The following is a 230,686-nucleotide window of genomic DNA, read 5'->3' on the forward strand; positions in this document are numbered from 1 at the left end:
TCCTAGATCGTAATCTTTCTCAATAAATTCAACTGAATCCCTTTTAGGCATCACATCATACAACAATTGCTTCGGGAAAAGCACTTTCTTCTCATCTAGAATTTTTCCTTCCTTTGTAATCTGAGCCATATACACTCCCTTAGCACTCACTTCATTATCTATTTTAGCCAAGCTGTGCCTTTTTTCAATATGATCACCAAAATAGCCTATCATCATAAAGTTACCGGTAGTGTCTTCTCTGAGAGTAACATCATTCATATAAGCCAGTTCTTCAGATTCCAGAAGATTTAAACTCACCTCACCGTCCATAAATTTAATGAAGTGATATTTTTCTTCTGCTCTTATTAAGCCATAGATAGTACCATCATTTGCTAATTCAATATCTAAATACTCTACCTCATCTCTTTGATATGGAAAGTCTAACACTCCACGAGTCAACTCATTTAGGTTATCATCAAAAACATAAGCCAAGACTTTTTCATCTTGATCATTAACACTGTTTTTAATACGATAACAAAATAGCAGTTTTGATTTATCCTGAGAAAGGTAAGGGTGAAAGAGAGGTCTTTTGAAAGCATACTTTAGTCCCTTTGCCACTGAAAATAACAATTTATATTCTTTAAGCCGCAAACTTTCCAAATCAACTTCACTAATGTACAAATCCCAATCAGCCAGCAAGTTCTTTTGATCTGTAAAAAATAAATATACCTTGCCTTGTTTTTTTAATAGCGCTTGTGGAACGTAGCGCTTAGACATACTTTCGTCTGTATTCTGCTTAATTTGATACAAGTGCTGTGCATCAAATTCCTGAAAGACAACCCCTTTCTTCTGAAATTTGACACTTAAAATTTGTGTACTATCATTTATAAATGTGAAAATCTCTTCATAATTGTCTTCAACGTTATAGAAATTGCCCCATTCTAGTTTATATCCGTCCGACAGCTGCTGACCACTGACCGTAAAAAAAGATGAAAAAATGAAAATGATTAAAAAATATAAGTGCTTCATATTGTGAAATTTGGCACTAATTTAAAAAATTGATCCTTTTGCTACTCACCAAATGATATATCTTATAAAATTTATGTCTTTTAAATATTTCACAAAATATATAGCCATAACTGAATCATTTTTCATTGAATCATAAAAAATGAAGTATAAAATTCTGATTCTTCAAATTTAATGACCAAAATGAGAGCTCTGTTTACTGATGTTAAATAAACTACGCATTTTTGTTAAACATAATTTCCTTTTATTTGTCAATGTAAAGGGCCTGTGCCTAAGAGAAAAACTCTCTAAATAATGGAAAAATAGATTCTATGAATGCTATAAACAAAATTCAAAATTACAATAAGCAGGTAGGCTTGAAATTTCAGCTCTACAATAGCTTATTTACCAACCTTCCTTTTCACCGTGTAGAAAAAACGGGCATATTGCTATCTACCTTTCTACTACACTGTGAAGATGGATTCAAAAAAAACCAAAGCCCAGTTGAAATCATTGACTCCTTTTTTAAACAAAGCACTTCTTACGACGATCCCCAGGAGCAATTAGACCTACTTTTCAGATTTATTCAATACACTGAAAGACAAATAGTACTTTTTGATGCTGTAGAAGAGGCCGCTTTTAGTGAAATATATGATCTAAAAGGTGTAGGTACCTTAAAGCACTTGGAATCTGAGGTGGTACAGTCTAAAAAACAAGATGAACTGGCTAAAAAACTAAAAGACTTTTCTGTAAGACTAGTCCTTACTGCTCACCCTACGCAGTTTTACCCTAGTGAAGTTCTGGGTATAATCAATGACCTATCAAGAGCAGTAGCTGAAGATAATACAAGTGAGGTGAATAGCTTATTACAACAGCTGGGAAAAACGCCTTTCTTTAAAAAAGAAAAACCAACCCCGTATGACGAAGCCGTAAACCTTATATGGTTTTTAAGACATAGGTTCTACAAAGCGGCTGGTAAAATTATGTCTGAGTTTAAATCTCAGTTTCCTGATGAAGTAAACGAGACTAACTCACTTATACGCATGGGCTTTTGGCCTGGCGGCGATAGAGACGGAAACCCTTTTGTAAAAGTAAACACCACTAAAAAAGTGGCTGCTGAACTAAGAGCAGGTCTTCTCAAAGCTTATTATGAAGATGTTCATATGCTAAGAAGAAGGTTGACTTTTAAAGGTGTAGATAGTGTATTGGCTAATCTGGAAGAGAAGATTTACCTTAATTTATCTGCCCCTGAAAAGCACAGTGACCTCTCTAAAGATGAAATGATCAGCACGCTGAAAGGAATTCAAAAAACATTATGGGAGAAGCACAATGGCCTTTTCTCTGAAATGGTTGAAGATCTACTCAGAAAAGTGGAGCTTTTCGGTCTTTATTTTGCCTCTCTGGATATCCGTCAGGATAGTTCAGTACATACAGACCTCATGGCTGAAGTAGCTAAAAAGACCTCTGCTCTTCCTGATAACTACACTCAACTGTCTGACGAAGAAAAAATTGAAGCGATACTCAATATCAATGAGGTAATAGATCCTTCCATTTTTGAAGACGAGCTTTTTAGAGATACATTAGAAACTATCGCTTCTGTGAAAATGATTCAGAAGCAAAATGGAGAAGAAGGTTGCCATCGCTACATCATTAGCCACAGCACCAGTGCGCTGGATGTTATGAATGTATTTGGCTTATTTAAACTTTCCGGCTGGGACGCCAATGACCTTAAAGTAGATATAGTGCCGCTGTTTGAGTCTGTAGAAGATTTGAATAACGCCTCTGAGGTAATGAATTCATTATATAAGAATGAAGTGTACCGCAAGCACCTGACCAACAGAAAAGATATCCAAACCATTATGGTAGGCTTCTCTGATGGTACCAAGGATGGTGGGTATTTAATGGCGAACTTCGGTATTTATAAAGCCAAAGAAGAGTTAACCAAAACATCTAAAGCTAATGATATTCAGGTAGTGTTCTTTGACGGACGTGGTGGACCTCCTGCCAGAGGTGGAGGTAGAACCCACCAGTTCTACGCATCACTGGGTAGCAATATTGCCAATAAAGAAATACAGCTTACTATACAAGGCCAAACCATTAGCTCTAATTTTGGTACTGTAGAAAGTGCTCGTTTTAATCTGGAGCAGCTTATGCACGCCGGCATTAGTAATGAACTGTTTTATGCCGGACAGGTTACTCAAACTAAAGAAGGTGATGATTTACTCCTTCAGTTATCTCAGAAGAGTTATCAGGCATATGAAGACCTTAAGAATCACCCTGCCTTCTTAGAGTATCTGAATGAGGTGAGCCCACTAAAATACTACGGACAAGCTAACATAGGTAGTCGTCCTTCCAAGCGTAAGCCTGGCAAGCTCAATCTGGATGATCTGCGAGCTGTACCTTATGTAGGTTCATGGAGCCAATTGAAGCAAAACTTACCAGGATATTATGGTGTAGGTTATGCCCTTGAACAAATGGAAGCAGAAGGAAAATGGAATGAAGTATGTAAGTTATACAAAGACTCACTGTTCTTCAAAACCCTACTTGATAACTGCGAAATGGCGATGTGCAAATGTTTCTTCCCATTAACAGCTTATCTGGCAGAGCACCCTGTATATGGTGAACTTTGGACTTTAATTCACGAAGAGTTTAAAAGAACCAAGGCCTATATGCTAAAATTAACCGGTACTTCTGAGTTGATGGGAGATAAGCCTATAAACAGAGTGTCTATCCAAATGAGACAGCGCATTGAGCTACCTCTACTTACTATTCAGCAATATGCTCTTAATAGAATAAGAGAAATACAAGCAGCTGAAGGAGAAGCTGCCAACATAGATGTATATGAAAAAATGGTTGTAAGATGCTCTTTCGGTATTATTAATGCCGGTAGAAATTCTGCTTAAAGCGTAAAAAATAACATTCTAAAAAAGCTCAATTCTAGCATAGAATTGAGCTTTTTCTATTCTTAGCCCTTCTTATTTCTTCTTTAACCTACAGAAAACTCCTAAACTTTCTGATGTATGTTATATTAATATTTTATAAGTATAGTTAGATTTTTTTTACTTAAATTCTATTTAAATAAACCTAAACTCTATGCTACTATATAAATCTACATGCGCACTTACCTATGACAGTCCACCTCATCTCAACAGTAAGACTACCTGTTCTTTTCTGTTGTGAATAGGGTCTGTTTCAAAAGTAACTCTTAAGTCAGAATCAGGCACTCGAAATCTTTCGTAATAGGGAATAGGAAGATGTTTCCAGTACCTATGTGACATTCACTAACCAAGTAACCACTTTTGAGACAGTCCCCTGAAATTGGTGGCTTTATTTCTTTATTGAAAACCTACCTATGTAGCTGGTAGAGTAGAAGGCAACTGAAAAAGGAGAGTGATGAGACTTGTACCAATCATAATCATACTGTGTGTAGCAGTTAATATGGCTATTGGCCAGACCTCGCAAGAGGACTTTCGTATTTATTCTAAAAAAGACGGACTATCAGGAAACAATGTAACCTCATTTGCACAAACCCCTGATGGCTACCTTTGGCTGGGTACTACTGATGGTCTCAATAGATATGATGGCTATTCTTTTAAAGTTTTTAAGCATCATGAAAATGATACCTCCTCTATCTCTGATAATTACATTACCGCTCTTTATGTAGATCATACCGGAGCTTTATGGATAGGCACTAAAACCAAAGGCCTGAATAGGTATAGACCAGCCGATGAAACCTTCGAACACTTTTTACATAATAACTACAACCCCACTTCCATTACTGATCCTTTTATCACTTGCATTACTGAAGATGCTAACAACCAGCTCTGGATAGGCACCAGCATGGGGCTTAACCTTTATAACAAGAAAACCAACACATTCAAACGCTATTTTCATGAAACTGAAGTACTTATAGATAATAGTAGCATTCAAAAGTTAAAAGAAGAAGATACTCCAGTAAGTATTATCAGCAAACTCAAACCAATCAAGAATATCATTTTCCCTAATGTATCTCAATTTTCATTAGCTCTAGAAAAACAACTCGGCACTGCACCCACAAAAAAGTATACAGAAACAATACTGAAACATGTAAAAACAAAAATGCATGGAGATCATATTCAAACCCTGGAGCCCGATAGAGATGGTAATATTTGGGTAGGATATATGAACAGAGGGCTCTATCATTTTAATCCTCACAGCAATTTTCTTGAAAAAATAGACTCTAAAGAAGGAGACAAAATCAATAACATCAACTCATTATTAATAGATGGAAGTCAATTATGGATAGGTGAAACCAATGGCAATCTCAAGTTGATGGATCTGCAAACCAACAAAATCACACATGCCACTTTTGAGCAGGCTCCGGGCAGTATAGAAGCACTATATAAAGAGCAGGATGGCACCTTATGGGCAGGCACTGATATTGGTATTTTCAGCACTCGCAATAACGACACCTTTCTGCATAAAAAATTCAAAAACACCGCCTCAGCCTATTACACGGGTAAATGTATATATCAAGACAATGAAAAAAACATATGGATAGCCCTGGATCAGCGAGGAGTTAAAATAATTCCATATCAAAAAACAGCTCCTATCACCACTCATTTCAAAACTCAAGATTCATTGTCGTTAGAGAGTATTTCTTCCGTAATGCAGGACCATCAGCAAAACCTTTGGATTGGTTATTATTCAGGTGGTATTTCTTTATGGAACAGCCAAAAACAGGAGATCACTTATTTTGAACCACAAAAAGGCAGCGGTTTAGGCAAGGGGTCTGTTTACACTATATTCGAAGATAACAAACATAATATATGGATAGGCACCTATGACGGCGGACTGCAGAAATATCAAGCCGAGGAAAAATCATTTGTGAAAATTCCTATTGAAGATTCCCTTGACAAGGAAGATAGATTAGATATAAGAGATATAAAACAAGATCATAAAGGCAATTTATGGATGGCTTCTCATGGTCATGGGCTCATTAAATACAATCCAAATACCGAAGAGGTAAAAGTGATTAAGGCCAATTATCTGAAATGGGAGCACAGCCTAGCTAACGACTGGCTGTACACGCTGGCTATAGACGCCAAAAATCAAATATGGATCGGCAGTGTAGCCGGAGTAACCTTATACAATACCCAAAAGCAATCTTTTAAAACCTTTAATGATAAAAACAGCAATATATCTCACAACCAGGTCCGTAGCCTTTTTATTGATGACAAGCAACGTGTTTGGGTGGGCACCGAAGATGGCCTCAACCTAACAGACACAGCCTTTAGCGGCACTTTTAAAACCTACTCATCGTCTGCCGGACTCACAGAACCCAACATTACAGCCATTACAGAAGATCCATTCGGCACCATCTGGACAGCCACTAAAAATGGCATTTACACCTATGACAAACTCTCCGACAGGTTCGTATCAGTAAGAAACAATGACAATTTTGATCATAATGAGCTTTTTCATGGCTCATACACTATTGGCGATGATGGAAAGATTCATTTCGGAGGGAATCAGGGGCTAATCACGATTAATCCATCTCCAGAGATCAGTGACACCCCCAAAATACCACTGTTTTTCACTCAAATGATTAATTTCAATGAAGCTGATAGTAGTAAAATGCTACTATCACCAAAGCAATCTGGCTCCATAAAAATCCCTTACAATAGAAATAACTTTGTACTTCACTACGTAGGCATCAACCTTAGCAACCCAGCTCAGACGCAATACAGCTATAAATTAGAAGGTAAGGAAAAGCAATGGACCCAAGGAGGCAAAGATTTGAAAGTAATTTATCATGATTTACCTCCAGGCAAATACACTTTCATGCTTAAAGCTACCAACAAAAATGGCCTTTGGAGGCAAGAACCCGTTACCTTAACCATAGTAGTAAGTCGTCCTTTTTGGATGGCATGGAGCACTTATCTGATTGTCCTTATCATAATTGCAGGCTCAGGATTCTACCTGAAAAAGAAAAAAATTAAAACTGTAGCTCCTCATTATGCATTCACACCTGATTTCAACTTTCCTTTTGTTTATACGAAAAACCTACAGTTTATTGACTACTTAAAAAGTGATAAAGAGGCCTTTTCCCAAATTCGCTTCCAGTTGCTGAATTATATATCTCCCTTCAACACCAGCCTGAAGACAAAAACTCTACCTCTAATCTTAATTCTGGACAATGAAAATTTTGCTGCCTATGAAAAAAAGCTCTCCCATGATTTTGATATCGAGAAGGCCTATAGCGAAAAAGAAGCCTTTCTTATTGCCATGAATAACCAGCCTGACATCATTATTTCTAAAACCATAAATGATAAAATGGATGGCATTAGACTCTGTCATAAAATTAAATCTGATCCAAGAACGGCTTTTATTCCGGTAATACTTACCACCCATAAAATATCTGAAGAAGAAATGCTTCAAAGCATGTCTGCCGGGGCTGAAGATTATCTGCCCTACTCATCAAAAATGCTTTTCTTAAAAACTAAACTTACCAACCTAATCCGGCTTAAGCGAAATATTACAGAGCATACTCTTTTCACTTACGGCTCTCAAGAGAGTCAGGAAGATTATAATAACATCCACTCTACTGACTTTCTCAGCTCAGTTCAAAAAATCATTCATGAACATATCAGTGATGATTCCTTTGGCCCCAATCATTTGGCTTCTAAACTCAATATGAGCAGGTCTCAACTTTACAAAAAAGTAAAAAAAGAATTTGGTCAATCGGTAAGCATTCTTATCAGAAATATGAGGCTGCAAAAAGCACTTGACCTACTCAAAAGCTCCCAGATGAATATAGCAGAAATAGCCTATAAAGTAGGGTTTACAGACCCGGGTTATTTTACCAGATGCTTCAAAAACTATTATGGCAAATCTCCCTCTGAGTATTTACAAGCAGAGCAAAAGTAACACCCTCCAAATCCGCCCCAAAAGGCCATTTGAGACAATAGTACAAGGTGTGGACAATAGTCCTACTGTGAAACAATAGTTTAATTGATTGATAAAATAGTGACTATGTTCATTGAATAAAGGAGGTAACTTCAATGAACAAACCTAAAACCACGTGGATATGAAAAAACTCTACTACACTACTAAGAATTTACTAAACCACCTCACCCTAACCTTTGTCTTACTCGTACTAGTTCCATCCCCAGGTCTCCCTCAAAACTTCCTCAGTACTGAGGGAGACCACCTTATAGATGCCAATGGCAATGAGGTGCGCCTCACAGGGGTAAACTGGTTTGGCTTTGAGACCAATGAACTGGTTCCTCACGGGCTGTGGGCCAGAGACCTTGAAAGCATGCTTATTCAGATAAAAGATCAGGGATTTAACTGCATCCGTATCCCTTGGTGTAATGCCATGCTGGCGCCGGGAGCTACTGCCTCTGTCAACTCCTTTGGCACAGATCCTTACACAGGTGTTAGCCCTATGAATGCTGAAGCAGCCACCAAATCACAGCCTATAGAAATTATGGATATCATTGTAGAATGGTGTCAGGAAAATGATATGAAAATCATATTAGACAACCATTCTCGTGCCCCCGGCGCTTACATGGAAGAAGACCTGTGGTACACCAGTGCCGTGCCTGAAAGCCAATGGATAGATGATTGGGTATTTATGACTAATAGATACAAAAATTATGATGCCGTAATAGGCATGGATCTTAATAATGAGCCGCATGATCGTGCTACCTGGGGCAACTCTAACCCCGCGACTGACTGGAACAAAGCCGCAGAAAGATGCGGAAATGCGATCTTAGCTGTTAACCCCAATGTACTCATATTAGTGGAAGGCACAGAAGAGCACCTTGGCGATGTGTACTGGTGGGGCGGTAACCTTATAGGAGCGGCTCAATATCCTGTACAATTGAACGTGCCCAATAAGCTCATGTACTCACCACATGAGTATGGCCCAACGGTATTCCCTCAAGACTGGTTTACAGATCCTGCTTTCCCTAGCAACATGCCTGGAATTTGGGATGAGCACTTCGGATACTTATATAATCAGGACATTTCTCCACTACTTATAGGCGAATTTGGAATAAGAGATTCTGAAGGAGCGGATGAAATTTGGTTCGATTCCTTTTTGGAATACATGGGCAATGACTATTCATGGACTTTCTGGTGTTGGAATCCTAACTCAGGAGATACAGGAGGTCTTTTAGACTACTCATGGGTAAATATAGTAGACTGGAAAATGGAGAAGCTTACCCCCTACTTAGCTCCTATGATTCCCAATGGCAATGTAGGTCCGCCTGCCGATGAACTCATTACCTCCACTAGCTCAATCAGCTTTAGTGCTTCTTCAGCAAGTTCAGAAATTTCTATCCAATCAAATATTTCATGGACAGCCAGCACCTCCACATCTTGGATATCTCTATCTCCCACCAGCGGCTCTGGAAATGGCACATTGACAGTATCAGTAACAGAAAATACCGATTCAACTGCAAGGAGTGGAAATATTACCCTTACCGGCAACGACATAGTAAGAACTATTGAAGTATCACAAAATGCCAGCAGCTCAGATAGCTTATTCTTAACCTTATCACCTCAGTCATTGGAGTTTGAGGCAGGTTCAGCTACAGCTTCCTTAAGCATATCATCTAACATCAGCTGGGCTGCAAGCACTACTGTCAGCTGGATAACCATCAGCCCTGCAACAGGCAGCGGCTCAGGAAACATAGACATTTCAGTAAGCGCTAATACCTCCTCAGAAAGAAGTGCTGAGGTCATAGTTAGCGGTGAAGGAATCTCTGCTTCGGTAACTATAAGCCAGGCAGAAGCAGATAATGAAGGCCCCTGTTCAAATGCCACAGAAATTTCCCTTCCTTTCACCCATGAAGGATCGGGCAATTTCTGCTGGATAACCTCTGACAACATAAGCTATGTCAACTCATGGAATATGGAGCAGGTAGAAATCAATGGCTCAGACTATACCAACACCTGGTCTAACACCATGCCCACTAGAATAAACGGCAGCTATTACATTCATTATGTAGCCAATTTCGCTTATTCTCATTTGGAAATCAATGCTAACACCAGCAATGCCAGGTTAGCATCAGATCAGATTAAGGATACTTCTTTGAAAATCTACCCTAACCCTACTGCAGGAGCTATTACCATTCAAACGGATAAGTATGAAAGCCTGCAGGTTATCATTTATGATACTCAGGGCAGGTTAACTTACGAAGAAACCTTAAATAACGTAGCTAATATACATACCATAGAGCCGAAGATTGCCCCCGGGTTATACACACTTCAGGTGCTCAATAACAGCGAGATTATTCACTCAGAACAAGTAATCTTCAAAGACTAAAACACAAAATACCTCAAGAGCCTGATAGCTGCTTTTCAAAAGCAGCCTGGCCTTGTATTGCCTTAATCCTTTTAAATCGAAAACCAACTTTTAATCATAATAAACGATAACACTTATGAAAAAACCATTAATCATCTATTCATTATGCATGGTGTGCTTTATCATGAGCATCCACTCGGCCGTGGGCCAAACCAACGAATATTTAGAGCGGTTTTTACAGCTTAGAGAAAAGGTAAACAACCCAGCCAATGGCTATTTTAGCCCTGATGGAGTTCCTTATCACTCTGTAGAGACGCTCATTGTAGAAGCACCAGACTATGGACATGAGACTGTAAGTGAAACCTACTCTTATTGGCTATGGATGGAAGCCCTTTATGGCAAAATAGAAGGCGACTGGCAACCTCTGAATGCTGCATGGCAAAATATGGATGACAACATCATCCCTACTACTGAGCTACAGCCTACAGCCGGAAACTATAACCCGAATTCACCTGCCACTTATGCTGCAGAATTCCCTCTTCCTTCATACTACCCATCTCCTTTGCAGCCAGGCATTCCTGTAGGTCAGGATCCTATTTCTTCTGAGCTGACTGCAGCTTACGGAGATAGAGTTTATGGTATGCACTGGCTATTAGATAGTGATAACTTCTATGGCTATGGAAACCAAGGTGATGGTGTAAGCACTCCTTCTTACATTAACACCTTCCAAAGAGGTGAAGAAGAATCAGTATGGGAAACTATACCACAGCCCTCTTGGGATGAGTTTAACTTCGGAGGTCAGTACGGCTACCTGGATTTATTTACTGAGGAAGCACAAGCACCTGCTGCTCAGTGGAAATATACTAATGCTCCTGATGCTGATGCCAGAGCGGTACAAGTAATGTATTGGGCATACCTTTGGGCTGAAGAACAAGGTTTAGACCCTGAAAGTACGCTACCTGTAGCTGAAGCCAGTAAAATGGGTGACTTTTTAAGGTTAGCTATGTTTGATAAATATTTTAAACCGATGGGGGTTCAAAGTGCTTCTGCTCCAGGGGCCACTGGTTATGAAAGCGCTCACTATCTAATGTCATGGTATTATGCATGGGGTGGCCCTACCTCTACTTCTCAAAATTGGGCTTGGAGAATTGGCTGTAGCCATAACCACTTTGGATACCAAAACCCTGTGGCAGCTTATGCTTTAAGTGAGTTTGACCCTTTAAAGCCTGTCACTCCTAATGGAGCCAGAGACTGGGGCACCAGTCTTGAGCGACAGTTAGAATTTTACCAGTGGTTACAGTCAGACGAAGGTGCCATAGCTGGTGGAGCTACTAACAGCTGGAATGGAGACTACAGTGCTTACCCTGCCGGAACTCCTACATTTTATGACATGGCATATACTGAAAGTCCTGTTTACAATGATCCGGGTAGTAACACCTGGTTTGGATGGCAAGCATGGTCTATGGAGCGTATGGCTGAGTATTATTACATAGTAGATGATCCTCGTGCTGCAGAAGTAATGGATAAATGGGTTGACTGGGTGATCTCTGCTGTTAACCTTACTGGCGGAACTTACCAACTGCCCTCTACTCTAGAGTGGACAGGAGCTCCTAACACTTGGAATGCTGCCAACCCAATGCCTAACACAGGTCTGCATGTTGCTGTATTGGATTACAGTCAGGATGTAGGTGTAGCTGGTTGCTTGGCCAGAACACTTACTTACTATGCTGCCGCTACTGAAAAATGGGGTACATTAGATACTGATGCTCAAAACCTGGCTAAAGAGCTTTTGGATAGAGTATGGGATAACTACTGGGATGAAAACGGCATAGGTGTTTCTAACCCTGAGACCCGTGGTGATTATGATCGATTCTTCGAGCAAGAGGTGTATGTGCCTGCTGGCTGGAGTGGTGAAATGCCTAATGGCGATGACATTGAGCCTGGTATCACTTTCTTAGACATCCGCTCAGACTACAGAAACGACCCTGACTTTCCAGCTCTGGAAGCAGCCTACAATTCAGGAACTGATTACACTACCTACTACCACAGATATTGGGCTCAGGCCGATGTGGCTATTGCCAATGCTATCTATGGTATGTTCTTCGGAGAAGGCTCAGATGTCAATCATGCTCCTGATGCCGTAGCTACTGCAGATGTACTTTCAGGAGACGCACCACTACTAGTAAGTTTTGATGGTTCTGAATCAAGCGATCCTGATGGAGATCCTATTACTTTCGCTTGGGATTTTGCAGATGGAAGTGTAGCCACAGGCGCTACTGCCACTCATGAATTCACAACACCAGGATCATATGATGTAACCCTTACAGTAACTGACAGCGCAGGACTTTCTAATGAGGCTACAATAACCATAGAAGTGGGTTCTCCTGGCAATGACGCTCCTACTGCTGCCTTTACTGCTACTCCTACTTCAGGAGAAGCCCCTTTAACCGTATCAGTAGATGCTAGTGCTTCATCAGATCCAGATTCAGATCCGCTGACTTACAGCTGGGATTTTGGAGATGGCACATCTGGAAGTGGCGTAACTGCTTCAAAAACATATTCAACATCAGGAAGTTACACCATTACCCTGACCGTTTCAGATGGTGAGTTTACTGATACGGCTACAGAAGAAATAGAAGTAGAAGAAGAACCAGATTTGGCTTGTGATTCTCCTACTCCTATAACCATGCCTTTTAGTTTTGATGGTGCAGGAGAATATTGCTGGGTAGTAAGTGGTAATGTAAGCTACATTAACTCTTGGAACACTACTTCCATCACTATTAACGGTGTGGACTATACTAATACTTGGTCTAACAGTATGCCTGCTCCCATAAATGGAAACTATTATATTCATTTTGAATCTTCAGTAGCATGGGCCCACTTTGAAATAAACGGAACCAGTTCTTCTGCCAGAATAGGAAATTCTGAAGAAAAACTTCCTATGGAAGAAATTTCATTGTTCCCTAATCCTGCCAAAGACAGATTTTATCTGAAAGGAACTAATCCTGATGCCGAAATCATGATAATGGACCTTTCTGGTAAAGTGGCTGCTGAGTTTATCAGCAAAGGTGAAAACAGACTTGAAATACCTACCAGCGGATTCCACAAAGGAATGTACCTGGTAAGAATAATAGATAGCGGTGAAGTAACTACATTATCCATTGTTGTAGAGTAATTCACTATGATTAAGGGGCTGTCTCCACTGTAGTTACTAGAATAGTAAATGCTACATTGAGACAGCCCCTTTTATTTTTCAATTTACCTATTTGAAATCTATGGCTTCACAAAGCTCTTGGTTTCTATCCTCTTTCCTTCCCTTACCTGAAGCAGATAAAATCCCTTATTTAAACTACTCAGTGATAGCTCAGCCTGAATAACTCCCTGACCACTGGCATCATATACCTCACTAAACACCACTTGTCCGGAAGAATTCAAAATCGTAAATAAAACCTCTTGAGATTCATCGTGTATAGGATAATTCACTTGCAACAATTCACCTTGCAATGGATTAGGGTAAACTTTCCATCCTTCTTTTTGAGATGGTGTTACACTTGCTAAACGAGCAGATGAAGAAGAACAAGAAGGCGGCGTAGCACTATCACTGAAGTAAATAGCAAAATCGCCACTTTGAGATACCATAACAAAATTATCTCCATCTATTGCCACATAATAAGCTCCATCCAAGCCAGCAAATCCTGAGTTTTGAAAAGTAATAGAAGGAGAAGTTGTAACAAATGATATGGTAGATACGGTTCTTAAATCATTCCACCAGCTGGGAGATCCATTATTGGTAGACATAGAGAACTGCCAGACAGAATTATGCTGAAGACTCCAGTTAATACCCATATTACTAACATTACTTAGGTTAGGTCCTCCAGTACCCAGCACATGAACATAATCATAAGTATTATTTATTGAAGGCAAAGCGGCCGATAATGGCGTTCCAAACTCACAATCTCCACCGCCGGTAGTAGGTGCTGTTACTGTAATTTCTATACTATCACTATCAGAGCCACCCTGGCCATCATCTACTGTAAGCACCACATTATACACTCCTTCTGATAAAAAAGTATGGGTTGCTAATACTCCTGAAGCCAGGCTTCCATCACCAAAATCCCAGCTGTAAGTCAGTGGATCAGCGTCAGCATCTGAAGAGGAGGAAGCATCAAAAGTAATAGCTAATGGCAGCTCACCTGCTGTAGCTGAAGCCGAAATTACTGCCACTGGAGCAGAGTTAGAAACGGTATCGACTGAATTAACCGTGATGTCCAGGCTATAATCATCAGTGGCCTGTCCATCTGAAACTGTTAAAGTTGCAGTATAACTGCCGGGTGCCATATAAGTATGAGAAATCATCTCTCCCGAGCCACTATTGCTATCACCAAAGTCCCAAGAATAGGTCAAAGGGTCATTATCCGCATCGAAAGATGCACTACCGTCAAACTCTACCAACAAAGGATCAGAGCCAGAAACAGGATCGGCTGTAAACAAGGCTGTAGGTGCTGTATTGACTGGCTGCCCTCCAGAAGGCTCTCCATATACAATACCACGGCCTGCTGTACTCATGTATACTCTCCCGAAAACATTTAAATCACCTTGCACAAACTCTCCATTGGCCAGACCTCCATATTCATGCTCATCATCATTTACCCGTACCCAGCTAGCTCCCTGATTAGTAGACATAAATACGCCGGTAACATCACTCACCGTTCCAAATATGAACACCGTAGGGTAGCTGGCTCCGGGAGCTGCTTTACCCAGGCCTACCGCTTCACAATAAGAAACCGACGATATAGCAGTAAAAGACTGCCCACTGTTAGTAGTTCTGGTAAGGCCATTCTCGGTTAAAGGCACCCACACATGTCCTTCCTGACCTAGCACCGCCCTCACCGTTTCAAAAGAGCCGGTAGACAAGGTAGCGGTTTGAGTGAAAGACACCCCTTTATCAGTACTTACATAAAAGGCTCCATCCGCTGGGTTAAACGCATAAAACTTGTTAGCATTTACCTTATCAGCTTCAGGCCTTCCTCCCGAAAAAGATAAGCCACTTACTGTGGTCCAGGCTGAGCTTTCATATCTATACATAGATGTACTCTGCTCTGGCGCCCATAAGGTAACTGCTCCATCAGTAGAAATAGCTACTTTACCTCCGCTCAGCGAAGCCGGCGGACTGGAAATATAAGTCTGCGTACTCCAGGTAAGGCCACCATCTTCTGACCACTGCACAGGCCCTATAGGAATAGTACTGTATTGCGTAATCACTTCTCTGGTTCTGGCAGCCTTCACCAGCACTTCACCCTCAACGGCATAATCCAGGCCTGTAGTAGACCCCAGCGCATATAAAGAACCTGATACATTGGTTTTATGACGGCCATTGACAGGTGAAATCTCTAGATTATTGTGCACAAAACCATCATAATCAAGAATTACTGAAACTGTAGGGCCTCCTGGGATAGTTACAACATCCGAAGGAACTGTTTCTTCAATACCATGAGCCTGAAATTGCCAGGTAGACTTTCCATGCCATACAGAATCCTGAGAATTATCTCTCCACTCTACGGTAACATAAGAGTCGCTTAAATTCTCAGTAGCCCACATGCCATTACCCGCAGTAACAAAAGCCCTTTCTGCATTAAAGGGATCAATAACAGCAGCTCCATTCCAGTGAATATTACTACCTCTTATCCAGGGAATGCCATTATCATCTAGTATATCATAATCAGGAGTTGATCCTCCTTCTTGCCAATAATATCGAAACATTTCTCTCCATGACTGCCCTCCATCTTCACTTAAATAAATATTATCTCCCCATGAATCCTGATAAGTACCATTATTATTCCAATATTGAGGGCCTCTATAGCTGTTTATAGAGGTAGCCAAAATTCGATCTTCATCATTAGGGTCAATAGAAATACCGCTGAAGGCTCCATAATGCACCTGATCTTCGCCTTCCGTCACTTTATCAAGATCAAGCATAAAATTCTCAGGAGAGATGTTCGTCCAGACTCCAGAAGTCACATTGAGCTTATAGATGGCCCCTCGATTATAGTACTCCGTAACACCATCCCACAACATGGCATGTGGCCCTCCTCCATTTCCGTAAGTAACATAAAGTTCTTCTCCATCGCTGGAAAGCGCCATTCTCTGAGGCATAATATCTCCTTGTGTAGGCCTGTCTGCTACCAGCTGCCAGGTGCTTCCGGCATCATGGCTTACATATAGATTATCATCAGGGCGAGACACACCAGCGTAAATAGTTTGGCTCACACCTGCAGAACCACTAGACGCATCAAAAGTAACGATAGCCACTCCACTTCCATTCGGCGTAGTAGTTACTGGCAAAGAGGTTACTCGTGACCAGGAGCTACCCCGGTTAGTACTTTTCCAAAGGCCATTGAAGCGGGTGCCACAAAAAATAACATTGCTGTTATTAGGGTCTACAGCCAGCCGCTCTCCATTGGCACGCCCCATGCCATTACCATGAGCAGTAAATTGATTGGTAACATTAATCTTGTCCCAGGTATTACCATAATCATCAGACCGCAAAAACATGGTCTTGCCGTCGTTCCAATAGGATGTACCTGCCAGCATATACACCCTGCCGGGCTCATTAGGATCAATAGCGATTCCATCTACCCCTAGCAGCCCCCTTTCATCGCTAGAAACCCAATCTAGCAAGGGCACCCAGCTAGCTGAGGCTTCATCCCACCGGTAAGCACCGCCCACATCAGTACGTGCATAAAAGACATTAGGATCATTTGGTGCTGCTATTACAGCCGAGACAAATCCACCACCGCCCATGGCGACATTATCCCAGGTATGCTGCCCGTAAGTAAAGGATGTGCTAATAAAACAGAGAAAAATAAAGACATAGATGTTTCTCAAACAGGTGGAGGATGCCGCACGGGCTCCTGCACCATCATAATGGTTTTCCATAACAGTAATAGGTTTAGTTTATAAATTGTATTTATTGAATTGAGGGAATTCAAGAGAATAATAGTTTTTAGCGCGTTGTCATTCAGTAGCTTATATAATTTACCTAATTAATTTCAGCGTAAGGAATCAATTCCTGCATAATTATTTTACATGTAGGGTTCTGATTAAAAGCGTAAGTTTTACTGATATTTTAGAGGGCTATTAACGACTACAAAAGCAGGTCATCTACGCCTCTTTTTTTGAGTAAAAATCAGTAAGGTTCCAACCTGTTACTCATGACCATTTTTAGAGCAAATCAGACGTGACCAGCCCGCAAATCAGAAGTTTAACTTTTATTAACAATTGAGCTGAGCAGGACCTCCTTCCGCTAAAAAAGTGGCCGCAAGACCTATAAAATGTCTTTTTACTATTGATTTCAGAATGAAAAGTATCTTTTCCAAACTTTCCTCCTCTTGTGGGCAGGGGCACTCTCTTGACTGGCATATAGCCTTTCTGTATGTTTGAAGTCTGATGAAAAAGTGGATAGTTAGATTTTTCCTTTTCTTAAGCTTTTCCCTTATAAGCGAAAACACCCTGATGAGCCTGGCTCAGGAGCAGGGACAAGCTAACTATGCCTGCACACGTAAACAACTTCAGCAACCCTCCCCAAAAGATAACTTTAGTGGTAAAATCAATACCATACAAAAAGATAAAAGCGGACAGCAACAAGGGGAGCATATCATTGAGATTACTGAAAATGAAGTAGAAGAAAATGAATTGCTTTTCGGGAAAAAACACCTGGAAATAACACACTACTTTAGCATACTTTTTCATGAGCAGCTGGCTGAATTTTTTGAGTCTAGCAATAGGCAGGTTCCATTTTGGAAGCACTTCACGTATGATTCTTCATTCAAGTGGTTTCTCCTGCTGAGAGTTATCAGACTCTGATATAAATACTGATTAGGCGGCACCCTCTGTCGCTGAAATCCCAAGAATACAATTTTTCAATTAAGGCCTTTTCAAATCCAAAAGGCCTCGAGGTATCATGTATAATCATGCCTCAAAATCAATTTGCAATACAACCTTATCATTTAAACAGCAATTTTTAAAAGCGGAATTATTATGAACAAAATTCTTATGCTTATGGGCTTGTGTGCCTTATTGTGTTTCACAAGTTGCCACTCAGAGAAAGAAAAAACGGAGGAAGAAGTAAAATTTTCTGTGACCAGTCCTATTCGGATGGACACCTCTCTAACTAAAGAGTATGTGTGCCAAATAAAATCAATCCGTCATATAGAGCTTAGAGCACAGGAAAAGGGTTATCTGGATGACATTTATGTAGATGAAGGTCAAAATGTAAAAAAAGGGCAACTATTATTTCAGATTATGCCCAAACTATATGAAGCCGAAAAGCTTAAGGCTAAGGCTGAAGCTAAAGCAGCAGAAATAGAGCTTAGAAATACACAATCATTAGCAGACAGCAACATTGTTTCTCCTAATGAACTTGCTTTGGCTCAAGCCAAATTTGAACAAGCGAATGCAGAACTGAAATTGGCCGATGTACACTTAGGGTTCACTCAAATAAGAGCTCCTTTTGATGGTATTATTGACCGTTTCCATGTAAGACCAGGTAGTTTAATTAATGAAGAAGACCTGCTTACCAACCTTTCTGATAACAGTGAAATGTGGGTGTACTTTAACGTACCAGAGGCAGAATACCTTGATTATAAAACTAAAGTAAAAGGAGACAGCACCATGAATGTGAAGCTCCTTATGGCTAATAATAAGATTTTTGGCTACCCTGGAGAGGTTAAAACTATTGAAGCTGACTTTAATAACGAAACAGGTAACATCCCTTTCAGAGCTACCTTCCCTAACCCCGATAGACTCCTGAGACACGGAGAAACAGGTAGTATTTTAATGACTAAAGAACTTAAAAATGCCTTATTAATCCCTCAGAAAGCCACTTTTGAGGTGTTAGAGAAGAAATATGTTTTTGTAATTACTGATGAGAATGTAGTGAAGGCAAGACCTATCACTATAAAAGCAGAAATGCCTCACCTATATGCCATACAAGATGGCCTAAAAGAAGGCGACAAAATACTTTTAGAAGGCCTTCGCCTGGTAGAAGATGGAGACGAAATCGAATATGATTTTGTGAAACCACAAACAGCTATTAATAGCCTGGATCTCTACGCCGAGTAATCAAGTATTACAATAAAGACACGATTTTATGTTTAAAAAGATAATACACCGGCCGGTATTTGCCATAGTCATATCGGTCATAATAGTTTTTATAGGTACGCTGGCTATCAATCAGCTGCCTATTTCGCAATATCCACAGATAGCCCCAACCACCGTAAACGTAGCCATAGCCTACCCTGGTGCCAGTGCTGATGTGCTAGTAAAATCTACCCTGATCACCCTGGAGAATTCCATTAACGGCACACAGGGCATGAGATATATGGCCACCGATGCCACCAGTGCTGGTGAGGCCACTTTAAGGTTAATTTTTGAACCAGGCACAGACCCTAACCAGGCCGTAATACGGGTAAAAACCCGGGTAGACCGCGTAATGCCACTACTACCTGAACTGGTACAGCGAGAAGGTGTGGTTATTACCCCAATACAGCCTAGTATGTTGATGTATGTTAACATCTATGGTAAGGATAAAAGCATGGATGAGAAGTTTCTCTACAACTATGCTAACGTGCAAATGGTGCCGGAGCTTAACCGAACAAAAGGGGTAGCAAACTCTCAGATACTTGGTAGCCGTAGGTACGCCATGCGGGTATGGCTTAACCCTGACAGAATGAGGGCTTATAACATTTCTGTAGATGAAGTGATGGAAGCCATGGCAGAGCAAAGTATAGTAGGTAGACCTGGTAGGCTGGGTCGTAGTTCAGGTATTGAATCTCAGTCATTAGAATATGTGCTGACCTATAAAGGCCGTTTGAGCGACCCTAAAGAATATGAAGATATCATAATAAGAGCGAATGCTGAGGGTGAAAGTATACACCTGAGAGATGTAGCTAAAGTAGAGCTAGGAAGTGAGTTTTTTGATATTTATTCTAACCTTGACGGACACCCTTCGGCATCTATTGTATTAAAGCAAAACTACGGTAGTAACGCCAGCGAAGTAATCTCCTCAGTGAAAGAAAAGCTGAAAGAAATGGAGAAGAACTTCCCTCCAGGACTTGAGTATAAAATCACTTATGACGTATCTAAATTCCTGGATGCTTCCATAGAACAAGTAATTCATACCTTACGAGATGCCTTCATTCTTGTAGCCATCGTAGTGTTTATATTCCTAGGCGACTGGAGATCTACCCTGATCCCGATTCTGGCAGTGCCGGTATCATTAGTAGGAGCCTTTTTCGTAATACAGTTTTTCGGGCTTTCCATTAACCTGGTTACGCTTTTTGCTCTGGTACTCGCTATTGGTATAGTGGTAGATGATGCCATTGTGGTAGTAGAAGCGGTACACGCCAAAATGGAAGAAAAGCATCTCAATCCGTATAAAGCGGTAAAAGAGGTAATGGGAGAAATCAGTGGTGCTATCATAGCTATTACTGCAGTAATGGTATCTGTGTTCTTACCTATATCATTTATGTCTGGCCCAGTAGGTACATTCTACCGTCAGTTCTCTATCACTATGGCCAGTTCTATAGTTATCTCAGCACTCATAGCTTTAACGCTTACGCCGGTACTTTGTGCCATGCTATTGAAAAACAATCATGGTAAAGAAAGGAAGAGAAATATCCTTAACCGCGGGCTGGATAGCTTTAACAGAGGCTTTGAGAAGCTTACAGGTAGGTATGCGAATTTATTGAAGAAGATTGTTAACCGAAAAGCCGTAACCTGGGGAGTACTTTTATTATTCTGTGCGGGTATATTCTTTGTTAACAAAATATTACCTGGCGGATTTATTCCTAGTGAAGACCAGGGAACTATCTATGCCATTATACAAACACCTCCGGGAGCTACACTAGAAAGAACCAATGAGGTTTCTCGAAACTTACAGAAGATATGTGAAGAAATAGACGGAGTAGAATCTGTAACCTCACTAGCTGGTTATGAGATCATGACTGAAGGACGTGGTTCTAACGCAGGTACTTGTCTTATCAACTTAAAAGGTTGGTCAGAAAGAGAGCATTCTGTTACCGAGATCATGGAAGAGCTGGAAGAAAAATCAAAAGGACTAGGCGCTGTCATAGAATTTTTCGAACCACCAGCTATTCCTGGTTTCGGCTCTTCAGGTGGTTTTTCTATGCGTTTGCTAGACAAAACAACTGACACTGATTATCAGGATTTCGATAAAATCAATAAAGACTTCATCGCTAATCTTAAAAAGAGAAAAGAGCTTACCGGTGTATTCACCTTCTTCGCGGCTAACTATCCTCAGTATGAATTAGAGATAGACAACAAAGCAGCCATGCAAAAAGGCGTTTCTATAGGCGATGCTATGGAGAACCTTGACATTCTGATAGGTAGTACCTACGAGCAGGGTTTCATTAAATTCGGCCGATTCTTTAAGGTATACGTACAGTCAGATCCTAAATTCAGAAGACTGCCTTCTGATGTTTTGAACCTGTTCATTAAAAACGATCATGGTGAAATGGTACCTTACTCTGCCTTCATGAAATTGAAGAAAAGCCAGGGACCGAATGAAATCACTCGTTATAACATGTACAATTCTGCCTCCATCAGAGGGCTTCCTGCAAAAGGTTATACTACTGCTGATGCCATAGAGGCTATCAAAGAAGTAGCTGCTAACACCTTGCCTAGAGGTTATGACATAGCCTGGGAAGGGTTGTCTTATGACGAAGCACAGAGAGGAAATGAGTCATTATACATATTCATAATCGTATCTGTATTTGTGTACCTGGTTCTGGCTGCTCAGTATGAAAGTTTCATATTACCACTGGCCGTACTATTGTCTCTGCCTATGGGTATTTTCGGTTCATTCCTATTACTCAAAGCTATGGGGCTGGCCAATGACATTTACGCCCAGGTAGGTCTGATCATGCTGGTAGGATTATTAGGTAAAAACGCCGTGCTTATTGTAGAGTTCGCGGTACAGAAATACAGAGAAGGCTTCTCCATACCCGATGCTGCCATTGAAGGTGCCAGGGTACGTTTCAGACCTATCCTCATGACATCATTTGCCTTTATCGCAGGACTTATTCCTTTGATATTAGCTCACGGAGCAGGAGCCATTGGTAACCACACTATCGGTTCATCAGCCCTGGGAGGTATGCTTTTCGGAACCATATTCGGGGTAATAATAATACCCGGCCTATATGTAATATTCGGAAAAATAGCCTCTGGTCGTAAGCTGATAAAAGATGAAGATGATAATCCATTAACAGAAGACTATGTACACCATAAATAAGAAAAGAATATATAAATACATAGGAGTTACGTGCATAGCACTTTCGTTTGCGGCATGTAAAACTCCCACGGCAATAGAGAAAACGGCCAATATGGAACCCCCTGCGAGTTATAATGACTCGCAAGATTCTACTAACGTGGCCTCCATAGAATGGGAAGAATACTTCTCTGATCCTTACTTAAAAGCACTTATTGACTCGGCTTTAAGTAATAATCAGGAGCTCAACATCACTTTACAGGAAATTAATATTGCTAAAAATGAAGTGAGAGCCAGAAAAGGAGAATACTTACCCTTTTTAGGCGTAAGAGCAGGAGCTGAACTAGAAAAAGTAGGTAGATACACCAGCCAAGGAGCTAATGATGCTACTACTGACATAAAACCAGGAGTAGAAACACCTGACCCTCTAGGAGATTTAGCCATAGAGGCTGTGGCTAACTGGGAGGTCGACATCTGGAAGAAGCTTCGCAATGCCAAGAAATCTGCACTTATGCGCTACTTATCTAGCATAGAAGGTAAAAACTTTATGGTGACTAACCTTATTGCAGAAATAGCCAACTCTTACTATGAACTGCTGGCGCTAGATAATCAGTTAGCCATAGTACAGAGGAATATTAATATCCAGAGCAATGCACTGGGCATAGTAAAAATGCAAAAAAAGGCAGGTAGAGCTACCGAGCTGGCCGTAAGAAAGTTTGAAGCAGAAGTATTTCATACCAGAAGCCTTCAGTATGATATTCAGCAAAAAATAGTAGAAGCTGAAAACAAGATCAACTTCCTGGTAGGCCGCTACCCGCAGCATGTAGAGCGTGATTATGAAGTGTTTAGTAATGATGATTTCATAAGAGAAAACATTGCCGCTGGTTTACCTGCTCAGCTATTAGCCAACAGGCCGGATATCAGAGAAGCGGAAAAAGAGCTTGCAGCTTCTAAGCTAGATGTAAAAGTGGCTAAAGCCAGATTTTATCCTTCCTTAGGCATCAGCGCTGGCGTGGGATATAATGCCTTCAATGCTAAGTATTTACTTACCACACCTGAGTCTTTAATATACTCTGTAGCTGGTGATCTTATGGCTCCTTTGATTAACAGAAATGAGATCAAAGCCACTTATAACAGTGCTAATGCCAAACAAGTACAGGCAGTATATAACTATGAGCAAACTATTTTAAATGCCTATATAGAAGTAGCTAATCAAATGGCGAAAATTGACAACTTGGCAAAAAGTTACGATCTAAAATCTAAGGAAGTAGATGCGCTTACCAGCTCTATTACCATCTCTAACAACCTGTTTAAATCGGCTCGTGCTGATTATATGGAGGTTTTAATGACACAAAGAGATGCGTTAGAATCAAAATTTGAATTGGTAGAAACCAAAATGCAGCAAAAGAATGCGGTAGTTAATATCTACCGTGCGTTAGGCGGCGGATGGAAATGATTTAGTGCCCCGATAATCAAAAGCTGTCCCGCTTTAGTTGGAAGCCCTCGGAGTTCTTAGGAACTTTGAGGGCTTTTTTTGTTTTACGCTCATAACTGAAGTATACTTCCCAAAACATGTTCGATTCTGACCAAAAGTGTTTGCAATCGAGCACCTCTAATTTCACAATCCAATAAAAATAAATCCACATATAACTGATTATCAATCAGTTAAATTAATGACATATGTATTGACTAAGTATTTTGAAATTCCGCCACTATGCTAAAAAACTACTTCAAGATTGCACTTAGAAACATGGTAAGAAATAAGCTTTTTACCACCATTAACATTTTAGGTCTATCAGTCAGTATAGCCTGTTGCCTACTTCTATTCCTTTATGTTTCTGAACAGTTAGGTTATGACCAACAGCATGGTGAAAACGTATATCGTATTACCTCTGAAATAACCCAAACAGGAGGTAATAAGCTACAATTAGCTACCAGCTCTGTGCCTGTAGCCCCAGCAATTCAGCAAGAAATACCTGAAATAGAAGTAGCCTCAAGAGTAATTAACACCGAATCATTCGGCAAAGACATCATTTATGTAGGCACTGATTCTTATTACATTAAAGGAGGGGCAGCAGCAGACTCATCTATTTTTAAAGTATTACACTATGATATTATTGCCGGCAATTCTGATATGCCACTGCCTCATGGAAATGCCGTAGTGCTAGAAAAGGAATGGTCTAATAAACTTTTTGGTGAAAATAATGCTATTGGTAAATCTGTGAAGATCAGCACTGGCATGGGAGTTTCAGAGTTTGAAGTGACCGGAGTATATGACAAAAGCAGCTTTAATACACACCTATCCCCCTCCTTCATCATATCGCTATCTAACACTGATTGGAAAAACTTCATCACCTACCTCTCTCCTCAGTGGGTCACTAATAACCTCACCTCAACCTATATTAAACTACAACCAGGTGCTTCTACTATGCCTGTAGAAGAAAAAATAGATCAAATATTTAGAAGAAATGGAGCTGAAGACATGAAGGCGTATGGAATAGCAAAAGAAATGGCCTTACAGCCCGTAAAAGATATTCATACCAGTGACCTCACTTTTAATAGCGGTGAAGAAACAGGCATAAGCCTCACTTTCATTAATGTTTTAATAGGTATAGGCATCCTCATTCTGGTGCTGGCCTGTATTAATTACATCAACCTTTCTACTGCTCAAGCCAGTAAACGTGCCCTTGAAGTAGGCGTAAGAAAAGTAATGGGGATATCAACCAAAGGCCTAATTTCACAATTTTTAGGTGAATCGTTTATGGTGGTTTTGGTCTCTTTAATAGTTAGCTTTTGCCTGGCCAGCTTAACCCTGCCTGTCTTTAATCAGCTGGTAGATCAGCCTATTACGCTCAACGCTAAAAACATGCCACTGATAATAGAATACATGGCTATATTTCTTTTTATTACAGCATTTTTAGCTGGTATTTATCCGGCCATCTACCTGTCTTCTTTTAAGGCAACATCCGTATTGAAAGGCAAAAACAAAGATAAAGGCGGGGCAGCGCTGCTTCGAAAAATATTGGTTGTCGGTCAATTTGTGATATCTATAGCTCTCATCAGTGCCATATTAGTCATATCAGATCAGGTTGCGTTTATAAAGAATAAAGATTTAGGATTTCAGCCTACCTCTAAAGTGGTTATTCCACTAGCAAACGACCTCAATAAGGAAGCTCCCGTGCTTAAAGAACAATTCAAAAAACTGGCTCAAGTCTCAGAAGTAGGCGGCGGAGATAACATACCCGGAGAGTTCATTTTCAGTGATCTGTTTTTGCACAAAAGCGGTGAAACCATGGACGAGGCGATTCATATATACCAAAACGAAGTAGATGATGACTACATTAAAGCTTTGCACATGAAATTAATAGCTGGAAGGCATTTTAGAGAAAACATAAAAGATGATTCGCTTACTACCCGTATCATACTCAACCGAGAAGCAGTGAACCAGTTTGGTTTCACCCCTGAGGAAGTGATAGATCAGGATTTATACAGCAAATGGAACAACATAGAGTACACTTATCATGTAGTAGGTGTGGTAGATGATATTAATCAAAATTCTCTTCATGAAACCATAAAGCCTACCATGCTAGTATACCGAAATGGTGAAGTGGCACAGCTTATTGTAAAAACAGATGTAAATAACTACTCAGAGACCATGGCCAGCTTGCAGGCTATCTGGAAAACGGTAATCCCAGACAGCCCTTTTGAAGCCTTTACCTTAAACGACCACCTGATAAAACAGTATCAAAGTGATTTTAAGACTTTCAATCTGATTAAATATTTTGCCTTTATTTCAATATTTATCAGCTGCATGGGGCTTTATGCACTCTCTGTGTTTATTGCCGAACGCAGATTCAAAGAAATAGGAGTAAGAAAAGTACTAGGTGCCGACATAAAAGACATTTTACTGCTAGTATCTAAAGACCTTTCACTACTAGTTGTTATCGCTTTTGTTCTCTCCGTGCCCATTTCTATTTATGCTATGAATATCTGGTTATCAGGATTTGCCTATAAAGTAGAACAGCACCCTATTACCTATTTCATAGCAGGCTGCGCCACAGTATGTATTGCTTGGCTTACCATCGGGTATCAATCAATAAAAGCTGCCAGAACTAATCCTGTAGATGTACTTGTGGATGAGTAGGGGTTTATGGTTGAGTAAATGAAATATGGAAATCGTATTGAAAGTTTTTAAAAGGTCCCTTTATATTTAGCCAAACTGAGTCATTCATAGCCAACTTAGCTCATGGCAATAGTTTCTTTCATTCAAGGAATCCGATTGTAAATAAAACAATATCCATAATTATCATCCAAACAAAGAAGATAAATGTCCAAAATTTAAGAACAATTGCATTCCAGAAGTAGGTCAGAATATCATCATTAGGGTCCTTTCGAAATTCATCCCGAAGCTTGACTGGTTTGAAAAAATAAAATATTCCCACAAATGTGGATAGAGAACCTACCACCACTAACAACTGAAGATATTTAGAAACGGTAAGCCCCAATATATATCCTACTGTAAAAATCAAGATACCATAACCAATCAATCTATTAATTGTCTTTCTTTCCATAAAATATTATTAAAATTAGTCTTAGCACACAGACGCAATTATAGAAAGTCCTTCAAAGAAAATTGTAATTACAGATGTAATTCTTAAAACGCTGTTAATTTTTTCTTATTCAATTTTTGATAAGATCGGAGCAGCCAATACAACTTGAAACTCACTGGTAATCAGATTTTATTAAATGAAATCTTTATCGATCCATAAGCTCGTGAATATAATAAGTAAGAGACTCACCTTCAAACATGTCGACCCGCAATCCATTTTATCTAGCCGTTTATAATCAGAAAACATTCTAGTTTTAGTCTTCATACTGTTTCCCAGAATTGATATAAATTGCAAGATCAGATAGCCCCATTGTTGATCTTCAACTATCTACAATTGTGGAATCTTCAAGGGGATAAATTTGAAATTGTCCATAGAATCCTCTCACACAGAATATCGTCTAAGTCACAAACACAATTTCAATATTGTAGATTGCCTGACCTGGCTCAATAATCCCTCACTTCATCAAACCATCCCATTGCTTTTTTGGCATCTATTTCAAGGCTTGGCACTTGCCTTAATTGGTTTATTGCTTCTGCTATATCTTCTCTTTCAGAGGTTTCTATTTGAGGCAATTCATTAAAGGTTTTTGCGAATTCAATTAACAAAGTCTTTACCTCCTCCACCACTTTAGCCTTTCCTAACTTCTTCACTGTCGACTTATAGACCTTTACAGCTAATTTGGCATTTTTACCCTCCCAGGCAGTAAACGGGATCCCATATTCTGTGGTAAACCATATTTGCTTTCTTAGCTGAGATACGCTCGAATATTGCATTTCTCTTTCCTTAGACAATTTATTGAGTTCCTTTCTTAGCACTTTCCCTCTACCTTCTTCAATATTCCAGCCAATGAAGCTTTTCAAAAACTTCCAGGTATTTAACTCCGGCAGATCACTTAAATCAGGAACATAGCGGAGTGATAAACTTTCCAGATTAGGCAACTTGCTAAGCACATGTAGATTGGTCATGTTTCCTGATAAACTCAAACTCTTCAGGTACTCAAACTGTAATAGTTGCTCACAATCAAAAGATTGACCTACTGGTTTTACTGTTACATGAATGGATGACGACTTTTTGAAAGCCGGAAACTCAGGCAAACGATAACTCGCGTCGCTTTCTTCAATAGCTGGATTGAAATGTATATTTTCAAGCGAACCTGCCTTTTCAATGTCAAGGTTTTTCAGATTACCATCAAGCACTAATGTGGTTATTCCACTGCCAATTTTCAACTTTATTGGGTGCTCCTCCGCTATAATGGTAAGCTGATTAATATTGGAATTTTCAAAGTCAACCGAAACCTGCTTAAAAGGTTTCCATGTAAAATATTCTATCTTCCTTTTTTCGGACCAGAAGCTAAAACCAGAATCATTTCCATAATAATAAAACCATCGGGGCCAGTCTCCATTAGGATACAGATGAGCATTTTGCTGGCCGTGCGGCGTGTATAAATTATTAAAGCAATCCCAGTTGATATTTTGATGCTCACCAACTATAACATCAAAGTCTAATTTATCTTTAAGATGCTCAGGTCCCAACGACAAGCTCCCTTGGCCCGCCTCCCTTTTTATAGCATGACTGTCTTTATCCGTTAAAGAAATTATTAGTTCTTCCATTTTTTAAGAATGCTGTCTGTTATAAGAAAATCAATTAACTGCCTCTATCCATTTTACCACCCAAAGGCAGAAATTTGATTACTCTCATTGAATTGCAAATCAAAACACGGAGTTAAATCAACCACCTCACCACTTTTCGATTGTAAAATAATATCATAACTCATGTCTCCATATTCCAAAATATGCTTCAATTGATATCCGGGAAACTCATGTTTCATATCTTTTACCCACATTTTAAACCGTCGTTCTCTTTCTTTACTGGCAAGATGCTGGGTGATAAAAGCATCAATATCTTCATCATCAGCCAAAACCAGTTTTACGAAATGCTGTATGATTTCCAGCTGTTTATGGGCGGTATCAGCATTGCTATGTTTAATACTTTTCATTTTGGGCACTATGGGGGTATAGTTTTCATTAAATAGTAATTGTTCTATTTCCCATGCCACCATTTGAGTATCATACCTTAACTCATTCGTCATGTATATAATTACTGCATTCTCTTCCGGCATTTGTATAAAATCAGCATAAAAAACGCCATTTGATCCGTTATGAGCTATGATTTTTGTATTCCTATCACTATTTAATATATTCCATCCATAAGCATAATGAGAATCGCCAGCTTCATTTTCTTTAACATGAGGAAAAGTGAGTTGCTCAAATGATTTTTGAGAAATGATTTTATATTCTACGAGTGCCTTATACCATTTATACAAATCAGAAGGGTTAGAAAGAATACCCCCATTTCCTTTTAAATGCCAAGATATTTGACTTGAATCGGCCTTCCATTTTATAAGGTGAGTACCCCAATCTTCTCCACATTTATAGCCATGGGCTATTTGGGTAGAATCCCAATTCGGAATAAGATACCCTGTACTTTTCATTCCTGCCTTTTGAAAAAGATTTTTCTGCAAATAGGCTTCATAATCCATTTGAGTTACCGCTTCAATAATCATAGCCAAAAGGCTGTAACCCACATTAGAATAGCTGTACTGACTGCCCGGGATAAAGTCTAACGGTGATGCATAAACCTGACCTAAAAACTCCGCTTTTGAAATAGGCACAAAATCCACTCCATACCCAAGATTCCCGACGATGCCTGACGTATGAGTCAATAATTGATGAATAGTAATGCTCTGTTTATCCGCTGGTGTATCAGAGAAAAACTTAGAAATAGAATCACTTACCGACAATTTACCTTCTTCCTGCAAGCTTAGTACAGCAGCGGCTGTAAACTGCTTGGTTAATGATCCTGTTGTGAAAATGGTTTTTTCAGTTACAGGAAGTTTCTCTGTCTTGTCTCTTAATCCAACACCGCCAGAGTATAACACCTGATCATCTTTAGCTACTAAAATGCTTGCCGAAGGTCCATTATCATCACAGTCAGTAATATATGCTTTGAGCCGTTCACCCAAGGAATTTTCCTTTGCTATTGGCTTGGTTTTATTTTTACACGAAAGACAAACCGTTAAAATGATTGCTATTATAGAAATGTAATTTTTCATTGCTGGTTTATACTGTGATGCTTTGATTAACGTCAACACCTAATCACCACAGTAAATGGCGCTTTAAATACAGTTTTTCAAGCTAAACTACTGAATTTTACTTTTAGAGCTGTCATTGCTAAGAGGACGTAATTGATTTTCTTTTTCTTAAGACCTCAATCTATCAAATCAAATAATCTAATAGGTATCCATATTATTCAACGATAAACTTCAATACACTTTCTGCTTTCCCATTAACAGTAAGCTTAGCGTAATAAATGCCTGCAGGGGTTTGTTCTGCACCTTTCCATTCATACCTGCTGGTGTCTGTCTCCACCTTAATGGTTCCGCACTTCTTACCGTGAGTGTTGTATACTTCTATTATTCCGTCATTGAAGTGTGCATCAGAAAGCATAAATGTGACACTAGTAGATGAAGGGTTGGGATACACCGTCAAAAGCTGTACCGCATCTCTTCCTTCTACACCAGTAATATGATAAGCCTGATAGTCTTCATTACTTAAATTGGCAGTAAGCTGCTCATAAGTCCTACTTGTTGGCTCAAAGCTAAATCCATCTAATTCAGGAGTTAAAGTACCATTCCAATCATAAGGTACTTCTACGGAATAATAGCCGACATCATCGGTATAAATTTCATTAGTGAAGCCATTAATTAACACTTCTCCTAAACCAGATTCGGCAGTAGATATAACACCCGAAATAGTATAACTGCCAATATACTCCGCTTGATAATCCTGATCCTGTAGTGATGACTGAAGGTTATTATATTCTTGTGACTCTGGAGAGAAAAGGTAATCTTCTTTAACAGGTATAACTTCGCCACTCCAACCCTCTAAAACATGTGCTTCATAATACCCGGCAGCCGAAGTAAACACTGGCTCATCAAACCCTTGCAGTTCTACATTCTCTAAAGGCTGATCAGCTACATCAGTAATCATTCCTGATATCGCTATACCTTCTTTGATAATGTAATTGACAGTTGTGGAACTGCTTCGATTATAGTTAGTTTTTTCGTATACATAAACTTCTAACTGAGCAGTGTAAGAACTGTCCTCATACATAGGCTGAACTTCCAGCAGGCTATCGGATAAATTAACCTTCAATACATTTGAGCGACTAATTTGCCAGGTTAATAAATTATTACTCAAATAATCATCCGAACTATATTCACTTAAATTTAATGTGGAAAATGATCTGGCTCCTCTACTTATCAACTGATCTGTTATATCCTCTATTTCTGGATTTCTATTGGGAGGGTTAATTTCTCCCATCAGAGTCACTGACTTTTGAATAACTCCTCCCTCTGGATCCATCACTTGTAGGGTTATGGTTACGCTGGTATCCTGATTAGCTAAAACATTAGCATCAAGTGTAATTCCGTCAGGGCGAATAATCGGCTGGACATATACTTTGCCTGGTATTACTTCTCCATTTAGCGAATCTGCCTCCAATACTCTATAAGTTAATCGGTCGTAATCTGTAAAATCATCGGTAACAAAATATTTCAAATACGTAATACTGGTAAAATAATAAAATGCATTACAACCGGTAGTTCCAGGCGTACAAGGAGGTTCTGCATCTTGGGCAAGATTCATATAAATTGTATCCATACTTACCTCTGGATTAGCATTTTCATCAGATAACATTTCAATAGTGAGTTGAGCAATAGCCACATTTCCTCCTTCATCTTCAACCTCCACAGTGAGCGTATCTTTTCCATAACCATTTACGGTTTTAGGTAAAACAAATTTGGCATAACTACGACTGTATAAAGTGTCTGGTTTAAGTATAAAATGCTCAGTTTCTTCTGGAAAGCGAAACTCCAATTCATTGATAGGAGTGAAATCATCCTTTGCGGCAATATTCAGATAGGCTCTTCCTCCCTCCCTAAATATCAGATCTTGATAAGTTAATTCTGGAGCATTATCATTTCCTAATACCCTTACTACATTGCTCCTCAAGCTTAAATTAGGTAAAGAAGGGTTCTTAATAATGCAGTAATAAATGCCAGCGTGGGCAGAAGCATCATAACTAGAGATATGTATACTGTCTTCAGTAGAATATTTTGTTGCTCCTGTCAGAGCAATATTATCAGCTCTATACCACTGATAAGTATTTCCTGATGCGGGTATATAATTATCAATAAAAACATCCAACACCTCTCCTGCTCTGGGTTCTAAGGTTCTATAGGTGCCAATATATTGTTGTGGTTGAAACTCAATGTAAGAAGGGTTAAACTGTCCGTAAAAATTTATAATATCTCGAAAGGTGTATCGATTATTAGTAATTAAAAGACGCTCGGTGATATTATTATCTATTACCTCCAGCTCCCCGGAAAGATTATTATCACTTACATCTAAACGTAGTCTGTTTATTCTAAAAACATCTTCCGGAATTTCTCCCTCCATTTGATTCTTATTCGCTGTAATCTGTCTAAGACCTCGCAGCCCAACGATGCTTTCCGGAAATTCGGTAAGTTTATTTTCAGAAATATCTATCTGAATTAGATTGGTTAAATTTGACATATCCGCAGGAAGAGCAGAAAGTTGATTTCTGTTTACATCTAATCGCTCAAGCTTTGTGAGATTATTGATAGATGAAGGCAAGTCTGTAAGTTGATTATTGGATAATACCAATTGATCTAAATTTGATAAGTTACCTACAGATTCAGGCAATGAAATTAGTCCATTAGCCTGTAAATATAACTTTTGTAACTGTTGTAATTCATCGATTGAAGAAGGGAGTCCCGTAATGGAATTGTAAGATAGACGCAAATCAATTAATGATTCTAATTCTAATATAGATGCTGGAAATTGCTCTAAATGAATATTTTGGCTAAGACTTAATACCTTCAGATTGATCAAATCTGAGAGATCTGGAAGATCAGCAAATTCATTATTACCAAGTAATAGTATCTCTAATTGTTCTAACTCATTAATAAAATCTGGCAAAGTTTCAATGCTATTATAACCAAGACTCAAACTTTTCAGATCCTCTAGGTCAGTCATCTCTTCGGGTAAATATTTTAGATTAAAATGGGAAACACCTAAACTTACCAACGAATCCATAGCGCTCAAAACTTGTATGGCGGCAGGAAGACTATCTGTTGTAAAGTGAGGATTAAACCAGTCACCTGAAAGTGTAACCCCATATACCTTCCCAGAATTATAATCATATGAAACTCCGGTCCACTCTCGAACATTTTTTGTGGTATTCCAAAAAGCCGGCCATCCCGAATCCATCATTTGCTGATGAAAATTGAGTAATACTAAGCTATCTGGCTTATAAGCAGGAGTTTGTGCTTCTGCCGCTTTCAAAAATAGCCCACAGAAGCAAAGGGTTAAAAAATACTTTACCATCACCTTAAAGCAAGTAATTAAAAAATTATTGCTTTAAGTAAGTATAAATGACTCAAAACTCAAAATATATATACAATATATTTATTTAACCCTATTAAAATTAGTTCAAGTATTTCATACAAGGCTACAACTCCCTCACCACTTTACAAGGCGAGCCCACCGCCAAGGTATTAGCAGGTATACTCTTGGCTACCAGGCTGCCAGCGCCTATGGTGCAGCCATCACCTATGGAAACACCGGGTAGCAGAATACAATTACCGCCAATCCAAACATCATTGCCAATGGTGATAGGCTTAGCAAAGCCAATATGCTTTTTACGCTCCTCTGTATCTATGGGGTGGCACGCTGTATATATTTGTACGTTGGGAGCTATAAACACATTATCTCCTATAGTTACAGGGCAGCAATCTAAAAGTGTGAAATTATAATTGATAAAAACATTATCTCCTAACACTGTATTTACACCGTAATCTATGCGCATAGGTTTCTCTATATGCACCCCCTGCCCCATTACACCAAAAATCTGACGCTGAACATTTTCCTTCTCCTCCACAGCTCTGGGAGCCAAACCATTAAAAACATCTACCAACTCTCTGGTTCTATACCTTATCTCCACCAGCTCAGGATCGTTTATGAAGTACTTTTCTCCGGCCAGCATTTTCTCTCTTTCAGTTTTCATCTGCAAAATATTATAAGTGTAGTGATTACATTTATAAATGTATCCAAAACCATTTAATCTTACAGCCTTCCTTCCCGATTTTTAGTATCTCAGTTTATTAAGAATACATAAACTTAATCCTTCATGCCAGAAAATCAGTAGATTACACCCCTACGCATCAAAAGTAAAGTTCTACCGCCAAGGGTTTGAATTCTGTAATTATTGGTTTGAAAGTCATACTAACCGATGCTCCCTCTAAGCGTTTCATTAATATAGGTTTCATAAGGCAAATCCATTTTAACCTTTAATTATGATTACGAAAAAACTTACATTACTAGTTGTTGTTCTGGCTTTTGGCCTACACTCATGCACTCCAAGCCAGCCTGAGTCTGACAGCTCCGCCCAGACAGAACTTACCGAAGCAGAAGCGAGTGCAGACAATAAAGAATTAGACTTTATCTTCCCGAAAGGGCAAAAAGGACCTGATAAAAACTTTACAGGCAATGCCTATAACTACGGTCTTGTGTCTATGGATTCTACTTACACTACACTAGTAGGTAATGTATACTTTGAGCCAGGGGCAAGAAGTAACTGGCACACCCACCCAGGCGGACAAATACTTATCATTACTGACGGCCAGGGATATCATCAGATAGAAGGTGAACCTATTCAGATTTTAAAGAAAGGTGATGTTGCCAAGTGCCCTCCTAACACCAGACACTGGCATGGAGCCAGCCCTGAAGTAGGCATGCAGCAAATGTATATTGTTCCTAACACAGAAAAAGGAGTAGTAGACTGGATGGAAGCCGTTACTGACGAGCAATACAACAGCAAAAAATAAGAATTACAAGATATCACTGTCGCCTGCCCCGCTAGTGGCAGTGATTTTATTATAGATTTAAAATAATACAAATATGGAAATCACTAAAAACGGAAGCCAAAAATCTGTACAAGGCCCAGAAGACTGGTTTACAGGTAGCGTGAGAATTGACCCTTTATTTGGTCAAAAAGAAAATGTAACTAAAGGTGCTGCTTCATTAGTAACCTTTGAGCCAGGAGCAAGAACAGCATGGCATACTCACCCTGCTGGTCAAACGCTTATAGTAGAATCTGGCTTAGGCTGGGTACAGAAAGAAGGCGGACCGATAGAAGAAATTCGTCCGGGAGACATTGTATGGTTTGCACCTAATGAAAAGCACTGGCATGGAGCCTCTCCTGAGAAAGCTATGAGCCACATAGCTGTGCAGGAAGAAGTAGATGGTGAAGTAGTTACCTGGATGGAAAAAGTATCTGACGAACAATATTCAAAATAACAAAATGCCGCATATTCAAGTAAAAGTGTTGGAAGGAAAAACCGAGGAAGAGAAGAATAAGCTGGCTCAGGAGCTGGTAAAAGCAGCTCAAAAGGTAATAGACCTGGGAGATGATTCTTTCTCTGTTTCCATTGAAGATTTCACATCTGATGAATGGAAAAACGAGGTTTATCCTAACCACATCATGAAAAGAAAAGACATTCTCTACAAAGAACCAGGTTACGAAATGTAATCTCTTTCTTAGTACAGAATATATAAATCCAAATAAATAAGCCAGAACAGCATTATGCGTTCTGGCTTATTTATTTTATCTGTGAGCCATTTGAGTAAAATCAACCGTCTCCAAAATAAGGAAAAAAGAGGTTACTGTTTATCTTTAATTTCTAACTGTCGAGTAAACAGAAAATCCTTCTAACTAAAAGGCTCTCTTGTTGCTTTCAGTTCCTACTGCTTTGATAGCTAAAATACCAATTAGATTTTCAGCTGCAAGCAGAGCTATTTTTATGATAATTTAATTACAATTGAGATCATAATAATCAAGAGCATCTTCTATCTCATGATCCCTTTTTATACGATTTTGAGTGTTAACATAGGCAGCAAACATCTGACACTCCTCAGCAAGTTCTTTAATCCCCCTTTTTCTATCTAAGAATTTAAGCTTACCTCCCTCCTCTATGAAATAAGAGACTGAGGCTACTTTATTAGCAGAACTCTGTGGTCCATTCATTCCATATATCATAGTTCTACTGTATGTATATGATTTAAAAAAACTCTTTTTCCCTTTAGTAAGATAGAAGCCGATATAATATGAATTGTTATTATTCAACACCACATACTTTGATCCATCTCTTAAATAAATTTTCCTAACCTCCGACTTAGGCAGTTTTGTTTTCACTCCATTTAGCCTACCTTTTATAAAAGGCTTGTCATCAGAAGGAAAAATATTTTGACCACGATATAACCGCAGGGTGGTTACAAATTCAATAGTGTCACCAGAGGTTTTAATAATTTTTACCGGTTCGGTACTTTGACAAAAGACTCGCGAAGAGCCAATGCAAATGAGAGCTAATAATAAGGTTAATTTTTGATGCATGTCTATAACTGTTAAAAGTGAACATATAAACAGCACATTCCCTATAATTCTATTTTACTCCTGCTTGCACAAAACAAGAATAAATAGCTATCAATCTAAATTACACAACAATATAACTATTATATATTATTTATTTTATATATTAAAGTGATTATATCTTAATTAATAAACACTAGTGTCCGAGAAAAAGATAGGGGCCTCTGAATAATTTCAAGAGTGCCCCATAATGTGTATTTTCGGTTTACCACAACAAAAAATCACACATGAGTAAAAATACATATTTCTACGGACAGCCAATCTTTTCTCAACTATTATCGCTGATAGATAAATCGGTGTTAAATCAAATAATATCAAAATACCAATCTGACAGATATTACAAGAAATTGAATACTTGGCATCACCTAGTAAGCATGTTATACTGCTGTTTCAGTGGGGCAAGTGCTCTCAGAGAGCTTACTACGGGGCTTTTGGCCTGCCAAAACAAGCTGATCCACTTAGGTATTCAATTTATACCCAGACGTTCCACTTTATCAGATAGCAACAAAAAACGCAGTAGTATAGTCTTTGCAGACATTTACATGAAATTGTTTAAAAAGTATCGGCACCTTTTGCCGGACAGCCGCTTGAGAATGGAAGTTCTCAATAAACTTTATATTGTTGATTCAACGATTATTAGTCTGTTTAAAGATATTCTCAAGGTAGCAGGACGCCCTAGAAAAGATGGCAAAAGCAAGGGAGGCATTAAAGCTCATGTAATGATTCATGCGGCAGAATTAATGCCATGTTTAGTACGGTTGACCAAGGGAAGTCAGCATGATCATACATTTTTAAAGCAATTACAACTCCCAGAAGGATCCTATGTGGTGATGGATAAAGGGTATATCGATTATAGACAATACACACAGTGGAGTCATCAAGGGATATTTTACATTACCAGAATGAAGGAAAATGCCAGATATCAATCAATAGATGAGCTAGAATTGCCTGAAGATAAAGACTTTTGTGTACTTAAGGATGAAAAAGTTGTTATCAGTTTCAAGACTGATGGACAAGTGCAAGAGCTTCAAAATAGAAGAATAGCCTATTATGATGACCTCAATAATAAATTATTAGTGTTTATGACCAATAATATGGAGTTGGAAGCAGCCACAATAGCGGGAGTGTTAGCTCATCTCTGTCTGCTTCCCTCCCAGGGGCTAGCCCCTGGGAGGGAATTTTTTATTTTTTGGTTTGACTGGTTTTTAGTTCCAGTTCCAATCTTCCCTCAAATCTAATGGCTAATTGCTGCACCGTCAAACCCCAATTCCGCAAAGGTGAAGTCCATTTTTTCTCAATACGTCTGCAAACTAAGTAAACTAATTTCATCAAGGCCATATCACTGGTAAATGCTCCCTTACTCTTGGTAACTTTTCTTACTTGTCTATGAAAGCCCTCCACTGGATTTGTAGTGTATATTAACTTTCTTATGGGTTTACTGTAATCGAAATAAGTGCTAAGTAGTTCCCAGTTATCATTCCAAGATCGTATCACCACAGGATATTTCTTTCCCCATTTTTCTTCCAGTTCTAATAAAGCAGTCTCTGCCTGATCTTTTGTGTCTGCTTGATAAACTAATTTAAGATCTTGTATAAACACTTTCTGTTCTTTACTGGCTACATATTTCAAGCTATTTCGAATCTGATGAACTACACAAAGTTGAACATCTGTTTGTGGGTAGATGGAGTGTATCGCTTCACTAAAACCTTTCAAGTTATCAGTGCAGGCTATCAAAATATCTTTCAAGCCTCTATTTTGTAGCTCAGTAAGTATCTGAAGCCAAAAATTAGCTCCTTCGCTTTCTGATAGGTACATGCCCAATATCTCCTTGTTGCCCTGCTTATTGATCCCTAAAATATTATAAAGGGCTTTATGCTTCACCTTACCTTCATCTCGCACCTTGAAATGCATGGCATCTAGCCAAACAATACAATAGACCGATTCTAATGGCCTATTTTGCCACTCCTTTACTTTAGGGATCACTCGGTCTGTGATATCACTTAACACCTCTGTTGATATATTTGTGTCATACATCTCCTTGATGTGCTCTTGAATATCTCTCAAACTATTACCTAGCCCATACATGGCTATTATTTGCTTCTCAAGATTGTCTGCCAGTATACGCTGGCGTTTCTCTACTATTCTTGGCTCAAAGCTGCTATGACGATCTTGAGGAGTATTTATCTCAACGTCTCCTAAACTACTCTTAACTGTTTTCTGGCCTTTGCCATTGCGCTTATTGCCATGAGAGCGTCCTTTTTCTTCACTGGATAGGTGATCCTCCATTTCTGCTTCCAGAGCTTCTTCTAAGAACTCCTTCAACATGGGGCTGAAAGCCCCATCCTTACCAAATAGAGATTCTCCTTTTAAAAATTGTTTAAGTGCTTTTTCCTTTAATTCTTCTTTCTCTTGTTTGTTCATTGCTCTTTAGTCTAAACATTATTTCTTTATATCCAAAGTTTAGACAGAGATGAATTGACAGTCTCACAATAGCGGCCATTTATAAATACCGATGGCAGATAGAGCTTTTATTTAAAAAGCTGAAGCAGAACTTTCCTCTCAAATATTTTCTGGGGGACAACCAAAATGCTATTGAGATCCAAATTTGGAGTGCCCTGATCTGTCTATTATTGATGGAAGTAGTCCGAAAACAGATCAAAAAAAGATGGGCCTTCTCTAATATGGTCTCATTGGTAAGGTTTCACTTGATGGCCTATGTTCACCTTACCCGCTTTCTAAACAATCCAGACCTAGAACTTCAAAAAACAATATATAAAACCAATCAATACCCTTTATTTAGTCCATAGAGGGCTCACTTTTCCAGATTAGAAGAAAACCACTTTATTTTTGCTTAGAATCGCTAAAATTTCTTAGACCAGAGTTTAGTCGGACACTAGTGATTAATAAATATAAAACCCTAATCACCACCCTGCCAAGCTCTTCTTCATTACCGAATTTCCTTTCAAGTTCACTTTTTTTTTCAAAAGTGTAGGATAAAGACAACCTCATATACCGACTAATATCACTGTCAGTATAGACTTGTTTCACGCCTTTAACTGATAGACATGAAGGTTATTCAACAGTATTCAAAACCTGATTTTTTTACTAAAAAATACTAAATTGCCTCCGCATGAGTGAGTGGAAGAGCAATAACATAAAGGAGTACCAGTTCAATGAGATGCAGCAAATGCGTGGTAAAAAGCCTTCAACAAAAGGCTTACACATTTTGCAGGAGCATAATAAAAAGGGAGAAGATGCTGGCTTTATGTTTCCATTTCGCACTGATCACCATGTGGTAATACTGCTACTAAGCGGCAAAGTAAAAGTACAGCTTAACCTTACCACCTTCCTCTTAGAACCACACGATTTGATATTAATATCCGGAAGAATGGTTACTCAATCCATAGATTTTTTGGAAGATGCCACGGCTATAATTATTGCCTTCACTAAAGAATACGCCCTGGAAAATGCTCAGAAAACACAAGCTTTAGAGTCTTTCCAGCTGCTCAGAACTACGATTAGTAAAAAAGTATCTTTAGATGCTCGTGAGCTGGAAAACTTTATGGCCCTGACTACCTATCTCAATAACAAAATACAAAATGAACAGGAAGAGCATATAGATGCTAAGATGGTACACGCCTTCAACCTGCTTTCTTTTGAGCTGAGCGGATTATACGAAAAACACCATCCCTCCATTTCCATTGACTTATCTAGGAAGGAAGAGCTATCGGCCAGTTTTATAAAATTATTAGGCAAACACTTTAGAGAAGAGCGAAGTGTGAGCTTTTATGCCAACGCCCTGCATGTTACTTCCGGCCATTTGACTAAAACACTAAAGCAGGTCTCTGGTAAATCTACCCGGCAGCTTATAGATGAAGCAGTGATACTAGATGCCAAAATACTACTGGCCAAAAGGGCTCTCACAGTGGCTCAAATATCTGCCGCCCTCAACTTTAACGATCAGTCGTTTTTCGGTAAATTTTTTAAAAAGGAAACCGGCCTCTCACCTTCTGCCTACAGGCAATTGCTCAGTCAATCAGAAGCTTAAGCCCAATACCTTATTTTCACCAAACCTTAGTTATTGAAAATATGAGACAAAACTGCCCTCAATAAAATTAAAAATCTGACTACCAATTACTTAACTAAGTAATAAGGCAAGATAACGACAATACCACATTTTCACTCATTAAAGAATAATGCCTGTTTTTCACCAATAGTTGCCTGAATCCAACCTCACTAGAGAATCGAAATCTACCCACCTTTGCACATTAAATGTTACGAATAAACCGTCTTTAACGGCTGATAGAGTAACTATAACAGGTAATCATAATTAACATTTTCAAGGATGAAGCTTCAATATTTTTTGAGGAAAAACAACACATTGCGCTATGTGCTTAGCATGGCGACTACCGCATGCTTATTATCATTATGGAGCTGCGGCAGCGAGCAGGAAAAAGATCAACAAGAAAGTAGCGCCTACAAGGTTTCTGTAGAGAAAGTAACCGGAAGCACTGGCGCTGAAGAGTACGACTACAGCGGCAACTTGGAAGCTGACAATAAAGTAGATTTATCTTTCAGCGTAAGCGGGCGTGTAGTTTCAGTAAATGTAGAAGAAGGTCAGCATGTAAAAAAAGGCAGCTTATTGGCCTCTATTGAGCAAACCAGGTATAGAAGTGCTTTTGAAATTGCTGAAGCCAACTACACTAAAGCAGCTGATAATTTTAAAAGAAACGAAGAATTACACAAAAAAGGAAGCTTACCAGAAAGAGACTTTATAGCCTCTCAGGCTGACCTGGCTCAGGCCAAAGCTAACAAAGACTTAGCAGCAAAAGACCTGGCTGACACCAGACTAGTAGCCCCTTTTACAGGTGTAATCACTAATAAAATAACAGAAAAAGGCGCTATTATGGCCCCCGGAAGCCCAGCTTTCACCTTAACAAAAACAGATGTTATGTACGCCACTGCATCTATTGCAGAAGGAGACATTGCTCATGTATCTACTGGTGATTCTGTAGAAGTAACAATACCCGCTTTAAATGCAAAAATAGCAGGCACAGTTAATATCATTAACCCGCAAGCCGATAATTACTCAAGAACATTTGAAGTAAAAGTAAGACTGGCTAATGAAGATGGAGCCATCCTTCCCGGAATGCTAGCTCAGCTACACATTAATACCGGAGTAAAACAAAACCGAATTACTATACCTACTACCTGCATTCTTAAAGACACTGACAATATCGCATATGTGTTTTTAGCGCAGCCAGACCATACTGCTATTAAAAAGAGAATCAACATCTCAAGAGCAACAGGATTGAACAAGGTAATCATATCCTCAGGTCTTAATGAAGGTGATCTGCTTATAGTAGAAGGCCAATCTAAACTAGTTGATGGAAGCCCCATCCAATATTAATGCATTGAAATTTTAAAAATTCTAACTGGAATTTGATATGACAAAAAGAAGAAATATGCATTACCTGGAAGCGGCTATGAAGCACAACCAGGTAGTGAAAGTAGTAACGGCACTGCTACTAATATTTGGCATCTACTCTCTGCTCAATATGCCGAGGAGTGAAGACCCGGATATAGTAATGCCAACAGCCATGATATATGCTTTTTACCCCGGCGCAGATGAGCATCAGGTAGAAAAAGAAGTAACGGATAAGATAGAAGAATACCTGTTTTCATTTGAAGAGGTAAAAAAGGCCAAAACAAAATCTGAGACAAGAGAAGGCCAGACTTTCGTAACAGTAGAAATATATTCTTCAGTAAAAAACAGAAAGCAGTTTTGGCACACCTTGCAGCTGGACATGAACGCCAACTTACTACCTAACTTACCTCAAGGAGTAATTGGACCGTTTGTTAACAGTAACTTTAGTGATGTTACAGCCATGATACTTTCCGTTTCATCATCTGAACGTTCTTATTCTGAAATTGAGGACTATGTAGACAAATTAGATGATGGCTTAAAAGTAATCCCCACTGTATCTAAGATCAACCGAAGCGGTGAGCAGCAGCGACAGGTTTACATCAGTGTAAATGATGAAAAGCTGCGCCAATATGGTTTTGACATGGGTCTTGTTATCAATAAACTACAAGAGGCCAATGTAACGCAGTACACCGGAGAGCTTAACATGGGCTCCAATGCGCTTATCCCTGTTTATAGCTCTGGCCGTTTTCAGTCTGAGCAAGAAATTGCCAACCAGATTATATACACTACTCCGGAAGGTGTGGTAGTACGCCTAAAAGATGTGGCTACTATAGAGCGTCGTTTTGAAGAAAAAGAGGCTTATGTACGTGTAGGCGAAGAGCAAGCGATGGTACTATCCATTAACATGCTTCCGGGCAATAATATTGTAGCTTTTGGAGAAACGGTACAAGAGAAAGTAGAAGAAATTCAGGCCAGCTTCCCGCCTGACATTCATATTAAAACCATTGTAAATCAGCCTGAGATAGTAGATGAAAGTATCGCTCACTTCATGCTTGAGTTCGGTATGGCCATTGCCTCAGTTATTATTGTGGTAATGCTATTATTACCTTTCCGTGTAGCAGCAGTAGCCTCTATTACAGCACCTATCTCTATTATAGTCACTTTTGGACTTATGAACATGGTAGGCCTTTACCTGCACCAGGTTACGCTTTCCGGTTTAATTATAGTACTGGGTATGGTGGTAGATGATGCCATAGTAGTAGTAGATAATTATATAGAAAAACTAGATGAAGGAGTACGCCCATGGACTGCCGCCTGGACTTCGGCCAAGCAGCTTTCAATACCTATTTTCACCGCAACTATTGCTATTATCTTCGCCTTCGCACCTTTAGCCATTTTCATGGATGGAGTAGCTCAGGATTTCATGTCTTCATTACCCGTAGCTATTGGGTTAGCACTATGCACATCTCTGATTGTAGCGCTGTTTTTCACTCCATTTACTTGCTATGTCTTCATAAAAACAGGCCTTAAGCATAAAATGAAAGAGCGTAAGAAAAGAAGAAAGAGCCTGCTGGATCATATGCAACAGCTGTTTGATAAATGTATAGAGCTAGCATTTCGTTGGCCTAAAGTAACACTAGGATTCGGCGTTTTGTCTATCATCTGCGCCTTTATGGTGGCAGGTAATGTTCAGGAAAAATTCTTCCCTAAAAGTGAAAGAAACCAGTTTAACCTGGAGGTTCGTTTACCGGTAGGTGCCACCCTTGCTCGCACCGAAGAAGCGGTAAAGGAATTAGAAGCCATCCTAAAGAAAGAAGAAAGGATTACTGATATCACCAGCTTTGTAGGTATGAGTTCGCCTCGTTTTCACACGGCCTATGCTCCTGAGACGCCACGAAGAAACTATGCTCAGATTTTCATTACCACCATCAGCAATGATGCTGCCGATGACCTGGCTAATGAATACCTTGAAAAGTTCAAGCACTTTTTGCCCGACGGAGACATTCAGGTGAAACAGCTCAGTCTGCAAGAAGGTGCTCCTATTGCCGTTCGTGTATTTGGTGAAGATGATAATGATCTGAAAAAAGTAGCCTTAAAGGTGAAAGATATTCTGGAAAACACGGAAGGCACTAATTATATCCGTCTGGATGCAGAAAATGATTATCTGGGCGTGAAGCTAAATATAGATGAAGACAGAGCGGCTCGCCTTGGCGTTAGTAATGCGGCCATTACCCAGGCCTTAGGTGCTGGACTAAAAGGTTATGCAGTATCTACCATGTGGGAAGCGGATAAGCCTGTCGATATTTTTGTGCGTTATGACTCGGTAAGCCGTAAAGATTTCGATGCCCTGGCCAACCTGCATATTTCTTCTGCCTATGGACAAAAAGTGCCATTGAAAGATGTTGCCAGCCTGGATATGTCATGGCACACCGGCATGATAGCCCACAGAAACGGATTAAAAGCACTATCTGTACTATCAGAAGCGCAGTTAGAAAGAACACCGGCCAGTATACTTAGAGACATCACTCCTAAAATTGATGCCTTAGAATTGCCAGCAGGAGTGCACATTGAGTACGGTGGTGATGCAGAATCTACCAGAGACAACCAACCTAATATGATGACTTCATTAGGTGTGAGTTTAATACTTATTTTCCTGACATTACTATTCCAGTTTAAGAACCTGGGTAAAAGCTTGATTGTGCTCAGCACCTTCCCGCTTAGCCTTTTAGGAGCCTTCACCGGATTATACATTACAGGAAATCCTTTAGGAATGACAGCTTTCATGGGTATTATCAGTCTTATTGGTATAGTGGTGAGAAACGGAATTATACTGGTAGATTATACTGATGAGCTAATCCTTGATCATGGATATAAGATTAAAGCTGCAGCATTGGCCGCTTCAAAACGTAGGATGAGACCTATATTCCTTACCTCCGGAGCAGCAGCCGTGGGGGTAATACCTATGATACTGAGCAAATCTCCTATGTGGGCTCCACTAGGTAGTGTGCTAGCTTTTGGCTTATTAGTTTCTATGGTGCTCACCTTGTTTGTAGTACCTGTTCTTTACAGTCTTTTCATTAAGCCTTCAAAACCAGCTGAATTTGATCAGCCTGATGGTGACGATCCTGTAATGTATAAACCAGCACATGCATAAGATATGAATTACAGTGGCAGGCTCTTGTACCAGACCTGCCCTTAATTCCATTTTGATAACGATAATAATTATTTAAATGTCTATTTATAAATTGATTACCATCCTCAGCTGTGTGGGGATTTTAATGGTGACACAAAGGACCAAGGCCCAGCAGATAACCATTAGCCTGGACTCCGCCAAGCAACTGGCGCTGACCAATAATCGGGATATCCGGCAGGCACAGCAGCACCTGGAAGCGGCCGAGGCAGCAGAAGCATCGGCAAAAGCCGCCAACAAACCCACGGTAGATGCCAGCGTGGTAGGTTTATACCTGGGTGAGCCCATGCAAACCATACTGCCTGAAACTAGCCTTAACGGTAGCCTCGCTATCAGCGAAGTAGTATATGCAGGTGGAAAAATTCGAAATGGCAAGAAAATGGCCACATCCTCTGTTTTATTACAAACCTCGCAAAAGGAGTTGACCGAAAGTGAGATACTATTACAAACAGAAACAGCCTACTGGCAGCTGGTAAGCACTTATGAACAAGTAGCCCTAGCTCAGAAGTACCTGTTATTATTAGACACTCTGCATCAGGACTTGCTCAACACATATAATGCTGGTGTTATTAATAAAAATGATGTATTACGAGTAAAAGTAAGGCTCAATGATGCTCAAATTTCTCTGCAAACAGCCCTGGATGGACTAGAGATTGCTAAACGAAGCTTTGCCCAGCTAACCGGCATCAACACTTTAGATTTTGTTTTGGAAGATAACATACCCGAAGCAGAAACCTCACAGCAGCTATTAACAGATCCTGATGCTGTGGTGAACAGACGAGCTGAAATTAATATTCTTGAACAGTCGGTAAAAATGCAGGAGCTACAGGTAGACCTACTGGAAGGTGATCGCAGACCCAGCCTGGCTGTAACTTTAAATGGCATATATGCTGCAGGAGACAATATTGACTTCTCTGATGGAAGCAATAATTTCACCTCTGCCGTTGGCTTGGTAAGCCTGAGCATACCTATACTAGACTGGGGCGGTCGCAAGCAGCTAGTGAAAGAGCAGAAAGCTAATGCGCAAGCTCAACAGCTAGAACTAGAAAACACCAAAGAACTTATTTCCATAGAAATAAGAAACGCGTATCTGGAATTAAAAAGAGCCTCTATCAGGGTGAAATTATCTCAGGAATCATTAGAACAAGCCAAGGAAAACCTCAGGTTACTCAATGACCAATTTGATGCAGGCACTATTACAGGAAAAGATGTGTTAGAAGGTCAGGTGCTGTGGCAAGAAGCCTATGCTCAGGTGATAGACGCAAAAACTTCTTTAAAAATCAATGAGGCCAGCTACCTCAAAGCTATAGCCGAATACTAGAAAATAAATTCTTCATTGGTAAAACCCTGGATGATGCTGCTTTCTTAAAGCACTAATCCGGGGTTTGTTTTTTTAGGAGATTAATTTCTTATGCCTTTCTATATCTTCTAGCGCATTATCAGAAAATTTCTTTCACACCTTGCCTGATGCGCTCTACCATTTCTACATTAAAATAAAGGTCATCCTTCACTACAAGAGTTAACACATACGCTTTATCCTTTCCTCTTAGAGAAATCACTTGTTCTCCGGCATTCACCTATTAAAAATAATAGAATAATAACCTCCAAAACGGGCTTAATAAATCGATTTAACATAAAATAACATCAAAAAAATTAAGATCCACCATCTATACCTACCAATTCTGGTAATCCATTCATCAAAATGCCTTAAATTTACCCGTTGCTATTGGCAGAATGAATGCTTAGGCTACTATTGATCAATTATTTTCGGAAGAAGTAAACATATTTTTTAAGCTGGAAGTTATTTAGACTTTTGGGGAAAAGAGGAAAATAGAAAATGACACCAAACATTATTGAAGCTAAGAAAAAGCTTAATCAAATAGGTTATCTTAATATCAAAGTGGATGAGGAGCTTGATTTAGTAGCAGAAATCCAAAAGTTAAAGAAAGAGAAAAATGCGGTGATCCTGGCTCATTATTATCAGGAAGCGATAATACAAGACATTGCAGATTATCTGGGAGACAGCCTGGCTTTGGCCAAAAAAGCAGCTCAGACTGATGCTGAAACCATAGTATTTGCCGGAGTGCACTTTATGGCTGAAACCGCTAAAATCATCAATCCTGATAAAAAAGTATTGTTACCAGACTTAAAAGCAGGCTGTTCTTTAGCTGACTCTTGCCCTCCTGATGAATTTAAGAAATTTATTGACCAGCATCCGGATCATATAGTAATTACTTACATCAATTGTTCGGCAGAGATTAAGACTTTGAGTGACATTACCTGCACCTCTTCTAATGCTGTACAGGTAATAGAATCTATCCCTAAAGATCAGCCCATTATATTTGCACCTGACAAAAACCTGGGCAAATACCTCATAAAAGAAACTGGCCGTGATATGTTACTTTGGGATGGCTCCTGCATGGTGCATGAAGCGTTTTCTATAGAAAGATTACTTGACCTTCATAAAAAACATCCGAAAGCAAAAATCATTGCTCACCCTGAATCTGAAGAGCCTCTTTTAAAAACGGCTCAATTTATTGGCTCCACCGCTCAGTTACTGAAATTTGTAAAAGAAGATGCTGGAGAAGAATTTATAGTGGCCACGGAAGCAGGCATTCTACACCAGATGGCTAAAGAAGTGCCTAATAAAATATTGATACCTGCCCCTAGCAACGAAGACAACACCTGCGCTTGTAGCGAATGTGCTTACATGAAACTTAACACTTTGGAGAAACTATATCTCTGCATGAAGTACGAATCGCCAGAGATTACGCTATCAGAAGAAGTGATAGAAAAAGGAAGAAGACCTATTGAAAGAATGTTGAGTATATCTTAACAAAAATATCAGCTTTTATCCTTTACATTTGAGCGAAGAATAAAGCACAAGCGCTTTAGAAAGAGAAGTTATTATGAAATTTGATACAGACTTTTTAGTGATAGGCTCCGGACTAGCCGGGCTCGCTTATGCGCTAAAAGTGGCTAATAAACTACCCGATACCAAGGTAACGATAATCACCAAAGCACAAGAAGAAGAATCTAACACCAGATACGCGCAGGGAGGCATCGCTGTAATGCTGGATAAAGACGAGGATTCTTTTAAAAACCATATAAATGACACCTTAATAGCGGGCGACGGGCTGTGCGATAAGGAAGTAGTGAAAATGGTGGTAAAAAAAGGGCCTAAAAGGTTTAGAGAGATTACTGGCTGGGGTGCTGAGTTCGACAAGCAGCCTTCTGGAGATTATGACCTGAGCAGAGAAGGGGGCCATTCTGTAAATCGAATTGTACACCATAAAGATGTTACTGGCTGGGAAATGTCTCGCACGCTGTTAAAACAAGTGCACTCTATGCCCAACATAGAAATTCTATCTTTCCACTTTGCTATAGATTTAATTACAGAGCATCATTTTAAAGAAAAAGGAGAAATCAATTCTGATGAGGTGAAATGTTATGGTGCATATGTACTGAATCAGAAAACGCAACAGATCGAAAGAGTCTTATCAAGAATCACTCTTTTGGCCAGCGGCGGCACCGGCCACGTTTACAAAAACACCACCAACCCATTAGTAGCCACCGGAGATGGTATAGCCATGGCCTATAGAGCCAAGGCCTTCATTCAGAACATGGAGTTTATCCAGTTTCACCCCACATCTCTTTATAACCCCGGAGCTTCTCCTTCATTTTTAATATCTGAAGCGGTAAGAGGGTTTGGCGCTAAGCTCAGAACCCGATCAGGAGAAGCCTTTATGCATAAATATGACAAAAGAGAAGAGCTTGCCTCCAGAGATATTGTAGCTCGGGCTATTGACTCCGAACTCAAGATTAGCGGTGATGATTTTGTATACTTAGATTGCCGACATTTAGACATGGAAGGTTTTAAGAATCACTTTCCTAACATCTATGAGAAATGTGCCAGCTTAGGCATTCATGCCGAAAAAGATATGATACCAGTAGTGCCCGCCGCCCATTACCTGTGCGGCGGCATTAATGTAGATATGAAAGGCCGAACTAACGTAAGTAACCTATATGCATGTGGCGAATGTAGCAACACCGGCTTGCATGGCGCTAACAGACTGGCCTCTAACTCACTCTTAGAAGCCCTGGTTTATGCCCATAAATGCTACAAAGACGGTATCAAAAAATACGAATCTATCGAAATACCTGCCGAGATAAACGAATGGAATGCTGAAGGCACGGTAGAACCAAAAGAGAAAATAGTGATTACGCACATGCGTAAAGAACTGCAAACCCTCATGAGTGATTTGGTAGGTATTGTAAGATCGAACGAAAGACTAAGGCTTGCCAAAGAAAAGCTGCATTTGATCTACAAAGAAACCAAGAAGCTATATGATAACTCCACCCTTTCTCCGCAACTCTGCGAACTGAGAAATCTGGTAACTATTGCCTACCTCATCATAGAGCAATCAATAGACAGAAAGGAAAACAGAGGCGGGTATTTTAATAAGGATTTGGTGTAGAGTTTTTGCTTTAATGAATAGGTTTATTGGTATGGTTTAGCTCTTACTCTACCAACCACACATCAAAAGTGAGTGGAGTCCTTCAGGTAATTTTTCTATCTTAAAGAAAAATTTATCAACATACGTATTTTACTCTCTATCGTTCTTTTTTCATTGATTATTGGCTGTACACCTAAGGAACAATCAAACCCATATTTAGAGCCTGGAGATGGACTGGTAGAAGTAGAAGGTGGTAAAGTTTGGTACGGAATTATGGGCGAAGGAACCAAAGCTCCCTATGTCTGCCTACATGGAGGACCCGGCGGTACAAGTCGCCGATATTTTGATTTGGAACCACTCACAGAAGAGCGTCCCGTGATTATGATTGATCAGCTGGGTGGCGGGCAATCCACCCATCACACGGACACCTCTCTGCTAAAAGTTGAAAATTTTGTAGAGCAAGTGCATGCAGTAGCGAAACATTTGAATCTCAAAGAATATTATATAACCGGGCATTCATGGGGCACAGCATTAGCATTAGAATATTATTCAGCATATCCGGAAGGGGTTAAAGGCATAGCATTTAACAGTCCTTACTTTAGCACACCGGTATGGATAGCCGGCACCAATCAGTTAGTTACTGAGATGCCCGACAGCATCCAACAAGCCCTTGCTATTGCCAACCAGGATAGCGTATATGACAGCGATTCATATCAAAAAGCAAACGAATATTTCTCTCAACAGCACCTACTCCGCACCAGCAGAACCGAGCACCCTTATGACACCGTGAAGGCATCAGGCAGTAGCTTTATCTACAATTATATGTGGGGTCCTAGTGAGTTTAGAGCCACAGGCACCTTGCGAGATTATGACAACATTACTGCTCTCAATGAAGTTAAAGTACCCGTACTATTCACCACCGGTCAGTACGACGAAGCACGCCCTGAAGATGTGAAGAAATATGTAAAAATGGTTAATAATGCCGAGTATGTAGAGATACCGAACGCCGGCCATGCCTCTATGAGCGACAACCTCCCAGTTTACTTAAAAGCACATAAAGAGTTTGCTAATAAGGTAGATGCTGCGGATGAGTAAGGTTATTTTCTTTAAATAAAGCTTCCAGCTTAACATCAGATTGCACTATGAAACATATAGATTTTGAGTGTAAGTTGAAAACCTGAACCAAGTTAGTGATAACTTCCATGATATCTCTGTTCATCAAAATCATAATAAGCAAAAACAGAATTTCCACGCCATCCTACTGCACTTATATCTCTAATTTTGCCGCTTTTTGACACAATCCTTATTTCTCTATATCTTACCCCTATCCAAGCTCGTCTATTTTCTTGAGGTATGTTTTGAACATCTTTAGTTTCCTGAAACTTAATTAAACTTTCAATTGGTATTGACTTTAATTTTGAATAAGCAACGTTAGTTTCATAAGTGATAATACTATGCATAAGTATATATGTGAAAAATAATGAAGTAACGATTACGAAACCAAAAGCATTTGATTTAACTGTAAAAAATTTTAACCTTATTAAAGTGTAAAAAATACACACTCCAACAATTAAATATGTAATTAAATATGATTATCCGTAATTACCCATAATGTAAAAAAAGTATTAAATTAGTGTATGGATATATTCAGTTTCACTACCCACTTCAGTGATGAACAATCATGCAGAGAGCATTTTAAAGGAGAACGAGACAAGTTAGGAGTTATATGTCACCGTTGCGGTCATGATCAGCATTATTGGATAAAAAGCCGATGGAGCTATGAGTGTAAAGCTTGCCGAAGTAGAACTTCTTTACGTAGCGGCACGATCATGCAAGACTCTAACCTTTCTTTTCTGGTTTGGTACAAAACAATGTTTTTAATGAGTGTTACCAAAAAAGGTTTTTCCAGCAAGGAGATTCAGAAGCAATTGGGATTGAAACGATATGAGCCCGTATGGGCAATGGTTCATAAACTGAGAAAAGCCATGGGAAATCGAGATTCCAGATACACTTTAGAGGGAATGATTGAGATGGATGAGGGCTATTTTACAGTGGAATCAACTGAGATCGAGAAGAATAAAGGGAAAAGAGGTAGAGGAGCGGCAGGAAAACAAAATGTAGCAGTAATGGCTGAATCTACTCCTTTAGAAGACTTGGAAACAGGAAAAAAAGAACGTCAATGTCGTTATTTCAAAGCTAAAGTACTTAAAGGCCACAGTTCACAGGAAGTAGATCATGTATTACAATCATCCATTGATGAACAAAGTATTGTTTTTTCAGACCAAAGCACTTCCTATGTTAACATTGCTGATTATATAGAGCTTCACATTACTGAGAAATCTAATAAGCAAACCACTAACGAGACACTTAAATGGGTGCATATCACCATTAGCAATGCCAAAAGAACATTTCTAGGGAACTACCATAAGATTAAAGGAAAGTACCTTCAATTGTATCTCAATGAGTTTGTTTACAAACTCAATAGACGATACTTTGGTGATAAGCTCTTTGATAGGCTCGTTATAGCTAACATTACAGCATATGACTAATTACGGATAATCATAAATTAAATATACAATTATATCAAATTCCATTTCTATCCCAATAATTGTCATAATAGAGATAATCAAAAAATAGGAGAGTATATAATTAAATAATTTCATCATGTATTAGTTTTCCCTGCATAGCCTTTTAAAATCAACGTTTACCGTAAAATAAATGCATTATCCTTTCCGTGTCGACCATAAATATCCTAACCTGAAGATAGCAAAATTATTCCAGAGGGTTGAAAGCCCTTACACACAGGAGTGTATGTTCAAAACTTACACATGGTAGATCCATGTTGAAAACCTGAACCAAGGTTGTGAAAACATAAAAAAACAGGCACGCAATGGCCTGTCTTTTCATCTTATAGTTTCATATCTAATTATTGCTTGATAAAGCTATAATTTACTTCTCGTCCGGCATGAGAGACTTTGATATAATATATACCCGATTCTAAGGTGGCAATATTAATTTGATCCGATGCCTGAAGCTCATCTTTTTTCATTACCACTTTTCCTAGGTTATTATAAATGCTTAATTCTGCTCCTTTAAAATCATCTGACAAGGCTATATTCAACACATCATTTGCAGGATTAGGATAGATCATCATGCCATTATCAGCATTTTCATTTATATCCGCACTTGCTCTTGCTGTACTATTCGCAGAATTTTCCACAATCTCAAACTCGGTATTACTAGACCATACCCCCGTATATCCTGATGCACCTGTGATTGTGAGTCGTACATAGCGAGCTGATATTTCCGAAAAACTATCAGAAATAGGTTGCGTTGTACTGGTATTCGTACTGCGATCTACCATATAAGAATTGGTGAAATATAGGTTGTCAGACAGCTCAACAGTAAACTGATAGGCTCTATCCTCATAGGTAGATAGCCTGGTGCCAGTAATTCGTTTGTTTTCTCCGTAATCAATGATAACCGTTTGAGGAAAGCCCTCTGCTGACCACCGGGAATCATAATCGCCATCAATAATATTTGTAGCCGGGTTCCCCTCTTGTTCTTCAGACGCAGATATGATTAGCGGATAAGACGGGGCAGAGGCACAACTAGCAGGGTATCCGCCTGTGATCTCAATATAGTCTACATTACCTAATCCCTCAGCGGTAGTTGCTTCTATTCTAATATCAGCCGTGCCTACTTGAACCGGAATATTAACTGATGCATTGAGATAAGTACCAAAGCCCCCAGTAGCGAGGAATGGCAAGCTGGCCACTATACTATCATTCACCAAAATATTCCCAGGACGATTAGTGGCTGAAGCATAGCGAATGATAAGAGTTTCTGTACCATCAGCCATGAAGTTGATCTTATAGTCAATACCGTTACCAACAGCGTTAGTAGTATTGGCAGCTCCTGATCCTGTATAATTAAAGTCCGTATCTATAGTGCCATCCACACCACAAAACCCTGCTTCGTTTTCCTGTATGGTTTTGGTTACAGGAGAATTATAAAAATCATCTGAATAAGCCATAGTAGACTCCTGATTTTGATATACCTCCCCTGCAGGGTATAACGCTCCGGTACCTGAGTTAGTCATTCTTAAGGTCTCATTGCAGCCATCCCACACATAATATCTCTCTACAAAGGGGGCATTTTCCAGCATGGCAATGAATTCCTGAATCACCTCTGCATTTTCATCTACACCTGGTTCGTTACCATTATAAGTCCAGTTGCATCCATTATTAAACTCCGTAATCCAGATGGGGCGCCCGGTATTATTATGAACAGATAATAATTGATCATAAAGCTGCTGCGCGGTATAATTAGCTCTATAAAAATGCCATGCTACAAAGTCAACACGATAGCCTAGGGCATCTGCCTGATTCATGAATTCATAAGTCCAGGACAAACCACCATCAGTAGTGGCCGGCGCACCAAGCCTTAACCCTGATTCCATCATAGATGGCCAGGCGGCTATGGCATCTGCTACCGAGCTAAAGCCATCATCAACCGAGTTATCAGGCTCATTATACCCCAAGGCATGCGTACAAGAATATTTATCGTAGAAGTTATCATAAGAATTCCAGTTAGGGTTATGCCTCATAGGCACATACTCTCTATCCAAGGTTCCATAATCGGTATTATTATAGTCATAAAATGAACCGCAATTAAACCTGTCAGCATCTGCTACACTACCTCTCCATCCTTTTTTGGTGGTCCACCTCCATTGTCTTACCACTACCATGGAGGCCGTATTCACTAGCCCTTCAGGCATTTCATCTATAATCAGATCGGTATCATCAGCTATATATACCCTACTGCCTCCGGTTCCGTTAGCATTAACTGCAAATGTGGCCATATAGCCCTTTTTCAATATAAATGACTCAATATTATCATTCATAGCACCCAGGTCAGCAGTTTTATAATGCTGATTAATCACAAAATCCATAGATGACCCACTTTGGCCAGCTCCTGCATAGACCGTTAATGCAGCATAATCGTTAGGGTGCGCCATTACCATTGCCCCTTCCAGGTAATTAGTCACTCTGATGTTAGTTCCTAAAACAGGAGCATCTCCCTCGACAGTCATATACGCCAGTGGGCCATTAACCACAGCCGAAGGAATCATATTAGGGAAATACACCCAAGTATCAGTGGTGGCAAAATCAATCACACCATCAACAATAGGGGCGGTTGAAGAGGTCAGCGTGATTTGCCCGACACCTGTTAACTTAACACTATCACTAAAAGAGGTCATGGTAGCGCTATAATTATCATATACGGTAAGAGAAGCACTGTAAACATCCTGCTCCACGTTCAGTATAGCTGCATTCATTGCATCTTCAGCAGTAAGAATATCCCCTACGTCAGCGGATGTATTATTTAACACTGCCTGTGAAAGATTTACTTCAGCTTGAAGATCAGCATACACCGTTGATCCGGCAGGCACAGGTTCAGGGTTTGCTATCATAGTGTTGGCCTGATCAACCAGAGACTGCAACTTCACTTTGGTAACAGGAAGACTATAAAGCTTCACATCATCTGTAAAAACCTTAGCATAGGCACCAGTTCCTGAGTTTCCTGCCCTCACTCCTACCTGAATATATCCGGATGTTTGACTAGTTAGCCTGAAAGAAATGGTAGTGGTGTTCCAGGCTCCCAATGAAGAACTATAGGTAAAATCAGATAAGGCACTATTACCATCATCTCCCAGCCAACCCGTTAAGTTAGCAGCAATACCATTGGTTCCAATAAATGTGCTCACCACCTCCATTTCGTACAACCCTGCAGGCAAGGTTACAGCCTGGTTATAGACAATATCACCACCCCAGCCAATAGTGGTTCCGAGCGCTCCCTGCCCTGAGCCACTGGCTCCATTAGAACCTGTGGCAGGCACCTGACTACTATTCAACAGCCCTTCCCAGCCAAATTCGAAAGTTCCAACGGCACCCCAGCCATCGGCAATCGCCAAGTTCCAACCACTCACCTCGTTGGTTATGGGAGGACCAGTAGTGGGTATAGAAGAGGAATCACCAGTGAGATAATTACAATTATTATTAAAACCAGGGTTAGAAAGGTGGGTATTGGTAATATCTGTTTGTGCGTGCGAATTATATCCGGCTATAGATGCCGAAAATATTAAAAGACAATAAAGCCATGACTTATACCATCTGAAATAAACTGCTACATTGTCTGCAATTTTTGAGTAGGTTAAATAGATACATTTTTTCATTTTACAAGGTTTAGGTTGAACTTTTATTAATACTATTTCATTTCTAATTCATTTTTTGGATTGAAAATTCTATACTTATTCTGGTAATTCATTGAGCTGATAAGGTGACAACAACATATTTTTTCAAATCAATTGCTACTACAAGCCAGTCATCTAGTCTGAATAAAGAAGGATGACACCTAAACAACTAACCACCAAGACAATAGCGACATATAACATCTACGCATAAGCTTGAACACTGAAAATGTTATATTACCCACTCCTTTAATTTAACATTTCCAATAATATATTGACATTTAAAGTCGATATATTATTCCCTCCAACCCTACTCAGCTCAGCGGCAGATGCTTCTAATGAAATTATAAAGATTTGACATTTAGTACCATGTTAGGTAGGCTGGTGATCATGATGAAGTTCGGAACTACGTACATTAACTGATCTTCTGAAATAGCAACCCTACCTTTGTAATGAGGAAGTCCTCTCTAAGGGAATCGGGAATTTCAATTTCTGCCATTGCCTCAAAAGAATCATTAATGATCATTAAAAACTGTTTTGGAGTTGATTGGGTATTGCTTTGTGATCGGTGCATCCGATAAAAATCGCCTGAGTATTTACTTTATTCAAAAAAAAGGTCACCGTATAGGTCTCATTTTCATTGATAATAAAGGTGTTTTACTGGAGGGGGTAAAATTAAAAAACCCTCCAAATCGTGAAATTTGGAGGGTTTTGTACTTAGATGGTTATCTAATCGTCGGGATGACTGGATTACAACTACCCCTTATTAATTATTGAATATCAATTACTTAACTGAATTTTAATTTTTAAGGAACACGAATTGGAGCCTTTTATTTTGACCTCCATTGTTCTTGTTTCAATTTAGTTAATTATGGGTTTTGTTACAAGGTTGAACATCGGTATTGCATGCCTGTACATGTGACCCTGCCTTAATATCAGTGTCTTTTAAATAGCCTAAATAAACTAGCAGCACTATATGAAAGACTACTAGCCTCAGAAAAGGGAAAAGTGGAGACGCTTAAAAACAAGGTAAATAGATCTTAATATATTTTGAATGGCCGACAATTATAACGGCCTAGATTTAGCACGTGTATTGCTTCGCTACGTGCGATATATATTAGTATTAGAATAAAGTACAGGAACTTCAATGTTATTTTGTAATAGATAGACATCTATTCTATAGCAGTGAAAATATATTCACTTCTTCCTGTAACTTTTTTACTATCATAGTAGCCATACATAATTATTAACTCTTCCTGATTAAGTGAAAAAATAGACGCGCTTCCATAAAAGGTTAAAATCCTTAAGTCATCACTTATTTCCCATGTACCAAAATCATCTGTAGACTCTGGAAAACACTTTTGATTATACATGAAACTAAATTCTTGATTTTCCTTTTTAAAAACTAGTACATCATCATCTTGGCAATCCTTTTTAATGTTATTTCCATCTGGATCTATTATTCGATCAATTTTCCACGATTTTTCAGATCCATTTGTCAAAAACTGAATATACTGTTCTTTTGTAACAGGATCATCTTCATCATCTTCGCAGGCAAAAACAAAACATACTATACACGTCGCCAATATTAGTTTAAAAAATTTATTCATTGTTGTTTATTTATATTTGTCTTAATTTAAAAATGAAAATTTCTTACTGCTTTGGGTAAGATTCATCACGCTCTCTGTATGATTAGCATCCATTGATGCCAACAGCTAATCATCGGTCAATCTAATAGATAAAAATAATATCAACAAAAAAATTAGAAATTATAAATACTCCAATTTAGGAAGATGACTCATGAGTTATAATACCTCTATTCTCGTTACAGTATCACCATAACCTAACTGCAAAAATTAGCTTCTAATCGCATAACAAACCTAATACCCTTCATCAGATATACCATAATCAGATTTATTAACAGTATACCAAGCTCTTAACTCTTGTAAGGCTTGCTCGTAATTATCTACTGCCAGTTCTCCGTCTTCTGCGGGGAGGGGCTGAGCAGTAAGGTGTGGGGCAAGGTATTCCATTACTCTGTAGCCACAAAGGATAGCGGCTTCGTTATCTGGGTCTGCGGAGGTGCAGTTGTTTTCATTGCTGTTAATGATGGTGAAGAGATAATCAAAGGCCGTTTTGTTACGGGTGTATACCAAGTCTGGCACTAGTTCATAGACCAGGTTATCATTGACCGGAAGGTTTTCAAGGATGCCTATTATTTTTTGAGCTGAAGCCTCATCTCCCATGCGAGATAAGGCTAGCAAGGCGGACCATTGTAACCCGCTATCCTTAGTCTTACCGAAGGACGACTAAGGATTTATGAATGGTAACGAGTGTCTCTGACACGGCGAATTGGCTTCTTATCTCAAAAGCAATCTAATAACCTTCCTCCAATATACCATAATCAGACTGATGATTAGCATACCAAGCCCTTAACTCTTGTAAGGCTTGCTCGTAATTATCTACTGCCAGTTCTCCGTCTTCTGTGGGGAGGGGCTGGGCGGTGAGGTGTGGGGCAAGGTATTCCATTACTCTGTAGCCACAAAGGATAGCGGCTTCATTATCTGGGTCTGCGGAGGTGCAGTTGTTTTCATTGCTGTTAATGATGGTAAAAAGATAATCAAAGGCGGTTTTGTTGCGGGTGTAGACTAGGTCTGGCACTAGTTCATAGACCAGGTTATCATTTACCGGGAGGTTTTCTAGAATGCTGATGATCTTTTGAGCTGAAGCCTCATCTCCCATGCGAGATAAGGCTAGCAAGGCGGACCATTGTAGCCTGCGATTGGAGGATGACGCATAGCTTTTCAATGTATTCTCGGCTTCTAAAATATTTACATAGCCGATTAACTTGATCAATTCTGGTTTGTGGTATTTTATAGTACTCAAGGCAGACAAAAGCGCTTGCTGCTCTTTGGCTGAAAACAAGTCTCTATCAAACTCAGTGAGAAATTCTATGTTATCTCCTGAAAGGCCGGAATCTTTATCTTTTACACCTTCTATAAGTGCTTCTATAGCTGCTTTTTTAATCTGTTGATTATCAGTATTAGTGGCTGAGCGATAAGCAATATAGTAGGCCTTACCTCTCACATCATCTATTGAGTCTTTGTAATACGGTGTAAGCTGATTCATTAAAGTCATATCTCCAGAGAAAAACGCTGAAGGTATTTGTGGGTAAGAACCCGTTCTTACGGATTGAAAGTAAGTGCCTATGTCCTGGCTTCTTACTGTGAAGGTAAAGAGACAGGCTATAAATATGGGGAGTAGTGTTTTTTTCATTTATTGATTAGATTGATAACTTTTTGTGTAACCTAGGTAGGTAGCACGCGTATTGCTATCGCTACGCGCGCTAGGGGATAGTATCCTGACACCTCCTAGTCATCGTCCGCTCAAATACCTGACTGATTATGGAACTACACAATAACTGCTAAAAAGGATAAGATTTTGTTGCTTAATATCGTGTTAGAGACACTAGTGATCATCGGAAAGTCGTAGTTGTAGCTACGAACGGCTAAGTAGTATACTGCCCACAATAATCGAGGAAAATATGCCATTGATATTATTTAAATGGCTAACCCCAATGTAAACCTTCGTTTAAGAATACATTTTCATAAGTATTAACAGTATATACATATACCTAAAACAAACCCTAAAGATTTTAATCAATTAAGGTTTGTCTTCACACAAAGTATTATTCTAGTAGGAATGAGTTTAAAAGGGAGTGTTAGCTCATCTCTGTCTGCTTCCCTCCCAGGGGCTAGCCCCTGGGAGGGAATTTTTTATTTTTTGGTTTGACTGGTTTTTAGTTCCAGTTCCAATCTTCCCTCAAATCTAATGGCTAATTGCTGCACCGTCAAACCCCAATTCCGCAAAGGTGAAGTCCATTTTTTCTCAATACGTCTGCAAACTAAGTAAACTAATTTCATCAAGTGGACCTGCTACATTTGATTGGACAGTAAGTTAAGCGCTTTTGAGTTAAATTTACTAAATATGAAAAGAGCAAGAAGAGAGTTTGACAAGGAGTTTAAACAGATGGCAGTGAACCTGTGCCTGTCAGGAAAAAGTACAAGAGAAGTAGCTGATGAGCTTGGTTTAAGGACTGAGCTGGTTACCCGATGGAAACGTGAATACAATGAGTACAAAGAAGGTAGTTTTTCAGGTCATGGTAATCAGAATTTAACCTCAGAACAAAAGGAGATAGCCCGTTTAAAACGAGAACTGCGTGAAGCCCAACTAGAAAGGGATATTTTAAAAAAGGCAGTAAGCATCTTCTCCAAGGGAGACAACAAATATTCCGGTTCATAAAGGAATACAACCACAGATTTGGTGTTGAGAGGATGTGTAAAGTACTTAAAGTCAGTAGAAGTGGTTTCTATAATTGGAGCAACAGAAGGCCATCAATGAGAAAGTTGGAGAATGAAAAGGTATCCGCATGTATCAGGACTATACACAGCAATAGCAGAGGAAGGTATGGTAGCCCGAAGATCACCGAGGAGTTACGAGACCTGGGTTGGCGTATCTCTCGCCCCAGAGTGGCCAGGATCATGCGTAACCAGGGCATTAGAAGTATTATTTGCAGAAAGTTCAGAGGAACTACCACCCAATCAAGACACAACTATCCAGTAGCTAAAAACCTATTAAACAGAGATTTTCAGGCAAACCTTCCGGGGCATAAATGGGTCTCTGATATTACATACATCCCCACTGGTCAAGGTTGGATGTATTTAACCATCATTATGGATTTGTACGATCGAAAGATTATAGGATGGTCATTGAGTAGGTCTATGGCGTGCCATGATACAATATGGCCAGCCTGGAGAATGGCTTTAATTAATAGGCCAATAACAAACCAATTAATATTTCATTCCGACCGGGGAGTGCAGTATGCCACCTATTCTTTTTCAGATCACCTCAAAAGTAAGGGTATACAACAAAGCATGAGTAGAAAAGGTAATTGCTGGGATAATGCTGTGGCAGAAAACTTCTTTAAGATACTGAAGTCAGAACTGGTCAAACATACCAATTTCTATAGTATTCTTCAGGCCAAGAATGACCTGTTCGAATTTATAGAAATATGGTATAATAGAAAAAGAAAACATTCGCACTTAGGATATAAGACGCCTGAACAATTTAATAACCATAACTATTCAAAATGTGCTTAACTTATTGTCCAGTTTTTTGTTGCAAATCCACAAGGCCATATCACTGGTAAATGCTCCCTTACTCTTGGTAACTTTTCTTACTTGTCTATGAAAGCCCTCCACTGGATTTGTAGTGTATATTAACTTTCTTATGGGTTTACTGTAATCGAAATAAGTGCTAAGTAGTTCCCAGTTATCATTCCAAGATCGTATCACCACAGGATATTTCTTTCCCCATTTTTCTTCCAGTTCTAATAAAGCAGTCTCTGCCTGATCTTTTGTGTCTGCTTGATAAACTAATTTAAGATCTTGTATAAACACTTTCTGTTCTTTACTGGCTACATATTTCAAGCTATTTCGAATCTGATGAACTACACAAAGTTGAACATCTGTTTGTGGGTAGATGGAGTGTATCGCTTCACTAAAACCTTTCAAGTTATCAGTGCAGGCTATCAAAATATCTTTCAAGCCTCTATTTTGTAGCTCAGTAAGTATCTGAAGCCAAAAATTAGCTCCTTCGCTTTCTGATAGGTACATGCCCAATATCTCCTTGTTGCCCTGCTTATTGATCCCTAAAATATTATAAAGGGCTTTATGCTTCACCTTACCTTCATCTCGCACCTTGAAATGCATGGCATCTAGCCAAACAATACAATAGACCGATTCTAATGGCCTATTTTGCCACTCCTTTACTTTAGGGATCACTCGGTCTGTGATATCACTTAACACCTCTGTTGATATATTTGTGTCATACATCTCCTTGATGTGCTCTTGAATATCTCTCAAACTATTACCTAGCCCATACATGGCTATTATTTGCTTCTCAAGATTGTCTGCCAGTATACGCTGGCGTTTCTCTACTATTCTTGGCTCAAAGCTGCTATGACGATCTTGAGGAGTATTTATCTCAACGTCTCCTAAACTACTCTTAACTGTTTTCTGGCCTTTGCCATTGCGCTTATTGCCATGAGAGCGTCCTTTTTCTTCACTGGATAGGTGATCCTCCATTTCTGCTTCCAGAGCTTCTTCTAAGAACTCCTTCAACATGGGGCTGAAAGCCCCATCCTTACCAAATAGAGATTCTCCTTTTAAAAATTGTTTAAGTGCTTTTTCCTTTAATTCTTCTTTCTCTTGTTTGTTCATTGCTCTTTAGTCTAAACATTATTTCTTTATATCCAAAGTTTAGACAGAGATGAATTGACAGTCTCGTTTAAAATTCACCAAAATAAAATTACACTTCCCTTACTTTAAAATTATCAATCTTCACTAAGTGCCCCTTTCTTATCAATTTTAATAATCTGCAGTTCGGATAAATCATCAGCTATCGAAAGATCTTCTATGCCCACTAAAAAGTAATTATCTCCTAATGGAAGTATTCCACAAGTCAACTTGTGAGCATAATCTACTGTATATTTCACCCCCTCAATATTGGCATAAGTTACTTCCATATCATTTCCAATAATTAAAAATCCATCATTGTCGGCTTCTACAACTGAATGCGCCCCTGAGTTTATTTTAGGTTCTTCCCAAATTTTTATATCTTTTTCAAAGCATATATAGTTATCATGAAGTATCATTAGCAGATCTCCCTTCACGTAAAAAACAGGTTCATACAAATCTCTTACTTTTGTAATAGGTAATTTATATTCGTCTACAGGATGACCGTCTTCATTCAAATCCATTCTAATAAGCTCACGCGTAGCACTATCCTCTAATATGAGGGTATATCCTGATTCCATATTTTTTACAAAAGCAATTAAATCAGTTTCCTCAGCTATTGAAGTAGGCAAATCATAACTTGCCACTAAATCCCCATCCATATTAATTTCCCCGCTATCCTTAGTCTTACCGAAGGGCGACTAAGGATTTATGAATGGTAACGAGTGTCTCTGACACGGCGAATTGGCTTCTTATCTCAAAAGCAATCTAATAACCTTCCTCCAATATACCATAATCAGACTGATGATTAGCATACCAAGCCCTTAACTCTTGTAAGGCTTGCTCATAATTATCTACTGCCAGTTCTCCGTCTTCTATGGGGAGGGGCTGAGCAGTAAGGTGTGGGGCAAGGTATTCCATTACTCTGTAGCCACAAAGGATAGCGGCTTCGTTATCTGGGTCTGCGGAAGTGCAGTTGTTTTCATTGCTGTTAATGATGGTGAAGAGATAATCAAAGGCCGTTTTGTTGCGGGTGTATACTAGGTCTGGCACTAGTTCATAGACCAGGTTATCATTTACCGGGAGGTTTTCTAGGATGCTGATGATCTTTTGAGCTGAAGCCTCATCTCCTATGCGCGATAAGGCTAGCAAGGCGGACCATTGTAGGCTGCGATTTGAGGATGCCGCATAGCTTTTCAATGTATTCTCGGCTTCCGAAATATTCACATAGCCGATTAACTTGATGAGTTCTGGCTTGTGGTATTTTATAGTACTCAAGGCAGATAAAAGCGCTTGCTGATCTTTGGCCGAAAACAAGTCTCTATCAAACTCAGTGAGAAATTCTATATTATCTCCTGAAAGACCAGAATCCATATCTTTTACACCTTCTATCAGTGCTCCTATAGCTGCTTTTTTGATCTGTTGATTATCAGTATTAGTGGCTGAGCGATAAGCAATATAATATGCAACATTGATAAGACTTATCAAAATTAAAGTAGTAACCTAAAGCTCTAGTAATTCTCTCCAACATCTTAATCAATTAAAGTATTTAATTTTACAGTGTTGATAATATTATCCTCATCTTTTACCTGGCTTGATATATTTTGAATCTCTTTGGGAGTTTCTGAATTACTTAATGCATTTAAATTTTGAATTTGATCAATGGACAATGCCCTTAACACCTTCATGACAGGTTCTAACCTTGAAGGAATTTCCGAAACTATCTGCAGTTTCTGTTTTTTTGTATTTTTAAAAATTAGCATTTCATCCTCATTTGACTCCAAATGTTTAATTTTAACAATTTCATAATGATCATCGTTATAGCTAAATAGGTAGCTAAAGTCGGGTATTGCAGTTTCAAAACTTAAATTAGCCATCCTTAGTTTTTCTTCGATTTGAGTATCTTCATGAGCAGAAACAAATGAATCATCCTCATATACTCTTATTTTTTGATCTTGAATAGGAAATACAAATTCACAAGGTACCCTAATCAAAGAATCTTTATTGCTGGAAGAATTGCTATTAAAAATTATATTAGCCTCTTCTGGAGTGTAGGGTTTATTGGCGCGCATATTAATCGCTTTACTTAAATATAATAATTCCCCATTGTACACCTCATCTACCATATTATCGAAAACAGGTATTCCTAAATTCATATTATAGAAAATAGCATCTAGAGCCCTTTCTGAAAGGTATTCGAACATAATTACCAATTTTGACATCACGACATCAGAAGAAACAACCTGCCAACGTGAAGAAATAAACTTAAACATCATGGCATGATTAGTTGTATCATTGGTCGTTTCCAATCGGAACTTAACTATCTCATACTTATCTTGACCAATTGAAAAATCTATTTTTCTTAGAGGAAGAAATCTATCTGACAATTCTTTATCCTCATAAGACTTATCTTTAGGAATAGAATAAGCATAATTTCTTTGATCCCAACTGTAATTCTTAGCTGACAACAGAGATTTTAGTAACTCTATAGTGGTACGTGTAGGGCAATCCTCATACGATTGGCAAGAATTTGTTATGACTGACTCAGATGAATATTTATAATATTCAATCTCTTTACCATCCAATGGCAATCCAAAGTATGCTTCTAATTCTCTAAACTTATTTTGAGCAGAGCAGAAACAAGGTAGATATAGGGTCATCACTAAAATTATTGATTTGTATAAATTCATCTAAATCTTCTTATACTGTAATAAATTAAAAATAAAAGTGCTGCTGTATGATAAGTTAAGCTGAAATAATCAATGAAATGGAAATAATTAGAGACTTCCTTCCCATTTATTTGTAAGATTTGCGCTGAACCTGCACCACGATATAGTTTTCTAAAAACAACCGAGTCCCCAGGCATTGGTTTTTGATCTTCATCATACGCATGAGTTGAATATTCCCCCCCTTCTCCATCAATATGAACTAACAAGTAATATCCAGCCCCTTTTGAATATAACCGATTTTCTACGGAGCGAACCGTTCCCTTATACCGTTCATAATTATTAAAAGTGACTCTCAATACACCTAAAGACATTGGGAGAAATAGTATGAATATAAAAATCCCTGCGATCCATGCTACTTTTAATATTGCTTTCATTTAGTTAAACTATTAAAATCCAATTTATATATCTCTATTTCTTTTTTAGTATTTAATCTAAACAATTCGTATGTTATGGATTTAGATAAATATTGACTAAAATCCTTACCTACTTCCACTTTGCCACTTATATCACTTGAATACCAAATGAAACCTATTAATGCAGGGTTTCCATCATAAGGATATTCTATTCTAACACCAGTATCCATATCTATTTTGCCCACTATCCCTGCTAAAGTTGCTTCAACAAATGGGCTTACAAAAGCAGCAGCAGTAACTTTACTTTTATTATAAAAAGTTTTTCCCGTTTCTACTTGGACTTCCCGAACTAACTCAACCTCCCCCTTTAAACCAGCTTTAACACCAAAATTAGCAGCAGCAAGAGTAATTTCAGATGAACTAAAAGGTATGGGTATAGTAATATCTTTGCCACAAGTCAAATCAACAATATTAGCTCCCGTTGCTGAAAAGACAAATTTATCGATATTACGATAATATCTTGTTTCATCCTCCTCTTCATTAAAAGTTTCATAAGAAAGACCAAATTCATTTCGACCAATAGCTCTAGGCAAGTTATCAAGAACCGCCACCTTGCAAGGAATTCCTACAGCCTTAAAGGTCTTCGACCAATAATTAATTTCATCAAAAATGGATAATATCGGCCCTAATTTACTCGCCACGTCTATTTTTTTTAAATCTTCATCAACCCATGAAATTTCCACTTTTTTTTCTACTCTATTTGGATAACCTGACCGAAACTCCGTACTTATTATATTATCTTCTTCATAAAGTTTTCTTACAATCTTTTTTTCACCAAAGACTTGTTCTAAATTATGTTGAGGTGTAAGCTGCTCTATATAAGACCAGACCATATCCAAATTCACATAATCTCCATTTTTTATGTCTCCAGGATTTATATCTGAATCAAATATTATTTGTCTCTCATCATCACCAGCAACCAAATAAAGTATTTCTTGAGATTTCGCCACCCTATCTCCATCTTTAGCATAAATTTCCTCGAGAGAAAATTCCTTTCTCTCAACATTCAAAATAACCTCAATAACGTCTTCGTCATACTGAACTCTAAGTCTTAAATCTCCAAACCTTCCCCCAATATTCATCCCAAAATTATCAAGATTACGATCATTATTAAGCACCTCGACAGTATGATCTACTCCATCCTGCAAAAATGACCAGTTAAATGTTTCTACATTATTAGGATAGTCTCTCAAGGTAAAAGCTAAATGGTTATCTAATGATGTAAAAGGTATAGTAATAACATCTCCATCATGATACTCATTATCGTCTAAGGCAAACCAGATAGAAGGTGTAACTCCACTACCATTTCCATTACCCTCATTATTGCTATCATTTGGGGCATTGGGGTCAATCACATTATTGCCTCCCGTACTATCACTTTCATTATAATCATCATTATTATTATAATCTGTCAAGGTACTATCACTAGAGTTTACATTATCAGCTTCAGTAATTAACGAATCCATAGGAATCACTGCTTCTTCCAAGCTAGTTGAATCAGTAGGGGCATTACCGCCAACCTCAGTATCAGAACTTTCCGATTCAGCTTCCTCGCTGCTCGCATTATCTTCTGCCTCTGAATCCCCCACCTCTTCATCTTCTCGCACTTCTCTCCATTGCTGGATGTACTCATCCATACCGGTGCTGATGGCTACCAGCTCTCCTGAAACCATGCGATACCTGTCGTTGATCTTAATATCGCTAAACTCAACAGGAATGCGATTGCCCAAAAAGTTAATCGAGATTGTTCCCCATCCAGAATAAACACCATCCTGGCCATTACCGGTTACTGAAACCAGCGTCACATCTACATTCGCTGCTTGTATAACGTCACCTACACCAGCATTTATTAAGGGTATAAAATCATCGTCTGACTCTACAGTCGGCATATCTCCACAAGCTAGCACCTCTTCATCAGGAGTGGAGAAGAACACGCTCTCACTCCAGCTGCTGACCAGCTCTTCTCGTTTGCTACCTACTCGTACCTCATAGCCATGTCCTGGTGTTAATCCGGTCAGGTTCACCTGCCCATCAATGGCCCCCCCCGCTTCTTCGGGCTCATCAATACTATACCACTGGCCAGATCCTCCTTCAGTAGAGCGGTATTCTATGCGGTAATTATCTACCCCATCTACTAAATCCCAATAAGTGCGACCCTGATAGCTGGTAACGGCTTCTGCCCTCACACCTGTTGCTACTGGTAGAGATTGCTCGGCTATGCGAAAAGTACAGACACTACTAAATCCCTCATTTCTGAATTTCTCCTTGCCCCCTACATCTTTCGCGTGTACACGCCAGGCATAGGTCATGCCGGGCAGCAACAGCGGTTCGTCATTATCATATACCAGACTGGTCTCACTGGTAGTATACTGGTATACTGGTGCAGTAGTACGCATGGCTTCATAGGGATCTCTGCCTTCAGGACGGATTTCTACCAATGAAAATTCATATTCCAGCTCTCCGAAGGTGTTAGGAGAAACGCCTATGGGCGACCATTGAAAAACGATATATTGCATGCCGCTTTCCAAATTAATCTCAGACTCACAGAAAGGCTGGTTTAGCCTGGGAGGCTCACTTAGGGCCATCCAGGCGATAGCTTGCGCCGGCATGGATAGTTGCCTTCCGGTATTTGCATCATAAGCGGTGAAACTAATTCTATATAATCCTTCTGGTAGCCTGCCACCCTGCTGCTCATATTTACTTTTGCTGATACCACCAAAAATCAAATTAGCCGCATCAAAATAAGGAGAGAGCTCTACGGTAGTAAGCAACTGTGGAGTTCCACTTTCCAGGGTCAAGGCCGGAGGCATATAGTATGGAGCCGTTTCCATGCTCAGCCCCTGCCCTTCTATCTTTAACTTTAATACTACATCTACAAAGGGCTCCTGCAAATCTCGTAGGATCAGATTTAACTTCACCTGATCAGTTTCAGGACGCAACAGGTCAGATAAGTATACACTATATGGCGGAGTAAGCTGCAGCTGAGCACTTACAGGAAAGGTCTGCGCCTGAGCTCCTGGCAAGCAGGCAACAAGGTATGCCTGCAACAGGAGAAGGGTATAAAGTATATATTTTAGTCTTTTACAGGACATAAGGTATTAAAATCTATAACTATAATTAAGGGTTATGGTCAGCTCTGAAAAATCATTGGTAGCATTAGCGGCGGCAGCTTCTTCTGACACCATTTTTTTCATATAACTGACTCCCAGAGTAATGGCATGTTGTCCCCAGCTTTTATTTTTAGCTTCTGACTTTGCTTCTTTCTTTTCATTGATTTCCGAAAACTCTTCTGGCATTTCCAGCCCTGTAGAGCTACTGACTTCTGAGGGCTTATGATCAGCCTTTTCTTTGCTTTTCTGATCTCTATTTCGTTTTCCAAAAGCAATCTCTTGTGGCTTTAAGCCGAAGTTCAAGCGGATATTAATGACCCCGGTAGCAGGCCGCCCTGTCACCTCCTGTCTCAGGTAGGTGCCTGAAAGGGTGCTTCTGATGTTTTTATTCATCAAAGGCTTACTTAATGTCAGGTTAGGGCCGTAGGATTGGGATACATTTTCTGCGAAAGCACTTCTATTACCATTGATAGCAGCACTGGCACTGGTACCATCTTTTAAGCTCATTCTATAGCCTAAGTTGCCACTTAAGAAAGTGGATTGTGCGCTCTCTGCTTCCGTTGATTCTTCATTGGTAATCTGATAGGATCCATTAAGCATAATGCTTTTTTTTATCTCTTTTGAGCCAAAGCTATACATGGTGTTAAAGGTGGCGCTTTGGTTCACCTGATAAAAGTTAAGCGTATCCATTTCATCCTGAAAGGTGGGGTCTACCTGTGGCCTCACGTTGGTGTAGGTATTAAAGTTAGAATAGCTGGCAGAAAAATTCCAGGAAGATGACGGGCTGTAATTAACATTAGCAGAACCCACTACTCTTCTGGTAGAGCTAGCTTCTGTGTCTTCAAGATTATTCCGTTGCACTCCGGTTGATAGTGTTATAGCCATCTGGTTCCTTAATAAATTGAGATTGCCATTCACCGTGATATTTTCCATATCATTGTTATTATAATAAGCTCCCAGTGTTTCATAGCCTGGGTCAATGCGTTCATACTTAAGCATCAGGCTGTATACTCGCTGACTATAAGCCAACCCAAAATTATAGGCATGAAAAGTGCCTTCTGTGTTGTCTGCTTCTGTACCCAATGAGTCTCTATAAATATCTCTGATATCACGATTATAGCGACTTTGAGCATATTCAAACTCCAGGCTCAGCCTATCGATCAGTTCTTTTCCCCCTGTCAGGCTCCACACCACATTATCTTCAGGAGTGATTTCGGTATCTTCAGGTATATATTCTACACTGCTTACGTCATCCTTAGCTGTGAAAACCGACATTTCTACATGATAGCCATCTCCACGATAGCCTACTTTTGCCCCATATCCCATTCTTTTATACACCGGATCTGTGTAGGTGACACTATCTAGTGCTACCGACTCGGTAGCTTTATTCAGTCTGCCATACATAATACCTACATACCAGGGACCTGGGGTCAGTTCTACTCCTCCTCCCAAAAAAGTATAACCTGAAAGGCTATAGCTAGAAAAATTCATGTTACTATAGCCTATATGGCCTTTCACCCATTTATAGGTAGGGGTGAGTCCTATCTGGTTAAAAGGCTGTGAATAATTCAGTTGCCTATTAGTATAGCTAAAGGTTAAAGGAATAGAAAAATCATATAGCGATATATTAAGATTACCATTGAGATACCAGGAGAATGGATCTCTGCGCTGCTCTATACCCTGGGCATTATAGCCTATCATGTTGTAGCTCACCCCTCCATTCACTTTCACGGGCTCCTTTTCTGATAGGTTACTCAGGTCTTGTGCCTGCAACCTAAAGAAGCTTAACAAGAGTATGCTGGCAATGAATATGTACTGTAGTCTACTCATCCTGCTTATTCTATCACTATTCGTAAGGTCATCTGATCATTACTGGTCACCAGACGCATTAAGTAAGCTCCAGCCTGTTTATCTGATAAATCAAAATTGATTTCAAAACTGTCTGCCTCATCGTAGTTATCTCTGTATTCTTCCATTCCCATGGTAGAGACAATGACTATACCCAACACATCATCTTCATGCAGCTCTACTGATAAGGTAAATTCTCCATCAGAAGGATTAGGATAAATCCTCACATCTTTAAACCCTGTCTGTCCGAACCTAAACTGATCTACCGTTTCAGGAGCTTCTTCAGGCAAGAACACTGACACCGTTTTAGTAAGGCTATCAGTACATGGGCCATAGTAAGCAGCGAAACTTATAGTATAATCTCCTGCCTGGTCAAACCATAAGGTAGGTATAGTGTTGGAAGCGGTGAGCACCGTAGCCTGATCATCAAACCTCCAGTATAATGAATCTGGTGTTGGCGTGCTGGTTTCTACTAATTGCAGCGTGTCTCCTACTACCAGTTCAGTAGCAGCTAAGAATTTAGCTTCAAACTCTATATCATAAGAAGAAATGCTAATGGTATCATACATCAGACATGCCCTGGTATTCAATGATGCCTGAGCATAATAATCTCCAGGCTGATCAACCCATAAGGTAGGCTCTGTGGTTAGCTGTCCCTCAACCCCACTCCATGAATAGGTGGCATTACCCTGAGGCCAGCTGGCATCTAACGTAGCGGATTGCTCATAGCATAGGTTCAGGTCTGGTCCGGCATTAATATTAGGAGGTTCCGGCACAAAAACGCTGTCTGTCCAAATACACCCTTCCTGATCCTGAACACGTATTTCATACCAGCCATCAGTAACATAAGCAATAGATTGTTGCTGATTATTAATATCATGCATCCAATTGATAGCATAAGGAGCATGACCTCCCACAATAGTTACCTGAGCAGCACCATCGCTATAATTATAACAGGTAACACTATCTACCTGCCAATCAAATTCAATGGGTGGAAACAGATTAATAATCTCTGTATTTAGAGTGTCTCTGCACGTATTGCGATCTTGTATAATCACCTGATAGTCTCCACTAGTGAGGTTAGTAAAGAGGCTATCACCCATGAAAGGAGACTCGTTAATAGAAAAACGATAGGAAGTAACTCCTCCATTGCCTGCTACCTGAATATACCCGGAGCTATCACCAAAGCATTTTACATGCTTAATATCATCTAAAGCAATGGTTAATGCTGATGGTTCTATTAGTTCTATGTCCTGACTTTTTAAACAGCCATTAAGATCTCTTACATAGAGGGTATGAAGACCTGAAGATAATCCCGTGACAGTGCTGCTTCCTCCAAACTCTCCATCATCAGCGGCGTATTGATACCCCTGTTGTGAGGTAGTGATTCCTCCCTGAGCGCTCACTGTTACTTCACCATCAAAAGACCCGAAGCAACTAATGTCAAAGCCATTGTATTTTTTACTTGTCAAACCGGTAAGCTCTAATGGTTGATCCGCTTCGGCAAAAAGAAGATCTTCCTCCCACTCCACGCTACAGCCTTCAGGATCTGAAACTCTTATTTTATAAGTACCCTGATCAAAATTATCTGTCAGGTCATAGACCTGCCACTGGGTATCTGGTAGCTTAATATATTCATACTGATAGTTACCCCAGCCTCCTGTCACTTCCGGAAGAATATGACCATTTTCTTCTTCTTTACATGCCAGCCCCACCAATAGCACGTCTTCTATTACTAAGGGTTCCGGGTTTACGATTTCAACAGCAGCGGAAGCCTTTTCGCAACCCTTACTATCGGTAACATACAGGCGATAGATGCCATCAAAAAGGTCATGAATCAACAAGTCATCTGTTCTTTCTTGGTCTGTGAAATCCCCCCACACACCTGCTGATTGCACTTGCCAGCGGTAGGAATAATCACCAGTATTACCACCACTAATACTTGCTGAAATGGAAGCATCAAAACTGTCAGTACAGGTCATATCATCTTTCACTAATTTGACAATAATTGGAGTAGGCTGCTCTATTTCTACAAGTTCTGCCAAGGTATAAACATCTGTACATCCATTATTATAAGAGATGCTTACTTCGTAATCTCCTGCAGGTAAGTTGCTAACAATATTAGTGTTTGAGGTGAAGTCCTGACCGGTCTGCTCGTCCGTCATGGTAATAGTATAAGGAAAAGCATTATTATAAACTGTAAAATGTACTTCTCCATCATTAGCCGCGGGCACCGGACAAGTAACAGGTATAATCTCCTGCACTTCCATAGTAATACGAGTCGGTTCAGGCAAGTGAAAGCTTCCATCAATAATAGTACAAGCCTTTTCAGAATCTTGTACCTCCCAGGTATAGTCGCCATAACCTAAGTTGGTGAAAACGACTTCCTCACTATCATTATAAACATTAAACTGCTTAACCACGTCACTGCCTTTGTACAAGGTAATAGCGTAGTCCCCATAACCACCTGTAGGGATAACAGAGATAGTACCATCTCCTGCATCATGACAAACTGGTGCGGTAAAACTCGCAGTAGCCGCGATAGGAGCGGTGGGCTGTACTACTTCTATTTCGCTAGAGTACACATCACACCTATCTTGCACCCAGGCTACATAGGTACCTGCTTCCAGCGACTCAAAGGTATCATCATCTTGCCATACTGTAGTTTCTCCCTTGAGATTAAGACCATATTTTATGGTTCCTGCGTCGCCATCAGAGGCTGAGACCGTAATACTTCCGTCATTACTTTCATAACAGGATAATTCGGTTACACTCACACTATCCAACTCAAGTGGAGGGATTTCTTCTATTATAAAAGGGCCATATTCATTATAGCATCCTCCAGGGTTGTAACTTTGTGAAGACTTCCAGTTCTGAACATACAAGTAATATTCACCTGGGCCTGCTTGTGCAGTCACTCTGCCTGCAGATGTATTACCCTGCCCCGCTATATCAGAAGAGAAACATTTTCCATCCTTTATATCTGATATGCTACAATCAGGAATCCTTTCTTGCAGAGACCAGCGATAATTTCCTCCGCCCCCACTTATATTAAATGAAATAGAACCATCATTCGCATTTGCACAGGATGGAGATCGTGTAATATTAGATACAGTAGGAGGTGCTGCAGATATCTGGCCAATCTTCGTGTTTGATAAAATAGAGGCTGTACCATCGCTAGCTCTTACCCTAAAATGCACATCATGACTATTAGAGCTAACGGCTGCAAGAATTTTCGCATAATTCTGTCCCAAAAAAGAAAATGAATTCACCCCGTCATTATAATTTGTCACTCCTAATGTATTCCACACATCCTCTACCACTGGGTTATCACAGCATGGAGGTAAGCTAACAGGGTTACAATTACCGCTATACGAGTCATAACAACCAATAGACCCATCTGGTAATCGACATCCTGTACCATTAGGACAAAGAGCATTAGGTCCACAATCACACGGTTCTGTTATTTGATCTCCAGCTATATGATACTGCCAAGTAAGGTTAACATTTGATGAGTTTGATGGAATTTTATTAATAGCAGTATTCAATGTGATCGGATTATTGATACATAAATAGCTTGAATTATCAATTGTAATGTTGTCTGGTTTAGGCACCTGATAAATAAATCTGAATGTGATTTTATTATTATCACACATGAAAAACTTGGTATTCATGACTCCAGGTTTAAATTTAGATAAATCTAAGATGACATTAACGGTTGTTTCATTACCATACTTTCTATCTTTTCTTTTATCCACCTCACACACATGACCTTTAAAATCTCTATGTGTTATTATTTTAATAGACACTTTAAGAGAATTATTAACTGGCATATTATACCCTAACTGATAATCATATACCTTTAACCTATCCTTTGTTGTAAGGCATTTTTCTGCCAATGAACCAATCGTTATACGCTGTACAAAATAATCAGCGTTATCCCTGTCTCTACCCCCTAGAAAATCCTGACACCAAATATTTAATTTAGTCTCCCCTATGCCTTGTCCAAAAGTGCAAGGGATTATTGTTGTGAAAAATCCTATGAATAGGATCAGTATTCTTACTTTTAACATCAACTTCTAGTTAGTTACAGGTTTAATCCACTCGCTTAATGGCGATCTATATTCTCCTTTATAGGCTTGAACGCGGTATTTATAGATTCGGCCTATCTTATAGTTTCGTTCTACATATTGCGCCTCTTGTGGAGTTATATAATCCAGCATTCTTAGTGCTCCTTCATCTAATGACCGGTAGAGTATAAAGCCATCTATGTCCTTTACATCATACTTCCATTTTAGGGTTAGCTTGCGATTATCAAAATCCACTTGATAGGTGATCTTCTTTACTGGTGGTAATATGCCATTATCAGGAATGCTAATGCTATAGGAGGCTGTGTCTGAAGTGAGGCCTGACTGATCGACTGACACTATACTATAGATATATTGCACCCCTCCTGCTACCTGTAAATCCTGATACTGAGTAACTCCTTTTTGCAGATGTGACAATAAAACTAACGAATCAGTGCCTTGACGGAATAGATTATAACCTTCTAAATCATCATCACTTCCCTCAATCCATGAAAGCGTAACTGTACCTTCTTTATATTTAGGAACTTGTAGAATAGGTGCCGTTGGTGCTACTACATCTGGCTTGATCACCAATATAGGAGTAGAAAAATCAGAGGCATTAGACCTTCTGTCCACTGCCGCTACCTGATAGTAATAATCTTTGGTCAGGTTACGAAGCTGTACTTTCTCGGTAAACATCGTGTCATACACCAGGTTATCATGAGCCTGTACATATTCTCTATCTTTATAATAAGATTTAAATACCTTATACCCATCAAAATCTCTTTCTGTATTCTTATTCCAGCGAATAGTGACCTGCCCCGTAGAATCAATCACTCCTTGTAGCCCTACAGGTGGCAATGGAGGAATACTGTCTTCAGTTTGTACCAGTAGGGGCATAGATTCTACCATCTCTCCATAGCGAGACTCTGCCCGCACCACATAATAGTTAGTAGCCATTGGGTTGGGATCACTGTAATAGCGCTCTGAGGCAGGAATAATTTTGTTATGTACATTTTTAAAGGGGCCTTTGCTGGTTACTGCTTGTGCTATATAAAATCCTTTGATTCTATTTTCGAGGCTATCTGGAAAAAACCAATGAATCTGTGCTTTTCCTGCTCCATCTACCTTGCCACTTTTAATGCCCGGGATGGTTCCTATTTTTTGATGAGCCTTACCTGAAACGACATTAGAAGGAGGGCCTGCCTCTCCAAAAGCATTGATTCCTTTGACTCTATAATAATACATCTTCTCATTTTTTAAAGAGTCCATGTAATACAAATTGTAATCATCCAGACTGGAGTTATTTCTTAACTGCAAAAAGTTAAGTTCATTGAGGCGTTGGTAGTTTTTACCGTCTTCTGAGCGCTCTATAACATAATAGTTGTAGATGTTTCGATTAAAAAAGCTATTCCAATGTAATCTCACAGAGGCATCACCATAGTCTGCCTCTAAATCCGCAGGAGTAGGTAATGGCTCTACTTCTGAAGGATTAATGATAATACTCCCTCTTTGAATGCGTAGACTGGGATGTTGATGAGCCAATCTGACCCGATAGACATAAGTAACGCCTGGCTCTATATTGTTATCTTCATAATACAACCCTGACGCTTCTGCTACTTCTAAGGATTGATCTGCTGAAGCCAGAGCAAAGGCAAAACGGTTTTGTTGTTCTGTATTTTTATTTAACAACGCCGCCTGACCAGCATCGCTCTCTTCATCGAGCTGAAAGGATTCTCCATAAAGTGCCTGTGCTGTAATAGCTGCATATCGGTTTTTCTTGGCTAGTGGTTCCCAGCCAGCTAAAGGTAGAGGTTGTATAGGTGTAGGAGTCAGAATTACTGAATCCTTGAACATTTGCTCTCCATCACCATCAAAACGATAGCGCACCACCTGATAGCCATATTGATTACCGTAATTCCAGGCAATATAATTGGTAGGTGCCCAGCGAAGCATCACGCCATCACCAGTAGCTCTGCCTAAAACTTTAACCTCTCCAGCATATTGAGCCTGAACAGTGAAAAATAGGCTTAAAAAAATGAGCGTTAAAAAAAGTCTTTGAACCGATTGTTGCATAAAAGAAAGGGATAGAGGAAGTTTAATCACTTCCTCCATTTTATTGCATTTAGTCTTTTACATATTTAAATTCACCTGAAAAGCTGCCACTAAGGGTTCTACCATCCTCCAGATTCAACTCAAAAAATAAAGTGTACTCTTTATCTGATCCAGTAACTTCTACACTACCCCCTACAGCAGCAATAGTTTCATCACCATCATAAATTCCATCATTATTAAGATCAAGTCTGATCTCTGCCCAATCAATAAAAGGAGTATTAATTATACTTCCATCTGAAATCATTTCTTCTGATGCGAAAACATACTCCCCTGGTCCAAATACTGATGCACTAGGATAATACAAATCCAAATTAACATCGTAGGTACCCCCCTTAACTTGGAAATAAAAATAATCAGGATCGACTGAATCTTCGACCAATTCATAACTACCATTTGTTAAGGAAAATTCATAATAATAATAATCATGACCTTCTACTCTATCTGCACCATAATCTGTAATGCTTGCATCTTTCACTTCGTAAGTATTACTATTGTACATAAAAGAATTAGTCACTTCAGGGCCTTCTTTACTATCATCATCTGAGCATGAAGTCAAGGTAAAAATTGCTATTACTAATAGCGCTCCCCCATTTAAAAAATCGATTGTTCATCTGGTATTATATTTAGTTGTGTTTTACTTATTAATATCTATAGTCAATATTTTCTTAGAGGTAATGATATCAGTGCCCGGCAAACGATACTGCACTAAAAACTGTAGTGGCTCATTGGCATACAGATACTGATAAGTTCCTGTAAGAACTCTTCTTATTGGCGTAGTATTGAGTTCATTATCATTTAAATTGACCAGGTTGTTTTTGATGTCGTAATAATCATAATAGCCATAGAAATCCCAGTCGTGCATAATATCTACTTGTCCTCCTTGTGAGGTGTAGGCTCCCATATTTACTTCATCTTCTGACATACTCGGGAAGGTCTCTTGCTGTACAATGATAGGCTGATCCGGAGGCACCCCACTATCTCTTGTCTCATCCTCATCTACCTCTCTCCATTCTATAATTGCCTGATGATGAACCGGATAGTTATTATAGATAGTCGGGCCTGCAAAATTCTTATACCAGCCATAGTCTTGAATGGCCTCTATCAATACTAGTCGCTTGAATTTATTATTTCCACGTACTTCAGTCTCTTCAAAAAGTTCATCCAGATTCATACGTAGTCCATAGCGTTTGTACTGTTTCTGAGCAAGCATCTGACTAAAACTAAAGGCATTATCATCATTTAGCTTATCCAGGAATTTAGCATATCTACTGGTTCTGAAATAGTTTTCATACAGGTTAAAGCCTTGGCCTACCACCAGATTCTCCATCAAAGAGGTTTGTTGTACATTGACATTGTTGCCTCCTTCATCATTTAATTGGTTTACCTGCTCTGTGTTGATATTTGATTCCAAATTGAGTCCTCCATTTTCAGGCTCTCGTACTAAAACCATTTTATATGCTGTTTCTGTGGCTAATTCAGGTAAGGCAAAGGATACTTTCTTTGCGCCTCTATCATAACTCACCGGCGACTTAACGCTAGCCTGAGAAGTAGATACAAAATTCATTTCGTACTTCATACCTGGCTCTGTAAACAGGTACTCCTGATCAGTATCTAAAAGAATATATCCCGAATTGGTTTCTTTAGGGTGGAAACTATATTGCCCTAAATATGGGTAACCTGCCACTATGTTATCTTCAGGAATATAGTCTGGAGCCTCTCCTGTTATAAAGGTCAGTTTCTCTTCCTCTATTTCATCTTTTCCTCCCTGGCTTAGGTTCTTCCACCCAGAAGATACTCGCTCCTGCCACACTACCTGAACTAAGACTTCAATCTTTTCTTGTGGAGGTAATATGCTTTCTGTTTTATAGACTACCGAGGTTCTCGCTTCATTCCAAACCAACTCTCCTTTTAATGGAGCTCCGTTATGAGTGACCTCGAATTTCTGCATTTTAATACGATAGAACTTAAAGTCATTATCATTATTAAGTATCTCCATAGCCGTTCCTTCTGCTACGTTTAATGACACCTGTGGCTTAGTAAAGACATCTACTTCTTTATCACCCTCTACCGGTTTGATCTGTCCGATAGCTTTCACTCCAGTAACAGAATTGGTACCTACTATTTCACATTTCTCTCCGAAGCTAAATTTGAATTTACACTTACCGCTCACCAAACCGCCTAGTATATTAAATTCACCCGCCACGGCTCCCTGCATAAATATAGGGTTAGGAAGTTCTGCCTGAAGGGCGGCTGCTAAGCCTAATTGTAGTATAGGAAACTCTCCCTTGATAAATCTTAAATCCACCTTAATACCTATCTCTGCCATAATATATGCCCAGGCTTGTCCTGATGCATACCATCCGTTAATACCTGGGGTATCTCCGGTATTGCCGCAAGTGTAATTACTCAGGTCTCTGAGCATAACATCAAAGCCCAGCCCCGCTCCTATCTCTCCATAGAAGACCAGAAAGTTAATCTTACCAGTGCTCAGTTTCAGTGAAGTTCCGAAGGCCATCCCTTTGGCGGAAGCCAAGGCTCCGTCATCACGCGACAAGGACATCTCCCCTGTTAAGCGGGTAACCTCCGCCGGTAATTCTGGAATATCAGGAATACGATGGCCAGCCATGAAATAGCTTTCAGCAGTTACTAACGGTTGATTACCCAGTGCCACAAAGGCCAGGCCTATACGTTTATCCGGCCTTCCGATATGTATGAACCATTCATCTGGGCTGAAATACATTTCTGCCCATCCGGCAAGGTCATTAGTTCCTACTCCTTTAAGGATATCAAATATGTTGATGTATATCTCCAGGGTAGAATGAAAGATCTTGTTTTCAAAATCAAACATCATCATCATTGAAGCGTTCAACTTCACCTCACCGGCCTCACGTTTTTCCATGGGGGTCATAAAGAAAGCATCACCTCTGAACTGCATATATTTGACCCCTCCACTGCTGGAAAATGCAATCTCAAAGAAAGCATCAGCATTGAATACATATGGATCTGGAATCATGCCCAAGGTGACCCCGGCGTTAAAACCTAATGATACACTCTTATCTGGTTCATAATCAATATTATCTATGACTCCTCCTGGAGGAAGTGGCGATTGCTTCATATGGTAAAACAATCCGCCGCCAAGTTTATAGATAGCAAAGTTGGAGCTACCCAAAGGCAGGTTAACGTGTACATACGCTTCGACCATCCAATACCTAAAATCCGCCTTTTTACCAAAAGTACCTTCCGCTTCTACTTTAAAACCCGCTATCTCTGCATCCAGCGTTCCCCTAAAGCCATTACCATATTTAGGATCATCATCAAAGAAGTCTACGGTACCTGTAATCTGGTAAGCACTGGTTTTTACAGTGATGCCTATTCCATGGACTTTTACATCCTTAAATCTAAAACGGGTGCCAGTCGCCTGACCTTCGTCATTGAGAGTTTCTTCTATTTCTCCATTAACTCCGATGGTTGTAGAGCCTGAAAAGCCACCTGATCCACCCATAATGGTAAGCTTGGCCTGGATGATCAAGGCTAAATCATTCATATTATGATGAAGGCCTATGCTATCTATCTGTAATGGGAAACCAGCAGTAAGGGCTTCGGTCTTCATTCCCCACTCTCCACCACGTATAATGGGTGATTTATTAGATAAGGTCAAATTCCTGAAATGTAGGCCTTCGGCGGTGATCTTCTTACCGCCATTCATGTTCACTACACCATGCAAAACTGCTTTGGCTTCAAATGATCCGTTTTCCTTTTTTATGCTGATAACACTATTTTTATCTAAAACCACATCCGCCAAAAGAAGGTCTGAGTGCATGGTTTCACTAGTTTTTACTAATACTTGGTAGTCTAGCCCCTTACCATTCCAATAGATTCCTGCTCCATAATCCATTGGTTCATCGAACAACGGTAATTTAAGTTCTCCATTAAATTCTGCTCCATGAAGTTTATTCTTGAGCATAACCACATAAAACTTGTCTATAGAAAATGGCCAGCTAGCCAGTGATCCCTGTTCCAGATTCACCAATCCTTCTACAGTGAAGGCTCCTGTAAAGCCCTGACGATCAATAAACATATTACGCGCCTGAAGGGATAGCCTGTCTTTACCTGAACTTAGCTCTTTAGGAAGGTCTATGCGTAGCTCTGCAAAATGAACACCTGTCCAAAATTCAGGATAGGTACCGTATTCAGACTTATACTCATCCGGTAATTTAAAACCCTCAGCATTACGGTCATCACTAAAGTCTAGTGTAGCCCTGGAGATTGTGAAACGAAAGCCTGGCAGCTGTTTTACCTCAAAAGCAGGAAGGTCTATCTGAGCGATAATAGAACCCGGGTCGGCAGCCTGCACGGTAAATGCGGCTTTAACGGGTTGACCTGGAGCATCAGCTTTTTCGGCTGTACTCGGAGATATGGTGACCATTCCATTTATGCTCAGGTTTTTAAAGCCATTACAATCCCACTCAATATAATTTTGGCCGCTAGCTGAAAGTAGATCTATAGTAATGTGTTCTCCTATGGGTAATTGCGCATCGGTTAGCAGGGTAAGCTTGGTGCCTGTAGAAGCAGCTATTCCTCCTTTATGTATTTTGACTTTAGTGGCAGCAAAAGCAAGCTTTCGTTTGGCTATTGGAAAATCCAGTGATACATATACATTAACATAGGCTGCATCAGGAGTGATTACCAGATTATCAAATAAAAGATACTGCGTCCTGCCATTGATAACTTTCTCTACTCCCAAAGGAAGGTAGGATAAATCCGTATCGGTAAGCTGACTTACTATTCGGTTTTGCTCTAAAACATACTCCTGTAAGGCATGTACCCGATTGGCCAATTGTGAGCTATCAGCAGCAACACTGTCTGCTATAAAAACCTCTGCAGAAGCACAAACAACAACAAAAGACAATAAAAATGAAAGCCACAAGGCTTTCCTATCCAGAGCTAAAAACATAGACAATCAGGCTCAGAAAAAAATATGTAAATAAAGAAAAAATATAATGTTAATAACATTTTGCAAGCAATATGTAACCCCCTTATTATTGAAATTATGAGCAGATGGTGAAATATTTTTCATATCATATCTCTTTCACCTACAAGCCTTCGATCATCAAATATTATTTTACTACCTTATCCTTGGTTTGTGCCTTTACAAGCGATTTTGCTCATTTTTGTCTTTTTCTGACATACTTATTCATACTGCTATGGATATTAGCAAGCCATAAGTAGCATACCTCATAAGTTTATTTAATCAAGTGCCCCTTTTCACAAAGCCGCCTCACTACGATACTTCGTTCACCACCTTCTCAAAACGCACAATAAGAATAAGCCAGAATGTCTCACTGCATAGGCCTCATTACATACTGGCTCAACCTTATTTTTAGCCCGCGCTTTTCATTAAAACCAACAGGCTGAATAAGGCTCTTTCCGTTCCTGCAATCGCCCCATTCAACCTCGCACAACAAGCCTTTTTACTTACCCGCCCACTCCCCTGGGTAAGTCAATACACTTGTTCTTTCCTCGCTCAGTTTCTATACAGTAATTCGGAACCTGCTCACATTTCTAACCGCAAAAATATATCACAATACAAAGCCTGTAAAGGGTATATAAACAGTGCCCTACTTAGCCCTTCCCTACTGCCCTTGACATACTTTGTATATTAATATGAACTGGCATTTAAGAAATGACGACTGATTCTCTGGTGCAGGTAAAAGATATGATTATACGACTTATATATACCCTCCCTTTTTATGTGAGTGGCCTGTTGGGGTGGCCACAGCAAGATGTACAAATGTATACATTTGGATCTTGTCATCTGGCTTGGCCAGATGATGAGCCTCGAAACTCGGCACATAAAATTGAAGGTTTTAGAGCAACTTTTATTGGTTTAGAACAAACCTCTTTTTATTATCTATTTTCAGGAAGCATTACATACAATAACACCCTTTTAAAAGTCTCTACATAATAGCTCCACCAAAGATTTTACCCGATCTAACAGTACTGATAAATCTGCATTACTAACCTTATAATTTCTCTTATACCTTGCATCAGAATAAGCATTTTGTAAAAGCTTGAATAGCCGTTTATCTTGTTCAGAATCTTGAGGAAAGATCTGTTGGGTCTTGCTGGTAATCAAGTATGATAACCGAATTAGTCTACCCAGATTATGCGTACGACGATGATAGCCTACACCTGACTTAAGTAATGCCGTTAGTCCTTGCTCCGTAGATTGATGTAGCATAAATACAGCTAAAGTGTTTTGCTGACATAAGCTACAAAGCTCTGCCGTCTTTAAGAATTCTTTGGCCTTAGATAGACCCAACTTATAAAATGCGTTGATTTCATTTTCATCGGTACACTTTGAATTATGTGTATTATTAAGTTGGGGGTAGTACTGATTATAAATGAGTTCCCCTTGCTGGCAAACCTTTACAGCAAAGGTATACCCTGCCTGTAGCCACTGCTCAAAAGTATGAGTTTGTAGTACTATACAGGTTATTGAAACACTAGGCTTACAATGTGTTTCAATAATATCTTCCCACTCATACGTGCTTTTACCGTCGTTTTCAGGAATTAAGATTAAAACAAAATATTCCTTTGAAAAGCTGGAAGCTATCCTGGAAGAACTAAAAATGGTCTGACTCTTCTGCTCATGCGCTAAACCACCTAACCAATAAACAGCATCCGGCTGTACCACTTGTGATATATATGCAATTAGCGGTTGACAATCAGAACAATATTTTAACTCTCCCTCGCTCATTTGTCATATGATAATGAAGCCAGCTTGGTTGCCTTCTCCTTATCCTGTTGCTGCCTTCTGCCTTTGAGCGCTTGAAAAATAGTTATAGAAGCTTCACTAGTTGAATATTCAGTCTTGCTCTCTTCTAATTTATTGACTTGATCAGTAAGCATATCTAAGAACCAATTATAAGCATCGTCATCTGGGCGGATGCCTACTAGAGCAAAAATTGCAGACTCAAGACTTATAGGCCATCCCGATGGATCAAAGCCAACATTCTCTAAGTCACTAAGAAACCAATGAATATTTAGCTGCTTTTGGATCAAACAAAGAATAAGATCTTCTTCTACCTCCATACGAAAGAATGGATATTGCGGACGTTTTAGGTGTAGTTTCATAAGCAAATGGTTAGTTATATAAAGATAATAAAATAGAGCCAATTGGCTCTAATAATTATTTAATTATTTTTGCAGCTTGGCTCTTGTGTCGAAAAATCAGGAATACATAAACGCATTTGGCAAGCACCTTAAAAAACTAAGAGAGCAAAAAGGTCTTACCCAAGAAGAATTATCTAATCGATCTGGCCAAGCATTTAGCCAAATAGGGCGTTTTGAAAGAGGAGTACGTAGCCCAACACTTAGCACATTAATTGCCATAGCCAATGGGCTGGATGTTCACCCAAAAAAGCTATTGGACTTCGATTTTTAAAACAAAGAGTTTTGTAAGGCCCCCTAAAAATAGGACAGTTTAAAAGTAGAAAAATTTAATTAAATTTAAACTGTTCACTATGAAACGAAAGAAATTTTCACCCCAACAGATTGCCAGCATCTTGAAGGAATTTGATGCAGGTAAGACCGCGGCTGAGATCAGCCGTGAGCATGGCGTTAGTCAGGCAGCCTTCTACAAGTGGCGCCAGCGATTTGGAGGCATGGATGCTTCAGAGTTACGGAAGCTAAAAGAACTTGAAGAGGAAAATCGCAGGCTTAAACACATGTATGCAGAATTAGCCCTTGATCTTAAGCTTGCTAAAGAGATCATCGAAAAAAAGCTTTAAAGCCCTGTGGCTATTTCGGTCGGACTATGCCAGTTGTTTCGGTCAAACTATGCCAGTGATTTCGGTGTATCTATGCCACTTTAAGAGTTTCGTAATTTTAGTAAATATTAATGTTTCAACATACCTTTTCTCAAAGATTCTCCTTTGAGATCTATTCTATGAGAAGAGTTAACGAGCCTGTCTAATATGGCATCAGCAATAGTGCCTTCACCAATAATATCATACCAGGCTGATACTGGTATTTGAGAGGAGATTATAGTTGAAGTTTTTCCATGACGATCATCGATAATATCCATAAGTACTTCTCTTGCAATATTGTCCATGCTTTGTAAACCAAAATCATCTAGTATTAAGAGTTGGGCAGAGGTAATTCTTTTAAGTTCTTTGATATAGGTGCCATCTACTTTGGCGAGTTTCATTTTGTTGAACAGGCGAGCTGTTACCTGATAGATGGTGCTATAGCCCATCAGACAAGCTTGTCTGCCTATGGCCTGACTCATAAAGCTTTTGCCTACTCCTGAAGCACCTGTAATAATGATGTTTTCACTTTGCTTGATGAACTGTAAGGAGGACAACCTGTTGAACATGTTTTTATCCAGATTCCTATTTTCAGAGAAGATTATTTCATCCATGTCTGCCTGCTGCTTGAAGGTGGCCTTTTTCATCAGCCGTGTAATCTTCTTATTCTGCCTGTCTTCCCATTCACTTTCAGTGAGTAAGGCCAGATATTCATCTGGGGTGCATTTTTGATAAGCATTGCTGCTGAGTTGTTGTCTGTGCAGTTCAGCCATCGCAGATAGCCTCATGGATTTTAGTTTTTCTATTGTTTGATTATTGTTCATAAAATTATTGTTTACTGGTAATGGTTAGCCCCTCTGATGTTTTTGTGAGAAGGGATATGTGATTGATGATTTTCTTGTTCTATTTCATGCTCGTCCATATTATTACTGAGTATATTTTTGAGCCTTTGATAGCTGTATGTGTCATGATGAACAGCCCTTAGGCAGGCTTTATCTACACGCTCATGGCCATAGTTTTTGGCCAGCATTAAAATGCCCATGGCTCTTTTGTAGTTAATCTCAGGATAGTCACCCTGCAGGAATAAACCTGTCATAAACAGCTTTACATTTACACCTATTTTACCTCCCTGATCAGAAAAATACTGGGGACTCCATTGGCTATAAGCACGGTGTGTACTGGAGAGGTGATTCTTATTAGTAATATAAGCACCCTTACTCATTACTCTATTATGCAGCGCAATGCGTTGGCTTTTGTAGTATACTTCAACATGTTTGGAGGTGTACTGTATCTGAGTTTGAGAGCCAATGTAGCGATAGGGAACGCTATAATAAGTCTTGTCAGCCGAGAAGTATACATATCCCATCTTCTGTACCTTGGCTCTGGCGTATTCTTTAACCTGATAAGTACTTTGGGGTAAGCTTTTTAGAAGGGATGATTCTACGGATTGGAACAGCTCTTTTCTGGAAGCTTCTTTTCTTTGAAAAAGCACATTATTATAGCCCTTAAGATGATGCTGGATCTCTTCATTAAGCGCTTCAATAGAGAAGAAAGTCATTTTACGCATAGGGTAATAAATGCGCTGATAGGCCAGCTGAACAGCATTTTCTACCAGTGCTTTATCTTGTGGGGCATAACTACGTGTAGGGTTTATGGCACACCCATAGTGATGAGCGAAGTCTTTGAAAGTTTTATTAATAACCGCCTCATACTTACTGGATCGGGTAACTGCCGATTTAAGGTTGTCTGACACGATGGCTACAGGTACTCCTCCAAAGAAGCGGAGTGCATTATTGAGGCATTGAATAAAGTCCTCCCTTTTTTGACTTTTACATGCTTCCACATAAGTATACTGACTAAAAGGAAGTGTGGCCACAAAAACTTCTACCTGGCTTACTTCTCCTGTAGATGGATCTACTACTTCTAATTTCTTACCTGCAAAATCAACATAAAGCTCTTTTCCTGCCTTGTGCTCTAACTTCATAGAACCTTTGGCCTGTTTGTACTTACGCTGATAATGGGTGGTAAACTGAGTGTAACTGTAACTATCCTGAGTTTGCTCAGCATACAACTGGTAGTGGTACTGAAGGGTAAAGCCAGGGTGATGACGCTGTGGGTGCATGGTCTCAAAAAAACGCATTAAAACCGCATAACGATCATTGTTTATGGTTGTCTTAGACGAAAATAGCTCTTCTAAAGCATCAGTATCCAACTGTAGCAATGCTTCCATGGGCTGATCGCTTGACTGAAGTGATCGCAAATAATGGTTAACAGTGTTTCTATTCACACCCAGGGTCAAAGCAATTTGCCGATTGCTCAGCCCTCTCAAATGAAGATTGATAATTTGTTTTAAGTCCATTATGTCAAGTTTATTCGCCATCCTTTTTTTGGGGCGATATTAACAATCAATGAACTCTTAAAGTGGCATAAATCGAACCGTAATAGGTATCAATTATTATAATATGGTGGCACAAATCGAACCGTAATCAAATAGATACACTGGCACGGTTTGAACCGAAATCACTGGCATATACCTAACCGAAATGGGTGGCATAATTCAAACCGTTGTATCCACCCTGCCAGAAAAAGCAGCTAGTTACGGAAATAAAAAGGGAATTTAATTACGCGATCAGCATCAGCAGGGCGTGCCGGGTTTTAAATCTTGCCAAATCCGTCTATTATTATTCATCTATTAAAAATGATGAGCCTATTATGGCTGCTTTAAAAGAAAAAGCAGAGCAGTTTCCCAGAGAAGGTTTTTGGAAAGCTTTCAGGCGACTTCGCAATGAGGGGCATCAATGGAATCATAAGAAAGTACATAGAGTCTATAAATCCATGGGATTAAGTATGCGTAGAAAGACAAAAAAAAGACTGCCCGCAAGAGTGAAAGAGCCTTTGGAAATACCGCCTGTAATCAATCATACCTGGTCTATTGACTTTATGAGTGATGCTCTATTGAACGGCAGAAAGTTTCGATCTTTCAATGTAATGGATGATTTTAACAGGGAAGCGCTACATATAGAGATTGACTATTCTCTTAAGAGCAATAAAATAGTATGGGTTTTAAACCATTTAATTAAACGTCGAGGCAAACCTGAGCGGATCAGGATGGATAATGGCCCTGAATTTATTGCAACATTAACTAAGGAATGGAGCCAAATGCACGAAATCGACTTCATTTATATACAACCAGGTAAGCCCACTCAAAATGCCTACATAGAAAGGCTGAATGGCACCTTCAGAAGAAATGTATTGGATGTGTGTCTTTTTGATGATATAAATGAAGTGCGTGAAGCTACTGAAAAGTGGATGAATGACTATAACTTTTTCAGGCCTCATGAAAGTCTGAATGACTTGAGTCCGGTGCTGTATGCACAGAGGGCGTTAACAGTGGATAACTCTATCGAGTTACCCACAATTAACACCTGATTTCAATAATAATAATTGTTAGAAATCTATACATTTAAACAGTCCTAATTTTGGGGCGCTTACAGTTTGATTGGCTAATGCCGAGAGAAACTAAGATCATATGAAGTAAATGAAAATTTCATGCCGTTAAACTCAAAATCTTTTGCAAATATACGCCTCTTATGCTTAATTAATTCGGCAATACACCACTTAAACAATATGTTTCAAGAAGCCTATCCATAAATAAGCTATATTTCGTTTTCACATAAGTTTATTTTCGTTAGCAGGTCAAATACCCCCTCAAAATCAAACATTTTCTCTCTTAAAAGATAAGCCTGATACTCTAAGGGCAAATATTTTCCCCACTTATAAAAGCCAATTAATCCCTCATTTGCCTTTAGCTCATCAATGATATAATCATGAATTTCATCCTGTGTTAGCTTTATAACCTGAGCCAAAACTTCCCCAAACCTATCCAATGTTTCCGGAACCTCAATTAAGCTTTTGCTATCATCAATGTGCAGTTCACAGTTAAAACATTTAAAAAGAAAAACGATTGTATTATTGATTTCAGAACCAGTGAATGTATAAACCTCTAGTTTTCCTTCTTTCTCGATCACTGGACGATCATATTCAAAATCCTTAATATTGAACCCATTGAAATCGGCCCTTAACTTATCTATTTCGTCGTGACTTTCTACATTGAGATACTCATATCCTTCTGAATTCATCAAGATTCTTAGCATCTCTGCACGAACTCTTTTATGAATACTTCCAGTTCTACCAAAAAACTTAGGTTTCTTCCCATCTTTAGCTGGAACTACAATAATCTTGGCCCCTTTGATATCTACATCCTTTATCTTCCAAATAGAAGCTGCAAGCAGAATATTCTCATCTTTTTTAACTTGAGGGGAGTAAGGAATATTTCCTATCACCTTTCCTGAGTGAGTAACTTTAAAGTTAAGCTCTGTTGAAAAGACACTATAAAACTCCCTTGAGTTAACTATAAATTCTCCAGTCACTCCGATTATCAACTCTCTCTCAAAAGATTCCAGGTAATCTGATTTTATGGATTGATTAATTAAATCATCTATATCTTCACTAGAAATATGCTCAAAAGTGGGGTTGCTTCTTAAGTGATCATTAAGTTCTTTCTTAGAACATCCAGACAACTGCTTAACGATGGACAACATTTGATGAAAGAGTATATCATAAGGCCTCTGAATGATCTTTATTGGCTCAAGAAAGTCTTCTTGATACAATTTCCAACATGCTAGTGACTGCAATAGACTCCATTCATTTGTAGCATATAGACTTAAAAGGCTCATTTCCCCTTCTCTTCTACCACTACGCCCAACTCTCTGTACTAGTGATGCAACGGAGTGAGTCGAATCAACTTGAACCACCTTATCAATTGTTCCGATATCTATACCAAGCTCAAGGGTTGAAGTACATGTAATACAAAAATTGAAATGCTCTTTCTCTTTGGCAAAGCGCTCGATACTTTCACGTATTTCTTTGTCTACTGATGAATGATGTGCAAAGTAGTTCCTATGCCCACCAACCTTAGATGAGATTTTCAAAAGCTTGACCGCAATTTCCTCTACTCTACCCCGACTATTAGGGAATATTAATGCCTTGCTGACACTTGTTTCTTTGTAAAGTTCTTTCAATAATGAAAGGGGAAGCTCCACGGATTCTGATTTGAAATATTTGAATGAAACCTCCGTGTCCTTTTTTGTCCTATCAATTAGTATTTTGGTACGATCTACATCCCCAATCAGAAGTTTTGCAGAATAATAGTTTTCATCCCCTATAGTTGCCGACAAGCCTATGGTTATAATCCTTTCTTTGTTCAATCGCTGAATCCTCGACAACAAAGACATTAGTTGTAGACCTCTATCAACACCTAAAAAGGAATGAATTTCATCAATCACTATATAATGCAAATTCCCCAGTAAAGAGCTGACATTGTATGGCGCATTTACAAACATGGCTTCTATTGACTCCGGAGTAATCAACAATACTCCATTAGGATTCTTTAGCAGTTGATTTTTCAAAGACTTTTTGGCTTCACCATGCCATTTTGTAACCGATATCTCGAGATTTTCACAAAGTTCCTCTATTCTAAAAAATTGATCATTGATCAAAGCTATCAATGGTGAGATATAGAGTATCTGAACACCAGGTCTATTAAAATCTACCTTAGAAAGAATGGGAAGAAATGCTGCCTCTGTTTTACCTGAAGATGTTCTAGAGGCGAGAACATAATTATTATCAGTCTCAATAATTCGTGAAATTGCCGCTGCTTGAATAGGACGCAAATTTTCCCAGCGCTTATTACGAATGAATTTGCGAATCGGTTCAGAAAGTAGTTGATAAGACATTAAAGCTCTTCTATATTATCGACAGAACTTTCATTTGGCCTTTCATCATTAATTTCAATTTCTGAAATCAAGGAAGCTTTATTTGCACCAGGATTCTGTCTAAGAATACTGAGAATGTTAAGAAAATCCCTTATTACTTCTCTTGGAGTTAGAAATTCGTCAGCTCCAGGCTTGTTAAACATTTCTTCCATGAATTGATGGATATCAGAATCATTAATATCAATGTTAACTCCATAGTTAATATCAAAGATCCCTTTCAGCTTATTCAGTAGGACAAAAATCTCATTATGATCCAGCGGTGTAAGTCTAAGAACGGGTTGCGCCAAATCTCGGTAGGTTGATGTCTCATACTTGTTTGTTTCTAACCTTGTTTTAAGAGCATCATAACTAAAAAGCCCTCTTCTTGAGTTTTCTAAAAACTCTTTGGTTCCAGCTATATTGATGAACAGATTTGAGACTTTCCCCTGAAAACAATCATTGAAAATGGTCAGAATCTTTTCGTAATTCTTTTCCCTAGTTGTTGATGTTGAAATTTTATAAAGATTAATTGCCTCATCTAGATTAATCATAAATCCACTATACCCCATGCTAACAAACAGCCTACTGAAGTTCTTTAGCATGTCATAATAGTTAATATCATTTACTATCTCACGAACACCTAAATCCTGACGGGCTTCCGTCTTTGTAGTATATTCTCCCTTAAGCCACTTCAGCGCATTTCGCCTAAGAATGTCATCATCTTTTATATAACCTTCATAGTATTTTATAACTACTACACCAAAGTCAAACCCCCCAGATTCAGTAACCTCTTTTACGGTCTCCATTATAGAGGTTTGTATCAAGCCGAAATGCTTCTCATCTCTTATTTCTGTTATTGGGATGTTATTATCAATTGCGACTTTGGATACAACTTGCTCTATCCATTTATCAAGCAAAGTGGGCAAAGCTCCGCCCTCAGGCTTTGTCTGTATCGCTATATTATCCATGATGGAGCTATATAGCACCAGGGCTTTACCATCATTAGAATAAAGTCGATTATCAGGAGTAAAATCAGCATTCGTGACTACAAATTTTTGCTTGATAGCAACCGTATTAATTAAATGCAACATGAAACTCTTTCCAGACCCAAAGTCCCCAATCCAGAATTTCATCATGCTATGACCATTCTTTACATCATCCAATGCTTCTGTAAGAGCTTCTATTTCTAATGCTCGACCCACAGTAATGTGTTGAACTCCAATTCTGGGAACTACACCACCTGAAAGTGAATTAATAATTGCTGTTGCTTCTTTTGATTTAATCTTTAGTGACATACTTACTCTAATATTTCCTCGTAATAAGACTGCTCAATTATGTATGAATCATCCTCTTCTTCAATTAAAGGCTCACCCTCCAAAAACCCTTCGCAAGCCTCGTTGATAGCGTCAATTAATTGATTCTTAAATAATGAATTTTGAGATGCATACACATCTACCTCTGATTGCCGAATGATAAAGTCATTTTCTACAATCTTCTTAATGAGTCCTTCATGTATAGACGACAGTCCAATCTCCTTTTTGAAAAGGCTATTTGATGTCGATTCAGGTTCATTTGACTTATCTGGAGTTTCGATCAGTTTTAGCTCCTGACTTGATTCATCTTCTGTCTCTAGGTATTTGTTCAATAAACACACGGTTCCTTCGTGCTTCTTTCTTACACTATCTATTTCAGACTTGTCCAAACTGATCTTCTTCCTCTTTGGAGTGAATAAGTCATTTACTGCCTCCAGAGATTCATCAAGCATCATAGACTTGGCTAATTCTCTTAAGATTGATTCATAATCGATAAGTTTATCACTATCGGAAATTATCTTCTTTAGCTGATTTGGGATATCCTTCTTCTTGTATGATGAAATTGTATTGTAGTAAACATATTTTGTGTAATTTCTCAAGGCCTCAATGTGGTCATGTTTTGTGAGAAATTTGGCCGCCTCTAAAAATATTGCTTCTATTTTGGAATTCTTTAGATTACTCATTTCTAAATAATCAAGCTTATCCTTAAAAACAGTAAGATCCTGTATGTTAAAAGTAAGTTTTGCTAATTCCAATTCGGCACCCCATCTATTAACATTCAGAGCATTAAGTTCAATCTGTGTATCTATATTTGGGGAAGCAATGTTACCTGTAACATCTTGCATAGATAAATAAAGTTGCTCGCCTAAGGTATTTTCTATTAACTTAATAGTTGCCTGGGAGTAAGGATGAAATTCAGGTATATTTAATAGCCTTTTATGTCCATAGCACTCCCGGACCATATTTTCTATCTTCTTGAATATTGTTAAATAAAAGCTCTCTTGAAACTGATTAAATGCCGATTTTCGATCAAATTCTTCAGAGTAATTTGAAAACTTAAATTTTTCAATACTGATAACTTTATCAAAAATACTTTTCAACACTTCATCAATTTCTTTTTTCTCATTGATCCGATTAAGAACAGATATATAACTCTCAATGATTGCAATACAACAACCTTCTATAGAGTTAAAAGTATTTGATGGGTTATTGAATTTATTGAGCCACTTTACTTCTCTCGGCTTTAATCCTAGCTTTTTTTTGTATACATTACCCAATTTATACATATCTGGGTTATAATCAGAATACCCATTATCATAAAGATAATTTGGATCCTCATATTGCTCTAGCTTATCCTTAGCCTTCCGAGTTTCCAGTTTTCCCCATTCCCTTCTTAAAGAACCTAAAGAATAAAACCTTGTCTTTGGACAGATCTTTCCTATTAATTTAAACTGACTTTCTAACAAGTCTATATCGGAATGAGACTGATACTCATTCAAAAAATCAAAGTACAGCACAAAAGCATAGTTTGTATTACCTTCAATATCAACGAATTGACCTTTTATCACCTCGCCTTTAAAATATTCGTAGAATTCCTTCTGAGCTTTTGTGGCATGCTCAATCTCCTCAAATGAATAAACATAGGAATCACTCCAGTGAGGCACTTTGGAAAAATTAATTTTATTTCTATTAACATCCTTTGATTCAGCTGAACCTAAATAAAAGTCAGAAACATTTGTCCCATCGACATTTTGGCTCTTGCATTTCACTCTCCCAATCTCTACTATTTCCCTCTGATTATTCAATAAGAAAAACGCATGTTTCCCGAGTTCTGGGCAGATCTTTTCTAGTAGCTTAAACTGCCTTTCTAACTGCTTTAAATCTTTATGATCTTTGTAACTGTCATATAAATCGTAAAGCAAAATAAAGGCATAGTTTGAATTGCTTTCGATATCAATAAATTGGCCATTGAGCACTGCCCTTCTTAGATATTGGTAAAATTTCTTTTGTTCAGCAGTTGCCTCCTTGATTACATCACAGTTGTTAATATTTTTCTTCCTCCAATGTGGCACTTTAGATTTACTCTTATAATCTATAGCTAAATCCAATTGCTCTTTATTCACGTCAATAATGGACGAATCTGATCCAATCTTCCCCTTACTTATTTTTTTGACATGAGTTTTAGACTGTTGATTATAACTTTTCCGATGATCATCTGCTGCCATAGAGACCTTCTTAGATTTTCTTTTTTCTTCGGATAACTATAATTATCACCCCAACTATCAGCAGTATATATATTGCAGCTCTATTTGCAGCTCTTTCCTTTTTTGGAGGTTCTTTAATATCAACAATTGGAAGTCTCTTTAAATACCTGATCGCAGAAAAACCTTCAATATTCTTATACCTTAGGTGAATCCAATATTGAGTAGTATCACTTAAACATTCTACTGTATCTCCTTTTGGAATAATAGTAACCGATTTATAAGAGGTTCCTGGACCACTTCTTAAATTCAAGTCAACTGTAGTTATGTACAGATTATCCGCTTGCCCGTTAAACCCACAAAGTATAAACGCCTGAATTATTAGAATACCAATTATCAAGCCTTTCGACTTGAATAATAAAAATTTGATAATCATATAATTAATACTTAAAAAGTTCAAGTACTGATAGATACATTCTACCAAAAAATAGACCTATATTAGAAATATAATATATAATTATAGGATCAATAATATTCATTAAAGCCTTTTAATTAATAAGCTATTAAAACTTAAACTTTAATACAACTAACAATGTAATTATTCATACACCCTATTCAACCCAAACATTCATTAAGAAACCGAATAGTATAATAGACATATCTACATATAAGGATCTTCTCCTTACATTAAATAAATCAGTTGATCTGAATTAATTTGTTTTCCAAAGAAGCGACTTTTATTTCCGAACAGAAGAAAACCTAAATTATCAATAACAAGAAAGGGGGAACTTTTCATACAGACTTACTATAGATTTTCTAAAAAAATTTACGCTACTTTTAAGCCTTGAAACCTTCTTGCTTTATTAGTCACTACCTAAGCTTCTCCCTCAACCCCGCCATATCCCTACTGATCTTTTGCTTTATAACTTTAGCATAAATTTGTGTGGTACTCAATTTCGTGTGGCCAAGCATTTCACTCACGGTTTCTATGGGGATATCATTTGCTAAGGTTATAGTAGTTGCAAAGGTGTGCCTGGCAGTGTGGAAGGTGAGATTTTTATTAATTCCGCAAAGTACAGCCAGTTCCTTTAAATATTGATTAGTCTTTTGATTGGAATATACTGGCAGGCATTTGCCTTCACCTTTCATAGGCAAATCATTGCGGTGTTTATACTTCTTTAAAATACTTAATGCTTTTGGCAAAAGCGGTACTGAAAATAGCTTATCAGACTTTTGGCGTCTACCTGTAATCCACAATTCATTATCCACTCCTTTAATAATATTATCTGTCGATAAATTCAAGGTATCTATATATGACAACCCGGTATAACAGGCAAAAACAAACACATCTCTTACTAACACCAACCTATCTTTAGTCAGCTTTACACTTTCTACATGCTGCAGTTCATCATGATTTAAGTAGCATCTTTCTGTCTTCCTAAATTTCAGTTGGTATTTAATAAACGGGTTTTTAGTTATCGACTCTTCCCGTAAGGCCAGATTCATCATTTTACACAACCTTTCCATATGCTTCATTGTGCCATTCTGCGTACAGGGTAAGTGCGATTGCAAAGGATTATTTCTGACATACCTTTCAAAGGATTTAATAAAACCATAATTCAACTCTTCCAGGTAGATATCCTTTACTCTAAGTCTGGATTTAAGAAATCTACGAATATACCTTTCAGTACTCCGATAGTTCTTCATAGTGCCTTCCTTAAGCTCATAGCTCATTTCCCGATTATGATATTCTACAAGTTGAAGTAAGGTATTACGCTGCTGATCCTGCCCGGTATACCTGTTTTTAATGGCATCTGCTGTAATTATCTTTCGCCCCTTTTCCAGCTCTTCTATACATTCATATAATCTATTACGCAGGGTACCTAAATAGCTATTTAAAATATCGCTCCCATTGCCAGATTTACGCACTCGGGACTTCACAGCATCCCAATCTTCCAGATGTACCTTGAGCTTGATAGACATATCCACAGAGTGTCCATTAACCGTAATACGCACATAAATAGGCACCTGACCGCTTATTTTCTTATACTTCTTAACATAAAAAGAAAAACCAAATGTTGACTGACTCCTCATATAACATAGTGTTTAATGTAATTTGACTTTATTTGTGCCCTTTTTTAAAAAGGGCACAGAAACGGAGGTCATTTAGAACCAATCGAGTTCATTCAATAAAACTCAATCAATTGATTATCAATATATTAATTCATCATCAACACTAAAAATAGCAATAAAAAAGGGGGCACGAAAAGGGCACATTTTTATTGGTTTTCTTTGTGTTTAGTTGGTGGGGTAATAACAAAAAAACCCCTTAAAACATATGTTTTAAGGGGTTTTGGTTTTTGTTGTTGTAAAATCGTCGGGATGACTGTACTTGAACCCTATCTCACAATTATCTTATTATCAATGATTTATCTGATGCTGCAATATTCAGTTCACCGTATAGGTCTCATTTTTCAATTTCGTTTGACTTTGGTTAATCAGTGACTAAATCTAGTCAAATTTCACAAAAGAGTCAATTGATTCTTTCCTGCTTATAGTATTGCACAAGTTGAAAACAACGCGCCAACAACTAAAGACATGCGCGAACCAAGATATTGTATTTTTTGATTGATTAAGGGTTATAAATTCAGATAGCATGGTATTGCTGTCGCTACGCTCGTTAGTGGGAAATCACACCATCATGCCAAGCATGACGGCAACCGAGATCCAACATATTCAGAATTTGAGCACCAACGGGGGAATACTTATTTGTTAAGGATAATGCTTGAATAATTATTATTATTAAACACTAGTGTCCGACTAAACTCTGGGCTAAGAAATTTTAGCGATTCTAAGCAAGAAAAAAGTGGTTTTCTTCTATTCTGGAAAAGCGTGCCCCTTTACGGACTAAATAAAGGGTATTGAGTGGTTTTATATATTGTTTTTTGAAGTTCTAGGTCTGGATTATTTAGAAAGCGGGTAAGGTGAACATAGGCCATCAAGTGAAATCTTACCAATGAGACCATATTAGAGAAGGCCCATCTTTTTTTGATCTGTTTTCGGACTACTTCCATCAATAATAGACAGATCAGGGCACTCCAAATTTGGATCTCAATAGCATTTTGGTTGTCCCCCAGAAAATATTTGAGAGGAAAGTTCTGCTTCAGCTTTTTAAATAAAAGCTCTATCTGCCATCGGTATTTATAAATGGCCGCTATTGTGGCTGCTTCCAACTCCATATTATTGGTCATAAACACTAATAATTTATTATTGAGGTCATCATAATAGGCTATTCTTCTATTTTGAAGCTCTTGCACTTGTCCATCAGTCTTGAAACTGATAACAACTTTTTCATCCTTAAGTACACAAAAGTCTTTATCTTCAGGCAGTTCTAGCTCATCTATTGATTGATATCTGGCATTTTCCTTCATTCTGGTAATGTAAAATATCCCTTGATGACTCCACTATGCGTATTGTCTATAATCGATATACCCTTTATCCATCACCACATAGGATCCTTCTGGGAGTTGTAATTGCTTTAAAAATGTATGATCATGCTGACTTCCCTTGGTCAACCGTACTAAACATGGCATTAATTCTGCCGCATGAATCATTACATGAGCTTTAATGCCTCCCTTGCTTTTGCCATCTTTTCTAGGGCGTCCTGCTACCTTGAGAATATTTTTAAACAGACTAATAATCGTTGAATCAACAATATAAAGTTTATTGAGAACTTCCATTCTCAAGCGGCTGTACGGCAAAAGGTGCCGGTACTTTTTAAACAATTTCATGTAAATGTCTGCAAAGACTATACTACTGCGTTTTTTGTTGCTATCTGATAAAGTGGAACGTCTGGGTATAAATTGAATACCTAAATGGATCAGCTTGTTTTGGCAGGCCAAAAGCCCCGTAGTAAGCTCTCTGAGAGCACTTGCCCCACTGAAACAGCAGTATAACATGCTTACTAGGTGATGCCAAGTATTCAATTTCTTGTAATATCTGTCAGATTGGTATTTTGATATTATTTGATTTAACACCGATTTATCTATCAGCGATAATAGTTGAGAAAAGATTGGCTGTCCGTAGAAATATGTATTTTTACTCATGTGTGATTTTTTGTTGTGGTAAACCGAAAATACACATTATGGGGCACTCTTGAAATTATTCAGAGGCCCTATCTTTTTTCTCGGACACTAGTGATTATTAAATAAATAATCAAGAAACAAACCAATAAGCGCTAAATCTGCCCCAAGGATATTTGTTTTGCTCATTATTTTCTATAGTTTGAGTTGGACTTAAATAAGTATTCGATTTTGTTAGGAATAAATTCAGCTAACTCTTTCAATAGACGAATAGCATTAATTGCTTCCCCTCCACTTTAAGTACATATCCATGATCATAAATTATTAAATCAAGCCCGTTTATTGATAATCTTTTATGGATAGTGCTATTTTCGTCAACACCTGACTTATAAAGTATATCAAAATTTAATTTTGATCGAAGCTGAATATTATCACCAAAATTCAGCATATCACCTCTCGGGATTAAACCATCAGATTGAATACAAAAATTGTTGTCTCCATATTTATGGCGTCCAAGGAACTACCTCAATTTTAGTTGGTACATTATATTTTTTAGCCCCTGAGGAAAAAGTAAATACTATCTTCACCTACCCTGCTAATGTATATTATTAAAGGTTCGGTAGGATTAGACTCATCAGAAATAATTTTGACAAAACATACCTTCGGATCAAGTTTATTATATAGTCTGGATCGACGGAATCTGCTTCAAACTAAGACAGAACGGTAAAGGAATCAATAATGAACTAACATCGTGAGAAGCTGGGAACTAATTATGAGTCAGTTTATTAATCTTTAGAGACTGTCAATTCATCTCTGTCTAAACTTTGGATATAAAGAAATAATGTTTAGACTAAAGAGCAATGAACAAACAAGAGAAAGAAGAATTAAAGGAAAAAGCACTTAAACAATTTTTAAAAGGAGAATCTCTATTTGGTAAGGATGGGGCTTTCAGCCCCATGTTGAAGGAGTTCTTAGAAGAAGCTCTGGAAGCAGAAATGGAGGATCACCTATCCAGTGAAGAAAAAGGACGCTCTCATGGTAATAAGCGCAATGGCAAAGGCCAGAAAACAGTTAAGAGTAGTTTAGGAGACGTTGAGATAAATACTCCTCAAGATCGTCATAGCAGCTTTGAGCCAAGAATAGTAGAGAAACGCCAGCGTATACTGGCAGACAATCTTGAGAAGCAAATAATAGCCATGTACGGGCTAGGTAATAGTTTGAGAGATATTCAAGAACACATCAAGGAGATGTATGACACAAATATATCAACAGAGGTGTTAAGTGATATCACAGACCGAGTGATCCCTAAAGTAAAGGAGTGGCAAAACAGGCCATTAGAATCGGTCTATTGTATTGTTTGGTTAGATGCTATGCATTTCAAGGTGCGAGATGAGGGTAAGGTGAAGCATAAAGCCCTTTATAATATTTTAGGGATCAATAAGCAGGGCAAAAAGGAGATATTGGGCATGTACCTATCAGAAAGCGAAGGAGCTAATTTTTAGCTTCAGATACTTACTGAGCTACAAAATAGAGGCTTGAAAGATATTTTGATAGCCTGCACTGATAACTTGAAAGGTTTTAGTGAAGCGATACACTCCATCTACCCACAGACAGATGTTCAACTTTGTGTAGTTCATCAGATTCGAAATAGCTTGAAATATGTAGCCAGTAAAGAACAAAAAGTGTTTATACAAGATCTTAAATTAGTTTATCAAGCAGACACAAAAGATCAGGCAGAGACTGCTTTATTAGAACTGGAAGAAAAATGGGGGAAGAAATATCCTGTGGTGATACGGTCTTGGAATGATAACTGGGAACTACTTAGCACTTATTTCGATTACAGTAAACCTATAAGAAGGCTAATATACACTACAAATCCAGTGGAAGGCTTTCATAGACAAGTAAGAAAAGTTACCAAGAGTAAAGGAGCATTTACCAGCGATATGGCCTTGATGAAATTAGTTTACTTAGTTTGCAGACGTATTGAGAAAAATGGACTTCACCTTTGCTGAATTGGGGCTTGACGGTGCAGCAATTAGCCATTAGATTTGAGGGCAGATTGGAACTGGAACTAAAAACCAGTCAAACCAAAAAATAAAAAATTCCCTTCTAGGGGCTAGCCCCTAGAAGGGAAGCGGACAGAGATGAGCTAACACTCCCACTCTTTATGCTGATAGATGTTGAATTTAAATTATTACCTTTCCATCGTTGGTTAATGACAAATACACAAAATTATAATGATTATCCGTAATTACCCATAATGTAAAAAAAGGATTAAATTAGTGCATGGATATATTCAGTTTCACTACCCACTTCAGTGATGAACAATCATGCAGGGAGCATTTTAAAGGAGAACGTGACAAGTTAGGAGTTATACGTCACCGTTGCGGTCATGATCAGCATTATTGGATAAAAAGCCGATGGAGCTATGAGTGTAAAGCTTGCCGAAGTAGAACTTCTTTACGCATGGATACCACGGTTTGAATTATGCCACCCATTTCGGTAAGGTATATGCCAGTGCTTTCGGTTCAAACCGTGCCAGTGTATCTACTTGATTACGGTTCGATTTGTGCCTCCATATTATAATAATTGATACCTATTACGGTTCGATTTATGCCACTTTAAGAGTTCATTGATTGTTAATATCGCCCCCAAAAAAGGATGGCGAATAAACTTGACATAATGGACTTAAAACAAATTATCAATCTTCATTTGAGAGGGTTGAGCAATCGGCAAATTGCTTTGACCCTGGGTGTGAATAGAAACACGGTTAACCATTATTTGCGATCACTTCAGTCAAGCGACCAGCCCATGGAAGCATTGCTCCAGTTGGATACTGATGCCTTAGAAGAACTGTTTTCGTCTAAGACAACCATAAACAATGATCGTTATGCGGTTTTAATGCGTTTTTTTGAGACCATGCACCCACAGCGTCATCACCCAGGCTTTACCCTTCAGTACCACTACCAGTTGTATGCCGAGCAAACTCAGGATAGTTATAGTTACACTCAGTTTACCACCCATTATCAGCGTAAGTACAAACAGGCCAAAGGTTCTATGAAGTTAGAGCACAAGGCAGGAAAAGAGCTCTATGTTGATTTTGCAGGTAAGAAATTAGAAGTGGTAGATCCATCTACAGGAGAAGTAAGCCAGGTAGAAGTTTTTTGTGGCCACACTTCCTTTTAGTCAGTATACTTATGTGGAAGCCTGTAAAAGTCAAAAAAGGGAGGACTTTATTCAATGCCTCAATAATGCACTCCGCTTCTTTGGAGGAGTACCTGTAGCTATCGTGTCAGACAACCTTAAATCGGCAGTTACCCGATCCAGCAAGTATGAGGCGGTTATTAATAAGACCTTCAAAGACTTCGCTCATCACTATGGGTGTGCCATAAACCCTACACGTAGTTATGCCCCACAAGATAAAGCACTGGTAGAAAATGCTGTTCAGCTGGCCTATCAGCGCATTTATTACCCTATGCGTAAAATGACTTTCTTCTCTATTGAAGCGCTTAATGAAGAGATCCAGCATCATCTTAAGGGCTATAATAATGTGCTTTTTCAAAGAAAAGAAGCTTCCAGAAAAGAGCTGTTCCAATCCGTAGAATCATCCCTTCTAAAAAGCTTACCCCAAAGTACTTATCAGGTTAAAGAATACGCCAGAGCCAAGGTACAGAAGATGGGATATGTGTACTTCTCCGCTGACAAGACTTATTATAGCGTTCCCTATCGCTACATTGGCTCTCAAACTCAGATACAGTATACCTCCAAACATGTTGAAGTATACTACAAAAACCAACGCATTGCTCTGCATAATAGAGTGATGAGTAAGGGGGCTTATATTACTAATAAGAATCACCTCTCCAGTACACACCGTGCTTATAGCCAATGGAGTCCCCAGTATTTTTCTGATCAGGGAGGTAAAATAGGTGTAAATGTAAAGCTGTTTATGACAGGTTTATTCCTGCAGGGGGACTATCCTGAGATTAACTACAAAAGAGCTATGGGTATTTTAATGCTGGCCAAAAACTATGGCCATGAGCGTTTAGATAAAGCTTGCCTAAGGGCTGTTCATCATGACACCTACAGCTATCAAAGGCTCAAAAATATACTCAGTAATAATATGGACGAGCATGAAATAGAACAAGAAAATCATCAATCACATATCTCTTCTCACAAAAACATCAGAGGGGCTAACCATTACCAGTAAACAATAATTTTATGAACAATAATCAAACAATAGAAAAACTAAAATCCATGAGGCTATCTGCGATGGCTGAACTGCACAGACAACAACTCAGCAGCAATGCTTATCAAAAATGTACCCCAGATGAATATCTGGCCTTACTCACTGAAAGTGAATGGGAAGACCGGCAGAATAAGAAGATTACACGGCTGATAAAAAAAGCCACCTTCAAGCAGCAGGCAGACATGGATGAAATAATCTTCTCTGAAGATAGGAATCTGGATAAAAACATGTTCAACAGGTTGTCCTCCTTACAGTTCATCAAGCAAAGTGAAAACATCATTATCACAGGTGCTTCAGGAGTCGGCAAAAGCTTTATGAATCAGGCCATAGGCAGACAAGCTTGTCTGATGGGCTACAGCACCATCTATCAGGTAACAGCTCGCCTATTCAACAAAATGAAACTTGCCAAAGTAGATGGCACCTATATCAAAGAACTCAAAAGAATTACCTCTGCCCAACTCTTAATACTAGATGATTTTGGTTTACAAAGCATGGACAATATTGCAAGAGAAGTACTTATGGATATTATCGATGATCGTCATGGAAAAACTTCAACTATAATCTCCTCTCAAATACCAGTATCAGCCTGGTATGATATTATTGGTGAAGGCACTATTGCTGATGCCATATTAGACAGGCTCGTTAACTCTTCTCATAGAATAGATCTCAAAGGAGAATCTTTTGAGAAAAGGTATGTTGAAACATTAATATTTACTAAAATTACGAAACTCTTAAAGTGGCATAGACACACCGAAATCACTGGCATAGTCCGACCGAAACAACTGGCATAGTCCGACCGAAATAGCCAACGCAGCGGCACGATCATGCAAGACTCTAATCTTTCCTTTCTGGTTTGGTACAAAACAATGTTTTTAATGAGTGTTACCAAAAAAGGTTTTTCCAGCAAGGAAATTCAGAAGCAATTGGGATTGAAACGATATGAGCCCGTATGGGCAATGGTTCATAAACTGAGAAAAGCCATGGGAAATCGAGATTCCAGATACACTTTAGAGGGAATGATTGAGATGGATGAGGGCTATTTTACAGTGGAATCAACTGAGATCGAGAAGAATAAAGGGAAAAGAGGTAGAGGAGCGGCAGGAAAACAAAATGTAGCAGTAATGGCTGAATCTACTCCTTTAGAAGACTTGGAAACAGGTAAAAAAGAACGCCAATGTCGTTATTTCAAAGCTAAAGTACTTAAAGACCACAGTTCACAGGAAGTAGACCATGTATTACAATCATCCATTGATGAACAAAGTATCGTATTTTCAGACCAAAGCACTTCCTATGTTAACATTGCTGATTATATAGAACTTCACATTACTGAGAAATCTAATAAGCAAACCACTAACGAGACGCTAAAATGGGTACATATCACCATTAGCAATGCCAAAAGAACATTTCTAGGGAACTACCATAAGATTAAAGGAAAGTACCTTCAATTGTATCTCGATGAGTTTGTTTACAAACTCAATAGACGATACTTTGGTGATAAGCTCTTTGATAGACTCGTTATAGCTAACATTACAGCATATGACTAATTAGGCCTCCCTTGATAATTGCATAAATCAAAACAAGATATAAAAGCTGGACTGATTAAGTCCAGCTTTTTTTGTTATAAATCTGAACACCTTCCGCTTTAGCGTCTTCGAAAAGTGCAAAATCGTGAGTGGTTTTATTAATAAATCTGAAGGAATATCGATTTAGAATAGTATAGACACACCGATCCCTAAGGCTTTTCTGATTTAGGTTTAGGCGGCCTGAAGTAGTGGTATGTTTTCTGATTTCTTTTTGCTCATCTTAACAGCATTGGCCATCATAACGGCAAAGAATACATGTATCATTTCTCGTTTTTCTCCCTTAACCTTGATTTTATTCAGGCCGTAAGCCGTTTTATGGGTACCAAAACTTCCCTCCATCACGGTTGCTCTCTGGTTAGAGATGAGGCTTCTGAGTTTGCTTTCCTCAGGTTTGTTTATCTTGGGGCCTTTCTTTGGAAAGCAAGTGAACACTTTCCTTACTGTTAAATACTTTCTGTTGGCATTAGTGGCATAAATGCGATCTGCCCCCAGCTGATGAAGGGAGCCAAATATCGATCTATGTTTTAAACTACTTATTTTTAGTCTGGTACTTTCATTGAATGCCCTGAACTCCATGGCATCAATAAAGCAGATGCCGTCAACCTGAAGCATGTGGGTTTTCATTCCAAACTCAACCCTTTTAGTTTCTTTGCCTCGTACGATAGGCCTGACATAAGGTCTGGGAAGCGATACTATCCTGTTTTTCAATTCTTTAGCTGGATGATGCTGCAAGAATTGCTGTTGCTCAAGTACCTTCTTTATTGTTTTAGGTATGATCGCTCTTGAAAGTGAAGCTGTATTTGTGGGTTTTCATTGAGTAAGTATTGCAGCTGTCCAAGCCCTTTGGACAGTAGATATATCAATGCCTTTTTACGCTTGCGTCCAGCTTTGTATGTCTTTTTTCGACTACGATCGTAAGACATCTGCTTGCGTTTTTGATCTATATATTTGGAGCGAGGCCGTTTTACACCTAATATTTTACTCCATCTGTAAAGCTGTTTTTCAAACACCCATTGACAGCTTTCCCAAAGTAGTTTTACATCGGTAGGAAAACGAATATAACTTTCATAGCAAGTGGCATCCATTAAGAGAACATGTGTATTATTCATATCTCTTTTCCAATGATGAATGAGTACTTCCTGAAGTTGTTGCCAATCAGTATTATCAGTCATATACGTCCTGATTCTACTTAAAATGGCCTTATCCTTAATTCTTTGGTTATCATCCAACAATTTATTGCAAAAAAAGCTGAAGGCTCCAGTCCGTATTAAATCGTTCTATTAACTTCTCGTCACTCAGGTTTAAATAAGATTTTAGAAACATTAGACCAAACATGCCTTGGGCCGAAAACCAGCGGGGTGCGCCTGGGCCTCTATTTTCCTTTGGCAAACATTCTGAAAGTTGACTCCAAGGAATAGTATTATAAACCTTACCTAATTTGCTATTCTTGAATAAGTACCATTTTGGAGTTAAGTAATCTTGCGGTTGGAAAAGCTCTTGATCTCTCATATATTGCAGTGTTAATTGTGATTAGGCACTACAATTTAACAAATCAAAAACCCCGAAAAAAGCTTTATATAGCTAATTTCGGGGTTTTATTTTATGCTTTAATACTGATAAGAAACTGTATTTCAGTGTTTTTTATTTAAAAGGGAGGCCCTAATTACGGATAATCATAAAAATTATTTAGAGACTCTTTTAAAGAAGCTCCTTTAACTGGTAGTTTTTCACGTTCACTTATACTTGTTAATTTAATTGCCTTTTTATTATGAGTAATCACAATGTCTATTTCGATCTTTTCTACATTTTCTGAAATCTTACTTTTTATCCTCTTTAAAAGCTCTGAATAAAAAACTTCGTCCTCATTAAATTCAAAAATTGTCACCAAATCTCGTGCAAATTCTAATTTTAATATTTGATTAGCCACTGATAAATCATACCCTACATCTATAGCTATTTGTCTCATTGGTGCTTTTTTCCAGGTAGATACCGCATAGCTATTTTTATCTGTAAAACCCTCCACAATCAATTTGATCGCCTCCCCTAATAGGAGTACCACATTAGCTCTTTTTACAGGTGATTTATCTAAGAAAAGTAGGGCATCTTGCAAGGCGGCACCATATTGCACTACGCTATCTTTTGATATATCAGGAAGTATACTAGTGTCAGTGCTGGAACTTGATAATAGTGTGATTTCCGATAAATTGTGGTTCTCGACGTGTTCAAAAGCCGCTTGCATAGCTATTTGCACTTCTTTTTCTTTCAAAAGATTGTGACCTCTTGCTGAAAAATAATTGAGGGAATCCCGGTATTCAATTGAGTCTAACCAATCACTGGCCTCTGAGTAGTCATAATCTGATGAAAGTATCTTTTCCACATTTTTTGATATATTGGATGGGAGCTTTTGAGCATACCCAAACAGCATATCGAAATGATCTTTATTCCAAGTATTTGTACCGTGACATACATATATATAAAGATTATTTGCAACGGTTGGGAACACCTTACTTCTCATTAGTAAAGTATTCATAAACTCATAATCTTCAGAACGCTCCAATGTTTCATATTTGCAATCATCAATCAATGACCGTAACCCAAAAACTGTATTTTCCCATAATCTAAAGCCAGAAAAGTATGCCTGTTTTTCTTCCTCGTCAAACATTATGATGTTAGTAAGCATGGATACAGGATGAATATTTTCTTCCGCCGCCTTAAACTGCTTGAGAAGTCTGTCTCTATGATACCAATCATCGTCATCCCACTGACAAAAGTATTTTCCATTAGCATTTTGAATGGAGATATTTCTAAGCTCCCCTAGTTTAATATTATGTTCAGCCTCCAACTTCACTAACACAAATTGCTCATCATTAAATTGATTGACATACTCAATAGTCTCATTATCTGACTCCCTGCATACAATAACCATCTCCTTGTTAGGATAACTTTGACCTAAGAAGCAGCTAATTGATCGTCTTAAATATTGGATACGATGATCTGTAACGCAAACACATGATATCAATGGGAAATCGATTTTATCCATAGTTAAATTCATTTTAATAGGTAAACAGTTTTTGCTCAAAATACTTTATCAATAAATCCTTATTACTGAAAATATAAAAGTGATCCCCCGTAAACACCTGTACATCAAAATCTTTCCTAGTTTCCTTACTCCAAGCATAAGCCATACCGGGAGTTACATAATCATCAGAACCAATGAGCACTGATAATGGTATAGGCAACGGTAAAGATTTATAATAGCGATATGTTTCTACCGCCTTAAAATCCGATCTGATATAGCTAGAGAAGAGATGAAAAGCTTTGGGATTTCTAATTAACTCTTCTGGTAAACCACTGTAGCCTTTCAGGCTATGAAAAAACTCTTGATCAGGTAATTGGCTGATTTTTCTATTTGGTCTTGATAAATAGGGCGCACCATTAGCTGAAAAAATAGCTCTTACAGGAAGCACCCTTTCCTGTTCAATGAGTAACTTACATAATTCATAAGCCACTAATGCTCCCATACTATGTCCGAAAATAGCATATGGCTCAGAAATCAAGTGTTGCACTTGTTCCAAGACATCTTTTGCCATGCCTTGAATGGATAACAATGGAGCTTGCCCAATCCTAGTTCCTCTTCCGGGCAATTCCGGAGTTATAAATTCGATGTTATGCGATTTTATAGATTCAAAGGCTCTATAGGAATTTTTTGATCCTCCGGCATATGGGAGTAGTATTAATTTCACTATCTAATTATTTGGAGGGTTCTAGCTTGTGGTCGGCTCCGGTCTGCTGCCTCCACATAGCGTAATATAAACCTTTGATATCAAGTAGATCATAGTGCGTACCCTTCTCAACAATCTCTCCGTTTTCAAGTACATAAATATGATCTGCAAACATTACCGTTGAAAGTCGGTGGGCTATGAGTAAAGTGATGTAATTATCATTAGCGGTAACTTCTTTAATAGTCCTGCTAATACCTTCTTCTGTAATAGAATCTAATGAAGAGGTAGCCTCATCAAAAATAAGAAGACTCGTTTTTCTTAATAATGCCCTGGCAATGGCTAAACGCTGTCTTTCTCCACCAGATAGTTTTAACCCACCTTCTCCAATTATAGTTTCTAAACCGTGGTCAGCTCTATGCAATAAATCATAGCATGAGGCGTTCCTCAAAACTTCATGGATTTCTTGCTCAGAGGCTGATGGGTTTACAAAAAGCAAGTTCTCTTTTATCGTACCAGAAAATAATTGGGTGTCCTGAGTAACCATTCCTATCTGAGATCTAAGATGCTCTGAATCAATATCTCCTTGATTAAGCCCATTTATGAGCACATGCCCCTCCAATGGTTCATAAAGGCCAATAAGTAGTTTTACTAAAGTAGATTTTCCAGCTCCTGATGGGCCTACAAATGCTACAGTATCGCCTCTATTTACTTTAAATGATATATTATTTAATGTATTCGACCTTGCCGATTTATGTTTGAATATAATATCTTCAAATTGTAGAGTCTTTATTGCACTTATAGTTTGCGGTCTTAAGGGCCTTAACTCTACTGGCTTACTTAACAGAACACTCATATTTCCCATTGACGCCTGTGCTTCTCTGTAAGAAACTATCACATCACCTAGTCCTTCCATAGCACCTATGATGAAGAAAAAATACAACTGCATCATTAACAGCTGACCTACGGTCATTCTATCATAAAAAACAAATAAGATGAGTGAAAATATTATTAGCTGCTGCAATGAATGAACGAACGCATGGTATCCAAAGCCAATCAGGCGTACGCTCTTTAATTTTTTAATTTCTTCATGCAGTATGGCAAATGTAATATGCTTAAACCTTGCTACTTCTTGTCCTACTAAACCGAGGCCCTTGATTAATTCAATATTTCTAAGGGATTCGGTAGCCATGCCTGAAAGGGCCGTTGTTTTATCTACTATTATTTGCTGTATGCTTTTTAATTTATTACTGATTATTCTTGTTAAGAAGAACATTAAAAGCGCTCCTCCCAGATAGACTACTACCAGCCAAGAACTCAATTGAATAGCAATGATGGTCACTATAGTGATACCAATTGATATCTCTATAACTACCGTGAGCACCTTGGTTAAAAATTTTTCACCATCGTTCCTTACTCTTTGCAGAATCGCTAATATTTGACCACTACTTTCATCTTCAAAATCCTGATATGGTAGAGACATCGTGTGCTTTTGAACATCAATGAATAGATCTGCTCCAAATTTTTGTATCACCATGTTGAGGTAATAATGCTGATACCCTTTAGCTATCCAAGAGATAGTACTTACTATCAGCATTAAAAGCATTCCTTTTAAAACTCCCGAATAGAATTGTTCACCAAGTCCATTTTGCCTGTAATATTCAGCCTTACTAGCGAATGGATCTATAAGCCAGTTTCCTAATATGTAAGGGTTAAGAAAATTGAATGAATTATTTACCACGGCAAATACCAGGGCTAATATTAACAGGTATCGATAAGGCTTGAGATAATTGAATAAGAGACGCATAAACTATTCAAAATAGTATTCATGATCATTTGGTGTCCACTTTACTTCCTGGCCCCAATTCATCTTACCCTCCATATCCGTAAGTGCTTCTTGAATAATCAACTTATCCGCATTATCCAAATCTAAATTAATAGCTCCGGCGTCATGAGCAACCTGCTCTGCTGAAACAGCTCCCAATAAACCTATGGTAATCCCTGGCTGTTCCAGAGCCCATCTTATACTCAGCTGCGAAAGCGTTACTCCATAATCTGAAGCCAGTGGTTTTAATATGCTAAATAATTTTTTGATGTGCCCCGTATTATCAGAGCCATAGAGCGCTGCCTCACGAGGATTCTCACCGATGCGCCATAACCACTTTCTAACTTTTTGCCCGGATAGTATCCCACGTTGTAACAGGCAATATGCAAAAATACTTATGTTCTGATCACTACAATATGGAGTCAGCCTTTCATCTGGTTCTCTATTTAACATACTATATCTAACCTTATTTGATACAATCTGTACACCGGAGCCACTCATCATTGACTTCAATTGACTCAAAGAGTGATTACAGACCCCTACATGGAGAATCTTGCCCTGCTGCTGCAGGATTTCAAATGCTTCCATTGTCTCTTCTACAGGAGTCGTAGAGTCTGGCCAATGTAGAGAATAATGATCTATATAATCTGTACCTAACCTTCTTAAGCTATTTTCACACTCTTGAATTATACTAGCCTTTCCGGAGTATTTAAAAAGATTATAGCTGCTGCCTCCAATCTCTTCATTTTGCAAATAAGGCTCTCCTTTATTTCCATACCACACCATTCCGCATTTGGTTAGAACCTTTATTTTATCACGTGGAATATCCTGTAACATTTTACCTACCAACTCTTCACTATAACCTAAGCCATACTGTGCCGCAGTATCAATAGCGTTTACTCCTAAATCAAAAGCTTTCCTTAAAGCCTTCAAAGCTTCATGTGAATCACAACCTCCCATCATTTTAGGCCCTATAGCCCAAGCTCCAAAAGTTATAGCAGGCAGAACTAATTGGCTGCTACCAATCTTTCTATACTCCATATTGTTAATTATTTAATTAATAGAATTCTTTAATAACTCCCCTGATCTACAATGCCTCACAAAGGGGAAGTATGTTTGAGTGCTGAATTACTGTGTAGTGATTTCCCTGTAAAGAAATAATCCGGAGATCGCTAAATATTTCTTCCCAACCTAAACCTGGGGGAAATTTGCTCCAATCCACGTCAGCGGCCTTAACCAGTATTAAACGCGTTTTTAAACTTCCATTGATATCAAAAGTCATGAGAAGCTGGTATACAAAGGACCTCAGTACATTTGCATTAAATGAAGACATTTGCATCTTACTATATCCATTAACGAAATGAATTATAGAATCAGGCAATTGATCCTTTGAAGTCTCCTCAATTACCCCAAATAACTCAGGTGCCCATTTGTGCTTTTGTGTTTTGATTAGATTATATTCTTCTATAAAATAACTTATCGATTCATGCAATCTATAGCTGTCATTGCATGACTTCTTACGAAAAGATGGACAAGCAACATCTATAAAAATAATGCAATCAAGTTTATAATCTTCTGATATTAAAATTTTGGAAATTTCATATGCAACATATGCACCGTAACTGTGAGCAATAATTTGAAAATGCTGACCTTTATCAATACATCCTCGAATTTGGTCCAGCGTGTAAGTAGTCGTTTCCCGAACGCTTTTCAAAGGGCTGGTTGATACTCCTCTAACAAATGGAATACCGTAGACCTTGAATTTACTTTCTAAACTTATACCTAAGTCATCATAATTATCGACAAAGCCAGGCATTCCAGGAAGCAAAAAAGCAAGATTTTCAGAATGACTATTATTTAGTTTTTTTACTGCAAACGTATTATCAGGGTCTAGAAGAAATTTTAATAACAAGGGTTTATTTTCTTTGACTTTATTAAGCAAATCCTCTGAAACTGACTGCCCTTCTTTTACTTTCATTTTTAGTTTCTCATCTTCCACAAAGAGATCAATACCTTTTAGCTGCATCTCTCCTAAAATATCGAGAACCTTTAAATAATTGCCCATGACCTATATCTCTATGATGTGGTAATTGCTTTTACTTTCAGAAATATTTTCACCAACAATTATTTCCACTTGTTCACAAAGTGCTTTAATATCCTTTGCTTTAAATAAAGTTTTAACGGAAATATCTATTTGAAAATGCTTGCGAATGTTATGAACCAGTCTTATAGCAAGTAAAGAGTTTCCTCCTACTTCAAAAAAGTTGTCATGAATATTCAAGATTTCTAAATCTAGAATATCTTTCCAAATTTCCAGCATTTCGTGTTGTATAGGTGTTAAGGCTACCTTTTCATTTTGCCTATGGAGCGAGTAGCCTGCAGCCATTTCTAACAACATTTCTTTGTTAACCTTTCCATTATTAGTAATAGGCATTTTCTTTAAAAGGCACCATCTTAGAGGTACCATGTAGGAAGGAAGTAGTTGTTTTAAATAGGCTATAATTGAACTTTCATCTACCTCCTCTGAGGAAGGTACTCCAAACCCAAACAGTTTTTTATTACTATCATTGCCTATAACTAAAACTGTGCATTGAATAAGTAGCGCGCACTCCTTTAACTTGCTCTCTATTTCATTTAGTTCTATTCTATACCCACCAATTTTCACCTGATCATCATTACGCCCCAAATACTGAAGCTCTCCCTCAGGCAACCATTTGGCTAAATCACCGGTTTTATACATCCTAAGATTATCATCAAAAGGTGAAGTTGTAAACCTTGTACTATCCGAATCATGACCTCCGAGATATCCCCTTCCTACCCCCGCTCCTACAACACATATTTCTCCCACAGCCCCAAAAGGCACCATTCTCTCAAATTCATCAAGTAAATAAATCTTATTATTATGGGTAGCTCTACCTATAGGAGTATGTATGAGCCCAGGAATTATTTGTTCGAAACGATAAAAAGTGGCACAGATAGTAGTTTCTGTAGGGCCGTAACCATTTATTATTACTATGCCTGGAATTAGTTTCTTTATCTTTTGTAATAATTCCTGCTGAATGGACATAACACCGACAAGTAAACTTTTTAGGCTCAAGCCACCACCAAATGCCTCAATTTCTTCTATAATCTCTTTTAAAATGGTTGGGGGTAAATAAGCATTTTCTATCTGTTTATCAGATAAATAATTAACTATAGCTTTTGGGTCTATAGAATCTTTATTTAAAATATGCAGCGTACCTCCAAAACATAAGTTTGTGAAAATTTCCCACACTGATACATCAAAAACAAATGGACAAAGTGAAATACCCGAACCCCATTTTTCATGTCCAGTTTTTATTCTATAACTATGAATTAGAGCCACAACATTTCGGTGCTCTATCATTACACCCTTTGGATTGCCAGTGGACCCACTAGTGTATAGCACATAAGCTAATTGATCTGGCTTAGTAAGTGATCTTGGTATACTTGAATAGTTAGATTTTAAGATGTCTTCGACTAAAAATGCTTTTTGAATATACTCTGAAGGAAGCAGCTGAATAAGCTTTTTCTCCGTGATAATCAGTTGGCATCCCGTGTCTTTTATTATGAAATTAACACGCTCCTCTGGGTGATGCATATCTAATGGAACATAAGCTGCCCCAACTCTTAATACTCCCACCATGGCAATTATCATGTTTACTGACCTTCCCATACCTACCGCTACTAGATCCCCTTGAGTCACGCCTTCTTTTATGAGAGCAGCACCTATCTTTTCTGATTTCATCCATAATTCTTGATAGGTTACATGATGGTCTGTATCTACCAATGCTAGTTTGTGCGGAAACTCATTACAACTTTTCTCTATTAGATCTAATAAATTTTCAGGTGAATCAAACTGAATTGAGGATAGATTATATTCTTGCTGCAGAAGTAATTTGTCTTTTTCTGCTAGAACATCTAACCTCTTAATTGAATTGTGTGGGGCTAAAATTATCTGATCAAGCAATTCCTGAAAACAATCACAAAAATGCCTAATCGTATTTTGCTTAAACAACGCCGTTGCATATTCAACATTTAAACCCAAAGTGCTATCCCCCTCTACTATGGTAATTGTAAGGTCAAATTTAGACATTGAAATATCCATCTGCTGCTGAGATATGTCACAGTTGGAAAGTTCAAAGTGATTTTCATTTGAACTATAACTCATAGCCAACATAACCTGAAATAATGGATTCATGGAAAGATCTCGATTTACTCCAGCTATTTCAACTATTTTTTCAAAGGAAATGCTAATGATCTTGTACTTTCAGCAACTGCTTCTTTATACTCTGTGCATATTCCACAAAAGATATATCTTCATTAATAGAGCACCTCACCAAAAGCGTATTTGAAAAGTAACCAATTAAATCTTCAATACTAGGATGAGCTTCCCTGCCAGAAAAAGGAACTCCTACACAGAAATCATGCTGTCTGGAAAACCGTGAGATTAAAACAGAAAAAACGGAAAGAAAAATATTGTATATAGTTATATCATATGTTTCAGATATTCTATAAAGTGCTGATACAATGGGTTGATCCAATGAAACAAAAATACTGTTACCTTCAGAATTATATATTTCTGGCCGTGCAAAATCTGTGGGTAATTGGAGAGGTTCTACTCCCTTCAACTTATCGCTCCAATAGCTAATACATTTTTCACTTATAATTTTTTCTCTTTGCCATTGCGAATAATCCTGATAATTATGCTCTATCTTTTCTATATTTTCACCATGATATAAGCTTGATAGTTCTTTAAAGAAAATTGATGATGACCATCCATCAAAGGCAATATGATGTACATTAATAATTAATTCAAACTCCTTATCATACTTAGCTATTACTATAGCTTTGATCATAAAATCCTTTGTCAAATCAAAATCTGACCAACTTGATACAACACCATCTAATTCCTGACCTTCTACCACCTTTAATCCCCAATCTGTAGAATTTAACAATCCTTGATAGGGTTTCCCCAGCTCATCTTGATAAATGACAGTCCGTAATGGCGTATGCCTATCGATAATGTCTATAAAGGATTGCTGAAGTTTGTCTAAATTCAATTCGCCGGTAATCTTAAAACACATGGGGATGTTATACTGTGAATTACCTGAAGTAAGCTGGTCAATTACCCATATCGATTCTTGTTGATAGGAAAGCGGGATTTTTGCACCTAAATTAACCTTAGGCAGCATTTCAATCGTACTTTCTCCTAGTTCTATAAGTCGCTGAGCAAAAGCCCTTAACACGGGGTAGTCGAAAATTTCTTTAATTGAGACACTATAGGAAAGTTCATTTTGAAGAGATGTTATGAGCCTGGTTGCCAGTAAAGAGTGACCACCAATTCTAAAAAAATGATCTGCCACTCCTACTTGCTCGATACCGAGTATATCTTGCCAGATAAGAATCAATTGTTTCTCTAATAGATTAGCTGGCTCCACATATTTAGTGAGCTTTAGTGGTGACAAACTCGCTAAGGCTTGCTTATCTACCTTACCATTAGATGTCACAGGCAATTCTTTAGTGATTACCCATTCGGCAGGAATCATATAATCAGGCAATTCCTTTCTTAAATGATCCTGTAATTGTTCAAAGTCAAAACTGGTAAGATGAGAAATAATGCAGCCTCTTAAAAGCTTACTCCCTTTGGAGTCTTTTTTTAATATAACCTCCGCATCGATGACATCACTGCATTTCTTCACGGCTAATCTTACCTCATTCAAATCGACTCTAAAACCACGAACTTTTACTTGATCATCCTTTCTATATAAAAATTCGATATCGCCAGAAGGTAATTTTCTTCCCAGATCACCAGTTTTATAAATGAAACTATTACCCTGTTGTTGGAAAGGGTTCGAACTGTTCTCAGTATCATTTAAATAGCCGGCTACTACTCCCCTCCCTTTTATTATTATTTCACCAGCAACTCCAATAGGAAGAATTGATCCGGCCTCATCTATAATACTGATAGATGTGTTAGCTATAGGTTTACCTATTGGCAGTCTGGATCTCGATACGTCATATGGTTTAACTTGATACATGGTAGCACAGATTGCACATTCTGTAGGCCCATAAGCATTATAACAAATGACATTTTTACTTAATTCAGTTAAAACCTTTACATCGGGCGTTTCACCGGCTGACGTTATTACTCTTAATGAACCCAGATCTTCAACGTTTAGCATACGCAGGTAGGCAGGCGTTAATATAGCAAGAGAAATACTGTTTGTTTTTAAAAGGTCTGTAAACAAACTCTTTTGAAGAAGGCTTAACTTATTGGTTAATACTAAAGGTATACCTGCCGATAAAGCTATAAAAATCTCGTTTACAGAGGCATCAAAAGCCAATGACGAAAATTGAAGCATGACATCATCATCATTAACACGCCATTCTTGAATATGTGCTAATATGGTATTAGTTACATTTTTGTGACGAACCGGAACGGCCTTGGGTTTCCCAGTAGACCCTGAAGTAAAGATAATATATGCAAGACCACTAGCACGACAGTTAGATTTAAACTCCTTATGGCTCTTAAGTATATCAATTTTCTGTCTATCTAAATATACTGGACTTACACCCTCCTTCAGCGTCGAGATCTGATGTAAAAATGTATAATGAGTCAAGACAACATCAGCACCAGATTTATTTAGTATATATTGAACCCTTCCTTCTGGGTATTCTGGGTCTATAGGTACATAAGCAGAACCCAATTTTAGTATAGCTAATATAGAAATGATCATATCCATAGACCTTTCAGTGTAAACGGCTATAACATCAGCATTTAAATTATTGCCAATTAAATAATTACAAAGCTGATTTACTTGCTGAAAAAGCTCATGATAGGTTAACCTGGTTTCTCCAAATATCACCGCAATATTATTTGGTTTTCTCTCCGCCTGCTTTTCAAAAAGTGATATCAAAGAGGCCTCAGGATAGTCTACATGAAGATTATTGAACTTATCAATTAAAGACAGTTCTTTAACTGAAAGTATATTTAGGGTATTCACATAAGCCTCTGAATGATACACACATGCTTCTAACAGCTTAAGGTAATTAGCCGTCATGAGTTTTGAAAGGCCTAAAAAGCAACTAGCTACTTTAACATCTAATCTTACCTCTGTGTCGGAAACATCTTCAACAATTGTTAAACCAATGTCTACCTGAATGTCTCCTACTACACTGTTTGTCCAATTAAATTCTATTGGTTTTAAGTCCAGAAAAGTAGAACTACTATCGTTGAAACCTTTAATAACGTTAAACACAGCTCGAAATGGATTTAAGTGAACATCTTGAGATCCAAGTTCCCGTTTGATCAAATCAAACGGAATAGTACTATGTTTAAAGCTTTTCAAGATCTCAGCATTCACAGTCTTTATTAAATCTGAGATGGAGCAATCAGGGTCAATAGCTTGGTGATTCAAAACCCTATTAGCGAACAGCCCTATGGTATCTTTATATTCATTTCTACCAAAACCTCTACCACCAATGACATTTTCTATGATTATGCTTTTGTCTTTGGAATAAATATAGAGAAGCAATATGTAGGCCGTCTGGTAAACTGCTGAGGTTAAAACTCTTTTTCTTAAAGCTATAGTTCTAATTCTATCCCTAAGCTCAGAGGATATTGTAGCTCTTTCATAGTCTATAACATTTTTATCTTGGCCACCATGAAAATCTAAATGAAAAGAATTTTTATAGCCTAATTTTTCCTTCCAATAAGATAATTCTTTTTGATAATGATCTGAGTCATTAAATGTCCTTTGTGCTATACTGTAATCTTTATATTGCGTTACGTTGCTTTCAAAAACCTGCTCATTAGCAGTATTATAGAAACTTATAAGGTCTGACCAAAGGATGGCCATAGATTCAGAATCTGTAATTATATGGTGAGCGTTTAGTATTAAACAACATTTATTTGAAAACCTCAGCACTCTTAATCTTACCAAAGTACCCTCTCTTAAATCAAACACATACTGCTCCTCCTGAGAAATAACTGATTTTATAGTATTATTGATGTATTCATCGTCATCAACATCTAACTGATTAACGATAAAAATTTCATCAACATTTACTTGCTGAGATACTTCCTGAAATAATTCATTTTTATGCGTTACAAAATGAGTCCGCAGAGCTGAATGTTTTATGATAACTTGATGAAAAGCATTTTTTAAGATATTACTATCTATATTTCCATCATAGCCTCTCATTTCAATAAAATTCCAATATGAAGGGGCTACCGTGAAGGCATGAAACCATATACCTTCCTGCTGATTGGTGGCGGGAAACAAGTGGTTTTGACTATAATTGTTAGTATACATATGGAAGGAAAGAATAAAGTTTTAGAGCAATCAGATAAGCCTTAATCGGTTTAATATGTGTAACCGATTTTATCTTTCCCAAGCACAGTTTTCACCCCATCTGCAATTACTTTAGAAACAAAATCACCATATAAAATGCCCTTTTTAGTTAGTACCAGTTCGTCATAGCGATCTTCGATATACGCCTGACTAATCAGCTCAGTGATTAACTCAGGTATAAGATCAAAATAATCAAAGCCAAATTTTTCAATGAACTCATCTTTTTTGTAAGAAAATAATCGAGAAGCACATAATAAAAGCTCTTTTACTATCAGATCTTTTGCGGATAAAGAATAAGAGCGAAATATCGGCATTTCTTTATTTTTGAGTCTTTGATAATAAAGAAATGTGGTATTAAGATTCTGGTAGTTCACATTATCAATTTTACCAAATGAGGACACACCATAAGCAATCATGTCTTCACCTCTCCATGTATATTCAATGTATTTGCTCTGTGATCCATCTTTAGTAAAAGCAAATGTACTCCACATATCATACCCCTCATCTATGAGCTTATCTATGGCAAATTCCATAAACTCTGCTTCCCTTTCAGCTGTGGGCAATTCTATTTGTTTCCCATGCACACCTTTGATGAAAAAGTTAGTATTAGCATAGGTTTTCATCTTGTAAAGGGTCAATAAATTGATTTTTTTGAGATAAGGCAGTGTCCAATGATTTCTCCCAAGTATCCATTGTTTCTCCAGCTAATCCGCTAAGCAAATCAATATTGATATTAAAGCCCCCTATTTCATTAACCGTATCTATAGATTTTAAAGCTTGATCTGCACTGTGTTTTCTACTGCTTAATTTGATAATCTCGTCATCAAAGGATTGAACCCCCATGCTTATCCTATTAACCCCACCTTCTTTGTACATTTCCAATTTAGACTTACTAAATGTACCCGGTTCTGCTTCTACTGTAAACTCCAAATTAGACTTATCAATAAAATGATGCTTATTTAAAGTATCAGTAAGTTGCTTAAACTGCTTCTCAGTTAATACAGAAGGTGTTCCTCCTCCTATATAAATAGATTTAACCTGGCGGTTTTGTAAATTATACTTCTTACTTATAAGTTCAATTTCCTGACACAAATACATCACGTATTCATCTACCTGATCTTTAGACTTGATCAGTTCTTTATTATAAAAACAGTAATCGCAGATTTGTATACAGAATGGTATATGAATGTATATATTGATCGGTTTCAACATCTGAAGACTCTCATTATTCTCACTATTCCAATACTTATAAAAAGGATAGTTAGTATAAAACTCCTCTCTCGTAGGCACTTCCATTCGTTCTGAAAGATTCAGAGGTTTAGTATCTATATCGGCACTATTTGTTTTACTATGTAGATTAATAGAATTGGTCATAAAGGTTAATAGGTTAGATGTTAGTTAGAATGTAGGGATGAAATAGGTATTTATTTTTCACCGATCATGATCATTGACTTGGCCTCATTATCATAAGGGCCACCTGCAAAATTTCCGTATACTTGTATGTTTCTGAAACCCACCTCCTGCAGATAGCCTTGTAACTCAGAAGCAGAGTAAAGTCGATGGTAGGCTACGATTTCTTCCTCCACATTATCTTTGGTTACATATCTTCTACACTCAAGTCGAGTCCAATTATCAAGTATTCTACTTTTTGCTACCACTTTATAACCGTCATATTCTAATTCCTCTACTTTTTTAAAAGTGGAAGCTATTACCTCTTTGCCCAAAATTTCAATCATGAATTTACCGTTGGGAGCTAATGATTTATAGATATTTCGAAGGGTTTTTATATCGTCTTCTATATCATCAAAATACCCAAATGAAGTACATAAATTAACGATTAAGTCAAACTCACTCGGTCGGCAATACTCCTTCATATCACTCTGTTCAAACTGGATATCCAAACCTTCACGCGCAGCTCTTTCGCTTGCAATATCCAGATAAGGCTGTGTGATATCTACACCTGTAACTTCAAAGCCATATCTGGCTAGTTCAATGGAATGTCTTCCAATACCACAACATAGGTCCATAACCCTTCTCGTATTGTCCAAATTTCCAAGTAATTTTAAGAGTCGACCCACTTCAATGAATGTAAGTCTAACAAGATTCTTATTGAAGATTATTGAGCGCTTTAAGACCCAATCACTCTCTCTTTCATACCACGAGATAGTTTCCATGCGAAAATGTTTATATAATTAAGTAAAAGATTAAAAATTAAACTAATGAGATGTCTGAGCTAATAAGGTCAAACATTTTTAGATTAAGGTCGAGGTCACGACCTGTTATTAAACCAAGAATTGATAGATATTCCTGGGCCACATTATTGAGTTGATCGGAACTAAGGGAATGTCTATTGGAAGAAACGCGAAGAATGAATCTTTCACCAGTATCAGTTATAGCCAACGAGAGAGGCATATCTTCATAATAACGCACTGGTTGATGAAGAATAAGTTCCGTTTTCTCCAACAGATATTTCTCATCATGAATGTGGTATCCCAAAAAGAACTTCATTAAACTATCCAGTTTATTATCGGATGAAGTCCAAGCTTTAATAATATTTTCAAAAGGATATTTCTGATGCTTCAACGACCGATCAATATGCAGGAACGAATCCTTTATCCAACATTTAATATTCTGATCCGGATTTATGTTAAAAAATAGTGGAATAACATTTGACAGCAACCCTACCACGTCGGCCATACTTCTTTCAAACCGATTACTTACAGGCGACATAATAGCTACACTGCTTTCGCCATAAACTCTATTTATCAAGATGGCTAAGGAAAGCGTAAAAATCTTATATTTTGAAATTTTATTTGCCTCTGAAAAGTTGATAACGCTTTCTGCAAGACTGCTTTTAAGATTTAATACAACATGAGTACCTCTAAACCTATCCTCACTTTTTGCTTTTATACTTTCTCGTTGAAAACCATCGAATTTTTTCAACTGCATAATCCAAAACTCTTCATCAAGCTTATATTGATTCGATCCGCGATATATCTCTGCTAGTTTTAAAAAAGTTCGAAACTGCTTCTGAACACTTAGCTTATATCCACCATAAACCCTAATGACTTGTTGCACAATTATTTTTAGAGATTCACCATCAGAAATAATATGAGGCATCTCAAAATGTAAATATTTCTTATTGTTCGACAGCCTTATAAACGTCAGTCTAATTAATGGCACTTTCGAATAATCAAATGATTTTGAAAGCTTATGTAACTCACTGTTCAAGTCATCCGTTTCACAGCTGACCTCAATTATTGGACAGTTCTCCTTAATTACTGTTTTAAGAAAAACCTTTCCTTTTTCCATTTGAAAACGAGTTCTTAAACCTTCGTGAGTATCAATAACCTCTCCCAATGCATCTTCTAAGCACTGAAGATCAAGATTGCCATTAACCTGAAAAGTCAAATAGGAATGAGGAAAAGGAATTTTGGGATTTAACTTATTTTGGATGAAAAGATTTCTTTGTGCCACAGTAGCTTCTATAGAAACTCCAAAATCGTTATCGGTATTTATTTTTTGCTTTCCTCCATTTGCTATAATCTTTTTCAAAGTCCCTAGATTAAGCTCTCCAAATAAATCTGATGGAGCTAGCTCAACATTAAAGTAATCACTTACTTTATAACCTAGCTTCATTAAAGCCAATGAATCCCCTCCACATTCATAGAATGACTGATGATCATTAACATGAGAAAGGCAAAGAATCTCCTGCCATACCTTCTCTATTCCTTCCAGATCGGCATAATTTTTTGAAACAGTGCCTGTATTTTCTTCATACTGACTAGATAATGCTTTTTTATCAACCTTATTATTAAAAGTAAGAGGCCACTTTTTTAATACAAACCCATTTATGGGGCAGCATATATTCCGGCAGTGAGTTTTTTAAAAAAGAGTGTATATCCTGCTCATTAATAGGTAAGTCAGATTCATAAAAAGCTATGAGCTTTCGATTTTGATATAATACAACACACTTGCATATAGTCTTATATTCTCGAATTACGCTTTCAATTTCTCCTAACTCAACACGGTAGCCATTAATCTTTATCTGGTCATCAGCCCGTCCGTTATAAATTATGTTTCTATTTTCTTTCTGAGTCACCAAATCACCAGTTCTATACATTCTGTGCATTTTATTATGGTGAGCATGAACAATAAACTTTTGATTAGTCAGTTCTTCGTTTCTTAAATAACCATTTGCCACTAATTCACCACTTATAAATAATTCTCCCATTTGGCCTTCTTCACAAGGCTCTAAAGAATCATTTAGTATGTAGACTTTAACGTGCTCTAGAGGTTTTCCCAGAGGAACCTCGTTTGGAAAGTCATCAATATCAATTGGTAGTTCGTATGTAAGTACACCTACGGTAGTTTCTGTCGGTCCGTAGTGATTAAAAATTTTACATGAAGGTTGCACAAGATTTCTTAAGCTGGCGGCCAAGGAAATGGGACACGCCTCCCCTCCCAAGATTAACACCTTTTGAGGTAATAATACGGTAGCATCTCCTTGCTGAAGAAAAAATTGTATAAGAGAAGGTGTTATTTTATAGCCATCAATTTTATTATTTACAAAATAACTTCTCAGGCTATGAAAAGAAGTAATCTGCTTTACTGGAATAACATGTAACGTTTTCCCAAAACATAGTGCAGAGAAAACTGCCGTATAACCTGCATCTGCAGAAAAGCCCCCTAGAATAGCTAAGGATGTACAGTCTTGAAGACTCAGTGCTGTTTCAACATCATTTACATAATGATAGATATTACCATGATTGACTAAGACCCCTTTAGGCCGCCCTGTAGATCCAGATGTATATATTACATAGGCAGGTTGCTCCAGGCTGCTTCTATTAATACATTCTGACTCTGAGTTTTCCAGAAACGTTGCATAGGTCTTCTCATTAATTAATATTTTCGGATTACAGTCCTGAATAATGTAATTAATCCTTTCATCAGGAAGAGTGAGGTCAACCGGAACAAATGCTGCACCTGATTTCAATATTCCTAATAACGCAGAAATAATTTCATGACCGCATTCTAACATTACAGGGACTAAATCACCTTTGCCAATACCTCGTTGGATAAGCTGACTAGCAACTTTATTACTGACTTTATCAAGTTTACTGAAAGAAACCTTTGAGCCATTACTCAGTACAGCATAAGCATTCGGAGTTTTTCTTACCTGCTCTGCAAATAAATCAACTAAAGTAAGTTTATCTTTCACCCCTATAATTTTGTTCATTTATATGATCACGAATGTGCGTCACAGCAGAATGAGCAGCATCCTGGGATAAATAATCCCCAATCACACTATTTATACTATTCTGGAAATCGGAATAATTATTTAAAATTGCATCAATATGACATTTCAAGTCTTTCTTATTAAGACATCTTAAATGTGTGCCCACCTTTAACTGATCTACTCTAATGGCTGTTAGCTGTTGTTCTGGAATAATTGGAATTACTATCATGGGTGTTCTACTGTAAAGTGACTCCTGAACACTTGCCATGCCTCCTCTTGAAATAAAAATGAGAGCCTTCTCTAATATTTCAGCCTGGTTTACATACTCAACCAACTGAACGTTATCGGGTATATTTCTTAATTGATTAGGATCAATCTTAGAACCTATAGAGATAATCGCTTTCAAATTCAAATCTCTGAACACGTCAATACAAATCTGAAAAATATCCGTGTCCTGATTGACAATCGTGCCCATAGAAACATATATATATTTCTTTCTATTTGCCTTTGCAGTGTTACCCATATATGGGTATCCAACATATTGATAAGAGAAATCGAACAAATCTCTTTCAGGCTGGAAAGCCTCCTGAATGAATGAAATATTGAGCTTTCCAGAATTTACATACACATCCCAGACATCAGGCTTAAGTTCTAACTGTAATTTTTTATAGAGTAGATTACTCTTTCTAATAAAATTAATCGCCCCCTCAAGACCTTTCGGTTTGGATTCATGACTGGCACGAAAAAATGGCAACATAATCCTTTTATCCAGCACAAATGTGGTATATAAAGTAATATTGGGAATCTGAAAATGTAGTGAAATCAATTTAGCCCAAACAGCCAAATGCGAATGAATTATGACATCGGGTTTTTCTATATCAACTTCTTTCATTAAGAAATTGATAATGCTAAAGGAAGCATCAATTAATATTTCTCCAAAATCAAAGTATGAAGTATCAGACCCTATTTTATCTGAATAATGACCATTGAAGCTCTCAGGGTATGGTTTAAAGTGAAAATTGAAATTACCCGCTGGTTTAAGATCCCATGTATTGTAATAAATAACATTGCATTCATCGCTTCCCAATAAATCCAAAACTGGAGTAAGGGTATTCCTTACACTGATAGAAGGCACACTAAAAAAAAGAACCTTTTTCAAAGCAAAAAAGACTTATTTCACCACTCCAGCATTCATCTTGCCTGAAATAAAATCTGCCAAAGAATTAATGTTACTGAATAGTTGTGCGTTTATCTCTGTCTCATCAAAGCTTATGTCAAACTTATTTTCCAGCTCTACAATGAGGTTGATAATGGCGATAGAATCAAGCCCAATACCACCGTCGTATAAAGAAACATCGTCACTTAAATCTTCTTCATTAATGTTGGCATCAAGGTCGTTGGCAATTATGCTTCTGATTTTCTTTTTAATTTCTTCAGTCATTAGTTTTAGGTTTAAATTGTTAATATAAATTAGGTAGATAGTTTTCTCAGGCTAACCTTTCTATGCTAGATGCATTACTTTTAATATACATTCTATCTGGTTTACCATTCTTTAAAGTTTTCATTTTGGACACAAAAAATATCTCATCCGGAACTTGATGCTTGCTCATATATTTCTGCAATTCTTTTCTCATTAATCTTTCATTAAAATTTGATGATTTATATTCAACCACGGCAATCATAGAGGAGCCCCGACCTGTTTTTTCTACCTCCACTACTACAAGTTGGGTAAGGTCTGGAAAGATACTTTTGATTTGAGATTCCACTTCTTCCAAAGACACAAGGAAACCTGATCGGTTCATTCTATTATCTAACCGACCAAAGATTTTTAGACCTTTTTCATCATCCACTTCCCCTATGTCTTTAGTATCAAACCAGCCTTCATCAGTAAAGGGGGTATCTATTTTAAGCCCTGAACTTTGAATATAGGTGTAGAATGGAAAAGGGTGTTTGCACTGAAGTTGATCATCAAACTTTGAACAACTTACTTCAACTCCCTCAAGAGGCTGTAGCCATCCTTTATGTCTAAGTTCTTTATATAAATTATCACTTACAGAAGTTGCTAATGCCCCCATCTCTGAGCTTCCATATAGGTTAATCAGTGTGCCCACCTGCTCTTCAAAACGCTGATATGTTTGCTCATCTAATCTTTCTCCTGCACTAATATGTAAAGTGTTAGTGACTATCTTTTTTGAAATAGAAACGATCATGCGACATACCATAGCGGTTATGAGCGTAAAATTTGGTCTGAACTTATTCAGTCCTTCTAAATACTTTATAAGATTATTCTTATCGATAATCCAAATACTGGCACCTGTCATCAATGCGGGAAGTAATCCCACTCCTAATCCAAACATATGTCCTATGGGAACGGTGACAAGTATTCTACACTGGCTAGTGATGCCAAAATGATCAACAACCTTCCTAGCATTAGCCAATAAATTCTCTTTCCGATGACAGATATACTTAGGCTTTCCGGTACTACCTGAAGATGATAGAATCACTAATCCTTTTTCTCCTTTGACAATAGATGATGGTTCGTTACAGAAATTCGAATTAGCCCGTAATTTAGTCTGATCAATCGATTCAGCATTTAACTCCAATATAACATCACAAAACCCAGGTAGCTCTTCACTTAAATTTGTAGAGGTTAGAAAGCAATTTATACCATTTTGAATGCAATAAAATATCAGTAAAGCAATGTGTGGTGAATTTGAGGTCGGTATAGCTACACAATCGGCTGAATGCATCGCTTCCAACAGGTCATTTCCTAGAGTATAACTTAAACCGTCATACTTTACTGTACATTTACCGTCGGTTATAATTGATGAATTATCAACCCAAGCCACCTTTTGGGATCTCATCAAGGATAAGTCGTTGAAATATTCGGTTATAATCCCTACTTTTCTATTACTCACCCAGTACTGGTATCTTTTCTGGTAAAAGCTATTATTCTCTACATTTAATGAAGTGGCTATCTCAGAACTTGTGCTTTGAATAATCGAAAAGTCAGTCTTTCCTATCTCTTCCATCCTATTATATTTATGAAATATCCGGCCGATTGGAATAGCTTTATTTATGATATCATCATATTCCCTATCAGTCAGTTGATCTCGAAATAAAACACTTTTACAATATAATACTGGTTGATCTGGCCTCTCAAAATATAAGCTAACTATTCTTTCTACATGTACTCGCCCCTCTTCATCGTATACTTCTTCTTGAAATAAGATTTTTGAATGCATCTTTAACCCCTTCACTTTTTCCAGGAAAAAGGTTGTTGAGGTTTTTAAATTAAGAAAATCATCTAAAGGAAATATACTTTCATATTTCGACATAGGTATGGGGTTTTGCAACTTAAAATTCAAGTAGAATCACTACAATCAGACCCTCGCCTCTACAAAATAAAATCCTAACAGTATTATCAAGACAACTTCCAAAAACTATTCTGATTTCAATGATTTAATAGGGTTTGACATTGCTGCCTTTAGAGAATGATAACTGATAGTAATAAGGGTAATAACCATGGCTCCAATAGCAGCTACCAGAAATATCCAAAAAGACAAGTTCGTTCTGTATTGATAATTCTGAAGCCAGTTATTCATGAAATAATAAGCGAAAGGTATAGCAAAAATCATTGACGTAATAAGCAACATGGCAAAGTCCTTAGAAAGAAGTGCCCATAGATTAAAAACAGGCGCCCCTAAAACTTTTCTGATTCCTATTTCTTTAATCCTTTGCTCAGCCATAAAAGCAGAGAGCCCGTAAATTCCCAGACAAGAAATGAGAATTGCCAAAGCAGCAAAGAAGGTAGCTAGCTTGCCCACACGCTCTTCATATCTAAACTTTTTATCGTATTCTTGATCTACAAATTTGAAATCAAAGGGAACGGTAGGATCATAAGTTTGAAAGGAGGAGCGAATATAATTTATTGCTTCACTACTACTCACCTCAGGGGTAACTCTAGCTGTAATGAGGTAATATCGGTCTCCAGTCATTTGGAAAATAGATGGTCGTACAGGCTTATAAGGAGACTCAAATACAATATCATCTACCACACCTATTACTTGAAAGGATTTGCCTTTCCACATCACATTTGTGCCCACTGGCTCTTCAAGCTGCATAAATTTAACAGCCGCCTCATTTAAAATAAAAGATTGATGATCAGACTCTCTATCTCTTGAAAAATCTCGACCTTCAGTTATGGACCAGCCAATAGTATTTCCATATTCAGGAGTTACATTATTTATAGGAAATTCCAATGCCAAATCTGGATCTTTGCCCTCCCAACTAATATCGCCGTCAGATACATAATAATCTGTGGTAGAATTAGCAGATTCGGCCACCTCCTCTATCATTCCGGATTTCAACAATTCAATCCTGAAAGATTCGAAAGAATTATGAATTAAATCCGTGGTATTAAAAACAACTAGGCCATCCTTTTGATATCCTATTGGCTTATTTCTAGCAAATTCTACCTGACGAAACACTACAATAGTTCCAATAATCAAAATTATAGAAATTGAAAATTGTAATATCACTAATATTTTTCTGGGAATTGCAGAGTATTTACCGGCTTTAAATGTTCCTTTTAATACACTTACAGGGTTAAACGAAGAAAGATATAAAGCAGGATAACTCCCTGCCAATACACCGGTAATTAAACAAAACACGGACCCTAATACCCAGAACCCTATACTTTTCCATGGAAGCTCCATAGACTTATCTGCCAAGTCATTGAAGAAAGGCAGAATTAATACCACAATAGGTAAGGCTATAATGAAGGCTATAAAGGAAATAACAAAGGCTTCAATAAAAAATTGAATGATTAATTGGTACTTTGGTGACCCCATGGTCTTTCTTACACCAACCTCTTTTGCTCTCTTTTCTGATCTGGCTGTACTTAAGTTCATAAAGTTAATACATGCCATGAGCAAGACAAAAAGGCCAATTATGCCAAACAATCGAACGTATTCAATTCTTCCTCCTGTATTTTTACCATTCTTGAATTCTGAATAAAGATGCCATTTGCTCATAGGGTGAATGAAGACTTGCTTTTTAAATCGATTTGCTTCATCGGCTGGCAACTTATCATGTATAACTTCAGCAATTTTATCTGAAGTATTCGCAAAACTCGCATTATCATCAAGCTGAACAAAAGTCTGGAAATTATTGTACTGCCAAGGAGAAGCGTGCTCTCTTACACTGGGTTCATTATTCAAATATAGTTTCCATGGAGCTACAAATTTTAAATGTTCGAAATCTGAGTTAGCAGTAAAGTCCTCATATACTCCTGTTACTTTCACTCTTAGTTTATTATCAATCTCCAGAAATTTACCCAACGCACCTTCGTTTCCAAATATTGCAATAGCTATAGATTTAGCTATTAAAATGGAAGATGGGTCTGATAACCCCTGTTGATTTCCCTCGACCATGTTTAGGTCTAACAATATAGGAGCATCTTCCTCCATAAATGCACCCACAAATTTGAACTTCCGATCACCCTCGTGTTTTAAAACATGTTCTGATTCCAAGGTAGACATAACGATGTACTTGAAATCTTCACTAAAAGTATTTTCAATTTCATCTCCAATTAAATATGGCATATAAATTAATGACATGCGCTCGCCATTGAAATTTACATGGTGCATTAATCTACCTATTCTGTCATAATTTGTATGATCCTTATTGAAAGATAATTCATCGTAAACCCAGATGCCCACCAAAATAGCAATTGACATTCCTACAGCAAAGCCCCCCACATTTATAAAGGTATAGCCTTTGTTTTTTTTCAGATTGCGAAAAGCTATTTTAAAAAAATTAAGAATCATAAATATCTAAAAATATGTTCAATTGTAAATATTAAACTTAAGCTACGTTTAAGACTCTAGAAACTGCTTCTGGAGAGACATCTACCAGAATGGATTTATTTAAAATCTCCATCCTTATTGCCAATTTATATTTACTATTCCACCTTACGAGATTACCGTGAATACCTACCAACGGGCCAGAATTAACCACTACTTCATCTCCTTCGGTAAAGGATGTTTCAATGACCTCAATATCTTTATCATATAGCACCTTAAGATCCTTCATTTTCTCTGCTGGAATGCTAGCCATTTCATTTTGATATTCAATAAACCTAACCACACCTTTAGTGGATAAAACATGATATTTTAAGCTCTTTTCTATTTTTACAAATAAGTAATTTGGAAAAACAGGCACCTCTATCATTCTTTTTCGATCACTCCACTGTTTAATTACTTGTTGCGTAGGTAGAAAACATTCTATACCCTTTTTAAGAAAAAGTCGTGAAAGTTTTTTTTCAAAATTTGGCATCGTGTATACTACATGCCATTTATTGTCAGAAGTAGTTGGATTCATAGTTAACAGAGGTGCTAGGAAAGGTTGATAGATATTTCTATTACGCAAAACACAGCTTCGCCATGTAAGTCCCATAAAATTAATTATGATAATAAAACATATCTATGTGTCTAAATTATTATAATTACTAATATATAGCATTATTTCTTTAATTACTAACACAATTAATATTCTATTAAATATTTATTATAGATACCCATCTAAATCGCATAACGGCAAACTGGTTTACGCGACATACATTGTTCCAGAGCTTTGTTTAACATAGTTGACCTGTGGTTACTCTGTTAAAACAAAGGAAATATTCATCGAGGTACGACCTGCTAATGTGTATGGATGTAGGGAGGGTTAGAATTTATTTTTAAAGAATCCATACTCACTGTCAATGAGTAATGACCTATCAAGAAAACTGTTAAACTCTTCACAAGCGTTTTCAGGAACCAAAGTACAACAATAACATGCAGCCATGACTGTACTTGAACCCTACCTCACAATTCTCTTATTATCAATGATTTACCTGATGCTGCAATATTCAGTTCACCGTATAGGTCTCATTTTTCAATTTCGTTTGACTTTGGTTAATCAGTGACTAAATCTAGTCAAATTTCACAAAAGAGTCAATTGATTCTTTCCTGCTTATAGTATGGCATGCTTTGAAAACAACGTGGCAACAGCTAAGGACGAGGACGAACGGATAGTCCATAGCGTCCTACCCCCATTTGGCCTCAAAACTACTCCCACTCATCAGGAAGTAATCTCTGTACTGGTTCGAATACTGATCAGTCCAGTGATTACCTGATAGCGAAAAGAATCATGTATTTAAAGACCCGGGTGCACTTCTTAGGGATGCTAAAACCAAAAAACCTTACACCTCTTAAAACTTTAAAGCCCGGGACTTGCCCAGGCTCTTTTATTATTCTATTAATTACGTGAACTATTAAAAAACTCGTTGATAACGAGCTCTAACAGAGGCCTACATAACCAACATGCAAAGCATGGCGGTAACGGAGGCGATAACAGATTCAATCAAGAAGCTTTCTCGGATTGATTAGCAGCCTCAGTGAGTTTTTGTCTTCTTTTTTTAGCTTTATATGCCATTCTTTTAAGTATTAAAAACATCATTCTCCAAAAGGTTAAAAATATCAATATTTGAACAATTAGTATCACGAGTAGACTGTCACTACCCTCCATATATGTTATTCCAAAACCAACAAAAGTCACCGGAATTGTAAGTAATAAAATTATAGATACTATAAGACTACTACTATTTACAAATAGTAATGCTAAAGTTCCCAAGCCCACATATAGAAAGGAAATTATAAATGACTTTTTCAGTTCTTTGTTCATACTTAATTAATGGTTTTAGTTGGATTATTTGTAACACCTACATTACTTACATTATACCACATAATTACATTGGCAATTGATTGAGGAGTAGATAACCCAATTATGGTTTTCCCTAACGCTGATAACCCTAAACCTATCCCTAAAACTCCACTTTGCACTCTTGTAAGTGGGTATAAATATGAATTAGAAGCTATTGAAAGTTCTTCATATACAAATTGCCAATCTGCGCCTATAGCCCTAGTATCAAAGAACAAACCCGATGCTCCTGCTATTTTTAAATTATCATAACGTCTGTCATGACCAATAGCAGGGTAACCAGATAAACTTTTGGGTGGTGTTGTATAATCCGGCTTTCTATTTCCATTCTCATCTGGATATGTTTGAGGATTATCACCTCCTGGATAATGTAGATCAAAAATATTCCTACCAAGTGTTGAAGGATCTAAAGTGTTTGGATCATTAACCTGTCCATAGTCTCTTAAAAAACTATGATACTGACTTTCCGCCCTACTTCTGTATTTTTTATTTTGCTACGTTGGTTCAACAGCTAAAAAGTTAGGGGCTTGCCCTGGCTCTTTATTATTCCATTAATTTCGTAAACTATTAAAAAACTCATTGAAAACAGACCGATAACCACTAAAAGCATATGCGGAAGGCTTTCATAATTAGCGATTTAATACAGTCTCTACGTTGTCTTGCCCTGAAAAAATTCTTTCTCGATTTTTGTTAGCAACTAATATATAAGTCAATAGGCTCAATGCCAAACAGAAAATAATGACATAGCCACCTTTTTTATCCGTTTTAAATCCATAGTTTAAAAATTTCTCGGGCTTCACAAAAAAATGATAGTTAAACAACCATATTAAACCTAAAAAAACTAAAAACCAGCTCACCCCAATTAACGGCAGGTAACCAATATAGTTCATAAATAAATAAAAAGTAAAAATGTTACCTCCTATAAAAATAGTTGAAACAGTTGAAACATAAGTTAACGGAGTTTGATTTTCTTTTAATTTGATTGTAAAAAGAATATATATCCGGTATAAAAAATAATAGTAGAACTTCATTTATTAATATGTAACAGTCTCGCCAGTGTAGTATTCATACATCATCTTACCGCCAAAGTAACTAATGCTAACAACTGCCCCGACAGGACCTCCAAATATACCAACTCCTCCGATAATTGATTCGACTACTGCTTGAGTCCCTGAAATTTGCCCTGCACCGTATTGATATATAGTTAAACCTATACCAATTCCACCAGCAACCTGACCTGCAACTCTTAACCCGTTCGCAAGCCTTAAGGTCTTAGAACCAGACAGAAAACGGTTTGCATACATTGGTGCATCATCTGCTAAATTCATAAAACTTTTATGAAGCTGAGATGCCCCGTTCATTAGTTTATCACTACGGGTCGCTACCCAGTCTCCTAGGAAATAATCTCCTGAAGCAATAAGGTTACCAGCCGCCCCTGAAAAGAACATCAAATCAGGCCCTTTTTCAACAAAATAATTGGCATCATGACCCGGACCAATCCAAGGCCCACCTCCTCCTTCTAGTGTATTGTCGACCCACCCCCCCCGAGGATTGATCAAAATCATTCAAAAAACTATGATACTGACTTTCCGCCCTACTTCTGTATTTTTCATTTTGATTGGTAGCATCATAGGCCAGGATAGATGATACCGGTACCATATCGCCCACCCATCTATTATAGACCCAGGGAGCATTCTTATCAGTAGGGCTATAAAAAGCCACTCCCCCGCTACCATCATTCAAATAGGTGCCTTCTCTTAAGCCAGTCAGATTACCACTCATCGCACCAACCAAAACATCATACCAGGAGGTATTAAAATAACTACCTCCACTACCATACTGATCAGTCCAGTGATTACCTGATGGCGAAAAGAATCATGTATTTAAAGTGCTGGATGCATTTCTTAGGGATGCTAAAACCAGAAAACCTTATTCCTCTTATAACTTTAAGGTCCAGGACTTGCCCAGACCCTGTTTTTATTCCATGTATTTCGTGAACTACTAAAGCTCTCGTTGCAAAAGATCGCTAACGGAGATCTGCTTATTGATAGGAAATCATAAATATTAACTCACCTTTAGTTTCATCCAATAAAATCATATGAATGTCACGCTTATCATTCTTATTAAATTCTAAGTAATAAAGCCCTTGATCTTCTTCATCTACGTATTCGTAAATAAGGTTATCTATAATTTCATCGCCAAATGGTAATTTTTTAACTCCAGAAAGTTTTTTAATTCGGTTCTTAATATCAATAAAATTGCCTTTGTTAAGCCTATATCTAGCTAAAAAATAGCCATCCCCATTTGGATACCATTCATCATAAGTTTCAAAAGGATAAATATTTTCTGGCATTTCCGTTAATGCTAGCAGTCGTTCCTTTTCTTTATCTATATTTTGAGAAGAGCAACTAGTGCAAGATAAAATCATAAGAATTCCAAATGATATGCAGTATTTCATATAAAACATGGTTATTTATAATATTCAGGAGGCACAATTCCATAATATATTCTAAATGAAGAGACTCCATATAATTTACCAGCCTCATTGACAGCCCTTGTTTTAAGCTCATTTTCATATGATCGAATCCCAAAATCTTTAGGATCAAAATCATATTCATCATAAAACCCTATTGGTAAATTAGCTACATCAAAGAATACCGTAGCTCTTCCAAATGCAGTAGCATATTCTTGAGATCTATAAAAATTCACAACTTTGGCAAAAACAATAGAACCATCGCTCATTTCAATCTTTTTCCCCTTACTAGTAAATGATTTAGGATCGGATTGGTATATATCATTCCAAATATCTAAAAACCTCTCTTTTGACATAACAGCATCTCCTCTTCCTAACCAGTACCGTTCAAATAAATCCTTTGCAAAATCTGATCCTGCTCTTTTTCTAATCTCGTTCCCCACGTACCCCAAATCAGGCCTTTCTTTATCTTCAATTACCCAATTCTCCGACCAATTTAAAGAAGTACCATAAGGAGTTGTCACCTCAGAGTAATAGCCATCATTTCGGTAACTGACTGCATCCCCACTGGCATAAGCTTGTTCCCACACCCTCTGCTCTCTTAAATCATCACGGTAGTCCATAGCGCTCTGCCCCCATTTGGTTTCAAAACTACTCCCACTCATCAGGAAGCAATCTCTGTACTGGTTCGAATACTGATCAGTCCAGTGATTACCTGATAACGAAAAGAATCATGTATTTAAAGCCCTGGGTACACTTCTTAGAGATGCCAAAACCAGAAAAGCTTACACCTCTTAAAAACTTTAAAGCCCTGGACTTGCCCCAGGCTCTTTTTATTATTCTTTTGATTTCGTGAACTTTAAAGCACTCGTTGATAACAAGAGATAACGGAACACTAGCGATGGGATATATCACTTGAATCAACCCATCTTAAACTATCAGCTTCAATAACATCAATACTGTTCCATGTAGTTACTCTTAGATTATTTGTGGAAGTGGAAAGATCGTTTTGAACGCATTCAATATAGAACAATTCACCCTTCTTATCTTCAATTTCTGCAACTATCCTAAATTTATCAAAACCAATTCTTTTAATTTTTTCTACCAGTACTGTATCATTATTAAACAAAAACTCACTTTCTTTTCCGACCACAACTAACCCCAGTTCATCTTCAATAACTAAACCAATAGGAGGATATTGTACATCTGGGCCCCAATACCCAATTTTCAGATTAAGCGGCAAGGATAATTGCTCCTCTTGCTTAGACTCGCCTTGTTGAGACTCTTCCTTTGGCTTGTTGCACTCAGTCAATATAATTAAAGATATAAAAGGGAATAAAAACGTAATTAATTTACTATTTCTCATAAGCTATTCTTAAAAAGGAGCATAAATTATCCTCATTGGAATTGTTATCGTTGTTGGAACATATGGATATGGAGTTCCCCAAAGTCTTTCAAGATTAGGCCCTGGACCGTCAGGCTGAAATTCTGGAGTTCCTAATTTACCACCCAATACTTTTTCATCTATAAAGTCAGGATCCCAGAATCCATCTCCTTCATATAATGTATATGTTATTGTACCATTATCAAGGTCTGCTTCGTAACTAACAGGAGTCCTACCAATATGAAACACAATGTTAGTCATATCTACATTAAAACGACCTGAAGGATCTTTAAAACCTATAACAACGGCATTATGAATCTTTGTAAAAGTAGTTGTGTTCATAAGCGATTTAGTTGTCTCGGGACCAATTTTCTGGGGACTACCATTTCCATTCAAATATTGCATTGTTGCATCTGTGCTATTATCAATATAAGCACTTGCACTACTTGAATTACTCTGTCCATAATCACTTAAAAACCTCTGATACTGACTTTCCGCCCTGCTTCTGTATTTTTCATTTTGATTGGTAGCATCATAAGCCAGGATAGATGATACCGGTACCATATCGCCCACCCATCTATTATAGACCCAGGGAGCATTCTTATCAGTAGGGCTATAAAAAGCCACTCCCCCGCTACCATCATTCAAATAGGTGCCTTCTCTTAAGCCTGTCAGATTACCACTCATCGCACCATCCAAAACATCATACCATGAGGTATTAAAATAACTACCACCACTACCATACTGATCAGTCCAGTGATTACCTGATGGCGAAAAGAATCGTGTATTAAAAGTTCTGGATGCATTTCTCATGGATGTGAAAACCAAAAAACCTTACACCTCTTAAAACTTTAAAGCCCGGGACTTGCCCAGGCTTTTTATTATTCTTTTGAGTTTATGAACTACTAAAGCTCTCGTTGCAAAAGATCGCTAACGGAGATCTCTGCAAGGCTTGTAATTTCATTCTATTATTAAAAATGTCCATCGTGGCGATAGTCCGCTATGGCCAAAACAATCAACAGCAAAACTATCGAACTGATAATATAAATAGGCACTGATTTATTCCAGCTCTTAAACCGTTCACTTTCTCTGTCAAAATACCCAAATACATCTTTGTAATAATCCCCCCTGTACAAGACTAAATAATTGAAAACAGCCAATACTCCCAATAAAATAAGGACATAGAACTTATTTGTGTTTTCGAATATTGGGATAAAAAAACCAATGATTGCCAGAACAGAAAAGATGTTACAGAACAACAGCATTACCGTTCCGAAAAAGAAAAGAAAGAGGGCATGTTATCCCTCTTTCTATCATAATATTTATAAATCCTATAATTCAAATAATGATACCAATTCATGTTTCTCTCTATGGTTCATTCCAAAAATCATTCCCTGTATATTCCAAGAGAGCTTTACCTCCAAAATAGGCCCCTGAGACAACCCAGCCCCAACCAGGGATGAAGGCTACTCCTCCCATTATCAAATCCAATCCTCCCTCTCCAACTAAGCTTTTCTCTCCGGTGTATATTTCATAGCCAGTCATTGCAAATCCAACACCACCTAATACTCCACCACCTACTTTCAATGTTTTAGCTGCTCCATTTAGAAAGGATTTACTAACTGGGACACCTTTGATTAGCATCTTACCCAGATTACCTCCTGTGTACTCATTCCATCCAACTACGCTCTGTACATCCGCCCTAGAATGAAGATAATTTCCTAATGATTCAGAGAGACCTCCAACAACAAAACCAAGTCCATTGTCAATGTTTGAAATCATACTCCATGTATCACTATTGACAATGCCACCACCCCCTGAGGATTGATCAAAATTATTCAAAAACCTCTGATACTGACTTTCCGCCATACTTCTGTATTTTTCATTTTGATTGGTAGCATCATAGGCCAGGATAGATGATACCGGTACCATATCGCCTACCCATCTATTATAGACCCAGGGAGCATTCTTATCAGTAGGGCTATAAAAAGCCACTCCCCCGCTACCATCATTCAAATAGGTGCCTTCTCTTAAGCCAGTCAGATTACCACTCATCGCACCACCCAAAACATCATACCATGAGGTATTAAAATAACTACCACCACTACCATACTGATCAGTCCAGTGATTACCTGATAGCGAAAAGAATCATGTATTAAAAGTTCTGGATGCATTTCTTATGGATGTGAAAACCAAAAAACCTAACACCTCTTAAAACTTTAAAGCCCGGGACTTGCCCAGGCTTTTTATTATTCTTTTGAGTTTATGAACTACTAAAGCTCTCGTTGCAAACGAGCGCTAACGGAGCGTCCGTTTCACCTTCGAGGGTGTCACGCATTGAAAACAGCGTACCAACAGCTACGGGCAGACGCGGAACAACTGAATATAAAACGCCTATTGTCCCGTTTTTTGCTGCAAATCCAAATCCATGGGTCGACACAAAGTAGCAGCACGCGTTACGCTATCGCTAAACGCGCGCTAACAAGAGATAACGCAGAAAGAATTGCTAGAAAGAGATGATTTTTAATGAAATATATAAAACCAATAATATGATTATTAATAATAGAAAAAAATAGAAAACTTGAAATAATCTTCTTCCGGTTGAAAATTCTTTCCAATATTTAAAAAGTAAATAAGTATAAGAAATCAGTGAAAGTATAGAAAATATTACAAAGCTTAATACTATAGTAGTGATTAACCATATCGGTGCCATTAAAGCACGGTAATTTATTCCTACTAATACAAGAGTAAGCATAAAAGTAGCCCAAATATTATTTGAACTACCCCGCATACTGTACAACCGTAATATCTTTGTTATTTTTTTCATAGAGTTATCTATCTCGTTAATCACTAGCCTTCATAGCGTTGAAAATAAAAATTTTAGGTAAGGTAACCACGAATATAAATGATCCTTGTATCGCAGAATTCACGGAAGTGCCAAAACTAAGTGGACTACCTGAAATAGGGTCAATAACAGGGGTATAAATAAATCCTCCCCCAGGAATTGAGCTAAATTGCGATAAATATTTTTCAGTAATTGTAAATTGATTCCGAACAAATGCAATATCAGCATCAATGACAGAGAAATTGAGTACTAAATCTAATCCCCCTACAGCATTTTCTTTATCATATGCTTGATCATGGACAAGGGACATTTTATCACTAACATTTTTTGGCTTTAAATCATAATTATAACCGCCGCTGTAAGATTTAGGATTATTAGGTCCTCCATAGTTATAAAACCAATTACCGACAGTTGAAGGATCTAAAGTGTTCGGATCATTAACCTGTCCATAATCACTTAAAAAACTATGATACTGACTTTCCGCCCTACTTCTGTATTTTTCATTTTGATTGGTAGCATCATAGGCCAGGATAGATGATACCGGTACCATATCGCCCACCCATCTATTATAGACCCAGGGAGCATTCTTATCAGTAGGGCTATAAAAAGCCACCCCCCCGCTACCATCATTCAAATAGGTGCCTTCTCTTAAGCCAGTCAGATTACCACTCATCGCACCAACCAAAACATCATACCAGGAGGTATTAAAATAACTACCTCCACTACCATACTGATCAGTCCAGTGATTACCTGATGGCGAAAAGAATCATGTATTTAAAGCCCCGGGTACACTTCTTAGAGATTCTAAAACCAGAAAACCTTATTCCTCTTAAAACTTAAAAGCCCGGGACTTGCCCCAGGCTCTTTTTATTATTCTATTAATTTCGTGAACTAATAAAAAACTCATTGATATCAAGCACTAACAGAGGCCTGCATAACCAGCATGCGAAGCATGGCGGGAACGGAGGAAGCAAAGCGCTCGAATTATTCTAATTAATCTGAGTTGCCAAGGACATGCTAATCAAATTTTTTATTATGTTCAATCCATGATAATAAGGATAAAAATAAACCTATTATCCAACATATTGGCTGCCAAACTACATAACCATAAAAAAATTCATCAAAAGTGAACTTTGAAATATTGAAAGAAATATGGTTTAGATAAAAAAATAGCAAGCAAATCACACCTCCAATGATGCCACTTTTAAACAAGCCTACTGAAAGCAAATAATTCCTTAATCCCTTTTTCCTTATTTTCTCCCAACTATCTCTCTCATAAACAAAATACCTTTTGATTCTATTCATCTAATCCTCCTTTTTCTCTTCTTAATCTTTGGGTTAATTCTCGACCATAGCTTCTCAAAATAGCTATTTCTTCTGGAGAATAGTATTTATTCATAAAAGCATCAGCATCCTGCTTCAATGCCTGCCCTGCTCCAATAAAAAATCCTGCTGCGATACCAACCCCCGAAAGCCGCCAAGATTTAGTTAAAATACCCGTTACACCCCAACTAAACAAAAAATTAGCTGCATAATCTTTCGTGTAATTAGCCAAAACTTCATGACTTATTGTATACATAGGCACCCATCTACCAAAATGGTGTTCATAAGCACTACCATTAACAATAAGATGATCTCCATCTTTTCCGCCATCCTTTATCCAGTTCCCCGCTAAATACCTATAGGTAGAACCTTTGTCATTAATGTATGTTTGAAATTCATGACTATCTTCTGCTTTCGGACATGTATTACACACCTCTACACCTTCGTTGTAACCTACATCTACTCCAATTCTAGCTTCATACTTACTAGATTCGTATCCTCCTACAATTGTGTTTCCTATACGTTCACTATAAACATAAAAATTTGTAGGGTCAAGAGGGGTGTAATAAAAATTTCCATTCCCTTGGTTTGCATAATGTCCTTCAGCAAGAGAATTATAATTTCCAGTATGAATTGCCCAGCCCTCAAATGATGAATTTACACCAAACCCTGTCGAATACTCATCAGACCAATGATTTCCTGAACCAACGCCAATATGTCCGGCACCTCCCCCGTTATACCGACTAGCATTACGGTCCGCCTCGTTTAGTGTCTCTAGAGTTAATGGCGGGTATAAACCCGTAGGATCATTATGACTCACTGGGTTATTGAAACCAAAGTGATATGGACTCCAGTTACTTTGCGAACCTGCCATACGGTCTATGCCATTAAATCTGCCTAGTGCAGGATCATAACGTCTGAATGGAGTCTCGTAATTTTGTGTTAATTCATTTAACTCACTTCCGGCATTATACAAGTACTTATTCTTCAGATTCGTGGCTCTATTCCAACTTTTACTAGCCATACCATAAGGGTAGTAATCATTGGTTTGAATAATTGCACTTTCATTTACTGTTATTTCCAAATCATCAAAATATACCGGCTCCTGGTTTTCACCTTCATTACTTAAATAAACCATCACAATACCTGCTGCCGGAGCTACAAAATCTTCCACAGACATTTCTGAAAAATTATTATGCTTAATGCTTACGGGTTGCTGCCCTTCAACACTAATCTGATCATAAGCAAAGGTAGCATCTTTCACCAATTCTATAGAATTATCTGATGGTAAAAACATGACATTAAGAAAGGCCATGGGAGCATCATTATTCTGTACCGGAAATCCAGATCCTCCTATTATAGAACCCACTCCAAAATTATTAGTAATAGTGGAAACACCACCATCCACCACGGTAGTCGCCCCACCGGTTAAAATACCAATAAGGGTTGAGGCAATTGCTGTGGTAGCTCCAACAGGGGTCACTACAGAAACTTCTCCCTCATATTTAGCATATACTTTTGCATTTATTGCATCTCCTGCCGCCACAGGAATGGCTATAACAGACCCCACTTGTTTACCTTCAGTTCCATCCAGCATCTGTGTTTTTGTATACGTTTCTCCTTTTACATCAGTATGGTCATACAGGTCATTATCTTCCGTTTCCACATTCTCAAACAGGTCCATATCATCTTCACCTAATTCTTCATAATTAAGTGAAAATTGAACTGTTTTTGGCTTAGTGGTAAATGATACTCTCGTGTTACCTAAATGATCGGTAAGGTCATATTGATACTCCCAACCTGTTAACACATCATTAACCACCCTTCCCTCTTCTGTATGCACCATTACCAGTCTTTCTGTCTGTTGTTGTGCTTTTTCATATAAAAACTGTCCTGAGTATTCAGTTACTTTTAATAAATAACCATCACTATCATAATATTCTTGAGACAGCTTTGCGCCTGAAGCACTATAGATATATTTCAGGTAAGACCCATCTTTTTGTTCAATCTTATCTGGCAAACCCAGTAGGTTATAACTAATATTGAGAATTCCCTTGTTCAAATCTTTAGTAATACTACCGGCATTATTATAAGAATAATCATTCTCTTCAGCATCTCCCTCATTAAAGCCTCCTGCTATAGAAGCATGATCTGTTACCGACATTATTTGATTGCCTTTGACTGAACCTATTCCATAATTATATTCCAGGTCATCCATAATATCACCACTCTGATTTCTTCTGGTTAACCCTTGTATATTACCATTCAGATCATAACTCACATGATCCAAATTATAGGCATTATTCATCGAATGAGGTTCTTGCGCCGAAGTAAGTCTACTATATTTATCATAACCATAGGCATAAGATGAGGTATTTTCTCCATCATTAATATTACTCCACTTTATAGCACTTATAGCCCCATTATATTGTAATTTTTCCTCTCCTATTTCCAGTCCTAAGTCAGCCTGATACCCCAAGTTCATCCCAAAATAGTCCTTTACACCTTGCTGATCTGGATTATGCTCCAGGCTACCATCAAGTGTAGCATCATTTATAGATGTGAGCCACCCTCTGATATTGTAAGCATAATCTATTGATTGAGCATAAGTAGCACCATCATCTGCACTATGGAGGTTTTTCTCTATCAACTGACCTCGCTCATCATATTCATACTGGGAAAGTAAAACCGAAGTTCCCATCTGAATATTGTTAATACTATGACCTGGCTCATAAATAGTAAAGTCTCCCATTAATTGAACTGATGGATCTGCACTTATGGAGTGAAGCATAACATCATTAACATAGAACTTAATTTCAGCACCTTCTCTGGCCACTTTCAAAATATCACCTTCTTCATAAGAATCTAGAGTCTTTACAGTACTGCCATTTCTATAAACTGCTATTCTTTTATCTTTAGGATAAGTAAATAGGGCATAATCAATAGTGGTGTAGCCTTCATCCTCATTACTATCTGCCAGACCGAATAACATTCTGTTATCTCCCTTTACTTGCACGGAGATCCAGCCATCTTCATTAGGCTCTATCATTGATACAGTAGCCGCTCCGGCATCATAAGCAGAATTACTTCCGCTTTTCACCAGAGTATTACCTTTTACCTGTACCCCATTGGCATCCTGAAAATGAGGATTAGTTCCTAGTTCATGCCTGGTACTTAGCAATCGCCCGGCATGATCATAAGTATAGGTTCTTACTACCGCACTCTCTTCTTCTTCACCTTTTGCAAAGGAAGCTTTCGCATTATAGATCGTAGCATCAACATCTCTTAAAGACACATCAACCATAAGATCTGTTGCGGAAGCCTTAGTAGATTCGTAAATAATTTTGCCATTCTTTTTATAGTATACTTTTTTACCTATCCGTTCCACACTTAATTTATCCCCAGTCTTATATGTGGCCTTTTCACCCTTACTACTCCCATTTTCGTAAACTAAAACGGTGCCATTGTTCCTCGCATATATAGCATAATCTAAAGTCCTATAATTAGAATTTTCATTAACATCAGCCAAGCCAAACATTCGATACTTGTCTGTTTCCTGCATGGTCATCTCCACCCATCCATTCTCACCTGCTCTTAATAGGTGGGAAGATACCGCATCAGCATCCCAAGAAGCCGACTCTCCTGTGGTTTTAGTCACTGACTTACCATCAACCGTTACATTTACCAAATCCTTCCAGGCAACATCATAACTCCCTGTCCTATGAGTGGTCTTAGTTTTTAAAAGTTGTCCAGAAAAATCGAAAATATTACTTACTATATCCTGACCTCCCTTATGGTTATCCGAAATATTTTGTATTAACCTATATTTTGAATCATAATAGTTGACACTATTAAGCCAATCGCCATCAATTACCCTCACTTTACCTCCAGTAGGTAATCCCTTTATTCTTTCAAAGGCATTTTGAGGATAAGAATATACAACTTGCGCACCTGACGCACTTTCTAATTCTGAGGAGCTATAATCATAAGTTAATCCAAACTCAGGTAAAGCTTTAAAATCATAACTATCATAATAACTCAAAGCTAATAAATCTTCTTTTGTAATAACTACCGGAAAAGCACGGTTAGTATAGAGGTAATATTGGCCCCCTTGTTCTTCATAATAGTTTGGCATTATGATCTCTATTTGAGCATTATTATGGTTGATGGAAAAATCCACAACCAATGAACTTGTAGAGCTCTTTTTTGAAGTATATATCACTTCATCATTCTTCTTGTAATATATTACACCTCCAATTCTCTCCACTGCAAAAAAATCATCTACAGTATAAACCCCAACATTAGCTGATACTTTGCTTCCTGCCTCATATATATTCACCTTACCATCACTACCAAAATGAAGCGCATATTTAATGGTATTATAATGATCATTTACACTCTCCTCAGAAAAGCCCACCATTATTCCTGCATTGACTTGCCCCGCTCTAAAAACAACTTCTCCATCCTTTCCATCTTCTAGCATAACTGTGGATACTCCTCCTCCATTTCCCCAACCAGTAGCAGCGGTCTTGGTCAATACGCCCTTTTGCTCGGCAACTCCTGTATAAGCTTGCCATTGATAGGTATTAGAGTAGAAAGCATCTATCTGATCTTGTATTGCTTCTCGGCTCTTTGAAGACTTATATTGACCAGCAATTATTGCTCTATCATATCTGTCATATTTAGTAAATATCCAAGCCTCCTGTTCTCGTTGGTTAGCATCTTGACTCAAAACCAACCGATCTTGATCATCATAAATCATATAAGACCAATCAGCTCCAGGAGTTTTACTTTCTATTATCCTATTTTTATGATCATAATTGTAGCAGAAAGCCAAATGTTTTAGTTGAACCGCGCTAGGATCAGAACCTGAAACTGTTAATTGATTCACCAATTCAGGCTGAAAGACATACCTTAAGCGGCCTTTATTATCATATACAGAATAAGTAATTTTTTCCCCTGCTTCTATAGTACAAACAGACCTACCTTCCAGGTCGGTAAAACTTTCACTAGTAATGCCATGTTCATCTGTAATTTTATTTATGGATAACCACCCTGCAGAGTAAAAACCATCTCTTTCCGGTAAACCAGTATTTTCATTAATTATCCATTTAATAATCCCGTCATTACCATTATTTAATGAGTAAGTCTGTGTTTGAATATGCTCCCCTTCAATCTGCCAATCTACTCCTGGAGCCGCTGATTTAACAACTCTTCCCAATGGAGAGTCTTCATATTCAACTTCGCTATAAGCATAATCACTATTTTTGGGATCTCTAAATCCACCCGTATTGTACTGCGAGTAAAAACTACGTTGGCGGCTCTGCCAAGAGCTTCTATACTTGGCTTGATTCTGTTCATCAGTGTATGGCAAGTATGATTTTTTTTGTCTACCATACTCATCATACTCATAACCTTGAATTATATCTTTACCTGAAGGACTTGCTCCTACCAATATATCCTGATCTCTTCTTCCATAATGATCAATATAGGAAACAGACATCTGAAAATCTCCTGGCTCAAGTTGAGCAATAATATCTGAAGTCACTCCTGCAACCTTAATCTTTCTAGCTACTTGATAAGTATGATTCTCAGCTTGTTGCAAGTGTTCCACCTTAAAATAATCTGACCTAATTGCTTTTAAAGCTCCGTCAACATTTACCTCTACCTGATAGTATCCTGAATATTCTGTGGTGTAATTTCGACTTGTTGCCCCCTCTATCTTAAACCCATTCCTAAACCATTGATAGCTATCATAATCATAGTTGGTGGTTAACTCCGCGGTTTTGTCAAAAATACTGATAGTTGTCTGTCCTGATATTATAGGTAAAGGCAAAACTGTAATGGTTACAGGCTCCCTTGTGCTTGAACAGTCCGAGGAATTATAGGCTGCTGCATATCTTGTGGTTGTCACGTCCACCCATTCCCTTAAATAACTAGAAGGAGTGACATTAATAGAACTTCCAAGTGAACTGGTAGAGAACCAATATATATCATTTGAGTGATTATTAACAGCAAAAGTATTATAACCAGCACCGATCATTACCTTATCTTGTGCTACTACATTTGATGGAGCAGCTATATAATTAACCTGAACTCCAACCGCTGGGCCCCAAACATCCCCACTCTTAGTTTTACCTCTAAAATAATAGGTACCGCTAGAGGTTATAGTCTTAGAAAGGTCAGAGTCAGTGGTTAGTTTCCCATATTGATCAGTACCTTGCCAATAAAAAGTATAAAAGGCATTTTCAGGAACTGATGATACTGATACTGTCTTAGGGCCACAAGTATTAGTTGTAACATTAACCACCGGGGCGGGAGGCACATTTCCTCGCACGTTAACCGCCAAATCATTACTCCAGCACCCCGTCACTCTACTTTTGGCGGATAAATAATAGGTTTTGCTAGGGTCTGACAATAATAATGAAAGCTGATTTGAAAGCACACTTCCATTTTCATCTTTCCAATAATAAATTACATTTGAAGATGGTGACACTACATTCAAATAATAGTTATTACCCTTCATTGTAATGCTAGGCTCACTTGGGGTAGGAGGTACTCCACTCAAACTCACCGTTATACTTTTGGAAGGTCCCCAGCAATACGGAGAGGTTTGCAACCTACCCCTAAGGTAATAGGTACCTGAACTAACTGCCGAATACTCTTTTGAAGAATTACTGACATCTGTGCCAGAAGCGTTTTTACCCTGCCAATACCACGTAACTCCAGCAGGAGGCGTACCCCTCTCCAATTTCACATTATTACAGCTCTGTTCTTTTTGTACAGGAGCATCAGGTGCATTTACTTTATTTACAGACACGTATACAGTGGTAGGGTCACTCCACGTTCTATTGCGAATATCTGTAGCTTTTAAATAATAATAGCCACTGGTATTCACTGTTATAGTTTTGTAAGCATTTCCCAGACTAGTGCCTGTTTCGGTAGTTTGCCAGCAATAACTCACGCCACTTGGAGGATCAGCCCGCGTCAAAGTTTTAGTTCCACATGAATTAGTAGAAATGGTTGGAGCAGGTGGTCGTGCTGGTGCAGGATAAGATGGACCTCCCCCCCCACTTCCACCACCACCCCAATCTGGTGGTTGCATTTGAGGTACTATTATATCTTTATCGTTTTTTTCTTGTTGAGCATTAACTGTTAAAATTCCAAAAAATATTAAAGCTAATACACCTATAATAATTCGTTGCATTATTAAAAAAGATCTTTGTAACTTATTTTATAAACTATAGACAGGATTTCCTTTTACCTATAATGACATTAGATATCACTTGCTGACCATCTGAGCTAGTAACCTGACAACTCAATTCTCCTTGTCCCATAAAAGTAAAGCGCCCCACTTTTTTAGTACTTGTTTGAGATTTTCGTGAACCAGACTCCCAATAACGATATACCCAATTATACTTCAGAGTCCCACAATATTGATTTACATCTGCAGAGGCCAAGATCTCATCATTACCCTTTGTACAGTACTCAAAATTTCCTCTCCCACTTACTATGGTTGCAGTCATTTGATAGCCTGGATCTGCCACTTGTGCATTTAACCTTATAACACTTCTATAATTTTTACCTTTATCTGTTACTATGCACCGTACTTCCACAGACCTGTCTGCACAATTTGGCGTAAAGTTTATTGCATTAGATTTAGAGGCATTACTTTCTGACCTAACTGTGCCATTAACCATCACTCGCCAAGTATAATATAGCTCTCCACAGCCTCCTTTTGCTGAAACTGAAAATCGATGAGAACGCCCTACTTTCATTACAAGCTGATCTTCATCATCAAAAGAAGCCTCTATTGGCTCCGAGTTATTTACATCACAGTCTGCAAACTGTGTTTTATAATGATCATAAGCTTGAACAATATTACCTTCACTATCAGAGACGTACTTAAGCCTCTCCTTTTCATCATATTCGTAATAAACCTGGCGACCATTAAGATCTGATTCTGCTATTTTATTCCCTTTTTCATCATAAGCATTCGAACTAATCATAGCCCCTTTTGGATATACTTTTACTTCATCTAATGCACTACCCTCATTAATATCAGCTATAAATTCCCTTTCTCGGAACTTCCACTCTTCCCCCTCATAATACCAGTAAGAAAGCATATAGTCACGGCCTTCCAAAGGAGTAAAAGGAACGGTAAACTGCCCTCCTTCATGACTTCTCATCCCCACTTTAGAAAGAGTCTCACTCCCCTCCTCTTCAAAGCCATTATAATACACTTCTTCGTAACCCGCATTCTCTACTTGTGCAATAGGCAAATACTTGCGTAAATCCCAAATAGTCGCTGTTTTATAACCTGTTCTTGATTCTGATTCAACAAGAAAGCCTGACTGATCATATTTAAAATGCCCTGAGAGTCGATAGTTTTTATCACTTATTGTAGGGATTTCGGATATAGCTTCCCCTTTGGGCTCTTCCCACACATAACTTGACTTCATCAAGATTTGCTCCTCTTCTTCCATAGTGCTGGAAAAAAGGCCGTACTCCAGCACTGTACCCTGCAACATAAAATAGGCTTGTGCTGATGCTGGCATTTTTTCATATATCCTTTCTACAGGATAGGAATTCATATTACGATTACACATTTCTGATAGGACTGGATCATTAGGATAATCTGAAGGGTAGGTAAGTATATTCCTAAACTTAGTACCATCAGCCAAAGTGGTTACTTCCGTATGTAAATAGTTATTAGAAGAATATTCCAGATCTGAAAACACAGCTCTAGACACTCCAGGATCCTCTGAAGTAATTACCTCACTTTGAGCCACTCTACTCCAATTAGTTGGAACATGGATATTTTGAACCCCTAAAATATCAGTATAATCTATATCTGATCCTCCGTTAGAAGAAATAGCCAGCGCGGCATCTCCTACACTTCCGTTTTCGGCAGCATCAACAAATAAAAAGCTTTTTGCAGGCAAAGAAGCGCTAGAAACTTCTTCATACTGCCATATCTTCCTTTCTATGGGATACCAGGTGTTATCACTTAATCTTTTGTAAATATTCTTTTGCTTAAGCTTGCCATCCAAAAAACTTAATCCATATAAAGGAGGCAGAAATACTCCAGAATAATAACCTGAGGCATTCGCATCGACAAATTGATTTTCATTTGTGTACCCATAAAGCGTTCTTCCTTTCTTATCAGACTCTATACTCACCCAATCATATGTAATAATTGGTCCTCCAAGAATATCTTGAAGCAGAGTCACGATATTCTCCCTGGTCACACTTCCTGAGCTCATTTGAAATGGTCCAAATTTTATCCACCTTTGAGCATTATATGATAATTCATTGACTTCAGGCAACATCAGATGAGCACTAGAATTACCGGATTCATCTTTATAGTAGTATTTAATTTCATTCTCCTCCTGACCGCTTATTCTCACCTGAGATAATCGAACCCCTAAATCAACCTGAGATAAAATATTCGCTTTCTCGAAAGATGAAATATCGTGCTGTTCATAGGTATATTTCACTTTTTTACCTCCGCTATACTCTAAGTCCGAAAGAATATTTTGGCTATTAGCGGCCGCCTGATAACCAATTTTTATCGCTGAAGTGGCATCAGAATACCCTGATGTAAAGAACTCAAGATAATTTAACTTAACTTCTTCATCACCATCATAATAAAACTTACATTGAGCCAGCACATCCCAATCAAATTCTTCCTGAGGCCATGTACCGTCATCATCTCGTCCATTATAAGAACTGCCTTCCTTTTTATAGGCGGTTGATAATGAGATTGACTTTATTAATCTAGGCCATTCATCTGGTGTATCTGGATAGTAGCCTATATTAATCCTTCTTGCATATAAACCATTATGTAGTTCAATGCTACTCAAATAAGGGATTGAATAACTTGCAATGTCCTCAATTTCATATTGCGGAAAGTATCCTCCTCTTGCAAATCTCCCTGTAGCAAAACTATTAATCCGCTCTAACCTTGTCAAAGTAGTGCTAGAATAGTGAAAAGAAATATTTTCATTTTGTGGAGAAATTACTTCACTTAAATACCAACTAGTTGTTAACCCATCCTCTGTTGTTTCTACCGCATCGTCTGAACCGAAAATATATTGATACCCTGCATCATCCCATATAATCCATTCTGAATTTTCGTCAGTAGGTACTTGAACCTTCAAGTGCAGGTTGGGGTCAATTACTACCTTATCTTCCGATTCAATAAAAAACTTACCACCATGACCAAGAAATGAAAAATAGAATAAATCTGGAGTAACATCCAATTGACCGGATTGTACAGATTCCACTAAAGAGGCACTTATTTCATTATTAGCAGGAAGGTTAGAGACCCGATACCCTCCATCTTTAAGATCATCACCTCCATTAGTTACCCTTGTAATTACCCCAACTCCTTTCAATGACCAACCATATCCCAAAGATGACATTGAATACATATTATGATTGTGTGGGTGGTAAAGCAATGAAAGTGGATAAGAGATATCCTTTCCACTCAGGCTGAATAATGGCACTCCCACGGCCGGCTGCCCTGTATAATTCCCTAATGGATAAGCGACATCTTTCACTAATGCTACCGCTTGTGGTGAAGGTAATATAGTTTCAGATGTTAAGATATTCTCATTTTGAGCTAACACATTACTGCTCCACACTATCAAAATCAAAAATAAACTGACTCCACGATATGTAAAAAAACAAAGGCCTTGCGAATGCCTCAAAAAAATAAATTCGGTCATGCTGCATAATTTTAGCGGACTAAGTTAACTATACGCCCCTTAAAAAGGATCAATTAATGTAATTTTTTTTATATTAATTATATTATAACAAATTTAAATAACTGAAAACCAAAATGTTTTATCATTAATTTAGTTCTGATCCGTGAAATACATATGAACTACTCACCACGATTAACTCAGACTTAATTGAATATCTTTCAACATTAGATTACCCACTAGCTCTTCTTTTAGGTTTTGCCCAAAAGACACATGTCATTTTAATACAGCTCAAAACATTGAAATGAACGCATCAATGCATCCATTAAAACCTTGCATGCAGAGGGTAAGCCAGAATGCTCTTCACTTACCTTCACCCATCAGACTATCTCACATGGATAATGCGTATATTAATATGAACTGGTATTTAAGAAATGAGGTCTGAGATTATGATGCAGGTAGTAAGGCATAATTCCTTAATATGAACATACCCTCACTATTTAAGTAAATGACCTATTGGATAGCCACAGATTTACTCATTAAGAGCATTCACATAGCTAAGCTTAAATCTTCTGATTATTACAAACGTTATGTTACTCCGCATGTAAGATATAATACAGTATTTGCTGTGTATAGATTGATATTATTTCAATTCCATAGGCTTACAAACATCACTTCCCTTCACCAAGTTTAATTAATTCCCTGATAATTTATAATTATATGTATATTAAAGAATAGAAAGTTAAGATGGTGCTTTTTACACAGAAAATACTACAATCTGTAACTACGACTTTATTCAATCTATGGTATAATGTGCGGAAATGAAGGTTCGAGATAGCAAACCGTAGCAATGTTAGGGAAAGGCCGAAGGGACTGATGAAGCTTCAGAATTTGGAAAAGTGTACATTATACGTTTGATATTTACTCATGTAAGTTATGGGTATAATTTCTTAAGCTCTTGGTAATTGTGCTTTTACAGATTTATAAAGTGAATAATATATGCTATATTGATCACTTAAAAATAAATGAACGGACATGAAAATTGTAAAGATACTATCGCTCTTATTTATTCTTGGCACATGTTTTAGTGCTACATCTTGCCAAGATCCTTATGATGAAATTATTCAACAGACTGAGCCTGAAGGGGTGGACCCTAAGGAGGCCGGCCCTAGAGATTAGTTTTATGATTATAACTTGAGAGCACTCTCGTGTTGATTCAACCTATTTAACCTATACCTTATGCAAACCCTAACCCAAAAAGCATCCCGTTTAGTTATTTTTTTAACAGTGGCATTATATTTAATTTCATGTCATGATGAGACTGAGCTTAACACTCAAGTTAATGTTCCTGATGAGAAAGAATCGCTCGAAAGCATGCTTGATGATGATAAAATTAACGTAGAATCCAGATTAACTATCTATTATAAATTAAGTAAAATTTATAAATCTGAAGATTATCAGGTTTCTGAAGGTTATGCCAATAAATTAATCTTCTTATCAAAGGAAGAGGGTAATAAGTACTTTGAAGCCAGAGGCGAATACATGAAAGGTTACTTATCTGGAAAAGTAAGAAATTATGATTCTTCTGTAAAACACTATATCATAGCCTCTGAACTCTTCAAAGAATCCGAAGATTATTTATGGCAAGCAGATGTAGTCAATAACATTGGAAAAGTCTTTTATCAAATAGAAGGTTATGAATCAGCAGTTGATTATTTTCAAAAAGCTGCTGATTTATATAAATCTGAAAATGATTGGCAACACCTTTCAATGGCTCTTTCTAATATAGCAGGGTGCATGTTTAAATTGAATAAATTGGATAAGTCTAATTTTTTCTACCTTCAAGCAATTGACGCATATCATAAATCAGGGGTAAAATCAGAAAGTACTATAAGCGATCTTTATAAGGATCTTGGAAATGTTGAATTTGAAAAATCAAATTATGACAAAGCTGTTCAGCATTACAAAAAGGCTCTGTCATTCACTAATATTTCGGATGATTTAAGGCATTCCATTTATATAAATATTGCGAATGCGCTTAATTACAAGGGAAGTTTTAATGAGGCTATTAATTGGCTTAAGAAAGCAGAAGATCTTTCAAAAATCCTATCTCTAAACATTGATCGTCAAATAAAAAGTATACTGATAAAAGGCGAACATTATCAATTACAAAATGAACAAAAAAAGGCCCTTACTACTTTTGAAGAAGCTCTTTCTTTAGCTGATATAGAAGTATTTAATGAAAATATAATTAATACCCTGGATTTAATATCTAAATCCCAAAGAGCCCTGGCCAGCCAGAATGCAAAAGTTGAAATTAATGACATTTTTAGAATAGAAGACCTAAGAAAGCAGCAAGAGGCACTTAAATCTCAAATAGTAGATCAACTGGATTATAAAAGATTGCAAGTGATTCTGGATACTGAAATTCAAAACCACTACAAAGAGGTGAAGCAATCAGAAATAGACAAAGAACGCTCAACCATTATTAAAATAGCCAGTGCCTGCATCGCTATCTTTTTCTTTACCTTATTAGGAACTACCCTATACATCAGAAGCAAAAAAGTTATCTATGAGACAAAGGTTAAAAAGGTAAATGATTTATTGAACTCAGATAGGTAAGGTTAGATTTATACACTGGTCAAGATTTCTACCTACTCAACCCCGGGTAATCCATCATTCGCTTCATGGTATCAAAAAAGGCTTGGTAGAAAGAATCGTCTTTTGCATAGAGTTTATAAAGGTCTAATTCTTTTTTCCTTTGTTGACTCATAACCTCATCCAGTATCTTCTTAAAGGCTAAATCTCTGTTTTGCACATCATTATTATCAGCTACTTTTGATTGATAGTCTGGATGTGCCTGAATGTACTTACTTAGAGTGAGAAACTTAACCCGCTGATCCTCTGGCGTGGCATCCCAGCCATGAAACCATCTTTCATTAAATGTCCTGATTATTTCATCCAGCATGTCTTTTTCTTCATCACCTCCATGAGCTCCTCTTGGATTCGGATTTTGCGGATCTAATTCCGTGGATGAATCATCTAATTTAATAGTTTGGTTCAGTTTAGTCCGCTCCAATCCGTAGGTAGATAAATCAACGGATTCTAAGAGTTCATCAATCAATTCATCTTCTTTTGTTATCACAATTAGTTTGGGAATTAGAAATTTCAAGAACCAGAAAAGCTTTTCCCAATCCAAAACCTCATAAGGCATGATGGAAGCCATTTGACCATATATTTTCACAAACTGCTTGGATTTGATTTTAAAATCAGCTTTTTCATCATCTTCTAAACCCAACTCTTGATTGAAACGATCTGCTGAAGTGTCTATAATAGGACTCAGCTGCTGAGCATCTACACCTTCAAAATATTTCTCAACAAAAGACTCTACTTCGTACCATTCATAAACGCCTGTATCATCCAGAGTACCTTTCAATTCGTGTAATACGTTAATGTCTGTGGCTCCACTTAGTGAAGTAGAGGTATAAAAAGGATCGAAAGAAGATTTAATTTCGTCTACCTGATTAAAGAAGTCTAATATGAACAAGTCCTCTGTTTTCTTACCTAACTTATCCGCAGCACGATTTAATCTACTTAGGGCTTGAACAGCTAAAACACCTTGCAGCTTCTTATCTACATACATAGTACAAAGCTTAGGTTGATCGAACCCGGTGAGGTATTTATTAGCAACCACTAAAATGCGGTAGTCGTCAGCATCGAATTTATCTCTGGTATTTTTTTCCGCAAAACCATTTAAATCACCTTCTGTGTATTCAATGCCATCCACTACTTTCTTTCCTGAAAAAGCTATAGCTATTTTAAACGGATTGCCTTTGTCTGCTAGGATTTGTTTTATTGATAGGTAGTAGCGAATTGCTGACTCAATATTTTGAGTGACTACCATCCCCTTTGCCTTTCCCTTGAGCTTTTTAGTATTATATACCTTACTGATAAAATGCTCCATCATTATCTCAGCTTTAGTAGCAATGGTGCGTTTATCTCGCTCTACATAGGCTCGCAGTTTTTTCTGAGCTTTTTTTGTATCAAATAAAGGATTATCCTCTATTGACTTTTCTATCTCATAGTAGCTTTTGTAGGTGGTATAGTTTGCCAATACATCCAAAATAAAACCCTCCTCAATGGCCTGTTTCATTGAATATAAATGGAAAGGCTTAAACGTCCCATCCTCTTGCTTACTACCGAACCGTTCTAAGGTAGCATTTTTTGGAGTAGCGGTAAAAGCCAGATAAGATGCATTGCCTTTCATTTTACGGGTCCGCATAGCTGTTAATATTTTATCCTGTGCATCCGCCGCCTCTTCTTCACTCTGTCCCATGGCCTGATTCATTTTACCTGCTGCGGTACCGCTTTGTGAACTATGGGCTTCATCTATGATTACAGCAAAGCGTTTATCGCTTAAATCAGCAATACCATCTACTATGAATGGGAATTTTTGAATAGTAGTAATGATGATTCTTTTTCCTTGCTCCAAACTATCCTTTAATTCTTTGGATGACAAGGCAGGTGCCACAATGTTTTTAACTTGCGAAAATTCCTTGATGTTCTCTCGAAGCTGTTTATCCAACAACCTTCTGTCGGTCACTACAATTACGGAATCAAACAACGGGTTTTGAATACCCTTAGAACCAGAAAGCCCTTCACTTTCAGGATAGGCTTCTATCAATTGATAAGCAGCCCAGGTTATGGAATTAGATTTTCCAGAACCGGCAGAATGTTGAATTAAATAGGTGTGCCCTACTCCATTCTGAGAAGCATGCTTGAGTATTCTACGCACAACATCCATTTGATGATAGCGCGGGAAAAATAAAGTTCGCTTGTTTAATGAATCAGTGGCTTTGCCATCAAAGCGAACAAAGTGCTGGATGATATTGGCCAAACTCTCTCGGGTAAAGACTTCTTCCCACAAGTAGCTAGATTTATGCCCAAAGGGATTAGGTGGATTACCTTTACCATTGTTATGCCCTTTGTTGAATGGAAGGAAGAATGATTTACTCCCATCCAGTTTAGTGCACATATATACTTCATCTGGATCTACTGCAAAATGGACTATAGCCCGACCAAAATTAAGCAGGGGCTGCCGGATGTCTCTGTCATATTTGTATTGTTTGATGCCGTGCACTTTGGCATTTTGCCCGGTCCACTGATTTTTGAGTTCGAGGGTAGCTATGGCCAGGCCATTAATAAACACCACCATATCAATCTCTTCTCGGGGATTTTCCAGATTATAGCGGACCTGACGTGTAATGCTAAACTCATTTTTAGAAAAGTTATCTTTCACCGCTTGGCTGCTGCTGGCCATAGGTAGTTGATATAATAAAGTTAAATGAGCATCTTCTACTTCCAAGCCTTTTCGCAATAGAAGAATAATGCCATATTTTTTAACCATCCGATCATAGCGCTCCAGAATTTTTAATTTCCAGTCGGCAGAGCGCTGTAACTTTTCGAGTTCTTCCTTTTGGGTTTCTTCTAAAAAGTGCCAAAAACGGATTTCGTCCAAGGCGTATTTAGGATTAAAATCATTGGCAGCACCCATGTAATAGCCATTACCAGACCGATACAACTCTGCTGCCTCACGCACGGTATTTCCCGCCTCCTTAATGTCTTCAATACAATTACCCGTTAAGACTTTTTCAATGGCTGATTCGAGAGCTTGTTCGTTGGTTTTTGATACCATAACTAGATATGAGTTATTATTCTTTGATACATTGAACGGATAGCCTGACTCTGATTCTTCGTTGATTTGAATGATATCCCGCCTAGATAAACAGTATCATTAGCTTCATGAAAATAAACCCTAAGGGCTACAGGCGTATATATTCGCAATTCTCTTACATGAATTTTGAAGTTTTCTTGAGTAACATCTTTAATGATTTTGGTATCAGGGTAAAATGGTGTTTGTGAATTACGACCTCTTGCCCTCTCAAATAATTCAATAATTGATATTTGACTTTCATCTGATAATTCTAAAAATTCCTTTATGAAAGACCCTGATTTATTGTTTTCGCCAATTACCTCATCGAGACGTTCTAATGGAGTAGAATGTAGAATACTCCACTGCTCATAACTTAATTGGTTAGTGACGGACTTTATTTCTGAAAAGGTAGTTTCAGAAAAATCAATCCCTAAAAAGCCATTAATATTTGATCCACAAAATTTATTTGCATCTTCTTCAGTAATGATTGTTTGTTCACAAGTTGAGAGTTGTTCTACAAACATGGCCAATACCTGATTCTCCTGACTATACTGTTGATATAGATTTGCGTAGTTAAGTGAGTTAATAGCATTAGGGCTTTTATTAAATTGATCCTTCTCCATTCGGTCAATTGCAGTTAGTTCCATTAAACCCATTTTGTAATCTTCAAAATTGAGATGATCAATAGCACCATCAATCAAAAATAAATGTCTCATTTTTTTCGGAGCTTATGAAGTTGTGCGAAATCAACCTGAGTCTGATCAAAAAACCCAGAAGGCCAATTAGATAATTCTCCAATTTCATTGATTGATATTGTTTGCACATTGGGCTGAGTCATTTCTTGATTTTGACTAAAAAAATTTATGCTAACATTATCAGGATTTATTTGGGATGCTGCTGTTGCAACCTGAATGCCATTGAGAACATGATCACTGTGTGTTTCAACAATTACCTTGACACCTGAAGAGGCTATGATTGACAAAAACCTTCCAATTCTTGACTGTGCTGACGGATGTAAATGAGCCTCCGGATTTTCAATTACCATAAAGCTGCCCTTCCTAGCTATCAAACCAGTTACCAAAATGGGTAGCACATAACTAATTCCGAACCCTATGTTTGGAGCAATGATGGAAACGCCCTTTGTAAAGTGATTCTCAACTCTAACTTGAGCAGATCCTGTTTGTGTATCGTATTTGGCTGATATTGAAACCCCAGGCATGAGGTAATCTAACCAAGCATTTACTTGCTGTTCAAGGCGAGGACTATTATGACCTTCAAACCTCCTGTCATTAGGAACTTGATACTTGTAAGAAAACTCAGTATCACCAATTAACTGCGCAACATATTCACCTTGAAAACCAGTATTTGGATAATCATAAAACTGGATAGTTTGACTGATGCGCGGACCGATTCTTTCAGCATTCAAATAATAGAATTCTTGAAAGAATAGACCTGAATCTCTTAAGAATTGGCTTCCTTCTACTGCTGTAGGTTCAAGCCAAAGTTTTAATGGTTCTATTTCATAGGTTACTTGAAATTTCCCATTATCATTTTGAAGGCTCAGATGGGTGATGAATTCTTCTGTTTGTCTATTACTTATGCTTGAACTGTCTCCAAAGGCTAAACGATAGGATCCATTGAGATCTACTTTAAGATTATTAGTTTCAGAGTAATTATATTGATCCTTTTCCCATTTTGCACAATGTTCAATTGTTCTTCTCAAAAAGAGTAAAGTTTGAATAGCTGTGCTTTTTCCATTGCCATTTGCGCCAGCAAATACTGTTAGTCTATTAATAGGGATTTCAACCTCCTGGAAACACTTAAAATTATGTATACCTAGTTTCTCCATTATACTAATGTTAAGTTTTCGACAATTAAGTTTTGAACTTTTTTAAAAACGTAAAGAAGGTTACTTCTTCCATTTGTACCATAAGAAAGGTAATTAAGGAATTCATGATCATCTTCAATTGCACTTGCTAGTGGCACTAATAGCTGTAGTTCTTCATTTTTCGAACGTATTAATTCATTATCGTAGGAAGAAAGCAGTACCGAAAGTGAAACGAATAATGCTTTATTAATGAGCTGTTTGTAAGCGTCTGGTTCAATATCTCCTCTTCTAATTTTCCGGAAGGCATACCTTTGTCCCAATAAGTATTTGGCATTCATCATGGCTGTTTTAAATAAATCCACAAAATGATCTAATTCGGATTGAGCGCTTTTGTATAAATCCTCTGTCAAAGAGTCTAGGGCATTATCCATGGCTCCATTATAATCCTGCATATTGTTTTGTTCGAAATACCTATGGAATAAGATGAAACGAAGTGCAACTTCTTGATCTTCCATTCTTGTTGGCCTTATACCGTAGTCAGTGGCAGATTTAAATTCTTCTAACTCAGTCATTCTTCTCAAGGTATCTCTTAGCCCGGTTCCTGCCAAACAATTTCTTATTTCCTGATTATTTAATGGTTTGCCTCCTGTATTAATCCTCCTAAAGATGTCATACTTCACTTTTGCAGGAGAAGAGGGGTCAATGACATTAACAGAAAATTGCGTTTGATTGAACCAGCGCAAATATTTAGGATCAAGTCCTTTCTTCGTTCCTTCATCTTTAAAATATCGACCATCACAACTATCATTTAAATACTCCAAATTTCTTAATCGAAATTTATTATCCATGAAATCTTTGATGGTGGAAATCCGCTGAAGACCATCTACGATAGTAATTCTACCTTCGCCATCTTCTGAAAAATAGAACATGGGCAATGGAATTCTTAAGAGAATCGATTCAATTAATCGTGACTTTTGAAAGTTATTCCAAACCAGATTTCTTTGAAAATCAGGAGACAGATCAATGTCCTTATCATCTATCATGTCAGATATAAGCCTAAGACTGAACTGTTTTGCGTGCACTTTTATGTCTTCAGGGTCAAAAGGCTGAATGGTTTCCGTATAATCAGTTGCATTGATATCAGTACCTGACTGTTCTGCTTCAATTACCTGAAGTACTAATTGGTCCAGTTTAGTGCGAATATCCTCCTCAGTTTCTGAGATACGATTATCCTGTTCTTGGATAATAAAAGAATTATCTTCTAATATCAATTTCATCCATGACTCATTTTCGGCAGTCATTAATTCGAATTGATCCTGGTCTGTGTTTAAGCGAAACACGGTCAGCAGCACAAATTCGTTTTCTCCGGTTTTGAATTCTATATTCATAGTCTATTTTCTTAATCCTTTTTTTAGAAACTAACTTTTATCTTCCCTGTCACCGCACTATCTATCAAAGTAGCTTTGTATTCTTTGAGCTTTTCGATTTGGGTTTGTTGTAGCATGATGGCTTTGCCGATTTTTTCGGATTGGGATTCTATAAACGCAGCTATTTTTTCTTGTTCATACACAGGCAGTAGTGGAATGAACATTTTTTTCACTTCGTCTTGGCTAATATTTGGGTCAACTCTCGATCCCTTTGCAACAAACATCCAATGAGGTCTGTAAAATTTCACATAGTAATACAAATATTCTTGATTTAGAACTTTTGATGGCATGATACCGCATAATGCCTGATTAATGGCACCTGAAAATCTTAAAATTGAATGTTTGCCAATTGTTCCAGGTCCACCATACATCGCTACACAAACCGTATTTATAGGCATTAAACTGCAAGCGGTATCTCGAATAGCCGCTTCTGTGATTTTCACTGGTGTATCTAATAATTCATCGTTGTTCAAATCAGTTGTTCTAACCCAAGGAATTGATCCATTGTAATATCTTTCAACGTTTCCACTTTGTGGAGTACTACCACTTGTTGTTTTTGCAATTTTCTTTATTTGAGTAACCTCCCAATGCTCCGGTATCACCCCAATCCATTCCACGCCAGAGTCTTTCATTTTTGTCGGAATCACAGATGGTCTCGGATTACCTGATTTCTCAGATTCTTGTTTCTCTGTGAAATCGTTAAATCCTTCCAATCCGTGATTCAGACCCTTTGTCACCGCATTTTGAATGATGACTTGCTTGCGTTCTTTGAGCAGGGTTATCATCTTTTCTTTTTGAGCAATGGCCTGGTCTATTTTGGCCGTTTTGTCGTCTAGGAAATTGGCAATGGCGGTTTGTTCGGGGAGGGAAGGAATTGCCACCTTAATGTTTTTCATTTCATCATAGCGCGTAGTCCATAGGTCAGCGACTATTCCATGACCAATTCTATAATTTTCTTCAACAAAAGTGGTGCTTTTTAACAGGTAATTACAGTACAATGGATTGATACCTTTCGGAGTCATGACAATATTAATCAGGGATACTGATCCATCTTCTAATGCAATTCCACTCGAACCTTTTCGATCCGAACGACTATTAATTACAAAATCACCTTCTTTTACTAGTTTCCTGTTATCTCCGTCATTGCTCTTTGCTGCATTGTCAAGTTGTGGAACAATACCGCTTTTAGTTACAGATAGAGGTGGAAAGTCTTTGTCAGAAACTTTTGATCTCCGTTCTGAAAATCTGGTTCCTAATCTTGTTAATTCCCATTCTTTCGGGATTTCTCCTAACCAAACTTCTCCTGAATCTTTGTAAGCTTGATATTTTTGGAATGTTGCTTTTGCTGCTTCTTTTGTCTGAATCACAGATTTACTCGGATTTATAGATTCCACAGATTTCATTATTTGTTCTTCTGCTTTCATAATACAAGCCTCTTAAACGTGAGTGATTTACTTCCGAAATTGATTAATAATCCTACTGCTTTTATAGGCTTTTAAATAGTTGAGCACTTGGGCCAAGTGAACATCTTCTAATTGAATCAGTGCTTTCAGCTCTACTAAAACTTTCCCCTCAACCACAAAGTCAGCACGTCTCGTACCAATGGGTTCTGGCAGATCTTTATAAAAAATTTCCTGCTCTATCTCTCGTACAAAGGCAAGTTTACGTTGGCTCATTTCCCATGCCAATGCCCGCTGATAGATCACTTCCTGAAATCCATTGCCTAAAAACGAATGCACATCAAATGACGCCCTTATTATCTTTTCAGTTATATCTTTATATTTCAGTTCCGCATTCATAATCTGTGCTATCTTATCATCTTTATAATCCGTGATTCCGACATTTTCAGACATTCTTTAAAATATCCATTATCAAACCTTCGTTTTCTTGCTCTAAAGCTAATATCTCTGCACTCACCTCTTCCAAGCTCCGTAACGGCTTGTGTTGGTAGAAGTACTTGTTAAAGCTGATTTCATAGCCAATTTTGGTTTTGTCTAGATCAATCCAGGCTTCTTCCACATGTGGCTTTACTTCTCGCAAGAAATACTCGTGAATGTTTTCGGCTAAAGGCACACTTTCACTGTCACGCAGGTCGGTTTGGTTATCGTAAATGATGTATTCGTCTTTTTTACCACTTGGGTAGTAGCCGTAATCAGGCAGTTGTGCTACGGTGCAATCTAAATGGTGCAGAAGTTGGTCGAGCTTATCGCTATTAAGTTTCTGGGTTTTCTTAATCACCTTTTTGGCTGTTTCGTCATACCAACTCACGGTTTGTAGAATAGCATTCTTCTCGGAGGCAGATAGTTTGCTTTTCCTTGCTTTTAGTTCATCATCTACTAATTTGGTAAACACATTAAAGTCATTGTATTCATCGGTGCCAATAGCCTTCATGAGTTGCCGGGCAGTTTCCAATAGGGCCTTTTGCTTTTTCCATGTGGCAGCAGCTGTAAGTGTTTTACGCTTTTTAGCGTTCATATCCAGGTCGTTTTTCTCACACCAATCCAAGATTTCTTTTTCAATGGATTTCAAATCTGAATACACTTTTTCACCAAAAGTTTCATAGGCCCATTGCATGGGTTCCTTCAATGTTTTGTCAAAGCGCAATTCAGCAATGCGTTCTGCCGTAAATTGAGCTTTTAGTCTGGCAGGGCGGTCAATGGTAACTTTGTAATAACCAAAATCGGAGTTGTTAAATACTTTGGCAGCCAAGCCATCTTCGCCTTGTCGTTCAATCGTCTCAAAATTGGTATTGGCCTGTTGAATTTCTTTGATATGGAAGGATGTCAGCTCACAATTCTTGTTGCCTAGGTTCTTGCGCAGTTTGGCATATCGTTGCGAGGCATCAATCAGTAATACTTTCCCTTTTCGCTTCGCTTCTTTGCTGTTATGCAATAACCAGATATACGTGGTAATGCCTGTATTGTAAAAAAGGTTATTGGGAAGCTGTATAATACAGTCTAACAAATCATTTTCTATAATGTATCTTCTGATATTGCTTTCACCACTACCTGCATCACCCGTAAACAAGCTGGAGCCATTATGTACCGAAGCAATTCGAGAGCCTATAATACTTTGACTTGTCGGCTTCATTTTATTCACCATCTCCATCAAAAAGAGTAATTGCCCGTCAGAAGAACGTGGCGTAGCATCCACCTCTTCAGCATTGCCCCAATAATCTTTTAATGAAATTTGAAAACGGGGGTCAATAATGTCTTTACCATCTTTGATGTATTTCACCTCACTGCTCCAAGACTTTCCATATGGAGGGTTAGACAGCATAAAATCAAACGTATGACCTGAAAACTCATCTGTAGATAGCGTAGAACCAACTCTGATATTTTCGGGGTTGTTCCCCTTAATCATCATATCAGACTTACAAATGGCATAGGTTTCATCATTAATTTCCTTGCCGTACAGGTAGACATCACCCATAGCACGAATGGCTCCTTTTTCATCTTTAATGAAATTCTGAGATTCGGTAAGCATTCCACCCGAGCCGCAAGCTGGGTCGTAAATTGTCATAACAGGCGGTAATTGATCTTTGATAGGATCAAAAACAATATGCGTCATTAAGTCAATTACCTCACGTGGCGTAAAGTGCTCGCCAGCCTCTTCGTTATTTTCTTCGTTAAATTTTCGAATCAGTTCCTCAAACACATACCCCATTCCTAAATTAGAAAGCGGTGGTAATTTTCTACCTTCAGGGTCTTCCTTTTCAAAGGGAGTCAGGTTAATGTGCGGTGAGGTAAATTTCTCCAACACATCCAATAGCACATCTTTGGTAGCCATGTGTCGGATCTGGCTCTTGAGTTTAAACTTATCTATAATCTCTTTAACATTAGGACTAAAGCCATTGAGATAATCCTCAAAGTTAGCCTGGAGAATCTGTTGACTATTAGTGGCTGTGTCATACAAACGCTGCAGTGTCCATTCACTGGTATTATAGAATACGTACCCACTAGCATCCCTCAGCCCCGTCTCATCCCATTCGGTAAAACCGGCCTCATCTCGCTGAAAAGCAAGCTCTTCCATCACTGCCTCCTTAGTAGGTTCTAGCAAAGCATCCAGTCTGCGCAAAACCACCATAGGCAAAATTACATCTCTGTACTTACCTCTTACATAAACATCTCTTAAGCAGTCGTCCGCAATGGACCAGATAAAACTTATTAATCTATTGTGTACTGATTGATTCATGTTGCCAATAACTATAAATAAAATTTTCCCTATTTACAATGAAATAATGATCTGCAATTTACTGTAAACACATCAAATTAGGGTTTCCCAAACAGCTCTAAAGATAAGGCCATTGAGTTCTTATAATTAGGCTAATCTAATAAATTTTTGATGTTTCTTATATTGGTGCCGTTATTACATTTTTAGGATATTGTTTACAATCCTCAGGCTAAATAAGTTACTAAATGCTTCATAAGCAAGACCGCTTATCCCATACCAAGCTATAAGAGCTTATAACCTTTTTACTTGTGAAATGACTCCAAATACGAATAGGATTTTTCCCCTCCCCGAGTTCCGAGGGAGCGGCCTTTACAAAAGGGCAGTCAAGATCAAATGTATACATTTGTACATCTTGCTCATTCGTAAAAAGCTTACCAATATATAAAACTGAGGTTCCTTTAATTATCTAAAAAAGCCTATCAAATTTTCAGTGCTCTTACCTCTTAATGGCCTTGACTATTTGAAGGAAGGTTCTGTCAAGGGCAGCTCGGGCAGGTGGAGCCATGGTGCTGTTTATATACCCTTGACAGGTTCTTTCTGAAAATAAAACTTTGCTAGGAAGTGGAGGTGATGGGGTCAACACATTTAGTAGTTAGTCTAATAAGTGCTTCGGTCGCTAGCTATGCGATTACCGGGGTTTGGCAATAGGTAAGGGTAGAACTTGTCCGGGAAGAAGGTGTGTTGGCTTTATAGTTCTTCTCTTACCGCGGGTTCCGAAGGCTGCTGAATGGAGGCACGGAATGAAGCGGCTAGAGGATAAGGGCTCTATTTAAATTTTGCCTTATAAAATCCTTACCATCTTCCCCCATACTTGTGAAGAAAGTATTGCAGTTCTCAACATATTAGTATGACGACTAAACGCAAATATTATGGCAACCAAAATTATCACCACAGACGATCTAAGAGAATTTAAACTTGAACTAATCGATGAGTTTAAAAAGATTTTGAAAGAGCATGCCGGAACACCTGTAAAAAAATGGCTCAGATCTCCAGAGGTAAGGACCATGCTACACATTTCGCCAGGCACATTGCAAAACCTAAGGATGAACGGCACTCTACCATTCACTAAAATAGGCGGAGTTCTATATTATGATTACCAGGATATTCATAAAATGCTAACGGAAAATAGAGTTCAAAATAGAGGGGCATTTTAATTCTATCCGAGAACAGTAAATCAAAGAAATGTAATAAAATTTCGAAATGACGTAATGAACTAAACTAGCCTCCCACTGTTACATTGCTGGTTGTTAGTTATTATTTACACACTTTTTGTCCCCGCTTAGCCCTGTGTCTACTGAAAATTTAGCAACAAATTACTAAGCTCTTTAATCATGAGAATTTACATCAAATATATGGTGAGTCTACGCTGCAAAATGCTGGTGAAAGAGGAGTTGAAAAATCTCGGGCTGCATGCTGTAATAGTAGAATTGGGTATGGTAGAGATTTTGGAAAATATACCTTCAGACCAGCTACATAAACTAACTCAGGCTTTAAGAAAATCTGGGCTGGAAGTAATGGATGATAAAAAAAGTATCATTATCGAAAGGATCAAGAATGTAATAACTGAAATGATCCACTATTCGGATACTCTGCCTAAGGTCAATTATTCTGATTATATAGCTGAAAAATTAAATTATGATTATACTTATCTATCCAATATATTTTCGGAGGTAAAGGGCATTACTATTCAGCAATATATCATCATGCATAAGATTGAAAAAGTCAAAGAACTATTACTTTATGATGAACTTAATCTAACTGAAATTTCATATCGTCTTCACTATAGCAGTGTGGCACATTTATCTAATCAATTTAAAAAAATTACGGGCCTTACCCCTACATTTTATAAAAGTCTGAAATTAAAGCGAAAAGGCAACCTGGAAGATCTGTGATATATGCAACTCCATTATAAAACATTGTAATTATTTAATATTAATTGCTGGTATCTTCATTTACTTGTTTTGACTCATTTTTAAAATTTAAGTAATGAAGAAAATTATTTTATTGGCCATGTTTATCCTTTTATTAGGAGCCGCTGGCAATGCCCAGGGAAATACAGACTATTCATGGGGGAAATTTAAAGTAGGTTTTAAGGTAGGTGCAAACTATTCAAATGTATATAATGCTCATGGTGAGTTATTTACCTCAAGGCCCAATAGCGGATTGGCACTGGGTATCTTTATAGAGGCACCCTTAAGTGAAACTGTTGGCTTACAGCCGGAAATATTATACTCCAGAAAGGGCTTTGAAGCTGAAGGTATTTTAATGAATGCTGTCTATCTCCTTTCCAGAAACACCAGCTACATTGATTTCCCCATATTTCTTTCTATAAAAGTTACTGATGCCTTAACTCTACTTATAGGTCCTCAATTTTCATATCTTTTAAAACAACAAAATAACTTTAATGATGCCGAAATGACCGATTTACAAATCCAGGCTTTTAATAATGAAAAAATCAAGACAAGTAATTTAGGTTTTTCCACTGGTATTGATTTTAGGTTAAAGCACATTCTTTTGGCTCCCAGAGCCTCCATTGACGTTTCTAATAATAATGGAAATCATACCGAAACACCCACCTACAAGAATTTTTATTTTCAATTAACTGCCGGCTATTTCATAGCAACTAATTAAATATTAAATACATCAAACTAACCATATATGAGCATATCTGTAGAAAAAAGGAAAGAACAAAAACCTCACCTAAGTAGTATTGAAAAAAAACACCAGGATGAAATCCGTGAAATAATGAATGACAACGCAAAGTTCATTTCTATTTTAGCGCATGATTTAAGAGAACCATTTAGCACCACTATCAGCCTATTGTCTATGCTAAAAGAGAATAGGCATGATTATGATAAAGAAGCAATAAAAAAAATCATAACCATGGCATCTTCTTCGGCTGAAGGCGCCTTAATTCTTCTAGACAATCTTTTACACTGGGTTGTTTCCCAACAAGGTGGAAAAAGATTTAATCCTATTGACATTAACTTGCAGCAGTTAATATCAGTAGAAATTGCTAACCTTGGTTTTCTGATAGGACAAAAAAAAATAACTATTACTCAATCCGTCCCTAAAGACATACCCCTTCTTGCAGACCTGAATATGCTCAAAGCCATCATAAGAAACTTGACTGGCAATGCCATTAAGTTTACTCCTAAAGGGGGGACTATAGATATTAGTGCTTTGATGTGCCGCTCCTATGTTCAGGTAATCATAAAAGATAACGGTGTAGGCATATCATTAAAAGGGCAACGAAAACTATTTAAAAAGGAAAGCTTTTATTCTACTGATGGAACTAATAATGAGAAGGGTACTGGGTTAGGCCTTTTGATCTGTAAAGACTATGTGAAATTACATTATGGAGATATCTGGGTAAAAAGCCGCATTGGAAAGGGAGCTGAATTTATATTCACATTGAAGTTAAATCAGGAATGAGGGTTTTCATAATCTGTGAATTATGTAAAACTACCACCTATTCTTGTAACGAACTAGACAGTGCTTGTAGGTATATTTGTCAAACAAGACAATTACTAACAAAGATAATATCACGACTTCATGGAAAAAGCTAACACCGATACCGGCAATTGGATTAACCAAAGTAAACTTTTAAAAGAAAAGCATCCACAGCTAAAAATAAAGAATAGGAAGTTGAACCAGATAAGAAGGAAGTCATCTTTTTAAAAAAATAAATCTAAATAATAAGCAACTAATTAACCTGCCGTAATGAAGAAAGAGATGGATTTTCTGTCTTTTTCTTCTTTTTCTAACGGACAATATTACCATCATTTCTAATACCAACAATAGTCTATGAAAATTGAAAATAAGTTCGATGAAGGAGCAGTGGTTTATCAAAAAATTAACCCGTCTGTAAAATTGATAGTCAGACGTTATTTACACCGGATTTACTATTGCAAATTCCAAGATGATCCAGAAAGGAAAGAGCTGGCGCTTTTTGAAAGAGAATTGACCGATAAGCCTAATTTCAAGTGATTAATCCTTTATGTCAACAACCTAAGCCTGAAACATCACCTCACCAATTTCAACATGGATTTAAGCCAAAACATATGAAAATTGCCTATATAAGCACTTATTTGCCACGGGAATGTGGTATAGGCACTTTCACCCACGATCTCATGCGTTCCATGCTACAACATGCCAATGAAAAAAATGATAATGAAGGTTTTATTGTAGCTTTAAATGATCATAATCAGGAGTACACCTACCCATCTGAAGTGAAACTGGTAATTCATCAGGAACAGCAGGCAGATTATCTTGAAGCGGCCAACTTCATCAACCTCAGCGGAGCTGACATATGCATATTGGAGCATGAATTTGGAATTTTTGGAGGACAAAGTGGCGTGCATATATTGCCTCTGATCCACCGTTTAAAAATTCCGCTCATTGTCACCTTGCATACTATCCTGGAAGCACCTTCTTATAATGAAAAGGCAGTATTGAAGGAAGTCTGTAAAATGGCTAATCATATAGTAGTAATGAGTCATAAGGCTATTACTTTTCTTTCCAAAATATATCAAGTTCCAAAAGAGAAAATATCATTAATAGAACATGGGGTACCTGATATCCATTATGACAAGGTTCAGGCCAGAAGAGAATTCAAACTGGTAGAAAAGAAGGTTTTATTGACTTTTGGCTTCATCAGCCGCAATAAAGGTATTGAAACCGTTATAAGAGCTTTACCAAAAATAATAGCTCACTACCCTAACACACAGTATATTATTCTGGGTAAAACCCATCCCAATATTATCAGACAATCCGGTGAAGAATATCGAAATTTTCTGCAGCTGTTAGTAAAAAATCTAAATCTTACTAATCACGTAATCTTTTTAAACGAATTTATAGATCAGAAAGAGCTCTTTAAATACCTGGAAGCCTGTGATATTTACATCACCCCCTATCTTAATGAAGCACAGATCACCAGCGGAACCCTTTCTTATGCTATGGGCGCCGGCTGTGCGGTTATCTCAACTCCTTATTGGCACGCATCTGAATTATTGGACAATGGAAGAGGCAGACTTTTCAATTTTAATAATTCCGACATGCTTGCAGATATCCTCCAGGAATTGATGGATAACCCCGAGCAATTAAAGGAAATTCAAAAAAGATCTTCGGAATATGGCGAAAAGATAACCTGGCCCAAAATTGGAGCTAGGTATATTCAACTTGCGGAAAGGATAATATCAGAACCTCTGGAATTAACCCCTAAAAAGGAAACAATTGTAGATCCTTTGCTGCTTCCGCCATTTTCTCTGTCACATATCAAACGGCTGACTGATGATACAGGAATAATACAGCACGCAAAATTCGGTATTCCTAACCTGAAAGAAGGCTACTGTCTTGACGATAATTCAAGGGCATTACTTATGGTATTAATGGCTTACAAGCAAAAAAAGGACTCGCTTGCTCTGGAGTTATCGCCTATATATCTTAGTTATATACATTATATGCAAAACAGTGATGGAACCTTCAGGAACTTCCTAAGCTTTAATCGCAATTTTATGGATGAAGTTGGGTCAGAAGATTCCTTTGGAAGAACCATCTGGGCGTTGGGCTTTTTATTGGGCAATGCCCCCAATGACGCTTATTATCAAACCGGCAGGCTCATTTTTTTTGATGCCGCCCCTAACTTTGAGAAGTTAAAATCAATCAGAAGCATTGCCAATACTATGATCGGCATTTGTTATTATCTAAAAACCAACATGTCCGATGATAGCATGACAGAAAGATTAAGGAAAATGTCCTTTATTTTAATAAATCATTTTGATGATAACAGTACTTCTGAATGGAAATGGTTTGAATCTTTATTGGCCTATGATAACGGTATATTGCCACTTGCCCTGCTTCATGCTGCAGAAATTCTCAATGATGATAAAGTAACTGCTACGGCATTAGCATCCATGAACTTTCTCACAGAGGTGACATTGAAAGATGGTTATTTATCCATTGTGGGAAACAAGAATTGGTATGAAAAAAATGGTCCAAGGTCTACCTATGCTCAACAACCTATTGATGCCCTGGCCATGATTTTAATGTATCACCAAGCCTTTCTATTGACCAGAGATAAAGACTATCTTAACAAAATGTTCACCTGCTATATGTGGTTTCTGGGAGAAAATGATTTACGGATGAGTCTTTATGATTTTGAGACCAAAGGATGCTGTGATGGTTTTGAAAACTATGGAGTAAATAGAAACCAAGGGGCGGAGAGTTCGCTAGCTTACCTGATATCACACCTTACCATATTACAAGCTTATGAGGAATTTTATAAACTTGATGAATGAGGGTAGCAATTCTTTCACCCATAGCCTGGAGAACACCACCAAAAAACTATGGCCCTTGGGAACAGGTGGCCTCAAATATTGCAGAAGGCTTAAACGCCAGGGGAGTTGATGTAACTTTATTTGCCACCGCAGATGCTATTACCACAGGCAAATTACAATTTGCCTGTGAGAGACCCTATGCCGAAGACCCCCATCTAGACCCAAAGGTAGGGGAATGCCTACACATCAGCCATCTGATGGAAATGGCTGAACAATTCGATATTATTCATAATCATTTTGACTTTCTTCCGCTTACGTATTCCAGCCTCATAAATACTCCGATGGTTACTACCATACATGGTTTTTCTTCCCAGAAGATCATGCCTGTTTATAAGAAATATAATTCCTCTACCTCCTATATTTCCATTTCTAATGCAGACCGGCATCCTGAGCTTAGCTACTTAAGAACCATATATCATGGCCTCAACCCTAAAGATTTTACGTTTAAACAAAAGAAAGAGAATTTTCTACTCTACTTCGGAAGAATACACTCGGATAAGGGCACACATATGGCAATAGAAATAGCCAAACAAGTGGGAATACCTTTAAAAATCGCTGGCCTCATTCAGGATAATGACTACTTTAATCAATATATAAAACCACATATAGATGAACATCGGGTGATGTTTTACGGTAATGCTGATTCTACTCTCAGAAATGAATTATTATCTAACACCCTTGCACTCTTGCACCCTATTCAATTTGATGAACCTTTCGGGCTCAGTGTGGTCGAGGCTATGATGTCCGGTACGCCGGTTATTGCCTTCAACAGGGGAAGCATGCAAGAGCTCATCATTAACGGTGTAACTGGCTTTTTGGTAAACAATGTCTCAGAGGCTGTTAAGGCTGTACATCAACTACATACCATTGCTTCTCAGGATTGCTACAAGCATGCCTGCTCAGTGTTTGGTCTGGAACATATGATTGATGAGTACATGGACGTCTATAAGATGATTGTAAATAAATAGGGCAAGGAGTAATTTTAACTTTTTAATACTGTCAGTAATTCCTCCATGTCCACTACGCCATAAGTAGAAGAATAATCGGATACTGCATAAGGTAAGATAAGGTTGTTATTATGTATCAGTGAGCCACAAGAATATACCACATTAGGGACATATCCCTCCCTTTCATCCTCGTTAGGTGAAAGTAAAGGTTCTTTTAACCTACCTATTTCTTTGGAGGGATCATCCAGGTCAAAGAGTGAGGCTCCAATACAATAGCGCCGCATTGGCCCAACCCCATGAGAAATCACTAACCAGCCCTCCTTCGTATATATCGGAGAACCACAATTACCCATTTGTGTAAACTCCCACGGGAATTTGGGGCTCTGAATAATTATTGGATCATTCCAAACTGTGCTCCTATCGGAGTACATGAGGTAATTATTAACTCCATCTATACGGGCCAGCATAACAAATTTCCCCTTTATTTTTCTTGGAAACATTGCTAGATTTTTATTTTGAGCACCATCACCATGTAACGGCATGACTCGGAAGGTATAAAAATCTTCAGTGGAAAGGAGCTTGGGAAGAATAGTATGTCCATTATACGCGGTATAGGTAGCATAGACCTTTTCAGAATTATCGTCATCCGTGAATTTCACAAAACGCGCATCTTCTATACCTTTACTTTCAGCCATTGATAGTGGAAAAATAACCCTTTCAGTTATATCTGAGTCATGCGTAAACTGAACATCATAAAAAGAATCAGCTAACCACGTAACTTCTTGTAATGCCAATCTTCTATCAGTACTGAGCTCATGGTCCTTCAATAATTTACTAACCGCCTCATGAAGAGCGAAATATTCAAATCTATCAGGCAAATCTTGCATAATACTTTTGGAATATCTATAGGGAATCTGCATTTCCTCTAGCTTCCTGATAAATCGCTTTTTATTATATAGCTTTTTATGAATGATCTCAGCCTTGTCTATATGGCTTCCGGTTTTCATAATTTGCAGATCATTATTCTTGTCAAGTATTCCCCTTCTGAAAACAATTGAAGAAAGGTGGCCTTCACCCGTAGCTCTAAAAGATATTATTACCCTCTTTTCCCCATCATTAAGGTACGATTGATCAAAGTCCTCTACCATAGAAGGATTGAAGAAAGCTGCCGATTCAATAGAATATTCCATGGTAGTGTAAGAGCCAATGAGCATCTTTCTTTCATCAGACAACTCATTAAAAGAAATCCCCATATGTTCAATAAGGCCTTTTAAATTATGGCAATGTTTAAAAAAAACCTTACTTATGTTTCTGTGCCGGCTGGCAAATTCCCTTAAAGTTTGCTCCAGTATAAAATACACTTCTGTATCACTCATTATCATGATATTGTTAATGAGTTTTATAGTGCGCTCATCACCATTCATAAAATAACGAGCCACCACCCTGCTCGGATCTGGCATGAATTTAATGTTTTTACGAATTACTGATACTCTCATAAGTTGATAACCAATGTTAATTAGTAATGACTCAGTATAATGTAGTATTTCACTACATTTTCATAGCCGTTGATTCACCTTTTTTTAATAGACATAATGCCTCTATCTAAAGCTCTATGACAGCAGAGCCTCTCTCTGGTTATTGATTATTTGTATTGCAACAGTATAGTAGGCGATAAGCAGCAGCACAATTGGTCGATAGGTTGTGATGAATGATATCACCTTGACCTCATTCACCTCCAAAGGCCCTTCTGTTGCAGAGCCATCCGAAGCACTCCCTGACTCGCTTGTCAATAACTTGGGTTTTAAAAATTTAGAGGTTCTGGAGATGAAATGTTTAAGGCAAATGCTAATGATAAAATAATATCATTAGGAAAAGTATAGTTTATCAAAGCTAAAGAACTGGTTTATCCAAATCATCAACATTGATAACTACACCCCCTAAGAGTAATAAATGCTTCAAGCTTCACATAAGGCATAGATAACATTGACAGGGCTCAATAAAATAGTTTTGATATTATAAAATAATGGTAATTATTCATTATCCTTCTTTTCTTTTCTCTTTGCTACTTTTGCCGCTCTTTTTTCCTTAAGGCTCTTAGTGGGGGCTGTCTTATCTGATTTCGATTTACCTTCTTTTTCTTTTGACATTTTTAATTTGATTTAATCGTTATTCATTTTACTTACTGTAAAGATGGCCCTAATATCTTTCGGCCTATTTGCATATTTGTTTTGACTTATTACATAATTCACAGATGGTAGATTATGCGAGAATGATTACAAGAAGGGTGTTATGTTAAAAACACTGCTCTCACCTAGTTTGCTACAGTCTGAAAAGCCCCTGTAAATGCAGTACAGATACGCATGCATCTGTTGACTATGCCAATTTTGCATGGTTTCATAAGTCTTCTCTTAGGGCTGATGCTAGACCTTAATCCAGACTTAAATTTTCATAACCACTTTTAATTATGGTGGAGATCATTTTAACTCTTACATTAGCTTTAATAATATTAGGAGTATGCGCGGGGATAATGATAGATTCACCGGTATTTAAAAGATTTGATTTTCCATCAATCACTACTTCAGCCTCACCGTCAATGACCTGTATAAAATTATCGAATGGAGTGGTCTTTTCGCTTAACGTCTCACCAGAGTCAAACGATACTGCACTCACATTACCGGTAGTCTTTTTAATAATTGTTTTAATCAACACTGAATTGGGTATATATTCTATTATTTCAACAATAATGAAGACTTTAGCCTTTTCCAATTCTGGATTTTTCATGATAATTATTTTTAAAGGAGAAATTTGAATACTGATAAATTGCTATCAGTATTCAAATATTTTAAGTTTTGTTTAAAATGCTTATTCGACATTCCTCTCGAACAGGTTTTTAAAACTCGTTCCCATTTCATCCATATCGTGGTTGAATTCGGATTTAAAAGTTTGCCAATCATCACTTTCCCCATCAGTTTCGTAATCATTCAGGCGGTCTTTCAGTTCATTGTTTTTGGTTTCAAGGTGATTTATCTCCACTTTGTATTCCATTTTATTAAACCTTGGACCAGTATCCACACTGTCTTTATATGCAGATATAACCCGCTCATTTTCATCGATTTTTGATGACATCTCAGCTTTATACTGCTCAATTTCGGTGAGATAATCATCCTTAGCCTGAATCATATCTTCTTCAGGGTTTTGGTCTATGAGCTCTATATCTTTTGAGGGTTCGTCTGTTGCAGGTGTACATCCTGATAGCACCGTGCACAAGAGCCCGGATAAAATAAATACAGACATTAATGATCTTTTCATGATAAGTTATTTAAAGGGTAGAATAGAAGGGTTTTGCTAAATTGTATTTCAGAAACCACTGTTGCAAAGTTGCCAATGATTTACAAGCAACCCCTTACAGAGTAAATCAGGAGTATTATATAGATCACAGGTTTTAGTCAATTAACTGTATGGAATTCGTATAGGTAATTGTAAACCTTACCAATATGAATAAAATGATAATCATGTCTATGGGGTTGCCGCTCCATATTCAAAACAAGAGTGGAAAGAAGGCCACCATAGAGTTTAATAAAAGTGAATTCGTAGTTTGTAAATACCATCCCGATAACCCCATTTACATCAATGACGCCTCATTATTGGGGTGGTATCCTCGTAACCCTTTTAAACGAGTTGTTTATTTTCTAAAACAAAAAATGAATCCATATGCCGTTTAACCTTAGATGGACTCTTGGAGATAAAAAAGAAGAATTTCGTTGATTAAGAGTGATATATCGACAGGTGTGTGATATATGTAATATACAAGAATGATTGTATAACATACTCCTCACATAAATGAGTGAACTTTATCATAGCTAAAAAGAAATAAAAATTCTTTTCGGTATATAAACCAACTATTTAGAAGTTAAAGTCGATTAAAATCGATAAAAATCATATGAGAAAAATAATAAAATTATTAACCACCATAACGGTCATGTTTATTTCTGGCGCCTATATTTATGGCCAAGGAATGCAAACATCGCTTTTTAATGATGTGGACAAGATCATGTTAGCTGCCACGGAATCACAAGCCGATGTATTATCTCCCAAAGCATACGAAGAAGGTATGGAGGCCTATAAAAAGGCTAAGGATGCTTACAAAGACGACGGAGAAATCTCTGAAATTAAACAAAATATAACCCAGGCAGGTGGAAAATTTACAGAGGCCATCGATAATTCTAAAGTAAGCGCGGTTATGTTTGCTAACTCATTATCTGCCAGAAAAGATGCTATTAATGCAGAAGCAGGATCCTTTAGCAAAGACAGCTGGATGGAGGCTGAAGAAACCATGAAAGATGCGGCCGAAGAACTTGAAAAAGGAGATGCTGATGACGCCAAGGAAAAAGCAAGTACAGCCTCTGAATTATATAGAAAAGCGGAGCTTGAATCTATAAAAGCTAATTACCTTACCAAGGCAAAAAAATTATTAGAACACGCTGATGATAATAAAGTAGATAAACGTGCCCCTAAAACTTTTAATGAAGCTAAAGGACTAATTAATCAGGCAGAGAAAGAGCTGGTAGAAAATCGTTACGATACAGATGAAGCAAGATATTTAGCTAAGCAAGCTGAATATAAAGCATCATTAGCCATGAACATTGCCCAGCAAGAGGAGATTTTGGATGACCGGGATTTCGAAGCAGAAGATTATATTCTTATGGTATATGAGCCCTTAAACACAATAGGTGAAAACCTCAATCTCGATTTAAAATTTGACAAAGGTATACAGGGTCCTGTGTCTGAAATATTGACCAAAACAAACAAGGATGCATTCAGAATTTCAAGCCTGGAAGCCGAGCTTTATAACAGCAAAATGGCCAACCAAAATATGACAGAAATGCTAGCTGAACAACAAAAAATACAGGAAAACATGGAAGGTCAGCTTTCTGAAGATGCCGTGCAAGCCCAGAAAAGACAGCAGGTATTACAAGCCAGAATTGATCGTATCGCTGATATAGACAGTAAATTCGACAAGATTCAACAAATATTTAATGCTGAAGAAGCGCTTGTTTTCCGTCAAAAGGATAATATTATCATCAGAATGGTGGGAGTCAATTTTGACATAGGCAAAGCAGAAATAAAACAAGAAGACTATGCTCTGTTGGCTAAGCTTGAAAAGGCCATTGGTACCTTTGATAATGCCAGCGTAGTCATTGAAGGGCATACTGATTCTCAGGGAGCGGATGACAATAACCTTGAGCTCTCTGAACAAAGAGCTGCCGCTGTCCTTAGTTACTTAAGTGCTAATATAAATATTGATAAATCCAGGTTTAGCACCACTGGATATGGAGAGAGTAAACCGGTAGCTAACAATGAAACCAAGCTGGGAAGAACACAAAATCGTAGGATAGACGTCATTATTATACCCACGATTGGAGATACAACTCTAAGTTTAGGAAGCAATGATTAACATTATTATTAATGAATAATATTTAATATTTTAAGGCCAAGACGGTGAAATGTTTTGGTCTTTCTTTTTGATCTGTTGGACTTCAACAAAATGGGGCAATTCACAAGTATAGCTCTAATTAGAGAAAGTTATGTCATTTTTTAAGCAGGTTTTATCTTCTCCAAGAAATATTATTAATCTTCTTACCATAAAGATTCAGATAGCCTACTGTAAGGCTAACCGAAATAGTTACAATCACTAATGGATAAATATTTTACGCTATTAATTCGATGAGGTACACGGCACCAAGTATAAAACTGAGAACTCCTTTTTCTGTTAATGATGTCCCTCATTACTTAGGACAGGTTTAGCTTATATTTAAGTTTAACAATAGTTAGTTAAATTTCATGATTTAGGCTACTTGTATTTCGAATAGATAGTATCTTTTTTCTGGTATTTGATCCTCTATTCCCTTATGTCTTCTTTTAGTGTCATTATAGTTGAAATATTCTGCCAACGGGTGGCAAATGTCTTACACTTTTAATTCAGCGATTTACATAAATCTCATATTTAACCTACCAGATGAATGAGTATATAAGGTGGGAAAAACGAGAAACTGGTAGCAGTATTTTTAGTATTAGTCCGTTGATTTTGTAAGCTATATTTTTTCGAATACTAATCTATAATGATCCATTATCTCCTGTTCAAAGCAAGCCCTGTTGGGGCTCACCCGAAATATAGCGATCTGATGTCGAAATTTTTTATTGGTTAAGTATTGGGGAAGTAGGGATAAGTATAGCCAATACTTTTTCAGGTTAAACTTTCTGAACTTCTTTCTCCATTGGCCGATAGTCTCAATGTAGTCCAGTCTTCCACTACTTTTAGAAATTAATTTAAAATGAGGTTCAGCATTTCGAATGACCATTTCAGGACCGTATGGCAGCCACGACCCTGGAAATTCCTTTACCATTAAAGCACATAAATAAGCTGCAGATCCTTTTTTGGCATTAATATCTATATCCTCCAAACCGACCATATGCTTACTAAAAGTCATAGTCTGCATATAAAATCTACCACCCATAGGCAATAAATTGTATAACGTTTTGAAGAAGTCTCTGTATACCTTTTCTTGATTTCCAGCCTTCCACTCCTCGATAGAGCAGAAATGCTCCAGTCCCCCTACACAGGCAATGGCATCAAACGTTCCGAAGTCTTCTGGTTGAATGTAGCGACAATCTTTCACTAGAACATTCAACCCATTTTTTTGGCATGCTTTGGCTTGGCCTACTGACAGGGTTAAGCCTATACTTGTAGCTCCTCTTTCCTGAGTAACATATTTAGATAAAGGACCCCAACCACAAGCCATATCCAGCACTTTGCTGCCGTCTTTAATATTAAGACTATCAGCAATGAATTTGTGTTTTTTTCTTTGCGCATCTTCTAGAGACATGGTAAAGTCCCCGTCATATTTCGCTCCGCTGTAGTCGCCAGATTCTCCAATGCTCAAGCGAAATATTTTATCAATAATGGTATAAGTAAAATCTAAATCTTGTTGATTCGCCATATTTATTTTTCTTTATATAATTAACGGGACAAGCAGTGGAGAATTGTCTGTGTCAGCAGTTACCTTTGCAGTATTTATATGAATTATATTCCGAAAGAATTTTACATACTCGAATTACTATGAGCATCAGCTCAAATGCTGAAGACTTTTACAGTTCAGTAGTCAACAAAACCTGATGTAGTGTCTTGTAATCACTTATTACTTGTTGGTTTCTTTAATAGTATCGTTCTGACATGAATGTGCTAAAGGTGCTCAATCCACTTACGCCGCATAACTGTTCAGCTTAAGCATATGGGCGCATATGAACTTAATAGCTATGGGGCAGGTTATACCAGGACATGACTAAGAACCCTAAATTCACAATAGATAAAAACTCTGAATTTTCAGAAAAACTGAAGTTAAGAGTTAACGATTATTTCAAAGTAAATAATCTCAGTAAGCAAGGCAAAGGAGGCATGATTTTTAAATCTCTATGTATGCTGACCCTTTTTTTTGTACCCTTAATCCTCATTAATACTGGGATTATTACGAGTTCATTATTACTTTTTGGCTTGTATATTTTGAGTGGCTTAGGAATGGCTGGCATAGGTATGGGGGTTATGCACGATGCTATTCATGGCTCTTTCTCTAAAAAAAAGAAAGTAAATCAATGGATGGGCTATACCATGAATTTAATCGGAGCTAATGCCACCGTTTGGAAGATTCAACATAATGTACTACATCATACCTATACTAACATTAGTGAATCAGATGACGATATTAATGCCCCTATCTTCCTGCGTTTTTCACCGCACGCTAAGAGGTACTGGATACACCGATTCCAATACATCTATATCTGGCTTTTTTACGGCCTATCAACTATCTCATGGATCACTGCCAAGGATTTCGTGAGGACAAGTCGGTATAAGAAAATGGGCTTTTTCCATGGCAAAAAAGAACTGAAACGGACCATGTTAAAGATAGGTGCGTGGAAACTATTATATTATTCTTATACTCTGATTTTACCATTAATTATGGTACCACTTGCCTGGTGGATAATATTACTGGCATTTTTGAGTATGCATTTTGTTACCGGCCTGCTTATAAGCATCGTTTTTCAGACCGCTCATGTGATGCCTAATAATGACTATCCGCTTCCCAATAATGAAGGACTCATTGCCAACAACTGGTCAGTGCACCAATTGGCAACTACTAGCAATTATTCGCCAAGAAGCAAATTCTTTTCATGGCTAATAGGTGGCTTAAACTATCAGATTGAACATCATTTATTTCCAAATATCTGCCATATGCATTATCGCAAATTGTCAGGTATTGTAGCCGCAACAGCTAAAGAATATGGCATCCCCTATCATTCTAAAAAAACTTTTCTATCTGCCATTATTGCTCACATCAAAATGCTAAGAATACTAGGGAAAATGGAATGGAAACTTTAGATATTTCCGAAAATGAGATGCCGCCAACTCTATCTGTTATCATCTATTGGTGATATATCAGATAATTCCTGTAGTTAATTAAGGTTAATCACAAAGTATTATAGCACAGGCATGCTAATCCATTAATCTTAGCATAAGTTAAGTTCTACAATACATTTACTACTCACAACAATTTTAATATAATGATCCTAAAGAAAAATATTCCTATATCTTACATCATCAGTGAACTTAAAACCCCTTTGATCTCAGTTACCCTAATTGCTATCGCCTCAGTTATTCTTCCTCTTATTTTTGGTTCATTTTTTTCTGAAATACCCATCAATATTGCTACTACACTAGGCGTGGCTATATCGATACTTCTCTCCTACATGATTAATCAGTCATATGAAAGGTGGTGGGAGGCGCGAAAAATATGGGGGGAAATTGTGAATGATAGCAGAACATTAGTTTTACAACTACAGATGTATTTGCATTCTGAAAATAGAGCGATACACACAATGAGTCTGAGACAAATAAGTTGGTGCTATTGCTTGGGAAGACATCTAAGAAAAACCGAATCCATGAATACACTAAAACAAGCGCTATCAGAATCTGATTTTGAACATATCAAAAACCATTTGAATATACCGTTAAGCATTTTATCTCTGCAAAGTGCAAGTCTTAAAAGGCTATTACAATCTGAAGAGCTTGATAAATTCTCCCAAATTAGAATTGAAGAGACATTAGCCAGACTGACAGCATCTATGGGAAAATGTGAAAGAATAAAAAACACTGTATTTCCATCTATTTATAGATATGGTCTTCATGCAACCATTTATTTGTTTGTGGTTTTTTTATCATTATCAGTGGCCTTTGAACTACAGCATTTTATACTTCAGTTTTTCATCTTGTTGATTGTTTCCGCAGTATTTTTCTTTTTAGAGAAAGCGGCATTTAGAATGCAGGATCCCTTTGAAAATATTGCTACAGATACACCTATGACCGCCATAGCAGAAACCATTGAAAGTAATATCATGGAATTGCTTAATAAAGAAGTAATTTCAGCTGTTAATCAGGAAAATAACAAATTTTATGTTTTATAAAATTTGCATTCAATACGTCTTGATGAGCATCTGATTTATTCAACCCTTATTAAAAAATTGAAATGTGCCTGTAAAAAATCAAGCCATCACTTTTTCTTTAAATATTGGATTTCAAAGACATCTTAAAAAAACAATTACAATAAATGATACCACAATGACTAAAATAACAAGAAGTTGGAGAGAACAGAAGATCATGCTGAAGAGAAGATTCTCAAATTTATGTGATGAAGATTTCGAATTTGAAGAATCCCAGAAGGAGTCTATGCTCGACAATCTGGCTCTTAAACTTAACAAAACCAGATTAGAGCTTCAGAAGTTGTTTGCGGAACTTCAGACTTATTAATATGACCAATATAGCATTGGCTCTTCATGGTGGAGCAGGAACTATTCTAAAAAAATCCATAACCCCAGAGCAAGAACATTCTTACTTGGAGGCGATGCAAGGTGCGTTAGATATAGGTTATAAAATACTGGAAAAAGGCAAATCTTCTCTGGATGCAGTGGAAGCAGTAGTTACCTTTCTTGAAGACTGCCCACTTTTTAATGCCGGGAAAGGTGCTGTATTTACCGCTGCAGGCACTCATGAAATGGATGCTTCTATTATGGAAGGAAAGAACCTTCAGGCCGGTGCTGTATCGGCTATCTCGGGGATAAAAAACCCTATAAAGCTAGCAAGGTTAGTCATGGAAAAATCAGGACATGTATTTTTGTCAGGTAAGGGTGCTGAAGAATTTGCTCGTGAAATGGGCTGCAATTTTGAAGACGCCTCTTATTTTTATGATGAATTTCGCTATAAACAGTGGCAGAGATTAAAAAATACCGACCAGTTTCAATTGGACCATTCGTCTAATATAGATGAAAAATTCGGCACCGTAGGGGCTGTAGCCTTAGATCAATATGGCAACCTGGCTGCAGCCACCTCTACCGGTGGCATGACTAATAAGAGATTTGGTCGCATTGGTGATAGTCCAATGATTGGTGCTGGCAACTACGCGAACAATCTCACCTGCGCTGTGTCATGCACCGGTAGTGGAGAGTTCTTTATTCGTGGTGTTGTGGCCTATGATGTAAGCTGCCTGATGGAGTATAAAAACTTAAGCCTAGCTGCGGCCTGCAAGGAAGTCATTCAACATCGTTTACCTAAAATTGGTGGCGATGGCGGCTTAGTCGCAGTTGATTCTCAAGGAAACACTTCTTTATCTTTTAATACCGAAGGCATGTATCGAGGACATAGAAATTCTCAAGGTAAGAACCAAGTATATATATATGCTTGATAGTTAGAAGATCGAACCATGGATGGAGATAACTGATATTTTTTCGTCTTCTACCCTAAACTGATCTCCATTAGCCAAAATATGGGTTTTGAGATTTGAGAGCGAAATAGGCGTTCCATTCTCTAAATGTCCATGCGCATTATGTGTTAACTCACTGGCATCTAGCACCACCACCATACCGGAACCAATTACTTTGAAGTGGTCATTTTTAATGACAAGGCCTGTATCTTCAGCCAGCCCAATCCCTATTAATTTGGGGTGTATAGCAATAGCTTCTGCCAATCGCCCAAACCTCCCTCTTCTTATAAAATGTGTATCAATAACAAGTTCAGGCATAAATCCTAGCCCTTTACTCATTAAAACGGCACCTTTAATAATGGCTTCTTTAATACTCCCACCAGCAATCATTTGATGAGACATAGCCATAGCGCCAGCACTGGTACCAGCTATCACAAATTTCTCTTCTCTCAGTTTCTTCATTAGCAATGCATGTAACTCAGTACCACCAATGATATCAGCAATTCTGGACTGATCCCCTCCAGAAAACATGACACAATGTGAGTCTTGGAACTGCTTTAACGTTTCCTGATCATTACACTGATCTCGGTCGACAATATTAGAAACGGAAACATTAGTACATCCTAGTTCTTTAAAAGCATTCAGATAATTAGCTCCAACCTTTCTGGGAATGCTTGACGCCGTGGGTATGACTATAATTTTACAGTCCGGTCCGCCACATTCCTTAACTACATTAGCAAGTATACCCTCCTCAATAAAATCGAGTCCTGTCTTCTCACTCTTTCCTTTTGCTTCACTCCCACCTACTGGTATTAATATTCCTTTCAACACTTACTTTGTAATTTTTTAATATATTATATATACTATAACAAAAGTGGCCATTATTTCTATTAAAAAAGCTACATTTATATAAAATAATAACCCGCCTGCTTACTAATCCCATCTAAATGATTATAAGAGAAATACATGCCCTTCGGGGTCCCAATTATTGGTCTGTAAACAGGCATAAGTTAATAGTGATGGTATTAGACATTGGTGATATGGAACAGAGACCTACCAATACTATTGATGGTTTTTATGAAAGAATAAAAGAAAAGCTACCTACTCTGCACGAACATACCTGCTCTGAAGGGTGCCCTGGAGGATTTTTCATGAGGGTTGAAGCTGGGACATGGATCGGTCATGTGATTGAACACATAGCACTGGAAATCCAAACCTTAGCAGGAATGGATACTGGCTTCGGTAGAACTCGCGGTTATGGAGAGGAAGGAGTTTACAATGTGGTTTTCTCTTACATGGAAGAAGAAGTGGGCTTATATGCGGCCAAAGCTTCCGTTAAGCTTGCCATGGCCCTGGTAGAAGACATGCCTTACGATCTGGAAGCAGATATTCAAGCAATGAGGCAAATAAGAGAAAGAGTAAGACTTGGGCCGAGTACTGGTTCTATTATAGAAGAAGCTGAAGTCAGAAATATTCCATGGATGCGCTTAAATCAGAATTCACTGTGCCAATTGGGTTATGGTGTGAACCAGAAAAGAATTCAGGCTACGGTGACCAGCCAAACCAGTAACATTGGGGTGGAAATCGCTTGCGATAAAGAGGATACCAAATTTCTATTGGAGAAGTCGGAAATCCCTGTTCCCAAGGGAGAAATTATAAGAACAGAAGAGGAATTAAAAGCGGCAGTTGAATATATTGGTTATCCACTGGTAATTAAACCAGTAAGTGGCAACCATGGCAGAGGAATTACTACAAATATTCAAACCTGGAATGATGCAGTGGACGGTTTTGCAGCTGCAAAGTTAATTTCTAATGCTATTATCATTGAAAGATATTTAGAAGGTGAAGATTATCGTTTATTGGTTATTAATTATAAGCTGGTAGCAGCATCCAGACGCACTGCAGCGCATATTATTGGTGATGGGAAATCAACTATCCAAGGGCTTATAGATTTGACAAACCAAGATCCTAAGCGTGGTTATGGACATGAAAAAGTACTTACTCTTATTGAGATAAACGATATGACCTTGAATATTTTAGAAGAAAAGGGACTTACCCCTCTTTCTGTACTAAAAGAAGGCGAGGCACTCAAGCTTAAAGATACTGCTAATCTAAGTACAGGAGGCACGGCTGAAGATGTAACTGACCTGGTACATCCTTATAATATTTTTATGGCAGAGCGTATAGCCAAAATTATTGACCTGGATATCTGTGGTATAGATATTATAACTACAGATATTGGTCAGCCTCTCCCTGAAACTGGAGGCGCTGTTTTGGAAGTGAACGCAGGTCCGGGATTTAGAATGCACCTGGCTCCCACTAAAGGATTACCAAGAAATGTAGCCGGCCATGTGTTGGACATGCTTTATCCACCTGGTTCTTCATCGCGAATTCCTATAATAGCCGTGGCTGGCACCAATGGAAAAACTACAACTACCCGCCTTATTGCACATATGGCTAGAATGAAGGGCTACAAGGTAGGTTATACCACTACTGACGGCGTGTATATCCAAAACAGGCTGATGATGGCTGGGGATTGCACCGGACCTGCCAGTGCAGAATTTGTACTTAAAGATCCTACGGTAGATTTTGCTGTGTTAGAATCAGCAAGAGGTGGCTTGTTAAGAGCGGGTTTAGGATTTAAAAATTGCGATATTGGTATCGTCACAAATGTTGCCGCTGATCACCTGGGCTTAAAAGGCATCCAAACAATAGAGCAGCTGGCCAGGGTAAAAAGTGTTATACCTGATACGGTATTTCCTCATGGCTATGCCATACTAAATGCAGACGATGATTTAGTATATGAAATGCGAAAAAGTGTAAAATCTAATGTCGCCTTATTTTCTTTGAATGAGCATAATGAAAGAATCCTCCAACACGGAAAAGCTGGAGGTTTGTCAGCGATTTATGAAAACGGATATATCACTATCTGTAAAGGAGAATGGAAAATGCGAGTTTCTAAAGCTATAAATGTGCCCCTGACATTTGAAGGTAAAGCGGTTTTTATGATACAAAATTTGCTTCCTGCGGTACTTGCCGCCTATATTCGAAATTTTTCTATAGAAGATATTAAGCTTGCCATAGAGTCGTTTATTCCATCACCTGCGCTTACACCCGGAAGACTCAACATGTTCAGATTCAAGCACTTTGATGTATTAGTGGATTATGCCCATAATCCAGCAGGGCTACTGGCTCTAAAACAAATGATCGATAAAATGGAAGGCTATCCAAAAATTGGCATCATTGCAGGAATTGGTGATAGAAGAGTAGAAGACAACATGGAAATAGGTGCAGTAGCAGCCAGCATGTTTGATAAGATCATTATTAGGCAAGATAAAAACCTGAGGGGTAAAACGGGAGAAGAAATTATTGAAATGGTTTATGATGGGATAAAAAGTGTAGAACCTAATAAGCCGGTATCCATGATTAGCTCAGAAAAAGAAGCCATAACCAGCGCTATAAAAAATGCGGAGGAAGGCTCCCTTCTGGTCTTGTGTAGCGATGCGGTTCAAGATGCGTTACAACTTATTATGGAATTTAAAGAAGCTGAAGCAAAAAGACTCTATGACTTTGGATAAAGTAACCCATAATCCATGTTATAAACATTTTAAAAAGGCACATTATCATCAGCAACATAGCATACATACTCCTCCTAAATTTGCTAAATTATTTGCAGGCATAAAAACAGCTGCAATTAGTCTATAAAATACTAGACACCCCTATTTTCCTGTACACACCTGTGATCTATATAACTCTTCAATATTAGTCTGTAAGTAATACTGGCTAAAATAAGCTCTACTTTGTAGAGGTCTTGAAAATTATATCGAATACTTCCTCTGCATTAAAAAACTGAATAGTGCCTATAGAAGTATTTGGGCAAATAATGAGCATTACGCCATGTAGGCAGTCACTAATTCAGCCACGTATCAAACGTTTACGAAGTATAGAAAAAGACTAGACAATGAAGCTCTTGTACCATACAGTATAGCACCCATGAGCTTAATGAAATCAACTTAATAAAAAACAGAATCTATGAAAAATTCAACATTAATATTATCATTAGCAATTTGCATGCTTGGCAGCTTTTGCAGTTATGCTCAAGTAGTCAATAGTGATGCCCAGGTACTCGATAGTGATAACTACCCCAATTATAGAGATCGTAAGAATTATGATAAGCCCATTTGTAAGCACCCCCAAATTAGGACTGTGTAAATGTATAGATTTCTAACAATTATTATTATTGAAATCAGGTGTTAATTGTGGGTAACTCGATAGAGTTATCCACTGTTAACGCCCTCTGTGCATACAGCACCGGACTCAAGTCATTCAGACTTTCATGAGGCCTGAAAAAGTTATAGTCATTCATCCACTTTTCAGTAGCTTCACGCACTTCATTTATATCATCAAAAAGATACACATCCAATACATTTCTTCTGAAGGTGCCATTCAGCCTTTCTATGTAGGCATTTTGAGTGGGCTTACCTGGTTGTATATAAATGAAGTCGATTTCGTGCATTTGGCTCCATTCCTTAGTTAATGTTGCAATAAATTCAGGGCCATTATCCATCCTGATCCGCTCAGGTTTGCCTCGACGTTTAATTAAATGGTTTAAAACCCATACTATTTTATTGCTCTTAAGAGAATAGTCAATCTCTATATGTAGCGCTTCCCTGTTAAAATCATCCATTACATTGAAAGATCGAAACTTTCTGCCGTTAAATAGAGCATCCCTCATAAAGTCAATAGACCAGGTATGATTGATTACAGGCGGTATTTCCAAAGGCTCTTTCACTCTTGCGGGCAGTCTTTTTTTTTGTCTTTCTACGCATACTTAATCCCATGGATTTATAGACTCTATGTACTTTCTTATGATTCCATTGATGCCCCTCATTGCGAAGTCGCCTGAAAGCTTTCCAAAAACCTTCTCTGGGAAACTGCTCTGCTTTTTCTTTTAAAGCAGCCATAATAGGCTCATCATTTTTAATAGATGAATAATAATAGACGGATTTGGCAAGATTTAAAACCCGGCACGCCCTGCTGATGCTGATCGCGTAATTAAATTCCCTTTTTATTTCCGTAACTAGCTGCTTTTTCTGGCAGGGCTTTAAAGCTTTTTTTCGATGATCTCTTTAGCAAGCTTAAGGTCAAGGGCTAATTCCGCATACATGTGTTTGAGCCTGCGATTTTCCTCTTCAAGCTCTTTTAGCTTCCGTAACTCTGAAGCATCCATACCTCCAAATCGCTGGCGCCACTTGTAGAAGGCTGCCTGACTAACACCATGCTCACGGCTGATCTCAGCCGCGGTCTTACCTGCATCAAATTCCTTCAAGATGCTGGCAATCTGTTGGGGTGAAAATTTCTTTCGTTTCATAGTGAACAGTTTAAATTTAATTAAATTTTTCTACTTTTAAACTGTCCTATTTTTAGGGGTCCTTACAAAATAGAGATTCTCCTTTTAAAAATTGTTTAAGTGCTTTTTCCTTTAATTCTTCTTTCTCTTGTTTGTTCATTGCTCTTTAGTCTAAACATTATTTCTTTATATCCAAAGTTTAGACAGAGATGAATTGACAGTCTCCGGAAGGTGTTCAGATTTATAACAAAAAAAGCTGGACTTAATCAGTCCAGCTCTTATATCTTGTTTTGATTTATGTAATTATCAAGGGAGGCCTGCCTTAATCTTATGGTGCGTTTGGAGAAGCGGGTGAACGAAGGAACGTAGTAAACCGGCTTCGAGAAATTGGCTAATTATTTTTTCAAAAAAATACCAGGAGACTCACCATAGACTATACCTATAGATAAAATTGAGCTACTTATCTTCACTACATCACCAAAAGCAAATGTTATGTTTAGTATTGTTAATTATTACCCGCTTGCCTTTTCCCGACACCATCACCTTTTACATTGGGAATTCCTTCACCAGATCTACAAGTGTAATTTTATTGGCACATCAATGAAAAATAAAACAAGAGCACCCACGCGTTGTATATGCCTTTGGCATTTAGTGAGTGTATTTTTCATACCTCACCTTACGGGCGTACAAGCACCCTCTATGTAGTGATTTAATCCACTATTACTTCAATACCTGCTTTTGCAGCTTTGTATTTAATCTTATTCACCAATTCATAATAACTCCAGTTACGTAACACAAATTCTTCTTCCTTGGCCACCTGGCTCTTTTCTGTCTGATTCATAAGAATAAGTGTTCCTGTCTGGTGCTTAACACAAAAGTCAATCAACTTCTTACTATAAACATGTAAACGATGAGACACATAATTGCTTTCCGCCTCCCTGAGCCTGTCCACTGCTTTCAACTTTCTTTTAATCCCTTTCCCCGAACGGCTATAGGTAGCCCCTCTCTGCGCTCTTTTTATAGACGCCTGTATGGCCAGCCTTCTGTACAAAAACTCTTCGCGCGTGCCTATAGTCAGTTTTACCTTATCGGTTTTCACTACGATAGGATATTCCAAAGACAACGATGCTTCAGCAATAAGCTCCGGCTTCACCTCCTCAGGACTCTTTTCTATCTCAAAGACAGGCAGCCAAAACACCTTACCATCTTTCAGTTTTATATGAGAAGTGCAAAGCTTGATTTCGCCTTTAATGATCTGATTCAATAAATGATGTTTATCTCCACTATAATCTTTGCCCAAATACGTACGAAATGGAATCTGAAATAAACGAAAGCAAAATGCCTTTTTCTCAGCAACATGCCTTAATCCGCCAATGCATTCTGCGCCAAAAGGAAAGGCCATATCTCTCCTGAAATTCTTTAAGGATCGCTCTCCTTTCCAGTATTCACCTTTATTCTTATTAAAAGCAGATATCAAAGTATTGTTGAGGTGAGAAAGGATATTGGTAGGTACCTCTCCCAGGAAACGATTAGAAACTACCCGATAGGTGCAATTGATACGAGAACGTTGTAAGATACCAGCATCATCTTTCTTTTCATCTGACAGCTTATATTTCACTCCTTCAGACAAATAAAAAAAATCCTTGATCATCTCCTGTGTATAAAGATGCGACACAATCAGGTTTGCAGCCCTGAAGCAACGGTTCTGCCATTGATACAGCTTATCCAAATTCTGCTTTCTTTCCTCCTGCGTAGGCAAGTCTATCAAGAGCTGAATTTTTCGCGTTAGTTTGATGGTAGACTTATCCATATTAAACGGACTGTAATGCTTGTTGATGTTTTTGCTGAACTACTTTATAGGCGGTCATAAACTGATGATGAACTTCCTTTTGAGAAAGGTTAAGCTGTGAGGCTATGGCTGCAAAAGAATACTTTTTCTCACAGCGCAGTTTCAACACCTCGGCCTGTTCTTCGGTCATGGTCCCCTGTATCTTCATTCCTAAAGCAGGCTGACGTTTATTAGCACCATGCTTTATTATCTTTTTTATGTCTTCAATAGCCATATTCACTTCACGGTATATTTCCTGAATATTCCTCCCCATCAATTGGGCTATGAATTTATACTTGAAATCATTTTCAAGACAAAGCGTTATTAAATGCCTCCTTTCAGAATCCAGCAAAGGCAGCACTTTTTTCACCTTGTCAAAGGCCTGCTGCTCCTGTTCTTGAGCCTGATAATTCGCCCTTTCAATTTCAGGATCATAACCAGCCATATACTCCTGGTAGTTGTCAAACGCCTCTAGTGAATTGAGTTTGCGAATAAACTTAGTCTTTGAGCTAGTGAAATAGGTAATACACTCTCTGGTAATCACAAATCGAAGAAAATTGAATATATGATCAGGAGATTGAATACTATCTCGTTTCACCCACAGCTTTAAAAAAGCATCTTGCAATAATGAATCTACCATAAAGCTGTCATTAATCAGGTTCATTCCTATCCAGAAAAGGCGGCGGCTGTGTTGAGAATAGATTTCATTTAAAACCGGAATGTGTCCTCTTTTGAAATCATGAAATTCAAATTTCATCCTAACCTGTGTCATAGTTAATTTATTATTCTATCAAATCCCAAGATAAAAAAATTAAGGTTGTAAACAAATTCGTTTACATAATATTTCTAGCTTAATTGTTTTTTTGCCATATACATAAAGCTAATGGCTATCAAGAAAGAAATATTGCAGAAACGACTCGGAGAAAGGATAGCTTATTTAAGAACAACGAAAGGGCTGAACCAAACAGAATTAGCACACTATTGCAACAAGGATAGGCAAAGTATCAACCGTTTAGAGAAGGGTAAGGTAAATCCATCCATCTATTACCTTTTACAGATATCAAATGCTTTGGAAATTAATATGAGTGAGCTTTTCAATTTTGACTTGAAATAGACAAATATCACTTCCTATTATCAATATTTCATTTCAACAAACTCATTAGCTCTTCCAGCAATCCCCCCTCAACATATTGATTGTAATCATTCGTAACTTTTATCCTAACCTTTACTTATTCCTCTCGAATTGGCCAGCTTCTCCTGAAGCAATCCCATATCTTCACTCACTTTATGCTCTACCACTTTAGCATATATCTGGGTTGTAGTAATTTTAGTATGCCCTAACATTTTACTAACTGATTCTATTGGCACTCCATTACTTAAAGTGACTGTGGTAGCAAAGGTATGTCTGGCTAGGTGAAAAGTGAGGTTTTTACGTATTCTACATAAATCAGCTATTTCCTTTAAATAAGAGTTAAGCTTCTGGTTTGATATGACAGGAAATAGTGTTCCATTAATTTCAGCTCTGGGATGTTCCTTATACTTACTTATAATTTCCATTGCCTTAGGTAAGATCGGAACACTTACTTTCTGCTGCGTCTTTTGCCTGGTGGTCATTATCCATAATTTACCATCTACCCCCTTACTTAGATTTTCTGGCGTCAACTTCATTACATCAATATACGCTAAGCCAGTATAACAGCTAAAAACAAATAGATCCCTCACCCAATCCAACCTGGCTATCTCGAACTTCTTATCCTGCAACCTTATTAACTCATCTTGATCCAGAAAACCGCGCTCAACTTTATTAAATTTCAGCTGATATCTTTCAAATGGATCCTTTACCATCCACTCTAACCTCACAGCCAACCGTATTAACTTCCTCAATCTTTCAAGGTGCTTCATCACACCATTATTAGACAATGGTTTCTGATGATCCGTTGGCTGATATGCCCTTAAGTAAAGCTCAAACTCGGTAATAAACTTATAGGTAAGCTCAGACAAATACATATCTGATTTTCCGTAACGTTTCTTAAGGTAGCGTAGAAGGTATTTCTTAGTTGTATAATAATTCTTTAAGGTGCCATCAGACAAAACATTCTTGAAATTGGTATTATGATAATCAACTAACTGAGTAATAGTGTGCCCGTCTTCATCCAGACCAAGAGCCATGTTCTTGAGAGCTTCTGCCGTAATCAATTTTTTCTCAATCTGCATTTGCTGATAGCTATTAGTAATGCCGGATCTAAATTGTTCCAGATAATGATTTAGTTCCTTTACCGCCATAGCAGTACCTTTCGCCCGACCACCTGATTCATTCCAATTGGCAATTTTAATTCTCTTTTTCATAGAGACTTCCACTCTTTCAGAATCTACAGTAATACGGGCATAAATAGGCACCAGACCGTTTTTAAGCTTATTTCTCCTGATAATAAATTGTACTCCAAATGTTTTTGAACTCCTCATAATGACTTCCTTTAGTTGTATTTGATAAATAGGTCACCAGAAAACGGTGAAACTCACTAAAAAACCGAATCAAATGGCCTTAAAAAGAATGATCGTTATTCGCTGAATATCAATAATTTAAGCCCTTTCTGGTGACCTAAATTTAAAAAATAAAAAAGGTCACCGTATAGGTCTCATTTTCATTGATAATAAAGGTGTTTTACTGGAGGAGGTAAAATTAAAAAACCCTCCAAATCGTGAAATTTGGAGGGTTTTGTACTTAGATGGTTATCTAATCGTCGGGATGACTGGATTACAACTACCCCTTATTAATTATTGAATATCAATTACTTAATTGAATTTTAATTTTTAAGGAACACGAATTGGAGCTTTTTATTTTGACCTCCATTGTTCTTGTTTCAATTTAGTTAATTATGAATTTTGTTACAAGGCTGGGATTTCAATATTCTGGAAGTTATTAAGCAAGACTTCACCTATAATAGATATTTTTATATTTAAGGAATAATCCAGAGTTGCAATAAATGATACTCTCTTATAAAAGCGCTACTACCTAACACTATCAGGAATTAAGTGATAATTATAATAAAGTAGTTGAGTTGCCGTAAGATCAAACACACTCTGATAAAGTGAGAAGGAATTATTTACCCCACATACATAATTCCCTTCTAATTAAATTCAAGAAATTAACCATTCCATAGTAAAACAGTGCTGCAAGTCGTTTACTATTAAATAAAGAAAAACATCATTAATTATCTCAAAAAGCCTCGTCAAATTAATGCTATCCAGAATATTCTCATATCATCAATTAGATACTTACATTTAAAGTTGCTAATAGCTATTTGATATAAACAACACCTGTATTCATCGGAGACATTGGAATGTCCTTGCAGATTCCTGTGATTGTATGAGGCCCACTTGGAAGGTCTTCTGGAAGACTTATTCTATAAGTTCGATACCCAGATCCAATAGGTACACTCCAATTAAAAACTTTAATATCATCAACATAAAAAGTTAATGCCTCTTCATCCGTATTCGTATTATAAATATAAGTACTGTAAACATATATGTCCATTACATGGTCTGCTTTAATATCAACCTCAGTGGTATCATTAAAATTGTAGCTAATCTGTGTTTTAAAATTATCTTCAAATGTATGTGTATAATTTTCAAATTGAAACTTGAATTTATATTCCCCTCCATAAACATTTGAAGGAGGTAGTATTTTAATTAATGTGTCAGAAATACTTATAACTCTAAACGTAGAAGTACGAGTAGAATCAGAAATTAACTCTAAATCGCCATACTTATCATTCGTTTTAGTCCCAAAATATTTTCCGCTTATTGAAATTGTATCCAGATGCGAGCCTATTTTAGGATAAAAATCATTAAAAACTGGGGCCAAAACTTTAAAGGTCTGGGGAGCATATGAAAATTTCGGCACAGATCCCGAACTTGATGTTTTGTAAACAATATAAACCGAATCTTCAACGCCAACGAATCCAGACGGAATACCTGCCTTTGCTAAATCATTTCTATAATCACCAGTTAAAAGTTCCTCCCCAAAATAGGCGTATAGAGAACTTGTAGTACTTGCTTTATCTAAATTTGTTCCATAAAATGTAATCTCTGTACCTGAAGGCCCTGATAAAGGTGAAATACTATCTATAGTAATGATTAATTCACCACTATTATTGAGACTCTCATCATCTTTATCACACGATGTTAGTAAAATGAAGGATAATAAAATTAAAAAGTAAAATTGCCTCATATCAAATTAAAATTTTTTACTTAATAATACCATTTTGTTAAGTGAGGTAACATCAATCTAATCGATTATTTTTACGTATAACTTAATTTTATTAATTACCCCGCTACCCTTAGTCTTACCGAAGGGCGACTAAGGATTTATTTATGGTAACGAGTGTCTCTGACACGGCGAATTAGCTTCTTATCTCAAAAGCAATCTAATAACCTTCCTCCAATATACCATAATCAGACTGATGATTAGCATACCAAGCCCTTAACTCTTGTAAGGCTTGCTCGTAATTATCTACTGCCAGTTCTCCGTCTTCTGTGGGGAGGGGCTGAGCAGTAAGGTGTGGGGCAAGGTACTCCATTACTCTGTAGCCACAAAGGATGGCAGCTTCGTTATCTGGGTCTGCGGAGGTGCAGTTGTTTTCATTGCTGTTGATGATGGTGAAGAGATAATCAAAGGCCGTTTTGTTACGGGTGTATACCAAGTCTGGCACTAGTTCATAGACCAGGTTATCATTTACCGGGAGGTTTTTTAGGATACTGATGATTTTTTGAGCTGAAGCCTCATCTTGGACCTGCTACATTTGATTGGACAGTAAGTTAAGCGCATTTGAGTTAAATTTACTAAATATGAAAAGAGCAAGAAGAGAGTTTGACAAGGAGTTTAAACAGATGGCAGTGAACCTGTGCCTGTCAGGAAAAAGTACAAGAGAAGTAGCTGATGAGCTTGGTTTAAGGACTGAGCTGGTTACCCGATGGAAACGTGAATACAATGAGTACAAAGAAGGTAGTTTTTCAGGTCATGGTAATCAGAATTTAACCTCAGAACAAAAGGAGATAGCCCGTTTAAAACGAGAACTGCGTGAAGTCCAACTAGAAAGGGATATTTTAAAAAAGGCAGTAAGCATCTTCTCCAAGGGAGACAACAAATATTCCGGTTCATAAAGGAATACAACCACAGATTTGGTGTTGAGAGGATGTGTAAAGTACTTAAAGTCAGTAGAAGTGGTTTCTATAATTGGAGCAACAGAAGGCCATCAATGAGAAAGTTGGAGAATGAAAAGGTATCCGCATATATCAGGACTATACACAGCAATAGCAGAGGAAGGTATGGTAGCCCGAAGATCACCGAGGAGTTACGAGACCTGGGTTGGCGTATCTCTCGCCCCAGAGTGGCCAGGATCATGCGTAACCAGGGCATTAGAAGTATTATTTGCAGAAAGTTCAGAGGAACTACCACCCAATCAAGACACAACTATCCAGTAGCTAAAAACCTATTAAACAGAGATTTTCAGGCAAACCTTCCGGGGCATAAATGGGTCTCTGATATTACATACATCCCCACTGGTCAAGGTTGGATGTATTTAACCATCATTATGGATTTGTACGATCGAAAGATTATAGGATGGTCATTGAGTAGGTCTATGGCGTGCCATGATACAATATGGCCAGCCTGGAGAATGGCTTTAATTAATAGGCCAATAACAAACCAATTAATATTTCATTCCGACCGGGGAGTGCAGTATGCCACCTATTCTTTTTCAGATCACCTCAAAAGTAAGGGTATACAACAAAGCATGAGTAGAAAAGGTAATTGCTGAGATAATGCTGTGGCAGAAAACTTCTTTAAGATACTGAAGTCAGAACTGGTCAAACATACCAATTTCTATAGTATTTTTCAGGCCAAGAATGACCTGTTCGAATTTATAGAAATATGGTATAATAGAAAAAGAAAACATTCGCACTTAGGATATAAGACGCCTGAACAATTTAATAACCATAACTATTCAAAATGTGCTTAACTTATTGTCCAGTTTTTTGTTGCAAATCCATTGGTTAGGTGTTATAAATTTTGTCCAATAGGTAGCACGCGTATTGCTGTCGCTACGCGCGCTAGATGGGTTATCTCAAAAAGAGCTTGCGCAACTTTTTAATACCTCACATACAACCATAGGAAAGTATGAGCGTGACGAGATGATACCGTCTATTGAAGCGGCTAAAAAACTAGCCAGGATATTAGATACTACGGTAGGTTATTTGCTAGGAGAAAATGAACAAGCTGATCTGTTCAAAGACAAAAAAATGCTGCAGCGACTGCAAGACATTTTAAACCTACCAGAAAAAGAAAAAAGCAGCCTGATTCTGACCATAGATCATTTTATCAAAGCTGCTAAAATTAATATGATGTAAGAACTTAGTACTTATAGTTTTTATCTTCTTTTGGTGGAAGCGGATATTGTTCCATATCTAAGAGAAAATCATTTTTAAGTTGCACTTCTTTGTGTATCTCTCCTAATCTAAATGAAAATTTAAAAACTAATTCTGCGTTAAGGTCTCCAAAATCTATAGTTACAAAGGGAACACCCTCTAAATGCTCCGAATACGCTTTAATTTCTGTCTCGTGTTCCTTGTTAAAGTGGAATGTATACTGGATAACAGCTATGTTAGCATAGAATGCTCTAAAAATTTTCATCTATTTAACGTTCTTTAAACCATCAATTAGGTATATGTCTACATTAGGAAACATAGTAGCAAAGTCTTGAATAACACCTTGACAAGACACACAGTAAGGTAGTTCAGATGCAATAGATATTTCACCTGTTATTTCTGGGTAAACCTGACCTTTCTTAGCTTTTAAACGATTAGCTATTTCGCTTAACCCAACGTACTCAGTATCAAACTCTCTGCTCCATGCGCCGTCTGTATCTACTCCTCCACTTCTATCAACCTTATAAAAGTCAAAGATCTGTTCACCCCCGCTATCCTTAGTCTTACCGAAGGGCGACTAAGGATTTATGAATGGTAACGAGTGTCTCTGACACGGCGAATTGGCTTCTTATCTCAAAAGCAATCTAATACCCCTCCTCCAAGATACCATATTCAGACTGATGATTAGCATACCAAGCCCTTAACTCTTGTAAGGCTTGCTCGTAATTATCTACTGCCAGTTCTCCGTCTTCTGTGGGGAGGGGCTGGGCGGTGAGGTGTGGGGCAAGGTATTCCATTACTCTGTAGCCACAAAGGATGGCGACTTCGTTATCTGGGTCTGCGGAGGTGCAGTTGTTTTCATTGCTGTTAATGATGGTGAAAAGGTAATCAAAGGCCGCTTTGTTGCGGGTGTAGACTAGATCTGGCGCTAGTTCATAGACCAGGTTATCATTTACCGGGAGGTTTTCAAGGATGCTGATGATTTTTTGAGCTGAAGCCTCATCTCCCATGCGCGATAAGGCTAGCAAGGCTGACCACTGCAGTCTGCGATTTGAGGATGCCGCATAGCTTTTCAATGTATTCTCTGCTTCCGAAATATTCAAATAGCCGATTAATTTGATAAGTTCTGGCTTATGGTATTTTATAGTACTCAAGGCTGACAAAAGCTCTTGCTGATCTTTGGCTGAAAACAAGTCTTTATCAAACTCAGTGAGAAATTCTATATTATCTCCTGAAAGACCAGAATCCTTATCTTTTACACCTTCAATTAATGCTTCTATAGCTACTTTTTTGATCTGTTGATTATCAGTATTAGTGGCTGACCTATAAGCGATGTAATAGGCCTTACCTCTCACATCATCTATTGAATCTTTGTAATATGGTGTAAGCTGATTCATTAAATTCATATCCCCAGAGAAAAACGCTGAAGGTATTTGTGGGTAAGAACCCGTTCTTACGGATTGAATGTAAGTGTCTATATTCTGGCTTCTTGCTGTGAAGGTGAAGAGACAGGCTATGGATATGGTGAGTAGTGTTTTTTTCATTTATTGATAAGATAGATTAATTGTTGTGGAATCTAGTTAAGTAGGACGCGTATTGCTGTCGCTAATCGCGCTAGATGGAGTGGCAACGGAGTGGGACTACTGACACCGCTAGCTTTCTAGAGATTTTCATTACTTAAAGATAATATATCACTTAAAACTCTTCTTTGCGTCAAATACAGTACATCATGCTTTGTAGAATCCTTTTGCTCGCTGTTTAATTTTAGTCTATTGAGCATTTTCGGCAAACCTTTTTTAAAAGATAGTAGACAAAGGTTAGTGTAACCATTTGGTAAATGATCAATTACTCTAGAAGGATTTAAATAAACTGATTCTAAAAACACTTCAACCTCCAAAAAGGATTCTGGATTACTACTTGTAAATAAGATATCAAACTTAGTATTAATATTTATATCTATACTTAAACCTTTAGCACCAACTAAAAATTCGCCATATTTCAAATTAAACCTTTTTAAAATACTTTTTTCCGGCCTATCCCATAATAAAATTGTAGGGTTTTGCTTTAAAATTCCACTTATTGATATTTGCTCAAATACACTTGCTGTAATTTTCATTTTATATTATATTTAATCGCCTTCTCGTAAAATTCATACGATTTCTCCAATGATGATGGGGGTAATTCTTCCAATAACCTTAACGATTCCCCTGATGACTGTCTCAAGCTACTTGGTAAACCCTTCTGGCGCGCGTAGCGAAGCAATACGCGTGACTACCGCACTAATTCAACATCTATCAATCCCTTTCTTCCAGCATAATCCCTTGCGGAACTGTACCAATAATTTTCTGCCTCATCTACTATCTCTGACTCGACTGGATTATTATGAATATAATCAACACGTTGTTCTACTAGTTCCGCGCTATACAATTCTACAGGATGGTTTCCATCTTTCCATAATTTATTAGCTGTAATTCTTTTTAATAATCTTCCTGCTTTTTCAGATGCTCTTAGTAGCCATTCACTTCTGCTTTCATTGATCAATTTAATTTCTTCTATAAGCTTTTTGTTGCTATGCTTTTTAAAATCTCTCATAATAGCACTTAAAGATTCCCCATTTCTACTACTGATTACCATGTGAAGGTGACTGGGCATAAGGCACCAGGCATGAATAATTAATCCTCTTTTTTTGCTGATAATACTTCAGGCAATTAATTAAAACATGCTTATATTCCTTTCTGGTGAATAGATCTATCCAGAAAACAACTGTGCTGGTCTCAAAATAGGCCTCCCTTGATAATTACATAAATCAAAACAAGATATAAAAGCTGGACTGATTAAGTCCAGCTTTTTTTGTTATAAATCTGAACACCTTCCGCTTTAGCGTCTTCGAAAAGTGCAAAATCGTGAGTGGTTTTATTAATAAATCTGAAGGAATATCGATTTAGAATAGTATAGACACACCGATCCCTAAGGCTTTTCTGATTTAGGTTTAGGCGGCCTGAAGTAGTGGTATGTTTTCTGATTTCTTTTTGCTCATCTTAACAGCATTGGCCATCATAACGGCAAAGAATACATGTATCATTTCTCGTTTTTCTCCCTTAACCTTGATTTTATTCAGGCCGTAAGCCGTTTTATGGGTACCAAAACTTCCCTCCATCACGGTTGCTCTCTGGTTAGAGATGAGGCTTCTGAGTTTGCTTTCCTGAGGTTTGTTTATCTTGGGGCCTTTCTTTGGAAAGCAAGTGAACACTTTCCTTACTGTTAAATACTTTCTGTTGGCATTAGTGGCATAAATGCGATCTGCCCCCAGCTGATGAAGGGAACCAAATATCGATCTATGTTTTAAACTACTTATTTTTAGTCTGGTACTTTCATTGAATGCCCTGAACTCCATGGCATCAATAAAGCAGATGCCGTCTACCTGAAGCATGTGGGCTTTCATTCCAAACTCAACCCTTTTAGTTTCTTTGCCTCGTACGATAGGCCTGACATAAGGTCTGGGAAGCGATACTATCCTGTTTTTCAATTCTTTAGCTGGATGATGCTGCAAGAATTGCTGTTGCTCAAGTACCTTCTTTATTGTTTTTAGGTATGATCGCTCTTGAAAGTGAAGCTGTATTTGTGGGTTTTCATTGAGTAAGTATTGCAGCTGTCCAAGCCCTTTGGACAGTAGATATATCAATGCCTTTTTACGCTTGCGTCCAGCTTTGTATGTCTTTTTTCGACTACGATCGTAAGACATCTGCTTGCGTTTTTGATCTATATATTTGGAGCGAGGCCGTTTTACACCTAATATTTTACTCCATCTGTAAAGCTGTTTTTCAAACACCCATTGACAGCTTTCCCAAAGTAGTTTTACATCGGTAGGAAAACGAATATAACTTTCATAGCAAGTGGCATCCATTAAGAGAACATGCGTATTATTCATATCTCTTTTCCAATGATGAATGAGTACTTCCTGAAGTTGTTGCCAATCAGTATTATCAGCCATATACGTCCTGATTCTACTTAAAATGGCCTTATCCTTAATTCTTTGGTTATCATCCAACAATTTATTGCAAAAAAGCTGAAGGCTCCAGTCAGTATTAAATCGTTCTATTAACTTCTCGTCACTCAGGTTTAAATAAGATTTTAGAAACATTAGACCAAACATGCCTTGGGCCGAAAACCAGCGGGGTGCGCCTGGGCCTCTATTTTCCTTTGGCAAACATTCTGAAAGTTGACTCCAAGGAATAGTATTATAAACCTTACCTAATTTGCTATTCTTGAATAAGTACCATTTTGGAGTTAAGTAATCTTGCGGTTGGAAAAGCTCTTGATCTCTCATATATTGCAGTGTTAATTGTGATTAGGCACTACAATTTAACAAATCAAAAACCCCGAAAAAAGCTTTATATAGCTAATTTCGGGGTTTTATTTTATGCTTTAATACTGATAAGTAACTGTATTTCAGTGTTTTTTATTTAAAAGGGAGGCCCCAAAATATAAACCTTCTGGGTTTCTGAATTTGTATTTCTCAGACATGTCTTTATTTTCAGTAGCTAAATATAAGAACTTTAATTAGCAGTGAGGGAAAGTGGTTATTGAACAGATTGAGTGAGCACCCCCGCTATCCTTAGTCTTACCGAAGGGCGACTAAGGATTTATGAATGGTAAAGAGTGTCTCTGACACGGCGAATTAGCTTCTTATCTCAAAAGCAATCTAATACCCTTCATCCAAGATACCATAATCAGACTGATGATTAGCATACCAAGGCCTTAAATCATCTATTGAATCTTTGTAATATGGTGTAAGCTGATTCATTAAACTCATATCTCCAGAGAAAAACGCTGAAGGTATTTGTGGGTAAGTACCCGTTCTTACGGATTGAAAGTAAGTGCCTATATTCTGGCTTCTTGCTGTGAAGATGAAGAGACAGGCTATGGATATGGTGAGTAGTGTTTTTTTCATTTATTGATTAGGTGATAACTTTTGTCTAATAGGTAGCACGCGTATTGCTGTCGCTACGCATGCTAGTTAGGATCAACCACCATGCCAAGCATGGCGGCAACGAGGGTAGTTTTATTTAAACTATTCCTCTTGATCTGGCTCAATGATCTCAAAACAGTAAACACTTCTACCATTGTCCCCCAACAGATATTTACCTTGATAAGAACGTTCCAGGAAACGAAAACGGGTAAGGTCTAAGCGGCTCTGAATGACGTCATTTTCCGGATCCTCCGGTGGATACTTTTCGGAGGCAAACTCAGCATACTCCACTTTGTGTGTAGTTCTGCTGATAGCACTCATTACATCTGCAAAACTCTCTTTCCCATCTTGTTCAAAGAATATATACTCATCAGATAAGGTGATCTCAGATACTATATCAACATCCTCCGACATCCAATATACTTCACCAGAAATTTTGCTAATACAATACACATTCATTGGAGTACGAGCAAATATACTGTCTCCCTCAAAGATCATCTGCATGGTAAAGCCTGCATTGCCCCCCTCCTTTAGCCAAGTGGATTCAATCTGGCGGGTATCTAGGTTCACCACATTCAATCCAAAAGATTCCGCCCAGATATAGAGTTTGTTATCTTGTCTGTTGAGTTCCCCGTTTAAAGAAGACTCTCCCTCGGTTATGATCGGAAGGCTCCAAAGTGTTTTACCCGTTCTTTTATCTAACTGATAAAAAGTAGTCCGAGTGGTCATATTGATCAAATTTTCTTTGTACTCCTGAAAGGTATATACTGTCTCCGGAAATTCACGCTGCCATATCTGCTTCCGCGAAAAGGGATCAAAAGCAAAGAGCTTATTTTTATCCTCCACATAGTAAAGAACAGAGTCATTTAAAAAGTAAGGAAAATCCCCATCACTGATAAAACCAAACTTTTTATATTTTCGTTTGGTAAGGGAAATCTTACCGGTGTACATGTTTTTGATCACAATCTTATCCATCAGGTCAAACACCAGCAGGCTGTCTGGCAGCCTGGATTTAATAACTTGCAGATCAGCAGGATTTGAGAAAAATAATTGCTTAGAGGTCTTTAAGTCCACCACAAAATCCATATTGAAGTGATGGATTAGTAGGTCATTTTTAACCAGTACACGCTTGATGAAATAATGAGAATGATCGTTTTGCTCATAAGGGAACTCCCATTTCAATTCCAGGATTTCAGCTATGCTTTTATCCGCATACAGGCCTGTTTGAGCCTGTGCACTTATTAATCCAATGCTAAAAAAGGTGGCTAATATTAATTGCTTCATAATCTTAATTACTTATACTAAACTTGTCGTCTGCAACTAATTCCAGATGCATAAAATCTTTTAATCTTTTCCAGTTACCACCCCAGCCAATATCACCATTACCAGTATCTAAAAACTCACGGGCAAACTCTGCACTCATCAGCATAAATCCATTTTGCGCAAGGCTGGTAGCACTGTTGTTCAACACACTAATAATCCCAGAGTAACTACTTATACTATAAAAGATTTCCTTGTAATCTGCTTTCCTTGACTCAATGAACGTGCCAACTGCCTGATAGGTGGTGGCTTCTGGGATAGATTGGGGTTGAGCGATCGTTACATTGGTGACCCAATAGGTATAATCTCCGTTTTCGGGTTGCTCACAAGCTTCCTTCAAACTGGCAATCGCAGCTTCAAAACCAAACAACCCTTTTAAATTATTGAGTACTGTGAGTAATGTCTCATTCTCAATGGATTTATGCTTATCCAATAAAAAGGCTTTTAAATAACCCTCTTTGTACAGGTCGTACAACTGGTTGATTTCTTCGGTGGATTTTATAGCCTTTACAGTTTTCAATAATGCATCCGCTTCGGTTGGTAATTCTTCAAACAACTGCCGCTCGATCTCAGCTATTTCCTGCGGTGTTTTCTGATTGAAAAAATGCACTTCATTTCGCAAGTTGGTGTTACGGTTCACCAGTTGAGAAAAAGTAGAAGCAGCCGAACGAAAGTTTCCAAGTGTCTCGTTCAATAACATCTCAAAGTTTTCAGTTTTTAAGCTGCTCTTATTCAAGTGTTCAAAGCCTTCCTTTATGGAGCTGATATCTGTTTGTTGATAGCCGAACCCGATCAGCTTATCATGAGCTTCCTTCAAGTCTTCCGGATTGGATGGGTTTTGAAAAAATTTAAACCCGGTAAGCAATTGTAGAAAATAAAGCTGCCCTTTCGACAGATAAGGATTACGCTGCCAGCTCACATCTAAGGCCATTCCGTAAGCATGATTACTAACCTGATCTGTGGAGTTTCGTTGAAAGCGAATACTGAATCCACCCATGGTATAATCCGGGTGATTGACATAACCACTACCTAAGTTGCTTTCAATATCCTGTAGATAAACCCAGTAATTGTCATGTACAATTACTTTTCTCCCTAGAAAAGAGCGTTCTCTAACCTGGTCTCCTAGATAATCGAGTGCGTTAGTAAAATTCCGTAATACTTGTTCGTCCATCTGATCAGAGGTTACCTCATCATACATGAAAGTTGCCAACTGCTGGTAATATTCAAATTTGTCCATATCACTTGTAGGTGCAACATCTTCAATATATTTGGCTACTTCATAATTATCCAGGAAAGCATCTACATCAGGATGTACACTCCCTTGGGTTTCAGTTTGAAAAGAATCTTCAAAATCCTGACTGGTACTGGCAATGATTTTAATGATAAAAGGGGATTCATCTGAACGGATATAAATTTCTTCACCATCTGGTATATTCTGGTTTACCTGCCCATCCCATTCAAATTTCTTCCCTTCTCCAATCCCTAAACCTTCCGATCTTACATAAGCCAGCACACCATCATTTTTATACACTTCCAGTTTGACATATTGCAAAGGATATTTCTCTGTTGGCTTGATTGAATAGGTAATTTCCAGTTTGTCATTGTCAATACCCGCAGCAAACTGGTCATCCGTGATGGGGTCTATTGTCACCAGTTCCGGCCGTTCTTCTTCGCCTACCAAATACGGACAAAGCATCTCCAATAGCTCATCCCATTCTGTTTCTGATAAACCCGCTGCATAAGGTGGCTGTTTACCAGTTAATTTTACTGTGAGTTCTTCTATTCTGGCTTTATTCGCATCATCTTCCTTGACCAGTTCTAGCAATGCCTCCGGGTTTTCCTGATATCCTTCAATCTTAGCTAACACTGCTTCCAATCCTTCTTCATTCTCCGGCAGGCAATCAGGCAAAGCTATCAACCTTCTCATCAGGGCTTCATCCAACGGGCCCTTGCCGTTGTTCTCCAACCACAGGTTGATTTCTTCTTTGTAGTGCTTTAATACTTCTTTGATCAGTTCCTTTTGGACAAACAAAACACTATCAGATTCTGTGGTGGTATCCGGTGTATTTCCCTCTCCTGAACCCCCTCTACTTACATTTCCATCCTTATCCACAGTATAAGTATTGCCTTCGTCATCAGTGATTTGAGTAGGAACTCTTTCGCCTGTTTCAGGATCTGTTTCCTGGGTGAAGGTTTCAGTGGTACCATCTTCTTTTTCTACTATAATCTGTCCACTCTCATCTACCGTTACTGACGCTACAGTGCCGTCTACTTTAATGGTAGTGCCGTCAAAAGGAGCTTCCTGATCTTCAGCGCCACCACCTTCTTCAGCTGCATCATCACCTCCCAGCGCATCGAGATCAAACATCAGGGGGCTGTCAGCATTAAAAATAGTAGTTACAGCTCCGGTGATCATTTGCAGGTCTGTATTGATAAAAATACCTTCAAACTCTACTCTCACTTTTACGTGCTTTAGCCATGGCATTTCAGCATGACCTTTTCCTGAAAAAGTACCATTACTACCCGAAGCATTAATAACGCGTACTTCTACATCTCCTGCTTTAAAAATATCTCCGGGATTAAGCTCAGGCAAAGCCTCTTGATTCTCCAGATCAATATCTCCGGGCTGGGCTCCACAGGTGTAGTTGGTAACGGGATTTTCAGAAGTAGCAGAGGTAACAACACCACTTTTCCCTCCGTTAGCAGCACCACACAAAGCCGCCACTTGAAATTCATAAGTGGTTTCTGGTTGAAGACCATCTAATGTCAACTCTTCCAAATAAGTTTTTTCAGATTGCCACTCATCGTCACTGCCTTCTTTTCTATAATAGACCACAAACTCGGTTTGTGCCGGGCCAGTCTGCCAGCTCACTTTTATTCTGCTACTGCTCACGGTACTGGCCTCTACCACTACAGGAGGAGAGCATGCATCTCCATAAATAAATGAATATACTTCACTGTACCCATCGTTTTTAAACAGGTCCATTGGCTCTATTCCATTAATAGCTCTGGCTCTTACCCTAAATGCATAACGCCGGCCAGGCACTAATGGAGGCTCTGCAATACCATAAACCAGGCTGGTACTGTAGGTGGTAGTTTCATAAATAGGCGGCGTGCTTTGAATAGCATTATTGGGGTCTCTTCCTTCTGGCCATAGTTCTACCAGTTCAAAATCATAAGCGGTAGAAAAAGCAGAGTTAGGTGAACCGGTGTGCCTTGGAGTCCATTGAAAAAGTTGGGTTTGCGGATCTTGCACTCTTACCTTTTCACCATTAAAAGGGGTATTAATAATAGGCGGGTCATTTAACATCAGCCAGGCAGAACCACAAGCCATATTAGAGACTTCTGTACCCAAATTATATTCAAGAACTTCAAAACATATTCTATAAAAGCCTTCAGGGAGGGCATTACCCCTAACCACCTGGTCTTTACTTATCCCTTGAAAAATAAGATTCTCTGGGTTAAAATAGGCTCCTAAATCTGCTGCCCCTAACATGAGCGGCATGCCTCCTTGTAAAAACAGCGGCTGTGGTCTATAGTCAGGGCGAGTAGTTATGGAAACACCTGTTCCTTCAATGGTAAGCCTAAGTCTTACCTGCAAATCTTGTCGAGAGAGATCTCGCAAGAGCACATTTAAAACAAACCGGTTATTATCAGCTGCGGCATAATCTGAAAGGTATAATGAATAAGGCGGTGTAAGCTGAAAGGTAGCCTGAACAGGATAAGATTGGGCACTTACCTGCTGGGAGAAAAAGCAGCCCGTAATAAAAATTAAAAAGTATATATATTTTTTCATCTACAATATTTTAATTCACCTTAACCAACACTTCTTCACTAAGTGCTGAGGATGATCCATCAGTAAAAACCGCTCCCACCTGATAGCGATACACTTCTCCCTTCTTCAATTCCTGATCAGTATATTTCTGCTGATCACTATTAATAGAGCCTAACGGAGTTATAGGAGCCTCTCCTACAGACCGATAAATAATAAATCTTTCTACCCCGGGTTGATCATACTCCCAACCCAGCGTGATTGATGGCTCCTCTTCCTTTTGAGTATAAAACAACTTACCTATTCCTCTCTGCACCTTTCTAGGAAGTGGTGAGGCTGATAAGGGTTGTGCCGGAGGCGATTCTAAGCCAGATTCATCTACAGTGATGATGGTATACTGATAGGTTAACTCCTGATCTACTCCTAAGTCTTGCCAGGTAGTATCCTGTGCTGTTAGCACTTGTACCAATGCCCACCTCGCCTCGGTATTGCTCTGTCTGTAAATCAACTGATCTTTAGAATCTGCTGAGCTACCAGGAACCCAGGTTAGCGTAATATCTCCTTCTCCGGGTCTTATAGCCGTTAATACAGCACTCACTGGAGGGGTGAAATCAGGGCGTTTTACAGCAGCACTTTCAGAATACTCCGAAGGGTTATAATGAGTATCTACAGCCACCACTTTATAGTAGATTTTAGGAGTAAGGTTATTTCTTGCTAGTGTATCATAAAACACAGTATCCTTTAATGCTGCATTAGTAACCTGTACATACTCTTGTTGCTCAAAATTGCTCCTAAACACCCGATAACCATACAAATCTTTTTCAGTATTAGGCTTCCAATTTAAGGTTACCAGGCCGGTTGTATCCATCTTTCCTGTAATCCCCTGTGGAATGGAAGGAGGAATGCTATCTATAAGCAGCACCATATAAGGCATGGAGAATACCTCCTGAGTATATTTACCAATGGCCTTTATTTGATAATAATTAGTTGGCAACGGATGATCATCAATAATACTACCCTTCTCCAGATCAAGATTATCTTTCAATAGGGTAAAAGCTGTTTTATCATTCTCTGCTCTCAGTAATTGAAATTTTTCTATCTGATAGAGGTATCTTTCATCAAACTCCCATTTGAGTACTACCATATCTTTAAGTGCATTTCCACTTACAATAGCTGGTCTGGCTATAAGCTTATCCCTTCCTATTCCTGTAACTTCATCAGAAAAAGGTCCCTTTTGTCCAAAAGGTGTTACCCCTCTGATTCGATATCGGTATTCAACATTATTTTGCGGCAATGAATCTATAACATGCATTAAATGTGCCTTAGAAGGATCTGAAGAAGCACTTACAAAAGGTATTTCAGATATATCCTTGAACTCTCCTCCCACTGTAGCTCTTTGTATTTCAAAGGCAGTATAAGTACCAGAATATATCTCCCGATCCCACTCCAGGGAGACCATAAAGTCACTAAATTCTGCTGTAGGAGTTTGCGGTGTCGGTAAAGGAATTTCTTCATCTAAGCCTGTATAGACAATTCCTGTAGCTATTGGCAGGTTTTCTTCTGGCACGGCACTATGTACTCGGTATAAATATCTCTCTCCTGCTTTTACATGGGTGTCTTTATAATATAGTGCCGATTTCTCTGCTGCTTCCACAGACATATCAGCAGAAAAAAGAGCAAATGAAAACCGTTGTTCGAGCTCTCTGGATTTGTTAATTACAGAGACCATGTCACTTCTATAATTATCAGACAATTCAAAGGTTTCTCCATAAATGGCCTGCGCCGCCACACCTGCAAAATTATCTTTATCGGCTAGCTCCTCCCATTCAGCCACTGGCGCCGGTGTATGAGGTGTCTCCCATAAAACCATTGTTTCTGGCTGTTTAAGTGCCTTTCCATTTCTCATCATGGTTACACGCTCCAATCTATAGCCATATTTGTTTAACAGCTGCCATGCTGCAGGAGAATTGGGCGCCCAACGCAATAAAATTTGTCCTTCATACGGCAAGGCTATTACTTTTATGGCATCATCTTCATTACCCTGAGCTTTAGTATCCAAAGCCGATAAAGAGGCCATGATAAAAACCAGACAAGCGATAGGTATGAAGCTTAATTTTCCTTTTAACTTATTCATGAGTTAGTTAATTTGAAATGAGATGGTTTCATAAGAAGTGACCGTATTAATTCCCGGTAAACGGTACTCTATATTCACCTTATAAGTAGTACCTGTCTGTATACCGGGGAAAGGTGTTTCCATCACTCGTTCCATCCAGTCGTTCCCCTGCCCCATACTAATGTTTTGAGTGGCCTGCTGTCTCACATGACTATAATCCTGATACATAATAAGTGGCAGATTATATATTATAGTGCTATTTCCTGGTGTATTAATGACCGTTCCTGAAGCTGCCATGTCAGCATCTAAATACAAATCTTCATCTTGCTGGGTTATGTAAAGTGCTTTGTATGGCGGCACTCCATAAGGCATACTCATACGATCTTCACTAAGAGTTATTCCAGATATAGGGAATGGTGATGGGTATGCCAGTGGTTCAATCATATTTTTAAACCATGGAATATTTAACTCTGCAGTAAAGCTCACCAGCGGCAAATAGTTACTTCCTCCTTTGATCTCATAGGTATCAAAAGTTTCTTGTCCTTCTACCGCAGCCTTAAGCTGATGAATAGTTGGTCTTACAGGAACACGCCAGGTATTATAAATATTAAGTGCCGCTACCTTCTCCTTAAAGGTATTATAATTACTAGTCTGGAAAACTGCACTATACACTATCTTTTCCTGATATTGCTGTATGGTACCTGAAGCTGTTTTAGTTTTAACTTCCATAGTGGACTCTCCGATATCTTGGGTTACGGCTTTATTACCCTGAGCTACGTTACTATCAATACCATCTGACGTATTTAATGGTAGATTAACTATCTCCAACTTGTATATTGTATTAGTATTTAATTCATCAGGAATATTGAAACTTATTTCGTTATTACTATAGGTAAAATCAAATTCCACTTCTTCTCCGGTACTAGATACAAACCTACCAATCTGATTCCATTCTTTTCCTGGATCAAAAAGTTTAGACATACCACTTATAAGATGAACATATCCACTACCATGCTCTCCGGGGTGGAAGTGCAGCTGCTTATTAGTAGGGTAGCTATAAGCAACATTGTCCTCTGGTAAATAATCTGGTTCTTCTCCTGTGGTAAACTGCGCCTCTTTTCTTTCTATTACCTTTTCTCCATTAACCGTTACTGGAACCCAGGTATTATTCACATTTTCTTCAAAGCTCACCTGCACCACCAATTTCAATTGCTTTTCGCCGGGTAAAATTTCGGTAGTCTTTAAAGAAACCACATCATGCAAATCATTCCAGGTCATAGTTCCTCTTAGTTCCTGGGTGCCATCGTACAATTTCATTTCATCAAGCTTAATCCTGAAAACCTTTCTTTTCTCATCTAGATCTACCATCTGAAATTCCTTTTCCACTTCCATATCAAAGATACCCTGAGCGGCAGTAAACACATTAACATCTCCTTCATTATCAGCAGGAGTAAGCTGACTAATTACATTCAGATTTTCTAGTACGGAGCCGGTCTGCAGTTCACAATCATCTCCAATAGTCACCTCAAAGCGACAATGACCACTTACCAATCCATTTAATACACTGAACTCACCTCCTACAACACCTTTCATCCATAGTGGATTAGGCAATTTGGCCTGTAATATGGCACCAGCTGCTATTTTCAAGATCTCAAGCTTTCTCTTTTTGCCGAAGAGCCTCACTTTTATACCTATTTTACCCATAAAAGCAGCAAAAGCCTGTCCATTAGCATACCAACCATTGATCCCGATGGGCTCTGTACTACCTACGCAGGTTGTGCTTCCATAATCTTTAAGCATTACATCAAAACCAGCTGTAGCGGCAAATCTACCGTAAAACATTAAAAAGCTCTGATCGCCTGTATCCATTCCAAAGCGAGTACCAAAGGCAATACCTTTTCCTTCTCCCACGGCATTCAGATCATCCATGTAGGTCATCATATCTTCACCTAAATCGAGTACTTCCTGAACAAGTTTTGGTGGTGGTGGACTACCCGGTATATAATCCCCCATCATGAAATAGCTTTCTGTTTTCACCAGCCCCAGTATCTGCAGACCGACAGGATCAGTAGGGCTTCCCACGTGTATATACCAGTCATCAGGACTAATATGCAAGACAGCCCATCCGGCTCTATTATCCTGACCAATTCCTTTTATAACTCCGTAGGCTATATTGATAAAGGTTTCAAAATTACCATGCAGTGTTTTGTTTACCACATCGTAATTAATATGAATATGAGCTGATATAGCAGCTTTAGGCATTAAGGAATTGGCCACATTATTAACCATATTATCAACCATACCTGATAAGCCCGGTATACTGATGGTGACAACGGGAGTTAAGAAGTATCCATTTCCCTTAAAGTCCACTTCTCTGAGTCCTCCTCCTTCGTTAAAAGCAACAGTCAATGCGGCATCACCATTAAAAAGTCCTCCATCCGTTGTACTTAAGGTTATCATAGCTTTTATTGCCATGCCCGCAGTAGAGTCTGGAACATAATTCACGCCGGAAAGGCTTCTGGCAAAAGGGCTTGAGACACCATCTGTCGAAGGTTTAAGATGATAGGAAGCACCTCCTCCAAAGGCATTAATTTTAGCTGCTCCTATAGTCGCGTTAGAAAGGTGAGCCAGAGCATCAGCAAACCAATATCGATAATTATGAACAGAACCAAATAGCCCCACGGCCTGCACATTGAGCATACCTTCCAGCACTCCCATCTGTACTTCGCCATAAAACCCATTTCCATAAACATCGTCATCTTTAAACCAGGTTAAAGAACCGGCTAAACTATAGGCTCCGTTGTCAATATTAATTCCTATTTTATGTATACTTACCCCGTCAAATACCCATTTAGGTGATTGATAGTTTTCGGCTGATTCATCCTCAGTTCCACGATCATACTTACTAGAAATTGTAAAGCCCGCTTCGCCTCCAAAATTTCCTCCATCATCGCCTACTATACTTACATAAGCAGTAAAGGCAAGATTTATCTTCTCTTTAGAAACACTTCCACTTATATCTGAGATGCCCATACTAAAAGCTCCTAAGGAAGGACCTTTAATATCTGAAAGCGAGAAGCCTTGTATCGAAATGTAAGGTTCAACGGTTTGAATATTAAGTCCCTCAAAACCCAAGTCAGGGACATTAAGCTCTTTGCCTACGCCTATACTCATCTTACCATTTAAGCTGGCTTTGGGTAAAAATTTGCCGTCCTTTAACTGTACTTCTACATAGGAAGATGAGTAAATCTCCACCTCTGCCGCAGACAGAAAATCAAATTCTATACCTTCCTCAGGAGCCGAAATAGAAAAAGTATATTGATCATTTTGTGCGATAACTGCAGTATAATCCAATGGCTTATCTTTGAGAACAGGTAGCTTTACCTGACCTGCAAAACCTGCACCTACTAATTTATTAGATACAATGCTAAGTCTAAATGACTCGACAGAAAACGGCCATTTATCCATTTTTCCATCTCCAATTAAATTACTAAACTGAGCTGTGGTAGTAATACCTTGTTTATCTATTACAGTATTATATAAGGAGATTTTAACGGGCTCTTTACCATTTCCTTTATTAAAAGCGGAAGGTAATTTAAGAGATAGTTCTTGAATAGATATTCCTTTCCACAGCCCCCCACTCATAGCACTCTCATAGTTCTCAGGATAGTTCATGCCTGGAAGAGCTCTCAAGGTACTATTATCTATGACAGCCTTTTTAACTGTAAAAACAAAATCCTTCAGTCCTTTTACCTGAAAGGGAGGAATAGTAATCTCAGCAATCATGTCATTCCAGTCAGTAATAACAGTAGTGAAACGTCCTGTTACACGATCACTCGGGGTCTTAGATGTGGAGTCAGGAATGAATAAATCCCTGCTAAATTCCACTGCGGCATCTATGCCCATTGCCTTAAAGCCATCACAATCCCACTCTATGAACGTTTTTTCTGCTAATAAGCTCAGGGTTGTGTTAGGTCCTAATTTTACATCTTGCTTTCCTAATAATCGTAACTGTGCTCCACTTGCCAAGCCCCCTCGCTTACTAAAACGAATATTCCGTGCTCCAAAGGCTATTTTTTTTTCTGAATCAGGCACCTCAAAAACCATTGAGGCACTTAGATATGCGCCTTCTGGTTTCATTTGCAGCTCACTCACCACTATTGTATATGTTAGATTTCCTATCGTCTTTTTTATGCCGACAGGCAGATCTAAAATAACATTTTCATCAAATGTTTCTACAAACCTCTTATTCTCCTTCACATAGGCATCCATTTCAAATGCCTCAAGTTGTTCACCTTGTAGCGTATCGCCTAAAACTCTGATTTCATGAAAGGTAACATCCTCTTGATAGGTGGGAAGTGAAGGCAGATTTAAATCTCTGCTCATTACTTTACTATATTTGCTTACCATCTTATGATGATAAGAAACCTCTCTTTTAAGAGGTTTAACATCTTCTGAAGCCACACTTAGAGAATCTCCAGGTGCTGACCAGCAATGAGTAGTTAGTAAAACAAAAAATATGAGCAGAGATTTCTTCATCTTTGATTAATTAGCAGGATTATTAGTTAATGGTTTCGAAATGCACTTCTACACTTACAGAATCTGGTTCATCATCTGTAAAATACTTATAATGAAATTCCATCGTAGTCTCTGTTAAATTCTCCAAATCATATGGTGTATCATCTATCTCTAGCATTTGACTACCATCTTCACTTATATCAAATGTATAAGTTGCATTCTCCTCTTCATCCCAACATGGAGTTTCATTTATATCTTTAATCCAGGTTAGATCTGATTTAAAGGTATAAATGTTATCAAGGACGCATTCTTCTGTTTCATCCACAGAATTCTCTAAAACCTTTACTAATCGCCAGTCTTTACTTGAATTATTAGTTATTAATTGAAGTGTTTCTTCATATGGAGTCAGCTGCTCTTCCGGAGTAACCTCATCATCGTCACTACATGCTATGAAGCCTAAAAAAGAGGCCATTACTATTGCTGAAACTCTAAAAAATTGGTTCATGGGTTTTATTTATTAAAAATTAAAATTTTAAATATTCAGAGATCCAGCCTGAAGACGCATCATCTTCCTCATAAAGGATTTCTAAATGAAGTGTATCAGCATTAAGTTGGGAAATAAGCCTTCTATAAAGGAGGTCTCCATCCTGATTGTAAAAACTTATTGTATCATTACTAGAGTTTAACTCATATAAACGATTGAAACTACTTCCGTCATTATCACATTCTACGCCTCTCCTTTCTCTTGAAAATTCGCTTTCGGTAAACCGATATACATCATCTTTATAGCAGTCATCTATTTCATCTCCTATTGAAGTTATAAATCGGTTTTCTCGCCACTCATGGGCTGTTAACTTAGTTATTATAAGATTTTCTTCAGGCTCCTCAATTGGATCATCTGGTGCTATATCATCATTATCATCATCACTACATGCTGTGAAGCCTAAAAAAGAGGCCATTACTATGGCTGAAATTCTAAAAAATTGATTCATGGTTTAATTCAATAAAAGTTAAAAATTAAAACTATATCCTAGCGTTCCTGTAAACTCAGTAAAATCAGGGGTACTCTCATCTTTTACTGTTCTCCTTAACGTCACTAAATTAAGAGTGAGGTTATGCTTCTTTTTTAAGGTGTAACTTCCATTCGCCCTTAAGTTTATGACCGTATTAATTAAGGATGAATTAGAATAAGCGTTTACACCTCCTATTGAGACACTTGCCCTTACCTTACGGTCAAAAAATGTTCGATTTACCGCCAGAGAGGGGCCTATCATTGAACTTTGCGCTATCTCACTTTCATTTCTTGACGCATTAACTGAAAGAGCAAAAGATGTATTAATAGCAGTGAGCCCTATGTTATATGCCAAATTCATATTGTAAAATCGGGTACCACTATTTTGTTCTACTCCTCCCTGCTTGTCACTGGCATCTTGAAAATTAAAGTTAACATTAACACTTTCTCTCTTTTCTTTACTTGATGACATCATATACACTACAGCAAGGCTGGCATTCTGCGAAATTTGCGTAAAATCTAAAGTATCAAGATTATCATAGGGAGTGAGCTGGTTTAAAGTCTCAAACTGCGATCTTACGTTGGTATAAGTTTGAAAATTAGAATATGAACTAGTGATATTCAATTTCTGAATTGGTGAATAAGTAACATTTAATGATCCTAGCCATCTTCGCATAGCACTCACCTTATTATCATCCAAATTATCTCGTTGCAAGCCACTATTTACGCCCACATTCAGCTTACCTGCCAACATAGACCAATTGAGCTGGGCGGTAATATTCTCCATGTCATTATTAAAATAATACGCTCCGAGAGTTTGATACCCTGGGTCTATTCTTTCATATGTCACACCAAGGGAATACACAGAGAATTGATAGCTTAAACTTCCCTTATAGGCATGATAGTAACTAGAAGAAAATCTGGGTGTATACAATGCTCCTACATGTTGAAAAATATTATTTGCCGCATCACTTTCCTCCGTATTAATATCTCTGGAAAGGGCACTAGAGGCAAATTCTCCAGAGAAGACAAGCCCTTCAATTATTTTTTTACTTCCTTCCACACTTAAAACCAGATTCTCCTGAGGTTTCAAATCGCTAGAAATACTATCTACTGAAGAAGGATCATCAGCTGCTCTAAATAGGGTAGCAGAAATATAATCATTACTTTCTCCGTATTTCACCTGTAATCCATAGCCCATTCTCCTGAATGCCCCCTCTTGCAAGCTATCAGCATCAACGGCTTTTACCAGCCTTCCATACATGGCCTTCACACTCCATTTACCTTCTGGTGTCAACTCTACTCCTCCGCCCAGAAAAAGATGGCCATTTAAGGTATATGGTGAAAAATTCATACTGCTCCAACCTAAATGGGTAGTAACCCATTTATATTTAGGATGTATTCCGTATTGATTAAATGGTTGCTGAAAACTACTATTCTGATTAGACAAACTAAAAGAGAAGGGTATACTCCACCCATAAATACTGAATGCCAACTGGCCTGTCATATAATATGAATACGGATCCCTTCTTCGTTCAATGCCATCAACAGCATACAAGATCTGATTCAGACTTATGCCTCCATTCACTTTTAGAGCCTTACCCTGCCCTATTTGTGAAAGATCCTGACCCTGAACAGAAAATAACGGTAACAGAAAAAATATAGCAAGTAGAAGTCTCTTATTCATAAATAACAAATTCTACTCTACGGTTTTTAGCTCTATTTTCATCTGAAGTATTAGGTACAAGAGGATCTTTGTCTCCTTTACCAGTGGCTTTTAACCTTTCTTGTGAAATACCCTTAGAAATTAGATAATCAATCACTACTGACGCTCTCTGCAAGGCAATCTTTTCATTAGCACTTTCGCTACCAATGTCATCAGTGTGCCCTATCACCTCAAGGTATGTATTAGGATGAGCCTTTAGTAAACTGACCAATTCATCTAAATACTGCTTAGCATCATTATTAAGATTACTTTCATTGAAACCAAATTTGAAGTCCTGCCTCAAGGCTATATTATAATCTCCCTTTTCAGGTCTGAACTGAGCATCCTTACCGGAGGTATTTGTCTTTTTGTCACGAGCAAATTCAATATCCTTCACCTCTCCGATATGATATTCACTCGGAGTTATGACAGTCTGTTCTTTGGATTTCTTTTTGAAGACATTTCTAAATGCCAAACTAACTTCAAAGGCACTTCCGGCCAGGGAGGCATTACCTGAAGAAGGGGTATCATAACTCACACCTAACCTAAAGGAGGGCTGCTGGATTAACACACCTCCTCCAATTCGCCCCTGAGCTCTATATCCGCCATAGAATTCCAGGTAACCATTTTTTATAAGATCAAATGGATTAGTGTTCTCAAAATATTTTTTAACCTGAATACGTGCTTGAGCGAAATGCACATGATTATCAAAAAGATAATAGCCTCCAGGACCAATAGAGATCCCATTATTATTAAAGAGCCTCCAATAGGCTTGCGCACTATAGCTTCTCTCTCGTTTGTATGCTTCTTGCCCCCAGGATATATCAGGATTATTTAGATAATTAGAAGCAACGCCTAAATATCCAACCTCTTTCCCTTCGTCATCTGTCTTATAATAATTTAAACCTGCTCCTAGATTTACAAAATTCTTTTTTCTCAAAGGAGTCCGGCTCTCCCGTTGGTAACGAAGAGTCAAAGCCGTTAAAACTATCCCATTGTGCCCCTGTGTAGATGGTTCCATTACTAAAGTATTGCTGAAACCAACCTAAATTAACACCAAAAGATAAAAGTGAACTTCTGTTTAGATACACATTATAGGCATACCCTCCTTGCACTGCATTGGTAATATATTTCATATCAGTTCCCGTCTGTTGGCGAGTTACTGATAGCCCTATTCCGCTGCGCAATCGATCATCTGATGAAAACAAGGGATAGGTGGCTGTAAGCAAAGACTGGTTCGCCTTTTCTCCATCAGTCAAAGACGTTTCTCTGTATTGTGCAGTGACTCTTAACTCAGGGTATAAAGCTATTCTTGCCGGATTAGTCTCTAGCACAGATTGCTCATACTGACTAAAAATTAAGCCCTGGCTATATACTTTAATGGAAGCTAATAAAATTAATACTATCAGGTAAATTTCTCTCATCTGTTATCTGGCTAATCTGAATGTTCCCTGTTGTTTATTTTGGTAACTCAAAGGACGTCCATCATAGTAATGCCCTTGAATTTTCCACATATAAATACCTGATGGCTGCTTCTCTCCATTGTAAATCCCATTCCACTCATCCTCCTTACTGTTTATTGTTGCCAACCGCTTACCTTGAAGATTGAAAATTTCCAGCTTTACACTTTCAATTCCTGTCCCGTATATTTTAAACACATCATTATTACCATCTCCATCAGGGCTAAAATAATTAGGAATAAAAATCTCTGCATTCACCTTTACCAGCACACTGTCTGTTAATGAGCAGCCATTATTATCTGTTCCTCGCACATAGTAATAACTACTTATCTGAGGGCTTACTTCAACATAGGCATTATCAAATGGCGAGTTTAATCCCTCTTCCGGACTCCATTGGTATTCTATCGCCCCTGAGGCATTAAGGATTCCCACTTCATTTAAACCAATGGCAATGTCATTCCCTGCTTCCACTTCTGGCAGTGGATTTACTGCTACTGTCAAACCTGTACTATCAATAAGGCAATCTTCTATGTAAGTCTTTAAAGTATAGGTAGTATTTACAGAAGGCCATACATTAGGGTTAGCAGCTTCTTTATCACTTATAGCATCACTTCCCTCCCATTCATAATGATATGGCAATAATCCACCTGAAGCAGTAGGAGAACCTCCCAGTTGAACAGTATCTCCCAGGCAAATCACCTTATCACCTCCTGAATTAATTACTGTTTCAGGATTTGCTTCTACTTCAATTGAAGTTTCAACAATACACCCTAAGGCTCTATTTACTGTTAAATTTATCAGTGAAGCATTTGCAGCATCTATGGTTAGTGTATCTTCATTAGAAATAGGTAGAGAAGACCCATTCATAAACCAAGAAGGACTATCTCCTGCCTGTTTATCACTATAACTAAGTATTACACGTTCACCACAATCTATTCTTTTGGTGGTGATTTGTATATCATAACAAACATAAAAGCTTTGTTCCTGAGCAAATGAAGAACTGTTATAACTTTGATCTACTGTCTGCACTCCCCAATAATAAAGTCCCTCTTCCAGTGAATTAAGATCGTAAGCAAGCCCTGTAATCCCCCCCATGTTAGGTGAAAGTAAAGTTCCTGTTGAAATATCTGATAAAGGGCTTTTTATATCCTGAATACCGGGTTGACTTCCTAGGTATAGATTATAAGTCAATCCATCTACAGCTGACTCCACATCACTACCTGCTGTCCATGAAAAACGAGCAGTATCAGCAACCACTTCTACCTGAAGGGCTGAAGGCGCCGTTGGATTACTATTTGTCTCTGAACTATTATTATGATATACGTTACTTATAGGCGAGTTAATAGAATACCCCGTAACAAAAAGATCTAACCTGCCATCATTATCTAAATCCACCCAATTAGCTTCGCCGGATATAATACCTGCTAAAGGCGTGGATGTATCTAGTAATTGACCATTATTATTTCTAAGCAAGTAGGCATTAAAATCCTGACCGTTAAGCCCTCCATAATACAAGTCAATATGTCCATCTTGGTTATAGTCTCCAAAGGCGGCATTACTCAAGGTAGCTTCATCAAAATTTTGAACTAACGTGAAGTTTGACCCATCATTATTAATATATAACTGTGTATAATCATTACCATATCTTGTTCCACTAATCCAGACGTCTGGAAATCCATCTTCATTAATATCTGCGGCTTTAATATTGCCATTGCTTAGGCCAATCAAAGAAGTGGACGTGAGTGTAAAACCTCCCTTACCATCATTTAGATAATAATATGACCGAGGTTGATTATTATTATCTAACCCGTTCATTAAAATATCTTCCCATCCATCTTTATTAAAATCAGCAACCTCTATATCTCCCTGACTCATCCCTTCAAAAAGGTCATTGGACTCTTCAAAATTGTCTCCCGTATTTTGATATAAAAGTGTATGTCTTTCACCCTCTTCATCTACTCCGCTAATAAGCACGTCTTTCAATCCATCGTTATTGAAGTCAATCACCTGAATATTACCAAAACCTAATCCTGTCAAAGTATGACTTAACAGGTAAAAACCAGACTGCCCATAATAATATATGAGGCTTAAAGGATTATTTGAATCATCTACTCCAGTAATAACTATATCTGGCCTACCATCATTATTAAAATCTGCAATAGCGATATCTCCATTGGATAGCCCTGGAAAACCAGACCCCATAGAGGAAAAGGTTCCATCGGTATCATTGAAGAAAACATCTGTTATTTTGGTATTATCTGCCTGTATTCCAAACAAAACCAAATCACTCCAACCATCTCCATTAATATCAGCCCAAGCTGATGCTCCATCACCTACATCAGGAAGTTCATCATTGATTATGGAAAATTGCTGAGAATAGGAGCCATTACATGCAAACAGGACTAAAAACATTCCTGCAAAAAAGCGCAACACATTAATCATCTATTCTATAATAATTTTAAGGGTTTTTGTTATGTCCTCGGACTGTAGTATTAAAAAGTATATTCCTGGTTCCAGATCATCAAAATCAAAAGAGACGTCATACTCCTGAGCTCCCTTTCTTTCTTCAATAGCCATTTCACCTTGACCTTGTAATCTTAAAAACTGAAGTATAATCGGCTGAACTTCTGTAAGCATCACGTTAGCCGTAAACTTTCCACTATTTGGATTAGGGTAAACTGTAAAAGACTTAATCGAATCATCATTTTTTCCAAATTCTTCTTTTGATGTTTCTCCGCTGGCTCCTGTAACTATAATTTCTTTACTCATAGATGCTTCACATCCTCCCAATTGAGTATTTAAGGTGATGGTATAGGTACCCGGCTCAGGAAATATCACTTGCTGATGATAACCATATTTCTCCATGGAGATAACTTCGTCTGGTATTTGCCACTCAGACGTGGTAGGTTCAGGATAAGAAACATTGACTAACACTACCGTATCTCCAGCTACAGCCTCACTTAAGACTAAGTATTCTGCGGATAGTACTTCATTACTGATTTCCAATTCATATTCAGCAGTGCCTGTACAGCCATTCATATCAGTAACTACTACTTCATACCTTCCTGGCATATCTGCCAATAAAGTCTGTGATGTACCTATTTGTTCGCCTTCAAATACCCAGCTATAATCACTTCCAGGGTAGCCTGCATCTAAGAACACTGTTTGGCCTTCACACACTGTACTACCTCCTCCTAAATCTGGGGTAATAGGCAGAGGTTGCTCCAGTAAAATCACTTCAGAAAAAGTACACCCATTAGCATCCACTACATCTAATTGATAAGACCCTGAACACAAGTTATAAAGACCTGAACCAGAAACACCTCCTGACCATGTAAATTCATACGGAGGCGTACCTCCTTGTAATGAAACCTCTAAACTTCCATCACAACCATCATAGCAAGAAGGCTCTCTTTTATCGACCAGAAGTTCAAAGGGCATAGGTGCTGAAATGACCACCTCAATAAAATTGATACAACCTTCTGTATTTTCTATCTGGATAAGATATAAGCCTTCGGGTAAGTTCTCCTTTCTAATCCCCTGGGTTCCATCAGGCCAAGTAGCTATGTCTCCAGGCTGCAATTCAAGGTCAATAACACCATCAGAAAGACCGTAACATGAAACATCATCTACGTTTACAGCAATAGGCTCTGGAGCATTAGTATTGGCTATTCCAAAATATTCTTGCTTAGTGCAACCATTATTATCTGTTATACTGAGTTGATATCTACCTGCTTCTGCATTTGATAAATCACGATCATTACTAATTTCTATCCCGTCCCCATTCTTCCAACTATAAACATAGGGAGGAACTCCTCCACTTATATCAACCCTTACGGTTCCATCTTCTTCCAAACATTCGGTTGACATTATCTCTAAAGGAAGTATGGTTAAAGGGGCAGGGCTATAGATATGCACCTGCTTAGTAAGAGGGCAATTTCCATAACTATCTGATACTATCACTTCATAATCACCTGCTACCAAATCAGTAAAAACACCTTCTTCTAACCAAGTACTGCCCTGATCGATAGAGTATTGATATGGAGGTACCCCTCCCTGTGCTTCTAATGTAAAACTTCCTTCTGCAGCTCCACTACACAATAAATCATTCAATGATATTAACCGCACACTCATTTCTTCTGGATCTTCTATTTGGATGCTCAAACTATCTACACATCCTCTGGCATCTTCAGCATAAAATTGATAATCACCAGCTTCCAATTGACTGAACACTCTATTCTCATATTGCAATTCGTCCTTAATCAATCCGTATTTATATGGCGTATTTCTCCAGCCGCCTGAAGCTTGTAACGTAATAGATCCATCAGCAGAACCAAAACATGTAGCTTGCTGCAGTTGATTATAAGATAAATCAAAATTTAAAGCAGGTTCTTCTATACTAAAGGGAGAACCCGAACGAGGATATGAGCATCCATTGTCATCTTTTACTAATAAATAATAAAGCCCTGCATTCAGACTTTGCATATTAGCAGAAGCCGAAACTGACAGTGTATCTTCACGCAATGTTTGTTTATATTGATCCTGCCACGTTAAATAGTATGGGGCAGTACCTCCCTCAATTGTAGCAGTTACTGAACCATCTTCATCTCCTTTGCAGATAAGTGACGTGGATGACAATAAGGTATTTAGCCTGTCAGGTTGTGGCATAAAGACGGTATCGAATCCCTGGCATCCATAATAATCTTCCATCTTCACTTGATAGTATCCCGATATCAATTGTTCAAAAACAGCACTATCTACAGGACTTTCCGTTGCTCGTTGCTCATCAAAAGGAAACTCGAGATCTGGAGGGACATCTAAATGTGTTAGAGTATAATAGTAACTTTGTCCTTGATATGGCAATCCTTCCTTAGCCAGCAAGCCTACACTAGCAGTAGCGCTACCATAACAGCTGGCAGGCAATATATTTCTAGCATCCAGAATTATTTCATTAGGTTGAGTTAAAGAGGTTGTGGTGGTCAACTCACATCCATTCGGGTCTCTCATTAACACTTGATAGGTAGTATCTGCTTTTAAAGCGCCTATAAATGTTTCTTGTGACACGCCTTGCGTACTAGCCATCAAGTCTGCCCCTATGTATAACTGATAAGGTGTGGCCCCTCCACTTAAAGTGAAATTAAGGGTATCTGTACCTCCAAAACAACTTACATCATAGTACTCACTATTATCATTGGGATTATGATATTCATTTGCCGGAACCACCTGCACAAATTTTAATGGATCGGGGCGACTAAGAATAATATCTTCTGTTCCCTCATAAGCACAGTCATAACGATCAGTAATATCATAAGTATACACAATATTATCACCACTTCCATTTACGGGAGATAATGAGGTATAAACAGAATCATCCTTATATTCAGAAAATCCTTCGTTTGAGCTTAGATGAAATTCATAAGGACTGGTGCCCCCCTCACCTGATAATGTTATGATCCCGTCTTCCGACTCATAACAAGAAACTTCTGCCCCTCCCACATATTTATAGGTTTCAGCTGTGGCTGTAGGTAATGAAGAGGGCTGCTTTATCACTATATCTGTTTTTGAGTAACATTGGGTAGTGTTATTTTTATCTTTCACCTCTATATAAATAGGATATGATCCAGCGGCTAAATTCGAAAATATCACTGGACTACTCTCACTTATCTCCCCTATTGGATGATCATTTCCTCCGCGATCACTGTCCATGGTGATATATAATTCCCTATCATCATCGACTCTTTTAATGGATATGTAGCCTGAGTTATCTCCTTTACAAAGTACATGTTGGATATCAAAATACGCATTAGAGTACAATGGCTCTTCGTCTTTATTAAGTACACCATCTACTTCTTGCGGCACACCAATAATTGGAGGTGGTGGCGGCAAAATATCTACAGGTAAGCTGTTAGAGCTGTAATCAAGATTAGTTACATTGTCTTCATAAAAAATCTTTACCGAATAATACTTAGTAACATTTTCACTTACTTCAGGGGTTGGTATTTTAATGGCATAAAGGCCATGTGGTGAATCCTGAGTACTTGTAGCAATTAGATTCCATTTCAAATCATATATAGGCACATTATACTTACACCCTTCTTTGCTACAAATTCCCGTACAATCCAAGTCGCTATCTACATCTCCATGGGTTCTATCAATATTACATTGTAAACAAGCATCATCAACCTCATCAGAACATTGCTGATTCATCCTTTCTTCATATCCTATTACTATCTGTTCCCCTTTAACATTTTCATACCATTCTATTTTCTCAATTTTATCATCTATTATTGGGTAATTTCCAGGTTTCCAAAAAATATAATAATTGTAATCATAATCACTATCAGTTCCGCACACTACCCGGGAACCTGAAGGGTTGGGATTATCTTTATCATAATCCCCCTCGTAAGCAAATAGAGGAGCATGCATTACTGGAGGGGTGATGGTATATCTAATTTTAAAACTGTATTTATTATTTAATTCGGTCTCTGCTGAAGAAAAAGTAAACACCCCTGATCCCATATCTGCATCAATGCTAATTGATCGTTCAAAAACAGCATTAATATGATCATTATCATCTTGGCAACTCATACCAATGGAGTTACAATTACAATCGGATTGATACCTACTATCATCCTGACAATCCTTTTTCAAACCCCTCAAACCTTATATTAAAATCAAGACCTCCATTTTTAAGGTAAGAGTCGTCCTTATTGAAAATATTGTAAGGTAGTAATGGGCCTATTCGATTTCCTATTGAATTTTCAGCTTCAGTGATACAATTACCTTGAGGAAAATCATTAACTCCTATACTAACTCCGCCTCGATATAAATTATCATCCTCTTCTTTTAGTTTAGCCCAAATTTTCCAACGATACTCAAGTAATGAATCACCATCAGGGTCCCCAAAACCACAAACTTCTATTACTTCTAACTTAACCCTGTACTGCCCCTCCTCATAAGATTCCTGAGCTCTCACTTGAGTAAAGGCACATAGACTCAGTAAAAAGTGGAAAAAAATTAAGAAAGCTAGATTTATATAAGGTTTAGAGCAATCCTTAGAAAAGAGTTTTTTCATAAAAGCAAAAAAATAAACAACAAAACCAAATTTATAACTAAAAGAAGTAATCAATGAATCATTTAAATATTAAAACCCCAACCACATGACTAAACAATGCTTAAAATAAAATATAACAGAATCAGATCGCCTCTTATATTTATATTATATATTAGATTCAATATAAATATGCGAGGTGCTAAATAGGTAACCTCGATTAAAAAAGATTAATAATATATTCCTTAATTAAGTAATTTTATAATTATTCAAAACGGAAATAAAGCCAATAGCCCAAATCTCACACAGAATTAAGTTAACTTCCTTAAATTCAGCTAATAAATATAGTTTGAAGGAAAGTCGTGATAATAGGACAGAAAACTCTAACTAAATTTTTCTATTCTATTGTAAAATCCTCACATAAACTTAGACGCATAAGAAGTGGTTAATTCTACAATTGAGGTTATATGATATTATAGCAAACTGCTTAACCTAATAAACACCTCCCCAATTTCCATTCAAACCTACAGGCTGAATAAGGCTCTTTCCGTTCCTGCAATCGCCCCATTCAACCTAGCACAACAAGCCTTTTTACTTACCCGCCCACTCCCCTGGGTAAGTCAATACCCTTGTTTTTTTCCTCGCTCAGTTTCTATACAGTAATTCGGAACCTGCTCACATTTCTAACCGCAAAAATATATCACAATACAAAGCCTGTAAAGGGTATATAAACAGTGCCCTACTTAGCCCTTCCCTACTGCCCTTGACATACTTTGTATATTAATATGAACTGGCATTTAAGAAATGACGACTGATTCTCTGGAGCAGGTAAAAGATATGATTATACGACTTAGATATACCCTCCCCTTTTATGTGAGTGACCTGTTGGGGTGGCCACAGCAAGATGTACAAATGTATACATTTGGATCTTGACCTAACGGTAATTGGCCATGCTCGCAACTCGCATAGAGTGAATGAAACACACCTAAGTTTAATCTATCTATGATCTGTAAGAATTGGCATTACTCACTTTCATAAACACTGACAGCTTAGGCTTTAAATACCATTCCGAATTCTTTTTTGGAAATAATATTGGTTATTAATATTTACTCATGTTTTATTCAGTGTCAAAATGGCGGAATTGATTGGCTTGGTAAAACAGAGTTTTGTGAGACTTTTTAAAGTCCTACGCAATAACTTACACTATAGATATTAGAAGCTGCGGCACTCTTACCACTGAGAGGAGAATGGCGCAAAAGGTGCTGAGAGGTTCAATTTCTTCATAACGAGAACTTCTCCATTAGATTCTATTCCTTTAATTGTTTAATGCTCCATCTCGTTGCGTAGATCAGATAACGAAAAATGAAAACAATGCCTATTAAATAAATCGCGATCAAAATCATCATATCTTCAGTAACTCCTTTAAAAAATAAATTCTCTCGATTTTGTTTTAATTGATTTTCAAGGGTCTGAATATTAACCAAATACCTTTCGGATTCTTTATCGTTATGGATTTTTTCCAAAAACTGATCCTCTGAGCTGTTTACCTTATTATTATCTTTTAAATACTCATAAGTTTTTAGTGCTAAGGTTTGGTCTTTTAAATCGCCAATAAATTCAATACGACCAGGCATATCTACGGAAAAATTCTCCTTTATAAAATAATAAACTTTTAACCGGTACGGAAGGCTTTCAAAATCAATCAATTCGTCAATTTGCTTATTAATCTCTTCTCTATCTCTATAATTTGATCGATACAGTATATCCCATGACACAATCAGCATTATATATACAACACATGTTCCTATAATAAATAAGAATTCTCTTGCTATTATTTTTTTACTTCCTTTATTCATTAGAATAATTAGAGATTACAGTTTAGTGATTTTTAATCAAAATCTAAATGAATAGCAGCATTTTGTGAGACCTTTTATATAAAAAAAGCAGTCTTAATTTTGATCAATTAACTCCGTTAAGTTTTTCATAATCGTGAATCATTGATAGCCAAGACTCCCACTTTTTCTTAAGAAAAAGTTAAAAAGAACATGACTGGCCTCAAAAGGCTAGCAAGTTTTTCTAAGACTTTCCTACAATACGACTAATCTCTTTGTTATTCTGATATTATTTTTTTTCGTTAATACCAAATAATAGGCTCCAGTAGCGAGATCACTCGTCTTTATCCTACCCTTTTGTTCTTCAATAAAATATTGATAAACCTTCTGCCCTAAATTATTATAAATAATTATTTGATAAGGAGCTTGACAAGCGTCATTCATCGTAATTTCAATATTGCCTCTTGTAGGGTTCGGGTTAACCTGAACACTGGCTTCTGTGCCACATGGAATGTTGGGATTATCTGAAGGACTTAGAGTTTGAAATGTTGCTTGAATATAATTGGGAAGGTCTAATCCCACCCTGTTTTCATTCCATGCAAGTGATTTGACCGTTAAGTTACAAGAGCGCCCCAAACTGTTGGGATTATTAATGACCAAAAGTGAATTATGATTTACCGAAGCATTAGAACTCAAATTACCGGAACCATAAATCCTACCATCGGGCCCAATTTGTAAACTAATATTGGCTAACCCGAAATAATCTCTTACTGCAGGATTATTTCGAAGAAGGCCAACACGGGTGCTTTCTGGTGAGGTATCAGTTAAATTAAACTGATACAAGAAATCTCCGGCCCCTACCCCTTCATCCGAGTAGCCATGCAAATACAATAACTCACTATTTGGAGAAAAAGAAACACCGTATTGGAAAGCGTAATTACCCAAATCTTGTGGATTAGATATTTGGCCTGACACATCATCAAAATCGAATACCTGGAAAAGGCCAAGCCTTGTCTGATTAGCAGATCGCAAGTTTACAGCTAGTTTTTTACCGTTTGGAGAAGGCTTCATATGGCCCTGTAGTTCTGTAAGAATATATTTATGAGAAGTGCCAATATGAATATTATGAATTAAACTAATGCCTGATGAAGCAATCTGGTAAATTTTAAAAATATCATTGTTGGCCTCATGTAAAATCAACCAGTAATCTGTTCCATTGGCATGTGGTATGGCTGCTATTTTCTCCGTAACGCTATCTACTGGCTATTTCGGTCGGACTATGCCAGTTGTTTCGGTCGGACTATGCCAGTGATTTCGGTGTATCTATGCCACTTTAAGAGTTTCGTAATTTTAGTAAATATTAATGTTTCAACATACCTTTTCTCAAAGATTCTCCTTTGAGATCTATTCTATGAGAAGAGTTAACGAGCCTGTCTAATATGGCATCAGCAATAGTGCCTTCACCAATAATATCATACCAGGCTGATACTGGTATTTGAGAGGAGATTATAGTTGAAGTTTTTCCATGACGATCATCGATAATATCCATAAGTACTTCTCTTGCCATATTGTCCATGCTTTGTAAACCAAAATCATCTAGTATTAAGAGTTGGGCAGAGGTAATTCGTTTAAGTTCTTTGATATAGGTGCCATCTACTTTGGCGAGTTTCATTTTGTTGAACAGGCGAGCTGTTACCTGATAGATGGTGTTATAGCTCATCAGACAAGCTTGTCTGCCTATGGCCTGACTCATAAAGCTTTTGCCGACTCCTGAAGCACCTGTGATAATGATGTTTTCACTTTGCTTGATGAACTGTAAGGAGGACAACCTGTTGAACATGTTTTTATCCAGATTCCTATTTTCAGAGAAGATTATTTCATCCATGTCTGCCTGCTGCTTAAAGGTGGCTTTTTTCATCAGCCGTGTAATCTTCTTATTCTGCCTGTCTTCCCATTCACTTTCAGTGAGTAAGGCCAGGTATTCATCTGGGGTACATTTTTGATAAGCATTGCTGCTGAGTTGTTGTCTGTGCAGTTCAGCCATCGCAGACAGCCTCATGGATTTTAATTTTTCTATTGTTTGATTATTGTTCATAAAATTATTGTTTACTGGTAATGGTTAGCCCCTCTGATGTTTTTGTGAGAAGGGATATGTGATTGATGATTTTCTTGTTCTATTTCATGCTCGTCCATATTATTACTGAGTATATTTTTGAGCCTTTGATAGCTGTATGTGTCATGATGAACAGCCCTTAGGCAGGCTTTATCTACACGCTCATGGCCATAGTTTTTGGCCAGCATTAAAATGCCCATGGCTCTTTTGTAGTTAATCTCAGGATAGTCCCCCTGCAGAAATAAACCCGTCATAAACAGCTTTACATTTACACCTATTTTACCTCCCTGATCAGAAAAATACTGGGGACTCCATTGGCTATAAGCACGGTGTGTACTGGAGAGGTGATTCTTATTAGTAATATAAGCTCCCTTACTCATTACTCTATTATGCAGCGCAATGCGTTGGCTTTTGTAGTATACTTCAACATGTTTGGAGGTATACTGTATCTGGGTTTGAGATCCAATGTAGCGATAGGGAACGCTATAATAAGTCTTGTCAGCCGAGAAGTAGACATATCCCATCTTCTGTACCTTGGCTCTGGCGTATTCTTTAACCTGATAAGTACTTTGGGGTAAGCTTTTTAGAAGGGATGATTCTACGGATTGGAACAGCTCTTTTCTGGAAGCTTCTTTTCTTTGAAAAAGTACATTATTATAGCCCTTAAGATGATGCTGAATCTCTTCATTAAGCGCTTCAATAGAGAAGAAAGTCATTTTACGCATAGGGTAATAAATGCGCTGGTAGACCAGCTGAACAGCATTTTCTACCAAAGCTTTATCTTGTGGTGCATAACTACGTGTGGGGTTTATGGCACACCCATAGTGATGAGCGAAGTCTTTGAAAGTTTTATTAATAACCGCCTCATACTTACTGGATCGGGTAACTGCCGATTTAAGGTTGTCTGACACGATGGCTACAGGTACTCCTCCAAAGAAGCGGAGTGCATTATTGAGGCATTGAATAAAGTCCTCCCTTTTTGACTTTTACATGCTTCCACATAAGTATACTGACTAAAAGGAAGTGTGGCCACAAAAACTTCTACCTGGCTTACTTCTCCTGTAGATGGATCTACTACTTCTAATTTCTTACCTGCAAAATCAACATAAAGCTCTTTTCCTGCCTTGTGCTCTAACTTCATAGAACCTTTGGCCTGTTTGTACTTACGCTGATAATGGGTGGTAAACTGAGTGTAACTGTAACTATCCTGAGTTTGCTCAGCATACAACTGGTAGTGGTACTGAAGGGTAAAGCCTGGGTGATGACGCTGTGGGTGCATGGTCTCAAAAAAACGCATTAAAACTGCATAACGATCATTGTTTATGGTTGTCTTAGACGAAAACAGTTCTTCTAAGGCATCAGTATCCAACTGTAGCAATGCTTCCATGGGCTGGTCGCTTGACTGAAGTGATCGCAAATAATGGTTAACAGTGTTTCTATTCACACCCAGGGTCAAAGCAATTTGCCGATTGCTCAGCCCTCTCAAATGAAGATTGATAATTTGTTTTAAGTCCATTATGTCAAGTTTATTCGCCATCCTTTTTTTGGGGCGATATTAACAATCAATGAGCTCTTAAAGTGGCATAAATCGAACCGAAATAGGTGTCAATTATTATAATATGGTGGCACAAATCGAACCGTAATCAAATAGATACACTGGCACGGTTTGAACCGAAATCACTGGCATATACCTTACCGAAATGGGTGGCATAAATCAAACCGTTGTATCCATCTACCAAAAATATATTCTTTTTATCAGACAATACATCCCCCAGATTATTATCTAGCGAAATATCTATTATGGAATAATATACCGCTGCCTTTCTGGAAATTAATTCACTAACATATGGATCCGTTTTGATAGTAAACAAATAGAATTTTGTTTGACTATTAGGGACGGGCACAACATAGGAAGTATTAGTTGAATTGGAAGAGCCTATCAATCCATTTCCATTCGGCATAATGTTATGATTGCTATTCCAAACCTGAAGCCCGTTACTGTAAAACAGAAGGGCACCAGTTTTTGAATTTGACCAGGAACTAGTAGCACCTATAGATGTCATTTGACTACTATTTACACTTTGCAGCTCATTACTTGAAAAGGTAACAGCAGCCCGATCTCCGAAATACCAATTATTTGCTTCCTTCTGAGCAAAACACTCATTGATGAAGCTTATAATAATGAACAAGGTCGATAACCAATATTTCATAATAAAAAGAACGGAAAAACAAAGAGCTTGTTGCTCCTTGTGAATTTCCGTCAAGGAATTTATTTCTGAGTTGAGGTAGGACTTAGAGCACTAGCGCAACTTCCCGAACAGTCTGGAGGTCCACCTTTTAGTCCCCCTCATTTTGATTACTGCAGAGAGTTTCAATCCTTATTCATATGAATGTTGCTCTGGAAGTCATCGTCCACAGGGATAGTTATGCATTGTCCACGTTTCAATCCTTATTCAACTGGATGTTGCTCTGGAAGAACTCCACTCTACCTAAGGATATCGAGTATGGAGGGTTTCAATCCTTATGCATCTGGATATTGCTCTGGAAGGATAAGGGATAATCTTAGCATGTCAATCCTTAATAGGTTTCAATCCTTATTCATCTGGATATTGCTCTGGAAGTTCTAAAGATTAGGCATTTGATTTGGATATAACCAAGTTTCAATCCTTATTCATCTGGATGTTGCTCTGGAAGAATTTTCCTTTGCTTTGTCTACCCTGTCTTGACTGGTTTCAATCCTTATTCATCTGGATGTTGCTCTGGAAGAGAGCCGTTATTTATCAAGCCGTCGTGGTGAATGTGTCTCAATCCTTATTCATCTGGATGTTGCTCTGGAAGTTAAAAGAAATAATATAGTGTTATGCATAAGTATTAGTTTCAATCCTTATTCATCTGGATGTTGCTCTGGAAGTAAGTCCTCCACGTCTTGCCGTTTACTGTTAGATCGTTTCAATCCTTATTCATCTGGATGTTGCTCTGGAAGTATTTTATGATGGCGCTCCTTATGACAAAGGACTTAGTTTCAATCCTTATTCATCTGGATGTTGCTCTGGAAGTCATGTCTTTCTTTTTTTAAGATTAGAAAGAATCTCTAGTTTCAATCCTTATTCATCTGGATGTTGCTCTGGAAGACTGGTATATTTGGTTACACCGGAGCAACCGCTTCAGTTTCAATCCTTATTCATCTGGATGTTGCTCTGGAAGCAAAATTACCTGACCATTTTCATCTTCCTCAGAAAGTTTCAATCCTTATTCATCTGGATGTTGCTCTGGAAGTTTAACACTTATAACAATTACAATTATGGCTAAGGCGTTTCAATCCTTATTCATCTGGATGTTGCTCTGGAAGTTATGTCCGCTGGCTTCAGAGAGCTGATCCTGACTGTTTCAATCCTTATTCATCTGGATGTTGCTCTGGAAGATAATTGCTTGATTCTATCGGCCATATATCCTGTGTTTCAATCCTTATTCATCTGGATGTTGCTCTGGAAGATAAAATTCTAAAACCATGAATGTCTTAAAAACACGTTTCAATCCTTATTCATCTGGATGTTGCTCTGGAAGAAGATTATTTTCTACATATTATACTTAAGTGACCGTGTTTCAATCCTTATTCATCTGGATGTTGCTCTGGAAGTAAATATCCAGAATCCCCTTGTAGTTTAGACCTTTGTTTCAATCCTTATTCATCTGGATGTTGCTCTGGAAGACCCTATGACCAGGGCAGGCAAGCAATACTACCTATGGTTTCAATCCTTATTCATCTGGATGTTGCTCTGGAAGTAAATTATCTCTATTCATTATTAATTGAATGTCTGGGTTTCAATCCTTATTCATCTGGATGTTGCTCTGGAAGGAGAAACGGATTGTTCATTTCCTGTAAGAAGGGTATGTTTCAATCCTTATTCATCTGGATGTTGCTCTGGAAGTTGTGTTATCATGATGTAATATAAGTTATTTGAGTGTTTCAATCCTTATTCATCTGGATGTTGCTCTGGAAGTAACGGTCTAAGGCAACTAATTTTTAATTGTGATTAGTTTCAATCCTTATTCATCTGGATGTTGCTCTGGAAGTCTACTAAGTGCTTACCCATCACCGATTTGCTGAAGTTTCAATCCTTATTCATCTGGATGTTGCTCTGGAAGAAATATCTTCAATTCTTTAACGCTTTCCAGATCGAGTTTCAATCCTTATTCATCTGGATGTTGCTCTGGAAGATAAAAATTGTGTGTGTATTTGCGGATTGTTAACGAGTTTCAATCCTTATTCATCTGGATGTTGCTCTGGAAGTCCTTAACTAGCAGAAAATTATCATTAGGATGCGAAGTTTCAATCCTTATTCATCTGGATGTTGCTCTGGAAGTCGATGGGTTCCATTCCGCCGTTTCAATGTAAACAAGTTTCAATCCTTATTCATCTGGATGTTGCTCTGGAAGTGCAGCATTAAGAGATACGGCATACATAGAGTATGAGTTTCAATCCTTATTCATCTGGATGTTGCTCTGGAAGGTTGTCAGAGCCAGACCGAGCAGCTGTGAAGCATCGTTTCAATCCTTATTCATCTGGATG

General features: G+C 37.9%; 157 protein-coding genes, 8 pseudogenes and 1 CRISPR repeat array (2 of these 166 running past the window's edge). Of the genes and pseudogenes, 55 read left to right on the forward strand and 110 right to left on the reverse strand.

The features are described 5' to 3' along the window. Positions 1-1,008, reverse strand: the 5' portion of a protein-coding gene (locus LVD15_RS03450) for a hypothetical protein (RefSeq protein WP_233778917.1). It extends 570 nt beyond the left edge of the window; the window shows 1,008 of its 1,578 coding nt (coding positions 1-1,008); it begins with the start codon at positions 1,006-1,008; its stop codon lies beyond the left edge, outside the window. A 308-nt stretch (positions 1,009-1,316) separates the two neighbouring features. On the opposite strand from LVD15_RS03450, the gene LVD15_RS03455 reads away from it, so the two are divergent. The 4 genes from LVD15_RS03455 (at position 1,317) to LVD15_RS03470 (ending at position 13,454) form a co-directional block, all read left to right on the forward strand. Further along, positions 1,317-3,887, forward strand: a complete 2,571-nt coding sequence (locus tag LVD15_RS03455) for a phosphoenolpyruvate carboxylase (protein WP_233778919.1) — start codon at positions 1,317-1,319, stop codon at positions 3,885-3,887. A 490-nt stretch (positions 3,888-4,377) separates the two neighbouring features. Next, a complete protein-coding gene (locus LVD15_RS03460) occupies positions 4,378-7,893 on the forward strand; it encodes a two-component regulator propeller domain-containing protein (protein ID WP_233778921.1) in 3,516 nt (1,171 codons plus the stop codon). A 160-nt stretch (positions 7,894-8,053) separates the two neighbouring features. Then, positions 8,054-10,300, forward strand: coding sequence for a cellulase family glycosylhydrolase (locus LVD15_RS03465; RefSeq protein ID WP_233778923.1), 2,247 nt, complete (start codon positions 8,054-8,056; stop codon positions 10,298-10,300). 115 nt (positions 10,301-10,415) lie between these two features. Continuing rightward, positions 10,416-13,454, forward strand: coding sequence for a glycoside hydrolase family 48 protein (locus LVD15_RS03470; protein ID WP_233778925.1), 3,039 nt, complete (start codon positions 10,416-10,418; stop codon positions 13,452-13,454). Between the two features lie 98 nt (positions 13,455-13,552). Here the strand turns inward: LVD15_RS03470 and LVD15_RS03475 are convergent, their stop codons facing one another. Then, positions 13,553-17,215 (reverse strand): PKD domain-containing protein, encoded by a 3,663-nt coding sequence (locus LVD15_RS03475; protein WP_233778926.1) that lies wholly within the window; start codon positions 17,213-17,215, stop codon positions 13,553-13,555. A 510-nt stretch (positions 17,216-17,725) separates the two neighbouring features. On the opposite strand from LVD15_RS03475, the gene LVD15_RS03480 reads away from it, so the two are divergent. The 5 genes from LVD15_RS03480 to LVD15_RS03500 all read left to right on the forward strand — a co-directional run bounded on the left by LVD15_RS03480 (position 17,726) and on the right by LVD15_RS03500 (position 26,709). Beyond that, a complete protein-coding gene (locus LVD15_RS03480) occupies positions 17,726-18,142 on the forward strand; it encodes a hypothetical protein (protein ID WP_233778928.1) in 417 nt (138 codons plus the stop codon). Positions 18,143-18,316: 174 nt separating this feature from the next. Next, positions 18,317-19,399 carry an efflux RND transporter periplasmic adaptor subunit gene (locus LVD15_RS03485; protein ID WP_233778930.1) on the forward strand — a complete coding sequence of 361 codons (1,083 nt, stop codon included), beginning with the start codon at positions 18,317-18,319 and terminating at the stop codon, positions 19,397-19,399. Between the two features lie 28 nt (positions 19,400-19,427). Then, complete coding sequence (locus tag LVD15_RS03490; protein ID WP_233778932.1) at positions 19,428-22,589, forward strand: efflux RND transporter permease subunit; 3,162 nt, start codon at positions 19,428-19,430, stop codon at positions 22,587-22,589. Continuing rightward, a complete protein-coding gene (locus LVD15_RS03495; protein ID WP_233780925.1) occupies positions 22,582-24,021 on the forward strand; it encodes a TolC family protein in 1,440 nt (479 codons plus the stop codon). The genes LVD15_RS03490 and LVD15_RS03495 overlap by 8 nt, the downstream gene beginning before the upstream one ends. Positions 24,022-24,279: 258 nt before the next feature. Next, on the forward strand, positions 24,280-26,709 hold the full coding sequence (locus tag LVD15_RS03500; RefSeq protein WP_233778934.1) for an ABC transporter permease: 2,430 nt from the start codon (positions 24,280-24,282) through the stop codon (positions 26,707-26,709). Between the two features lie 118 nt (positions 26,710-26,827). Here the strand turns inward: LVD15_RS03500 and LVD15_RS03505 are convergent, their stop codons facing one another. The 5 genes from LVD15_RS03505 to LVD15_RS03525 all read right to left on the reverse strand — a co-directional run bounded on the left by LVD15_RS03505 (position 26,828) and on the right by LVD15_RS03525 (position 34,324). Further along, complete coding sequence (locus tag LVD15_RS03505) at positions 26,828-27,136, reverse strand: hypothetical protein (RefSeq protein ID WP_233778935.1); 309 nt, start codon at positions 27,134-27,136, stop codon at positions 26,828-26,830. Between the two features lie 482 nt (positions 27,137-27,618). Next, on the reverse strand, positions 27,619-28,785 hold the full coding sequence (locus LVD15_RS03510; RefSeq protein ID WP_233778937.1) for a leucine-rich repeat domain-containing protein: 1,167 nt from the start codon (positions 28,783-28,785) through the stop codon (positions 27,619-27,621). A 53-nt stretch (positions 28,786-28,838) separates the two neighbouring features. Then, positions 28,839-30,287, reverse strand: a complete 1,449-nt coding sequence (locus tag LVD15_RS03515; RefSeq protein ID WP_233778939.1) for a serine hydrolase domain-containing protein — start codon at positions 30,285-30,287, stop codon at positions 28,839-28,841. Between the two features lie 193 nt (positions 30,288-30,480). Continuing rightward, positions 30,481-33,645, reverse strand: coding sequence for a leucine-rich repeat domain-containing protein (locus LVD15_RS03520; RefSeq protein WP_233778941.1), 3,165 nt, complete (start codon positions 33,643-33,645; stop codon positions 30,481-30,483). Between the two features lie 124 nt (positions 33,646-33,769). After that, a complete protein-coding gene (locus LVD15_RS03525; RefSeq protein ID WP_233778943.1) occupies positions 33,770-34,324 on the reverse strand; it encodes a sugar O-acetyltransferase in 555 nt (184 codons plus the stop codon). A 289-nt stretch (positions 34,325-34,613) separates the two neighbouring features. Here LVD15_RS03525 and LVD15_RS03530 point away from each other — a divergent pair, with 289 nt between their 5' ends. The 3 genes from LVD15_RS03530 to LVD15_RS03540 all read left to right on the forward strand — a co-directional run bounded on the left by LVD15_RS03530 (position 34,614) and on the right by LVD15_RS03540 (position 35,848). After that, positions 34,614-35,144, forward strand: coding sequence for a cupin domain-containing protein (locus tag LVD15_RS03530; protein ID WP_233778945.1), 531 nt, complete (start codon positions 34,614-34,616; stop codon positions 35,142-35,144). 73 nt (positions 35,145-35,217) lie between these two features. Continuing rightward, complete coding sequence (locus tag LVD15_RS03535; RefSeq protein WP_233778947.1) at positions 35,218-35,616, forward strand: (R)-mandelonitrile lyase; 399 nt, start codon at positions 35,218-35,220, stop codon at positions 35,614-35,616. A 4-nt stretch (positions 35,617-35,620) separates the two neighbouring features. Next, positions 35,621-35,848, forward strand: coding sequence for a tautomerase family protein (locus LVD15_RS03540; RefSeq protein ID WP_233778949.1), 228 nt, complete (start codon positions 35,621-35,623; stop codon positions 35,846-35,848). A gap of 279 nt (positions 35,849-36,127) precedes the next feature. Here the strand turns inward: LVD15_RS03540 and LVD15_RS03545 are convergent, their stop codons facing one another. After that, positions 36,128-36,709 (reverse strand): hypothetical protein, encoded by a 582-nt coding sequence (locus tag LVD15_RS03545; protein WP_233778951.1) that lies wholly within the window; start codon positions 36,707-36,709, stop codon positions 36,128-36,130. Between the two features lie 263 nt (positions 36,710-36,972). Here LVD15_RS03545 and LVD15_RS03550 point away from each other — a divergent pair, with 263 nt between their 5' ends. Further along, complete coding sequence (locus LVD15_RS03550) at positions 36,973-37,983, forward strand: IS4 family transposase (protein ID WP_233778953.1); 1,011 nt, start codon at positions 36,973-36,975, stop codon at positions 37,981-37,983. On the opposite strand, the gene LVD15_RS03555 is transcribed toward LVD15_RS03550, so the two are convergent. Then, positions 37,928-39,166 (reverse strand): IS256 family transposase, encoded by a 1,239-nt coding sequence (locus tag LVD15_RS03555; RefSeq protein ID WP_233775818.1) that lies wholly within the window; start codon positions 39,164-39,166, stop codon positions 37,928-37,930. The genes LVD15_RS03550 and LVD15_RS03555 overlap by 56 nt on opposite strands. A gap of 68 nt (positions 39,167-39,234) precedes the next feature. Between LVD15_RS03555 and LVD15_RS03560 the strand changes: the two genes are divergently transcribed. The 8 genes from LVD15_RS03560 (at position 39,235) to LVD15_RS03595 (ending at position 50,915) form a co-directional block, all read left to right on the forward strand. Continuing rightward, on the forward strand, positions 39,235-39,552 hold the full coding sequence (locus LVD15_RS03560) for a transposase (RefSeq protein WP_370687411.1): 318 nt from the start codon (positions 39,235-39,237) through the stop codon (positions 39,550-39,552). Positions 39,553-39,875: 323 nt separating this feature from the next. After that, a complete protein-coding gene (locus tag LVD15_RS03565) occupies positions 39,876-40,793 on the forward strand; it encodes a helix-turn-helix domain-containing protein (protein ID WP_233778955.1) in 918 nt (305 codons plus the stop codon). A 297-nt stretch (positions 40,794-41,090) separates the two neighbouring features. Continuing rightward, positions 41,091-42,155, forward strand: coding sequence for an efflux RND transporter periplasmic adaptor subunit (locus LVD15_RS03570; RefSeq protein ID WP_233778956.1), 1,065 nt, complete (start codon positions 41,091-41,093; stop codon positions 42,153-42,155). Between the two features lie 37 nt (positions 42,156-42,192). Beyond that, positions 42,193-45,327, forward strand: coding sequence for an efflux RND transporter permease subunit (locus LVD15_RS03575; protein WP_233778958.1), 3,135 nt, complete (start codon positions 42,193-42,195; stop codon positions 45,325-45,327). A gap of 76 nt (positions 45,328-45,403) precedes the next feature. Beyond that, on the forward strand, positions 45,404-46,684 hold the full coding sequence (locus LVD15_RS03580; RefSeq protein ID WP_233778960.1) for a TolC family protein: 1,281 nt from the start codon (positions 45,404-45,406) through the stop codon (positions 46,682-46,684). Positions 46,685-47,200: 516 nt separating this feature from the next. Next, positions 47,201-48,199 carry a quinolinate synthase NadA gene (gene nadA / locus LVD15_RS03585; protein WP_233778961.1) on the forward strand — a complete coding sequence of 333 codons (999 nt, stop codon included), beginning with the start codon at positions 47,201-47,203 and terminating at the stop codon, positions 48,197-48,199. Between the two features lie 73 nt (positions 48,200-48,272). Continuing rightward, entirely contained in the window at positions 48,273-49,841 is a 1,569-nt protein-coding gene (gene nadB, locus LVD15_RS03590; protein WP_233778963.1) for an L-aspartate oxidase, read from the forward strand. Between the two features lie 153 nt (positions 49,842-49,994). Beyond that, positions 49,995-50,915 (forward strand): proline iminopeptidase-family hydrolase, encoded by a 921-nt coding sequence (locus LVD15_RS03595; protein ID WP_233778964.1) that lies wholly within the window; start codon positions 49,995-49,997, stop codon positions 50,913-50,915. A 92-nt stretch (positions 50,916-51,007) separates the two neighbouring features. Here the strand turns inward: LVD15_RS03595 and LVD15_RS03600 are convergent, their stop codons facing one another. Further along, entirely contained in the window at positions 51,008-51,280 is a 273-nt protein-coding gene (locus LVD15_RS03600; RefSeq protein ID WP_233778966.1) for a hypothetical protein, read from the reverse strand. Positions 51,281-51,457: 177 nt separating this feature from the next. Here LVD15_RS03600 and LVD15_RS03605 point away from each other — a divergent pair, with 177 nt between their 5' ends. Continuing rightward, positions 51,458-52,369, forward strand: coding sequence for an IS1595 family transposase (locus LVD15_RS03605; RefSeq protein ID WP_233778058.1), 912 nt, complete (start codon positions 51,458-51,460; stop codon positions 52,367-52,369). A gap of 377 nt (positions 52,370-52,746) precedes the next feature. Here the strand turns inward: LVD15_RS03605 and LVD15_RS03610 are convergent, their stop codons facing one another. From LVD15_RS03610 to LVD15_RS03625, 4 genes are all read right to left on the reverse strand, one after another. Next, positions 52,747-56,058 carry a glycosyl hydrolase gene (locus LVD15_RS03610; protein WP_233778967.1) on the reverse strand — a complete coding sequence of 1,104 codons (3,312 nt, stop codon included), beginning with the start codon at positions 56,056-56,058 and terminating at the stop codon, positions 52,747-52,749. Positions 56,059-57,245: 1,187 nt separating this feature from the next. Next, complete coding sequence (locus LVD15_RS03615) at positions 57,246-57,683, reverse strand: lipocalin family protein (protein ID WP_233778969.1); 438 nt, start codon at positions 57,681-57,683, stop codon at positions 57,246-57,248. 270 nt (positions 57,684-57,953) lie between these two features. Continuing rightward, positions 57,954-58,337 (reverse strand): hypothetical protein, encoded by a 384-nt coding sequence (locus LVD15_RS03620; protein WP_233778971.1) that lies wholly within the window; start codon positions 58,335-58,337, stop codon positions 57,954-57,956. A 112-nt stretch (positions 58,338-58,449) separates the two neighbouring features. Next, on the reverse strand, positions 58,450-59,349 hold the full coding sequence (locus LVD15_RS03625) for a HEAT repeat domain-containing protein (protein WP_233778973.1): 900 nt from the start codon (positions 59,347-59,349) through the stop codon (positions 58,450-58,452). 711 nt (positions 59,350-60,060) lie between these two features. On the opposite strand from LVD15_RS03625, the gene LVD15_RS03630 reads away from it, so the two are divergent. Both LVD15_RS03630 and LVD15_RS03635 read left to right on the forward strand, forming a co-directional pair. After that, a complete protein-coding gene (locus LVD15_RS03630) occupies positions 60,061-60,375 on the forward strand; it encodes a transposase (protein WP_233776495.1) in 315 nt (104 codons plus the stop codon). Next, positions 60,372-61,232, forward strand: a complete 861-nt coding sequence (locus tag LVD15_RS03635; protein ID WP_233780927.1) for an IS3 family transposase — start codon at positions 60,372-60,374, stop codon at positions 61,230-61,232. The genes LVD15_RS03630 and LVD15_RS03635 overlap by 4 nt, the downstream gene beginning before the upstream one ends. Here the strand turns inward: LVD15_RS03635 and LVD15_RS03640 are convergent. From LVD15_RS03640 to LVD15_RS03690, 11 genes and pseudogenes are all read right to left on the reverse strand, one after another. Continuing rightward, positions 61,233-62,354: pseudogene (locus tag LVD15_RS03640) on the reverse strand (IS256 family transposase); the annotation flags it as partial. It abuts the gene before it with no gap. 113 nt (positions 62,355-62,467) lie between these two features. Then, a complete protein-coding gene (locus LVD15_RS03645; protein ID WP_233778977.1) occupies positions 62,468-63,031 on the reverse strand; it encodes a hypothetical protein in 564 nt (187 codons plus the stop codon). 106 nt (positions 63,032-63,137) lie between these two features. Then, complete coding sequence (locus LVD15_RS03650; protein ID WP_233778978.1) at positions 63,138-63,857, reverse strand: HEAT repeat domain-containing protein; 720 nt, start codon at positions 63,855-63,857, stop codon at positions 63,138-63,140. A gap of 44 nt (positions 63,858-63,901) precedes the next feature. Then, entirely contained in the window at positions 63,902-65,059 is a 1,158-nt protein-coding gene (locus tag LVD15_RS03655) for a hypothetical protein (protein ID WP_233778980.1), read from the reverse strand. Continuing rightward, the gene (locus LVD15_RS03660) at positions 65,056-65,472 is read right to left on the reverse strand and encodes a hypothetical protein (RefSeq protein ID WP_233778981.1); all 417 of its coding nucleotides are present in this window, start codon (positions 65,470-65,472) and stop codon (positions 65,056-65,058) included. The genes LVD15_RS03655 and LVD15_RS03660 overlap by 4 nt, the downstream gene beginning before the upstream one ends. Next, on the reverse strand, positions 65,469-68,558 hold the full coding sequence (locus LVD15_RS03665) for a fibronectin type III domain-containing protein (protein ID WP_233778982.1): 3,090 nt from the start codon (positions 68,556-68,558) through the stop codon (positions 65,469-65,471). The genes LVD15_RS03660 and LVD15_RS03665 overlap by 4 nt, the downstream gene beginning before the upstream one ends. A 51-nt stretch (positions 68,559-68,609) precedes the next feature. Then, positions 68,610-70,451, reverse strand: coding sequence for a TonB-dependent receptor (locus LVD15_RS03670; RefSeq protein ID WP_233778983.1), 1,842 nt, complete (start codon positions 70,449-70,451; stop codon positions 68,610-68,612). A gap of 5 nt (positions 70,452-70,456) precedes the next feature. Continuing rightward, positions 70,457-74,542, reverse strand: coding sequence for a T9SS type A sorting domain-containing protein (locus LVD15_RS03675; protein WP_233778984.1), 4,086 nt, complete (start codon positions 74,540-74,542; stop codon positions 70,457-70,459). Between the two features lie 6 nt (positions 74,543-74,548). Further along, entirely contained in the window at positions 74,549-76,651 is a 2,103-nt protein-coding gene (locus LVD15_RS03680) for a hypothetical protein (protein ID WP_233778985.1), read from the reverse strand. A gap of 10 nt (positions 76,652-76,661) precedes the next feature. After that, a complete protein-coding gene (locus tag LVD15_RS03685; protein WP_233778986.1) occupies positions 76,662-77,207 on the reverse strand; it encodes a hypothetical protein in 546 nt (181 codons plus the stop codon). A 78-nt stretch (positions 77,208-77,285) separates the two neighbouring features. Continuing rightward, on the reverse strand, positions 77,286-81,605 hold the full coding sequence (locus LVD15_RS03690) for a hypothetical protein (RefSeq protein WP_233778987.1): 4,320 nt from the start codon (positions 81,603-81,605) through the stop codon (positions 77,286-77,288). Positions 81,606-82,334: 729 nt separating this feature from the next. Here LVD15_RS03690 and LVD15_RS03695 point away from each other — a divergent pair. Continuing rightward, entirely contained in the window at positions 82,335-82,616 is a 282-nt protein-coding gene (locus LVD15_RS03695; RefSeq protein ID WP_233778988.1) for a hypothetical protein, read from the forward strand. Here LVD15_RS03695 and LVD15_RS03700 read toward each other — a convergent pair. Both LVD15_RS03700 and LVD15_RS03705 read right to left on the reverse strand, forming a co-directional pair. Further along, entirely contained in the window at positions 82,599-83,411 is an 813-nt protein-coding gene (locus tag LVD15_RS03700) for a HEPN domain-containing protein (protein WP_233778989.1), read from the reverse strand. The genes LVD15_RS03695 and LVD15_RS03700 overlap by 18 nt on opposite strands. Further along, a complete protein-coding gene (locus tag LVD15_RS03705) occupies positions 83,408-83,788 on the reverse strand; it encodes a hypothetical protein (protein WP_233778990.1) in 381 nt (126 codons plus the stop codon). Before LVD15_RS03705 ends, LVD15_RS03700 begins: the two co-directional genes overlap by 4 nt. An 85-nt stretch (positions 83,789-83,873) precedes the next feature. Here LVD15_RS03705 and LVD15_RS03710 point away from each other — a divergent pair, with 85 nt between their 5' ends. Together LVD15_RS03710 and LVD15_RS03715 are read left to right on the forward strand one after the other, a co-directional pair. Beyond that, the gene (locus tag LVD15_RS03710; RefSeq protein WP_233778991.1) at positions 83,874-84,098 is read left to right on the forward strand and encodes a helix-turn-helix domain-containing protein; all 225 of its coding nucleotides are present in this window, start codon (positions 83,874-83,876) and stop codon (positions 84,096-84,098) included. Between the two features lie 79 nt (positions 84,099-84,177). Next, positions 84,178-84,452 (forward strand): annotated as a pseudogene (locus LVD15_RS03715) (transposase); the annotation flags it as partial. A gap of 99 nt (positions 84,453-84,551) precedes the next feature. Here LVD15_RS03715 and istB (LVD15_RS03720) read toward each other — a convergent pair. Further along, positions 84,552-85,286 (reverse strand): IS21-like element helper ATPase IstB, encoded by a 735-nt coding sequence (gene istB, locus LVD15_RS03720; RefSeq protein WP_233776529.1) that lies wholly within the window; start codon positions 85,284-85,286, stop codon positions 84,552-84,554. Between the two features lie 11 nt (positions 85,287-85,297). Next, a complete protein-coding gene (gene istA / locus LVD15_RS03725; RefSeq protein ID WP_233776528.1) occupies positions 85,298-86,821 on the reverse strand; it encodes an IS21 family transposase in 1,524 nt (507 codons plus the stop codon). Between the two features lie 200 nt (positions 86,822-87,021). On the opposite strand from istA, the pseudogene LVD15_RS03730 reads away from it, so the two are divergent. Then, positions 87,022-87,840, forward strand: a pseudogene (locus LVD15_RS03730) (IS3 family transposase); the annotation flags it as partial. A 278-nt stretch (positions 87,841-88,118) separates the two neighbouring features. Here the strand turns inward: LVD15_RS03730 and LVD15_RS03735 are convergent. The 6 genes and pseudogenes from LVD15_RS03735 to LVD15_RS03760 all read right to left on the reverse strand — a co-directional run bounded on the left by LVD15_RS03735 (position 88,119) and on the right by LVD15_RS03760 (position 97,895). Beyond that, complete coding sequence (locus LVD15_RS03735; RefSeq protein ID WP_233778992.1) at positions 88,119-90,257, reverse strand: DEAD/DEAH box helicase; 2,139 nt, start codon at positions 90,255-90,257, stop codon at positions 88,119-88,121. After that, entirely contained in the window at positions 90,257-91,570 is a 1,314-nt protein-coding gene (locus tag LVD15_RS03740; RefSeq protein ID WP_233778993.1) for an ATP-binding protein, read from the reverse strand. Before LVD15_RS03740 ends, LVD15_RS03735 begins: the two co-directional genes overlap by 1 nt. Positions 91,571-91,572: 2 nt before the next feature. Then, positions 91,573-93,813: a tellurite resistance TerB C-terminal domain-containing protein gene (locus LVD15_RS03745; RefSeq protein ID WP_233778994.1), complete on the reverse strand. Its 2,241-nt coding sequence runs from the start codon at positions 93,811-93,813 to the stop codon at positions 91,573-91,575. A gap of 10 nt (positions 93,814-93,823) precedes the next feature. Then, entirely contained in the window at positions 93,824-94,102 is a 279-nt protein-coding gene (locus LVD15_RS03750; RefSeq protein WP_233778995.1) for an SH3 domain-containing protein, read from the reverse strand. Positions 94,103-94,659: 557 nt separating this feature from the next. Next, positions 94,660-95,883, reverse strand: a complete 1,224-nt coding sequence (locus LVD15_RS03755; protein WP_233778996.1) for a site-specific integrase — start codon at positions 95,881-95,883, stop codon at positions 94,660-94,662. A gap of 806 nt (positions 95,884-96,689) precedes the next feature. Next, positions 96,690-97,895: pseudogene (locus LVD15_RS03760) on the reverse strand (IS4 family transposase). Between the two features lie 836 nt (positions 97,896-98,731). Between LVD15_RS03760 and LVD15_RS03765 the strand changes: the two are divergent. From LVD15_RS03765 to LVD15_RS03790, 6 genes and pseudogenes are all read left to right on the forward strand, one after another. Next, positions 98,732-99,969, forward strand: a pseudogene (locus tag LVD15_RS03765) (IS256 family transposase). 188 nt (positions 99,970-100,157) lie between these two features. Further along, positions 100,158-100,346, forward strand: a pseudogene (locus LVD15_RS03770) (IS1595 family transposase); the annotation flags it as partial. 207 nt (positions 100,347-100,553) lie between these two features. After that, on the forward strand, positions 100,554-101,057 hold the full coding sequence (locus tag LVD15_RS03775) for a hypothetical protein (protein ID WP_233778997.1): 504 nt from the start codon (positions 100,554-100,556) through the stop codon (positions 101,055-101,057). Next, positions 101,038-102,078 (forward strand): Mu transposase domain-containing protein, encoded by a 1,041-nt coding sequence (locus LVD15_RS03780; protein ID WP_233778998.1) that lies wholly within the window; start codon positions 101,038-101,040, stop codon positions 102,076-102,078. The genes LVD15_RS03775 and LVD15_RS03780 overlap by 20 nt, the downstream gene beginning before the upstream one ends. A gap of 11 nt (positions 102,079-102,089) precedes the next feature. Continuing rightward, positions 102,090-102,908 (forward strand): IS21-like element helper ATPase IstB, encoded by an 819-nt coding sequence (gene istB / locus LVD15_RS03785; protein WP_233778999.1) that lies wholly within the window; start codon positions 102,090-102,092, stop codon positions 102,906-102,908. 6 nt (positions 102,909-102,914) lie between these two features. Beyond that, positions 102,915-103,661 (forward strand): annotated as a pseudogene (locus LVD15_RS03790) (IS1595 family transposase); the annotation flags it as partial. 210 nt (positions 103,662-103,871) lie between these two features. Here LVD15_RS03790 and LVD15_RS03795 read toward each other — a convergent pair. From LVD15_RS03795 to LVD15_RS03950, 32 genes are all read right to left on the reverse strand, one after another. Then, positions 103,872-104,432 (reverse strand): hypothetical protein, encoded by a 561-nt coding sequence (locus LVD15_RS03795; protein WP_233779000.1) that lies wholly within the window; start codon positions 104,430-104,432, stop codon positions 103,872-103,874. A 26-nt stretch (positions 104,433-104,458) separates the two neighbouring features. Continuing rightward, the gene (locus tag LVD15_RS03800; protein ID WP_233779001.1) at positions 104,459-104,872 is read right to left on the reverse strand and encodes a hypothetical protein; all 414 of its coding nucleotides are present in this window, start codon (positions 104,870-104,872) and stop codon (positions 104,459-104,461) included. A gap of 61 nt (positions 104,873-104,933) precedes the next feature. Further along, entirely contained in the window at positions 104,934-105,209 is a 276-nt protein-coding gene (locus tag LVD15_RS03805; RefSeq protein WP_233779002.1) for a transposase, read from the reverse strand. 154 nt (positions 105,210-105,363) lie between these two features. Next, the gene (locus LVD15_RS03810) at positions 105,364-106,740 is read right to left on the reverse strand and encodes a glycosyltransferase family A protein (RefSeq protein WP_233779003.1); all 1,377 of its coding nucleotides are present in this window, start codon (positions 106,738-106,740) and stop codon (positions 105,364-105,366) included. Positions 106,741-106,753: 13 nt separating this feature from the next. Next, entirely contained in the window at positions 106,754-107,443 is a 690-nt protein-coding gene (locus LVD15_RS03815; protein ID WP_233779004.1) for a thioesterase II family protein, read from the reverse strand. A gap of 7 nt (positions 107,444-107,450) precedes the next feature. Further along, positions 107,451-109,226 carry an ABC transporter ATP-binding protein gene (locus tag LVD15_RS03820; protein ID WP_233779005.1) on the reverse strand — a complete coding sequence of 592 codons (1,776 nt, stop codon included), beginning with the start codon at positions 109,224-109,226 and terminating at the stop codon, positions 107,451-107,453. Between the two features lie 3 nt (positions 109,227-109,229). Continuing rightward, positions 109,230-110,285 (reverse strand): aldo/keto reductase, encoded by a 1,056-nt coding sequence (locus LVD15_RS03825; RefSeq protein ID WP_233779006.1) that lies wholly within the window; start codon positions 110,283-110,285, stop codon positions 109,230-109,232. A gap of 46 nt (positions 110,286-110,331) precedes the next feature. Then, positions 110,332-111,309 carry a thioesterase domain-containing protein gene (locus LVD15_RS03830; protein ID WP_233779007.1) on the reverse strand — a complete coding sequence of 326 codons (978 nt, stop codon included), beginning with the start codon at positions 111,307-111,309 and terminating at the stop codon, positions 110,332-110,334. A 3-nt stretch (positions 111,310-111,312) separates the two neighbouring features. After that, a complete protein-coding gene (locus tag LVD15_RS26800; RefSeq protein WP_306416969.1) occupies positions 111,313-113,523 on the reverse strand; it encodes a non-ribosomal peptide synthetase in 2,211 nt (736 codons plus the stop codon). Further along, positions 113,516-117,580 (reverse strand): non-ribosomal peptide synthetase, encoded by a 4,065-nt coding sequence (locus tag LVD15_RS03840; protein ID WP_255763373.1) that lies wholly within the window; start codon positions 117,578-117,580, stop codon positions 113,516-113,518. The genes LVD15_RS26800 and LVD15_RS03840 overlap by 8 nt, the downstream gene beginning before the upstream one ends. Before the next feature lie 50 nt (positions 117,581-117,630). Then, positions 117,631-118,242, reverse strand: a complete 612-nt coding sequence (locus LVD15_RS03845) for a hypothetical protein (protein ID WP_233779008.1) — start codon at positions 118,240-118,242, stop codon at positions 117,631-117,633. Further along, positions 118,226-118,993: a radical SAM protein gene (locus LVD15_RS03850; protein ID WP_233779009.1), complete on the reverse strand. Its 768-nt coding sequence runs from the start codon at positions 118,991-118,993 to the stop codon at positions 118,226-118,228. Before LVD15_RS03850 ends, LVD15_RS03845 begins: the two co-directional genes overlap by 17 nt. 50 nt (positions 118,994-119,043) lie before the next feature. Next, the gene (locus LVD15_RS03855) at positions 119,044-119,793 is read right to left on the reverse strand and encodes a class I SAM-dependent methyltransferase (protein ID WP_255763374.1); all 750 of its coding nucleotides are present in this window, start codon (positions 119,791-119,793) and stop codon (positions 119,044-119,046) included. Between the two features lie 37 nt (positions 119,794-119,830). Then, a complete protein-coding gene (locus LVD15_RS03860) occupies positions 119,831-121,486 on the reverse strand; it encodes a condensation domain-containing protein (protein WP_306416970.1) in 1,656 nt (551 codons plus the stop codon). Further along, positions 121,434-122,840, reverse strand: coding sequence for an amino acid adenylation domain-containing protein (locus LVD15_RS03865; RefSeq protein WP_233779011.1), 1,407 nt, complete (start codon positions 122,838-122,840; stop codon positions 121,434-121,436). Before LVD15_RS03865 ends, LVD15_RS03860 begins: the two co-directional genes overlap by 53 nt. Continuing rightward, positions 122,830-124,017 (reverse strand): glycosyltransferase, encoded by a 1,188-nt coding sequence (locus LVD15_RS03870; protein WP_233779012.1) that lies wholly within the window; start codon positions 124,015-124,017, stop codon positions 122,830-122,832. The genes LVD15_RS03865 and LVD15_RS03870 overlap by 11 nt, the downstream gene beginning before the upstream one ends. A 12-nt stretch (positions 124,018-124,029) precedes the next feature. Beyond that, complete coding sequence (locus tag LVD15_RS03875; protein WP_233779013.1) at positions 124,030-124,299, reverse strand: acyl carrier protein; 270 nt, start codon at positions 124,297-124,299, stop codon at positions 124,030-124,032. 46 nt (positions 124,300-124,345) lie between these two features. Further along, a complete protein-coding gene (locus tag LVD15_RS03880; RefSeq protein WP_233779014.1) occupies positions 124,346-126,196 on the reverse strand; it encodes an ANL family adenylate-forming protein in 1,851 nt (616 codons plus the stop codon). Between the two features lie 105 nt (positions 126,197-126,301). Continuing rightward, entirely contained in the window at positions 126,302-128,689 is a 2,388-nt protein-coding gene (locus LVD15_RS03885; RefSeq protein WP_233779015.1) for an ABC transporter permease, read from the reverse strand. Positions 128,690-128,726: 37 nt separating this feature from the next. Continuing rightward, entirely contained in the window at positions 128,727-129,242 is a 516-nt protein-coding gene (locus LVD15_RS03890) for a UpxY family transcription antiterminator (protein WP_233779016.1), read from the reverse strand. A 1,023-nt stretch (positions 129,243-130,265) separates the two neighbouring features. Next, positions 130,266-130,586: a hypothetical protein gene (locus tag LVD15_RS03895; RefSeq protein ID WP_233779017.1), complete on the reverse strand. Its 321-nt coding sequence runs from the start codon at positions 130,584-130,586 to the stop codon at positions 130,266-130,268. A 1,070-nt stretch (positions 130,587-131,656) separates the two neighbouring features. Then, the gene (locus tag LVD15_RS03900) at positions 131,657-132,070 is read right to left on the reverse strand and encodes a hypothetical protein (RefSeq protein WP_233779018.1); all 414 of its coding nucleotides are present in this window, start codon (positions 132,068-132,070) and stop codon (positions 131,657-131,659) included. Between the two features lie 34 nt (positions 132,071-132,104). Then, positions 132,105-132,404, reverse strand: a complete 300-nt coding sequence (locus LVD15_RS03905) for a hypothetical protein (protein ID WP_233779019.1) — start codon at positions 132,402-132,404, stop codon at positions 132,105-132,107. A 259-nt stretch (positions 132,405-132,663) separates the two neighbouring features. Next, positions 132,664-133,080, reverse strand: a complete 417-nt coding sequence (locus tag LVD15_RS03910; RefSeq protein WP_233779020.1) for a hypothetical protein — start codon at positions 133,078-133,080, stop codon at positions 132,664-132,666. 11 nt (positions 133,081-133,091) lie between these two features. Next, positions 133,092-133,760 (reverse strand): hypothetical protein, encoded by a 669-nt coding sequence (locus LVD15_RS03915; protein WP_233779021.1) that lies wholly within the window; start codon positions 133,758-133,760, stop codon positions 133,092-133,094. A gap of 230 nt (positions 133,761-133,990) precedes the next feature. Beyond that, a complete protein-coding gene (locus LVD15_RS03920; protein ID WP_233779022.1) occupies positions 133,991-134,461 on the reverse strand; it encodes a hypothetical protein in 471 nt (156 codons plus the stop codon). 9 nt (positions 134,462-134,470) lie between these two features. Then, positions 134,471-135,292, reverse strand: a complete 822-nt coding sequence (locus LVD15_RS03925) for a hypothetical protein (RefSeq protein WP_233779023.1) — start codon at positions 135,290-135,292, stop codon at positions 134,471-134,473. 555 nt (positions 135,293-135,847) lie between these two features. Next, a complete protein-coding gene (locus tag LVD15_RS03930) occupies positions 135,848-136,534 on the reverse strand; it encodes a hypothetical protein (protein WP_233779024.1) in 687 nt (228 codons plus the stop codon). Between the two features lie 788 nt (positions 136,535-137,322). Further along, positions 137,323-137,997, reverse strand: coding sequence for a hypothetical protein (locus LVD15_RS03935; protein ID WP_233779025.1), 675 nt, complete (start codon positions 137,995-137,997; stop codon positions 137,323-137,325). Positions 137,998-138,341: 344 nt separating this feature from the next. Next, the gene (locus tag LVD15_RS03940) at positions 138,342-138,629 is read right to left on the reverse strand and encodes a hypothetical protein (protein WP_233779026.1); all 288 of its coding nucleotides are present in this window, start codon (positions 138,627-138,629) and stop codon (positions 138,342-138,344) included. Further along, positions 138,622-145,854: a DUF6443 domain-containing protein gene (locus tag LVD15_RS03945; RefSeq protein WP_233779027.1), complete on the reverse strand. Its 7,233-nt coding sequence runs from the start codon at positions 145,852-145,854 to the stop codon at positions 138,622-138,624. The genes LVD15_RS03940 and LVD15_RS03945 overlap by 8 nt, the downstream gene beginning before the upstream one ends. A 34-nt stretch (positions 145,855-145,888) precedes the next feature. After that, the gene (locus tag LVD15_RS03950; protein ID WP_233779028.1) at positions 145,889-149,380 is read right to left on the reverse strand and encodes a hypothetical protein; all 3,492 of its coding nucleotides are present in this window, start codon (positions 149,378-149,380) and stop codon (positions 145,889-145,891) included. 1,011 nt (positions 149,381-150,391) lie between these two features. On the opposite strand from LVD15_RS03950, the gene LVD15_RS03955 reads away from it, so the two are divergent. Together LVD15_RS03955 and LVD15_RS03960 are read left to right on the forward strand one after the other, a co-directional pair. Further along, on the forward strand, positions 150,392-150,535 hold the full coding sequence (locus LVD15_RS03955; RefSeq protein WP_233779029.1) for a hypothetical protein: 144 nt from the start codon (positions 150,392-150,394) through the stop codon (positions 150,533-150,535). Positions 150,536-150,643: 108 nt separating this feature from the next. Beyond that, positions 150,644-151,978 (forward strand): tetratricopeptide repeat protein, encoded by a 1,335-nt coding sequence (locus LVD15_RS03960; protein ID WP_233779030.1) that lies wholly within the window; start codon positions 150,644-150,646, stop codon positions 151,976-151,978. A 28-nt stretch (positions 151,979-152,006) separates the two neighbouring features. On the opposite strand, the gene LVD15_RS03965 is transcribed toward LVD15_RS03960, so the two are convergent. The 7 genes from LVD15_RS03965 to LVD15_RS03995 are packed head-to-tail and all read right to left on the reverse strand — an operon-like array spanning position 152,007 to position 162,518. Beyond that, a complete protein-coding gene (locus LVD15_RS03965) occupies positions 152,007-155,051 on the reverse strand; it encodes a type I restriction endonuclease subunit R (protein WP_233779031.1) in 3,045 nt (1,014 codons plus the stop codon). A gap of 2 nt (positions 155,052-155,053) precedes the next feature. Further along, positions 155,054-155,785, reverse strand: coding sequence for a hypothetical protein (locus LVD15_RS03970; protein WP_233779032.1), 732 nt, complete (start codon positions 155,783-155,785; stop codon positions 155,054-155,056). Next, positions 155,782-156,918, reverse strand: a complete 1,137-nt coding sequence (locus LVD15_RS03975; RefSeq protein ID WP_233779033.1) for a DUF3696 domain-containing protein — start codon at positions 156,916-156,918, stop codon at positions 155,782-155,784. Before LVD15_RS03975 ends, LVD15_RS03970 begins: the two co-directional genes overlap by 4 nt. Then, positions 156,918-158,285 (reverse strand): DUF262 domain-containing protein, encoded by a 1,368-nt coding sequence (locus tag LVD15_RS03980; protein WP_233779034.1) that lies wholly within the window; start codon positions 158,283-158,285, stop codon positions 156,918-156,920. The genes LVD15_RS03975 and LVD15_RS03980 overlap by 1 nt, the downstream gene beginning before the upstream one ends. Positions 158,286-158,308: 23 nt before the next feature. Next, the gene (locus tag LVD15_RS03985) at positions 158,309-159,748 is read right to left on the reverse strand and encodes a restriction endonuclease subunit S (RefSeq protein ID WP_233779035.1); all 1,440 of its coding nucleotides are present in this window, start codon (positions 159,746-159,748) and stop codon (positions 158,309-158,311) included. 27 nt (positions 159,749-159,775) lie between these two features. Beyond that, a complete protein-coding gene (locus tag LVD15_RS03990) occupies positions 159,776-160,177 on the reverse strand; it encodes a GxxExxY protein (protein ID WP_306416854.1) in 402 nt (133 codons plus the stop codon). Further along, entirely contained in the window at positions 160,170-162,518 is a 2,349-nt protein-coding gene (locus LVD15_RS03995) for a type I restriction-modification system subunit M (RefSeq protein WP_233779036.1), read from the reverse strand. Before LVD15_RS03995 ends, LVD15_RS03990 begins: the two co-directional genes overlap by 8 nt. 908 nt (positions 162,519-163,426) lie before the next feature. On the opposite strand from LVD15_RS03995, the gene LVD15_RS04000 reads away from it, so the two are divergent. The 6 genes from LVD15_RS04000 to LVD15_RS04025 all read left to right on the forward strand — a co-directional run bounded on the left by LVD15_RS04000 (position 163,427) and on the right by LVD15_RS04025 (position 169,863). Continuing rightward, positions 163,427-163,711: a helix-turn-helix domain-containing protein gene (locus tag LVD15_RS04000; protein ID WP_233779037.1), complete on the forward strand. Its 285-nt coding sequence runs from the start codon at positions 163,427-163,429 to the stop codon at positions 163,709-163,711. 177 nt (positions 163,712-163,888) lie between these two features. Continuing rightward, positions 163,889-164,449: a helix-turn-helix domain-containing protein gene (locus LVD15_RS04005; protein WP_233771095.1), complete on the forward strand. Its 561-nt coding sequence runs from the start codon at positions 163,889-163,891 to the stop codon at positions 164,447-164,449. 94 nt (positions 164,450-164,543) lie between these two features. Continuing rightward, the gene (locus LVD15_RS04010; RefSeq protein WP_233779038.1) at positions 164,544-165,188 is read left to right on the forward strand and encodes a porin family protein; all 645 of its coding nucleotides are present in this window, start codon (positions 164,544-164,546) and stop codon (positions 165,186-165,188) included. Positions 165,189-165,215: 27 nt separating this feature from the next. Further along, positions 165,216-165,992 carry a sensor histidine kinase gene (locus LVD15_RS04015; protein ID WP_233779039.1) on the forward strand — a complete coding sequence of 259 codons (777 nt, stop codon included), beginning with the start codon at positions 165,216-165,218 and terminating at the stop codon, positions 165,990-165,992. A gap of 629 nt (positions 165,993-166,621) precedes the next feature. Beyond that, entirely contained in the window at positions 166,622-168,856 is a 2,235-nt protein-coding gene (locus LVD15_RS04020; protein WP_233779040.1) for a glycosyltransferase family 4 protein, read from the forward strand. Further along, the gene (locus LVD15_RS04025) at positions 168,853-169,863 is read left to right on the forward strand and encodes a glycosyltransferase family 4 protein (protein ID WP_202244965.1); all 1,011 of its coding nucleotides are present in this window, start codon (positions 168,853-168,855) and stop codon (positions 169,861-169,863) included. The genes LVD15_RS04020 and LVD15_RS04025 overlap by 4 nt, the downstream gene beginning before the upstream one ends. Positions 169,864-169,877: 14 nt before the next feature. Here the strand turns inward: LVD15_RS04025 and LVD15_RS04030 are convergent, their stop codons facing one another. The 3 genes from LVD15_RS04030 to LVD15_RS04040 form a co-directional block, all read right to left on the reverse strand. Beyond that, positions 169,878-171,338, reverse strand: coding sequence for a glycoside hydrolase family 130 protein (locus LVD15_RS04030; protein ID WP_202244964.1), 1,461 nt, complete (start codon positions 171,336-171,338; stop codon positions 169,878-169,880). Positions 171,339-172,269: 931 nt separating this feature from the next. Next, complete coding sequence (locus LVD15_RS04035; RefSeq protein ID WP_233779041.1) at positions 172,270-172,623, reverse strand: cupin domain-containing protein; 354 nt, start codon at positions 172,621-172,623, stop codon at positions 172,270-172,272. An 81-nt stretch (positions 172,624-172,704) separates the two neighbouring features. Further along, positions 172,705-173,151, reverse strand: coding sequence for a sll1863 family stress response protein (locus LVD15_RS04040; RefSeq protein WP_202244961.1), 447 nt, complete (start codon positions 173,149-173,151; stop codon positions 172,705-172,707). Between the two features lie 185 nt (positions 173,152-173,336). On the opposite strand from LVD15_RS04040, the gene LVD15_RS04045 reads away from it, so the two are divergent. Beyond that, on the forward strand, positions 173,337-173,564 hold the full coding sequence (locus tag LVD15_RS04045) for a hypothetical protein (RefSeq protein WP_233779042.1): 228 nt from the start codon (positions 173,337-173,339) through the stop codon (positions 173,562-173,564). Positions 173,565-173,782: 218 nt separating this feature from the next. After that, positions 173,783-175,297: an OmpA family protein gene (locus LVD15_RS04050; RefSeq protein ID WP_233779043.1), complete on the forward strand. Its 1,515-nt coding sequence runs from the start codon at positions 173,783-173,785 to the stop codon at positions 175,295-175,297. 637 nt (positions 175,298-175,934) lie between these two features. Here LVD15_RS04050 and LVD15_RS04055 read toward each other — a convergent pair. Further along, positions 175,935-176,840 carry a class I SAM-dependent methyltransferase gene (locus LVD15_RS04055; protein ID WP_233779044.1) on the reverse strand — a complete coding sequence of 302 codons (906 nt, stop codon included), beginning with the start codon at positions 176,838-176,840 and terminating at the stop codon, positions 175,935-175,937. Positions 176,841-177,178: 338 nt separating this feature from the next. Here LVD15_RS04055 and LVD15_RS04060 point away from each other — a divergent pair, with 338 nt between their 5' ends. From LVD15_RS04060 to LVD15_RS04075, 4 genes are all read left to right on the forward strand, one after another. After that, on the forward strand, positions 177,179-178,273 hold the full coding sequence (locus LVD15_RS04060) for a fatty acid desaturase family protein (RefSeq protein WP_233779045.1): 1,095 nt from the start codon (positions 177,179-177,181) through the stop codon (positions 178,271-178,273). A gap of 182 nt (positions 178,274-178,455) precedes the next feature. Beyond that, positions 178,456-179,355, forward strand: a complete 900-nt coding sequence (locus tag LVD15_RS04065; RefSeq protein ID WP_233779046.1) for a bestrophin family protein — start codon at positions 178,456-178,458, stop codon at positions 179,353-179,355. Between the two features lie 154 nt (positions 179,356-179,509). Continuing rightward, on the forward strand, positions 179,510-179,698 hold the full coding sequence (locus LVD15_RS04070) for a hypothetical protein (RefSeq protein WP_233779047.1): 189 nt from the start codon (positions 179,510-179,512) through the stop codon (positions 179,696-179,698). Between the two features lies 1 nt (position 179,699). Continuing rightward, positions 179,700-180,629, forward strand: coding sequence for an isoaspartyl peptidase/L-asparaginase family protein (locus LVD15_RS04075; protein ID WP_233779048.1), 930 nt, complete (start codon positions 179,700-179,702; stop codon positions 180,627-180,629). Between the two features lie 3 nt (positions 180,630-180,632). Here LVD15_RS04075 and LVD15_RS04080 read toward each other — a convergent pair whose 3' ends face one another. Then, complete coding sequence (locus tag LVD15_RS04080; RefSeq protein ID WP_233779049.1) at positions 180,633-181,475, reverse strand: cyanophycinase; 843 nt, start codon at positions 181,473-181,475, stop codon at positions 180,633-180,635. Positions 181,476-181,594: 119 nt separating this feature from the next. Between LVD15_RS04080 and cphA the strand changes: the two genes are divergently transcribed. Both cphA and LVD15_RS04090 read left to right on the forward strand, forming a co-directional pair. Next, complete coding sequence (cphA, locus tag LVD15_RS04085) at positions 181,595-184,225, forward strand: cyanophycin synthetase (protein ID WP_233779050.1); 2,631 nt, start codon at positions 181,595-181,597, stop codon at positions 184,223-184,225. Between the two features lie 454 nt (positions 184,226-184,679). Next, positions 184,680-184,859 carry a hypothetical protein gene (locus LVD15_RS04090; protein ID WP_233779051.1) on the forward strand — a complete coding sequence of 60 codons (180 nt, stop codon included), beginning with the start codon at positions 184,680-184,682 and terminating at the stop codon, positions 184,857-184,859. Positions 184,860-184,893: 34 nt separating this feature from the next. Here LVD15_RS04090 and LVD15_RS04095 read toward each other — a convergent pair. The 3 genes and pseudogenes from LVD15_RS04095 to LVD15_RS04105 form a co-directional block, all read right to left on the reverse strand. After that, positions 184,894-186,018 (reverse strand): annotated as a pseudogene (locus LVD15_RS04095) (IS3 family transposase). 688 nt (positions 186,019-186,706) lie between these two features. Then, positions 186,707-187,807 carry a hypothetical protein gene (locus LVD15_RS04100; protein ID WP_233779052.1) on the reverse strand — a complete coding sequence of 367 codons (1,101 nt, stop codon included), beginning with the start codon at positions 187,805-187,807 and terminating at the stop codon, positions 186,707-186,709. A gap of 1 nt (position 187,808) precedes the next feature. After that, a complete protein-coding gene (locus tag LVD15_RS04105; RefSeq protein ID WP_233779053.1) occupies positions 187,809-188,582 on the reverse strand; it encodes an RNA polymerase sigma factor in 774 nt (257 codons plus the stop codon). Between the two features lie 126 nt (positions 188,583-188,708). Between LVD15_RS04105 and LVD15_RS04110 the strand changes: the two genes are divergently transcribed. Then, positions 188,709-188,939 carry a helix-turn-helix domain-containing protein gene (locus tag LVD15_RS04110; protein WP_233779054.1) on the forward strand — a complete coding sequence of 77 codons (231 nt, stop codon included), beginning with the start codon at positions 188,709-188,711 and terminating at the stop codon, positions 188,937-188,939. 104 nt (positions 188,940-189,043) lie between these two features. Here the strand turns inward: LVD15_RS04110 and LVD15_RS04115 are convergent, their stop codons facing one another. The 3 genes from LVD15_RS04115 to LVD15_RS04125 all read right to left on the reverse strand — a co-directional run bounded on the left by LVD15_RS04115 (position 189,044) and on the right by LVD15_RS04125 (position 192,537). Next, positions 189,044-190,288 carry a site-specific integrase gene (locus LVD15_RS04115; protein WP_233779055.1) on the reverse strand — a complete coding sequence of 415 codons (1,245 nt, stop codon included), beginning with the start codon at positions 190,286-190,288 and terminating at the stop codon, positions 189,044-189,046. Between the two features lie 835 nt (positions 190,289-191,123). Next, positions 191,124-192,056, reverse strand: coding sequence for an IPT/TIG domain-containing protein (locus LVD15_RS04120; RefSeq protein ID WP_233779056.1), 933 nt, complete (start codon positions 192,054-192,056; stop codon positions 191,124-191,126). A gap of 196 nt (positions 192,057-192,252) precedes the next feature. Further along, the gene (locus LVD15_RS04125) at positions 192,253-192,537 is read right to left on the reverse strand and encodes a hypothetical protein (protein ID WP_233779057.1); all 285 of its coding nucleotides are present in this window, start codon (positions 192,535-192,537) and stop codon (positions 192,253-192,255) included. Between the two features lie 136 nt (positions 192,538-192,673). Here LVD15_RS04125 and LVD15_RS04130 point away from each other — a divergent pair, with 136 nt between their 5' ends. The 4 genes from LVD15_RS04130 (at position 192,674) to LVD15_RS04140 (ending at position 194,233) form a co-directional block, all read left to right on the forward strand. Continuing rightward, on the forward strand, positions 192,674-192,988 hold the full coding sequence (locus tag LVD15_RS04130; RefSeq protein WP_233779058.1) for a transposase: 315 nt from the start codon (positions 192,674-192,676) through the stop codon (positions 192,986-192,988). After that, positions 192,985-193,644 carry an IS3 family transposase gene (locus tag LVD15_RS04135; protein ID WP_233780930.1) on the forward strand — a complete coding sequence of 220 codons (660 nt, stop codon included), beginning with the start codon at positions 192,985-192,987 and terminating at the stop codon, positions 193,642-193,644. Before LVD15_RS04130 ends, LVD15_RS04135 begins: the two co-directional genes overlap by 4 nt. Positions 193,645-193,653: 9 nt before the next feature. Further along, on the forward strand, positions 193,654-193,845 hold the full coding sequence (locus tag LVD15_RS27250) for an IS3 family transposase (protein WP_370687398.1): 192 nt from the start codon (positions 193,654-193,656) through the stop codon (positions 193,843-193,845). A gap of 73 nt (positions 193,846-193,918) precedes the next feature. Continuing rightward, positions 193,919-194,233: a helix-turn-helix domain-containing protein gene (locus LVD15_RS04140; protein WP_233779059.1), complete on the forward strand. Its 315-nt coding sequence runs from the start codon at positions 193,919-193,921 to the stop codon at positions 194,231-194,233. A gap of 4 nt (positions 194,234-194,237) precedes the next feature. Here LVD15_RS04140 and LVD15_RS04145 read toward each other — a convergent pair whose 3' ends face one another. The 25 genes from LVD15_RS04145 to LVD15_RS04260 all read right to left on the reverse strand — a co-directional run bounded on the left by LVD15_RS04145 (position 194,238) and on the right by LVD15_RS04260 (position 228,326). Next, on the reverse strand, positions 194,238-194,516 hold the full coding sequence (locus LVD15_RS04145) for a hypothetical protein (protein WP_233779060.1): 279 nt from the start codon (positions 194,514-194,516) through the stop codon (positions 194,238-194,240). Next, entirely contained in the window at positions 194,517-194,789 is a 273-nt protein-coding gene (locus tag LVD15_RS27255) for a deaminase domain-containing protein (protein ID WP_370687412.1), read from the reverse strand. Between the two features lie 106 nt (positions 194,790-194,895). Next, positions 194,896-195,795 carry a HEAT repeat domain-containing protein gene (locus tag LVD15_RS04150; protein ID WP_233779061.1) on the reverse strand — a complete coding sequence of 300 codons (900 nt, stop codon included), beginning with the start codon at positions 195,793-195,795 and terminating at the stop codon, positions 194,896-194,898. 116 nt (positions 195,796-195,911) lie between these two features. After that, positions 195,912-196,367 (reverse strand): hypothetical protein, encoded by a 456-nt coding sequence (locus LVD15_RS04155; RefSeq protein WP_233779062.1) that lies wholly within the window; start codon positions 196,365-196,367, stop codon positions 195,912-195,914. Between the two features lie 155 nt (positions 196,368-196,522). Further along, positions 196,523-196,948 (reverse strand): transposase, encoded by a 426-nt coding sequence (locus tag LVD15_RS04160; RefSeq protein ID WP_370687413.1) that lies wholly within the window; start codon positions 196,946-196,948, stop codon positions 196,523-196,525. A 292-nt stretch (positions 196,949-197,240) separates the two neighbouring features. Further along, positions 197,241-198,578: a transposase gene (locus LVD15_RS04165; RefSeq protein WP_233779064.1), complete on the reverse strand. Its 1,338-nt coding sequence runs from the start codon at positions 198,576-198,578 to the stop codon at positions 197,241-197,243. A gap of 375 nt (positions 198,579-198,953) precedes the next feature. Beyond that, positions 198,954-199,202: a hypothetical protein gene (locus LVD15_RS04170; RefSeq protein WP_233779065.1), complete on the reverse strand. Its 249-nt coding sequence runs from the start codon at positions 199,200-199,202 to the stop codon at positions 198,954-198,956. Between the two features lie 120 nt (positions 199,203-199,322). Beyond that, on the reverse strand, positions 199,323-200,504 hold the full coding sequence (locus LVD15_RS04175) for an outer membrane protein assembly factor BamB family protein (protein ID WP_233779066.1): 1,182 nt from the start codon (positions 200,502-200,504) through the stop codon (positions 199,323-199,325). Between the two features lie 4 nt (positions 200,505-200,508). Next, complete coding sequence (locus LVD15_RS04180) at positions 200,509-204,336, reverse strand: fibronectin type III domain-containing protein (RefSeq protein ID WP_233779067.1); 3,828 nt, start codon at positions 204,334-204,336, stop codon at positions 200,509-200,511. 10 nt (positions 204,337-204,346) lie between these two features. Continuing rightward, the gene (locus LVD15_RS04185) at positions 204,347-206,446 is read right to left on the reverse strand and encodes a fibronectin type III domain-containing protein (protein ID WP_233779068.1); all 2,100 of its coding nucleotides are present in this window, start codon (positions 206,444-206,446) and stop codon (positions 204,347-204,349) included. Between the two features lie 3 nt (positions 206,447-206,449). Beyond that, a complete protein-coding gene (locus LVD15_RS04190) occupies positions 206,450-210,964 on the reverse strand; it encodes a hypothetical protein (protein WP_233779069.1) in 4,515 nt (1,504 codons plus the stop codon). 22 nt (positions 210,965-210,986) lie between these two features. After that, positions 210,987-211,448 (reverse strand): hypothetical protein, encoded by a 462-nt coding sequence (locus LVD15_RS04195; protein WP_233779070.1) that lies wholly within the window; start codon positions 211,446-211,448, stop codon positions 210,987-210,989. 19 nt (positions 211,449-211,467) lie between these two features. Further along, a complete protein-coding gene (locus LVD15_RS04200; RefSeq protein ID WP_233779071.1) occupies positions 211,468-211,935 on the reverse strand; it encodes a hypothetical protein in 468 nt (155 codons plus the stop codon). Positions 211,936-211,953: 18 nt separating this feature from the next. Further along, positions 211,954-213,642, reverse strand: coding sequence for a hypothetical protein (locus LVD15_RS04205; RefSeq protein ID WP_233779072.1), 1,689 nt, complete (start codon positions 213,640-213,642; stop codon positions 211,954-211,956). Then, positions 213,635-214,600 (reverse strand): OmpA family protein, encoded by a 966-nt coding sequence (locus LVD15_RS26805; protein WP_255763377.1) that lies wholly within the window; start codon positions 214,598-214,600, stop codon positions 213,635-213,637. The genes LVD15_RS04205 and LVD15_RS26805 overlap by 8 nt, the downstream gene beginning before the upstream one ends. After that, a complete protein-coding gene (locus tag LVD15_RS26810) occupies positions 214,551-215,084 on the reverse strand; it encodes a type IX secretion system membrane protein PorP/SprF (RefSeq protein ID WP_255763379.1) in 534 nt (177 codons plus the stop codon). The genes LVD15_RS26805 and LVD15_RS26810 overlap by 50 nt, the downstream gene beginning before the upstream one ends. A gap of 3 nt (positions 215,085-215,087) precedes the next feature. Further along, positions 215,088-217,562, reverse strand: a complete 2,475-nt coding sequence (locus LVD15_RS04220; RefSeq protein ID WP_233779073.1) for an FG-GAP-like repeat-containing protein — start codon at positions 217,560-217,562, stop codon at positions 215,088-215,090. Then, positions 217,563-221,708 carry a T9SS type A sorting domain-containing protein gene (locus LVD15_RS04225; RefSeq protein WP_233779074.1) on the reverse strand — a complete coding sequence of 1,382 codons (4,146 nt, stop codon included), beginning with the start codon at positions 221,706-221,708 and terminating at the stop codon, positions 217,563-217,565. It lies immediately after the preceding gene. 40 nt (positions 221,709-221,748) lie between these two features. Then, positions 221,749-222,249: a hypothetical protein gene (locus LVD15_RS04230; protein ID WP_233779075.1), complete on the reverse strand. Its 501-nt coding sequence runs from the start codon at positions 222,247-222,249 to the stop codon at positions 221,749-221,751. Positions 222,250-223,478: 1,229 nt separating this feature from the next. Further along, the gene (locus LVD15_RS04235) at positions 223,479-224,027 is read right to left on the reverse strand and encodes a hypothetical protein (RefSeq protein ID WP_233779076.1); all 549 of its coding nucleotides are present in this window, start codon (positions 224,025-224,027) and stop codon (positions 223,479-223,481) included. Between the two features lie 231 nt (positions 224,028-224,258). Further along, on the reverse strand, positions 224,259-225,203 hold the full coding sequence (locus LVD15_RS04240; RefSeq protein ID WP_233779077.1) for a T9SS type A sorting domain-containing protein: 945 nt from the start codon (positions 225,201-225,203) through the stop codon (positions 224,259-224,261). Between the two features lie 160 nt (positions 225,204-225,363). Then, positions 225,364-226,098 carry an IS21-like element helper ATPase IstB gene (istB, locus tag LVD15_RS04245; RefSeq protein ID WP_233779078.1) on the reverse strand — a complete coding sequence of 245 codons (735 nt, stop codon included), beginning with the start codon at positions 226,096-226,098 and terminating at the stop codon, positions 225,364-225,366. 11 nt (positions 226,099-226,109) lie between these two features. Next, on the reverse strand, positions 226,110-227,027 hold the full coding sequence (locus LVD15_RS04250; RefSeq protein WP_233779079.1) for a Mu transposase domain-containing protein: 918 nt from the start codon (positions 227,025-227,027) through the stop codon (positions 226,110-226,112). A 5-nt stretch (positions 227,028-227,032) separates the two neighbouring features. Next, positions 227,033-227,632, reverse strand: a complete 600-nt coding sequence (locus tag LVD15_RS04255; protein ID WP_233779080.1) for a hypothetical protein — start codon at positions 227,630-227,632, stop codon at positions 227,033-227,035. 127 nt (positions 227,633-227,759) lie between these two features. Further along, positions 227,760-228,326: a hypothetical protein gene (locus tag LVD15_RS04260; RefSeq protein ID WP_233779081.1), complete on the reverse strand. Its 567-nt coding sequence runs from the start codon at positions 228,324-228,326 to the stop codon at positions 227,760-227,762. A 158-nt stretch (positions 228,327-228,484) separates the two neighbouring features. Next, positions 228,485-230,686: a CRISPR direct-repeat array (repeat unit 37 nt; unit sequence GTTTCAATCCTTATTCATCTGGATGTTGCTCTGGAAG) (it continues 2,636 nt past the right edge of the window).

The organism is Fulvivirga maritima, assembly GCF_021389955.1.
GTDB lineage: Bacteria > Bacteroidota > Bacteroidia > Cytophagales > Cyclobacteriaceae > Fulvivirga > Fulvivirga maritima.

Coding starts and splice junctions, on each gene's coding strand:
- LVD15_RS03610 (WP_233778967.1), bottom strand. CDS start 56,058: ATGAAAAAATGTATCTATTTAACCTACTCAAAAATTGCAGACAATGTA.
- LVD15_RS03700 (WP_233778989.1), bottom strand. CDS start 83,411: ATGAGCGAGGGAGAGTTAAAATATTGTTCTGATTGTCAACCGCTAATT.
- LVD15_RS04060 (WP_233779045.1), top strand. CDS start 177,179: ATGACTAAGAACCCTAAATTCACAATAGATAAAAACTCTGAATTTTCA.
- LVD15_RS04255 (WP_233779080.1), bottom strand. CDS start 227,632: ATGGACTTAAAACAAATTATCAATCTTCATTTGAGAGGGCTGAGCAAT.
- LVD15_RS04105 (WP_233779053.1), bottom strand. CDS start 188,582: ATGAAATTTGAATTTCATGATTTCAAAAGAGGACACATTCCGGTTTTA.
- cphA (WP_233779050.1), top strand. CDS start 181,595: ATGATTATAAGAGAAATACATGCCCTTCGGGGTCCCAATTATTGGTCT.
- LVD15_RS03565 (WP_233778955.1), top strand. CDS start 39,876: ATGAGTGAGTGGAAGAGCAATAACATAAAGGAGTACCAGTTCAATGAG.
- LVD15_RS03455 (WP_233778919.1), top strand. CDS start 1,317: ATGAATGCTATAAACAAAATTCAAAATTACAATAAGCAGGTAGGCTTG.
- LVD15_RS03775 (WP_233778997.1), top strand. CDS start 100,554: ATGGACTTAAAACAAATTATCAATCTTCATTTGAGAGGGTTGAGCAAT.
- LVD15_RS03540 (WP_233778949.1), top strand. CDS start 35,621: ATGCCGCATATTCAAGTAAAAGTGTTGGAAGGAAAAACCGAGGAAGAG.
- LVD15_RS04180 (WP_233779067.1), bottom strand. CDS start 204,336: ATGAAAAAATATATATACTTTTTAATTTTTATTACGGGCTGCTTTTTC.
- LVD15_RS03480 (WP_233778928.1), top strand. CDS start 17,726: ATGAAAAAGTGGATAGTTAGATTTTTCCTTTTCTTAAGCTTTTCCCTT.
- LVD15_RS04170 (WP_233779065.1), bottom strand. CDS start 199,202: ATGAAAAAAACACTACTCACCATATCCATAGCCTGTCTCTTCATCTTC.
- LVD15_RS03905 (WP_233779019.1), bottom strand. CDS start 132,404: ATGAGTGGTAATCTGACTGGCTTAAGAGAAGGCACCTATTTGAATGAT.
- LVD15_RS03490 (WP_233778932.1), top strand. CDS start 19,428: ATGTTTAAAAAGATAATACACCGGCCGGTATTTGCCATAGTCATATCG.
- LVD15_RS04190 (WP_233779069.1), bottom strand. CDS start 210,964: ATGAAGAAATCTCTGCTCATATTTTTTGTTTTACTAACTACTCATTGC.
- LVD15_RS04075 (WP_233779048.1), top strand. CDS start 179,700: ATGACCAATATAGCATTGGCTCTTCATGGTGGAGCAGGAACTATTCTA.
- LVD15_RS04015 (WP_233779039.1), top strand. CDS start 165,216: ATGAGCATATCTGTAGAAAAAAGGAAAGAACAAAAACCTCACCTAAGT.
- LVD15_RS03840 (WP_255763373.1), bottom strand. CDS start 117,580: ATGTATACTAACAATTATAGTCAAAACCACTTGTTTCCCGCCACCAAT.
- LVD15_RS04020 (WP_233779040.1), top strand. CDS start 166,622: ATGAAAATTGCCTATATAAGCACTTATTTGCCACGGGAATGTGGTATA.
- LVD15_RS03500 (WP_233778934.1), top strand. CDS start 24,280: ATGCTAAAAAACTACTTCAAGATTGCACTTAGAAACATGGTAAGAAAT.
- LVD15_RS03930 (WP_233779024.1), bottom strand. CDS start 136,534: ATGAGTGGTAATCTGACTGGCTTAAGAGAAGGCACCTATTTGAATGAT.
- LVD15_RS03470 (WP_233778925.1), top strand. CDS start 10,416: ATGAAAAAACCATTAATCATCTATTCATTATGCATGGTGTGCTTTATC.
- LVD15_RS04100 (WP_233779052.1), bottom strand. CDS start 187,807: ATGGATAAGTCTACCATCAAACTAACGCGAAAAATTCAGCTCTTGATA.
- LVD15_RS03900 (WP_233779018.1), bottom strand. CDS start 132,070: ATGTTCTTTTCAGGGGCGGCTGGTAACCTTATTGCTTCAGGAGATTAT.
- LVD15_RS03980 (WP_233779034.1), bottom strand. CDS start 158,285: ATGAATATAGAATTCAAAACCGGAGAAAACGAATTTGTGCTGCTGACC.
- LVD15_RS04155 (WP_233779062.1), bottom strand. CDS start 196,367: ATGAAAATTACAGCAAGTGTATTTGAGCAAATATCAATAAGTGGAATT.
- LVD15_RS04005 (WP_233771095.1), top strand. CDS start 163,889: ATGAGAATTTACATCAAATATATGGTGAGTCTACGCTGCAAAATGCTG.
- LVD15_RS03605 (WP_233778058.1), top strand. CDS start 51,458: ATGGATATATTCAGTTTCACTACCCACTTCAGTGATGAACAATCATGC.
- LVD15_RS04235 (WP_233779076.1), bottom strand. CDS start 224,027: ATGAATAAAGGAAGTAAAAAAATAATAGCAAGAGAATTCTTATTTATT.
- LVD15_RS03530 (WP_233778945.1), top strand. CDS start 34,614: ATGATTACGAAAAAACTTACATTACTAGTTGTTGTTCTGGCTTTTGGC.
- LVD15_RS03505 (WP_233778935.1), bottom strand. CDS start 27,136: ATGGAAAGAAAGACAATTAATAGATTGATTGGTTATGGTATCTTGATT.
- LVD15_RS03935 (WP_233779025.1), bottom strand. CDS start 137,997: ATGAGTGGTAATCTGACTGGCTTAAGAGAAGGCACCTATTTGAATGAT.
- LVD15_RS03575 (WP_233778958.1), top strand. CDS start 42,193: ATGACAAAAAGAAGAAATATGCATTACCTGGAAGCGGCTATGAAGCAC.
- LVD15_RS03800 (WP_233779001.1), bottom strand. CDS start 104,872: ATGACTGATAATACTGATTGGCAACAACTTCAGGAAGTACTCATTCAT.
- nadB (WP_233778963.1), top strand. CDS start 48,273: ATGAAATTTGATACAGACTTTTTAGTGATAGGCTCCGGACTAGCCGGG.
- LVD15_RS03890 (WP_233779016.1), bottom strand. CDS start 129,242: ATGAATCCAACTACTTCTGACAATAAATGGCATGTAGTATACACGATG.
- LVD15_RS04120 (WP_233779056.1), bottom strand. CDS start 192,056: ATGAGGCAATTTTACTTTTTAATTTTATTATCCTTCATTTTACTAACA.
- LVD15_RS03485 (WP_233778930.1), top strand. CDS start 18,317: ATGAACAAAATTCTTATGCTTATGGGCTTGTGTGCCTTATTGTGTTTC.
- LVD15_RS04115 (WP_233779055.1), bottom strand. CDS start 190,288: ATGAGGAGTTCAAAAACATTTGGAGTACAATTTATTATCAGGAGAAAT.
- LVD15_RS03910 (WP_233779020.1), bottom strand. CDS start 133,080: ATGAAATACTGCATATCATTTGGAATTCTTATGATTTTATCTTGCACT.
- LVD15_RS03915 (WP_233779021.1), bottom strand. CDS start 133,760: ATGAGTGGGAGTAGTTTTGAAACCAAATGGGGGCAGAGCGCTATGGAC.
- LVD15_RS03950 (WP_233779028.1), bottom strand. CDS start 149,380: ATGACCGAATTTATTTTTTTGAGGCATTCGCAAGGCCTTTGTTTTTTT.
- LVD15_RS03660 (WP_233778981.1), bottom strand. CDS start 65,472: ATGAAAGCAATATTAAAAGTAGCATGGATCGCAGGGATTTTTATATTC.
- LVD15_RS03985 (WP_233779035.1), bottom strand. CDS start 159,748: ATGAAAGCAGAAGAACAAATAATGAAATCTGTGGAATCTATAAATCCG.
- LVD15_RS03535 (WP_233778947.1), top strand. CDS start 35,218: ATGGAAATCACTAAAAACGGAAGCCAAAAATCTGTACAAGGCCCAGAA.
- istB (WP_233779078.1), bottom strand. CDS start 226,098: ATGAACAATAATCAAACAATAGAAAAATTAAAATCCATGAGGCTGTCT.
- LVD15_RS03510 (WP_233778937.1), bottom strand. CDS start 28,785: ATGGAAGAACTAATAATTTCTTTAACGGATAAAGACAGTCATGCTATA.
- LVD15_RS03655 (WP_233778980.1), bottom strand. CDS start 65,059: ATGAATTTATACAAATCAATAATTTTAGTGATGACCCTATATCTACCT.
- LVD15_RS04045 (WP_233779042.1), top strand. CDS start 173,337: ATGAATAAAATGATAATCATGTCTATGGGGTTGCCGCTCCATATTCAA.
- LVD15_RS03970 (WP_233779032.1), bottom strand. CDS start 155,785: ATGAGACATTTATTTTTGATTGATGGTGCTATTGATCATCTCAATTTT.
- LVD15_RS03810 (WP_233779003.1), bottom strand. CDS start 106,740: ATGGATAAAATCGATTTCCCATTGATATCATGTGTTTGCGTTACAGAT.
- LVD15_RS04030 (WP_202244964.1), bottom strand. CDS start 171,338: ATGAGAGTATCAGTAATTCGTAAAAACATTAAATTCATGCCAGATCCG.
- LVD15_RS03845 (WP_233779008.1), bottom strand. CDS start 118,242: ATGAAAACCTATGCTAATACTAACTTTTTCATCAAAGGTGTGCATGGG.
- LVD15_RS03885 (WP_233779015.1), bottom strand. CDS start 128,689: ATGATTCTTAATTTTTTTAAAATAGCTTTTCGCAATCTGAAAAAAAAC.
- LVD15_RS26810 (WP_255763379.1), bottom strand. CDS start 215,084: ATGAGAGAAATTTACCTGATAGTATTAATTTTATTAGCTTCCATTAAA.
- LVD15_RS03545 (WP_233778951.1), bottom strand. CDS start 36,709: ATGCATCAAAAATTAACCTTATTATTAGCTCTCATTTGCATTGGCTCT.
- LVD15_RS04220 (WP_233779073.1), bottom strand. CDS start 217,562: ATGATTAATGTGTTGCGCTTTTTTGCAGGAATGTTTTTAGTCCTGTTT.
- LVD15_RS03925 (WP_233779023.1), bottom strand. CDS start 135,292: ATGAGAAATGCATCCAGAACTTTTAATACACGATTCTTTTCGCCATCA.
- LVD15_RS04175 (WP_233779066.1), bottom strand. CDS start 200,504: ATGAAGCAATTAATATTAGCCACCTTTTTTAGCATTGGATTAATAAGT.
- LVD15_RS03945 (WP_233779027.1), bottom strand. CDS start 145,854: ATGCAACGAATTATTATAGGTGTATTAGCTTTAATATTTTTTGGAATT.
- LVD15_RS03755 (WP_233778996.1), bottom strand. CDS start 95,883: ATGAGGAGTCAGTCAACATTTGGTTTTTCTTTTTATGTTAAGAAGTAT.
- nadA (WP_233778961.1), top strand. CDS start 47,201: ATGACACCAAACATTATTGAAGCTAAGAAAAAGCTTAATCAAATAGGT.
- LVD15_RS04260 (WP_233779081.1), bottom strand. CDS start 228,326: ATGAAATATTGGTTATCGACCTTGTTCATTATTATAAGCTTCATCAAT.
- LVD15_RS03690 (WP_233778987.1), bottom strand. CDS start 81,605: ATGTTTTTAGCTCTGGATAGGAAAGCCTTGTGGCTTTCATTTTTATTG.
- LVD15_RS03600 (WP_233778966.1), bottom strand. CDS start 51,280: ATGCATAGTATTATCACTTATGAAACTAACGTTGCTTATTCAAAATTA.
- LVD15_RS04110 (WP_233779054.1), top strand. CDS start 188,709: ATGGCTATCAAGAAAGAAATATTGCAGAAACGACTCGGAGAAAGGATA.
- LVD15_RS03830 (WP_233779007.1), bottom strand. CDS start 111,309: ATGGGCAATTATTTAAAGGTTCTCGATATTTTAGGAGAGATGCAGCTA.
- LVD15_RS03580 (WP_233778960.1), top strand. CDS start 45,404: ATGTCTATTTATAAATTGATTACCATCCTCAGCTGTGTGGGGATTTTA.
- LVD15_RS04185 (WP_233779068.1), bottom strand. CDS start 206,446: ATGAATAAGTTAAAAGGAAAATTAAGCTTCATACCTATCGCTTGTCTG.
- LVD15_RS03825 (WP_233779006.1), bottom strand. CDS start 110,285: ATGGAGTATAGAAAGATTGGTAGCAGCCAATTAGTTCTGCCTGCTATA.
- LVD15_RS03475 (WP_233778926.1), bottom strand. CDS start 17,215: ATGGAAAACCATTATGATGGTGCAGGAGCCCGTGCGGCATCCTCCACC.
- LVD15_RS04225 (WP_233779074.1), bottom strand. CDS start 221,708: ATGAGTTGCCAAGATGATAATGATCATATTAATGCTGTTTTTGAACGA.
- LVD15_RS03705 (WP_233778990.1), bottom strand. CDS start 83,788: ATGAAACTACACCTAAAACGTCCGCAATATCCATTCTTTCGTATGGAG.
- LVD15_RS03990 (WP_306416854.1), bottom strand. CDS start 160,177: ATGTCTGAAAATGTCGGAATCACGGATTATAAAGATGATAAGATAGCA.
- LVD15_RS03670 (WP_233778983.1), bottom strand. CDS start 70,451: ATGAGTAGACTACAGTACATATTCATTGCCAGCATACTCTTGTTAAGC.
- LVD15_RS03880 (WP_233779014.1), bottom strand. CDS start 126,196: ATGTCGAAATATGAAAGTATATTTCCTTTAGATGATTTTCTTAATTTA.
- LVD15_RS03680 (WP_233778985.1), bottom strand. CDS start 76,651: ATGGAGGAAGTGATTAAACTTCCTCTATCCCTTTCTTTTATGCAACAA.
- LVD15_RS03895 (WP_233779017.1), bottom strand. CDS start 130,586: ATGAACAAAGAACTGAAAAAGTCATTTATAATTTCCTTTCTATATGTG.
- LVD15_RS03675 (WP_233778984.1), bottom strand. CDS start 74,542: ATGTTAAAAGTAAGAATACTGATCCTATTCATAGGATTTTTCACAACA.
- istB (WP_233776529.1), bottom strand. CDS start 85,286: ATGAACAATAATCAAACAATAGAAAAACTAAAATCCATGAGGCTATCT.
- LVD15_RS04035 (WP_233779041.1), bottom strand. CDS start 172,623: ATGAAAAATCCAGAATTGGAAAAGGCTAAAGTCTTCATTATTGTTGAA.
- LVD15_RS04000 (WP_233779037.1), top strand. CDS start 163,427: ATGGCAACCAAAATTATCACCACAGACGATCTAAGAGAATTTAAACTT.
- LVD15_RS04055 (WP_233779044.1), bottom strand. CDS start 176,840: ATGGCGAATCAACAAGATTTAGATTTTACTTATACCATTATTGATAAA.
- LVD15_RS04150 (WP_233779061.1), bottom strand. CDS start 195,795: ATGAAAAAAACACTACTCACCATATCCATAGCCTGTCTCTTCACCTTC.
- LVD15_RS04050 (WP_233779043.1), top strand. CDS start 173,783: ATGAGAAAAATAATAAAATTATTAACCACCATAACGGTCATGTTTATT.
- LVD15_RS03625 (WP_233778973.1), bottom strand. CDS start 59,349: ATGAAAAAAACACTACTCCCCATATTTATAGCCTGTCTCTTTACCTTC.
- LVD15_RS03525 (WP_233778943.1), bottom strand. CDS start 34,324: ATGAAAACTGAAAGAGAGAAAATGCTGGCCGGAGAAAAGTACTTCATA.
- LVD15_RS03615 (WP_233778969.1), bottom strand. CDS start 57,683: ATGAATAAATTTTTTAAACTAATATTGGCGACGTGTATAGTATGTTTT.
- LVD15_RS03520 (WP_233778941.1), bottom strand. CDS start 33,645: ATGGTAAAGTATTTTTTAACCCTTTGCTTCTGTGGGCTATTTTTGAAA.
- LVD15_RS03555 (WP_233775818.1), bottom strand. CDS start 39,166: ATGAACAAACAAGAGAAAGAAGAATTAAAGGAAAAAGCACTTAAACAA.
- LVD15_RS03875 (WP_233779013.1), bottom strand. CDS start 124,299: ATGACTGAAGAAATTAAAAAGAAAATCAGAAGCATAATTGCCAACGAC.
- istB (WP_233778999.1), top strand. CDS start 102,090: ATGAACAATAATCAAACAATAGAAAAACTAAAATCCATGAGGCTATCT.
- LVD15_RS04070 (WP_233779047.1), top strand. CDS start 179,510: ATGACTAAAATAACAAGAAGTTGGAGAGAACAGAAGATCATGCTGAAG.
- LVD15_RS04025 (WP_202244965.1), top strand. CDS start 168,853: ATGAGGGTAGCAATTCTTTCACCCATAGCCTGGAGAACACCACCAAAA.
- LVD15_RS04130 (WP_233779058.1), top strand. CDS start 192,674: ATGAAAAGAGCAAGAAGAGAGTTTGACAAGGAGTTTAAACAGATGGCA.
- LVD15_RS03940 (WP_233779026.1), bottom strand. CDS start 138,629: ATGAATAGAATCAAAAGGTATTTTGTTTATGAGAGAGATAGTTGGGAG.
- LVD15_RS03955 (WP_233779029.1), top strand. CDS start 150,392: ATGAAAATTGTAAAGATACTATCGCTCTTATTTATTCTTGGCACATGT.
- LVD15_RS04065 (WP_233779046.1), top strand. CDS start 178,456: ATGATCCTAAAGAAAAATATTCCTATATCTTACATCATCAGTGAACTT.
- LVD15_RS03630 (WP_233776495.1), top strand. CDS start 60,061: ATGAAAAGAGCAAGAAGAGAGTTTGACAAGGAGTTTAAACAGATGGCA.
- LVD15_RS04195 (WP_233779070.1), bottom strand. CDS start 211,448: ATGAACCAATTTTTTAGAGTTTCAGCAATAGTAATGGCCTCTTTTTTA.
- LVD15_RS03550 (WP_233778953.1), top strand. CDS start 36,973: ATGAGTAAAAATACATATTTCTACGGACAGCCAATCTTTTCTCAACTA.
- LVD15_RS03975 (WP_233779033.1), bottom strand. CDS start 156,918: ATGGAGAAACTAGGTATACATAATTTTAAGTGTTTCCAGGAGGTTGAA.
- LVD15_RS03695 (WP_233778988.1), top strand. CDS start 82,335: ATGACGACTGATTCTCTGGTGCAGGTAAAAGATATGATTATACGACTT.
- LVD15_RS03740 (WP_233778993.1), bottom strand. CDS start 91,570: ATGTCACTAAAGATTAAATCAAAAGAAGCAACAGCAATTATTAATTCA.
- istA (WP_233776528.1), bottom strand. CDS start 86,821: ATGGACTTAAAACAAATTATCAATCTTCATTTGAGAGGGCTGAGCAAT.
- LVD15_RS04145 (WP_233779060.1), bottom strand. CDS start 194,516: ATGAAAATTTTTAGAGCATTCTATGCTAACATAGCTGTTATCCAGTAT.
- LVD15_RS03460 (WP_233778921.1), top strand. CDS start 4,378: ATGAGACTTGTACCAATCATAATCATACTGTGTGTAGCAGTTAATATG.
- LVD15_RS03515 (WP_233778939.1), bottom strand. CDS start 30,287: ATGAAAAATTACATTTCTATAATAGCAATCATTTTAACGGTTTGTCTT.
- LVD15_RS03920 (WP_233779022.1), bottom strand. CDS start 134,461: ATGAGAAATAGTAAATTAATTACGTTTTTATTCCCTTTTATATCTTTA.
- LVD15_RS03995 (WP_233779036.1), bottom strand. CDS start 162,518: ATGAATCAATCAGTACACAATAGATTAATAAGTTTTATCTGGTCCATT.
- LVD15_RS03805 (WP_233779002.1), bottom strand. CDS start 105,209: ATGAGAGATCAAGAGCTTTTCCAACCGCAAGATTACTTAACTCCAAAA.
- LVD15_RS04165 (WP_233779064.1), bottom strand. CDS start 198,578: ATGAGAGATCAAGAGCTTTTCCAACCGCAAGATTACTTAACTCCAAAA.
- LVD15_RS03645 (WP_233778977.1), bottom strand. CDS start 63,031: ATGGATGGGGATTTAGTGGCAAGTTATGATTTGCCTACTTCAATAGCT.
- LVD15_RS03465 (WP_233778923.1), top strand. CDS start 8,054: ATGAAAAAACTCTACTACACTACTAAGAATTTACTAAACCACCTCACC.
- LVD15_RS03850 (WP_233779009.1), bottom strand. CDS start 118,993: ATGACCAATTCTATTAATCTACATAGTAAAACAAATAGTGCCGATATA.
- LVD15_RS04205 (WP_233779072.1), bottom strand. CDS start 213,642: ATGAATAAGAGACTTCTACTTGCTATATTTTTTCTGTTACCGTTATTT.
- LVD15_RS03965 (WP_233779031.1), bottom strand. CDS start 155,051: ATGGTATCAAAAACCAACGAACAAGCTCTCGAATCAGCCATTGAAAAA.
- LVD15_RS04200 (WP_233779071.1), bottom strand. CDS start 211,935: ATGAATCAATTTTTTAGAATTTCAGCCATAGTAATGGCCTCTTTTTTA.
- LVD15_RS03735 (WP_233778992.1), bottom strand. CDS start 90,257: ATGTCTTATCAACTACTTTCTGAACCGATTCGCAAATTCATTCGTAAT.
- LVD15_RS03855 (WP_255763374.1), bottom strand. CDS start 119,793: ATGGAAACTATCTCGTGGTATGAAAGAGAGAGTGATTGGGTCTTAAAG.
- LVD15_RS04010 (WP_233779038.1), top strand. CDS start 164,544: ATGAAGAAAATTATTTTATTGGCCATGTTTATCCTTTTATTAGGAGCC.
- LVD15_RS03820 (WP_233779005.1), bottom strand. CDS start 109,226: ATGCGTCTCTTATTCAATTATCTCAAGCCTTATCGATACCTGTTAATA.
- LVD15_RS04040 (WP_202244961.1), bottom strand. CDS start 173,151: ATGAAAAGATCATTAATGTCTGTATTTATTTTATCCGGGCTCTTGTGC.
- LVD15_RS03570 (WP_233778956.1), top strand. CDS start 41,091: ATGAAGCTTCAATATTTTTTGAGGAAAAACAACACATTGCGCTATGTG.
- LVD15_RS03745 (WP_233778994.1), bottom strand. CDS start 93,813: ATGGCAGCAGATGATCATCGGAAAAGTTATAATCAACAGTCTAAAACT.
- LVD15_RS04090 (WP_233779051.1), top strand. CDS start 184,680: ATGAAAAATTCAACATTAATATTATCATTAGCAATTTGCATGCTTGGC.